This window comes from Gottschalkia acidurici 9a, assembly GCF_000299355.1.
GTDB classification, from domain to species: Bacteria; Bacillota; Clostridia; order Tissierellales; family Gottschalkiaceae; genus Gottschalkia; species Gottschalkia acidurici.
In genome coordinates this window covers 1,845,485-2,076,170 of sequence record NC_018664.1, presented here as the reverse complement: position 1 = coordinate 2,076,170, position 230,686 = coordinate 1,845,485, and the positions used below count along the sequence as shown (strand labels likewise).

208 protein-coding genes, 1 tRNA gene, 1 other RNA gene, 2 pseudogenes, 2 riboswitches and 2 other annotated features (2 of these 216 cut by a window edge) are annotated in these 230,686 nt (G+C 29.4%); of the genes and pseudogenes, 181 read left to right on the top strand and 31 right to left on the bottom strand.

The window, feature by feature from the left end; all coding sequences use genetic code 11:
- The 3 genes in view from CURI_RS09900 to CURI_RS09890 are tightly spaced (at most 24 nt apart) and all read left to right on the top strand, a layout consistent with a single transcriptional unit that may run on beyond the window.
- On the top strand, positions 1–47 hold the 3' end of the coding sequence (locus CURI_RS09900; protein ID WP_014968116.1) for an LCP family protein. 904 nt of this gene lie to the left of the window's left edge; 47 of the gene's 951 nt are visible here — the last part of the coding sequence; the start codon falls outside the window, past its left edge; the stop codon is at positions 45–47.
- Positions 48–64: 17 nt separating this feature from the next.
- Positions 65–412, top strand: coding sequence for a ribosome silencing factor (gene rsfS / locus CURI_RS09895; protein WP_014968115.1), 348 nt, complete (start codon positions 65–67; stop codon positions 410–412).
- Positions 413–436: 24 nt separating this feature from the next.
- On the top strand, positions 437–817 hold the full coding sequence (locus tag CURI_RS09890; protein WP_014968114.1) for a RidA family protein: 381 nt from the start codon (positions 437–439) through the stop codon (positions 815–817).
- Between the two features lie 58 nt (positions 818–875).
- On the opposite strand, the gene CURI_RS09885 is transcribed toward CURI_RS09890, so the two are convergent.
- Entirely contained in the window at positions 876–2,201 is a 1,326-nt protein-coding gene (locus CURI_RS09885; protein ID WP_014968113.1) for a D-alanyl-D-alanine carboxypeptidase family protein, read from the bottom strand.
- A 112-nt stretch (positions 2,202–2,313) separates the two neighbouring features.
- Here CURI_RS09885 and CURI_RS09880 point away from each other — a divergent pair, with 112 nt between their 5' ends.
- The 6 genes from CURI_RS09880 to CURI_RS09855 all read left to right on the top strand — a co-directional run bounded on the left by CURI_RS09880 (position 2,314) and on the right by CURI_RS09855 (position 9,163).
- Positions 2,314–2,979: a helix-hairpin-helix domain-containing protein gene (locus tag CURI_RS09880; RefSeq protein ID WP_014968112.1), complete on the top strand. Its 666-nt coding sequence runs from the start codon at positions 2,314–2,316 to the stop codon at positions 2,977–2,979.
- Positions 2,980–2,997: 18 nt separating this feature from the next.
- On the top strand, positions 2,998–4,041 hold the full coding sequence (selD, locus tag CURI_RS09875) for a selenide, water dikinase SelD (protein ID WP_081580437.1): 1,044 nt from the start codon (positions 2,998–3,000) through the stop codon (positions 4,039–4,041).
- Between the two features lie 50 nt (positions 4,042–4,091).
- Positions 4,092–5,495, top strand: a complete 1,404-nt coding sequence (selA, locus tag CURI_RS09870) for an L-seryl-tRNA(Sec) selenium transferase (protein WP_014968110.1) — start codon at positions 4,092–4,094, stop codon at positions 5,493–5,495.
- A 21-nt stretch (positions 5,496–5,516) separates the two neighbouring features.
- Complete coding sequence (selB, locus tag CURI_RS09865; RefSeq protein WP_041702088.1) at positions 5,517–7,427, top strand: selenocysteine-specific translation elongation factor; 1,911 nt, start codon at positions 5,517–5,519, stop codon at positions 7,425–7,427.
- A 486-nt stretch (positions 7,428–7,913) separates the two neighbouring features.
- Positions 7,914–8,279, top strand: coding sequence for an N-acetylmuramoyl-L-alanine amidase family protein (locus CURI_RS15070; RefSeq protein WP_014968108.1), 366 nt, complete (start codon positions 7,914–7,916; stop codon positions 8,277–8,279).
- A 506-nt stretch (positions 8,280–8,785) separates the two neighbouring features.
- The gene (locus CURI_RS09855) at positions 8,786–9,163 is read left to right on the top strand and encodes a hypothetical protein (protein ID WP_014968107.1); all 378 of its coding nucleotides are present in this window, start codon (positions 8,786–8,788) and stop codon (positions 9,161–9,163) included.
- Between the two features lie 543 nt (positions 9,164–9,706).
- On the opposite strand, the gene CURI_RS15065 is transcribed toward CURI_RS09855, so the two are convergent.
- Positions 9,707–10,351 carry a hypothetical protein gene (locus CURI_RS15065; protein WP_014968106.1) on the bottom strand — a complete coding sequence of 215 codons (645 nt, stop codon included), beginning with the start codon at positions 10,349–10,351 and terminating at the stop codon, positions 9,707–9,709.
- A gap of 294 nt (positions 10,352–10,645) precedes the next feature.
- Positions 10,646–11,086: a hypothetical protein gene (locus CURI_RS09840; protein WP_014968105.1), complete on the bottom strand. Its 441-nt coding sequence runs from the start codon at positions 11,084–11,086 to the stop codon at positions 10,646–10,648.
- A 449-nt stretch (positions 11,087–11,535) separates the two neighbouring features.
- Here CURI_RS09840 and CURI_RS15890 point away from each other — a divergent pair, with 449 nt between their 5' ends.
- Positions 11,536–11,712 carry a hypothetical protein gene (locus tag CURI_RS15890; protein WP_187287397.1) on the top strand — a complete coding sequence of 59 codons (177 nt, stop codon included), beginning with the start codon at positions 11,536–11,538 and terminating at the stop codon, positions 11,710–11,712.
- 426 nt (positions 11,713–12,138) lie between these two features.
- Here the strand turns inward: CURI_RS15890 and CURI_RS09830 are convergent, their stop codons facing one another.
- Positions 12,139–13,023, bottom strand: a complete 885-nt coding sequence (locus tag CURI_RS09830; protein ID WP_014968104.1) for a LysR family transcriptional regulator — start codon at positions 13,021–13,023, stop codon at positions 12,139–12,141.
- A gap of 162 nt (positions 13,024–13,185) precedes the next feature.
- Between CURI_RS09830 and CURI_RS09825 the strand changes: the two genes are divergently transcribed.
- Positions 13,186–13,689: a nitroreductase family protein gene (locus CURI_RS09825; protein ID WP_014968103.1), complete on the top strand. Its 504-nt coding sequence runs from the start codon at positions 13,186–13,188 to the stop codon at positions 13,687–13,689.
- Positions 13,690–14,352: 663 nt separating this feature from the next.
- Here CURI_RS09825 and pdxR read toward each other — a convergent pair.
- The gene (gene pdxR / locus CURI_RS09820; protein ID WP_041701758.1) at positions 14,353–15,762 is read right to left on the bottom strand and encodes a MocR-like pyridoxine biosynthesis transcription factor PdxR; all 1,410 of its coding nucleotides are present in this window, start codon (positions 15,760–15,762) and stop codon (positions 14,353–14,355) included.
- Positions 15,763–15,905: 143 nt separating this feature from the next.
- On the opposite strand from pdxR, the gene CURI_RS09815 reads away from it, so the two are divergent.
- Positions 15,906–16,316, top strand: a complete 411-nt coding sequence (locus CURI_RS09815; protein WP_014968101.1) for a CGGC domain-containing protein — start codon at positions 15,906–15,908, stop codon at positions 16,314–16,316.
- Positions 16,317–16,459: 143 nt separating this feature from the next.
- Here the strand turns inward: CURI_RS09815 and CURI_RS09810 are convergent, their stop codons facing one another.
- Together CURI_RS09810 and CURI_RS16170 are read right to left on the bottom strand one after the other, a co-directional pair.
- Positions 16,460–16,762 carry a hypothetical protein gene (locus CURI_RS09810; protein WP_014968100.1) on the bottom strand — a complete coding sequence of 101 codons (303 nt, stop codon included), beginning with the start codon at positions 16,760–16,762 and terminating at the stop codon, positions 16,460–16,462.
- A gap of 114 nt (positions 16,763–16,876) precedes the next feature.
- A pseudogene (locus CURI_RS16170) lies at positions 16,877–17,061 on the bottom strand (IS1595 family transposase); the annotation flags it as partial.
- A 392-nt stretch (positions 17,062–17,453) separates the two neighbouring features.
- Here CURI_RS16170 and CURI_RS09805 point away from each other — a divergent pair.
- From CURI_RS09805 to CURI_RS09705, 19 genes are all read left to right on the top strand, one after another.
- On the top strand, positions 17,454–17,909 hold the full coding sequence (locus CURI_RS09805) for a staygreen family protein (protein ID WP_041701757.1): 456 nt from the start codon (positions 17,454–17,456) through the stop codon (positions 17,907–17,909).
- A 211-nt stretch (positions 17,910–18,120) separates the two neighbouring features.
- Positions 18,121–18,576 carry a LytTR family DNA-binding domain-containing protein gene (locus tag CURI_RS09800; RefSeq protein WP_014968098.1) on the top strand — a complete coding sequence of 152 codons (456 nt, stop codon included), beginning with the start codon at positions 18,121–18,123 and terminating at the stop codon, positions 18,574–18,576.
- A 1-nt stretch (position 18,577) separates the two neighbouring features.
- The gene (locus CURI_RS09795) at positions 18,578–19,276 is read left to right on the top strand and encodes a LiaF transmembrane domain-containing protein (protein WP_014968097.1); all 699 of its coding nucleotides are present in this window, start codon (positions 18,578–18,580) and stop codon (positions 19,274–19,276) included.
- 499 nt (positions 19,277–19,775) lie between these two features.
- Positions 19,776–20,486: a LytR/AlgR family response regulator transcription factor gene (locus tag CURI_RS09790; protein WP_014968096.1), complete on the top strand. Its 711-nt coding sequence runs from the start codon at positions 19,776–19,778 to the stop codon at positions 20,484–20,486.
- Positions 20,487–20,502: 16 nt separating this feature from the next.
- On the top strand, positions 20,503–23,625 hold the full coding sequence (locus CURI_RS09785; protein ID WP_014968095.1) for an ATP-binding protein: 3,123 nt from the start codon (positions 20,503–20,505) through the stop codon (positions 23,623–23,625).
- 137 nt (positions 23,626–23,762) lie between these two features.
- A complete protein-coding gene (locus CURI_RS09775) occupies positions 23,763–25,085 on the top strand; it encodes an ABC transporter substrate-binding protein (protein WP_014968094.1) in 1,323 nt (440 codons plus the stop codon).
- Positions 25,072–25,926: a carbohydrate ABC transporter permease gene (locus tag CURI_RS09770; protein ID WP_014968093.1), complete on the top strand. Its 855-nt coding sequence runs from the start codon at positions 25,072–25,074 to the stop codon at positions 25,924–25,926. The genes CURI_RS09775 and CURI_RS09770 overlap by 14 nt, the downstream gene beginning before the upstream one ends.
- 11 nt (positions 25,927–25,937) lie before the next feature.
- Entirely contained in the window at positions 25,938–26,783 is an 846-nt protein-coding gene (locus CURI_RS09765) for a carbohydrate ABC transporter permease (RefSeq protein ID WP_014968092.1), read from the top strand.
- Between the two features lie 16 nt (positions 26,784–26,799).
- Positions 26,800–28,059, top strand: coding sequence for an efflux RND transporter periplasmic adaptor subunit (locus CURI_RS09760; protein ID WP_014968091.1), 1,260 nt, complete (start codon positions 26,800–26,802; stop codon positions 28,057–28,059).
- Entirely contained in the window at positions 28,056–29,387 is a 1,332-nt protein-coding gene (locus CURI_RS09755; RefSeq protein ID WP_041701754.1) for an ABC transporter permease, read from the top strand. The genes CURI_RS09760 and CURI_RS09755 overlap by 4 nt, the downstream gene beginning before the upstream one ends.
- Before the next feature lie 74 nt (positions 29,388–29,461).
- Positions 29,462–30,568, top strand: coding sequence for an ABC transporter ATP-binding protein (locus CURI_RS09750; RefSeq protein WP_014968089.1), 1,107 nt, complete (start codon positions 29,462–29,464; stop codon positions 30,566–30,568).
- Between the two features lie 956 nt (positions 30,569–31,524).
- Positions 31,525–32,883 carry a Mur ligase family protein gene (locus CURI_RS09745; protein WP_014968088.1) on the top strand — a complete coding sequence of 453 codons (1,359 nt, stop codon included), beginning with the start codon at positions 31,525–31,527 and terminating at the stop codon, positions 32,881–32,883.
- Between the two features lies 1 nt (position 32,884).
- Positions 32,885–33,637: a type 1 glutamine amidotransferase gene (locus CURI_RS09740; protein ID WP_014968087.1), complete on the top strand. Its 753-nt coding sequence runs from the start codon at positions 32,885–32,887 to the stop codon at positions 33,635–33,637.
- Between the two features lie 943 nt (positions 33,638–34,580).
- Positions 34,581–34,682: riboswitch (purine riboswitch) on the top strand.
- 244 nt (positions 34,683–34,926) lie between these two features.
- Complete coding sequence (locus CURI_RS09735) at positions 34,927–36,252, top strand: NCS2 family permease (RefSeq protein WP_014968086.1); 1,326 nt, start codon at positions 34,927–34,929, stop codon at positions 36,250–36,252.
- 116 nt (positions 36,253–36,368) lie between these two features.
- Positions 36,369–37,643: a guanine deaminase gene (gene guaD, locus CURI_RS09730; protein WP_014968085.1), complete on the top strand. Its 1,275-nt coding sequence runs from the start codon at positions 36,369–36,371 to the stop codon at positions 37,641–37,643.
- 40 nt (positions 37,644–37,683) lie between these two features.
- Positions 37,684–38,550 carry an FAD binding domain-containing protein gene (locus tag CURI_RS09725; RefSeq protein WP_014968084.1) on the top strand — a complete coding sequence of 289 codons (867 nt, stop codon included), beginning with the start codon at positions 37,684–37,686 and terminating at the stop codon, positions 38,548–38,550.
- A gap of 12 nt (positions 38,551–38,562) precedes the next feature.
- A complete protein-coding gene (locus tag CURI_RS09720; protein WP_014968083.1) occupies positions 38,563–39,048 on the top strand; it encodes a (2Fe-2S)-binding protein in 486 nt (161 codons plus the stop codon).
- Positions 39,041–41,422: a xanthine dehydrogenase family protein molybdopterin-binding subunit gene (locus CURI_RS09715; protein WP_014968082.1), complete on the top strand. Its 2,382-nt coding sequence runs from the start codon at positions 39,041–39,043 to the stop codon at positions 41,420–41,422. Before CURI_RS09720 ends, CURI_RS09715 begins: the two co-directional genes overlap by 8 nt.
- 521 nt (positions 41,423–41,943) lie before the next feature.
- Entirely contained in the window at positions 41,944–43,113 is a 1,170-nt protein-coding gene (locus CURI_RS09705) for a dicarboxylate/amino acid:cation symporter (RefSeq protein ID WP_014968081.1), read from the top strand.
- An 856-nt stretch (positions 43,114–43,969) separates the two neighbouring features.
- On the opposite strand, the gene CURI_RS09700 is transcribed toward CURI_RS09705, so the two are convergent.
- From CURI_RS09700 to CURI_RS09690, 3 genes are all read right to left on the bottom strand, one after another.
- On the bottom strand, positions 43,970–44,653 hold the full coding sequence (locus CURI_RS09700; RefSeq protein ID WP_144276020.1) for an FMN-binding protein: 684 nt from the start codon (positions 44,651–44,653) through the stop codon (positions 43,970–43,972).
- A gap of 287 nt (positions 44,654–44,940) precedes the next feature.
- Complete coding sequence (locus CURI_RS09695) at positions 44,941–45,318, bottom strand: HsmA family protein (protein WP_014968079.1); 378 nt, start codon at positions 45,316–45,318, stop codon at positions 44,941–44,943.
- A gap of 164 nt (positions 45,319–45,482) precedes the next feature.
- Positions 45,483–46,148, bottom strand: a complete 666-nt coding sequence (locus tag CURI_RS09690) for a hypothetical protein (RefSeq protein WP_041701750.1) — start codon at positions 46,146–46,148, stop codon at positions 45,483–45,485.
- Between the two features lie 167 nt (positions 46,149–46,315).
- On the opposite strand from CURI_RS09690, the gene CURI_RS09685 reads away from it, so the two are divergent.
- From CURI_RS09685 to CURI_RS09675, 4 genes are all read left to right on the top strand, one after another.
- Positions 46,316–47,038, top strand: a complete 723-nt coding sequence (locus CURI_RS09685; RefSeq protein ID WP_014968077.1) for a response regulator transcription factor — start codon at positions 46,316–46,318, stop codon at positions 47,036–47,038.
- A 3-nt stretch (positions 47,039–47,041) separates the two neighbouring features.
- Positions 47,042–48,445, top strand: coding sequence for a sensor histidine kinase (locus tag CURI_RS09680; RefSeq protein WP_014968076.1), 1,404 nt, complete (start codon positions 47,042–47,044; stop codon positions 48,443–48,445).
- A gap of 195 nt (positions 48,446–48,640) precedes the next feature.
- Entirely contained in the window at positions 48,641–48,796 is a 156-nt protein-coding gene (locus CURI_RS15885) for a hypothetical protein (protein WP_014968075.1), read from the top strand.
- A 249-nt stretch (positions 48,797–49,045) separates the two neighbouring features.
- Positions 49,046–49,142: transfer RNA gene (locus CURI_RS09675), tRNA-Sec, on the top strand.
- Positions 49,143–50,703: 1,561 nt separating this feature from the next.
- On the opposite strand, the gene CURI_RS09670 is transcribed toward CURI_RS09675, so the two are convergent.
- The 3 genes from CURI_RS09670 to CURI_RS09660 all read right to left on the bottom strand — a co-directional run bounded on the left by CURI_RS09670 (position 50,704) and on the right by CURI_RS09660 (position 52,413).
- A complete protein-coding gene (locus tag CURI_RS09670) occupies positions 50,704–50,901 on the bottom strand; it encodes a cold-shock protein (protein WP_014968074.1) in 198 nt (65 codons plus the stop codon).
- A 532-nt stretch (positions 50,902–51,433) separates the two neighbouring features.
- A complete protein-coding gene (locus CURI_RS09665; RefSeq protein ID WP_014968073.1) occupies positions 51,434–52,018 on the bottom strand; it encodes a pentapeptide repeat-containing protein in 585 nt (194 codons plus the stop codon).
- A gap of 26 nt (positions 52,019–52,044) precedes the next feature.
- On the bottom strand, positions 52,045–52,413 hold the full coding sequence (locus tag CURI_RS09660; protein ID WP_187287396.1) for a MarR family winged helix-turn-helix transcriptional regulator: 369 nt from the start codon (positions 52,411–52,413) through the stop codon (positions 52,045–52,047).
- A 691-nt stretch (positions 52,414–53,104) separates the two neighbouring features.
- Here CURI_RS09660 and CURI_RS09655 point away from each other — a divergent pair.
- From CURI_RS09655 to CURI_RS09545, 23 genes and pseudogenes are all read left to right on the top strand, one after another.
- Positions 53,105–53,485, top strand: a complete 381-nt coding sequence (locus tag CURI_RS09655; RefSeq protein WP_014968071.1) for an adenine nucleotide alpha hydrolase family protein — start codon at positions 53,105–53,107, stop codon at positions 53,483–53,485.
- Positions 53,486–53,576: 91 nt separating this feature from the next.
- Positions 53,577–54,035, top strand: coding sequence for a spore coat protein (locus CURI_RS09650; protein ID WP_014968070.1), 459 nt, complete (start codon positions 53,577–53,579; stop codon positions 54,033–54,035).
- 13 nt (positions 54,036–54,048) lie between these two features.
- Positions 54,049–54,234 carry an alpha/beta-type small acid-soluble spore protein gene (locus CURI_RS09645; protein WP_014968069.1) on the top strand — a complete coding sequence of 62 codons (186 nt, stop codon included), beginning with the start codon at positions 54,049–54,051 and terminating at the stop codon, positions 54,232–54,234.
- Positions 54,235–54,460: 226 nt separating this feature from the next.
- A pseudogene (locus CURI_RS09640) lies at positions 54,461–55,299 on the top strand (Rossmann-like domain-containing protein).
- Positions 55,300–55,344: 45 nt separating this feature from the next.
- Positions 55,345–56,430 (top strand): ABC transporter substrate-binding protein, encoded by a 1,086-nt coding sequence (locus CURI_RS09635; RefSeq protein WP_051003987.1) that lies wholly within the window; start codon positions 55,345–55,347, stop codon positions 56,428–56,430.
- Positions 56,431–56,549: 119 nt separating this feature from the next.
- Positions 56,550–57,653, top strand: a complete 1,104-nt coding sequence (locus tag CURI_RS09630) for a FecCD family ABC transporter permease (protein WP_014968066.1) — start codon at positions 56,550–56,552, stop codon at positions 57,651–57,653.
- Positions 57,644–58,438, top strand: a complete 795-nt coding sequence (locus tag CURI_RS09625) for an ABC transporter ATP-binding protein (RefSeq protein WP_014968065.1) — start codon at positions 57,644–57,646, stop codon at positions 58,436–58,438. The genes CURI_RS09630 and CURI_RS09625 overlap by 10 nt, the downstream gene beginning before the upstream one ends.
- 103 nt (positions 58,439–58,541) lie before the next feature.
- Positions 58,542–59,597, top strand: coding sequence for a biotin synthase BioB (locus tag CURI_RS09620; RefSeq protein ID WP_014968064.1), 1,056 nt, complete (start codon positions 58,542–58,544; stop codon positions 59,595–59,597).
- A 147-nt stretch (positions 59,598–59,744) separates the two neighbouring features.
- Positions 59,745–60,878, top strand: coding sequence for an ABC transporter substrate-binding protein (locus CURI_RS09615; protein WP_014968063.1), 1,134 nt, complete (start codon positions 59,745–59,747; stop codon positions 60,876–60,878).
- 78 nt (positions 60,879–60,956) lie between these two features.
- On the top strand, positions 60,957–61,826 hold the full coding sequence (locus CURI_RS09610) for a Rossmann-like domain-containing protein (protein ID WP_014968062.1): 870 nt from the start codon (positions 60,957–60,959) through the stop codon (positions 61,824–61,826).
- The gene (locus CURI_RS09605) at positions 61,823–62,380 is read left to right on the top strand and encodes a class I SAM-dependent methyltransferase (protein WP_014968061.1); all 558 of its coding nucleotides are present in this window, start codon (positions 61,823–61,825) and stop codon (positions 62,378–62,380) included. The genes CURI_RS09610 and CURI_RS09605 overlap by 4 nt, the downstream gene beginning before the upstream one ends.
- A gap of 113 nt (positions 62,381–62,493) precedes the next feature.
- Complete coding sequence (locus CURI_RS09600) at positions 62,494–63,318, top strand: radical SAM protein (protein WP_014968060.1); 825 nt, start codon at positions 62,494–62,496, stop codon at positions 63,316–63,318.
- A gap of 62 nt (positions 63,319–63,380) precedes the next feature.
- On the top strand, positions 63,381–64,475 hold the full coding sequence (locus CURI_RS09595) for an ABC transporter substrate-binding protein (protein ID WP_041701748.1): 1,095 nt from the start codon (positions 63,381–63,383) through the stop codon (positions 64,473–64,475).
- A 93-nt stretch (positions 64,476–64,568) separates the two neighbouring features.
- Positions 64,569–65,213, top strand: coding sequence for a class I SAM-dependent methyltransferase (locus CURI_RS09590; RefSeq protein WP_014968058.1), 645 nt, complete (start codon positions 64,569–64,571; stop codon positions 65,211–65,213).
- Positions 65,214–65,218: 5 nt separating this feature from the next.
- Positions 65,219–65,902 carry a GTP-binding protein gene (locus CURI_RS09585; protein ID WP_041702074.1) on the top strand — a complete coding sequence of 228 codons (684 nt, stop codon included), beginning with the start codon at positions 65,219–65,221 and terminating at the stop codon, positions 65,900–65,902.
- Between the two features lie 21 nt (positions 65,903–65,923).
- The gene (locus CURI_RS09580; RefSeq protein ID WP_014968056.1) at positions 65,924–66,931 is read left to right on the top strand and encodes an ATP-binding cassette domain-containing protein; all 1,008 of its coding nucleotides are present in this window, start codon (positions 65,924–65,926) and stop codon (positions 66,929–66,931) included.
- Positions 66,932–66,960: 29 nt separating this feature from the next.
- Entirely contained in the window at positions 66,961–68,160 is a 1,200-nt protein-coding gene (locus CURI_RS09575; RefSeq protein ID WP_014968055.1) for an ABC transporter substrate-binding protein, read from the top strand.
- Between the two features lie 78 nt (positions 68,161–68,238).
- Positions 68,239–69,375, top strand: coding sequence for an ABC transporter substrate-binding protein (locus CURI_RS09570; RefSeq protein WP_014968054.1), 1,137 nt, complete (start codon positions 68,239–68,241; stop codon positions 69,373–69,375).
- A 37-nt stretch (positions 69,376–69,412) separates the two neighbouring features.
- Positions 69,413–70,618, top strand: a complete 1,206-nt coding sequence (locus CURI_RS09565) for an ABC transporter substrate-binding protein (protein WP_014968053.1) — start codon at positions 69,413–69,415, stop codon at positions 70,616–70,618.
- A gap of 86 nt (positions 70,619–70,704) precedes the next feature.
- On the top strand, positions 70,705–71,922 hold the full coding sequence (locus tag CURI_RS09560) for a molybdopterin molybdotransferase MoeA (protein WP_014968052.1): 1,218 nt from the start codon (positions 70,705–70,707) through the stop codon (positions 71,920–71,922).
- A 367-nt stretch (positions 71,923–72,289) separates the two neighbouring features.
- Positions 72,290–75,703 carry a helicase-exonuclease AddAB subunit AddB gene (gene addB, locus CURI_RS09555; protein ID WP_014968051.1) on the top strand — a complete coding sequence of 1,138 codons (3,414 nt, stop codon included), beginning with the start codon at positions 72,290–72,292 and terminating at the stop codon, positions 75,701–75,703.
- 4 nt (positions 75,704–75,707) lie between these two features.
- On the top strand, positions 75,708–79,277 hold the full coding sequence (gene addA, locus CURI_RS09550; protein ID WP_014968050.1) for a helicase-exonuclease AddAB subunit AddA: 3,570 nt from the start codon (positions 75,708–75,710) through the stop codon (positions 79,275–79,277).
- A 49-nt stretch (positions 79,278–79,326) separates the two neighbouring features.
- Entirely contained in the window at positions 79,327–80,523 is a 1,197-nt protein-coding gene (locus CURI_RS09545) for an exonuclease SbcCD subunit D (RefSeq protein ID WP_014968049.1), read from the top strand.
- Between the two features lie 144 nt (positions 80,524–80,667).
- Here the strand turns inward: CURI_RS09545 and CURI_RS09540 are convergent, their stop codons facing one another.
- Together CURI_RS09540 and CURI_RS09535 are read right to left on the bottom strand one after the other, a co-directional pair.
- The gene (locus CURI_RS09540) at positions 80,668–81,699 is read right to left on the bottom strand and encodes an anti sigma factor C-terminal domain-containing protein (protein WP_014968048.1); all 1,032 of its coding nucleotides are present in this window, start codon (positions 81,697–81,699) and stop codon (positions 80,668–80,670) included.
- On the bottom strand, positions 81,692–82,201 hold the full coding sequence (locus tag CURI_RS09535; protein ID WP_014968047.1) for an RNA polymerase sigma factor: 510 nt from the start codon (positions 82,199–82,201) through the stop codon (positions 81,692–81,694). The genes CURI_RS09540 and CURI_RS09535 overlap by 8 nt, the downstream gene beginning before the upstream one ends.
- Positions 82,202–82,574: 373 nt before the next feature.
- On the opposite strand from CURI_RS09535, the gene CURI_RS09530 reads away from it, so the two are divergent.
- From CURI_RS09530 to CURI_RS09515, 4 genes are all read left to right on the top strand, one after another.
- A complete protein-coding gene (locus tag CURI_RS09530; RefSeq protein ID WP_014968046.1) occupies positions 82,575–86,111 on the top strand; it encodes an AAA family ATPase in 3,537 nt (1,178 codons plus the stop codon).
- A 155-nt stretch (positions 86,112–86,266) separates the two neighbouring features.
- The gene (locus tag CURI_RS15060) at positions 86,267–86,755 is read left to right on the top strand and encodes a DUF2785 domain-containing protein (protein WP_187287395.1); all 489 of its coding nucleotides are present in this window, start codon (positions 86,267–86,269) and stop codon (positions 86,753–86,755) included.
- Between the two features lie 559 nt (positions 86,756–87,314).
- Positions 87,315–87,941 (top strand): TetR/AcrR family transcriptional regulator, encoded by a 627-nt coding sequence (locus CURI_RS09520; RefSeq protein WP_041701747.1) that lies wholly within the window; start codon positions 87,315–87,317, stop codon positions 87,939–87,941.
- Entirely contained in the window at positions 87,941–89,179 is a 1,239-nt protein-coding gene (locus CURI_RS09515; RefSeq protein ID WP_014968043.1) for a cation:proton antiporter, read from the top strand. The genes CURI_RS09520 and CURI_RS09515 overlap by 1 nt, the downstream gene beginning before the upstream one ends.
- Before the next feature lie 377 nt (positions 89,180–89,556).
- Here CURI_RS09515 and CURI_RS09510 read toward each other — a convergent pair whose 3' ends face one another.
- Together CURI_RS09510 and CURI_RS09505 are read right to left on the bottom strand one after the other, a co-directional pair.
- Positions 89,557–90,120, bottom strand: a complete 564-nt coding sequence (locus tag CURI_RS09510) for an HDIG domain-containing metalloprotein (protein ID WP_014968042.1) — start codon at positions 90,118–90,120, stop codon at positions 89,557–89,559.
- A gap of 223 nt (positions 90,121–90,343) precedes the next feature.
- Positions 90,344–90,934 carry a LysE family transporter gene (locus tag CURI_RS09505; protein WP_014968041.1) on the bottom strand — a complete coding sequence of 197 codons (591 nt, stop codon included), beginning with the start codon at positions 90,932–90,934 and terminating at the stop codon, positions 90,344–90,346.
- A 117-nt stretch (positions 90,935–91,051) separates the two neighbouring features.
- Here CURI_RS09505 and CURI_RS09500 point away from each other — a divergent pair, with 117 nt between their 5' ends.
- The 7 genes from CURI_RS09500 (at position 91,052) to CURI_RS09470 (ending at position 98,537) form a co-directional block, all read left to right on the top strand.
- Positions 91,052–91,606, top strand: a complete 555-nt coding sequence (locus CURI_RS09500; RefSeq protein WP_014968040.1) for a helix-turn-helix domain-containing protein — start codon at positions 91,052–91,054, stop codon at positions 91,604–91,606.
- Between the two features lie 274 nt (positions 91,607–91,880).
- A complete protein-coding gene (locus CURI_RS09495) occupies positions 91,881–92,633 on the top strand; it encodes an SDR family NAD(P)-dependent oxidoreductase (protein ID WP_014968039.1) in 753 nt (250 codons plus the stop codon).
- A gap of 621 nt (positions 92,634–93,254) precedes the next feature.
- Positions 93,255–93,959, top strand: a complete 705-nt coding sequence (locus tag CURI_RS09490) for a TraX family protein (RefSeq protein ID WP_014968038.1) — start codon at positions 93,255–93,257, stop codon at positions 93,957–93,959.
- 158 nt (positions 93,960–94,117) lie between these two features.
- Complete coding sequence (locus tag CURI_RS09485; RefSeq protein ID WP_014968037.1) at positions 94,118–94,816, top strand: response regulator transcription factor; 699 nt, start codon at positions 94,118–94,120, stop codon at positions 94,814–94,816.
- A 261-nt stretch (positions 94,817–95,077) separates the two neighbouring features.
- On the top strand, positions 95,078–95,797 hold the full coding sequence (locus CURI_RS09480) for a sensor histidine kinase (RefSeq protein ID WP_228370412.1): 720 nt from the start codon (positions 95,078–95,080) through the stop codon (positions 95,795–95,797).
- 99 nt (positions 95,798–95,896) lie between these two features.
- Positions 95,897–96,670: an ABC transporter ATP-binding protein gene (locus CURI_RS09475; protein WP_014968035.1), complete on the top strand. Its 774-nt coding sequence runs from the start codon at positions 95,897–95,899 to the stop codon at positions 96,668–96,670.
- Positions 96,645–98,537, top strand: coding sequence for an FtsX-like permease family protein (locus tag CURI_RS09470; RefSeq protein WP_014968034.1), 1,893 nt, complete (start codon positions 96,645–96,647; stop codon positions 98,535–98,537). The genes CURI_RS09475 and CURI_RS09470 overlap by 26 nt, the downstream gene beginning before the upstream one ends.
- A 108-nt stretch (positions 98,538–98,645) precedes the next feature.
- Here the strand turns inward: CURI_RS09470 and CURI_RS09465 are convergent, their stop codons facing one another.
- Positions 98,646–99,212, bottom strand: a complete 567-nt coding sequence (locus tag CURI_RS09465) for a GNAT family N-acetyltransferase (RefSeq protein ID WP_041701744.1) — start codon at positions 99,210–99,212, stop codon at positions 98,646–98,648.
- Between the two features lie 281 nt (positions 99,213–99,493).
- Between CURI_RS09465 and CURI_RS09460 the strand changes: the two genes are divergently transcribed.
- Both CURI_RS09460 and CURI_RS09455 read left to right on the top strand, forming a co-directional pair.
- Positions 99,494–99,955 (top strand): MarR family transcriptional regulator, encoded by a 462-nt coding sequence (locus CURI_RS09460; RefSeq protein ID WP_014968032.1) that lies wholly within the window; start codon positions 99,494–99,496, stop codon positions 99,953–99,955.
- 1 nt (position 99,956) lies between these two features.
- Positions 99,957–100,502, top strand: coding sequence for a cyclase family protein (locus tag CURI_RS09455; protein ID WP_014968031.1), 546 nt, complete (start codon positions 99,957–99,959; stop codon positions 100,500–100,502).
- Positions 100,503–100,574: 72 nt separating this feature from the next.
- On the opposite strand, the gene brnQ is transcribed toward CURI_RS09455, so the two are convergent.
- The gene (brnQ, locus tag CURI_RS09450) at positions 100,575–101,843 is read right to left on the bottom strand and encodes a branched-chain amino acid transport system II carrier protein (RefSeq protein WP_014968030.1); all 1,269 of its coding nucleotides are present in this window, start codon (positions 101,841–101,843) and stop codon (positions 100,575–100,577) included.
- Between the two features lie 236 nt (positions 101,844–102,079).
- Here brnQ and CURI_RS09445 point away from each other — a divergent pair, with 236 nt between their 5' ends.
- The 7 genes from CURI_RS09445 (at position 102,080) to CURI_RS09415 (ending at position 111,670) form a co-directional block, all read left to right on the top strand.
- On the top strand, positions 102,080–105,112 hold the full coding sequence (locus tag CURI_RS09445) for a DUF11 domain-containing protein (RefSeq protein WP_014968029.1): 3,033 nt from the start codon (positions 102,080–102,082) through the stop codon (positions 105,110–105,112).
- A 661-nt stretch (positions 105,113–105,773) separates the two neighbouring features.
- The gene (locus tag CURI_RS09440; RefSeq protein WP_014968028.1) at positions 105,774–106,187 is read left to right on the top strand and encodes an EamA family transporter; all 414 of its coding nucleotides are present in this window, start codon (positions 105,774–105,776) and stop codon (positions 106,185–106,187) included.
- Between the two features lie 343 nt (positions 106,188–106,530).
- Entirely contained in the window at positions 106,531–107,058 is a 528-nt protein-coding gene (locus CURI_RS09435; protein WP_041701738.1) for a sigma-70 family RNA polymerase sigma factor, read from the top strand.
- A complete protein-coding gene (locus CURI_RS09430; protein WP_014968026.1) occupies positions 107,045–108,349 on the top strand; it encodes a DUF4179 domain-containing protein in 1,305 nt (434 codons plus the stop codon). The genes CURI_RS09435 and CURI_RS09430 overlap by 14 nt, the downstream gene beginning before the upstream one ends.
- A gap of 78 nt (positions 108,350–108,427) precedes the next feature.
- Positions 108,428–108,868 (top strand): N-acetyltransferase, encoded by a 441-nt coding sequence (locus tag CURI_RS09425; protein WP_014968025.1) that lies wholly within the window; start codon positions 108,428–108,430, stop codon positions 108,866–108,868.
- A gap of 595 nt (positions 108,869–109,463) precedes the next feature.
- Positions 109,464–110,675 carry a bis-aminopropyl spermidine synthase family protein gene (locus CURI_RS09420; protein ID WP_014968024.1) on the top strand — a complete coding sequence of 404 codons (1,212 nt, stop codon included), beginning with the start codon at positions 109,464–109,466 and terminating at the stop codon, positions 110,673–110,675.
- Between the two features lie 281 nt (positions 110,676–110,956).
- Entirely contained in the window at positions 110,957–111,670 is a 714-nt protein-coding gene (locus CURI_RS09415; RefSeq protein WP_014968023.1) for a carbonic anhydrase, read from the top strand.
- 169 nt (positions 111,671–111,839) lie between these two features.
- On the opposite strand, the gene CURI_RS09410 is transcribed toward CURI_RS09415, so the two are convergent.
- The gene (locus tag CURI_RS09410) at positions 111,840–112,667 is read right to left on the bottom strand and encodes an undecaprenyl-diphosphate phosphatase (protein ID WP_014968022.1); all 828 of its coding nucleotides are present in this window, start codon (positions 112,665–112,667) and stop codon (positions 111,840–111,842) included.
- Positions 112,668–112,882: 215 nt separating this feature from the next.
- Here CURI_RS09410 and CURI_RS09405 point away from each other — a divergent pair, with 215 nt between their 5' ends.
- The 3 genes from CURI_RS09405 to CURI_RS09395 all read left to right on the top strand — a co-directional run bounded on the left by CURI_RS09405 (position 112,883) and on the right by CURI_RS09395 (position 115,642).
- Positions 112,883–113,242, top strand: a complete 360-nt coding sequence (locus tag CURI_RS09405) for an arsenate reductase family protein (RefSeq protein WP_014968021.1) — start codon at positions 112,883–112,885, stop codon at positions 113,240–113,242.
- A gap of 132 nt (positions 113,243–113,374) precedes the next feature.
- Positions 113,375–114,976, top strand: coding sequence for a DUF5050 domain-containing protein (locus CURI_RS09400; RefSeq protein WP_014968020.1), 1,602 nt, complete (start codon positions 113,375–113,377; stop codon positions 114,974–114,976).
- A gap of 114 nt (positions 114,977–115,090) precedes the next feature.
- Positions 115,091–115,642 carry an ECF transporter S component gene (locus CURI_RS09395; RefSeq protein WP_228370411.1) on the top strand — a complete coding sequence of 184 codons (552 nt, stop codon included), beginning with the start codon at positions 115,091–115,093 and terminating at the stop codon, positions 115,640–115,642.
- 148 nt (positions 115,643–115,790) lie between these two features.
- Here the strand turns inward: CURI_RS09395 and CURI_RS09390 are convergent, their stop codons facing one another.
- Positions 115,791–116,396: a GDYXXLXY domain-containing protein gene (locus CURI_RS09390; protein WP_014968018.1), complete on the bottom strand. Its 606-nt coding sequence runs from the start codon at positions 116,394–116,396 to the stop codon at positions 115,791–115,793.
- Positions 116,396–117,475 carry a DUF2157 domain-containing protein gene (locus tag CURI_RS09385; RefSeq protein ID WP_014968017.1) on the bottom strand — a complete coding sequence of 360 codons (1,080 nt, stop codon included), beginning with the start codon at positions 117,473–117,475 and terminating at the stop codon, positions 116,396–116,398. The genes CURI_RS09390 and CURI_RS09385 overlap by 1 nt, the downstream gene beginning before the upstream one ends.
- A 190-nt stretch (positions 117,476–117,665) precedes the next feature.
- On the opposite strand from CURI_RS09385, the gene CURI_RS09380 reads away from it, so the two are divergent.
- From CURI_RS09380 to CURI_RS09325, 13 genes are all read left to right on the top strand, one after another.
- A complete protein-coding gene (locus tag CURI_RS09380; RefSeq protein ID WP_014968016.1) occupies positions 117,666–119,036 on the top strand; it encodes an ATP-binding protein in 1,371 nt (456 codons plus the stop codon).
- A gap of 140 nt (positions 119,037–119,176) precedes the next feature.
- Positions 119,177–120,127 carry a ribonuclease Z gene (locus CURI_RS09375; protein ID WP_051003985.1) on the top strand — a complete coding sequence of 317 codons (951 nt, stop codon included), beginning with the start codon at positions 119,177–119,179 and terminating at the stop codon, positions 120,125–120,127.
- A gap of 150 nt (positions 120,128–120,277) precedes the next feature.
- The gene (locus CURI_RS16445; RefSeq protein WP_014968014.1) at positions 120,278–120,661 is read left to right on the top strand and encodes a GntR family transcriptional regulator; all 384 of its coding nucleotides are present in this window, start codon (positions 120,278–120,280) and stop codon (positions 120,659–120,661) included.
- A 4-nt stretch (positions 120,662–120,665) separates the two neighbouring features.
- The gene (locus CURI_RS16160) at positions 120,666–121,163 is read left to right on the top strand and encodes an ATP-binding cassette domain-containing protein (protein WP_051003984.1); all 498 of its coding nucleotides are present in this window, start codon (positions 120,666–120,668) and stop codon (positions 121,161–121,163) included.
- Positions 121,164–121,195: 32 nt separating this feature from the next.
- Positions 121,196–121,552 (top strand): ATP-binding cassette domain-containing protein, encoded by a 357-nt coding sequence (locus CURI_RS16155; protein WP_051003983.1) that lies wholly within the window; start codon positions 121,196–121,198, stop codon positions 121,550–121,552.
- A 2-nt stretch (positions 121,553–121,554) separates the two neighbouring features.
- Positions 121,555–122,655, top strand: coding sequence for a hypothetical protein (locus tag CURI_RS09360; protein WP_014968013.1), 1,101 nt, complete (start codon positions 121,555–121,557; stop codon positions 122,653–122,655).
- A 12-nt stretch (positions 122,656–122,667) separates the two neighbouring features.
- Entirely contained in the window at positions 122,668–123,633 is a 966-nt protein-coding gene (locus CURI_RS09355; protein WP_014968012.1) for a hypothetical protein, read from the top strand.
- Positions 123,634–123,872: 239 nt separating this feature from the next.
- A complete protein-coding gene (locus CURI_RS09350; protein WP_014968011.1) occupies positions 123,873–125,048 on the top strand; it encodes a hypothetical protein in 1,176 nt (391 codons plus the stop codon).
- Positions 125,049–125,269: 221 nt separating this feature from the next.
- Positions 125,270–126,994, top strand: a complete 1,725-nt coding sequence (locus CURI_RS09345; protein ID WP_014968010.1) for an ABC transporter ATP-binding protein — start codon at positions 125,270–125,272, stop codon at positions 126,992–126,994.
- Positions 126,994–128,826, top strand: coding sequence for an ABC transporter ATP-binding protein (locus CURI_RS09340; RefSeq protein WP_014968009.1), 1,833 nt, complete (start codon positions 126,994–126,996; stop codon positions 128,824–128,826). Before CURI_RS09345 ends, CURI_RS09340 begins: the two co-directional genes overlap by 1 nt.
- 208 nt (positions 128,827–129,034) lie before the next feature.
- Complete coding sequence (locus CURI_RS09335; protein ID WP_014968008.1) at positions 129,035–130,486, top strand: spore germination protein; 1,452 nt, start codon at positions 129,035–129,037, stop codon at positions 130,484–130,486.
- Positions 130,487–131,408: 922 nt separating this feature from the next.
- Entirely contained in the window at positions 131,409–132,410 is a 1,002-nt protein-coding gene (locus tag CURI_RS09330; protein WP_014968007.1) for a S66 family peptidase, read from the top strand.
- 386 nt (positions 132,411–132,796) lie between these two features.
- Entirely contained in the window at positions 132,797–134,614 is a 1,818-nt protein-coding gene (locus CURI_RS09325; RefSeq protein WP_014968006.1) for a MutS family DNA mismatch repair protein, read from the top strand.
- A 102-nt stretch (positions 134,615–134,716) separates the two neighbouring features.
- On the opposite strand, the gene CURI_RS09320 is transcribed toward CURI_RS09325, so the two are convergent.
- Entirely contained in the window at positions 134,717–135,607 is an 891-nt protein-coding gene (locus CURI_RS09320) for a CAP domain-containing protein (RefSeq protein WP_051003982.1), read from the bottom strand.
- Positions 135,608–136,041: 434 nt separating this feature from the next.
- Between CURI_RS09320 and CURI_RS09315 the strand changes: the two genes are divergently transcribed.
- From CURI_RS09315 to CURI_RS09280, 8 genes are all read left to right on the top strand, one after another.
- A complete protein-coding gene (locus CURI_RS09315) occupies positions 136,042–136,503 on the top strand; it encodes a MarR family winged helix-turn-helix transcriptional regulator (protein ID WP_051003981.1) in 462 nt (153 codons plus the stop codon).
- A gap of 33 nt (positions 136,504–136,536) precedes the next feature.
- Positions 136,537–138,027, top strand: a complete 1,491-nt coding sequence (locus CURI_RS09310; protein WP_014968003.1) for a TolC family protein — start codon at positions 136,537–136,539, stop codon at positions 138,025–138,027.
- A gap of 22 nt (positions 138,028–138,049) precedes the next feature.
- Positions 138,050–139,090 (top strand): HlyD family secretion protein, encoded by a 1,041-nt coding sequence (locus tag CURI_RS09305; protein WP_014968002.1) that lies wholly within the window; start codon positions 138,050–138,052, stop codon positions 139,088–139,090.
- 15 nt (positions 139,091–139,105) lie between these two features.
- Positions 139,106–140,284, top strand: coding sequence for an ABC transporter permease (locus tag CURI_RS09300; protein ID WP_014968001.1), 1,179 nt, complete (start codon positions 139,106–139,108; stop codon positions 140,282–140,284).
- Positions 140,271–141,431 carry an ABC transporter permease gene (locus tag CURI_RS09295; RefSeq protein ID WP_014968000.1) on the top strand — a complete coding sequence of 387 codons (1,161 nt, stop codon included), beginning with the start codon at positions 140,271–140,273 and terminating at the stop codon, positions 141,429–141,431. The genes CURI_RS09300 and CURI_RS09295 overlap by 14 nt, the downstream gene beginning before the upstream one ends.
- Before the next feature lie 123 nt (positions 141,432–141,554).
- A complete protein-coding gene (locus CURI_RS09290) occupies positions 141,555–142,625 on the top strand; it encodes a hypothetical protein (RefSeq protein WP_014967999.1) in 1,071 nt (356 codons plus the stop codon).
- 184 nt (positions 142,626–142,809) lie between these two features.
- Positions 142,810–144,468 (top strand): glutamine--tRNA ligase/YqeY domain fusion protein, encoded by a 1,659-nt coding sequence (locus tag CURI_RS09285; protein ID WP_014967998.1) that lies wholly within the window; start codon positions 142,810–142,812, stop codon positions 144,466–144,468.
- Positions 144,469–144,629: 161 nt separating this feature from the next.
- Positions 144,630–144,896 carry a hypothetical protein gene (locus CURI_RS09280; protein WP_014967997.1) on the top strand — a complete coding sequence of 89 codons (267 nt, stop codon included), beginning with the start codon at positions 144,630–144,632 and terminating at the stop codon, positions 144,894–144,896.
- An 81-nt stretch (positions 144,897–144,977) separates the two neighbouring features.
- Here the strand turns inward: CURI_RS09280 and CURI_RS16380 are convergent, their stop codons facing one another.
- Complete coding sequence (locus CURI_RS16380) at positions 144,978–145,112, bottom strand: hypothetical protein (RefSeq protein ID WP_266353368.1); 135 nt, start codon at positions 145,110–145,112, stop codon at positions 144,978–144,980.
- Between the two features lie 644 nt (positions 145,113–145,756).
- Positions 145,757–146,009: a binding site (T-box leader), on the top strand.
- Positions 146,010–146,052: 43 nt separating this feature from the next.
- On the opposite strand from CURI_RS16380, the gene argC reads away from it, so the two are divergent.
- The gene (argC, locus tag CURI_RS09275; protein WP_014967996.1) at positions 146,053–147,096 is read left to right on the top strand and encodes an N-acetyl-gamma-glutamyl-phosphate reductase; all 1,044 of its coding nucleotides are present in this window, start codon (positions 146,053–146,055) and stop codon (positions 147,094–147,096) included.
- Between the two features lie 35 nt (positions 147,097–147,131).
- Positions 147,132–148,352, top strand: a complete 1,221-nt coding sequence (gene argJ, locus CURI_RS09270; RefSeq protein ID WP_014967995.1) for a bifunctional ornithine acetyltransferase/N-acetylglutamate synthase — start codon at positions 147,132–147,134, stop codon at positions 148,350–148,352.
- A 61-nt stretch (positions 148,353–148,413) separates the two neighbouring features.
- Here argJ and CURI_RS15400 read toward each other — a convergent pair whose 3' ends face one another.
- Entirely contained in the window at positions 148,414–148,572 is a 159-nt protein-coding gene (locus tag CURI_RS15400) for a ribbon-helix-helix domain-containing protein (protein WP_014967994.1), read from the bottom strand.
- Between the two features lie 96 nt (positions 148,573–148,668).
- On the opposite strand from CURI_RS15400, the gene CURI_RS09265 reads away from it, so the two are divergent.
- The 5 genes from CURI_RS09265 (at position 148,669) to CURI_RS09245 (ending at position 153,192) form a co-directional block, all read left to right on the top strand.
- Entirely contained in the window at positions 148,669–149,805 is a 1,137-nt protein-coding gene (locus CURI_RS09265) for an RNA-guided endonuclease InsQ/TnpB family protein (RefSeq protein ID WP_014967993.1), read from the top strand.
- A 182-nt stretch (positions 149,806–149,987) separates the two neighbouring features.
- Positions 149,988–150,860 (top strand): acetylglutamate kinase, encoded by an 873-nt coding sequence (argB, locus tag CURI_RS09260; protein ID WP_041701735.1) that lies wholly within the window; start codon positions 149,988–149,990, stop codon positions 150,858–150,860.
- Between the two features lies 1 nt (position 150,861).
- On the top strand, positions 150,862–152,052 hold the full coding sequence (locus CURI_RS09255) for an aspartate aminotransferase family protein (protein ID WP_014967991.1): 1,191 nt from the start codon (positions 150,862–150,864) through the stop codon (positions 152,050–152,052).
- 255 nt (positions 152,053–152,307) lie between these two features.
- A complete protein-coding gene (locus CURI_RS09250; RefSeq protein ID WP_014967990.1) occupies positions 152,308–152,910 on the top strand; it encodes a DUF2975 domain-containing protein in 603 nt (200 codons plus the stop codon).
- A gap of 51 nt (positions 152,911–152,961) precedes the next feature.
- Positions 152,962–153,192 carry a helix-turn-helix domain-containing protein gene (locus CURI_RS09245; RefSeq protein ID WP_014967989.1) on the top strand — a complete coding sequence of 77 codons (231 nt, stop codon included), beginning with the start codon at positions 152,962–152,964 and terminating at the stop codon, positions 153,190–153,192.
- A gap of 343 nt (positions 153,193–153,535) precedes the next feature.
- Here the strand turns inward: CURI_RS09245 and CURI_RS09240 are convergent, their stop codons facing one another.
- Complete coding sequence (locus tag CURI_RS09240; protein WP_014967988.1) at positions 153,536–154,219, bottom strand: Crp/Fnr family transcriptional regulator; 684 nt, start codon at positions 154,217–154,219, stop codon at positions 153,536–153,538.
- Between the two features lie 125 nt (positions 154,220–154,344).
- Here CURI_RS09240 and CURI_RS09235 point away from each other — a divergent pair, with 125 nt between their 5' ends.
- From CURI_RS09235 to CURI_RS09225, 3 genes are read left to right on the top strand one after another with little or no spacing between them, the layout of a single operon-like run.
- Positions 154,345–155,358, top strand: coding sequence for a hypothetical protein (locus tag CURI_RS09235; protein ID WP_014967987.1), 1,014 nt, complete (start codon positions 154,345–154,347; stop codon positions 155,356–155,358).
- A 60-nt stretch (positions 155,359–155,418) separates the two neighbouring features.
- Positions 155,419–156,258, top strand: coding sequence for an alanyl-tRNA editing protein (locus CURI_RS09230; protein ID WP_041701732.1), 840 nt, complete (start codon positions 155,419–155,421; stop codon positions 156,256–156,258).
- 27 nt (positions 156,259–156,285) lie between these two features.
- The gene (locus CURI_RS09225; protein ID WP_014967985.1) at positions 156,286–156,756 is read left to right on the top strand and encodes a phosphatidylglycerophosphatase A family protein; all 471 of its coding nucleotides are present in this window, start codon (positions 156,286–156,288) and stop codon (positions 156,754–156,756) included.
- 72 nt (positions 156,757–156,828) lie between these two features.
- Here CURI_RS09225 and CURI_RS09220 read toward each other — a convergent pair whose 3' ends face one another.
- On the bottom strand, positions 156,829–157,224 hold the full coding sequence (locus CURI_RS09220) for a bacteriohemerythrin (protein WP_014967984.1): 396 nt from the start codon (positions 157,222–157,224) through the stop codon (positions 156,829–156,831).
- 219 nt (positions 157,225–157,443) lie between these two features.
- Between CURI_RS09220 and argF the strand changes: the two genes are divergently transcribed.
- From argF to CURI_RS09200, 4 genes are all read left to right on the top strand, one after another.
- Positions 157,444–158,436: an ornithine carbamoyltransferase gene (argF, locus tag CURI_RS09215; protein ID WP_014967983.1), complete on the top strand. Its 993-nt coding sequence runs from the start codon at positions 157,444–157,446 to the stop codon at positions 158,434–158,436.
- A 134-nt stretch (positions 158,437–158,570) separates the two neighbouring features.
- A complete protein-coding gene (locus CURI_RS09210; RefSeq protein ID WP_014967982.1) occupies positions 158,571–161,018 on the top strand; it encodes a DNA internalization-related competence protein ComEC/Rec2 in 2,448 nt (815 codons plus the stop codon).
- Positions 161,008–162,069, top strand: a complete 1,062-nt coding sequence (gene holA, locus CURI_RS09205; RefSeq protein WP_014967981.1) for a DNA polymerase III subunit delta — start codon at positions 161,008–161,010, stop codon at positions 162,067–162,069. Before CURI_RS09210 ends, holA begins: the two co-directional genes overlap by 11 nt.
- A gap of 133 nt (positions 162,070–162,202) precedes the next feature.
- Positions 162,203–163,858: a nucleoside kinase gene (locus tag CURI_RS09200; RefSeq protein WP_014967980.1), complete on the top strand. Its 1,656-nt coding sequence runs from the start codon at positions 162,203–162,205 to the stop codon at positions 163,856–163,858.
- 92 nt (positions 163,859–163,950) lie between these two features.
- Here the strand turns inward: CURI_RS09200 and rpsT are convergent, their stop codons facing one another.
- Positions 163,951–164,214: a 30S ribosomal protein S20 gene (gene rpsT / locus CURI_RS09195; RefSeq protein WP_014967979.1), complete on the bottom strand. Its 264-nt coding sequence runs from the start codon at positions 164,212–164,214 to the stop codon at positions 163,951–163,953.
- A gap of 221 nt (positions 164,215–164,435) precedes the next feature.
- Between rpsT and gpr the strand changes: the two genes are divergently transcribed.
- From gpr to rnpB, 42 genes are all read left to right on the top strand, one after another.
- On the top strand, positions 164,436–165,410 hold the full coding sequence (gene gpr, locus CURI_RS09190; protein ID WP_014967978.1) for a GPR endopeptidase: 975 nt from the start codon (positions 164,436–164,438) through the stop codon (positions 165,408–165,410).
- A gap of 85 nt (positions 165,411–165,495) precedes the next feature.
- Positions 165,496–166,686, top strand: a complete 1,191-nt coding sequence (gene spoIIP / locus CURI_RS09185) for a stage II sporulation protein P (RefSeq protein ID WP_014967977.1) — start codon at positions 165,496–165,498, stop codon at positions 166,684–166,686.
- A gap of 77 nt (positions 166,687–166,763) precedes the next feature.
- On the top strand, positions 166,764–167,288 hold the full coding sequence (gene lepB / locus CURI_RS09180) for a signal peptidase I (RefSeq protein WP_014967976.1): 525 nt from the start codon (positions 166,764–166,766) through the stop codon (positions 167,286–167,288).
- Between the two features lie 133 nt (positions 167,289–167,421).
- Entirely contained in the window at positions 167,422–167,661 is a 240-nt protein-coding gene (locus CURI_RS09175; protein WP_014967975.1) for a hypothetical protein, read from the top strand.
- 88 nt (positions 167,662–167,749) lie between these two features.
- On the top strand, positions 167,750–169,564 hold the full coding sequence (gene lepA, locus CURI_RS09170; RefSeq protein WP_014967974.1) for a translation elongation factor 4: 1,815 nt from the start codon (positions 167,750–167,752) through the stop codon (positions 169,562–169,564).
- Between the two features lie 127 nt (positions 169,565–169,691).
- Positions 169,692–170,840 (top strand): radical SAM family heme chaperone HemW, encoded by a 1,149-nt coding sequence (gene hemW / locus CURI_RS09165; protein ID WP_014967973.1) that lies wholly within the window; start codon positions 169,692–169,694, stop codon positions 170,838–170,840.
- Positions 170,841–170,992: 152 nt separating this feature from the next.
- On the top strand, positions 170,993–171,241 hold the full coding sequence (locus CURI_RS16150) for an HTH domain-containing protein (protein WP_228370410.1): 249 nt from the start codon (positions 170,993–170,995) through the stop codon (positions 171,239–171,241).
- Entirely contained in the window at positions 171,229–172,032 is an 804-nt protein-coding gene (gene hrcA / locus CURI_RS09160) for a heat-inducible transcriptional repressor HrcA (RefSeq protein WP_228370409.1), read from the top strand. Before CURI_RS16150 ends, hrcA begins: the two co-directional genes overlap by 13 nt.
- Positions 172,025–172,588, top strand: coding sequence for a nucleotide exchange factor GrpE (gene grpE / locus CURI_RS09155; protein ID WP_187287394.1), 564 nt, complete (start codon positions 172,025–172,027; stop codon positions 172,586–172,588). Before hrcA ends, grpE begins: the two co-directional genes overlap by 8 nt.
- Before the next feature lie 27 nt (positions 172,589–172,615).
- Positions 172,616–174,463 (top strand): molecular chaperone DnaK, encoded by a 1,848-nt coding sequence (dnaK, locus tag CURI_RS09150; protein WP_014967971.1) that lies wholly within the window; start codon positions 172,616–172,618, stop codon positions 174,461–174,463.
- A 70-nt stretch (positions 174,464–174,533) separates the two neighbouring features.
- Positions 174,534–175,673, top strand: a complete 1,140-nt coding sequence (gene dnaJ, locus CURI_RS09145) for a molecular chaperone DnaJ (RefSeq protein ID WP_014967970.1) — start codon at positions 174,534–174,536, stop codon at positions 175,671–175,673.
- 161 nt (positions 175,674–175,834) lie between these two features.
- Positions 175,835–177,577 (top strand): ABC transporter ATP-binding protein, encoded by a 1,743-nt coding sequence (locus CURI_RS09140; RefSeq protein ID WP_014967969.1) that lies wholly within the window; start codon positions 175,835–175,837, stop codon positions 177,575–177,577.
- Complete coding sequence (locus CURI_RS09135; protein ID WP_014967968.1) at positions 177,567–179,339, top strand: ABC transporter ATP-binding protein; 1,773 nt, start codon at positions 177,567–177,569, stop codon at positions 179,337–179,339. Before CURI_RS09140 ends, CURI_RS09135 begins: the two co-directional genes overlap by 11 nt.
- Before the next feature lie 279 nt (positions 179,340–179,618).
- Positions 179,619–180,581, top strand: coding sequence for a 50S ribosomal protein L11 methyltransferase (prmA, locus tag CURI_RS09130; RefSeq protein ID WP_014967967.1), 963 nt, complete (start codon positions 179,619–179,621; stop codon positions 180,579–180,581).
- Positions 180,574–181,320 carry a 16S rRNA (uracil(1498)-N(3))-methyltransferase gene (locus CURI_RS09125; RefSeq protein WP_014967966.1) on the top strand — a complete coding sequence of 249 codons (747 nt, stop codon included), beginning with the start codon at positions 180,574–180,576 and terminating at the stop codon, positions 181,318–181,320. The genes prmA and CURI_RS09125 overlap by 8 nt, the downstream gene beginning before the upstream one ends.
- Positions 181,320–182,624: a tRNA (N(6)-L-threonylcarbamoyladenosine(37)-C(2))-methylthiotransferase MtaB gene (gene mtaB / locus CURI_RS09120; RefSeq protein WP_014967965.1), complete on the top strand. Its 1,305-nt coding sequence runs from the start codon at positions 181,320–181,322 to the stop codon at positions 182,622–182,624. The genes CURI_RS09125 and mtaB overlap by 1 nt, the downstream gene beginning before the upstream one ends.
- A gap of 71 nt (positions 182,625–182,695) precedes the next feature.
- Positions 182,696–183,040: a histidine triad nucleotide-binding protein gene (locus tag CURI_RS09115; RefSeq protein WP_014967964.1), complete on the top strand. Its 345-nt coding sequence runs from the start codon at positions 182,696–182,698 to the stop codon at positions 183,038–183,040.
- 116 nt (positions 183,041–183,156) lie between these two features.
- Entirely contained in the window at positions 183,157–183,339 is a 183-nt protein-coding gene (gene rpsU, locus CURI_RS09110) for a 30S ribosomal protein S21 (protein WP_041701729.1), read from the top strand.
- Positions 183,340–183,352: 13 nt separating this feature from the next.
- A complete protein-coding gene (locus CURI_RS09105; protein WP_014967963.1) occupies positions 183,353–183,796 on the top strand; it encodes a GatB/YqeY domain-containing protein in 444 nt (147 codons plus the stop codon).
- 98 nt (positions 183,797–183,894) lie between these two features.
- Positions 183,895–184,170: a sporulation protein YqfC gene (yqfC, locus tag CURI_RS09100; protein ID WP_014967962.1), complete on the top strand. Its 276-nt coding sequence runs from the start codon at positions 183,895–183,897 to the stop codon at positions 184,168–184,170.
- A 13-nt stretch (positions 184,171–184,183) separates the two neighbouring features.
- Positions 184,184–185,398, top strand: a complete 1,215-nt coding sequence (gene yqfD, locus CURI_RS09095) for a sporulation protein YqfD (RefSeq protein ID WP_014967961.1) — start codon at positions 184,184–184,186, stop codon at positions 185,396–185,398.
- Between the two features lie 3 nt (positions 185,399–185,401).
- On the top strand, positions 185,402–186,385 hold the full coding sequence (locus tag CURI_RS09090; protein WP_014967960.1) for a PhoH family protein: 984 nt from the start codon (positions 185,402–185,404) through the stop codon (positions 186,383–186,385).
- Between the two features lie 17 nt (positions 186,386–186,402).
- Positions 186,403–188,499: an HD family phosphohydrolase gene (locus tag CURI_RS09085; RefSeq protein ID WP_014967959.1), complete on the top strand. Its 2,097-nt coding sequence runs from the start codon at positions 186,403–186,405 to the stop codon at positions 188,497–188,499.
- 2 nt (positions 188,500–188,501) lie between these two features.
- A complete protein-coding gene (gene ybeY, locus CURI_RS09080; protein ID WP_014967958.1) occupies positions 188,502–188,966 on the top strand; it encodes an rRNA maturation RNase YbeY in 465 nt (154 codons plus the stop codon).
- Positions 188,953–189,651: a diacylglycerol kinase gene (locus tag CURI_RS09075; protein ID WP_014967957.1), complete on the top strand. Its 699-nt coding sequence runs from the start codon at positions 188,953–188,955 to the stop codon at positions 189,649–189,651. Before ybeY ends, CURI_RS09075 begins: the two co-directional genes overlap by 14 nt.
- A gap of 55 nt (positions 189,652–189,706) precedes the next feature.
- Positions 189,707–190,990 (top strand): hemolysin family protein, encoded by a 1,284-nt coding sequence (locus CURI_RS09070; protein WP_014967956.1) that lies wholly within the window; start codon positions 189,707–189,709, stop codon positions 190,988–190,990.
- A 25-nt stretch (positions 190,991–191,015) separates the two neighbouring features.
- Positions 191,016–192,062, top strand: coding sequence for a DUF3048 domain-containing protein (locus CURI_RS09065; RefSeq protein ID WP_014967955.1), 1,047 nt, complete (start codon positions 191,016–191,018; stop codon positions 192,060–192,062).
- Between the two features lie 13 nt (positions 192,063–192,075).
- On the top strand, positions 192,076–192,465 hold the full coding sequence (gene cdd, locus CURI_RS09060) for a cytidine deaminase (protein ID WP_014967954.1): 390 nt from the start codon (positions 192,076–192,078) through the stop codon (positions 192,463–192,465).
- A gap of 21 nt (positions 192,466–192,486) precedes the next feature.
- Positions 192,487–193,371: a GTPase Era gene (gene era, locus CURI_RS09055; RefSeq protein WP_014967953.1), complete on the top strand. Its 885-nt coding sequence runs from the start codon at positions 192,487–192,489 to the stop codon at positions 193,369–193,371.
- A gap of 113 nt (positions 193,372–193,484) precedes the next feature.
- Entirely contained in the window at positions 193,485–193,649 is a 165-nt protein-coding gene (locus CURI_RS15660; protein WP_144276016.1) for a YqzL family protein, read from the top strand.
- 14 nt (positions 193,650–193,663) lie between these two features.
- Positions 193,664–194,410, top strand: coding sequence for a DNA repair protein RecO (gene recO / locus CURI_RS09050; protein WP_014967952.1), 747 nt, complete (start codon positions 193,664–193,666; stop codon positions 194,408–194,410).
- A 16-nt stretch (positions 194,411–194,426) separates the two neighbouring features.
- Positions 194,427–194,945 carry a DUF4342 domain-containing protein gene (locus CURI_RS09045; protein ID WP_014967951.1) on the top strand — a complete coding sequence of 173 codons (519 nt, stop codon included), beginning with the start codon at positions 194,427–194,429 and terminating at the stop codon, positions 194,943–194,945.
- A gap of 54 nt (positions 194,946–194,999) precedes the next feature.
- Positions 195,000–195,172, top strand: a binding site (T-box leader).
- A 68-nt stretch (positions 195,173–195,240) separates the two neighbouring features.
- A complete protein-coding gene (locus tag CURI_RS09040) occupies positions 195,241–196,611 on the top strand; it encodes a glycine--tRNA ligase (protein ID WP_014967950.1) in 1,371 nt (456 codons plus the stop codon).
- Between the two features lie 24 nt (positions 196,612–196,635).
- Positions 196,636–197,277, top strand: coding sequence for a transcriptional regulator CcpN (gene ccpN, locus CURI_RS09035; protein WP_014967949.1), 642 nt, complete (start codon positions 196,636–196,638; stop codon positions 197,275–197,277).
- A 10-nt stretch (positions 197,278–197,287) separates the two neighbouring features.
- The gene (locus CURI_RS09030) at positions 197,288–198,124 is read left to right on the top strand and encodes a pyruvate, water dikinase regulatory protein (protein WP_014967948.1); all 837 of its coding nucleotides are present in this window, start codon (positions 197,288–197,290) and stop codon (positions 198,122–198,124) included.
- Between the two features lie 184 nt (positions 198,125–198,308).
- The gene (gene dnaG, locus CURI_RS09025) at positions 198,309–200,126 is read left to right on the top strand and encodes a DNA primase (RefSeq protein ID WP_014967947.1); all 1,818 of its coding nucleotides are present in this window, start codon (positions 198,309–198,311) and stop codon (positions 200,124–200,126) included.
- Positions 200,127–200,150: 24 nt separating this feature from the next.
- Complete coding sequence (rpoD, locus tag CURI_RS09020) at positions 200,151–201,266, top strand: RNA polymerase sigma factor RpoD (protein ID WP_014967946.1); 1,116 nt, start codon at positions 200,151–200,153, stop codon at positions 201,264–201,266.
- Between the two features lie 77 nt (positions 201,267–201,343).
- The gene (locus CURI_RS09015; protein WP_014967945.1) at positions 201,344–202,051 is read left to right on the top strand and encodes an HAD family hydrolase; all 708 of its coding nucleotides are present in this window, start codon (positions 201,344–201,346) and stop codon (positions 202,049–202,051) included.
- A gap of 19 nt (positions 202,052–202,070) precedes the next feature.
- The gene (locus CURI_RS09010) at positions 202,071–202,769 is read left to right on the top strand and encodes a tRNA (adenine(22)-N(1))-methyltransferase (protein WP_014967944.1); all 699 of its coding nucleotides are present in this window, start codon (positions 202,071–202,073) and stop codon (positions 202,767–202,769) included.
- Positions 202,756–203,856: a Nif3-like dinuclear metal center hexameric protein gene (locus CURI_RS09005; RefSeq protein ID WP_014967943.1), complete on the top strand. Its 1,101-nt coding sequence runs from the start codon at positions 202,756–202,758 to the stop codon at positions 203,854–203,856. The genes CURI_RS09010 and CURI_RS09005 overlap by 14 nt, the downstream gene beginning before the upstream one ends.
- Before the next feature lie 29 nt (positions 203,857–203,885).
- Positions 203,886–204,473, top strand: a complete 588-nt coding sequence (locus CURI_RS09000) for an HD domain-containing protein (RefSeq protein ID WP_014967942.1) — start codon at positions 203,886–203,888, stop codon at positions 204,471–204,473.
- Between the two features lie 70 nt (positions 204,474–204,543).
- Positions 204,544–204,889: RNase P RNA component class A (gene rnpB / locus CURI_RS15150), an RNA gene on the top strand.
- 599 nt (positions 204,890–205,488) lie between these two features.
- On the opposite strand, the gene CURI_RS15880 is transcribed toward rnpB, so the two are convergent.
- Positions 205,489–205,662, bottom strand: coding sequence for a hypothetical protein (locus tag CURI_RS15880; protein ID WP_014967941.1), 174 nt, complete (start codon positions 205,660–205,662; stop codon positions 205,489–205,491).
- A 151-nt stretch (positions 205,663–205,813) separates the two neighbouring features.
- Here CURI_RS15880 and CURI_RS08995 point away from each other — a divergent pair, with 151 nt between their 5' ends.
- From CURI_RS08995 to CURI_RS08980, 4 genes are all read left to right on the top strand, one after another.
- Positions 205,814–206,752, top strand: coding sequence for an SDR family oxidoreductase (locus CURI_RS08995; RefSeq protein WP_014967940.1), 939 nt, complete (start codon positions 205,814–205,816; stop codon positions 206,750–206,752).
- Positions 206,753–207,880: 1,128 nt separating this feature from the next.
- Positions 207,881–208,417, top strand: a complete 537-nt coding sequence (locus CURI_RS08990; protein ID WP_014967939.1) for a YcxB family protein — start codon at positions 207,881–207,883, stop codon at positions 208,415–208,417.
- A 43-nt stretch (positions 208,418–208,460) separates the two neighbouring features.
- A complete protein-coding gene (locus CURI_RS08985) occupies positions 208,461–208,691 on the top strand; it encodes a DUF1653 domain-containing protein (protein WP_014967938.1) in 231 nt (76 codons plus the stop codon).
- A gap of 100 nt (positions 208,692–208,791) precedes the next feature.
- Positions 208,792–210,135, top strand: a complete 1,344-nt coding sequence (locus CURI_RS08980; RefSeq protein ID WP_014967937.1) for an MATE family efflux transporter — start codon at positions 208,792–208,794, stop codon at positions 210,133–210,135.
- A 121-nt stretch (positions 210,136–210,256) separates the two neighbouring features.
- Here CURI_RS08980 and CURI_RS08975 read toward each other — a convergent pair whose 3' ends face one another.
- Positions 210,257–211,039 carry an EFR1 family ferrodoxin gene (locus CURI_RS08975; RefSeq protein WP_014967936.1) on the bottom strand — a complete coding sequence of 261 codons (783 nt, stop codon included), beginning with the start codon at positions 211,037–211,039 and terminating at the stop codon, positions 210,257–210,259.
- A 199-nt stretch (positions 211,040–211,238) separates the two neighbouring features.
- Positions 211,239–211,329: riboswitch (TPP riboswitch) on the top strand.
- A 127-nt stretch (positions 211,330–211,456) separates the two neighbouring features.
- Here CURI_RS08975 and tenA point away from each other — a divergent pair.
- The 19 genes from tenA (at position 211,457) to CURI_RS08880 (ending at position 229,947) form a co-directional block, all read left to right on the top strand.
- Positions 211,457–212,116, top strand: coding sequence for a thiaminase II (gene tenA / locus CURI_RS08970; RefSeq protein WP_014967935.1), 660 nt, complete (start codon positions 211,457–211,459; stop codon positions 212,114–212,116).
- Positions 212,117–212,122: 6 nt separating this feature from the next.
- Positions 212,123–212,926 carry an ABC transporter ATP-binding protein gene (locus CURI_RS08965; RefSeq protein ID WP_014967934.1) on the top strand — a complete coding sequence of 268 codons (804 nt, stop codon included), beginning with the start codon at positions 212,123–212,125 and terminating at the stop codon, positions 212,924–212,926.
- Positions 212,923–213,663, top strand: a complete 741-nt coding sequence (locus CURI_RS08960; protein WP_014967933.1) for an ABC transporter permease — start codon at positions 212,923–212,925, stop codon at positions 213,661–213,663. The genes CURI_RS08965 and CURI_RS08960 overlap by 4 nt, the downstream gene beginning before the upstream one ends.
- A complete protein-coding gene (locus tag CURI_RS08955; protein ID WP_014967932.1) occupies positions 213,663–214,691 on the top strand; it encodes an ABC transporter substrate-binding protein in 1,029 nt (342 codons plus the stop codon). Before CURI_RS08960 ends, CURI_RS08955 begins: the two co-directional genes overlap by 1 nt.
- Before the next feature lie 251 nt (positions 214,692–214,942).
- Positions 214,943–217,264: an anaerobic ribonucleoside triphosphate reductase gene (locus tag CURI_RS08950; RefSeq protein WP_014967931.1), complete on the top strand. Its 2,322-nt coding sequence runs from the start codon at positions 214,943–214,945 to the stop codon at positions 217,262–217,264.
- Positions 217,265–217,275: 11 nt separating this feature from the next.
- Positions 217,276–217,785 (top strand): anaerobic ribonucleoside-triphosphate reductase activating protein, encoded by a 510-nt coding sequence (gene nrdG / locus CURI_RS08945; protein WP_014967930.1) that lies wholly within the window; start codon positions 217,276–217,278, stop codon positions 217,783–217,785.
- Positions 217,786–218,082: 297 nt separating this feature from the next.
- Positions 218,083–219,048 carry an AEC family transporter gene (locus CURI_RS08940; RefSeq protein WP_014967929.1) on the top strand — a complete coding sequence of 322 codons (966 nt, stop codon included), beginning with the start codon at positions 218,083–218,085 and terminating at the stop codon, positions 219,046–219,048.
- Positions 219,049–219,340: 292 nt separating this feature from the next.
- Positions 219,341–220,213, top strand: a complete 873-nt coding sequence (locus tag CURI_RS08935; protein ID WP_041701721.1) for a chemotaxis protein — start codon at positions 219,341–219,343, stop codon at positions 220,211–220,213.
- Between the two features lie 45 nt (positions 220,214–220,258).
- Positions 220,259–221,464 (top strand): NAD(P)/FAD-dependent oxidoreductase, encoded by a 1,206-nt coding sequence (locus CURI_RS08930; RefSeq protein ID WP_014967927.1) that lies wholly within the window; start codon positions 220,259–220,261, stop codon positions 221,462–221,464.
- 190 nt (positions 221,465–221,654) lie between these two features.
- Positions 221,655–222,944, top strand: a complete 1,290-nt coding sequence (locus CURI_RS08925; RefSeq protein ID WP_014967926.1) for a homocysteine synthase — start codon at positions 221,655–221,657, stop codon at positions 222,942–222,944.
- A 233-nt stretch (positions 222,945–223,177) separates the two neighbouring features.
- Positions 223,178–223,558, top strand: coding sequence for an ATP-binding protein (locus CURI_RS08920; protein ID WP_014967925.1), 381 nt, complete (start codon positions 223,178–223,180; stop codon positions 223,556–223,558).
- 27 nt (positions 223,559–223,585) lie between these two features.
- Positions 223,586–225,631 (top strand): methyl-accepting chemotaxis protein, encoded by a 2,046-nt coding sequence (locus CURI_RS08915; RefSeq protein WP_014967924.1) that lies wholly within the window; start codon positions 223,586–223,588, stop codon positions 225,629–225,631.
- Positions 225,632–225,910: an STAS domain-containing protein gene (locus CURI_RS08910; RefSeq protein WP_014967923.1), complete on the top strand. Its 279-nt coding sequence runs from the start codon at positions 225,632–225,634 to the stop codon at positions 225,908–225,910.
- Between the two features lie 11 nt (positions 225,911–225,921).
- Positions 225,922–226,407, top strand: a complete 486-nt coding sequence (locus tag CURI_RS08905) for a hypothetical protein (RefSeq protein WP_014967922.1) — start codon at positions 225,922–225,924, stop codon at positions 226,405–226,407.
- Between the two features lie 231 nt (positions 226,408–226,638).
- Positions 226,639–227,526, top strand: a complete 888-nt coding sequence (pdxS, locus tag CURI_RS08900; RefSeq protein WP_014967921.1) for a pyridoxal 5'-phosphate synthase lyase subunit PdxS — start codon at positions 226,639–226,641, stop codon at positions 227,524–227,526.
- A gap of 146 nt (positions 227,527–227,672) precedes the next feature.
- The gene (locus CURI_RS08895) at positions 227,673–228,041 is read left to right on the top strand and encodes a hypothetical protein (RefSeq protein WP_014967920.1); all 369 of its coding nucleotides are present in this window, start codon (positions 227,673–227,675) and stop codon (positions 228,039–228,041) included.
- A 140-nt stretch (positions 228,042–228,181) separates the two neighbouring features.
- Positions 228,182–228,931, top strand: coding sequence for a peptidylprolyl isomerase (locus tag CURI_RS16145; protein ID WP_014967919.1), 750 nt, complete (start codon positions 228,182–228,184; stop codon positions 228,929–228,931).
- Positions 228,932–229,055: 124 nt separating this feature from the next.
- Positions 229,056–229,484 carry a MarR family winged helix-turn-helix transcriptional regulator gene (locus CURI_RS08885; protein ID WP_014967918.1) on the top strand — a complete coding sequence of 143 codons (429 nt, stop codon included), beginning with the start codon at positions 229,056–229,058 and terminating at the stop codon, positions 229,482–229,484.
- Positions 229,485–229,503: 19 nt separating this feature from the next.
- The gene (locus CURI_RS08880) at positions 229,504–229,947 is read left to right on the top strand and encodes a DUF1284 domain-containing protein (protein ID WP_014967917.1); all 444 of its coding nucleotides are present in this window, start codon (positions 229,504–229,506) and stop codon (positions 229,945–229,947) included.
- Positions 229,948–230,437: 490 nt separating this feature from the next.
- Here CURI_RS08880 and thiM read toward each other — a convergent pair whose 3' ends face one another.
- Positions 230,438–230,686 carry the 3' end of a hydroxyethylthiazole kinase gene (thiM, locus tag CURI_RS08870; protein ID WP_041701718.1) on the bottom strand. The gene runs 558 nt beyond the window's last position, so the window shows 249 of its 807 coding nt (coding positions 559–807); its start codon lies off the right edge, out of view; it ends in the stop codon at positions 230,438–230,440.

Sequence of the window (230,686 nt, the reverse complement as noted above, 5' to 3'; positions counted from 1 at the left end):
CAAATCATGAAGTAGTAAATAAAAGTAATGATAATAAGATAAAATAGGAGATGATAAGTTGTTAATGGATGAAAGAATATCTATTATAGTAAAGGCTGGAGACGATAAAAAAGCTTTTGACATAAAAGCATTGGACATTTCTGGATTAAGTACTATATCAGATTACTTTATAATACTGAGTGGAAACTCTCAGAGACAAGCATTATCTATAGCCGATGAAATAGAAGATAAAATGCATGAACATGGACATCAACTGCTAAATAAAGAAGGACATCAAAGTGGAAATTGGATATTATTAGACTATGGAGATATATTAGTTCATGTATTCTATAAAGATGATAGAGAGTTCTATGACTTAGAAAGACTTTGGAAGGATGCAAAATCAATAGATGTTGAAAATATATTAAATTAGATAAAATTTAGGGAGGTACTTCATATGGCAAATAAAGTAATATCAACAGAAAAAGCACCACAAGCAATAGGACCATACTCACAAGGAATGGTTGCAGGTAACATGATTTATACATCAGGACAATTAGGACTAGATCCATCTACGGGAGAAATAGTTAAAACAAGCATTCAAGATGAGGCTAGACAATCATTACAAAATGTAAAAGCTGTACTAGAAGAAGCAGGAGCAAGTTTAAGTGATGTAGTAAAAACCACAGTATTTGTAAAAGATTTGAATCAATTTGCTTTAATAAATGAAGTTTATTCAGAATTCTTCTCTGAAAACAAACCTGCTAGATCTTGTGTAGAAGTAGCAAGACTACCTAAAGACGGAAATATAGAAATAGAAGCTATAGCTATATTATAGTAAGTTATCATCATTAAAGGGCAGACTCAATAACTAGAGTCTGCCCTTTTGTTTTATTTTAAAGAACTTTAGTATCTATTATAGTTATATGATTTTTTCTAAACTTTCTTCTTTTAAGTTTTTTCATTCTTCTAGACACTCTAAGAATTCCTACATACAATCTTAAGAATATAAAAGAACATATTAACCAAAACCACCACTTAGAAAAAAGAAAGTCTAAAGACTTCTGTACTACGCTAACACTGCTATGAATATCAGTTTTAGAAATAACATCCATACTTCCTATAACCTTATTATCAGCCTTAAAAGTAACTTTACCAACAACTTGTCCTTTAGAAATAGGAGGCTTTATATCTTTAATAGGAATAAATTCTTTTTCTATATTAAGATTTTTTCCAATAGGTACAGTAGCATAGAGGTCATCAGCAAAAACACTAGTTATAAAAGGAGAACTTCCACTTTTAATGCTTATATTATCTACAAATTCATTTTTACTAGCTATCTTAGTAGGTTTATAGCTTGTAAAGCCATAGTTAAATAGCTTATGCGTATCTACATAGACATTAGACCCTATAGAATGCAGAACCACACTTATATATTTTTGATTGTCTCTATTCACAGAAGATACTAAGCATTGCTGTGCTACTTGTGTATATCCAGTTTTAACTCCATTTATACCATCATACTTTATAGGAACTGAGACACCATCTACATCAATTTTATTTTGACTATATAAAAGTTTATTTGAAGAATTCATAATTCTAGGATCACTTTTTTTATTAGTAGGCTCTATAGTATAGGTATAATTACTAACAATTTTACGAAAAGTTTCATTTTCCATAGCGTACTTACCAATCATGGCTAAATCATATGCTGTAGTGGTATGATTTTCATTTGGAAGACCGTTGGGATTTAAAAAGTTACTATTTTTAGCGCCTATTTTAGCAGCTTTTTCATTCATAAGCTTTGAAAAATTTTCTACAGAACCAGATATATGCCTCGCTATAGCCACTGCAGCATCATTAGCAGACTCTATCAATAATGCATAAAGAAGATCTTTCATAGAAAGTACTTCACCAGGTTCTAGGGCTATATGACTTCCATCTATACCGTTTATAGTTTCATTGTCTATTATTACTTTCTCAGATAAACTACTGTTTTCTATTGCAATAATAGCTGTCAGAATTTTAGTTGTACTAGCAGGAAACATTTTTTTATAAGGATCTTTACTGTAGAGAATTTCTCCTGTGTCTGCGTTTATAAGTATAGCAGATTCAGCGGAAAGCTCTAGGGAATCATTGACATTAGTTTCATTAACTGCGTATGAGAAAGTATTACAGGCAGTGATTATTAGTACCAGCAAGAGTGGTAAAACTTTTTTCAATATAGCACCTCCAAAAAATTATTAATAATAGTATTATATCAGAAGATATAGTAAATTTTAATCTAAAGTTAATTTTAAATATAATTAAAAAATTTAGAGGAAGGGGATAAAAATGATTAACTTTACAAAAAAACAACAAATAGCTATACTTATAATTGTTGTATTAATATTTATTGTAGGGTATAAAATAATTGATAAGGATCAACAACAAGGAATATTAGTAGAAGATGAAGAGTTATTCTTTGACAATGAAATAGAGAACAATATAGATGATGATTCCAAAGTATCGAATAATAAAGATGAGGGACAAGCTGAAATAGTAATACATATTACAGGAGAGATAAATGAACCTGGAATAGTTACTTTAAAAGAAGACGATAGAATAATAGATGCAATAAAAGAAGCTGGGGGACTCACATCATCGGCAGACGAAAGTAAAATAAATTTAGCAAAAAAATTACTTGATGAAGATAAAGTATATATACCTAAAATAGGGGAAGATATAGAAAGTGACTCTATGTCTGATGATATAAATATAATATCAAATGAAAATAAGTCAGAAGGAAGCAGTAATGTTACTGGTAGTGGAAAAATCAACATAAATATTGCTTCAAAAGAAGAATTAAAGATGTTACCAGGAATAGGCGAAGCTACAGCACAAAAAATTATAGATTATAGAGAAGCAAGTAAATTTAATTCAATAGAAGATATAATGAAAGTTTCTGGAATCGGCGAAAAAAAGTTTCAGGCAATAAAAGAAATGATTATAGCTAGATAGAAGTTGGAGGTGAATATGATGAGTGAGAAATATAAGAGATTAACAGAACTATCTAAGAGCTCTGGTTGAGCAGCAAAAATAGGTCCAGATACCTTGGCACAAGTTTTGTGTCATTTACCAAAAGTACATGAAGATGAGAATTTATTAGTAGGAATAGAAACATCTGATGATGCAGCTGTATATAAAATAAATGAAGATACAGCTTTAATACAAACTGTCGATTTCTTTACACCAGTGGTTGATGATCCTTATACATTTGGACAAATAGCAGCTACTAACTCATTAAGTGATGTTTATGCAATGGGTGGAGAACCTAAACTCGCAATGAACATAATATGCTTTCCAAACTGTTTGCCACCAGAAATAATGGCGGAAATATTAAAAGGTGGATATGACAAAGTAACAGAAGCAGGAGCAATAATAATAGGTGGACACACAGTAGAAGATGATGAACCTAAATATGGACTATGTGCAAGTGGATTTATACATCCTAAGGATGTACTAACTAATAGTAATGCTAAAGTTGGAGATGTTCTTGTACTAACGAAACCTATAGGTATAGGAATAGTAAATACAGTTATAAAAGCACAAATGGCAGATGAAGAAATGTATAATGAGGCTGTAAAAGTAATGACTACTTTAAATAAGTTTGCGAAAGATGCCATGGTAAAGTCTCAAGCTAATAGCTGTACAGATATTACTGGTTTTGGATTACTAGGTCATAGTTTAGAAATGGCAGAAGGAAGCAATGTAACTATAAAATTATTTTCAGATAAAATACCTGTAATAAATGGAGCAGAAGAATTTGCTAAGATGGGATTAGTTCCTGCAGGAGCCTATGCAAACAAAAATTTCATCGGGAATAAGGTTACTTTTAGTGATAATGTGAAAGAAGAAATGAAAGATATGTTATATGACCCTCAGACTTCAGGAGGACTTCTTATATCTATAAAAAAAGATAATTTAAATACACTGTTGAAGAATCTAGAGGGAAATGCTACTGAATATTCAGTTGTAGGAGAGGTATTAGAAAAGCAAGAACACTTTATAATAGTAGAGTAAACTTTTATAGTTTTTAGCTTTTTACTACAAAAGATAAGGATGATTTAATAATGAATGAAAATATATATAGTAGAATTCCGAAAGTAGATCAAATACTTGAAAACGATACAGTACAGAAATTAATTATTGATAGTTCAAGAGAATTAGTATTAGAGGTAATAAGAGAAGAACTTCAGAATATAAGATTAAAAATATCTGAAGAAAAACTTAGCATTCAGTCGTTAGACTTAGAGATTCAGAAATTGATAGACAATATTGTATTTCAAGTAAACGAAAGAAGTAAACTTCATTTAAAAAGAGTTATAAATGGAACTGGAGTAGTAATACACACAAATTTAGGAAGATCACTAATTAGCAAAAGCATAATGAATAATATTTATGAAATAGCAACAAATTATTCTAATCTTGAGTTAGATTTGGAAACTGGAAGTAGAGGAGACCGATACAGTCATATAGAGGAAATTATAAGAAGAGTAACAGGAGCTGAAGCTGCATTAGTTGTAAATAATAATGCAGCAGCTGTAATTCTTGTTTTAAAAGCTATGGGAAAAGATAGTGAAGTAGTAATTTCAAGAGGAGAGCTAGTAGAAATAGGTGGATCATTTAGAATCCCTGAAGTAATGGAGCAAAGTGGAGCTAAGTTAGTATCAGTAGGAGCAACTAATAGAACTCATATTCATGATTATGAAAATGCTATAACTGAAGAAACAGCAGCACTCTTAAAAGTACATACTAGCAACTATAAAATAGTTGGATTCACATCTAGTCCAAGCCTAGATGACCTAGTGGAATTAGGAAGTAAACATGATATACCTGTAATAGAAGACTTAGGTAGTGGAGTACTTTGTGATTTAAGTAAATATGGACTAGAGTATGAGCCAACAGTACAAAATTCTATAAAAGCGGGAGTAGATGTAGTTACTTTCAGTGGTGATAAGCTATTAGGTGGACCTCAAGCTGGAATTATAGTGGGAAAAAAGAAGTATATAGATAAAATGAAGAAACATCCTCTTAACAGAGCCTTAAGAGTAGATAAAATTACTATAGCAGCTTTAGAATCAACTTTAAGACTATATCTAAATGAATCGTCATTAAAAGAAATACCAACTATAAGATTGCTTACTATGCATATCAGTGAAATAGAAAGTAAGGCAAATCTTTTATTAAATAAATTAAAAACAATTTTAGTTGATAAATTACAAATTGAAGTTGTTGATGAATATTCACAGGTGGGCGGTGGATCTATGCCACTAGAAATGATAACTACAAAATGTTTGACCTTGTCTTCAAACATATTAAGTATTTCAAAGTTAGAGCAAGGATTAAGAAAATTTGATATACCAATAATAACAAGACTATATAAGGATAAAATATTTATAGATTTAAGAACTATAAGTGAAGATGAGATAGATATTGTGGTAGAAGGAATCAAATATGCTGTAGATAATCTTTAGAATATGGAGTGGATGGATAATATGAAGAATGTTATCATAGGGACTGCTGGTCATATAGATCACGGAAAAACTACCCTTATAAGAGCGTTAACAGGAAGACAAACAGATAGATTAAAAGAAGAAAAAGAGCGAGGTATATCAATAGAACTTGGATTTACTTATTTTGACCTACCAAGTGGAAAAAGGGCAGGAATTATAGATGTTCCAGGGCATGAAAAATTTATTCGAAACATGTTAGCAGGTGCTACAGGTATAGATGTAGTTATGCTAGTAGTAGCTGCAGATGAAGGGGTAATGCCTCAAACTAAAGAACACTTGCACATATTAAATTTACTAGGAATAAAAAAAGGACTAGTAGTTATTACTAAAGCATCGCTAGTGGATGATGACTGGCTAAAGTTAATAAAAGAAGACATAAAGGAAAATATAAAAGATACCTTTTTAGAAGATAGTGAAATTATTCTTGTTGACTCTATAAAAAAACAAGGAATAGATAAATTAGTTGATACTTTAGACAAGCTAACTGAATCAATAGACGAAAAAAATGAACTAGAAACTGCGAGGTTGCCAGTTGATAGAGTATTTACAATATCGGGATTCGGAACTGTAGTTACAGGGACACTGATAGCAGGAAAATTAACTACAGGAGATGAAATAAGAGCTTTTCCAGGAGATGTTATAGGAAGAATAAGAAATATACAGGTTCATGGAAAGGATAGTGAAAATGCATTTGGAGGGCAGAGAGTAGCTATAAATATATCTGGTATTAAAAAATCAGATATAAAAAGAGGAGACATCATTTCAAAGCCTAACTCTATGGAACCAACTATGATGATAGACGTAAAGTTAAGACTTTTAAAAGACTCTAAAAGAATCATAGAAAACAGAACTAGACTGAGACTTTACATAGGTTCAAGTGAGATATTATGTAGAGTCATTCTATTAGATAAGGAGAAGATTACACCAGGTGAAGAATGCTATGCTCAGCTAAGATTAGAGGAATCTACTGTAGCAAAACCAAAGGATAAATTTATAATAAGATTTTACTCACCAATGACAACTATAGGTGGTGGTGAAGTTATAGACGCAAATCCTCCTAAGAGAAAAAGGTTTAGTGAAGAGACTATAGATGAACTAAAGTTAAAAGAGAAGGGAGATACTAAAGAAGTAGTAGAAAAGATAATTTTAGATAAGAGCAAAAAAGCTCCAAGTATAAAAGATATATCTCTTTTAACAGTTATGTCAGAAGAAAAGGTTAGAGAAGAAGTTGAAAAGCTTTCACAGGAAGGACGAATATATGCTTTTGAGCTGCTAAAAGATATTCATACTATGCATGTAAGTTATTTTAATGAGGTATCTTCAAAAATAGAAAAAGATTTAGGTGAATTTCATAAAAATAACACTTTAAAACCAGGAATGTTAAAAGAAGAAATTAGAAGCAAATACTTTAAAGATATAAAACCAAAACTTGGAGACGTAATAATAAATAAAATGAGTGAGGTTGGTAATGTAAAAATTATAAATGAAAACATTGCCTTAAAAGACTTTGAAGTAAAATTAACAGATGTACAAAAAAGCATAGAAAAAGATATAGAAAAAATATATATAGATGGAAAGCTTGATGTACCAAAAAAAGATGAGATAATAAGTAAACTTAATTATAATAAAAAAGATTTAGATGATGTATATAAGTTAATGTTGGACAGTGGAATACTAATAAAGATGAAAGAAGATACCATACTTCATAAAGATACTATAAATGAATGCAAGGATACTTTAATTGAATATTTAAAAGAAAAAGGTAGTGTAAAAGCTGGAGAATTCAGAGATTTATTAAAGACAAATAGAAAACTATCAATAATTATACTTGAATACTTTGATGAAAATAAAATTACAAAGCGCTTAGATGACAAAAGAGTAATGTTTAAGTAAAATATAAAAGAGTCAGAAAGAGACCAGAAGTTTTATAGAAGATGATAACAAACTAAATGATCTTATAGATGCTGAATTTATGAGTACTAATATACTCTCTAGTCTTTAAATTTTGATAAGAAACTTTTAATTAGTTTTATAAAGATATAAATTAATTCAGAATTAAAAAATATGATTGTTAGCCAGTTGAGTCTAAGGGATTTTTCAACTGGTTTTATTTATTTTTGTACAAATGAACTAGCATTAAGAAGATTAAATGATGACGAAGGTGATTATTGAAGTCGTGAAGATTTACAATATTTTATAAAATTCTAGCAAATAGATATAAGTCATAGGGTTTTATATTAGATTCTATTTAGAATAATCATGGGTGAACCGTACCATAAGTAAATCAGGTTTTTTGAGTGAGAAGTACTGGATCATATCATAATTAAATTTATGGAGAGTGTATATAATTTTACACTCTCTTTTTGTTTAGAAAGAAGTTTGTTATATGTTCTCATAGACAGTTATCCAGGTAGTACAACAGAAGCTAAGTTATCAAAAAATATACAAGATAGCATAATTGCAAGTAAAGTATATACAGCAAATAGAGGAACTAAAACAGCAAACTTTTCAGTATTAAGATTAACAAAAATGCCAGCAGCTTTAGTAGAGTTAGTATTCATTAGCAACACTCAGGATGCTGATATACTAAGAAATAGACAAAATGAATTAGCGTTAGCAGTGACTAAGGGTATTTTAAGCAACTTTTGTATATCGTATAATGGTGGTTCTTCAGGTACACTATACAAAGTTCAAGTAGGTGCATTTAGTGTAAGAGTAAATGCAGATAGTTTAGTAATGAACTAAAAACTAAAGGATATCGAGCTATAGTAGTATTTTCTTAGAATATATGTCTAATGGGATAGATTGCAGATTAAATTCTGTGTTCTATTCCATCTTTTTAGTTTTGAAGGATAATACAGAATGATAAATGGAATGCTGGAGTAGAAAAAGAATTAAGAAATACTAGAAGAATAGCACAGGTTTAAACTTTAAGCTACAGTGAGTTTTAAAATAGTTTTTGATATAAAAAAATATATAGTTAGTTTTTAAAACATTTTAAAACTGAAAATGGAAGGTTTAAATACAAGAGTAGGTTATAGATTGATTTCTATAGTCTACCCTGTTTTTTATATAAACATTTACTCTATAATCTTAAATTGTTATATTTGTATAGATTATGTGCAACCATTGGAAAATATATGGTATAATAAACCCAATTAATACATGTTTCAGTAGTATCATCTTGATATATATGCAACATAAATTAAATAGAAAGTGAGATTATTATCCAGGCAGGAGGTTGAGAAGAGATGAATAAAGCTTTGGATATAATTATTTGTTTATTAATTAATAGCTTCTCATTTATATTATGGGGACTTTCGATGATAATTTCAAGTGATATACCAGTTAAAATATCTACTAATGAAGCTAGAATAATGTCTCTTTTAATAATTATATTTTTTATATGTTATAGTATATATTTAAAAACTACAAAGTATATATCATTAAATATGTCACTGTTATTAATGCCTTTGGCTTTATGGTTTGTATCTATGCAACAAGCATTAACTTATCATTATCATAAATACAGTACAGCAATTGACACTTTAGGATTCTCTATAACTTTTATTATTTTTACGCAACTTGTTTATAGAGAGTTTAAAAATAAAAAAGATGTTAGATTATAGCTAATTCTATGATCTAACATCTTTTTTTATATACAGTTACTTTAAACGTGATAGTATCAATATCTATAATAACTTTATAAAACAGGTCGTTAGGAATGACCTGTTTTATAAGTAAGAATATTCAGTGTAAATCAAACATCTATATATCTCATAAATTTACTCTTCTTTTTTAAAAAAAAGTGCAATTGTAAGATAAATAGTTAGTGTGGCACTAAAAGCATTATATGCAACACCAATTATCCATGGGGCATTTGCAATATCTAATACCATCAGTATAATAATGTTAAATAATGATACTAAAATTAAAATAAAAATTTAAATAAAGTACTTAACTTATAAGCATATTTGCTTTTAAATAAATCTATCTTTCTAAGAAAAACGTATATAAATATAGTAGTTAAAATGTAAAATAGAAAATATGAGAATATACCTTCTTTAAAAAATGGATCGTACATATTAAAGCCTACCTTTCCTATATATGTTAATGTGAATAAAAGCAAGAATTCTCCCATCTTTTAAATGTGGGAGAATTCTTATTTTTATTTATAGAATAATATCGATATATCCATTATTCGGATAACTATCTTTACTATCAAAGAACTTTGCAATCCTATCTCCAGGATTAAGATAATCTAAGATAAAATCAATAGCTAGTGGAATAGATCCTGCAAGAGCAGAAAGTCCCCAAGCCTTTAACTTTGATGCTAAAGTTCTTGTGAAAATTTTTCTAGCTTCTTTTAAACCTACTTTTTTAACTAATGCTGCTACAGTACCTACACCAGCAGCTGCAAGAGCTACGTCAATGGCTACATTGAAAGCCGATGCTGCAATGTCATTTTTAACTTTTACATCTGGAATCCAAGTACCAGCTCTTGCGGTAATTGCACCAGGATTTTCATTAACTAGTTGTTGAAATGAATCCTCTGTTTCTAGTACAAATATTAATTCTTCTCTAAAAGATTTAGAATCGAAGTCTTGTCCATGTTTTTCCTCCATTAATTCAACTTGCTTGTCAATAGATTCATAATAAGCCTTTTTTTCATTTTTACTCATTTGTTGAGGATCAAAAACCTCGCCAGTAATACTCTCAATATCTAGTTCTAAAGTTTCTGTAGATGTAGCAAAAGACGGTACTGACATAGAAATTAGTAAAACAAATACAAGTGTTAAGTTAATAATTCTTTTCATATAAGTAAATCTCCTTTCGAAACAATTTATTTTTATTCAATTTTAGTTTATCATAAGTGTAGTGAATTTTTTGTCTAAATTGGTATCAAGTTCCTGAGAAGTTTACTGTTTGTATAAAATTCCAAGAAGGTGAGCATACAAGCTAAATCTAAGTGCATTTAACTATTAAATATGTCCTTTGTAGGGTTTTTTATTTCCCAATAACTGTATATTGCTGATGATTAATATTATAAATGTTAGGTTTAATATCTTAATGATTATTTATTAAAAATTTAATCTTATCTTTTCTAGTAATTATTCAACTACATTCACTGTGAATTTATATGAAATTGTTCCTTTATCATACCATCTAGTCGTTAATATATACTCATGCTTACCTTTATTTTTCGGAGTGTTAAAAGAATCATCACTAGTAGTCACATTAGCTTCACCTTCATCTAAAATAATTGAAAGATTATACTCATGAGGAGTATCAGCAAACTTAATATTAAACTTTTCATTAGGAGCTACATTCTGAATATCTTCATCAGATATCAATATCTTCTTCTCACCTATCTTAGAATTAAGGCTATAGTAATTAATAAAAGTTTTTATTTCATTCGAATCATTGGACACTTGTATATTAGGCAATGTCTTTACAAAATTCTCATCATATTGAAATTTTTTATAATAAAAAAGAAGTAAAACTATAGGTATTAAAATAAAAATAAAAATGACATACTTCCTTTTCTTCATAAATATTCTCTTTTTATTTTTTATTAAACAATACCCGCCATTGATGTATTTATTTGTAGATACAAAAAGAAATCAGTTAAAAGAATATTAATAAGGTTAGTTGAAAAGTCAGAGTTAGATTATAAAAGTAGACAAGACAAGATAAAGGGATAGTATGTTATTAAAGAGTTTTATAGAAAAGCTCCTATATTGAAAATATTTTTATCTGAAAAAGAACTAGACTATTTAATAGAGAAATGTGTATCAGAGTTAAAGGAAACATTAGAAGTATAGCACAGGCTCAAAAATTAAGTTATAGTGAGTTTTAAAATAGTTTTTAATATAAATATATGGTTAGTTTTTAAGACTTTTCAGCTTAAAAAGAGGTGTTGTAAACCTTTTGAAGAATAACCTTTTACGGGGTACTATAGTTTATTTATGATAAATTAAAAACAGGGGTAAGCTATGTGGTGAAAAGAATATTATATGGTGTGATTATTTGTATTGGGATGATTGCATCAGTTAATTTTATATTAAACTTAGGTATACTTCTGAAGACTTCAGAAATCGCTAAAAAGGAATATGATATACAAGAAAAGCAAAGTGAAAAAGAAATAGATAAATCATTAGATAGATATTTAAATTAAAAGTAAAGGCTAGACTATAGATTAACTCTATAGTCTAGCCTTTTTTCTATGCTCAAATACGTATGTTATTATTTTAGTTTATAAAAACTCTATTTTGTATTCGATTGTAGAGGACATATGATATAATAAACCCATTAAAACTGCATATATGCCATAATTTCTATCATAATGGTGGAAATAGAATAGATTTCCGCCATTCTTCCACCACCTCACACTTTAATTTAAAGCATAAATAAGTTTTGTAAATCACATTAAGGCCTACAATCTCGAATATATACAAAATTGACCTTGACATTAAGTAGCGTTAAAACATTTTAAAATACATCACAGTCTCGAATGTCAACAAACTATGCATTTGGAGACTGTTGTACTTCTTTCCAGCAAAAATGCCGATGCACATATCGAGGAAGGCAATTATATTATACATCACCATTCAACGTTTGCGCATATTTCTAAAAATGCATCTAACGAAGGAGAAATCCATTTATCTCTATGATGTACTACTTGAACTAATAATTTCAGCTCTTTTCCCGACCAGGGAAGAACAGATAGTTGTTTAGAGGCTACTTCTGTATTTACGGAATATAAAGGTATAATCGCTATACCAAAACCTAATATAGCAAATTGTTTAAGGTCGGAAATACTTGCTGTTTCCAGCATAATTTTAAATGGTTCATGCACTTCTTCCATAACAACTTTGAAAATGTTTTTCCAACAACTGCTGTGAGATACTAAAAGCAGTGGATAATTTGAAACATCTTGAGGAAGTATGTTTTCCATGCAATTCAAAGGATGAGTAGGCGATACTAAAAGTCCTAGCTCTGCCTCTTGCTGTACTTTTACTGTTAGTTCAGGGACATGCCAAGGCATGTCTAATAGCACTGCTACATCGATTTCATTTTCTTTAATCCATAGCTCTAGTTCGTCAGTAGATCCGATTTTTATATGAAATTCAACATCTGGGTACCGTTTGCGATATTCTGCTAATAGTTTGGGTAGTTTGACAGAACAGACGGATTCATTAGCACCAATCGTCAAAACCCCGTGCGGAGATTTTATCAAAGATAATGAGCCTTTCGCCTTTTCCCATGAAAAAAGAAGCATTCTTGCATCTTTCAGAAATTGTTCGCCTTCTGGTGTAAGGCGGACTTTCTTACCTAATCTATCAAATAACTTTATTCCCAGTTCTTTCTCCAAAAGTTGAATTTGATATGTAACGGATGATTGAGCATACCCAAGTTGTTCTGCGGCTTTTGTAAAGTTGTGTAATGTGGCTACTGTTACAAATGATGTAATTAATCGTATATCCATAAGATCAACACCTCTTATCTAATTTATTGATTATAATAATAGAAATAATCAATTTCACTGATTGAAAATGATATGGTACTATAATAGCATATATCAAAAGCTAAATACCATGTTTAATTTAGATAGTGATATTTATGAAAATCAAAAATAGGAGGTATTAGCGTGCGAGAAATATTTAATCGTAGGAGTATTAGAAAATTCAAGAGTTTAACAGTAGAGAAAGAAAAAGTAGACAAATTGTTGAGAGCGGCGATGCAGGCTCCCTCTGCATTGAATCAACAGCCGTGGGAATTTATAGTAATTGAAGATAGAGAATCTTTACAAAAACTATCTAAGTCTATGCCAGATGCAAAACCAATTGATAGTTCAGCGCTAACTATAATATTGGTAGCCAATAGTAATTATTTTAGATTCGAGCCAGATTGGAAATCGGATATGAGTGCAGCAGCGCAAAACATTTTATTAGAAGCTGTATATTTGGAGCTTGGAGCAGTGTGGATGAGTGTTTCTTCTGTTGATTCTGCTATAAATTATATCAGGGAAATGTATGGACTTCAATCAAACATTACCCCCTTTGCATTAATTGCGATTGGTTATCCAGATAAACAAGAAAATGTATTTATAGACAGCTTTAAAGCTGAAAGAATCCATTATGATAAATGGTAGTATTATAATAAAAAAGCAACTCTCAAATAAACGAAAATGGAGAAGGAGAAATTAAAGGAAAGTCAAGTTTAGTGGAGGCTAGAAATTTGGGGAAAAGCATTCAATAAAAATGTTGCATCAAGTATGAAAACAAAGAACTTAGAATAATAGATTCCAATTTATATAGTAGGTAAGGTTAACTATTGAATACAAAAGATAAACTTACATACATTATTGCTTAGAAAAGCAAAGCTCTTACTTATACTAAAGTATAGGTAAGAGTTTTTATATTTAGAAGGCAGATATTTATAATGAAAAAGATATATGAAATTAATCAATTACAGGAATTGAGTAAAAAGTATACAAAAGAAATAGCGGTTCTTCTCCACAAAGGAAGAAGGATTATTTATAAAGGGTACTCCTTCTTATTTTATGGTAAGAAATCTTGAGATAAATATATTAAATTTAGATATTGCTATACGATCAAATAAGATTTTTAGAAAAGCCTCACTCAATACTAATGCGGAGAACCATATTATAAATAAAGGAGTAGTTTGAAATTTATATTTTCTTACTTTGAAAAATGAATTATCAACACTTTTATACTAACATTAAGATGAAAAGTTAATGAACAATTACTAGTATCCTTGCTGTTATACTAAAGACAATATTAGTATTCTCTCGTTATTCATTATTATTTAATACTTCTCCAAGTAATTCTATTCCTTCTCTTATTTGATTTTCACTTAACCCTCCAAAACCTATTAGGAAAATAGGAAAATCTAAATTGCTATGGGTAACCCAGTATTTTGAAGTTGGGTATATTCTCACACCTGCCATTTCTGTCTTTTGAATAATCATATCTTCAGACATACCATTTCTTATTTCTAGAAGTATATGTATCCCAGCATTTCCACCAATTAATCTGACTTTATTATTTAAGTAATCTTCTATCGATTTCATTAATGTATTGTACTTTTTGCGGTAGACTTTACGCATCTTTTGAATATGTCGTTCCCAGTAACCATTAGACATAAATAATTGAAGAGTCTTTTGATTTAATCTTGAGGTTGGTTGTTCGTACATAGACATATTCCGTTTATATTTATCTAGTAATTTATTAGGTAGAACCATATAACTTATGCGTAAAGAGGGTGCAAGCGACTTTGAAAATGTACCAAGGTAAATAACACGCTCATCATCATCAAGACATTGTAATGAGGGAATAGGTCTACCGGTATAACGAAACTCACTATCGTAGTCATCTTCAATGATGAATGCTTTACTATTTTTAGCCCATCTTAAGAGATTTTGCCTTCTTGTAATGGGCATAACTATTCCGGATGGAAATTGATGGGAAGGAGTAACATAAACAAATTTTGAGGAACTTTCTCCCAATGTTTTTAAACACATACCATCTTTATCTAGGGGAATAGGATTTATTATAAAGTTGTTTTGCTGAAAGACAAACTTTGCATTACTCCATCCAGGGTCTTCAACGGCTATTGATTTATTATCATGGTCTATTAACTCACACAATAACTGTAAGGAGTTCTGAGTACCTGATGTAACTATTATCTGGCTAGATGTACATAATACACCTCTTGATAATCTAAGATAGTTTGCTATTTCCTCTCTAAAATTCAATTCTCCTTGAGCATCTCCACACTGAAGGAATTCTCCCTGAGATGATTTTAAAACTTGAGAAGTTAGCTTTCGCCATATATTAAAGTCAAAACTCTCGGTATCAATAGTTCCATAATGAAAGTCATATTTGATACGATTAAAAGATGTGGTTGGACAAATATTTATCTTATTAACTTCTAGTGGTGCAAATGGTATCTCTTCAATGTGTTGAACATACATTCCACTTCTTTGTCTACTTTCTATATATCCTTCAACCAATAATTGTTGGTATGCATTATCCACTGTAATTTTGCTGACATTCAGATAATCTGCTAGGTATCGAATAGAAGGTAGTTTAGTACCCTCTTTTATTCTATTAGCTTTTATTTCTTCACGAAGATATTTATAAAGCTGTATGTATAGTGGTTCATTAGAATTTCTCTCTAGATTAAGTATTATCTCGTTCATAACATACCTCCAAACTGTACCTATTAGCTGAGCAATAACTGTATATAACGATATATACAATACTATGATACACTATTTTCAAAAGGGATTCAAAGTAAAGTAGGTTATAGAGTAGATATTAATAATTAAAGGGAGGAATTAATATGGATATAAAATATGTTGTTATTATTCAATGTGATCTTACACATAGGAGATGTAGTGGTATTGCCTGTACTGATGCTTTCTATAAGAGAGAGGGAATGTTTGAGAAATATGAAGAAGATATAAGATATATTTCTTTTACTTGTGGTGGATGTTGTGGAAAAAGTTTAGCAGCAAAACTAGAGCAATTTGCTAAAAAGTCTAAAATGTTTAATGACCTAAATAAAGGTAATGTTTTTATCCACTTGTCATCGTGTATAGTAACTGATAATCATCACTCTGATAGATGTCCTCATGTTGACTATATTAAAAATATTATTCTAAAAAAAGGATATAAAAATATAGTAGAGAAGTCGTATATATATGGAAATACACAAAATAAAAGAGAAAAAGGTATATATAAAAGCTATTAGAAGTTTTAAAGATAAGCTATGTTTTAGAACAGTGTTTAAAATATATATATTTTTAAGGGAAGTCATTTGACTTCCCTTAATTCACCTTTTAAGAAAGATGTGAACGTCCTGTATTCCAACCCTACAAGTTAAAAATTGATATTTTACTTAGCTAATTTATCACGATATATAATCAGAGTAATTGCATTTAAGATAATGGTAACAATAAGAAGAACTGATGCAACAAATACTAAGGCCCCTGTTGTGTCCATAAGAGCAGACCAATCCTCAATCTTAACCAGATGATTGTTATAAAAAATCTGAAAACATAGTGAAATAGCACAAGCACTCATACTAATAGTAGAAAGAGTAAACCAATTTCTATTATCATGAACAATGTTAATAGCAGGAAGTATCCAAGCTACTAGACCAAGTATAAGACTTCCAAGGTTAAGCAAACCAATCATAACATGCTCCTTTCATAAAAATATATACATTACTATGTATATTTCCAATTGTGTAATTAATTATAGGTAATCTATATCTTAATTATAACACTAATTTGAAGATAATGTATATTTTTATACAAATATTGATTCCCTTTCTTTAATATCTGATGTTTTATATAATTATGTGCTATATTACATTGAGCCATAAAAATTTTTACTTTTACTGATTCTTTATCATTTTCAAGCAGTTAAAACCGTTTGAACCAATACATATAATTACTAATATATTTAGTAGCAACACCATTAAAACTATTCATTTCATAATGAAATTAAAGAGATATTTTTTAGCATTTTAAAATATAATAATAGTTATGTAATAAAAGGCATTCTTGCCTTGACATAATATATAAGCTAAATGGTGTAGGGAAATTTGTTCTGTCGCGGAAACTATATCAAGAATAGCAAGTATATTGTCAGAAGTCATGAATTGAAATGTTACTGGCGGTAGAATTAATAATATTTAGTATAAAAAAGGATTTTTTCTCTGAGTTAATATTAATTACTGTTAGGTCATCTATCTTATATTAGTCCGACAATATTCGTAACAAATATTTTACAGGATCATATTGATATAAAATACACTTAATCTCATAGTATATACTATGAGATTAAGTGTATTTTATATTTAAGTAGATGAGAGGTGAATTATATGAATAGATTAGATCCAAGTAAACTATCTGTAGAGTTTAGAAATTGCATTACGTATACTAAACCTGTTTTGGATAGGTATTACACATTAACTCACTCAGATATAACAGGAGAGCTTTTTCTTACCATAGATTATTACTATGCATATGATAAAATAACTTCAATGCGGGATGAAGTATTTGGACAGTGGACTAAAGTAAATGATAGATATTTTCTAAATATATATTTATGTATAGACGGAGAAGGAAATATAGAAACCATTCCCATAAGAGACATGATATTTAGAAGAGAGCTACCTCTAGCACTTGAGGCTATTAGATATGGAGATAAAGAATTTTTTTATAAATATCCACTACTAGATAGTTCTAATATAATAGTTTACTTTATTTCTAATATACCGTACTACAATAAAATTGAACATTGGGGAAAACCTTTAGATTATAAATATAGTGAGTAGAATATTCAAGAAGGCTTAAAATAGACTAGATGAAATCAATGGAAAAGTATTAAAAAGACATATTTAGTACTGATGAAATCTTTATTATATATAGTTTAATACATGTATGTATAAAAGGCATACCACTTACAATCAATAACTGACCACTTACTGTTGTTATATTTACAAAGGAAAAATAGTTAATATAATAAAAGATGTGGAGAGTGAAAATATGAAAATAAGAATTGAAATAGATAGTAAAATTAAAGAAAGTGAAGTTATTATTAGGTGCAACGAACTAAGTGAAGATGTTAAAAATATTCAGACTATACTTAGTGATATGTTATCACACAAGAAACATATCACATTTTACAGAGACGATACTGAGTATTATATTTCACTGGAGAAGATTTTATTTTTCGAAACTGAAAGCAATGGGATTTGTGCACATACCATTGATAATATATATAGTGTAAAATATAAACTTTATGAACTTGAAGAAGTTTTGCCAGGATATTTTATGAGAGTTTCAAAATCAACAATTCTAAATACAAATCATATTTACTCCATAACACGAAAATTATCATCCTCAAGTAAGGTTGAGTTTCAGAATACTCATAAACAGGTATATGTTTCAAGGTATTATTATAAGCCATTAAAAATTAAATTATTAGAAAAGAGGAAATGATATGAAAAAAGAGAGGATTTTCTTTGGAATTTTACTTATACTAGGAGGAATTTTCTTAGTTATAAGTAAGCTTGGATACTTTCCAGATGTAAATGTGTTTAGCTTATTGCTAACAGTTTTTTTAGTAGTAGTTATTGTAAAAAGTATTCTTCGTATTAATTTTGCAGGTATTTTATTTCCTATTGCATTTATTTGTATAATATATGACAAACAATTAGGGATTACAAATATTACACCTTGGACTGTATTAATTGCAGCCCTACTTGGTAGTATTGGTTTCTCTATGATCTTTCATAAACCTAATAAATGGACTAAGATTGAGAATAATACTGAAGATTATAAATTTGAAAAAATTGATATAGAGGACGAAAGTCATGTTATATTTAAAAATTCATTTGGCGCTAGTATAAAATATATAAATACAGATAGTTTTGAACAAGCAGATTTTAATTGTTCTTTTGGAGCCATGAAGGTGTATTTTGATAATGCAATTATGCTTAATGATAATGCTATAGTTAGTATTAATGCTTCTTTTTCAGGAATAGAACTATATATACCAAAAACTTGGAATGTAAATGATAAAACTAATGTATTTTTAGGCGCTATTAGTGAAAAAAACAAGAATGATAAAACAACAACGAGTACTCTAACATTAGTTGGTGATATTAATTTTGCAGGAGTAGAAATAATTTATATCTAGTCAACAATAAAGAAGAAGTAAAACTTTGTTCTTAGAACAGAAATAGAATAAATAGTAAATTAATTAATAATATATAATTATTGTGTTAAAGCTATTGATACTTTTATGTAAAAGTATCAGTAGCTTTAAATAGTTTATTAATAAAAAATTTAGCTGTAAGAGATATGTACAATCGTATCATAAGTAATCCCAAAAGAGACTAAAGTAGAATGAAAAAATATAAATATAGAATATCAACATATTTTGCTTAATAAGAAAATCGAGAGTAGCACTTTCATATATGGCATAGAAAATACTACCAACTCATGATAAAATATTATTTGGTCAAATAAAATCAATAAGTTAGTATATGATGGGGTGGATTTACTGGGTAAAGGTTTTTAAATATGAAGTAAGAGCTGAGATATGAGACTAAACTGGATAAAAAAACCACTTCTATTATGAGAAGTGGTTTTTTTAGCTAAGAGCTCTACTAGATATTTATATGAGGAGGAATAGTATGAAAGTAGCACTATGCGATGATGATAAGATTTTTAGAGATAAAATAAAAAACCATTTAAATACATATATTGAAGAATATCCTGAGATAGAGATGTTTGAATTTTGTTGTGGAGAAGATTTATTAAATTCTTATAATGCAGAACATAAATATGATATTTTACTCTTAGACGTTGAACTTATAAATATAAATGGATTAGACACAGCAGAAGAAATCAGAAAATTAGACAAAAATGTAATAATAATATTTATATCTAGTTATACTCAATATGTTTTTAATGTTTTTTCTTTAAATGCTTTTAACTATCTTGTAAAGCCATTTACACTAGAAGAGTTTAATGAAGTACTTAATAAAGCGATTAAACAACATAGAGTAAATTATTTCAAATATTCAGTTAAAAATAATGAATCAATAATTAATTTAGAAATAAAAGATATTTTATATATTGAAGGTTATAGAAGACATATAAAAGTTTTTACAGAAGACAATATTTATGAATCAGTAGGTAAGTTAAAGGATCAGGAGAAAATTTTAAAATCATATAATTTTGTTACTTGTCATCAGGGGTTTCTTGTTAATATGGCATATATAAAGGAGATAAGTAAGTCAGACATTATATTAACTAATGGAAGTGAAGTTCCAATAAGCGTAAGAAAAAGAGCTGATACTATAAAAGAATTTAACAGATACTTAGAGGGTCATAGTATATAAATATTAGGAGATAAAAATGAAAAAATACATATACTTAGCTTTAAATTATTTTAAAAGTGAAAAAGATAGAGTAATTATTTCTATATTGGGAATTTCTTTAGCAGTGGCAATAGTATTCGGACTTGATGTAATAGGAGAAAGTCAAAGTAGAGGTCAGTTAGAGAATGTGTACAAGATATATGGTTCTTTTCATGGGGCTTATATTAATCTAGATAAAGAAAAAGTAAAAGAAATTAAACTAGATAAAGATATAGATAAATCAGTAGAAATTGCAAACTTGGGACAGGCTATATATGATAATGGAGTTAGTTTAAGCTTAAACTCTGTAGATAAATATTATATAAATATGAATGAATATATCCTTAAAAAAGGACACATACCTAAAAAACATGGAGAATTAATATTAGAATCACAAACCCTGAAGAAAATGGGGCTAAAGGAAGAGTTAAATCAAATAATTAACTTTAAAATTAAAAAGGAATATAAAGACGAAAATAACATAAATCAAATATTTGTAGAAGATAAGGAGTTTAAACTAGTAGGCATAATAGACAAGCCAAGTGACTACTACAAAGAATATCATATATTTAAAGGTTTTACGTTTTTTGAAGAAGGAGAAACCAAAATAATACCGGATAATTTAATAAAATATGAAACTTATGTAAAGCTTAAAACAAATATAAATCATAAAGAAAAATTAGATCAAATAAGAGAAAGATATAACATAGAAAGATCAAATTATAACGGTGATAATCATCTAATAGGAGCATTAGATGATTATTATGCTGCACAGAATGGTGAGAATTACGTCTATATAAAAACTTTAGTTATTATTACAGTTACTTTGTTATTATCTATTATATTTAATAGTCTAATAAATAATATTATACAAGATAAAGAAACTTTAAAACTATCAAATAAAGATGTAGATGTTATAATACTTATTCAAAGTCTAATGATAATGACGCTAGGAATAATTTTAGGAACTATATTAGGAGCTACTTTTGCACATTATGGAGTAGAAATGTTCGGATATGTATCAACAAGTATACTGCTTGATGTTAAAGGAGATATCTATATAAGTTTAAAAACTATAACAAGGTCTATTAAAGTTGGGACGTTAATGACTATAGTATCAAGTGTAGTACAACTATTACTACTAAAAAGTAAAGTACTTAGAAAATTAGATAAAATATTTAATATAAATAGAAAAATAAATTATAAAAATAGTATAAAAAATAAGATAATATCTATTATAACGGTTTTATCTATAAGTATAGGTGGGATGGTTTATATAGAGCATATCTCTAGTATAAATGATAGTATTCTTGATGATATATCACCTAGACTGCTATCAATGGAAGATAATGACTTTATACTGGATTATGACTATTATTTTAATATAGATACTAATTTTACAGGGTATACCGATGAGGATATAAAAAATATATCTAATATAGATGGTGTTAGTGAAGTTGACTCTGTTATAAAAATATATGGTTTTTTAAAGTCAAATATCAGAGATATAGAAGATGAATATATAAAAGATATAGGAGTATCAAATGGAAGTGAAAATATTGAAACACACATTCAGATAAAAGGTTATGATGATGGTAAACTAAAGAAGTTAGAAAAGTATATTGATAGCAAATCTATATTAGATGAAACATTAGATAAATATCCTAGTGTTATAGCATATAACTATTACTATGATGGATTAAATAACTATAAAATCAAAAAAGTTAGAAAAAATTTAAAAGTAGGGGATATAATCACTGTAAAAATGCCTATAGTAAAAGAGGGTAAACTAACTTATACAGATTATAAAGTAAGAGTAGGAGCGTTATTGAAAAAAGAGTGGTCGATAAAAGGAGACAATGGAATAGGAACAATGCCCGAGATTATAATCCCAAAAAGTAAGCTCATAGATATGACTGGAAGAAATGAATATAGAACCGTTAACATCAGAGTGGAAAAGGGAAAGGAAGATTATGTATATAAAAAACTAAATAAAATAATAAAAAACAAACCTTTTTCAACTATAAAAAGCAAAATTGAACATATTCAAAAGTCTAAAAGTTTAAGTAAAGAAAATAAAAAAAGGTATGGAATAATCATAAGTATATTATTATTTATAGCTGGGTTAAATATATTTAATACAATAAGAACTAAATTATTAATAAATACAAATATGAAATTTAATAAAATAAAAAATATTATATTGAAAGAAGCTATTGTGTATGGAATATTAGGAAGTATAGCTTCTGCCATATTAGGTTCTTATAAAATCTATATATTTATTAAAATGGTTATAAAGCAGTATAAAAACGACTTTGGAATGCCAAATATAGTTAAATATAGGCTTCCTATAATAGAAATACTAGAGTTTAGTGCTATTTCTATAACTTTATGTACACTAGCAGCCTTTGGAGCAATACTTTTATTTTATATTATTGAACGTAAAATAAAAGTAGAGGTAGAGAAGCAGAAGATATTATTTATTGAAAATCAACTTAAAATTCAAAAGGAATATTATAAAGAACTGTATAGCTCACAAAATGAAATTAGAAGAATAAAGCATGATATAAACGCAAATTTATTAGCTATACATGGATACTTAGAAAAAAATGATTTAGAAAGTGCTAAAAATTATATATTAGAGTTAACAGGGGAAGTGAAGAGTATAAAAAACTATTTTGATACAGGAATAGCGTCCCTAGACTCTATTTTAAACTCAAAATGTAAAAGAATTAAAGAAATTAACAGTAAATTAGATTATAAGTTAGCTATATCAAAAGAAATCGTCATAGATCATATTGATATTTCTATATTACTATCAAATGCTATTGATAATGCAATTGAGGCGACTGAAAAAATATCAGAGACTAATAGTAATAGAACTATAATAGTTAAATTATCAACAGTACAAGAGTATATTTCTATTGTTATAATAAATCCCGTATATGAGAATATAGATGTAAACTTTTTAGAAACGACAAAGATAGATAAAACTTATCACGGATATGGTTTATCTACTATAAGAAATATAGTAAATAAATATGATGGAGATTTAGATATAAGTTGTGCTAATAAATTTTTTAAATTATCTGTTTTACTTAAAAATAAAAGTATTGACTAACACTTTTGCATATAAAGGCTACACTTTTGCAAATATAGTTGAAGTGTATATAAAAAGATGGTATCTTTTAGGTGAATTAAGGGTTATTAGCTTAACACCTAAAAATATCATCTTTTTTATTTGGAGGAGAGATAAAAATGAAAGATTTAAATAAGGTTTTTATACTAATATTAAATTCTTTAATATTATTTACTTTTACGGCGTGCAGTAATTTTAAAGATACTAGTTCTAAGAGAGGAGAAAACAAAGTTATAAATATAGAAGGATTTGCATCAGATAACTACTTAGAAGCAGTAGCACGTGAATTTGAAAAAAATAATCCAGGTATAAAAATTAATATAAAAGAACATTTGCCAAAAAATCGTAAGGATCTTGATAAAAAAGCATACGATGAGTCCAAAGATAAATTTACACGTAGTATAAACACTGAGCTTATGGCTGGAGGTGGTCCTGATATAATACTTTGTGATTCCTGGAGACTTCCTTATCAAGAGTATATAAACAAGGGATTACTTGTAGATTTAAACAAATTAATAGAAAATGATAGGGAATTTAATAAGGATGAGTACTATATGAATATATTTAAAGGCATAGAATACAGAGAAGGCCTATATACACTTCCAACTGATATTGACTTTGGCTTATTAAGGGGAGCAAAAGATATAAAAGTAGATGACAAGAATTGGACATGGGAAGATTTTTATGACTTAGGTAAGAACAAAAATGAAAATGACTATGTAGTTGAATATTCTAGTACTCGTGTTTTTGCAGCAATATTTGGAGATACTTATGAAGATTTTGTAAATGAAAATAAAAAGAGTGTAAACTTTGATTCAGAAGAGTTTATAAATCTACTTAAATACAGTAAGAAAATATCTGACGATAAAGTTATATTATCACCTTCAGAGAAATCAAAGTATCCAAAGGCTAATATTTATTTTGAAAATGAAATATATTATGAGACATCAGTTGCTTCAAAAGAACTATTAGCTAAATATGATGATAAACGTATTTATAGAGAACCTTCAGGAAATGGGAAAGTAAACTTTCGCCCAGGCCATAGTTATGCGATGAATAATAATTCTAAAAATAAAGATATAGCATGGAAATTTATGAAATTTTTAATTTCTAGTGAGATGCAATCTTCACCAAATAATTACCTTTTGCCGGTAAATAAAATAGCTTTTGAAGAAAAAATTAAAAAAGAACATAATGAGTACATAAAAGATATAGAAAAAGATGAATTAGACAAGGATAAAGCTATTAATACATTTGATGAAATAACGGAAATCAAAAGAGAACGTATGTTAAATGCTAATAAATATGTTCATAGCAATCGTGTAATTAATGATATCGTTTTTAAAGAAATAGAAACGTATTTTTCAGGAAAAAAGTCAGCAGAAGAAGTAGCTAAAAATATACAAAAAAAGGTCTTAATGTACTTAAATGAACAGTATTAAAGACAAGGTAAATTTATTTCTCATACCAAGCTTAATAGGATTTTTAATATTCTACCTATTGCCTTTTATAGCAAGTATATATTATATAGCCTTTAACCCTATAGACAACAAATTTATAGGGTTAAATAGTTTTAAAGAACTGCTGACTAACACTGTATTTTTAAAAGCTATGTTAAATACAGTTATATTTATAGCTATAAGCATTCCTTTAAATATAATATTTTCACTATTGATAGCAATACTTTTAAACAAAATAAGTTTTTTAAAAAACTTGCTTAGAACTATATTTATGTGTCCCTTGGTAGTTCCAGTTGCATCTGTAGCATTCTTTTGGCAAATTATTTTTGATTCAAAGGGGTTGCTAAACTATATATTAAACGTCTTTAATATAGAAGGTATAGATTGGATAAATACAGGATGGTCTAGGATAATCATAGTATTAATTTATATGTGGAGGAACATTGGATATAACGTTATATTATATTTAGCTGGATTAAGTGAAATACCTAAAGTTTACTATGAAGCTGCTAACATAGACGGAGCAAATAGTATTCAGAAGTTTTTTAATATAACTATAGTATATTTAACACCAACGACTTTTTTTATATTTATAATTTCTATTATCAATTCATTTAAAACCTTTAGAGAAATTTACTTAGTATTTGGAGAATATCCTCATGAAAGCATATATATGATTCAGCACTATATGAATAATATGTTTAGTTCGGTTAATTATCAAAGACTATCTACATCAGCATACATAATAACATGTGCTATCGCTATACTAGTATATTTTATATTTAAGGTTGAAAAGAAAATAAGCTCTGATAGTTTTGATTAAGAGGTGATTTAGTGTTAAATATAAAAAAGATTATAGCTTTAATAATAGTAACTCTTCTAGTAGTCATATTTTCTTTTCCTACGATTTTTACTATGTTAAATTCATTTATGTCGGAAAGGGAAATTAATAATAGCTATGATATTGAAAGTGAGAAAATAGAGTTTATAACTATGAAATTAATTCCTGAAGAAGTAACTATAGAACAATACTATTCATTGTTTATAAAAAATAATATGTATTTTAATATGTTTTGGAACTCCATTTTAATAGTTTTACCTATTACTTTAGGACAAGTAGTAGTATCCTTGATGGCATCATATGCATTTCATATAAGTAAATTAAAATGGAAGGAACATCTGTTTTTTGTATATATAGTTGTGATGCTTATGCCTATTCATGTAACATTAGTTCCTAACTATATTATTGCAGATAAACTAAACTTAATTGGAAGTTACTTATCAATAATATTTCCAGGTATATTTAATACATATGGAGTGTTTTTACTAAGGCAATATATGAAAAAAATACCTAAGTCTTATATAGAGGCTGCTAGAATAGATGGAGCAAGTACATTGGGAATCTTTATAAAAATAGTAGCTCCTCTTTGTAAGACAGCTATAGTAGCATTAGCAATACTTACGTTTATAGATAACTGGAATATGGTAGAACAGCCCATTGTATTTTTAAAAGAAGAATATAAACAACCACTATCTACTTATTTATATGCAATAAATCAAAATGAAAAGGGTGTTGCATTTGCAGCTTCTTTTTTTTACATGATACCTATGTTACTTATGTTTTTATATTGCGGAAAATATCTTACTGAAGGTATAAAAGATTCTGGGAATAAGGGCTAACTAGGAGGACAGATATATGGCAGATATTAGAGAAGACACAGATAGAGTCTTTATAAAAAAAGCTATAAAAGGATTTATTATAACAATGATTTTTCTTACGTTTTTTTCGAAAACAATCTATAACTTTATGATACCTACTGTAAGTGTAACTAATCCAACCAGTGGTGAGCTAGAAATAGCTATTAGTGGAGAGGGAAAAATAGAGGCAAAGGAAACTTATGAGTTTTATATGGACAAATCTCTTAAGGTTACTGATGTAAATGTTAAGGTCGGAGATTTAGTTAATAGTGGACAGGTACTTATGAATGTTGACACTAGAGAGTTACAAAGGAATCTAGAAGATGAACTTATAACATTTGAGAAAAAAAAAGTTAGTATTGAGAAGCTTAGTAGTAATATAGATGAAAAATATAATATAGATCTTAGATCCTTAGAAGATAAGATTAGACAAGCTGAAGACGAATTGAGAATAAATAAGGAGCTTTATAAAATTGGAGGAGAATCTGAAGCTAATATTAAAAAATCAGAAATAAACTTGAATAATATAAAGAGAGAGTATCAAAAAGTTTTACTAGATAAAGAAAGAGAAATAGAAGAAAGAAAACTTAATACAAAAGAGTTAGAACTTGAATTAAAGCTACAAGAAAACAAAATTAATAGTCTCAAAGATGACATAGAAAATTTAGGTAAGATGATGGCTAAAATGGACGGAAGAATAGAAGAGATTAATTTTTTAGAAGGTACTTTTACAGATTCATCAAAGCCTTTATATAAAATATCAGATATATCTAAAGGATATCAAGTAAGAATTCCTTTAGATATCAAAAAAGCTTCTTATTTAAATAAAGAAGATGTAGTAGAAGTAGTCATAAGGTCTATAGGAGAAAATATAGAAGGAAAAATTACAGATATTATAGATAATTCAAATACTCAAGAAGAAAAAAGAGACGAAAAAGAAATAATAATATCTTTAAATTCAGAAAAATTAGTAGGAGGAGAGATAGCTGAAGTAAATATAAAAAAGAAATCCTTAAATTATGATTTATTAGTTCCAAATGAAGCTATACGTGAAGACTATAAGGGTAGATTTGTGCTGATAGTTAAAACTACAGAGGGTCCATTTGGAAAGGAGTATTATACTCAAGAAATCAGATTAAACATAGAAGATTCGGACAATTCAAATACAGCTGTAGTTGGTATCATAGACATTGAAGATGAGATTATAGTAAATAGTGATAGACCAATATCAGAGAAGGAAAGGATAAAGGTGGAGTGAAAAAAGCTGGTTTTTCAATGATTTTAATATATATGGGTTTGTTACTGATAATATTAGGTACAGTATTAGGAAATTCATTGGTTTTGAAGCTACAAGAGATTAACGGAAAGTATGGTATGGAAAAAGTTATAGTAAATATTAAGGATTTAAAAACTAATAAAGATGGAGCTCCGTTTACACTTGAAGACATAAAAAATCTAAAAGATATATTTAAAAATAGTGAAATTACATTTTCATCATATAATGAAGTAGATATAGAAGATGTTACAAATGTAAGACTTATAGGGACAAACTATAACTATACTAATTTTAATAATGTAAAGTTTAATAAGGGTTACTTCTTTAATAAAAAAGATGAGGAGCTAAATGAAAAAATTGTAGTAATTGATGAAAAACTAGCATGGAAAGCTTTTGGAAGCATAGATGTTTTAGGAAAAGAAATTTATATACTTGAAGAAAAATTTAAAATAGTAGGCATTAAGTCACATGAAAAAATGTTAGAAATATATATGCCGCTGGAGTCTCTTTTAAAAATAGACGAATGTACAAGAATATCTCACTTGGAAATAAAGACTAGCAATTCATATACAACGAAAAAAAATATTGAGGATATGGAAAATGCCTTGAAATTAATAGGTAAACATCCTGATGATTATAACATATATGACTATAATATTAAAAGTATGCAGAGTATACAAAAGCCAAGAATCATAATGTTTTTACTAGGTACTATCTCTATAATAATTACTATTAAATTCGCTATATATATGATAAGGGATTTATATAGTTTTATTTTGAGAGAATGCAAAGAAGATTATTTAGTGGATGTTTTAAAAAGAAATATACGTAAGGTAGTTAATAAGATGTTATATATAATTATTATTATTTTAAGTGTCTTTATAATATGGAATATAGTAAAGTTCAATATATATATTCCAAAAGAGTATATTTCCGAAGAAATTATAAGTATTAAATTTTTATTTAATTTACTTAGTAATATATTATGGGAAGGTTTTTTAGACACAAGCTATATAATATCGCTGCAGGAAATTAAATTAAATATTATTTTAAAAATCTTATCTTTTGTATTCTATATTTCAATATTTATTGGTATTCCTTTGATATATATAGGATTTTATCAATTAAAATTAAAACCAAATTTATATTATAAGAATTTAAAAAACCTAAATCTATTTTTTTGTATATCTTATGCTTTAGTACTATTGCTAGCTTATATATTAAAACTGCCAATATTTATAGATATTAAAGGCTTAGGAATAATACTTTTATTTGTATATTTGAACTTCGTACATAAACAATATCTATGAATATTGAAAAGTCAATGTAGACTAGTTTTACTTAAAAATGAACTTTATAATTAGTAAATTAGGAGATGAAGAAGTTGGCAAAAATTAATCTTAAAAATATAGAAAAGACTTACCCTAATGGATATAATGCAGTGAGTAACTTTAATTTAGAAATAAAAGATAAAGAATTTATAGTGTTAGTAGGACCTTCTGGATGTGGAAAGTCAACTATTCTTAGAATGATAGCTGGACTTGAGGAAATTTCATCTGGAGAGTTATATATAGATGAAGGTTTAGTAAATGAAGTAGAGCCTAAGGATAGAGATATAGCAATGGTTTTTCAAAATTATGCTCTATATCCTCATAAAACTGCATATGAAAACATAGCATTCGGATTAAAAATGAGAAAAGTGCCTAAAGATAAAATAAAAGCAAAGGTAGAAGATGCAGCTAAAACATTAGGAATAATAGACCTTTTAGATAGAAAACCAAAAGAGTTATCTGGAGGGCAAAAACAAAGAGTTGCTTTAGGTAGAGCCATAGTAAGAGAACCAAAAGTATTTTTAATGGATGAACCACTATCTAATTTAGATGCAAAATTAAGAACTCATATGAGAACAGAAATAAGCAAGCTTCATAAAAAACTTCAGACAACATTTATATATGTAACACACGATCAAACTGAGGCAATGACAATGGGATCAAGAATAGTAGTTCTTAAAGACGGATTAGTTCAACAAATAGCAGATCCTCAAACTATTTACTCATCACCTGCGAATGTATTTGTAGCCACATTTATAGGGTCACCGCAGATAAATCTTATAGAATGTAAGGTAATAAAAAAATATAACGACATTTATATTAAATTTCAAGAAAATGAAATTTTACTACCTGGTGCTAAAGCAAAAATGGTAGAAGAAAAAGGATATATAGACAAAACTATAATAGTAGGAATAAGACCAGAGGCAATTTCAATTAAATGTAATAGAAACGAAAAGTATAATAATATAAAAGGAAAAGTAGAAGTAAAAGAAATGCTAGGATCTGAAGCATATCTATACTTAGATATAAGAGGGCAAGAATTAATAGTAAAAACAGAGGCAAACATAACTGCTAATATAGGGGACTATATAGATATAGTTTTTGATGAAGAAAAAATACATATGTTTGATAAAAAAAGTGAACAAATTATAAGTTATTAAATTAATTCATTGTGATGATTAGGTCTTAACAATATTTTTCATGACAATAAATCCGTTATAATGATTACTATAATCTAAAGTTAAAAGTAATTTACTTTTTATTTTTATTTATGATATAAGTAGACATTTATATAGGGTAAGTGAAATAATATAGGGTTATCTCTATAAAAGATAATAAAAAATTAATAGGGCTACTATTTGAGATGAGTATGTTATAAGTGAAAATGAATAGGTTAAGCGATCTAAGGCTATAATATGGCTAGATGGTTTAAAGAACACTGAATCGATAAAACTACCGTTTAAAAAAAGGCATATAAAAATCATGAAAAACGTTGAATTTTCAATAGAAATAATTTATAATGATATTTGTATCTGTCGATTATTGGAATAGATGAGTGATGACATACTCTCTAGAATTTAAATATTAATAGAAGATTTTTATAAATAGTTTTATATGGTGACGATTGAATAAAAAAATGATTATTATTAGCTAGTTGAGCCACCGTGATTTTCAACTGGCTTTAATTTATTTTTGGATAATAGATATTGTCACACAGATAAAATGAATATACTTTTATTACACATGGTGTTTTTTTATATTTTAGTGAATATAAGTAAATAGAATTTAGTTATATGTATTTTGGTATGAGATACTTAATATAACTATAGATTATCTTTTATATAAGAAAATTAATTTTGGGAGAGAATCAGATACTTAAATGTTAGATAATATATATGACTATCTAAAATTAATTACATTGCTTTATATATAAATTATGATGTTACATTTATGCCTTGTAGGTAAGATTTTTAATAAAATGAGTTATTTAAAAAGATTATTCAATTTAAAAAGTATCTAATAAAATTAAGTTTTATTTTTAAATTGAATTATATAAGTAAGAGATGTTCAGCTTTCAAGAGATTAAATGCAGATAAATTAATATTTTATAAATGAGGTGTTGAAGATTAACATTAATACATTTTCAAGCATTATTGCATCAAAGGCTGTCATGAAGTTTTCAAAAGTGTTCTTTAAAGGAGGAAGTAGCTTTCCAGGGAAAGTGGCTCTTAAACTAGATAAAAGTATACTAAAGACAGTATCTAAAGGGTACAAAGTAATACTTGTTACAGGCACAAACGGAAAAACGACAACTACTAGTATGATTCAAGGTATGATTAAGGATAGTGGAAAGAAAGTAATCTCTAACAGCACAGGTGCTAACATGTACTCAGGAATAGTTGCTTGTTTTGTGGACAACTACTCATTTTCAAAATCTAGGGATGAAAAGTATGCTGTTATAGAAGTAGACGAAGCTAATGTCAAATTTATAACTGAAATAATTACTCCTGAAATCATAACTATAACAAATTTATTCAGAGATCAGTTGGATAGATATGGAGAAGTATACACTACACTTAAGAAAATACTAGAAGGTGTAGAGAAAACTTCTTCTTCTAAATTAGTACTTAACGGTGATGAGTCATTACTAGGAGAACTTGGTCTACCTAATGAGTCCGTATACTTTGGCTTTGATACTTCCATTGAACAGAATACCAAAGTAGATGTTAACGCAGACTCTAAGTTCTGCAAGAAGTGTAAGAGTCCCTATAAATACCACTATCTAACTTATAACCATCTTGGAAAATTCTATTGTGACAATTGTGGATATGAGCGTCCTGACCTTAGGTATTCTATTGATAAAATTGTTGAGCTTACACCAGAGGGATCTACAGTGGAAATCAGTGGTAATCAATACTATATAAATGTACCAGGAACATATAACATATATAACATGCTATGTGCATATTCGGTCGCAAAGGAACTTGGTATAGACAACGAGGTAATATACGATTCCCTTAAGAGTCAAAAAAGTAGTTTTGGAAGACAAGAAACTATTGATATAGATGGCAAAGCAGTCAAGATTATACTGGTTAAAAACCCTGCAGGTTATGACCAAGCAATAGATACTGTAGGCCTTGAGAGCAAAAAAATAAGTTTGATAATGCTTCTTAATGACAATTATGCTGATGGAAGGGATGTTTCTTGGCTTTGGGACGTAAAGTTTGAAAAGCTTTCAAATCTTAATCTTGATAAGATATTTATTTCGGGCATTAGACTCTATGATATGGCTTTAAGACTTAAGATAGCAGGTATGTCTGTAGACAAATTCAATATCATGGAAAATCAAGAAGAACTTCTAAATGGAATAAAAGAAGCAGAAAGTGATACTGTGTACGTTATGGCTACCTATACTGCAATGATAAACTTTAGAAAATTTCTAAATACAAAAGGTTATATAAAGGAGCTATGGTAAAATGGATAATAAGATAATGGAAGTAAACATATGCCACCTATATCCAGATTTATTGAACGCATATGGCGATCTTGGAAATATTTTAACCATCAAATATAGAGCTGAAAAGAGAGGTATCAAGGTTAATATTACCAACATATCTATTGGAGATGACTTTGATCCTGATAAATATGACATCGTATTTTTCGGTGGTGGACAAGACTACGAACAAGAGATAGTATCGGAGGATCTTATCAATACAAAAAAACTTGCACTTAGACAATATATAGAGGAAGAAAAGGTATTGTTAGCAATCTGCGGTGGATATCAACTTCTAGGTAAGTATTACACTACAGCTAAAGGAGAAAAGTTGCCTGGTGCTGAAATTCTTGACTTCTACACGGAGAGTGGAAGTACTAGATTCATAGGAAATACTGTTATATACAATGAAGAGCTGGATGAGACTTATGTTGGTTTTGAAAATCACTCAGGTAGAACTTTTATAGGTAATATGAAACCTATAGGTAAAATTGTTGTTGGTAACGGTAATAATGGTGAAGATGGTACTGAAGGATGTATATACAAAAATACTTATTGCACATATTTTCATGGTTCGTTATTGCCAAAAAATCCTGAGATTGCAGACAGGCTTATAAGGAATGCTCTTGAAAAGAAATATGGTGAGAAAATACATCTTGATGAACTTGATGATGATATTGAGTTAAAAGCTAAAAACTTTATAATAAACAGGGAAAAACGAGCAGCAGTTAAATAATCATTTTATTTAGAGTACCTATACTATGTGCTATAACATACTTTTCGCTATTGAAATTAAATAGAATTAAGATTATTACTAGGAACGTTTATTAAAGATGATAGATAGTAGAATCGAGAAGAGTATTATCAAAATAAAGTATAGGAAAAAATTAAGGGATACTTAAAAGCAAATATAAGTAATATCTAATTGTACTTATTTCCATTTAACTATAGTTGTTTAATACAATTAAATTTATATAATAACCATTATTAGCCAGTTGGGTAAAAAGATTCGACTGGCTTTATTTATTTATATACTTGAACTACGCCAACTTATATGAGTTGGCGTAGTTCAAGTATATAGAGAAAAAATATAGAGTTTAAATAAGTAGGTTAAATAGAAAAGTCGAAGAAAATAAACATAATGCTATTGCAACAGAAGATAATATAATAATTTCAACTAATCATATACTACACTTATATTCTCATATATAAAGTATATGATTAGCTAAAAAAATAGAATGAAAAATATTTAATAGATCTAAAAATGGGTATGAGTATGTTAAATAATCTAAGATTAGCTTTATCTGTTTATGTTTATTATGTAATTATAATATTGTAAGAAATGATATAAGACGATTAAATAAAGAAAATAGCTATACTAAAAAAGTATAAAAAAATTAAAAGCATATGGAGATAATTTATAGTTGTATATGTGTTTATTGATTAAGGTAATAGATACGTGTTAGTTTAATTTATAATTTTTAACCCTTAAAAGGAAATTAAGAGTTCTATTTAGTTTTATGCAACCGTTATTTAATTCAATAAATTATAATTATTGGAAGGTTGAGTCTGAGTAGCTTTTGCGATATCATAGACAATGTATAAAATTTCTTAAAGAGGATAATTAAAAGAAATTGACATACAAAGAATACTACTGTAAAATGGATTTAAATAATATGATGAAAAATAAATATGATTCTTGTATATCCTTAGTAATATGGTCTAAGAGTTTCTAGCGGGTTACCTTAAATAATCCGGCTACAAGAATAACCACAGCTTAAAATTGCTATTTTTGGGTTATTCTTGTAGTCGGATTTTTTTATTTTCACAAATAGAAAATCTAAGAATAACTTAGAGAGAGTAATAGCATAATGTATTTTAATAAAATATGAATATTCATAATAATAATTTATAAGGAGAGGATAATATAAAAATAAGGGGAATTTAATGTCATGATGAAAACGTTATCACGAAATGAAGGCTTATTTAAATAACAAAAACTAATATTAACTGGAGGTATTTAAGATGGAAAATAATAATTCTTTTTTAGATAGGCGCTTTAAGCTTACTGAAAGAAACACTAGTGTTAGAACTGAGATAATTGCTGGTCTTACAACTTTTATAGCAATGTCTTATATCATTTTTCTTGTTCCAGGACAGTTTTTAAGTGTGGCTGGAATGCCGCTTGAAAGTGCAACAGCTGCAGTTATACTTTCATCTGCATTTTCTACACTTCTTGTTGGAATTTACGGGAATCTACCAATAGCTATGGGACCTGGTTTAGGACTTGGAGCAATGTTTACATTTGTATTGACCGGTAGTATGGGTCTAAACTGGCAAACTGCTCTTGGAGCTGTATTTGTTTCAGGAATAGTTTTATTCATACTTGCAATAACGAATATAACAAAGGCGATTATTGATGCAATACCTAAAGTACTTAAATCAGCTATTGGTGTGGGGATAGGTTTATTTATATCTTTTATAGGGTTTAAAAGTGCCGGAATAGTTGTTGGTTCAGAAAGTTCACTTTTAGCACTTGGGGATTTAGCCAACCCATCAACATTATTATCTATAATTGGACTTATAATAATGTGTGTACTTATGGCTAGAAATGTAAAAGGAGCATTTCTTATCGGAATAGCTGCAACTACTATAATTGGAATGATAATGGGAGTAGCTCCTACTCCTAAGGGTATAGGTGATATCATATCATTTGTTCCAGCTCTTCCGATAGATACATTTGGACAGCTAGATATTATGGCAGCTATAGGCTATGGAATAATTTCAATAATATTCACTATAACTATAGTTGATCTTTTTGATAACATAGGAACTTTGATAGCTGTTTCATCAAAAGCAGGATTAGTTGATGAAAACGGAAACCTTCCAGGAATAAACAAAGGACTTATAGCTGGAGGGATTAGTGCTATAGTTGGTGCAATATTTGGAAGTTGTACAGTTACATCATACCTTGAAAGTGCATCAGGAGTTGCAGAAGGTGGTAAAACAGGCTTAACATCTGTTACAACAGGACTTCTATTCTTAGCAGCACTATTCCTTACACCACTTGCGGGATTAGTTCCTGGAGCAGCTACAGCACCTGTACTAATGATACTTGGAGCACTGATGATTGGAGAGGTTTCTAACATAGACTTTAGTGACTTTACAGACGCTCTACCTTCATTCCTTACAATTATAATGATGCCTTTAACAGCTAGTATATCAGAAGGTATGTCATTTGGTTTTATATCATATGTTATAGTAAAAGTTGCTGCAGGAAAAGCAAAAGAAGTAAATCCTATAATGTATATACTTGCAGTTACATTTATAATACATTTACTAATGCTGTAAATATATATTTAATATTTGGAAACCTGATAAAAGAGCTTTTAATAGTTGTCATCAGAAGACTAACTTTGAGTAAATTATTATAGTTCTTTAAAAACTTAAAAGTTAATAGACTAGGAGTGGCAGTTTTGAAAATATTAAAAGGTAATATAATTTATACAGCAACAAAAGAAAAATTTGAGATACATGAGGATAGTTATCTTATTGAATCAGATGGATTAGTAAAAGGAATATTTAAAGAGATTCCAAAAGAATATAAAAATGTAGAAGTTGAAGATTTTGGAGATTCGCTTATAATTCCAGGATTTGTAGATATGCATTTTCATGCTCCTCAATTTCAAAACCTTGGACTTGGTTTAGATGAAGAGCTTATGCCTTGGCTTAATAAATACACATTTCCGGAAGAAGCAAAATATGGTGATGAAGAGTATGCTAAGAGACTTTATACTAATGTTGCTAAAGCGCTTTGGAGAAACGGTACAACTAGGGTAGTTCTTTTCTCAACGATTCATAAAAATGGAACTGATGTTTTAATGGACGTAATAGATAAATCAGGGATTGGGGCTTATATAGGAAAAATAAACATGGATAGGAACTCTCCAGATTTTTATATAGAAGATACAGATGAATCACTTAAGGTTACAGAAGAATGGATTTTAGATACTAAAGACAAATATAAATTAATAAAACCAATAATTACACCGAGTTTCGTTCCTGCTTGTACTGAAAAGCTTATGAAAGGGTTATCGGATCTTTCAAAAAAATATAATGTTAAGATTCAGAGTCACCTTTCTGAAAATGAAGGCGAGATTGAATGGGTTAAAGATCTTCATCCAGAATATAATTCATATGCATCAGTATATGATGGAATGGGTCTTTTAAATGATAATACTGTAATGGCTCATACTGTTCACAGCACAGATGAAGAAATAAAGCTTCTTGCTGAGAGAGGAACTGTTTCAGCTCACTGTCCTAACGGTAACTATAATCTATCATCAGGAATAATGCCCGTGAGAAGATTTCTAGAATCTGGAGTGAAAGTAGCACTTGGAAGCGATGTGGGAGCAGGACATCAAGTAGGAATATATAAAGTTATGAGTCAAGCAATTGAAGCTTCTAAAATGAATAGGGTTTATGTTAACCGTGAAGAAAAGCCATTAACTACATCAGAAGTATTCTATCTAGGTACTAAAGCTGGAGGAGAGTTCTTTGGAAAAGTAGGTTCTTTTGAAAAAGGATATGAATTTGATGCTCTAGTTATAAATGATGATAATTTAGGTGATAAAGACTTTAGATGTGTAGAAGAGAGATTACAAAGATTTATATATATAGGGGACGATAGAAATATTGTAAGACGTTATATAGCAGGAAAAGAAGTTGGTGAACCCAAATAAAATAATATAATTTATCAAAATTAAGAGAGGAGGATCAGATGTGAAAATATCAAATATAATTAAGGCTTATAATATAAATGAAGTAACTCAAGCACTTAGTGAAAATAAAGGAAAAGCAACTTTAATTGCAGGTGGAACAGATATTATGATTAAACTTAGATCTAAAGAGGTTTCACATTCTGTTCTAATAGATGTTTCAGATGTTGCTGAAATGAAAAATATAAATATTTCAGACGATGAGATAACAATTGGAGCTGCAGTTACGTTTACGGAAATTGTAAGTTCAAATGAGATTAAGAAGGCTTTACCCGGACTATGGGAAGCATGTAGTCTTGTAGGAGCTAAGCAGATAAGAAACACTGGTACTATAGGGGGGAATGCTGCTAATGGGTCACCAGCAGCAGATTCTATACCACCATTACTAGCACTTGGGGCGAAAGTTGTAATTGTATCTAAGTCAGAAGAAAAAATAATAGATATTGATGATTTCTTTTTAGGAAAAGGAAAGACAGCATTAGAGGAAGATGCTGTTATAAAAGAATTTATAATTCCTATGTATGGAAAGAAATTTAGAATAATAGGATTCGATAAATTAGGATTGAGAAATGCTCTTGCTATATCTAGAATTAGTTCAGCAGTTTCGCTTGAAGTAGAAGATAGTATTATAAAAGGTGCTAAGGTAGCATCAGGTGCACTCGGAACCATCCCTACTGTTGAAAAGAAAATGGGAGAGTTTTTAGTAGGAAAGCCATTGAAAGAAGATACTATCAAAGAAGCTTCAGACTATTTTTCAGATATAGTTGCTGAAAGGTTAAAAGGTAGAAGTAGTGCAGAATTCAAACAGGAAGCAGTAAAAGGCGTAATAACAAAAGCTCTTGATAAAGCATTTAAGCAGATTGAAATTTAGGAGGTAATAGAAATGTTCGATTTAAAGATAACTGTAAATGGAATTGATTATGAAAAACAAATTAATCCTGATATGAGGCTTCTTGACTTCATACGAAATGACCTTGGATTAACAGGAACTAAGGAAGGTTGCGGAGAAGGTGAGTGCGGAGCTTGTACAGTTATTGTTGATGGAAAGGCTGTCGACTCATGTTTAATGCTTGCAGCACAATGCCATGGTAAAAAAATCGAAACTATTGAAGGTGTTGGGAAAGGTGGAGAACTACATCCAGTTCAACAGTCATTTCTAGATAATGGTGCAGTACAATGTGGTTTCTGTATTCCTGGAATGGTTCTTTCGGCAAAGGCTCTTCTAGATAGTAAACCGGATGCCTCAGAAGATGATATAAAGGAATGTGTATCAGGAAATCTATGTAGATGTACAGGGTATGACAAGATGTTTAAAGCAGTAAAAGACGCTCAAAAAGTATATAGAAAGGAGATGAAAAACAATGGCTGATCTAAAACAAGTTGGTAAAAGTATAATAAGACGTGACGGAGTTGATAAGCTTACAGGTAAAGCTATTTATCCAGAAGATATCATAATGGAAGACATGGCATATGGTGCAACTGTAAGGTCACCTTATGCTCATGCCAAGATAGTTGCCATAGATACGAAAAAAGCAAAATCTGCTGATGGAGTTTTAGAAGTATTTACGGCCGACGATGTGCCAGGAGAGAATGCTCATGGAGTTCTATATAGAGATCATAATGTGTTTTGCAAAGAAAAAGTAAGAAGAATAGGCGATCCTGTAGCATTCGTAGTTGCAGAAACACAGGAGCAAGCAAGAGATGCAGCTAAACTAGTTGAAGTAACCTATGAAGAACTACCGGCAATATTTAGTCCTGAAGAAGGATTGAAGTCTGATGCACCAGTAGTGAATGATTACTCTGATAGATTCTTTTTTTACGATAAAGATATGAATACTGTCTATGAAAAACCAGAGAATATCCCATATCCTAATTTAATATTCAGATATAAAGGAAGAAAAGGCGAGTGCGAGTCTGAATCAATATGGAAAGAATGTGCGGCAATTGCTGAAAGTGAGTTCAACTCTCCGTTCGTAGAGTCTGCTTTTCTTCAGCCTGAAAGTGGTATAGCCTATGTGGATGAGAATGATAAAATTGTAGTTACAGTATCAACACAATACATGCACTTTGATAGAACAGAGATAGCAGAAGCTCTTAATGTAGATGAAAAAAGGGTAAGGGTTGTTAATCCAGCGATTGGTGGTGCATTTGGGGCTAGAGAAGATATCAGTCTACAGATACATCTTGCAATTGCTGCTTTAAGACTTAGAAGACCTGTAAAGGCCACGTACACAAGAGAAGAATCTTTCTATGCTCACTCTAAGAGACATCCTATGAAAATTAAAGCAAAAATGGGTGCCAACAAAGAAGGTAAGCTTATCGCTTTTGAAGCTGAGATTTATTCAGATTCTGGAGCATATGCATCGTGGGCTATAAATATTACAAGAAAAGCTTGCGTACATGTAACTGGACCTTATCAAATCCCGAATGTTAAAGTAGACGGCTATTCAGTTTATACTAATAATCCATTTGGAGGAGCAATGAGAGGATTTGGGGCTACGCAGGTTCCTATAGTTAGTGAAACATTGATAGATATGTTAGCTGAGAAGCTAGATATAGATAAGTTTGAAATAAGAAAGAAAAATATATTTAGAGTTGGTAGTGAGACAGCAAATGGTCAAATAATTACTGAAAGTTGTCCTCTAGATGTATGTATTGATACTGTAGAAAAAGCTATGGGTAAAGAAAATATCGATAATAAATCTAATAAATCATATATAAAGAAAGGTAGAGGAATAGCAGCAGCTTGGTATGGAACTGGATATGGAAATGGATTTCCAGACGTGTCAGTAGCTGATGTCGAGCTTCTTAAAGATGGAAGTGTACTTCTTAGAGTTGGAGCAGCAGAGGTTGGACAGGGTGCAAAAACTGTCATGCCTCAGATAGCAGCAGAGGTTTTAGGAATGGACCCGTCTGAGATAAAAATATCTTCAGAAGATACTGAAGAATGTGAAGATTCAGGAACAGCCGCTGCTACAAGACAAACTTATAATACAGGAAATGCCGTTAAGTTAGCTAGTGAGAAATTCAAAAGTGAGTTAATAAAAGAAGCAGTAAAGCTTATAAACAAACCACTTCCTGAATTAGCTAGACTTAATTCAAATCATAAATTTAAAGTAGAAAATGGTGAGGTCTATCTTGAAATACTTCCAAAGATGAGAGTAACTTTAGCAGAGATAGCAAAAAACTTAGCAGAAGAAGGAAAAAATCTTAGAGTTAGAGAGTCCTTTACTGCTCAAACGGTAATGCTTGATGACAATGCATATGGAGCACCGTATTGGCCATATACATTTAACTCATATGGAGTTGAAGTTGAAGTAGATACACTTACAGGTAGGGTTCAATGTACTGATGCTTGGTGTGCTCAAGACGTTGGAAAAGCTGTAAATCCTATATTAATAGAAGGACAAATAGATGGTGGATTTGCTATGGGACTTGGGTATGTCTTATATGAAGATCTTGGAGTAAGTAATGGAAAAATAAAAAACAACAAATTTAGTAAGTATATAATACCTACAGCGATGGATATGCCGAATATAAATAAATATATAATCGAGTCTCCTGAAACCTCAGCACCATTCGGAGCAAAAGGTATAGGGGAGCCTGTTATACTTCCAGTTGCGCCTTCAATAGTTAATGCTATATATGATGCAGTTGGAATAAGATTAACTTCATTACCCGTAACTCCAGATAAGGTATTAAAAGCATTGAAGGAAAAAGAAGAGAATGAAAGTAAGAAGTAGATTAAGTTACTAATTAAATATTAGATAAAAAATCTTTAAATATCAGCTTTTAGCTTTATAATAAATAGAATTAATATACTGTACAGGAATATTAAGAATATATAAATGAAGGTTATAAACACGTGGTAGATATAGACTTAGAGCAAATCTTCGATACAGTAAACTATATAACTACCATAGTACTCTTAAAAATTAAAGACGATTTTTAATTAGTTTTATATAAACATGATTTAATACTAAAATTATTATTACTGACCAGTTGAATTGAGGATACTTTCAACTGGTCTTATTTGTTTTGGAGGATTAATTCTCTTCATGCTTGGACATACTATAAGAGATGATGGAGAGCAGGTACTCGGAGATATAGAGACGGGTGACTTGTCTCAGTCTACAGTTCAACGGTTAAAAATTATTACATATATCAACTCCACACAAAACTTATGTTTAGCCCCCGAATATAGAGGTATCATATATATTACAATCATAAATAACAAAAAATACTGAAGAAAGGAGTCTTAAAAATGAGTGATAAAAAGTTTAAATTAGGATTAATTCCAAGAATAGTTATAGCAATAGTTCTTGGAATTATAATAGGCAGGTATCTACCACACGGTTTTACTAGGATCTTTATAACTTTTAGCTCCATTTTTGGCAATTTTTTAGGGTTTATTATACCTTTACTCATTATAGGTTTTGTCACGGCAGGTATTGCTGACTTAGGAAGTGGTGCTGGAAAACTGTTAGGAGTAACCGTAGGAGTTGCCTATGTATTTACTTCAATATCTGGATTTTTTGCATTCTTTGTAGGTAAGGCACTACTAGGTAAAATTATAACTTCAAAAGCCACTGATATTATAACTGGTGCAGAGGTATCATTAAAACCATTCTTTACAGTAGAAATTCCACCAATCACTGAAGTTACAACTGCATTGTTCTTGGCATTCTTATTAGGACTTGGAATTTCTGCTACGAAAAGTGAAACTTTAAAGAAGATGTCTTTTGAATTTCAATCCATAATATCTAAAACTATAAATGCAATTATAATACCTCTTTTACCAGTGCATATCTTAGGAATATTTGCAGATATGTCTGCATCTGGTGAAGCATTTACAATACTGTCTGTATTTTGGAAAGTTTTCATATTGGTAATAATATGCCATCTTTTGATACTAGTATTTCAATTTACAGTTGGAACTGCAATTTCAAAAAAGAACTTACTCTATTGCCTAAGAAGTCAAGTTCCTGGGTATCTAACAGCATTAGGAACTCAATCTTCAGCAGCTACTATACCTGTTAACCTTGAATGTTCTGAAAAAATGGGAATCTCCAAGGGAATTAGAGATTTCGTAATTCCTCTTTGTGCTACCACTCATATGTCTGGTAGTGCCATAACACTAACTCTTTGTGCTATGTCTGTTATGATGTTACATGGCTCTGCAATAGAATTTTCAGCATTTTCTGGATTTATAGCTATGTTAGGCATATCCATAGTTGCTGCACCAGGTGTTCCAGGTGGTGCTGTTATGGCCGCATTGGGAGTATTAAAAATATTTTTAGGGTTTGACGAATCTATGATCTCATTAATGATAGCACTATATATAGCTCAAGATAGTTTTGGTACAGCTGCTAATGTTAGTGGTGATCAAGCCGTTGCAATGATAGTAGATACCTTTAAAAGTAAATTAACATAATAATATAGAATAAGAAACAGAAGATTCATGACCCAGTATAACCTTATAATTAAGATTATACTGGGTTAGCTTTTTCCCTAATTGGTATTTCCTCACATAGTCTTTGCCGGAAGTTAACTGTATCTAAAATCTATATTCATATGATTCTTCATAAGCATAGTGTTCCATCAACTTTTCTTCTTAATTAAAGTGGTACTTTGTATATTCCACAAGCCTGTAAATTTCATCCAAGACTTTATTAGAAGAATCTTACTCATAATAGTTATTAAGCATCTCTTTAACATTATTTCCTATCTCAAAAAGCCTTTGTTGATATACAAAAAGGCATATAAAAACTTCGAAAGATGTTAAAATTTCAATAGAAATAATCTATAATGATACTTGTGTCTATAGATTATGGGAATAGATGAGTCCTGGTGTGCTCTCTAGTCTTCAAATCTTGATAAGGGGTTTTTAGTTGGTTTTAGATAGTGACGATTGAATTTGAAAAGTGATGATTATTAGCTAGTTGGGTCGAAGTGACTTTCAGCTGGCTTTATTTGTTTCTGGATAATAGTTGGTATTAAGGCGGCGAGATGACGGCGAAGTTGATTTCTGGGACGGCGTAGAGATCTAACTGTTTAAGTAAAGAATATGTGGATAGATACGTTTAGTTAGACTTTGTTTAAGATAATCTTAGGTAAACTGTATAATAAGTTACGGAGCATGATTTTAGTATAGAATCATAGTTTATTTTAGACTGAAATATTATCTAATAATCATACAAATAAAAGGTTCTTAGTGTGTCAATACTAAGAACCCTTTGTAATTAAAGAATAAATTAATTCTGATAATATAGCTTTTAATTTATATACGGTTACTTTTTAGCTTTAGATAAGGCATTTTCCACAGATTCCATAATTCCCTTTGAAGAATAAGTTGAGCCACTTAGTGTATCAACATCATATGATTGTTTATCTATTATTTGCTTAGGAATATAATCAAAAGCTGGTGTATAAAATATTTCACCTACTTCATTATGACTAACTATTGATATCTCATCTATTACTCCACCATTTATAGTCACTAGAACTTTAAGGTCTGGTCTATATCCATAGCCAGTACCTTCGTATACTCCATCTTTATAATCATTGCTTATATTGATATTATCTATATTTATTTTAGGATTTAAGTCTGATTTAATACTATTGAAAATTCTATCAAACCCAACAAACCCTCCGATTTCAAATATGTGTAATACTGTAATAACAATAAGTAAGACTGTTAACTCTCTATGTCTTTGTACCCATGTCTTTCCGAGTCTTTCCCATGTTTTTTTATCAATAAATGTATGCCATAAAAGTAGCCATATTATCAGATCAATTGTTCCATAATTAAAGCTTATAATTGAATATGAGGAAAGAACGCCATGAATAAATGATGATATTAGAAATAAGTATCCTAAGTTAATGTGATTTTTTCTTAAAAGCTTATTTATTTTTATTAATAAATCTTTATTACAACATTTTTGTATTTTTTTTGTAGAACTTTGATTAGCCATGTTATGCTTAGGAGTATTGCTGATATTACTGATATCCACGCAAATAAAATATTGAAAAATAAAGTCATAAGACCTCCTGATGTTTTTTAGGTAATACTATATTACTACTTTTTATTTGTTTCATATTTTTTTGCACCTATATACACAAGTTTTACAGAAATTTAAAATCAATATAATCTCAGTATAATGAAAAAGGTATATAAACCGTATTCTTTTGAATACTTTCATGGCTTCTTCTTACAAACTAATTTAAAGTCTACTGAATGAGGATTTAGAATACAACTAGATTATGCATTCATACCTATCAACATACCTAATATATAAGGAACTAACCATATAGCCCAAACAACTATACTAAATTTATGGAATATTTGCTTTGCTTTTTCATCATCTTTTCTTAAAATAATTGTTGCCCATATAGCATGGAATGCCATAAGTAATAAGGCTATTAAACCAGTTATTCCATGTAAATTAAAACTAAATCCTCCACTAGATATTTTACTCATTATAGTAGTACCTATAGTATCACATATAAATCCCATCCAAAATATTATCGCATGCCATTTCAGTAGCGTTCCTTTTTTCTTTTCTCCAAATACGCCTATTGTGTAGAATATAAGTGCTAAAGTTATAAAGATCATTGCACTAATTAATAATGTAGACATAAAAATCCTCCTAATATTATTATTTGAACATTGTTCATTGTAAGATAGATAAAAAATATATAATAAAAATAGAACTCTAATCTGAGAAATCCCTTTTGTATAACGATATATATGGTGTTAGTATAAAAGTGTAGGTATATTAATCCTAACTAAGTAAATATTTATTATTTACTTAGTTTTTTAAACTCTTTATACCCTATTAAGACTACCCAAACGTATGCTAATGTTTTAGGTATCATAAGCATTCCAACAAGGAAGTTTTCAGAAGCCCAAATTACAACTGGTGCGTAGAATCCGAAGGATAATAGCACAGCTATACCAAGGTTTTTGTAATCTTTATCTCTATTTTTAGCCCCATAACTATATAAAAGATAAATCATAATAAGTCCCATAATTGTAAATGGAATATTTCTATATATACCCCAACTAATTGGTGGATTGTTTACAAACCATTGGTTTTGAGGGAATAGACAAAGAATAATTCTTAAACCTGCCAATACATACATTACTAGATCTAATGATTTTGAATTTTTTACATTAAATTTAATTTTCCAAATCTTATAAAGAATTAGATAGAAGATTGTCATAGTTATTGATGTAACTAACTTACCAAATCCTAGTGCCGCTGCATTATTTTCTAGACCAGTAGTTAATAGCGCGTATATCCTTGGTATAAGGTGGAATGAATCACCAAATCCCAAAATTACTGCCATAGCACCAAATAGTTTAAAGTATTGATTGCCTTCTGATTTAGTTAACATTTTTATTCCTAAAGTAATTACTGTAGTTAAATAAACTACGTGAAAGATTGGCTCCATAATTGCTTGCATAAATTATCCTCCTTAATTAGTGATTTTTGAATTAAAATACGTTTTTATGATATAAATTTACTATATGCATATTTAATTCATATAAAATCCATCTTAAATTCATCTTAAATAAACTTATATCTAGTTGGGTGTATGATATAATTTAAAAAATAAAAGGAGTGAGATCTATGGATAATACTTTTGAGAAATACAAGATTTTAATAATTGATGATGAAGAAGATATTGTAGATATTTTAGATACTGTATTAAGAAGAGATGGCTTTAGCAATATTTTTATATCTAATAATGGGATAGATGGAATAGAGTTATTTAAGAAAGTTAATCCAGATATAGTGTTGTTAGATATTATGTTACCTGATATAAGTGGATATGATGTTTTCAATGAATTAAGAAAATATAGTCAAGTGCCAATATTATTTATATCAGCAAAAACAGAAGAGATAGATAGATTATTAGGTTTTGCCATAGGGGCAGATGATTATATTACTAAACCTTTTAGTGCTAAAGAGGTAGCTTTTAGATTAAAAGCAAGATTGAAAGCTTTTGACAATGTTATAATTAACAAAAACATAAAGAAAAATAAGGTTATTAAATTTGGAGATATCGAAGTAAATGAGGAAACTGGTGAGGTATATAAAAATGGACAGAGTTTAGAATTCACTGCAAAGGAATTAAAGTTATTAATGTATTTAATTAATAATCCAAATAGAATTATAAGCAAAGAAATGATTTGTAATAAAGTATGGGGTGAGGATTTCTTTGGATATGATAATACAATTACAGTTCATATAAGAAAACTTAGAAAGAAAATTGAAGACAATCCATCAAGGCCTAAGTATATAACTACAGTAATTGGTTTAGGATACAAATTTATAATGACGGGGGAGTAGTGTATGAAAGGAAAACTTATGATTCATTACGCTATATCATTTATATTAGCCTGTTTAGTTATTTTCTTCATAAATATTACTTTTATAGGAATTAATATTTATAGAGAAGGAGCATTATACAACTACCATCCAGAAAAGATGATATCAGACTTTAAGGGTTACATATATTTATCAGAAGATAATGAGATATTAATTACTGATGATGGAATTAAGCTATTAGAATCAAATAATATGGGCGTGCAAATATTAGATGAAAATAATCAAGAAGTTTTTCAATATAATAAACCCAATATAGCTCCATTTCAATATTCCAATGTATCACTAGTAGACATGTATAGCAATAAAGAAGAGACTTTATTTTTAGATGAAAAGATTATAGATGATACTACTTATACCTATTTATTATTTTTAGATTCTAATAAAGTAAAGAGAATAACATATTCTTATGATGTTAAACTAATTGAGAAAGCACATAAATTTATTTTATTAATTATTATCAATATAATTTTAGTATTAATAATAAGCTTTTTATATACTTTAAAGATAACAAGACCTATAAATAGGATTGTTAATAAGATATTAGATTTATCTGATGGCAATTATTCAAGGAGTAAAATAAAAAGAGGAAGCTATTATAAAGTAGAAAAATGCCTAAATCAATTAGCATATAAGTTACATAGTAATGAGATGGAAAGAGAAAAGTTAGAAGAAATGAGAACAGAGTGGATTTCAAATATTTCTCATGATATAAAAACTCCACTTACTTCAATTATTGGGAATGCTGAAATAATGGCAGATACTGAATACGAAATAAATGATGAAATAAGAGGGAAATGTTGTAATACTATAATAAATAAAAGTGAATATATAAAAACTTTAGTTGAGGATTTAAACCTATCTACTAGGTTAAAAAATAATATTTTGGTTTTAAATAAAAAGAAAATAAATATAGTATCCCTAATAAGGCATGTATTAATTGATATTATAAATGATGAAAAGTATAACGATAGCAATATAAGCTTTAATTATTCAGATGAAGAAATATCACTAGAACTAGATGAGTATTTAGTAAAGAGAGTATTTATAAATCTTATAATAAATGCATTTGTTCATAATAGTAGTGATGTAAAGATAAATATAAATATACAAAAAGTTGATGACACTAAAATAGAGATTTCAATAGAGGATAATGGCGAAGGAGTATCAGAAGAAGATTTAAATAATATTTTCAAAAGATATTATAGAGGAACAAACACAAGTAAGAAAACAGAGGGTTCAGGTTTAGGAATGGCTATAGCTCATGATATCCTCAAGGCTCATGGCGCTGATATTAAGGCTACAGGCAAATTAGGAGAAGGATTAAGGATAGATATACAATTTAAAAAATCAACTTATAAAGTCACTTAATATCTTATATTGATTTTGGAAGAACTAAACGGTTCTAGGATCTTAAGTTTTTAACTTATTTGGATAGAAGTTAGAGGGTTCTTTTCTGAGGAGTTTCCAATTAAAGATATTAATAGTTCCGATAATATACAGATAAATCAGTACTTACTGAAGTTATCAAATAACTTTAAACTTCAACTTTACGAATCGGTAGTTATGATAAATAATAAAATTATAACTAAGAAGGAACAAAGTGCACGTAGACTAATATTAGTGATTACTTATACCAATGAAGATTTAGTATGTTGTGAAGAAGGTATTGAAACTACTAATAAAATTGAAACAGGGATATTCACTAGAGCTGTATTATAATAGATACTATAATAAGGAAGAGATTAGACTAAACCATCTAAGGCTATAATATACTGAGGTGGTTTTTAATATGATTTTCAATTAGTTTTAGTTGATACTTTATATTGTGCTGTCATAATGTCGTCACAAACTATATAAGATGACGAAATTAAGAAAGTCGTTATATCCAAAAAGATATAGAAAAAAGTCGGAAAAGTGTTGAAAAATCAATAGAAATAATCTATAATATTACTTGCACCTATAGATTATGGGAATAGATGAGTGCTGGTGTGCTCTCTAGTCTTCAAAACTAGTACGGGGGGTTAGTAGCCTCCTGGGTGGGTTCGATTCCCACGTATTCCCGCCATTAGTAAGCGCAAGCCTGTAAAGATTTACAAGCTTTTTTTATTACTTAAAAATTACTTTACAATATTTACTTAGCAATTTTAGTTGGAATAGAGTTTAGTCAAGTTCAATAACTTTTATTTTAATGCTATAACATAATACGAAATAAAAAAGCTATTTTATGTTAATCATGAAATTGCTTTTTTATTTTTTGTTTAAGGCTTTGCACTAAGAGCTCACAAAAAGGTTATTTTATGTATTATTAAATAAAAATAAAATTACTATCAAGTTTATATAGAAAACTATTACAAATAAATTCATAGTAGAATGAAAGATAACTTCTACACTCGACAAAAAGAATTAGGACTTGATAAAAAGTATTCTGTATTAAAAAATCTATTTATCTGAAAAAAGAGCCGAATGATTTAATAGAATTAGCAGTAGAAGAGTTAAAAAAAAGATTGAATTAATATTTAAAATTGAAGGCTAGACTGTAAAATTATTTTATTGTTTGGCCTATTTTAAACTTCTAAATAGGTATCTTAGAAGTTCCTATGATTTAATACTTCTTATGAAAACTTTCTATATTTAAGTGTAAGCTTACATTCTTAAAGTTTTTGTCTCTTTTATTGATGTAAAAGGTTCAAGTGGAGGGTTTTTGTGTTCGATAAAGAATATATAGTCCTTAAAGATATAGTATAAAAGGCTGTTCTTAAGAATGGCCTTTTATATATATTGTTAAATTACCATTATTTTATTATAATGGTATATATACCATATAGTGAAAAAGGAGTGTTTGTTATAAATGAACAAGTAAGAAAAACAAAAGATATTTATCTGCTCTAGCATGCATATCTCTCATAATTATCTCTATAACTTACCTAGGTTTTTTGTATGAAGAGCATCTAGTCACATCTATATCTCAAGATCAATCATATGAAGTAATTGTAAAGTACAGGGGGTTTAATTTTGTTTCTTCTAGTCCTTATAATTTGAGCGTTTATTATAGAAAAATAAAGAAAAACATAAACATTATTTATTTACTACAAAAATAGATACTAATGGTATAAAACCTAATAAGGATAATTACTCAATCACATGGAATGATAATGTTGCAGAGTTAAAATTAATAGACTATAAAAGGTCATTTAGACTATTTCAAATAACTTTTTCAGATAACATAACTTATGAGAAAGTTGACGAGGATACTTTGTATTGAAACAGAGTAAAAGGAAGAGACAATATATTGTAAAAGAATTTTATAAGAAAGCTCCTACACTGAAAATCTTTTTAACCGAAAAAACTAGATAGTTTAATTGAGAAATGAATATCTGAGTTTAAGGAAAGATTAAAAGTATAGCATAGGCTTAAATTTAAAGCTATAGTGAGTTTCATAATGGTTTTCAAATATATGGTTAGGTTTTAAAAACTCTTAAAACTGAAAAAAGGAAGATTTGAATACAGAGGGTAGGCTATAGATCGATCTCTATAATCTATCCTTTTTTATTTAGTTAAGCAATATCTAGCATTAAGCCTAAATATATCATGAGAAATAAAAGAGAGATGGATTACCCATCTCTTTTTTATAGTTTTACTATATTTTCAGCTTGATTACCACGATCACCTTTTTCAACGTTAAAGCTTACACGGTCACCTTCGTTTAAAGTTTTAAATCCGTCTGTTTGAATTTGTGAAAAGTGAGCGAAAACGTCTTCACCATTTTCTGTTGTAATAAATCCATATCCTTTATCTGCATTAAACCATTTTACTGTACCTGTCATATTTGGTACCTCCATTATTTTTTATTTCTGTAATTTATGGAAATAAAAATTCACATAGAATTACAGATTATACTTAGTCTCAATTTATAATCTCTAATTTTATGTGAATTAAAAATTCTAAACATATTAAACTTAAAAATTAGATATAAAACTAATGTAAACCCAATTATATACTATAAGGACTTTTTATGCAACCTTAAATATGTAATTGTTTCAAACTATATCTTCTGAAGGAGCTTTGTTGCTTAAAAACTTACTACTACAGAAAAAAGAGTGAAGGGTTTTTCATGCATTTAAAAGAAATATAAATATACGATTAATAGTGGTACTATATAATTACAAAAGATGAACAAAGTGAGCTTAGAGAAAAGTATTATAGACCTCCTAAAGAGTAATTTATTACATGGTAGATTATAGTTAATTCTATGGTCTACCATGTTTTTTTTATAAAAACTTGTATAGTTTTTTGATTAGCTTTTTATAAATTCTATAACCAATATTTCCACTCCCTCATATTCATTTGTGAAAATTATTAGTCAACTTTTATTCCAAATGAATCTAATAGACTAATAACCTCTGGAAAAGAAAATTTTGCATCTTTCATCTTATTAGTAGAAATGTCTATTATATATCCCATTGCTCCACGAAAATCTGCTTTACGAATATCACACCTGGAAATTTGTGTAGCTTCTAACCTGCAATCTTGAAAACTACTTTCCATTAAATTACATTCCTCAAACGTAGATTCTTGAATAATATTGCCAGAAAAATCAAATTTTCTAAAGCTCATTTCCATGAATGTGTTATACTTTAAATAAGAGTCTTTGATTTCATCAATAGACTGTGCATATACTCCAGCAGGAAGTAGCTCGCTCCAATATACGCCTATCAAATTACACTTTTTAAATGTAGCACTTTTCACTTCTGAATATTGGGAAGATAGGTTTATAACATTACAGTTGTAAAATTGACAGTTAACAAAAGCACAGCCTACAATTTTACAATCTTCAAATGAACAATCCTCAAAAACACAATCGACAAACTTATAGTGTTCTATCTGCATTTCCTTGATTTTTTTATTTTTGAATACTTGTCCTTCATAATATTTTTCTTGCATAGTGTTCCCTCCGTTATATCTTACAATCATGGTAAGTTTTCAGTTATTTTAGTGAGTATCAAATCTAGATATTGAATTTCCTCATTGTTTAGTCCTTTCAAGATAGCTCTGTTGACTTCATCAATACTGTTTTGTAGCTGTTCAGCGATACTTATCGCCTTATCTGTCAAAACGATTCTTTTCAGTCGACTATCTTCTGGGACGCGCTCTCTCTTTATAAATCCGCCTTTCTCCAGATTATTAACCATACTTGTAACTGAAGAACGTCGGATTTCAAATTCAATTTCAATATCCCTTTGATAAACATTTTGATTTTTACTTTGCGTATATATGAAATTTAGGACAGCTCCTTGTGTTCCTGTCATTCCTGTTTGTGCAAAAGTCATATCAAACATGTGCTTTACTTTTTTGTTGACAACATAAAATTTTCTACTGATACCTAAATTATCATAGTTTATCATACCACACCTCTTTATTGTTAGAACTCTAACAATATTATAGCATAACCACTTGAAAATATGAAAAAATATCTATAAATCATTATATTGATAGCATTAGTTATATTAAACAGTTTAAATACTGATATCTAAAAATGACCTTCTAATTTTAGTCTTAATTGGTTCATTTTTAAGTATTAATATAATTTATTTACATACATAGAGGAAGGAATTAGTTTTTGATTGAAAAAGAGATTCTATTTGCAATAAATAAGCTCTCTTAAATTGAAAAAGATCGTGCCAATTTGCGTGCCATTCGTGCTAATTTTAACAAAAAACATTAGACTGTATCAAAATGTAAAAAAACAGAATAGCTATTTTTAAACAATATCGCAATATATGAGAGCGAACAAAAAGGATATCTGAAATATTCAAAATTGGCACAGGGGTTAGTGCCTCTTGGGGAGGTTTGATTCCAAAGTATTCCCGCCATTGATAAATTAATAAGCTAATATAAAAAGATATTTATACATATAATATATATAAACACCTTTTAATGAGGTGTTTTTATTTTTGATCGTCAGTAATGGTATGATATAATAAAGATGATCAATTATTTTGACTTTCTTTTGAAAGGGGCTTGTTTTTTATGAACAAACTAAAAAATATAATGGTGTGTGTTACACAACAGAAAACTTGTGAAAGACTTATAACGACTGGATATAAGAAGATAGAACAAGAAAAAGACAACTTATTTGTAATACATGTAGTAAACGAGAATGATAGTTTTCTACATAACTCAAATGAAGGAGAGGCACTAGAATACTTATTTGCAGTATCTAAAAAAGCGGGGGCAGATTTAACTGTAATAAGAGCAAAAGATGTGATAGGAGCTATAGGTGATTTTGCTAAAAAGAACGAAATAACGCATGTAATACTAGGGGAGTCTCCAAATAAAGATACAGATAATCATCCAATAGCTAAAAGGTTAAAAAAGATAATTCCAAATTCAGAATATATTATAGTATAAATTAAAAAGTTTAAGGAAAACGTTTTAAAGGAATATTATATAAAAAAGGGATAATACTATAAGTGAATATAACATATAAGGAGCTGTTAAAATGTCACTTACTAGTAAAGAAAAAAGTTTATTACAAGAAAATTTAAATGCTGAGTACTTATGTATAAGAAAATATAAACAATATGCATCAATGGCATCTGATTCAAAATTAAAGCAAGTATTCACTGACCTTGCAAATAAAGAACAAACTCATGCAGATACAATTAAAAGTATATTATCCCAAAACAATGTAAATACTCAAGTTTTACTAGAAAATTATGCTGATCCTCAACAAGATTTTTCAAATATGCAAAATAATCTTGGGCTAACAGATGCACAACTATTAAATGATGCGTTATCTACTGAAAAACATATTTCAGGTGAATATAATACATCTGTATTAGAATCTGCTTGTCCTAAAATAAGAAAGCAACTTCAACATATACAACAAGAAGAGCAGCAGCATGCTGAAACACTGTTTAATGAGATGAAATCTAGAGGTTGGTATAATTTATCTTAGGAGGATAACAATAATGTCTAAAAGAAAGCTTGTTGTTCCTGAAGCTAGAGAAGCTTTAGAACAATTTAAAATAGAATTTGCTAAAGAGTATGGGGTAGATGATCCTAGGTCATTAACTTCAAGTCATACAGGATATATTGTAAGAGAACTAGTTGAACTTGGTCAGAAGCAATTAATGGAAGAAAAAAATGGGAAATAACGATAATGAAGCTGAAGGTTAGTTAGGATATAGCTAATTCTTCAGCTTTTTTTATTACATAAATAAGGTACTACCGCACACTTCGTAATATTGAAAAAAACTATACACTTCTAAAAGCTTATTGACAACAATTATAGACAGCGTTATACTTTTATATGAACAACTGATGGATGCTCTGAATTTGTTAGAAAATAACTTAAAACAAAGAAGGAGGTGAAAATACTGTATGAAAAATAAAATATTGTCGGAAACTATTGATAAACTATACGAAACTTTAGGTGATGAAATAAATAGCTTAACTGTAGAAAGAATAGTTTTTGGATTGTTCTTTACAGGTGTAAAGTTGAGTAACGGCAAAGGTGGACTAAGTTATACTCCTATAAAAGCACTTTCTGATGCTGTATGTTGTCCAAGTTCAGCATATGCCATGCCTACCTCTGGTAAAATGACTGGCAAAAATGTAAGATACTTTTTAGAAAATATGTTCTCAGGAAGTCCACTAAAGAAAACTTTAGGAATAGCAGTTATAAATGCGTTGGCTACTACCTGTTGGAGTATGGGAAAACAAAACAATACATATATAATAGAAAGTAGTCTAGACCCTATAGACAAAATAGAAGTAGAGGAAAATACACACACCGTTATAGTAGGTGCGCTAGTACCATATATAAAAATGCTAATTAAGAATAATAGAGACATGTCTATATTAGAGCTAGATCCTACAACATTAAAAGGAAAAGAGTTAGATCACTATGTGCCATCAGAACGGGCTAATGAAGTAATACCTATTGCAGACTATGTAATTATAACAGGAACAACACTCATAAATGATACATTAGAAGGTTTATTAGAGTTAGCAAAGCCAACTGCTAAGATAATTGTAGTAGGACCTACAGTAAGTATGATGCCAGAAGCTTTTTTAAGAGAGGAGTTACTTATGTAGGAGGGGTTGAAGTTACTGATCCTGATAGGCTATTAGACATAATAGGAGAAGCAGGCTCAGGATATCATTTCTTTGGAAAATATGCTGAAAAAATAGTTATAAGTGATAATAGTGCAAAATAAGTTTTGAAAAATATACTTAAAACATTTACAGGAGGATTAGAGCATATGAATCTTATAAAGAACAAATCAAAAGTACTATTAAGCTTATTCTTAATAGTTACTATGCTAGCTACTATAATTTCAGGGTGTGCACCTGATACAAAAACTTCAAAAGAATCATCAAATGAAGCTAATGAGCCTAAGACAAAGATCATAACAGATTCAGCAGGAAGAAAAGTTGAAATACCTAAAGACATAGAAAAAGTAGTAACAGTAGGACCTGTAGGAGTACTTAACTGCTTTGTATTTGCTATGGGTGAAGGTGATAAAATAGCAAACGGATTACCACCTAAATTTGCTAAAGGCGATAGATGGAAATATCATAAAGTTTTTAATCCTAAAATTGCAGACAATACAGTAGTTGAAGATGGAGAAGGAACTATAATGATAGAGAAACTAATAGAAGTAAATCCAGACTTAGTATTTACTATGGATGAAAAGACAGCTGAAGATATAGAAGATAAAGGTATGAAAGCAATAGTACTAGATTGGAAAGATCCAGAAGACGTAAAAGAGGCAGTAAACTTATTAGGAGAAATATTTAATAAGCCAGAAAGAGCTAAAGAATATAGCAAATATTTTGATGAGACTCTTGAAAAAGTTAACAATATAGTTTCTAAGATACCTCAAGAAAAAAGAGTTACAGCATTAAATACTACACTTGAGAGATTATCACTAGGACACTTAGTCGGAGAATGGTGGATTGAAGCAGCTGGAGGAGTAAGCGTATCTAAAGATGATAGAAAAACTGAGTCATCTGATTACTCTATGGAAGAGTTATTTAACTGGAATCCAGATGTATTGTTAGTTCAAACTGAAAAAGACAAAGAATTTGCTTATAGTGATGAAAGATTTAAGGATTTAAAAGCAGTAAAGGATAAAAAGGTATACGTTACACCTGTTATGGGACATGTATGGGCTAACAGAACTATGGAACAGCCACTTACAGTACTTTGGGCGGCAAAATTATTTTATCCAGAAGAAATGAAAGATATAGATATTAATGAAGAGCTTAAGACATTCTCTAAAAAATTCTTTGGATATGAACTATCTGATGAAGAATGTAAAGATATATTAGGAGATATGAAATAGAGTAAAAATTCAAGATAGACTTAAAAATTTTTAAGTCTATCTTGATAAAAAACATCGTTATATTCGTGCGTGTATCACAGGTTATTTTGAATTCTAAATAAAATGTTAGGAGGGATAAAGTGGCTGTAGGATTAAAGAGTGAAGGTGATTCAAAGAAAAATCCTAAATACAAGTTGAAATTTTTAATACTTATTTTAATACCGATTGTAGCTTTTTTATTATCAATCACATTAGGAAGGTATTCCATAACAATTGGACAGGCATTCAATATATTATTTTTAAAATTAATTGAATTGTTTGCAAACTTGTTTACAAAATTAACAGGTATAGAGATAAATTATCCAAGCTCTTCTAACTATCCAAACGTAATTCATACTGTTATTTTTCAAGTGAGAATACCAAGAATTGTAACTGCTATGATAGTAGGTAGTGCATTATCAATATCGGGAGCAGTTTATCAAGGAATGTTCAAAAATCCCATGGTTTCACCAGATATATTAGGAACATCAGCAGGAGCAGGATTCGGAGCTGCATTAGCAATATTACTTTCATTTAATACGGTTGGAATACAACTTATGGCGTTTACTTTTGGACTTTTAGCGGTTCTATTAACATATACAATAAGTACAAAAGTAAGTAGAGGCGGTAATATAATGTTTGTATTCATACTAGCCGGTATGCTAGTAGGAACTGTATTTCAATCATTTATTTCATTGTCAAAGTATGTAGCTGATCCATATGAAAAATTACCAGCAATAACTTTCTGGTTAATGGGTAGCTTATCAACTATCAGTCAAAGAGATACATTTATGATTTTAATCCCATTTCTATTAGGCATTGTTCCAATATTTTTAGTAAGATGGCATTTAAATACATTATCATTTGGAGAAGAGGAAGCTAAGGCACTAGGTATTGACACTAGAAGATTAAGATTTCTAGTAATAATATGCTCTACACTTCTAACAGCATCAGCAGTATCTGTATCAGGGATGATAGGATGGGTTGGACTAATTGTACCACACTTAGCAAGAATGGTAGTAGGCCCAAACTTTAAAGTACTGTTACCAGCATCTGCACTTATGGGTAGTACATATTTACTTATGGTAGACAATATAGCAAGAAGTGTAGCATCTATAGAAATACCACTTGGTATACTTACTTCTTTAGTAGGAGCACCATTTTTCATATACTTATTACTTAATACAAGGAAGGGATGGAGTTGAAACTAGAAATAAAAAATGCAATTTGCGGATATGCTAAAAAAACAATTTTGAATGATATATCTTTTGAAATGGGAACTGGAGATATACTTTGTATATTAGGACCAAATGGAGTGGGAAAGACTACGTTGTTTAAAACAATATTAGGTTTTTTAAAGTTGCAAGGTGGAAGCATACTATTAGATGGACAAGATATAAAAAAATGGACTAGAAAAGATTTCGCAAAAGCAATAGGATATGTTCCTCAAGCACATACTCCTCCATTTCCGTACAAAGTAAAAGAAGTAGTAGTTATGGGTAGAACTGCTCACTTGGGAATATTTTCATCACCATCTCAGAACGATTATGAAATAGTAGAAGAAATAATAGAGTCATTAGGAATATCATACTTAGAAGATAACGTTTACACAGAAATAAGTGGTGGGGAGAGACAACTAGTGTTAATTGCAAGAGCATTAGCACAAGAACCTAAAATATTAATAATGGATGAGCCCACATCGAACTTAGATTATGGAAACCAAGTAAGAGTTCTGAAACATATAAAAGAACTTTCTAAAAGAGATATAGGAATAATCATGACATCACACTTTCCAGATCATGCATTTATGGCATCTACAAAGGTACTAGCTATAAACAGAGGAAATGAGTTTAGAATAGGCTCACCAGATGAAGTTGTTACATCTGAGTTCTTACAGAAGATATATAAGATAAACGTACAGATAGATACAGTATTAGATAAGAGGAATAACGATAAATTGAAAGTATGTGTACCAATACTTAAAGATTAAAAACTATGATTTTAAAATATAAATACTTATAAATATATAAAAATTAAGGTAAAAGATTTTATAAAAGAATATTTGAAGTTTATTTGCTAGGAGACAGAATAGAATGAATATGAATTTCGAGGAAATATTAAAAAAGTCTGAAACAGAAGTTATAACTAAAGATGAAGCCTTGTTTCTAATAGAAAAAAGTGAAATAGAAGAAAAAGCAATGAAACTTTTTGGCACAGCTGTCAAGGTAAGAGAAAAAGAATTAGGTAATATATATCATTGGACATCAGGAATAGCAAGAGTGGTAAAGTGCCAGCTAAAGCCATTATGTGACTATTGTCCTTACTGGAGAAAAGACGATACACTGGATCCCTTAAGTACTGAAGAAATAATAAAAGGTGTTGAATATATTTCAAAACATGGAATAAAAGAATTCCATTTAAGTGGAGGAACCATATTAGGCAGTGATGGTAAAGACATACTTGAAATAGTACAAGCTATACGTGACTCTGGGTATAACGATATGGAAATAGAAATAAATTGCGGTGCAGCTATGTCATTAGAAACTTTGAAAAAGTTAAAAAAATTAGGTGTTACAAGAGTTGGTGCAGTTTTTGAAACAGTGAATCAAGATTGGTTTAAGAAGGTCAAGCGAGGAGATAATTTTGAACAAAAAAATAAGTTCGCGAAAGAAATAGGAGAAGCAGGACTTGGACTAATAACGGGTCTTATGGCGGGTTTAGATCCAAAAGAAACCCAATATAAGGACTATGTAGACTTTATATTTCATGTTAAACAATATCAACATTTAAAAAGTGTATATATTAGTAAATTTTATCCGTTTAAAACTATTCCTATGAAAGATCATCCACAGTGCTCAACTTGGGAAGCAGCTAGAGTTATGGCAGTAATGCGTCTGGTATTAAGAAATATAGATATTAAAGCAGCAGCGGGATGGAAACCAGATGACTATCCAACTCCACTTATGGCTGGTAGCGGAAATAGGGTATTGGGAATTCATATAAATAGAACCCCACATTATAAAATTATATCTAATATAGCTAGTAAAGGCTGTATTTATGAAAATGATATGGAGTATTCCAATCGAATGGAGAAGACTAGACAACAATACGAAAGTCTAGGATTAGATATAATAAGTGAGTTGAAATAGGTTTTAAAATAGGTAGTGAACTTGAGAATCAATATATTTAATAGTATGCATAAGGTTATATACTTAAAAAAGTATAGCATAAGTAATCTAAAGAAAGCCAATATCTTTATAAATTTATAGAAGAGGAGATTATATGATGAAAAATAGATGTTTTACAAAAGTAAAAAAGTAGTATCACTATCATTAGCTGTAGCATTGATTACAACATCTATATCAGGATGTAGTTCAAATACAGAAACGGATTCAAAAAATGTACCAAAGCAAGAACAACAAGAGAGTAAAACACGAATAATAAAAGATATGGCTGGAAGAGAAGTGGAAGTACCAAAAGAGATTAAAAAAGCACATCCAGCATTTTATATAGCCAACGTAGCAATGTATACGATTAATCCAAATAAAATGGCAGGTAAAACTTTTGATGTAAAGGAATCTGAAAGAAAATATCTGAAAGAAGAATACAGTAATTTACCAACATTAGGAACGTTTATGCATGGGAAGGATGGTAATGAGGAAGAGATACTAAAAGTAAACCCAGATGCCATTATATATATGGGAAATCTAAATGAGAATTTGATAAAAGAAGCTGATGAAAATCAAGAGAAGTTAGGTATACCAATAATACTTGTAGATGGGAGACTTCAAAGTATACCAGAAAGTTATAAATTCTTAGGTGAACTACTAAATGAAAAGGAAAGAGGAGAAGAATTAGCACAGTATTGTAAAAAAGTTTTAGATGAGACAAAAGATATAGCAAGTAAGATACCAGAAGAAAAAAGAGTTAAAGTATATTGTGCTTTAGGCCAAGATGGATTAACAACTGATCCTTCAGGATCTATACACGCAGAGATAATAGATTTAGTGGGTGGAATTAACGCTGCAGATGTTAAATCTAAAGAAAACTATGATAGAACAGAAGTATCACCAGAACAAATATTAGCTTGGAATCCAGAGAAGATAATATTACATAAACAAGAATCTTTAGATAATCAGGGTGAAGAAAGCTTGTATGAAAAACTCTTAAAAGATAGTAGATGGAGTAGTATAAAAGCCATAAAAGAAAATCAAGTTTATGAGATACCTTGCTTACCTTTTAACTGGTACGATATGCCACCGTCAGTAAATAGGATAATGGGTATAAAGTGGCTTGATAACTTACTTTATCCTGAAGAATTTAAATATGATATAAAAGCGGAAACTAAAGAATTTTACGAAAAATTCTATGACTATAAATTAATTGATAAGAACTTAGATGAAATCTTAAAAAACTCTATATCTAAGTAATTTAAACACTATCATCAGATTAAAAAAAGTATACAATTCATACTTGAATGTATAAAGCCAAATAGGAGTAATATAGAAATGAAAACAAACGAAGATTTGAAATTAGCTTATAAACAAATAAAAAGTATATACGAAAAGATGAATAAAGAGCCTGGAGTATTAGAGAAATTTACATTTTGTAATAAATGGAATATAGCTTATACAAGCGATAACTATGTTGGGATTGCATTTAATTTTACAGGAGAGCATGCAGTCTATGGTGATTACGTAGACTATAATGAACTTGAAAAAATACAAAGTTATATAGGTAAAAATCTATTTGAAATTATTGAACATCTACTAGCATATAGTGGAATACAAGCTAGATCTAATTGTCTAGCCATGCTTAATGCTCTATCACAAGCTATTAGTTCACAAGAACAATTAAAAGAAAGAGGAATTCAACTAGTAGATCCAAATGAGTTCAGTTTTGTTGATAAGAACGATATAGTAACTGTTATTGGATATGGTGGAGTCATAAATAAACTTTACGGAAAATGTAAAGAACTGCACGTGATAGATATGAGACCTAAAAGTAGTCTCCAAACATTGATTATTGGAAAAGATGTAGAATATGCACCGAAAGATATTACATTTCATACAGTCAGAGAGGATAAAGAAATTACTCAAAACTCAGACATAGTCATAATGAGTGGTTGTACACTGATAAATGGAACTTTTAGAGAAATAATAGAAAATTCAAAAAAAGCAAAGATTATTGGTATGTTTGGACCAAGTGGACAGATAATACCTGAATACTTATTTGATAATGGAATTAACTATATAATATCTAGCAGAGTCACCCAGCCAGAGAAACTATTTAATCATCTTAGAAATCCTTTTTATGGTGGAGGGATGATCCATGAATATATGGAGTCTTATGCAATTAAGAGTGATGATATTTCATGAAAAATAAATTTGAAAAAAGTATATATAAATTTGATGAAATGGCAACTAATGTTTTTAGTGAAATTTATCCGGTAATAGCTAGACAAGCTATGGAAAGAACTAGTATAAGAGAAGGTATATGTATCGATATAGGATCTGGAGGAGGACACTTAGGTATAGCAATATCAGAAATTACAGACATGAAAGTTTACTTGTACGACAGATCATATGATGCTAAAGAAATAGCTGAAGTGAAAATAAAGGATAAAAAAATAGGAGAAAGAGTAAAAGGTATTGTTGGTGATGTTCACACTATACCAATTGAGGATAATACAATAGATCTGATTGTAAGTAGAGCATCTTATCATTCTTGGGAAAGCAAAGTCAGGGCTATTAAAGAAATATATAGAGTACTAAGATATGGTGGAAAAGCCTATATAGGCGGAGGATATGGAAGTAAACAGCTTGAAGAAAAAATAGAAGATAAAATGATAAAGAGAAATGCTAAAGGGTGGATAAAAGGTAAAAAGAAAAAAGAATCAGAAGCAAGAAAAAAGAAATCGAAGAAGTTATAGAGGAAGCTAAAGTTAACGTATTCAAAATAATAATAGATGAAAGCGGATACTGGATCATTATCTCTAAAAAATAATTAAACTGAAACACTAAAAGGTTGATGGGAGAAGTAAATATGATAGATGACATAATGAAATTATCAGATGAGGAGCTTTTCTCAAAAGCACAAGGGATAGGCTCTGGCAAAGTGAAAATTAAGGCAAGCCCTGCTATTATAACAGGAGAGTGTTTAACAAAGCCACACTGTAACCACTGTAAGTGGGATAATACAAAAGAAAAAAACGAGCAATTTTCGCTAAAAAATTCTGTAGAGGCCGTAATAGAAAGAGGACAGTTCTTAGAAAGTGTTGGAATAAATCGTGTATTCACAGCATCAGGGTGGATGGGATATAAGATACCAGAAGATTATCCAAACTATATTGAGGCATTAAAGACTAACACAGAATTAGAGGTCTTTGGACTATTAGGGGCTATAGATAAAGAAAGTTTGAAAAGACTTAAATCTTCAGGAATGGATGGATACTTATGTGGTATAGAGTCACCCAATGAAGAAGTTTACAGAAAATTCCGACCAGGTGGAGATACACTGCAAGATAGATTAAACACTCTATACTATTCTAAAGAACTGGGTCTGAAAATTTGGAGTGGATTTTTAGTTGGATTTGGAGAAGAAGAAAAAGACGTTATTAAAGGATTAAATATATTAAAAGGTTTAGAACCTGAATCTTTATCAATATTACCCTTTACTCCCTACCCATTTACAAACATGATGGGCGATAACCCAGCAAATCCCTTATATTGGGCAAGGACAGTTGCACAAGCTCATGTCTATATGAAGAAAGCAAATATATTTTCGGATATGCAATCTGGATTTTATGGTGAATATAGCTTATTAACAGGAGCAAATGGAAGTTATGAATTTCCAAGGCAATATAAATAAAATCATTTGTACTTAAGTAAATATTTAAACTTAGAAAAATATATATGAAAGGAACGAAAATGATGAAAAGATTTTTGAGTATGTTTCTAGCGGCAATTATGATTGTTAGTACACTTAGTGGATGTGGTAGTGAAAAAATTGTATCTGATAAAGAAAAGCCAGTTTCTAATGAAGCTAAGACTAAAACAGTTACTAATCTTGATGGCACTAAAATAGAAGTTCCTATTAATGTAGAACGAGTTGCAGCACTATTTGGACCTTCTTATGAAAAACTATATATTCTTAATGCAGAAGATAAGATTGTTGCAGCAGGAGACTTTCATAAAGATGGATGGCCATGGTCGAACGTTATTTATAAAAAGCTAAATGACATAGTTGGAATTGAAAATGCACATTCTGATTTAAACATTGAAGATTTACTGAAATATGATCCGCAAGTAGTATTTTATTTTCCAAATCCAGATGCTGTAGGAGCTATAAATCAATCAGGAATGACTGCTGTTCCAATGGCGTCTACAGGTAAATTTGAAGATACGAAAAATGTATTAAATTTATATGCGGATATTCTAGGTGGAGAGTCAGTAAAAATTGCTCAAAAATATGCAAAATATTTTGATGAAAAAGTTAAAATGGTTACTGATATTACTTCTAAAATTCCTGAAGAAGAAAGACCTAAAGCTTATTTTTCTAATCAAGAAATACTATGGACTGCAGGTAAAAAATCTGACTTGGTAGAGTTAATTGAACTTGCAGGAGGAAACTGCGTACACAAAGATATAGATGGTGGATCTAAAAATGAAATTTCTGTAGAGCAGTTACTAGACTGGAATCCTGATCATATTTTTGTTGACCATGCTGGTTCTTCGGGAAATGCAAGTGCAGAAGATGTTATTAAAGAAATGTTGAATGATGGTAGATACCAGCAAATTAATGCAGTAAAAAATAATAATGTACACATTTCTCCAACAGGAGTATTTTTCTGGGACTCTGGACAACAAAAAATTCTAATGCTAATGTGGATGGCAAAATCTTTACATCCTGATAAATTTGCAGACTTAGATATGTCAAAAGAGTTGAAATATTTTTACAAAGAGTTTTATCGTTATGACTTAAGTGATGAAGAGACAGATAAAATCTTAAAGCACTTAAATCCTTAAACTGATTATTTATTAATATGTTTAATTAATTGATTTAGAAAACTAAATTATCAATACAAAAATAGAAGTGATATAGGTAATTAGGAGGTTAGCATGCAAAGTAAAGAAGAGAAAATGAAATCATATGAATTTGATGAAATAGCTACTAATGTATTTGGAGAAGCATATCCTATAATAGTTAGACAAGCCATAGAAAAGACAGAAATTAGTGAGGGAACTTGTATAGACTTAGGGTGTGGAGGCGGACACTTAGGAATAGCATTAGCTGAAAATACAGATGCAAACATGAAAGTATATCTTTATGATATACAGCAAGATGCTATAGATATATGCAATGCTAGAATAAAAGAAAAAAGACTTGAAAGTAAAGTTGAAGCAGTAAGAGGGAATGTAGAATCTATATCACTAGAAGATAACTCAGTAGACTTAGTTATAAGTAGAGGTTCTCTTTGGTTCTGGGAAGATAAAGTTAAAGCTTTTAAAGAAATATATAGAATACTTAAAAATGGTGGAAAAACATATATAGGTGGAGGATTTGGATGTAAAGAATTAAGAGAACAAATAAATAAAGAAATGTTAGAGAGAAACTCAGAAACTTGGAAAAAAGGAAAAATAAAAAAGAAGGCTGATGATACTAAAAATAATATACTTAAAATCTTAAAAAGTGCAAGTATAGATAGGTTTGAAATAGTAGATGACGATAGTGGATACTGGATTATAATTTCAAAAGAGGAGTGATAATGATGAAAATAGTTACAATTTCAGGACCTCCATCATCAGGTAAAACGGCAGTTGCCATTAAAACTATAGAAAATTTAAAGAGAGAAAAATTAAATATAGGAGTTATAAAGTTCGATAGCTTATCTACTTATGATGATGTGCTTTATGAAAAAACAGGAGCAAAAGTAAAAGTGGGTCTTTCAGGAAATCTCTGTCCAGATCACTTTTATATAAGTAATATAGAGGACTGTGTTCAGTGGGGATTGAAAGAAAACTTAGATATACTTATAAGTGAGAGTGCAGGACTTTGCAATAGATGTTCACCTCACATAAAAGATGTACTTTCAATATGCGTTATAGATAATTTATCGGGAGTAAATACCCCTAAGAAAATAGGACCTATGCTAAAACTAGCAGACATAGTAGTAATAACTAAGGGCGATATAGTTTCTCAAGCAGAAAGAGAGGTATTTGCATTTAGAGTTAAACAAGCTAATCCTAAAGCATCTATAATTTTTATAAATGGAATAACAGGACAGGGTTCTTATGACTTAGCAGTTAAATTAAAAGAAGCATCCGAGTTTGAAAGTCTTCAAGACAAGAGACTTAGATTTTCTATGCCATCTGCCTTATGCTCATACTGCGTAGGAGAAACTAGAATAGGAGACGAATACCAGACAGGAAACATAAGAAAAATGAAAATCTAGCATAGAAGGGATGTGAATTTAATGGAGAGCATAAAACTACTTAAAATTGAAGATATATTTAAAAAATATACTTATGCAGAAGATTTCTTTATATCTTTATCAATAAACAATATAGATAGCAAACTAACCTTAGAAGAATTAACACTAAATATAAAGGATGAAATACTAGAAGATAACGGACTCACTAGAGAACAATTAGTTGAAAATTTCATATCTTTCATAGAAAAAATGGAGGAATTAAAAAAATCATCTAATAATACTATAGAATCTATAACTATAATTGGTGGACAAGACAAATTTGGAAATGATGAAAACGTAGTATTAGAGTTAAAAGTAGGTGACGTAGTATCTATAGTAGGACCTACAGGATCAGGAAAAAGTAGACTACTTGGAGATATTGAATGTCTAGCTCAAAACGATACTCCTACTAATAGACAAGTTCTATTAAATGGAGAAATACCAGATGTAAGTAAGAGATTTTCTATAGAGAATAAATTAGTTGCTCAACTTTCGCAAAACATGAACTTTGTAATGGATCTTTCTGTAGAAGAATTTGTAAAGCTTCATGCAGAGAGTAGAATGATTGAAAATATAGGAGAAATCGTAGAAGAAATAGTCCACTGTGCAAATGAATTAGCAGGAGAAAAATTCAATAAAAGTACTCCTCTTACTCAGTTAAGCGGTGGTCAGTCTAGAGCACTTATGATTGCAGATACTGCACTTCTGAGTCTTTCACCAATAGTACTTATAGATGAAATAGAAAATGCAGGTATAGACAGGAAAAACGCTATAGAACTATTAGTTAAAAAAGAAAAGATAGTACTAATCTCAACACATGACCCAGTGTTAGCTCTTATAGGTGACAAAAGAATAGTTATAAAAAATGGAGGTATACATAAAGTTATAAATTCCTCTAATGAAGAAAAAAGATATATAGATACTTTAGAGAAAATAGATAAAAAGATGATGGACATAAGAAATCATATAAGACTAGGTGGAATAATAGATGATAATATAGTAAATTTTTAAGACCAAAAATATAGAAGGAGGTTTATTTTATGAAGATAAATCCTACAGATAAAATTGGGGATGTCTTAAAAAAACATACTGAAGCTTATGAAGTTTTTTTAGCAAATGGCTTTAAAGCTAGTTCGGTAGATAAACTAATAGACTCACTAGGAAAAGATACTATGCTACAAACAGTTTTAAAAGTAAAGGGCATAAATGTAGATATATTCATAAATATGCTAAATGAGAAATCAGAACATAATAGCATAATAGAAACTACAGGCTATGAACTATATGATCCTAGGTTACCGCTAAACGTTTTAGTACAAACACCATGTCCTACAAGATTACTTTTAAAGGAAAGGTTAACTGAACTATTAAAAGATCATGAAGAAGAAACAGGAGAAAAGATAAACTGTTATGTTGTAGATGGGTGTGGATCTTCATTTAAGCATGAAGATGTATGGATGGAAGAAGATATAGACAAGCTTCCGGATATAATAATGTCAAAAGGATTTGATGTATTTTACAATAAAGAATTTATAGATAAGTTTATTAAAACAGGTAAATTTGAAAATGTACTCAAAAGCACTAATCAAGAATTTTCAAGCATAAATTGCCTAGATGACAGCTATACACTAAATACCGCCATGGTGGACGTTATGCTAGTAGACGAAAAAAGATTAGGAGATATTCCAAAACCTAAATCATGGAAGGATCTGCTAGACCCTATATATAAAGATCAGATAATAGCATCTGGTAGAGAAAATATAATAGCTAAGGGTATGATTCTATATTTATATAAAGAATTTGGAGAAAAAGCTATAGAACAATTTGCACATAATGTGAAGGATATTTATCATAATGCTAAGATGGTGAAAATAGCAGGAACTAATAGTAGTGAAGGTGGTTCTATCTATATAACATCATTAACATTTGCTAAAACTTGTGAAAAAAATGATGTTTCAATAATATGGCCTGAGGATGGAGCTAATATAAGTCCACTTTCTATACTTGTAAAGAAAGATAAAGTTAAAAAACTGGATGTTGTAATAGACTGTTTATTAAATGATTATGGAAAAATGTGCACTAGTATAAATGCAATATCTTTAAACCCTAAGATAAAAAACAATACGCCTGATAACGCCAATTATAAATGGTTAGGATGGGATTATATAAAATATAATGATATTGTTAAGTTTAGAGAAGAACTGCAAGAGAGATTCCATAAGATATGGAACAATAAATAGTTATATATTAAGAATCTCAAATAAAGAAAATAAATTTGAGTTAATTAAAAAAATATAAATAAATTGGAGGGACAAAAAATGTTTAAGAATTTTAAAAGATTGACATCACTGTTATTAATATTAATTTTAGCATTAAGTTTAACAGTAGGATGTAATAAGACAGAAACATCGAGTAAGGGTAATAGCATAGAGCAAAGCCAAGTAGAAGATAAAGAAAGAATCATAACTGATATGTCTGGAAGGGAAGTTAAGATTCCATCCAAGGTAGAAAAAGTGTATTCAACTAGTCCTATAGCTCAGATGGCAGTATATACTATAGATTCTAAAAAGCTTACAGGACTACTATTTGAACTAACAGAAATGGAGAAAAAATATACTGTAGAAGGATATAGTGAGTTACCTATTTTAGGAGGTTGGTTTGGTAAAGATAATAAAGGTAATATAGAAGAGATTTTAAAGGTTGATCCAGATGTAATAATTGCTATGGGTGATGTTGATGATGCCAGCAAGCAATTTGCAGATGATCTTCAAAAACAAATTGGAAAGCCTGTAGTTATAGCAGATGGAGAGTTAGAAAAAACTCCTGAAAGTTATAAATTCCTAGGAGAAGTATTAAACGAAGAAAAACGTGCACAAGAATTAGCAGATTATTGTGAAAAAACCCTTAAAGAATCTAAAGAAATTGCTGATAGTATAAAGGAGGAAGAAAAAGTTACAATATACTATGCTCAAGGACCAGAAGGTTTACAAACAGATCCAGCTAAGTCAACTCACGCAGGAGTATTTGATTTTGTAGGTGCGAAAAATATAGCTGATGTTGAATCAAAAGGTGGATATGGTAGAACAGAAGTATCTATAGAGCAGATATTAAATTGGAATCCAGATAAAATAATAGTTTGTAAAGATAAAAACAATAAAACTGGGAAAGTTTCTAGTAGTTATGAAACAATTACGACTGATAATAAATGGAGTAGCTTAAGAGCAGTAAAAGAAAATCAAGTTTATGAAATACCAGACTCTCCTTACAACATTATAGATAGACCTCCTTCAGTAAGTCGTATTTTAGGAATTAAATGGCTAGGAAATTTATTATATCCAGATAAATTTAAATATGACATAGAACAAGAAACTAAAGAATTTTATGAAAAATTTTATCACTATGAATTAAAAGATGGAGATATAGAAGAAATTCTTCAAAATGCTATAGCTAATTAATTAATATATGGGTTTTATTGTGTCAAGGGGGATGGGTATGATAAATATAGATAAAACAACTAAAATCGGATCAATACTAGAAAAAGAAGAAATGTTTGAAGTGTTTCTATCAAATGGATTTAAAGCTGAATCTAAAGATGAACTTATAAATCTGCTAGGAAAAGATACTATGCTACAAACTGTACTTAAAGTTAGAAACATAAATATAGAGCTATTTATAAATGCATTAAATGAAAAAATATCTGAAGAAGAAGTAGAAGAAAACTTTAATGATATTTACTATGACGAAACTAAAGAATTAAACTTTTTAGGAAGTTCGATATGTCCGCTAAGAAAAACTTTTAACGATAACCTTAAAGAGACTTTAGAGAATTATAGAAAAGAAACGGGAAAAACATTTAACTGCTATGTTCACACAGGACATGGAGATGATAACTCTAAATATGATGATATATGGCAAGAAAAAGATATAGATAAGTTTCCTGATATAGTTCTGTCAAAAGGTTTTGATGATTTTTATAAAAAAGAGTTTATAGATAACTTGGTTAGTAAAGGCTACTTTAAAAGTGTAAATAGTTCTAATATAGATAAGACATTTATAGAAGCTGGATGTTTAGACGAAGACTATACAATGTATGGAGCTTTTCTAGATGCGCTATTGATAGATAAAAAAAGACTAGGAGATTTACCTGTTCCTAAAACCTGGGGAGATCTATTAAACCCTATGTACAGAGATATGATAATCACAATTAAAAAAGGTGAGGAATTATCGACAGCAATACCGCTTTACTTATATAAGGAATATGGGGAAGACTCGATTAAACAGTATGCATTAAATGTAAAAGGAATAATTCATTCGCCTAAAATGGCAAGACTAATAGGGACAAACAGTGAAGAGGCAGGAGCAATATATACTATGCCACTTATATTTGCAAAATCATGTGTAAAAGAAGGACTTGAATTAGTAATACCTGAAGATGGAGCTATGATATATCCATTTGCTATGTTAGTTAAAAAAGGAAAAGAAGAAGAACTTAAGCTATTAATAGACTACGTATTTGATAACTATGGCTTGAACCTTATTCAATCCCATGCATTAAGTTTAAGTCCTAATATAGAAAATCCTACGCTAAAGGAACATAAATTAAAGTGGCTAGGTTGGGATTTCATAAAGTCAAGAGATATGGGAGAATTAGAAGAACATATAAAGAAAGAATTTTATAACGTATGGAATGCTAAATAGTAAAATTCAAACTAAAAGATAGAAATATGTTTTATACATTATTTTCTATCTTTTAATTTACAATATAAAATATTAAGGAGAGGAATATGAATAGAGAAGATATAGTAAAACCAAGCAGAGAAGAATATATACAGCTTTCAACTTCTAATGTGAACTTTGATATAAGAGCGGAGATTGTTACATTAAAAGATAGTGTAGGACGAGTTGCAGCCACAGATATTTACTCTATAAATACTTTGCCTAATCAACCGACTAGTGCAATGGATGGTATAGCAATTAAATTTGAATCACTTTTAAGTGAAAATATAGTAGATACTACTAAATGGGAGCTAGGAAAAGAATATATATTTAGTAACACGGGTGTATCTATTCCGTCAGAATATGACACGGCTATACCAATAGAAGCTGTAGAGTTCGATGAAAATGGAAGACTTCATATTAAAAAAGTACCTTCTTATAAAGGTGATAAGGTTAATCCATGTGGTTACATAATAAATGAAGGAGATTTAGTAATACCTAAAAATTACTTAATAACTGCGTATCAATTAGGAATACTAGCTTCAGCAGGAATTAGAGAATTAGAAGTAATTGCTAAACCTAAGGTTGCAATAATTCCTACAGGAGATGAACTAATATCAGCAGGAATACCAGTTCCTCCGGGGAAAAATATAGAAACTAATAGTTTTGTACTAGAGGCATTAGTGAAAGAATGGGGAGGGGAACCAATAGTTTATCCAATAATACCTGATGACTTTGAACAACTCTGTAATGTACTGCAGCAGTCAGTGGAATCTTCAGATATAGTGATTTTTAATGCAGGCTCGTCAAAAGGTACTCATGATTATACAATTGATGCTTTAGAGAAGGTTGGTAAGGTATTAGCTTATCAGGTAGCTCATGGACCTGGTAGACCTACAAGTTTTGCTGTAGCAGATAATAAACCAATTATTGGACTTGTAGGACCACCTATTGGAACTGAACTAACGGCAGGATGGTACGTAAAACCATTAATTGATAAATATTTGGGACAACCTACAGTAAAGTCGCAAACACTTAGGGTTACGTTATTAAATTCAGTAAGCTCACCTGTACCTTTTGACTTCTACACACAATTAGAAGTTATCAATCAAGATGGAGAATATTTTGGAATTCCTTTACAAGGAGATAAATTTTCAAGAATAAACTTATCAGTAAAATCAAATGCAATTTTACACATTCCCAGTGAAAAATCTTTTGATAAAGGAGAACTCGTAACGGTAGAACTAAAAGTACTAAAAGAATATATAAGAAAAGAAAAAGTTTAAAAATATATTGACAAAAAATAAAAAATCCGTTATAGTAATACTTAGATAACCGATTAATAATAAGATTATAAATAGTTATTTTGGAATTGCGAAACTATAGTCACCCCTAATGACGATGTTTCCAAAATAACTATCTATATATATAACTAAACTATACCTTGTATAAGACTGATATATTTAATTAGAAAAGCACTATTAATATTATTAAAATTAATAATATTAATAGTGCTTTTCTATGTTTAAAGTAGACTATCAAAATATAAGCTTAAATTTATAATTATTTGAAATAATAAACAATCCAAATAATTATCCTAAACATACATTTTAAGATATAATATATCTATAAGTAATCTAAAGAGGTGAAAAGATGAAAGTCAGATATATACTAGGAAGATCAGGGACAGGAAAAACTCATAGAGTATATGAAGAAATCAAATATAGATTAGAAGAGAGCGACACAAATAAACTAATATTATTAGTTCCAGAACAATTTACTCTACAAGGTGAAGCTGATTTAATATCTAAAATGAACCTAGACGGTATTATGAGATTAGAAGTATTAAGCTTCAGTACATTAGGATTTAAAGTCTTAAATGAAGTTGGAGGAATAAAGAAAATACCTATAAATGAATTAGGAAAGATAATGATATTAAGAAAACTATTTGAGGAAAATTCAGGGGATTTAGAAGTTTTTAAGAAAGGTTTTAATCAAGAAGGATTTTTAAAAAGCTTCTGTAGTTTAGTATCGGAATTCAAAAAGAATAGTGTGTCTATAGAGGAACTACAAACAAAAATAAATTCTTTTGAAAAAGACAATATGTTAAAAAGAAAACTAAAAGACATAAGTTTAATATATGAAAAGTTTAATCAATACTTAGAAGGAAGCTATACAGACGAAGATGATAACTTAAATTTAGTTATAGAGAGACTAGAGCAGTCAAACTATTTCAATGATGCGGAAATCTGGGTGGATGGGTTTAGTACATTTTCTACACAAGAGTATCAAATATTAGAAAAGTTATTTTTAAAGACTAGAAAAGTAAATATATCTCTTACTCTTGATGTGGATGAAAAAGCTAAAGACTATGACTTATTTGAACCAACACTAGATACATATAAAAGAATAAGGGAACTAGCTACTAGAAATGGTATAAAAGAAACAAAAACAGTTCTAGAAAGAAACTATAATGATAAAAGTAAAGATATATTACATTTAGAAAGAGAGTTCTTTTCATATCCATATCAGAGATATAGTGAAAAATTAAATCATATAAATATATTTTCAGGAGTAAATCAGTATACAGAAATAGAAAACGTAGCAATAAATATAATATCACTTGTAAGAGAAAAAAATTATAGATGGAGAGATATAGCACTAGTTTGCAATTCTTTAGATATATACACCCCAAATATAAAAAGAGTATTTAATGAATATGAAATACCATATTTTTTAGATGAAAAAAGAAATATAATGGGGAACCCTATTATAAAGTTTTTGATATCTTCATTAGAAATCATATCAAGAAATTTTAGATATGAGGATGTATTTAAATGTGTTAAAACGGGATTAAGCGATTTAGATAAATATGAATATGAAAAACTAGAGAATTATGTTCTAGAGTTCGGTATAAAGGGAAATAGTTGGCTAGAAGATTTTAAATATATTAATGTCAAAGATGAAGAAGATAGAGAAAAAATAAAAGATGAATTAAATGAAATAAGAGTTAAATTTGTAACTCCTTTTATAAGTTTAAAGAATAAATTGAAAACAAAGAACAAAGTAATAGATACAACTAGATATATTTTTGAGTTTTTAACAGAAATGAAATTAGAGAGTAAAATTGAGACGATTATAGAGCTTCAAAAACAAAAAGGAAATTTAGACTATGTGAATGAAAATACTCAAATTTGGAATACAATAATGGAAATATTCGATCAACTCGTAGAAATATTAGGTGATACGAATATAAGCTTAAAAGAATATATAAAAATACTAGAATCAGGACTTAGTAATCATGAAATAGGTATAATTCCACCTACGATGGATCAAGTTTTAATAGGTAATTTAGAGAGATCTAAGAGTCAAGATATAAAAGCACTTTTTGTAGTAGGGGTAAATGATGGCATACTTCCATCCGGATTTAATGACGGAGGTATAATATTAGATGATGAAAAAGTAATAATGCAAGAATCAGGTATAGAGTTATACTCTGACAATGCTACTAGATCAAAACAAGAAAGACTATCGATATATTCAGCTTTTACTAAACCAAGTCAGTACTTATATATAAGTTATGCACTAGGTGATATAGAGGGAAGAGCTTTAAGACCTTCAACATTAATAGATAGGTTTAAAAAGGTGTTCAATATAACTATTGAAAGTGATGTAATCAAATCAGATGAAATATCACTAAAACTAATATCTAGACCTCACTCAACATTTAAATATCTAACGGAAAATCTAAGGGAAGATTTAGAAGAAAATAATATTAGTGAAATATGGTGGGATGTCTATAGTTGGTACAATGATAATAAAGATTGGGATGAAAAGAAAAGACTAATAATAGATGGACTATTTCATGCTAATCAGGAAGAGAATATGAGTCAGAATTATGCTAAAAACTTATACGATATACCTTTCAAATCCAGTATATCTAGATTAGAAACTTTCGCCAATTGTCCTTTCTCTCACTTTGTGAAGTATGGATTAAAGCCAAATGAAAGAAAAGAATATTCAGTTAGAATGCCTGATATAGGGACACTTTTTCATAATTCAATAGAAAACTTTTCTAAACAATTAACTATAGAAAATTTAAACTGGAATGAAATAGATAGACAAAAATCAGATGAACTAGTAGAAAAAGTGTTAGATAGAATGATAGATAACTTTCAAAATGGAGTATTGTTAAGCACTCATAGATATAAATACTTATCAAATAAACTAAAAAGAGTAAGTAAACGAGCAATATGGGTGCTTACAGAACATTTAAAGAGTGGAGAATTTATACCATTAAAACATGAGATTTTCTTTGGAGATGATAAAGAAAATGGTATACCTCCAATAGTGATAGGACTACCTAATGGAGAAGAAATAAAACTAGAAGGAAGAATAGATAGAGTTGATATGTTAGATAGCGAATCTGGAAGCTATGTAAAAGTAATAGATTATAAGTCTGGTAATAAACGATTTAGTCTTTCGGATGTATACTATGGATTGCAAATACAACTAGTTGTATATATGGATGCAGTTTTAAGTAACAAGCATAAATTAGTAAAAAATGATGTATATCCAGCAGGAGCTTTTTACTTTAAAATAGACGATCCTATAATACAGACGGATGAAGATAATGCCAGTGTAATAGAAAAAGAAATACACAAAGAGTTAAAAATGGATGGACTAGTGCTAAAAGATATAAACGTTATCAAAGCATTAGACAATACTATAGATAATGGTGTAACTTCTAGAGTAATACCAGTAACATTAAAAAAGGATGGAGAACCTTCTAAGAATTCTTCAGTGTTTGAAAAAGAAGACTTAGATAATTTAATTACTCATGTGAAAAGCTTAGTAGGAGACATAGCAACAGAAATATTAAAAGGTAAAATTAAAATAGAGCCTTGTAAAAATGGTAATCAGGTATCTTGTGAGTACTGTGAATTTGATTCTATATGTCAGTTCGATACTAACTTTGAAGATAATGAATATAATGTTTTGAAAAAGTTGAAAAATGAAGAAGTATTAAAGAAAGTAAAACAGAAAACAAAACTAAAAAGGTTGTGATACTATGCCAAAATGGACTGAAGCTCAAAGTGAAGCTATAAAAAATAGAGGATGTAATTTACTTGTTTCTGCTGCTGCTGGTTCTGGGAAAACAGCCGTTTTAGTAGAGAGAATAATAAAGCTTATAGTGGAAGATAAAATTGATATAGACAAGCTACTGATAGTTACATTTACAAATGCAGCCGCTGGTGAAATGAGAGAAAGAATATTAAAAGCAATTACAGATGAAATGGAAAAAGAAAATAGTGATGAGAAAAATTTAAGAAAGCAAGTGTCACTAATAAATAAAGCATCTATAACTACTCTGCATTCGTTTTGTATAAATGTAGTAAGAAAAAACTTTCATATAATAGGAATAGATCCTACGTTTAGAATAGGTGATACAACAGAGATAAGAATAATAGCTCAAGAATCTATAGAGGAAGTTTTAGAAAGCAAATATGAACAAGGAGAAAAAGATTTTCTAAGACTAGTAGAAAGTTTTAGTGGAAATAAAAGTGATATAAAAATAGAAGAACTAGTATTAAGTATATATCTATTTATTCAAAGTCAGCCATATCCATATAAATGGCTTAAAGAAAGTGTAGAAATGTTTAATATGGACAGGAACGAATTAAATGAAAGTACATGGATACAAACCATAAAGGAAGATATAAATACTAAGTTAAAAGGTGCTAAAAATATAATTGAAGAAGCGATAGCTATTTCAAAACAAGCAGGAGGACCAGAACCGTATTTAGAAGCACTAAATCAAGATTTAATAGACATTGAAAAGCTAGAGAGTATGATAGAGGATTATGTTCTAGGAAATATACATGTTGATGATATGAAAATAGAGCATACCAAGTTAAAAACTATAACTAAGAAAATGATAAGTGAACTAGAAATAGACGAAGTTTTAAAAGCAGAAGTATATGATTTAAGAAATGAATATAAAGATATAATAAATGAACTATTTAGTAAAAATATATTAAAAAGAGATATGGATAGTTATTTTGAAGATGTAAAAGATTTTTATCCAGTTATGAATAGTATATATGAATTAGTAGTGTCATTTGGCGAACTATATAGTGAGAAGAAGTTGGAAAAAGGATTATTAGATTTTAATGACTTAGAACACTATACTCTTCAAGCATTAGAAAGTGAAGATGTAAGAGAAGAACTTAAAAATTGCTATGAATATATATTTATAGATGAATACCAGGATAGTAATATAGTACAGGAAACTATTATAGATAATATAAAGAGAGAAAATAATTTATTTTTTGTTGGAGATGTAAAGCAAAGTATATACAGGTTCAGATTAGCTGATCCATCTTTATTCATAGGAAAGTATACAACTTACTCTAAAGATGATGAGAGTGTAAATAAAAGGATAGATCTTTCTCAAAACTTTAGAAGTAGAAAGGAAATACTAGATGGAGTCAACTTTATATTTAAAAATATAATGACTAGTGAACTTGGAGAAGTAGATTATACAGAAGATGCTTATTTGTATAATGGAGCAAACTATGAAGAAATAGAAGATTCATCTATAGAAATAAATATAATAGAAAAAAACATGTCCGATAATGAAGAGAGAGAAAATAACGATAGCGATATTGATATAAATCTGGAAGAGATGACAGATGCAGAAATAGAAGCTAAAGTAATAGCTGATAAAATAAAAAATCTTATAGGAAAATCGACTTTTGACATAAAAGAAAACAGATATAGGGAGATAGGGTATAAGGATATAGTTATACTCTTTAGAGCTACTAAAAATTGGTCAGATATATTTAGCGAGGTTTTTACAAGAGAAGGAATACCAGTATATATAGATGACAGTTCAGGATATTTTGATGTATTAGAAATAAAGATATTTTTAAATTTACTAAGTATAATAGATAATAAGAGACAAGATATTCCACTACTAAGTATAATGAGATCACCAATAGGAAAATTTACAACAGAAGAGCTTATAAAAATAAGAATAAATAATAAGAATTCAAGTTATTATGAGGCAATAGAAGGTTATATAAAAGATAATATGGACGAGCTATCAGAAAAACTAAAGAATTTTATATCAAAAATAGACTACTGGTGTGAAGAAGCTAGATATTTAAAACTAGATGAGTTTATGTGGAAGCTAATGATGGATACTGGATACTACTATTATGTAGGAGCTATGCCACGAGGAGCACAAAGACAAGCTAACTTAAGAATATTAGTGGATAGAGCAAATGAATTTGAAAAGGCATCTATAAATGGACTATTTAATTTTATAAGATTTGCAGATAAACTTCAAAGTGCAAGTGGAGAAATGGGGACAGCAAAAGTATTAGGAGAAAATGAAGATGTTGTCAGAATAATGACAATACACAAGAGTAAAGGTCTAGAATTTCCAGTAGTTATATGTGGGGGACTAGGTAAGCAATTTAATTTAAAAGATATGCAACAAGATATATTACTTCATAAAGAATTAGGATTAGGTCCTAAACATGTTGATATATCAAAACGTCGATATAGAGAAACTCTTCCTCAGTTAGCTATAAAGAGTAAAAAGAAAATAGAAAACCTCTCAGAAGAGATGAGGGTATTGTATGTGGCTTTAACTAGAGCTAAAGATAAACTTATATTAGTTGGAAGTATTAGAGATATAGAAAAACAAGCTAAAAAGTGGTCTAAAAAAGGAACAATATATAATTTAATGAGTAGTAGAAATTACTTAGATTGGATATGTACCTGCTTATTTAAACATAAAGACGGAAAGCCAATTAGAGATTTAGTTAATATAGAAATAGATGGATTATTAGATATAAAAGATAGTTCAAAATGGACTGTAAACTTTATAGATAAAACTAATATTTTTAAAGAAAAGGCTGAAGAGAATAAGCTTAAACAAGAGTATAAGGACAAACTTGAAAACTTTAAAAGAGAAGAGTTTACAGAATATAAGAAATTAATAGAGGAAAGATTTTTATGGAATTATCCTTATGAAAATTCCATAAAAATACCCTCAAAGATATCAGTCTCAGATATTAAAAAAGCTAATATGAAAGATATAGACGATGTAGTGTATAAAATACCTTCGCTATTAAAAATACCACAGTTTTTAGAAGGCAAAAAGCCATTTACATCTGCTGAAAAGGGAACAATAGTACATTTTGTAATGCAACATATAGACTTAAAAAGTGATATAAGTTTAGAATCTATAAAGTTACAAATAGAAAAAATGACATTTCATGAACTAATCACAGATGAAGAAGCTAAGGTAGTAGATGTAGAAAAAATATTAAAATTCTTTGATAGCAGCATAGGAAAGAGAATGTTGAATTCGGAAAAATCATTTAGAGAAGTACCTTTTGTATATAGAAAAGATGCTTGCAAAGTTATAGAAGAGTTAAATAATTGTAGCGAAGATGTATATATACAGGGTATAGTAGACTGCTATTTTGAAGAAGATGGAGATATAGTATTACTTGACTATAAAACAGACTATGTAGGAGAAAATCCAGAAAAATTAATTTCTAAATATAAGAGTCAGTTAAAACTATATAAAGAGGCTATAGAAAATATAACTAAAAAAGAGTAAAAGAGAGTTTCATATACTCATTTAATTTAAATACAGAGGTGAAAGTAGATTGAGAATACTTCATACATCGGATTGGCATTTAGGAAAATATTTAGAAGACTATAGTCGATTAGAAGAGCAGGAAAAATTTATAGAAGACTTAGTTAATATAGTAGAAGAAAAGAATATAGACTTGGTTATAGTTGCGGGGGATATTTACGATAATAGTAATCCTCCTGCAAAAGCAGAAAAACTTTTCTATAGAGCAATGAAGAAACTATCGAGTAATGGACAGAGAATAGTTCTAGTAATAGGGGGAAATCATGATAACCCAGATAGACTATCATCTTCAAGACCATTAGCAACAGAGCAGGGAATAATACTTTTAGGTACACCTAAGAGTACAGTAGATATAGGAAGTGTAGGAGAACATGAAGTATTAGATTCAGGAGAAGGATTTATAGAATTAAGCATAAATGGAGAAAAAGCAGTTATATTAACACTACCGTATCCTAGTGAACAAAGATTAAATGAAGTATTTCATAAAGGTAAATATGAGGAAGAAATACAAAAAGAATATTCAGAAAAAATAGGAGAAATATTAGCTGAACTATCTAAAAAGTTTAGAGAGGACACAATAAATATCTGTACTAGTCATATATTTGTACTAGGAGGCGAATCAACAGACTCTGAAAGACCTATACAAATTGGTGGAGGACTTACTGTAAATGGAGGTTATTTGCCTGAAAAAGCTCAGTATATAGCACTAGGACATCTTCATAAGTCTCAAAGAGCAGGAGGAAGAACAAACGCATATTACTCGGGATCTCCTATACAATACAGTAAAAGTGAAGCAAATCATAAAAAATACTTATATATAGTAGACTTAAAGCCAAGACAAGAAGCAATAATAGAGCAAATAGAGTTAAATATATATAAACCCATAGAAATATGGAGATGTAATGGAGTAGAAGAAGCTATAGAAAAATGTAAAGAAAATAAAGATAGAGATGTATGGGTTTATCTAGAAATAAAGACCGATGATATAATTACTCAATCGGAATTAAAAGAAATAAAAAGTATAAAACCAGATATCTTAACTATAACCCCCATTATAAACTTTACAGAATTTGAAGAAGAAGAATTAGAAAGCTTTGAAGATAAGACTATATCAGAGCTATTTAAGAGCTTCTATGTGGAAAGAAACAAAATTGAGCCTAGTGAAGAGTTTATGGTTATGTTCGATGAGATAATAGCACAGGAATAAACTATGTACTTATATCTATTATATGAAATATAAAAAATCTACTTAATAATACAGAAATGTTATAGAGAAAATATAATTAGTGTAAAAGTATATAGCTAGTGTCCATGATATTATATAAAGATATCTGGATACTAGCTATATATATTAATATTTATCTACTACAATACCTAGAGAAGAAGCTTTGATAAAAGACATATTTTTTAACAATTTAAGATTTTCAGAATTACCAGTAACTACAATGCCTTGAACCTTTATATCATCTTTAGTTACTTCATTATCTTTTCCAGCAATAATATCATATATTTGACTTTTATCATGCTGTTTTAGAGCTTCTATAAAGCGCTGTTCTGGATTTTTTAACTTTTCTCCATATTCATTTATAGTTTTAATACCATATGCTTGATCTTCATAACATAAATCAGGAAATTGTTCTACTAACTGACCATCTTCTTGCTTGTTTACGTAACGCTTTTGATTTTCTTTACTTTTATCGTCTACAGCATCAATCCAATACCAAGTTAAATTTATATCACTCGGTATCATATCATTAACTTGATCTATTGTATACTGCTTATCAAAAGATAAGGCTAATTCTATATACTTGCTACTCTCGATATCGTCTAGTAAATTAAGATCGTTGCTATATCTATCTTCATAGTCCACATATGGATAATAAAACGCCATTAGTTTTTGACCAAGGTAGTTATACCGAGGTAAAAAATTCAAATCTTCAGCTGTCATTTCTGTAGAACTGATAAGGCGTCCATCTGCTTGAATATATTTCTTACCTAATAAATCGAACTTAATACCATCAGAGCCAGTATAGACTCTTTTTCCATTTATAAGTTTAAATGTTTTATACTCAGTTTCACGGCTAAAAAAGCCTTTATAAGTATAAAACGTTCCAGGAAACGAATTAGGGTATTGAATTAAAAATGTATTTTCAACATTAGAAATATAGTTATTCCATTTTTTATAAATCACTTTTTCTCCTATAGATATAGAAAGAAAAGATAAAACTACAAATGTAAAAAAGCTAATAAATACAATTTTTAAAGTTGAAAATCTTTTAGCATTTTTTATTGCTTTACTTATTTTATTACTTTTAACCTCATCAAAGATTTCATCTAGCTCTTTCTCATCATCAATATATATATCATTTTTTTTATCAGTCATACTTTAACCCCTCCCATATTTCTCTAAACTTATTTCTTGCTCTGTAAAGATAAGTTTTTACTGTACTTTCGTTTATACCTAAAAGAAGAGATATTTCTTTGTAAGATAAACACATAAAGTATCTGAGAATTAACAGATTTTTATAAGATGGCTTTAATGAATTTAAAGCTTTGTTGATATAATCTTTAAACTCTTCATTTAATACTTCTTCCTCAGTAAAAATATTATCTGATAGTTGCTTTAGAGAAGTATCATCAATATCTATATAGATATCTTTTTTCTTATTTTGATTATATATGTTATAGTAACTATTTATCGAAACTTTAAATAACCAAGATATAATTTTGTCTGCATTTAATGAATCGATATTAGTTATAACTTTATACATAGTATCTTGCACTACATCTTCTGCATCTTCTAGACTAGCACCTATTTTTATTAAATATTTGAATACAATCTTCATTTCATTAGCTAGCAAGTTTTCTAAGCTGTCATCCTTCATAAGCACCACCTTAAATTTTATATAGAACAATATCAATATACATTCTATTGTAATATTGCAATTGAAAGCTTTCATGTATATAACAATCTAGATATAAAAAAGTATACAGTTTTTTAAAAAAATATATAAAAATACTTAATAATATATATAAAGGTTTATAAGACTTATAGAGAAAATATAGTCAATAAGAATAATACTATATATTCTCCTTACTTTCCAATATGTTATAATCTAATAAAAAGAGAGACTTAAGTGTATAAAAACTTATTAAGAAATGACAGAAGGCAGTTTCTTAAAATAAAGAATAACTCTATTAAAGATTAGTAAATAAATACTTAATTATAAACTAAATAGAAAAAAGAAGGTGAAAATATTGAAACCAATAAATCTCAAAATAAGCGGATTAAATAGCTTTCTGCAAGAAGAGGAAATAGACTTTTCAAAGTTAGTAGAAAAAGGACTATTCGGAATATTTGGTCCTACAGGAAGTGGTAAGTCAACTATACTAGATGCCATAACACTTGCTATATATGGACAAGTAGCTAGAAAGAGCACCTCTTACATAAATACAGAAGTAGATAAACTGTATATATCTTTTGAGTTCGAGGCTGGAAATGGAGATTTAAGAAAAAAGTATAAGGTAGAAAGAAGTATAAAGAGAACAAAAAATGGTGGTATAAGTACAGTATTTGCAAAGCTAATAACATATGACAATTTAGGGAATCAGGAAAATATAATAGAAAAAACTACAGATGTGAAAAAAGAAATAGAAGAAAATGTTATAGGGCTAAATTTTGACGACTTTATAAAAACAGTAGTTCTTCCTCAGGGGAAGTTTAGTGAATTTCTAACACTAACAGGTTCAGAGAGAAATAAAATGTTAGAGAGAATACTAGGATTAGAAGAGTATGGAGATAAATTAACTAAAAGGATAAATGAAAAGAGAGACTTAGCAAGAGAAAAATTAAATCTAATGAATGGAGAACTTAGTAGATATGATGGTGTATCTAAGGAGAATATAGAAGTACTTAAGCAAGAGCAAAAACAATTATTATTAGAAGAAGAAGTGTTAGAAAAACAGATAGAAACACTAAATAAAGATTATGAAAAGTATAAAAAGATATGGGAGCTACAACAACAGCTAGCAGTAGATGAAACTAAATATGAAAAACTAGTAGAAAACCAAGAAAATATAAATGAAAAAAATTTACTATTAGAAAAAGGAATAAATGCATCATCAGTAGTTCCATACATATATACACTAGAAGAAGCTAATAGGGCTGCAATAGAGAATAGAGAGTTACTAAAAAAATATAAAGAACAATTGGAAAGACTCACTATTGAAGTAAAAGAAAAAGAGATTGAATATAAAGTGATCTATGAAAAAAAAGAAAAGGATATACCTCTATGTAGAGATAAAAAAAATGAAGTAGAAGAAGCAATAAAATTAGAAGAAGAGAAAGAAAAGTTAGAAAGTGAAAATAGAAATTTAATAGTAGAAAGAAAAGATATAGGTTCAAAGATAGATGAATTATCAATTAAATTAGAAAAAATTATAAAAGATAAAAAAGAAATAGAAGAAAAAATATGTAAAGATGAAAAATATATATCTGAAAAATCAATATCATCAACATACAGAACTAAAGTTACAGAAGGGTACAGACTAGAAGAAAAACATATAGAAAATGAAAAAAATATAAAAGAAAATCAAATACTTAAAGAAAATGTTTTAAATGAAATAGAAAAACTATACAAAGATAAAAAGGTATTAGAAGAAGAGTTAAATGATAAAAATAGTGAATTGAAAAATATAGAGGATATAAGAGAAAGACTTTTAAAATCAAAACCGGATGATGATAAGACTAGATTTAGTTTAAAAGAAAATATTCTAGAAATGAATAATAAAATAAAAGAATATAAAGAAACGGAAATAGAAATAAAGAATATAGAAAATACAAAAATAGAACTCGATAAGAAAATAAATGAGAATAGTGAGACACTAGAAATAAAGAAAAAAGAGCTAAATTCTAAAGAAAAAGCATTAGAAAATATAACAAAGCTTATAGAAGATTTAAAATATAAAAATTTAGCAAGTATTCTTAGTAAAGAGTTAAGAGAAAATGGTGAGTGTCCAGTATGTGGTTCAACATCCCACCCCAGAATAGCAGATAAAGTAAGTAATGATGAGATAGAAGAAAATGAAAAAATAAAATTAGAGCTAGAAAAATCAGTAGCTTCATTAAAAGATGATATAAATAAGTTAGAATTTATGGGATCATCTCTTAGCAAAGATAGTCAAAATAGTGAAAGAGAAATAGAGACATTAAAAGAAAAAATAAGTTCTACAAATTCTCAAGAGTTAGAAAAAGAAAAAAACATGTTAGAAGAAAAGCTTCAAAGATCACAGGATTATTTAGAAAAGTGGAATAGTGAAACTGAAGAAGTAAATAGTAAACTACAAATAATAACGAAAGAAAAACATGATATGGAAAAAAGAAACACAATTCTTACAGCTAATATAGAAAATAGTGTTAAAAAGAAAAATGAATTAGAAGTACATTTAGAAAAGCTACAGACACAATATGAACTTATCTTAAAATCCTATGAAGAAATAAAAGAGGAATTAAAACTAGAAAATATAAAAGAAAAATTAGATGAAATAACCAATACAGATAAAGAGTTAGAAGAAATAACAATAGTGCTGAATACTCGAAAAGAAAAACTAAAGGTATTGGAAAAAGAGAAAAGTCAAATAGAAGAGGCTATAAATAGTTTAAAAGATTCGTTAATCAAGATAGAGCAATCAATAAATTCAAAAGAAGAAATAATAAAAATACACATTGAAAAGATACAAAAGGTATCAGATGGAAAGAATTTAAAAGATTTAAAAGAAAAAATAGAAAAGTATGTGGAGCATATTTTAAAAAAAGAAAGTAAATTAAAATTAGAATTGGAACAACTAAAAAGTAGTTTAAGTAGTAAAGAAAAAGAGATAAGTGGAGCAGAAGAAAAAGACTTATTATTAGAGAAGAATATTAGAGACACGAGTGATAAACTAGAAGTAGCTTTAGAAGAAAATAAGTTTAAAAGTATAGAGGAAGTAAAAGAAAATAGTATAGAAAGGTCCAAATTAGAGGTTTTAAAGTATGAGATAGAAAACTATGAAAAAGAATTAAATCTTTTAAAATCAAATATAGAGAAAATAAATAGACAGCTAGAAGGTAGATCAATAAGTACGGAAGAATGGAATAGCTTAATTAGCGAGAAAGAAGAAAAAATTAACTACAATAACGAACTACAAAAGAAAAAAGGACAAGTTGGAGAAAAGATAAGTGAATTAAGTAAAAATTTAGATAGAGTAAATGAAATTCAAAGTGAGATTAAGAAGCTGCAATCTAAGGACGATATCTTACAAGAGATGTCAAACTTAGTTAGAGGAAAAGATTTTATAAAATATATAAGCAAGAATCATCTAAAAGCAATATCTAGAACAGCAACATCAAAGTTAAAAAAAATAACTAGAGAAAGATATGGACTAGAAATAGATGAAGAAAATAATTTCATAATAGTAGACAACTACAATGGTGGAGTGAAAAGAGAATGTAACTCTTTATCTGGTGGGGAAACTTTCTTAGTGTCACTATCCCTAGCATTAGCCCTTTCAACTGAAATACAATTAAAAGGAAAAGTGTCTCTAGAATTCTTCTTCTTAGATGAAGGTTTTGGAACATTAGATACTACAACTTTAGATGTAGCTATGAGTTCACTTGAAAAGCTTCATACTGAAAAGCTAAGTGTGGGAATAATAAGTCACGTTGAAGAACTAAAAAATAGAGTACCAGTTAAGCTATTGGTGTCACCACCAGTATCAGGGATTTGTGGTAGTAAGGTTAAAATAGAATGGAGCTAGAAATTTAATAAGAATACATTGAGGAGATACTATATGATACAAGGAAAAAATGTTTTAAAAGAAAAATTAATCAAAATAAAAGAAATAATTATTTACTAGAAAATCAGGAAAGCTATTTTCCATTAGCCTTAGAGATGATGGACAATATCGGATCTTTGGATTCTGATCTAAGAGATAAGTTGATATATGGAACTTTATTTCATTGGATTCCAAATGGCAGACTTAATATTGATCAACTTAAATATTTACTAAATATTAGTTTGGATAGTTCACATCTTTTTTATAAAATACATAATAAAGATGACGACTCTATTTTTAAAAGAATATTCTCAGTATTAATAGTAGCTCTTATCTCATATGAACATAGAAAAGAAAAGTTTTTATCAGAAGAAGTATTATATCAAGTTAAAGATAAGCTGATTGAATCTATGCTTACTGAACGAGATGTTAGAGGGTATGTTGAGGTAAAAGGTTGGGTTCACTCGGCAGCACATACTGCTGATGCTTTGGATGAAATAGTTCAATGCGATTGCTTTAATAAGACTGATTTACTAGATGTATTGAATTCTATAAAGTCTAAGGTTTGGATTGGATATTATGTTTATGTAGATGAAGAAGATGAAAGAATGGTTACAGTAATATAGAGTGCTTTAAATAGAAAAATACTTAGTAACTCAGAAATAATGGATTGGTTACAAGGGTTTAAAATTGAGAGACCAAAGGCTAAATATATTAATAAATATCACTTAAAAGTTAATATCAAAGGATTTTTAAGAAGTTTATATTTTAGATTCTTAGAAGAAGAGGAGTTAAATTTTATTATTGAAGAAATAAGAAGCATACTTAGAAAATTATAAGATACAAAAGTGAGTCATACTATTATAAGTGACCTTAAAAAAGACTAATAACAAAACTGTAACGTTTGAACGTATAAATTATACAACTTTAATATCAAGTATATATAATAAGATACGATATAGTTAAATATTGTTAATTATCATAAACATAAAATTAATTATACTATATGAACGTTTAAAAAATAAAGAAGAATTGATTATTACTAAAGTATAAGCTAGTAAAACAAAAATTGTTTTACTAGCTTATTTTTTATAAAATAATAATATTTGGGTTGTTGACCAGGTGGTCTATTTTTGATATGCTAAATATAGACTGCGTGGTCTATATTTGTTTGGAGGGAAAAAAATGAAGCAAAAAGAAAAAAGTGAAATTAGTAAAGAAAGAATATTAAATGCAGCTGTTATAGAATTTGGGACTAAAAATTATGAAAATGCATCTTTAAATAATATTTGTAATGATAATAGTATTTCAAAAGGACTTATATATCATTATTATAAAAATAAAGATGATTTATTTTTAAATTGCGTAAAGTACTGTTTTGATCAATTTGTAGATTATCTTCAAGTTGAAGAGTTTAAAGAAAATAATTTTCAAAGTATTATGAAAAAATGTTTAGATCTAAGATATTGCTTTTTTAAAGAAAATATTCATTTAAGTCATATATTTGTTAACGCAGTCTTACAACCACCTATGCACTTAAAACAAGAAATTAAGGTTTTAAGAAAGAAGTTTGATGATCTCAATATGAATATTTATCAATTTGCATTAAGTAAAATAACATTAAGAGAAGGCATAACAAAAGAAGAAGCAATAGAATATTTTTGGATTTTTCAAGAAATGTTTAATGGATACTTTGAAAGCAAAAAATATGAGAATTACGACTTTAATTCTTTAATTAATGAACATGAAATGGAGCTTGGGAAAATACTAAACATTATGCTTTATGGTATTGCAAAGGAGGATTTAAAATAATGCTACAATTAGTATTAAGATTAATAATAGCAGTTATAATTGCCTTTTTTGTTGGTAAACTATTATCAAAAATAAAATTACCTGCTATTTTAGGATGGTTACTTACAGGAATGATACTTGGTCCTCATGCATTAGGTATTGTAAATGAAACTGTTTTAGATGCCGAGTGGTATAAAGTTATTGTAGATATCTTTGAATGTATAGTAGGAATCTTAGTTGGAACAGAGCTAGTATGGAACAAAATTAAAAAATCTGGAAAGCAAATTATAGTAACTACTTTAACACAATCATTAGGAACATTTTTTGTAGTTAGTTTGGCATTTGGAGTTGTATTTTATTTTACAGGCAATCCAATATATCTTGCTTTTATTTTTGGTGGAATTGCTCTTGCAACAGCACCAGCACCAGCATTATCGATAGTAAGAGAATTTAGGACAGATGGTCCTGTAACCAAGACATTAATTCCCATGGCAGCACTTGATGATATGGTAGCAGTGGTTGTATTCTTCTCAACAATTTCAATTGTATCTGCTAGTGTTTCAGAGCAAGAAGTACCTATATATATGATTTTACTAGCGATATTATTACCAGTTATCATTGGAATTGCTACAGGATTCTTGGCAGGCGTTTTACTTAAAAAAGATAATTCATTACAAAAAACTATGCTACTTTTAATCACAACTATATTAATATCATCAGGTGTAGGATTTATATTCAATAATATAATTTTATCTAAGCCAGTATTAAACTTTATGTTAATAGGAATGGCATTTTCAGCTACATTTGCTAATATGATCTCAGAAGCCAGATTGGCTGAAGTAATGATTACATTCAATCCTATTTTAGGTATATCTCTTCTAGTGGTAATATTAGATCTAGGTACACCACTTGACTATAATTTAATTTTGGATGCAGGACTATTTACTGCAATTTATATTGTTTCAAGAGCTATAGGGAAATATAGTGGAGCATTATTTGGCGCAACTATTACTAATTCACCACAAACTGTAAAGAAATATCTAGGACTCACATTATTACCACACTCAGGAGTATCACTAGTATTTACAGGAATAGCAGTTTCTGCTTTATCGGGCTCTAATCCTGAAAGTGCAAAGATTATACAGGGTACTATTGCAGCAGCAGCGGTAATAAACGAAGTTATTGCAGTAATTGTTGCTAAAAAAGCTTTTGAATGGTCAGGAGAATTTCATAAGAAACGTGATATTGAACTTTGTTAAAGCGATTAAAATAAATATATAAAGAGTAACTGAATGTATTTTAGTTGCTCTTTATATGCTTAGACTATATATAAAAATTTTACTGTATTATATTCATAGTAAACGAAAGGATTAATAACAAGGGTGAAATTCATTAAGTAAACTTTTGGCTAAACAGCTTCTTTAATTTTACAAATTATACATAGCAAGTATATAATCTTAAAAAACTATATATGTAATATAAAATATTACTAAACTATTAAAGAATTAAATATAAGGATAAGTGTAAAATTTTAATGATGAGGATTTCCACTTACCCATATATTTAATTTCTTATGAGATTTAATTTAAATTATTTTCTTACATTGAAACAGTTAGATCCTATAATAGTTTATAGATTAATCTAGCAAACTATATCCTTCAGCTTGTAGCTTTGCTTCATGTGCAATGAGACCATTAACAATAGTATTTATATGGTCGACAAAATCAACTTCCAGCTCTTCAGCTGAAGAAATTAATTTATCACGATTAACAGCTTTAGCAAATGCCTTATCTTTCATTTTTTTCTTTACAGATTTTGCATTTAATCCTTCCAATTTTGTAGGTCTCATTAGTGCAATTGCAATAATGAAACTTGCCATTTCATCCACAGCATATAAACATTGACGTTCCTTTGAATCTCTTGAAATATTGGATTCTGGACAGTGAGAAAGAACACTTTCAATAAATCTTTTGTCAAAACCTGCAGCTTCAAGAATTGCAGGAGCATGATTTGGATGTTCTTCTGGGTACTTTTCAAAATCAATATCATGAAGCAGTCCTAACAATCCCCAATAATTTTTATCTTGTCCAAATTTTTCGGCATAAGCCATCACTGCAGCTTCAACAGCAAGAGAGTGCCTAAATACACGATCTGTTTTAACATGGTTTTTTAATAATACTAATGCTTCTTCACGTTTCATATATATCCTCCTCTTTAAATTAAAGTAACTATGAATTTCTTTACTTAATAAACTTTTTAAAAATTAATATATAAACTTGCCTTCTTAGCTATAGACAGTTGTTTTAGCTAGAAAAAATAAAAAAATATAAAGTAGACAAGTGTTTAGTAAAGTTGATTTTAAATGATTAATTATATCCTATAATAGTTTCATCAAATTTTATTATTTTTTTAGATTTAAAAAGCTATTTATTAAAGAACAATGAAACTGAGCAATAAACGAGCAGTATTGTCATAACTATATTAACGAATTTATAATTTTTTATAAAAAACTTTTGAAATATAGATCCAAATAGCGCCCAGCAGCAGGTTCCTATAAAGCCTAAAAAAGCAAGAATTACAGAAGAATATGCAAGTATAGATACCGATTTGTAATGGGGGATGATAAATGTTGAAACTGTTGTAAGACCATAAATGATGACACCGAGATTGAAAAACTGTAAAAGTAATCCAGATGAAAAAGTACTTGTATTCTTTTGTATTTTGCCATCATTTTGAGGTTTGCTTTTGTAGGTTTGCCATGCAAGCCATAAGATATAAGCTGCACTAACATAAGACATAATTAACTTAATTGATGGCATAAAATCGTAAAGTGCAACAGTGAATATACTACTTAAAGCAAATACAATAAAGACACCAAAAAATATGCCTACATTAAACATTATGCTTTTCTTAAATCCATATCTACTTGCGTTAGACATTGACATAATGGTATTAGGACCAGGTGCAAAGTTTGCAATAAAGACATAGGATAAAAATGCTGTGAAATTGGCCATGTTTATTTACCTACTGATGATCGTATGATATAATGTTCAAAAAGGATGATATATCATACCATGTGATATAATAATACTATTTGTACGGTATACTGTCAATAAAATGGAGGTTAAATTTTGGAAAAACTTAATTTTATTATTGCAGAGAATTTAAAAAAACTTCGTGAAGAAAAGACGCTTAGTCTTAATGATGTCTCAAAATTGACTAATGTAAGTAAAAGTATGCTTGGTCAGATTGAACGATGTGAAGTAAATCCCACTGTATCAACGATATGGAAGATTGCAAATGGACTTAAGATATCATGTACTCAACTTATGAGCATATCTGAAGTTGACTTTGAAATCGTAGATAAATCTCAAGTTCATCCAGTTATTGAGGATAAGGGTAAGATAAGAATATTTCCTATGTTTCCATTTGATAGCACAACGAGATTTGAAACATATTCTATTGAGATCGATGCTAGAGGTTATTTATCTTCAGATCCTCACCAAAAAGGAACACAGGAATTTATAACTGTATTTTCTGGCAACATTACTATTAATATAGATGGTGAAGATTTTGTTATAACAGAAGGAAATTCTATACGATTTAAAGCTGATAACCCTCATACTTATAAAAATTTAGATGATACCACTTGCTTGTTAAGTATGGTTATTTATTATCCAGTATAAAATCTTAAAGCTTGCTTGCAACTAAATTATTAGTATATATTTATATCATATTAGATTATATATAATCTAAATAAAAGTGCTGATAAAAACATATTAAAAAGATTATAAAGTCTTAATTATAACAAAATGTAGAATCATATCATAAATAAAACTCCAATATATATACTTATAGAAGATGGTGATTGAAATATAATTATCTAATTTTAAAATACTTAATATTGTTTCTCAATATTTACTAAGGGTATAAAAATATATAAGAAATGGAGGAGATTTTATGAAGCTTAAAAATAAAGTAGCTATAGTTACTGGATCAGGTTCTGGTATTGGAAAGGGAATTGCTTTAGAGTATGCCAAAGAAGGCGCTAAAGTGGTAGTAAATGTAGCTAGAAGTATTGATTCTGCAAATGAAGTAGTAGAAGAGATTAATAAAATAGGTGGAGAAGCTTTGGCTATTAAAGCTGATGTGTCAAAAAGTCAAGAAGTACAAATGTTAATTTCAGAAACTATTAAACATTTTGGTAAAATTGATATATTAGTTAATAATGCAGGCATAACTCAACCTCCATATCCATTAGCAGATATAGAAGAAGAAGACTGGTATAGAATGATAGATATAAACTTAAATAGTATTTTTCTAATGAGTAAGTATGCTATACCTGAAATACTAAAATCAGGAGAAGGATCAGTTATCAATATAGCTTCTATAGCTTCTTTTGAGGTTGGTTCAGGTGCTGGTTATGTAGCTACGAAACATGCTGTTTTGGGCTTAACTAAGCAAATGGCATTTGACTATGGTAGAAAAGGAATTAATTGTAATGCAATATGTCCTGGAGCTATAGAATCAAAAATGACGTCAGGGATGTTTGACGAAGGAAGCCAAGCTGCTCCACTAATAAAAACGACTCCTGCAGAGCGATTAGGAAAGCCAGAAGAAATAGGAAAATTGGCAGTTTATTTAGCTAGTGAAGACGCCAAGTTTGTTCATGGATCGGCATTTGTTATTGATGGAGGATGGTTAATAAAATAGTTTAGAGTTTAAGGTAGACATATTAAAAAAGCTGTTACTGAAAAGGCGAACTTTCTGTATCCAAAATCTTATTATAAAATTAAAAGTGGGTAAAAAAGAAATTGATTTATTTACTCCGAACCCATATATTGTAAAAATGAGCTAATTATTATTAAATAATAATTAGCTCATTTTAATATAGATGACTATTTTTTCACTATGCAATATAACTTGCAAATTAGCTATGATTTAAAAAACATACTAAAGAATTTTAATTGCTTTAGTAGCAATGTAGGTAGACATAAACTCATCAATTAAAAGTCGTGCACTTGGATGATAGTCTTCATAAAATCCAGATATGAGAAAACCTGCTTGCATTTGTCCCGCAATTTGTTGGGTTAAAGTATGGTCAAAACATAATATAAGTTATGAAAATTATAACTTACTAAGCAACCTAAGTTAATATAATAAAATTAATGAAATAAGACATGATTAAGATAATTTTAAAATTATTTTGTTATGTCTTATTCTTTTATTACATGATTGTAAGAAAACTTTTTAAAATGTAATTTTAATAAATTGTTCAAGATAATACTTAAACTTAGAATTGTAGTATAAGTAAAGAAACAAAGGAGGATTATTATGAACGCATTTATATTAAAGCTTATAATGGTAATTTTTATGGTCTTTGACCACCTAGCAAGCTATATAGGGAACACTCCTATCTGGTTTCCATGGTTAGGAAGGTTAGTAGCACCTATATTTATTTATTTAGTGGTGGAAGGGTTTTTTCATACCAGTAGTAGGAAAAAATATGTTTTAAGACTATACACTTGGACATTAGTAATGTTTATTGGATCTAGAATGCTTTCTATATCGGTTCCAAACGCACAGTATATAACTAATAATATATTCTTATCTCTTGCACATGGGGTTGCTATGTTATCAGCTATAGAATATATGAGAACTTCAAAAGATTATAAAAAGGGTCTACCATTGGCTGTAGTATTTGGAATGTTGGGCTTATTTTCAGAGGCATCAATATTTGGAGTACTGATGTTCTTAATATTTTATTTCTGTAGAGATAAAAAAATGTTACTATCAGTAGTATATATCTTAGTGTTTACACTGTTAATAATACCAGGCTCCCTTAGTGGTAGTGATGGTACAATATACGAGAAACTCTTAATATATGACCCACAAATACTTATGGTTTTCGCCTTACCGTTTATTCTTCTATACAATGGAGAAAGAGGACCCAACAATAAGTTTACTAAATATTTTTTCTATATGTTCTATCCATTACACTTATGGGCGATAGCTTTGATAGAAGCTTTTATGCAGTAGAATCGTCCAAAACTTAAATATAATAAATATAATAGGCTGATATTTTTACTATCAGCCTATTATATTTAAAAGTTATAAACTACAATCTATTGGTTATTTTATTAATATATGAATGAGGGTATAGTATAATTAATCCTATTAATAAGGAGGGTGATTTTATGGATTATAGAATAATGATTGTTGAAGACGATCTAAGTATAGCTGAGCTTTTGTCCTCGCACATTTCGAAATATGGATATAAATCTTTTTTAGTTAAAAACTTTAATAATATATTAGTAGACTTCGATGAGATAGATCCTCATTTAGTACTGTTAGATGTAAACTTACCTAAGTTTGATGGTTATTACTGGTGCAGAAAAATAAGGCAAAATTCTAATTGTCCAATAATATTTGTTTCTGCTAGAGGTGGAGAAATGGAACAGGTTATGGGCATAGAAAGTGGAGGAGATGACTATATTACAAAGCCTTTTTACTACGAAGTTCTAGTTGCTAAAATAAAAAGTCAGTTAAGAAGAGCTTATAGCAGTTATGCTACGAAATCTTCAGAAAGAGTAGTACAGTTAGAAGGGTTAACTCTATATCCTGAAAGACCTGAAATTTCATATAAAGATGTAAGTATACTGATAACTAAGAAGGAAGCAGTTCTTGCAGAAATACTTATATCAAACTATCCAAGGGCAGTATCAAGGCAATTACTACTAGAGAAGCTATGGGATGATGAGTCTTTTGTAGAAGAAAATACTCTTAATGTAAATGTAGCAAGACTTAGAAAAAGATTTGAAGAGTTAGGAGTAGATAATGCAATAGAAACTGTAAGAGGTGTAGGCTATAAAATAGTAATTACTTGGAGGAATTAATATGAAGTTATTTTTAAAAGAACACATTTCTTATATTTTGCTATATTTATTTAACTTCTCTATATTATTTATTTTTTATAGATGGGTAGGAGGGTTTGACACTTTTTCAAATACACTATATTTTATTTTCCTATGTTTTTTATATTGTTTTTATTTTTAGTATACAAATATTTTATAAATAGGGAATTATATAAAAAACTATCATCAGAACCTAAGGATATGGATGAAGTTTTAAGTTATTTGGGTGATTCTCCACTGACAATGAAAGTAAGCAGTTTGTTAAAAAAACAGTATATGCTATATCAAGAGAGTATAGAAATATACAAGGACAAGCAAAAAGAGCATTTAACTTTTATAAATCAATGGGTACATCAAATGAAGACGCCGCTTTCTGTAATAAATTTAATAGTACAGGAAAACGAACAAGAAACTTATATGGATAGTATAAAAAATGAGTTAGAGAAATTAGATATGGGACTAGACATGGCTCTATATATGGCTCGTTTCGATACTTTTACTCATGACTTTCATGTTGATAAAGTAAAGCTAAAACCTTTAATAAAACAAGTTATAAATAATATGAGAAGATATTTTATAGTAAATAATGTATTTCCTGAAGTAGATATAGACGAAGATATAATGGTATTTTCAGATATTAAATGGCTAGTATTTATTGTAGAACAAGTAATTATAAATGCTATAAAGTATTCTTGTATGAAAAGTAATAAAATTTATATAAAAAGTTATAAAGAAAAGAATAAAGTTAAATTATCAATAATTGACAATGGTGTAGGAATTCCAAAGAAAGATATAAAAAGAGTTTTTGACCAATTTTATACTGGTGAAAATGGAAGAAAGTTTGGAGAATCTACTGGAATGGGACTTTATATTGCTGGAGAAGTATGCAAAGAATTATCTCATGATATAGAAATTGAATCGGAAGAAGGAACGGGAACTACTGTTAATATAATATTTGACTAACATTACAGACATGTAATATATGTGAAAGAAAACTCGATAGTAGATATTTTTTATAAGTATTAGAATAAGGCTATAATAATAAAAAAAGGACTGATATATATGAAAGAAATACTTAAAATAAGCAAACTCAATAAGGTATATGAAGGAAAAGTAGCATATAAAGCCTTGAAAAACATTAACCTTTCTATTGAAAAAGGAGAGTTTGTTGGAATAATGGGACCTTCGGGAAGTGGAAAAACTACATTATTAAATATTATATCTACTATTGATTTACCGACATCTGGAGAAGTGATAATTAATGAATTTAATCCTCATAGTTTAAATCAAAAAGAATTAGCTGAATTTAGAAGAAAAGAATTAGGCTTTGTATTTCAGGATTTTAACCTACTAGATACTCTAACAATAGGTGAGAACATAATACTTCCATTGACTTTAGACAAATATCCTGTAAAAGAAATGGATAAAAGACTTAATGAAGTAGCAAAAAAGCTAGGTATCGAAGAAATATTAAATAAGAGAACTTATGAAGTATCTGGAGGTCAAGCTCAAAGAACAGCAGTTGCTAGAGCTATTATAAATACCCCTAGTTTATTACTAGCTGATGAACCAACTGGAAATCTAGACTCTAAGTCAGCTAAAGATGTTATGAAGTTATTCCATGATATAAACTTAAAAGAGAAAGTTACTACTTTAATGGTTACTCATGATCCATATACAGCAAGTTTTTGTCATAGAGTAATATTTATAAAGGATGGAGAACTCTATAATGAAATTCATAGAGGAAATAACACGAAAGTATTTTATCAAGAAATTATGGATACACTTTCTTTGTTAGGAGGAGATAAGAATGACTTTACTTCAATTGGCTTTTAACAATGTTAAAAGAAATATACACGCATATATTGCTTATTCTTTAAGTTGTGTATTTTCAGTTTTTATATTCTTCTCGTTTGCTCTATCCTTATACCATCCATTACTCTTTAACTCATATGAAACAGGCTCTTCAGTATTCACAGCATTACTGCTATCAGAAATCATAATCTTTTCTTTTACTTTTTTCTTCGTACTATATTCACTAAACACGTTTTTAAAGGTTAGAAAAAAAGAGTTTGGAATTTTAACTATACTAGGAATGGATAAAAAAGACTTTAATAAATTAATATTTATAGAGAATATGGTTATAGGGTACTCGTCAATTATTACTGGAATAATAATTGGACTAGCTTCATCTAAACTATTTTTAATGTTTACAAGTAAATTTTTAGGGGTTCAAAACTTAGAGTTTTACTTTCCATTAAAAGCTATAATATTAACTGTTATATCATTTTCTATAATATTTATACTAATTTCATTTATTGTGCCTAAGCTAATTAACGCAGAAAAGACAGTTGAACTTTTAAAAGCAGGAAAAAAAGCCAGTAAAGCTCCTAAGTCATCAATAATCTTAGCTTTAATGTCTATTTTAATGATAGGTGCTGGATACTATATAGGTTTATCTGGTGATAAATATGAACAAAGCTTCGTTCCTTATCTAATGACAGGGCTAGTACTAGTAGGAACTTTGTTGTTGTTTAGTCAATTTAGCGTTTTTGCATTGAACTTGTTAAAAAGAAATAGGAATATTTATTTGAGTAAAACAAATTTATTATGGATTTCTAACTTATCTTATAAAGTAAAGGATAACTCAAGAATGCTGTTTTTAGTATGTATTGCCTCTACAGTAACTTTTATATCTATAGGATTACTTTATTCTATGAAAACAAATCAAATCTCTACAACTAAAGTTCATTTTCCATTTCCTTTTATCTATGTATCTATGGAAGGGAATAAAGATGAGTTAAAGCACACACTACGTATAGAAGAACTTCTTGAATCAGAAGGGTTTCATTATAAAAAATATAATATGGATTATGTAAAAGATACTATGAATGAACAAAAAGACTTCTATATGATAAAACAATCAGATTTTAATAAAGTGGGTATTAATATAGACACTAAAAGTTTAAATTTAAATAAAGGTGAAGTAGCGCTAGTAAACTCTAGTATGAAGAAACAAGATTGGGAAAAAATAAAGCAGCAATATTCAAAAATTCATTTAAATAAAAATAATTTAGAATTTAAAGTAGTAGATATTGTAGATAAAAATATAGTACCACAAGGTGTTTTAGATACTCTTATGGTAATAGATGACCAAACGTTTAGTAAATTAAAAGGAGATAAAGAAAAGTTATATCTTTATGATACAGAAAGATGGACAGATACAGGTGATATAGCTACTACATTAAAAGATGAGTTTCAACATAAATATAAAGATCCATTTATATTTCTTACTGGTGGAGATATGTATGAGGTAGAACAGCAACAATCGAATATATTATTATATATCGCTTTTTTTATTGGACTAATATTCTTTATAGGAGCGGGAAGTTTTTTATACTTTAGATTTTATAGTGATTTAGATGAAGAAAGAGAAAAATATAAAGGTATTTCAAAATTAGGATTGTCTAATGAAGAGTTAAAGAAGATTACAACTATTGAAATAGCTAGTTTGTTTTTTATACCATACATTGTCGCTGCAATTCACTCTTCGGTAGCTATACAGATGTTAAAAACGTCTTCTCAAGATGTTATAGGGTCTAAGTCTACTCTAGTATTGATTGCATTCTTTTTAGTACAAGGAATTTATTTTCTAGGGGTTAGACAAAGATTTACTAAGCATCTTATAGAATATATAAAATAAAACATTTATACTTTAAGCTAATCTAAAAAATATTGCTGATAACAATATTAGTCTAAAAGAGAACACATGCGTTCTCTTTTAGACTAATAATAAAAATGTATTAAGGCCTTATTCTTTAAAACTATAATAATCTTCTTTTAAAAGAGAATACATAGAAGCATCGCAAATTCCTTGATTATTAATGTCAGCATTACGTAATGTTCCCTCAAACTTTAGACCACATTTTAACATCACCTTACCTGAGCTTGGGTTTCTTGGGTCATGCCTAGATTCAATACGTTTAACTTCAACTCTTTCAATTAAAAATTGAATAATTCCTTTAAATGCTTCAGATGCTATACCTTTATTCCACCAATTCCTTCCGATACAATAACCAATATGTACCATACCAATTTCTTCATTCATATGAACAACATTGATAGTACCAATAGGCTCATCACCATTTTCTTTTAATACAATTGCCCATTGGTAAAATTTTTTATCAGCATAACTATCAACCCAGTTTGATAATATACTTTCGGCCGTTTCGACAGACATAATGGTTGGCCATGTTAAGAATTTGGTTACTTCTATATCATTTCCCCAATTGTTAAACAATGCGTGTAAGTCTGATATATCAAATTTACGTAATATCAATCTATCTGTTTCTATTTGTACTGTTCCTAAGTGATTCATCATTGTTCCTCCAACAATATAAATAAGATCTATTTCATTTTTTAGACTTTCTATTTATCTGATTATATATCACAAAATACAAAACTACAAATATTTGTTAATGTTATACGGTAATTACTTTCGTTACGTTAAAATTATTTATTTTAATGTCAGAATAATAAATGTTGTAGAAATTAAAGAGTTACTATTAAATAAAATAACAATTTTATTTTTTTTATGTTGACAAGGAAACAAAAAAACGATATTATTGTTTCTGAGGAAACAATATGGAGGTGTATAAAGTGAGTAATATTGACATTATCATGAAAAGCCTTAAAGAAATATATGAGAAGGAAGAAACTCTAGGAAAGATAGCTTTTAAGAATGAGTATGAAGAGTATGGAGTTTCAGAAATACACTGTATAGATATCATAGGAAAAATAAAAGATCCTAATGTTACTAAAATATCTCAGAGTATGAATATGACAAGAGGTGCTATAAGCAAGATTAGCAAAAAACTCTTAAGTAATAATCTTATTGAGAAATATAAAAATCCTAATAATGATAAGGAAATATACTTTAAGCTAACAAAACCAGGTGAAAAACTATATAAGCGACATGAAATCCAACATAAGAAGTGGGAAGAAAGAAATAATAAATTTTTTAAAAACATAGATAAAGAAGATCAAGAGATTGTAGCTAATTTCTTGATCAAGTTTAATAACTATTTGGATGAAATGATAGAACTAGAAGGGGAGATATAATATGAACTTACACTTAAAGAAATTCAGTATTCCGAAGAAAATATTAGAGTGGGGGGATTCACAACCAGAACATCAAAGACAACATATAGGAACTCATATAGACTGCTATAATCTTTCGAATATAGAGTTACCATCAGAAATTAAAGTTAAAGTAATAGATGTTAGAGGGATAAAGGTTATAGATATTGATGTCTTAGAAAATATTAACCTAGAACAAAACTCATTTGTAATATTCAGAACAGGGTATATGGAACAGTACGGATATGGAAGTGAAAAATACTTTGATTCTAAGACAAGTCCTTATTTAACAAATCAAGTTATAGATAAGTTATTAGATTTTAACACAAAGCTAATAGGAATAGATTTAAGTGGAATACAGCATGGAAAAGATCATTTAGTGATAGATAAATATGTTGAAAGTAGAAATTCTTACGTTGTGGAGAATATATGTAACTTAGATAAAGTTCCTTCTGATCTCAAAGTAAATCTAAAATGGCTTCAATTAAAAGATGCTACAGCAATAAAAGTTGAAATTGAAAGTATATAGAAGATAATAGATTAGTTTTACCTATATAAAAAGGACTATATCAAACTTGAAGTTTGATATAGTCTTTTTTTATTATAAATTATTAGAATTTTGTTTAGGTGTATAAAATACAAGATGTCCTATTAATATGGAAACTACAGTTGGAACAAGCCAAGCAAATCCTAACTTACCAAGAGGTATAAAATTTAGTTTAATCGATGGTATTACTTGAAGTAGACCAAATAATAATGAAGTATAAACACCAACTCTTACTGCTTTTATATTTCTTATATATTTATTGGCTAGTGTAGTAACTATTAATGTTATTGTTACTGGATATAGTACATTTAAAATAGGGTTAGATATTTTAACAATATTGTCAACTCCAAGACATCCTATGATAATACTGATTATTGAAATCACAACTGCATTTACTTTATAAGGAAGCTTTCCATTTGATATTTTTTCGAAAAATGAAGAGCCAGCAGTCAATAATCCAATAGAAGTTGTTAAACAAGCAAGTCCAATCGCTATGCCTATTATAGTGGAACCAAGGTTACCTAGTATAGATCTTGATAGTAATAACAGCAAGCCCGTTTTAGATAAATTAGCAATTTCAAATCCACTTGTTTGAGCTCCTAAGAACGTTAAACCACCATAAATAAAAGTTAGACCAACTATAGCTATAGCACTTGATTTAAGAGTCATAGGAAGTATTTCGTCTTTTGAATAATTCTTTGACTTTAGTGAATTTGTAATAACAGATGCGAATAATAGTCCAGCTAGTGCGTCCATAGTTTGATAACCCTCTATAAAAGAAAATGATAATACAGATGTTACATTAGTGTGAACAATATTTCCTATAGGAAAAACAATCCCTTTTATAATTATAAAAGATAATATAAGTATCAGCATGGGAGTAAGATACTTACCTATAGTATCTATTATAGAAGATTCTTTTAGTACGAATATTAAATTTATTCCAAAATATATTACCATTGAAATAAAAGGAGTAAGACCAGGTAACAATGGGCTTAAAGTCAATTCATAAGTAGTAGCAGCTGTCCTTGGAATTGCAAGCATAGGTCCTATTGCTATAAATAATGTAGATGCAAATATTAAAGCAAACTTTGGACCTATTTTAGATGCCATTGTTTCGAAAGTACCATCACCTTTTGTTGTAGCTATTATAGCAAGAAGTGGTAGTCCAACTCCAGTACATATAAATCCTATAATTCCTAAAATATATTTGTCACCCACCATATTACCTAGAAATGGTGGGAATATTAAATTACCAGCACCAAAAAACATAGCGAATAAAGCAAATCCTATTATAATTATATCTTTTGTACTTTTCCTCAAAATAGTTCCTCCTTTAAATTACCTAAATTATTATATAAAGTTAATTATTATTTTATTAAATAAGAAGTACTTTTAGATATTAGCATAGCTATATAATATTATCAACAATGAATAACAAAATACGACAAACAATATAAGTAAAAGTATTCATTTGAATATTGTAACCAAACCATTGAAAAATGCATATTATAGAACATAGGGAAAAAATTATCAAAACTAAAAAGGGAAGTGGTTATATGGCAAGTATATCAGGACGTGTAGTCTTTGATAGGGACAGAAGTGCTACTATCGATGGTGGAGATTCAGGTCTGGCTAATGTACCTGTTGTATTACAGAATGTAGCGACAAATGTAAGACTTGTGGTTCTTACAGATGCAAATGGAAACTATTCATTTATAAATGTGCCAAATGGGGATTATAGAATTGTAGAATCCTATGGTACGACTGGAGGAGTTCCAACACCAGGGGATTTCAGTACGGCAGTAGTTGGACCTATTCCAGTAGGTGAAGATCCACCAATAAGTTTTGCAACAAATCCTCCAACAGGCTCAACTAACTTAGACTCAATAACTCCAGATACAATTTTGGTAACTGTATCCGGAGCGGATCTAGTAGACCAAAACTTTCTTGATGGTCCAGTTATATATACACCTATAGAAAACATACTGGATCCATGTGTAACGGTTTCAGATGTAAATCTTATAAATGCTGCTAATAATGGAACGTTTGGTTTCTTTCCAGCTGGTACTCCCGCCAATACTGGCGCACCAGTAGAGCCTTATCCAGGCGTAACACCAGACTTCACATATGTACTTCCAGATCCGAGCACGTATACACCTGATGATGGTGAATATACAGTACAAAACATTATGAATAATGCATTTAGTAATAATTTGGGTGCTTGGTGGCGTATTGCAGATCATACTACGGGTAATGAAACAGGAAGAATGATGGTAGTAAATGGTTTTAATCCTGGTGCTGTTTTCTTTACAGATACCGTATCAGTACAGCCAAATACGAATTATCTATTTACTTCTTGGATTTTAAATTTATTTAAAGTTACAGGATATGCAGAACCTCAGCTAGGGGTACGAATACTTGATCAAGATGGTAATATCATATATAGTGCCACACTAGGAGAGCAAATTCCTGTTAATACGAATGCTCCAGAATGGAAGGAAATAGGTACCGTAATTAACTCACAAAATAACACGAGTCTTACTGTTGAATTTTTAAGCCAAGGTCCAGCTGCTATTGGAAATGATTATGCTATAGATGATATATCGTTAAGAGAAGTTCAAGTTCCACAATTTATGCCTGTAAAAACTATTAGTACACCTGTTGCAAATGTAGGAGAAGTGGTAACTTATACAGTAACGTTAGAAAATACCTGTACTAGTCCTCTGACAAATGTGTTTTTTCAAGATTTAGTACCAAATGGATTATCTTTTTTACCGGGAAGTGTAACTATTAATGGGGCATCGAGTATAGTTGCAGACCCTAATATAGGATTTACAATTCCAGATATTCCAGGAGGAACTACTGCTACAATAACTTTTGATGCAGAAGTTCAAAGTGTTCCAGTTCCTAATCCAACACTCAATACAGCAACAATAAACTATTCTTATACACCTGTATCAGGTGGAATAGAAGGTATGTATACTGTAAATTCTAATACTGTTCCACTTAATGTAGTTGCATCGGCAGATGTCGCAGTTGTAAAAACAGCAACTCCAAATCCAGTAAATCCAGGAGAGTTGATAACTTATACAATTAATATATCAAATGCAGGACCATCAGATGCTCAAAATGTTGTTTTAACAGATGTTATTCCATCTAATATTATAGGGGCAGAATTTTCAATAGATGGAGGGGTAACTTGGAATCCATGGACAGGAAGCTATAATGTAGGAACACTAGTAAATGGTGAAGTGAGAACTATTTTAATAAGAGGAACAGTATCTCCATTGACAACGGGAACGATAACTAATACTGCAGAAGTGACATCAACAACGCCAGATCCAGATCCAGGTAATAACACATCAACGATAACTACAGAAGTTAATCAATCAGCAGATATCTCAGTTGAAAAGACAGCAGTAACGAATCCAGTAGCTGCAGGAGAAATGATAGTATACAGAATTAGAGTCTTAAATGCAGGACCATCAGATGCCCAAAATGTTGTTTTAACAGATAGTATTCCATCTATTATTACAGGGACAGAATTCTCAATAGATGGAGGGGTAACTTGGAATGCATGGACAGGAAACTATAACATAGGAACACTTGTAAATGGTGATGAAAGAACTATCTTAATAAGAGGAATAGTATCTGCATCAGCAACAGGAACGATAACTAATACTGCGGAAGTAACATCAACAACACCAGATCCAAATCCTAATAACAACACATCGACAGTAGTTACAGAAATAAGTGGATCGACGTCAGCAGATATCTCAGTTGAAAAGATAGTAGTAACAAGTCCGGTAGTTGCAGGTGGAATTCTAGCATATAGAATTAGAGTCTCAAATGCAGGACCATCAGATGCCCAGAATGTTAATTTAACAGATATTATTCCATCTAGTATTACAGGGGCAGAATTCTCAATAGATGGAGGATTAACCTGGAACATGTGGCTTGGTAGTTATAGCATAGGAACATTAGCAAATGGTGATGAAAGAACTATCTTAATAAGAGGTATAGTATCTGCACCAGCAACAGGAAGCATAACTAATACTGCAGAGGTAACATCAACAACACCGGATCCTGATCCAGATAATAACAGATCGACAGTAACTACAGAAGTAAGTGCATCGGCAGATATTTCTGTTGTAAAGAGAGCAAATCCATGTGTAGTAACATTATGTGGAATAATAGTTTATACAATTGCAATATCAAATGCAGGACCATCAGATGCGCAAGATGTTAATTTAATAGATACTATACCATCTAGTCTTACAGAAGCACAATTTTCAATAGATGGAGGAGTAACCTGGAATTCATGGACGAATTCCTATAATATAGGGAATTTGGCAGCTGGAACTTCAAGAATTATTTTAATCAGGGCAAGAATAAGTCCATTAGCTACAGAGATTATAATCAATACTGCAAGAGTAACTTCAATAACTCCTGATCCAAATCTAAATAATAACATATCAACTATTATTACAGAAGTTAAGCCTAATTGTAGTTGCAAGCCGAAGTGTAACTGTAACTGTAGTTATAAGCCTAAAGTTAACCATAGTTACAAAGTTAATTATCATGAATAGTTGCAAAACTCTTGACAAAAGTATAATTATTTGAGTACATTGTGCAAAAATTAATATGTTGCACCAGTTAACTTTAGAAGAATTTAAAGCAATGGATTTATCAATAATTTAGTAATCGTGAACTACAGCCGTTTATAGAAGTGCGGTTTCCTAATTAATACTACCAACGTAGCAGGTTTATCTAGGCTCTAAAGGTAGCACTAACCTCGAAATACAGTACAAGAACTTTTGTAACTGACATATATGCTTGGTTTTCGCTATGTCAGCTTTAACGAGTGCTTGAATATTTACGATGTAGAACATTTCCTGCACCAACTCCATATATTCAGCTTTTAGTTATTCTTAGGACTATCATAGAATAACTTAGCAAATACATCGAGTATTCGCTAAATTGATGTTATACATCCCTCACTTAAAGAGGATAAGAAAGATCCGTATTATGTGTTAAATTAGTAAATTCAATGTAAAAAGTTAACTAGTACAACAAACCACAAAGTGAAGTTACACTAGGTAATCCTAGTGTAACTTTTGATAGTAAAAATTTAAGATTTTAATTTTGTTAATTAAACCATGTAAAAGTGCTTATTAATAGTACTGGAGAGTTAAATATGCTATAATGATGATAATAATAATCATTACATATTGGAAAGGAGAAGTTCTTATGTGGTTTTTGTACGCTATTCTTTCAGCTGTTTTTGCAGCTCTGACTTCAGTTCTAGCTAAGATAGGTATTGAAAATGTTAACTCAAATCTTGCTACTGCAATTAGAACTATAGTAATATTAATTGTTGCATGGGGTATGGTTTTTATTACTGGTTCACAAACTGGGATAAAAGACATATCTCAAAAAAGTATGATCTTTCTAGTGTTATCCGGACTTGCCACAGGTCTATCATGGCTTTTTTATTTTAAAGCAATACAAATAGGACAGGTATCAAAAGTTGTTCCTATTGACAAGTTCAGTATTGTGCTTACAATAGTATTAGCATTTATTATTTTAAAGGAACCTATAACAACTAAGGCTATTATAGGTGGAACATTGATTACAGCTGGTACTTTTGTAATGATATTATAATGGTACTAAATATATATCAAAGAAATATTTCTTTGAAGATTTATTGACTTAATGTAATAAGTAGAGAAAAAGTTAATATGTAAATATACAATTGGATAAAGAATAAATACATATATACTTATATTTTCTAAAATATATTTAACAATATATAAAAAGATATATGAGAGCCTTAAAAATTCACTTTAAAGAACGATAATTAGACCACTCTTATGAGAATCCTTATAATAGGATTCTTTTTTATTTCAAAGACTTTGTATAAATCTAATATAAAAACTATAAAAAATAAATTAAAATGAACTTTTTACATAGTATTATACTCTTATATATGAAGGAAGGTGTTAAAGTGGATATAGAGGTACTAGTTAAAAAAGCAAAGAAGGGAGATAAAGATGCACTGGTAAAGTTAATTATGGCTCAAAAAGAGGAATACTACAAATTAGCCTTTGTATATATGAAAAACAAAGAAGATTCTTTAGATGCTATGTCGGATATGATTACAATACTATACGAAAATATACAGCAATTAAAAAATCGAGACGCATTTTATAGTTGGAGCAAAACTATTTTGGTAAATTGCTGTAAAAAGATTTTAAGGGATAAAAGTAAATTTGTTAATGAAAATATCATTGAAAAAGAAGTTTGTGAAGTTCACTTAAAGGAGAAAGAAGAACAAATTGTAATAGAAGAGCATTTGTTAAAACTTACTGATAAGCATCAAGAAATTATTAGACTTAGATATTTTTTAGATTTAGACTATAAAGCTATATCAGATATTTTAAAGATACCTCCTGGAACAGTAAAGTCTCGTCTTCATATAGGGCTTAAAAAATTAGAAGAAAGTCTAAGGGGTGATAAATATGAAAGAAATTGAGAAAATGTTGAACAAAAATAAATTAGATATAGATAGAATTGAAGTCCCTGAAGAATTAGAGACAAGATTATATAGTGCTTTAAATAAAATCTCTTTAGCTAAGCCAAAAAGAAGGAGTTGGAAAATCAGAGTCGCAGTCGCTTGTATTATATTTTTACTTATAGGATATAACTTTAATGCTATTGCATATTATGGGAAAAAACTTCTGGGATATGACCAAATTATGAATGGTACTTTAAAGGGACTAAATGAATTGGGAAAAGGTCAGACTATTGGAAAAAGCTATACCTTCAAGAATGGATTAAGTCTAACATTAGATGGAATAATGGTAGACGAAAATCAGCTATTAGTTTTTTATACACTAAGAGATCCAAGTGGGCAAATTGATAAAGATAGTAATATTCATATAACTATTAAAGGAGCTAATAAGGAATATAAAGGTAACAGTGGACAAGGGAAAATAAATGATGAAAAAACAGAAATAAAATGGATATATAGTTTTGAGAGACCATATCTATTTGATAAGACATTAGATTTAAACATACAATTAGCATATGATGACACAACGGAAGTAGGTAATATTAGTTTTACCATAGATAAAGATAAGGCAATGGGCTATACATTAAAGCAGAATATTAATGAAACTTTAAAGTCTAATAATACAAAAATTCATCTAGACTCAATAGTAGCATCGCCTACAAAAACTGTACTATATGGATCTATACAAAATATTATTGAATTAGCTAAGGATCACATATTAGGAGAGAGATTACGTCCAAATCATATAAATATAAATTTAAGAGGTAACGGACAGGAGTTAGAAAGTCAAGGTGTTAGCATTACCACAGACACTAATGGGATTAAATTTTATAGCGAATATGATGCTTTGCCAGAGAAATTAAAATCAGTTCAAGCATATGTGGAAAGCTTTTCTGTAGATAGAGATGTTAATAAAAAGTTTAATATTAAGAAGGGTTCTGAAGCCCAAAAAATTGAAGTCCTAGAGAGGAATATAACAATAGATAATATATATGAATTAGAAGGAAGCACATATGTTAGCATTACTACAACAGAAGATGTTATACTTACCCAGGTGGGACTTATAGTAGATGGAGAAAGAGTAAGTCTTAGAGAAACTATCGGAAGTAATATTAAAAAATCAGAAGATGGAAAAACACTTCATAGTAGAACACTACGTTTTTCGAAAACCGGAGATAATCATCAATTGAGTATAGAAAAGATGACTTACACAGAAATATATGATAAAATCATTGAAATTCCGATAAAGTAATTTTTCTTATTTAGAGTAACTTTTCACAAGGGTTTAGTCAGTATACAAAAATACTATAATTATGGTGGGTGATAGAAAATGATTACGAAACTAGAGATAGATGACTTAGAGAAAGTAATGAAAATTTGGTTGGAGACAAACATTAATGCTCATAAATTTATTAATGAAGAATACTGGAATAAAAACTATGATATAGTTAAAGAAATGTTGCCCCAAGCAGATATTTTAGTCTATAAATCTATGGATAAAATAAAAGGATTTATTGGAATAAGTGATAATCAATACATTGCAGGATTATTTGTTGCAAAAGAATATCAAGGAAAAGGCATTGGACAAATGCTTTTAGAAGAAGCGAAGAGTCATTATAGTACTTTAAGCTTAGATGTATATAGTAAAAACACGAAAGCAATCAATTTTTATAATAAAAATGGATTTACTATTACAAAAGAACAAACTAGCTCAGATACTGGAGAAGTGGAATATAGAATGGTATGGGAAAAAGCTTCTAGCCTAAAATAACATTCATGTATATTCTGTATTAATAAAATAAGCATATATTTACATTCTATATTATATATGTTATAATCAGAGCTGAACATAACAACAAAATTCAAAAATAATATCGGGAGTGTGTTTTATGAGTGAGGTAGTTCTTAACTAATCAGCTAAATAGTTGTTTCTTAAAAAACTTTTAACCTAGTAGTTTAGGTTTATTTATTGACGAGTTTTTTAAGAGTAAGTTAAGAACACGGATAACACATAACCTTGTGATATATGATAAAATACCGTGCTTTTGCATGGTATTTTTATGTCTTAAACTAGATATTCTATATTATTCGCTCTTTTATAGATTGTATTTAAACTTAGGTTTTCTATCTAAGTTGTAATTAATCTATTATTTATAAGATTTGAAATTTCTATAATCATAGATATGTATTTTCTTAAAGAATAGTTTAGGCAGACACTAAAAAATTAGGGGGATGTAGTGACTTTGTGTTACTATGTCCTTTTTGTATTTATATCCATATTTTTAACTTACACAGCTGATTAGTACAAATTCTAATTAGTGAATTAATATTAATATCTATAATTAAAAATATGGGGGAATGTAAAATTGAATAAAAAAAATAAAGCTAAAATAAAAAACAATAAGGAATTATTATGTAATTATGTACAAAAGGTAAGTGAAAATGTCAGAATAGAAGATGGAAGTCAAGTTATAGAGAAAATTTTAATAAATGTTTATTTTAGAGAGGGTATATCTACTAAAGAACTAGCAAAAAACAATCTACTTCCAACTCCTGTGGTCGCAGCTATTAAAAGAGAGTTTATTAAACTTGGATTACTAGTTCAGGACAGAGGGGTAAGACTTACAATAAAAGGTAGATGTTTTATAGAAAATGACTTAGGATTTAAAGGAGTAAATAAAGAACTATATATCAGGCTAATATCAGAGCCATGGAAAGAGCACGAAGAAATCATAGAATTAAAAGAAGAATTAAATGAGATATTTATTAATCGCCCTCAAGCTGATGTCACTATAGATCAATCGAAGTGTACTGTAGACACTTCCATAAAGAGAGCACTATTAGCGCTTAAGAATTCAGTATTAATAGGAAAGAAGATACTATGTGTGGGAGATGATGATTTAGTAAGTATAGCTATAGGATTTTTATTAAAAAAGCTTTTTTCTAATATACAGTACTCTAGAACTATAATTTTGGTAATGGATATTGATCAAAGAGTTCTTTCTTATATTGAGGCATTATCTGAAAAAGAGAATCTTCCTATCAAATGTGAGCATATAGACTTTAGGAAGCCTATATCAAATAAATTTAGAGGAATATTTGATTGTTTCTTTACTGATCCTCCTTATACGCTTCAAGGAATGAACTTATTTATATCAAGGGGAGTTGAAGCTTTAAAGCGAGAGAATGGTATTCCAATTTTCCTTTCATACGCAAATAAGTCACCAGACTTTGAGTTTGATATGCAAAAGTGTTTTTTAAATATGGGACTTACAGTCTCAGAAGTATTTACTACATTTAATAGTTATGAGAGTGCTGGAATAATTGGGAGCACAGGTCAAATGATTATTCTTAAAACTACTAGTAGAACAAAATCATCAATAAATAGTTCTTATGAAGGGATGATTTATACAGGAGAATTTAAAATAACAGTTAGATATTATAAATGTAAAGAATGTAATAAAATAATTGAGGTTGGTAATTCAAAAAAAGTCAAAACAATAGAAGAACTGAAAGAAAAAGGTTGTAGTAATTGCAACGGTAAAATATTTAAAATTATTGAAAAAGTAAAAAATTAAAAAGTTTTCATTGTAGTTTTACTACACATAATCAATCTAAATATTTAACTAAGCTACTAAGTATCAGTGAGATACTTCAGTAGCTTTTTTAATAAAACCTCTAATTCTATCAAATAAAATAAGTTAATAGAAGAAAAATACTGTAAAGGCTTTAGAAAAACTAATTAATTATCAAAATTCTAAATAATTATACAAAATAATAGAAATTTCTTATCAAACATGGTATCATGTAATTTGATGTTAATTTCCAATATTTAAATATAAACTAGAGGGGGTATTTTATGAAAGCTAAAGCTTTAGGAATGATTTTATCAGCTGGAATCTTAACACTAACACTAACAGGATGTGATGGGGAACAAAAACAGGCATCTGTCGAAGTTAACCAGCAAGTCAAACAAGTCTACACAAGACCAGATGTTACAAATCCAGAGGATGCAAAAAAACTGCTGTTAGAAGGTAACAAAAGATTCATTAGTGGAGAGATATTGAACAAGGACTTAAGTAAAGAAAATCTAAAGAAGTTAAGTATGGGACAAAAACCACTAGCAGTAATAGTTGGTTGTAGTGATAGTAGGGTAAATCCTGAAATAATATTCGATCAAGGGCTAGGAGATTTATTTGTTATTAGAGATGCTGGAAACGTCATAGACAAAATAACAATGGGTAGTGTTGAATATGGTGTAGAACAATTAGGTGCGCCACTAATAGTTGTACTAGGTCATGAAAAATGTGGTGCTGTAGAGGCTACTGTCAACAAGGCTCAAGCTTCTGAAAATATACAGGGAATAATTGAAAAAATAAATATTTCTTTAGAAGGCATAGATAACAATGCATCAAAAGATAAGATATATGCAGAAGTAGAAGATAAGAATATAGAAAACACGGTAAATGAGATAAAAAGAGAACCTGTTATAGAAAACTTAATAAAAGAAAATAAAGTTCAAGTTATTGGAGCAAAATATCATATTGAAACTGGAGAAGTAGTATTTGAGTAAATCTAATATAGAACTTAGATAAGAATAACATAATTATAGAGTGAATTAATAATACATAATAGATATACCTTATATCATTTATAACGATATAGTACTTAAATATAGAGAAATAAAAAAGAACTATAATATAACTTATATATTATAGTTCTTTTATTTAACACATATTATCTTAGTTTCCCCAAAACGCAAAATATGCAATAACTAAAATACCTAAAATAATACGATACCAACCAAACGCTTTAAAGTCATTATTTTTAATGTAACTCATTAAGAATTTTATAGCTACAACAGAAACAATGAAAGCTACAACCATACCTGTAACTAAAATAGCTATTTCCATACTAGTGAAGCTAAGTCCGAATTTAAGTAGCTTTACACCGCTAGCACCAAACATTATTGGTATAGATAAAAAGAAAGAATATTCTGCAGCTATGTAACGCGAAGTGCCTAATAAAATTGCACCAAGAATAGTTGCACCTGAACGTGACGTACCTGGAATTAAAGCTAGAACTTGAAACATTCCAATCAAGAAAGCTGTTCTATAGCTTAGATCACTAAAACTTCTAATATTACCGCCACGACCTTTATTACGATTTTCAATGATGATAAACAAAATACCGTAAACAATTAACATTATAGAAACAGTTTTATAGTTATATAAATGCTCATTTAACCAATCATCAAATAAGAAACCAAATACTCCTGCTGGAATAATTCCGACAATAACTTTATACCAAATTGACATAGTATCTTGCTTCTCTTTGCTGGACTTACTAGGGGAAAAAGGATTCAATTTATGAAAATATAATAGAACAACAGCTAATATAGCTCCTAGCTGGATAACCACAAAAAACATTTCCTTAAAAGCAGCTGAAGCATTTAATTGTATAAATTTTTCAACTAAAATCATATGACCAGTACTACTGATAGGAAGCCATTCAGTAATTCCTTCAACAACTCCTAAGAATACTGCTTTCAATAGTTCGATAAAAATCATAATTTACTACCTCCAAAACATTTAATTATTTATCATATAATTTTCAAGCACATAAATAAGTATATCACTATAAATATATTTTTACGATAGTTTTATTTATAATCCTCTTATATACTATATATTCAGTAAATCTTATTTTATCATTATAAATTCACTCATTACTAGTAATTATCAGTGAAATGGGTATAAAATAAAAAAACAGAAGGAGAGATATAATGAAATATTTATTTTTACAATATCCAAAGTGTAGTACTTGTAAGAAGGCTAAAAAGTGGCTTAATGAAAATAATATAAGCTATGATTCAAGACATATAGTAGAAGAAAATCCAACAGTAGAAGAATTATCTAAGTGGATTGAAAAAAGTGGACTACCTATAAAAAGATTTTTCAATACTAGTGGAATTAAATATAGAGAAATGGGACTAAAAGATAAATTATCTGAAATGTCTGAAAAAGAGCAAATACAATTACTTTCAACAGATGGAATGCTAGTAAAAAGACCTATTATAGTAGGTGAAGAGAGAGTGTTGGTAGGGTTCAAAGAGGTAGACTGGGAGGAGCTTAAAAATATTTAGTAAAAGATATTTTAAGTAATCATCAGTTTATTTCAATTATATTAAAATTAAATTACAGTATAATTTCCAGCTTATTAACTATTAATATATATGATAGAATTATGGTAATTAACAAATAAAGGAGGAAATTATATGAATAAGAAAGCGATTTTAGCTACGTCTCTTCTTACCATATGTTTAAGTACTGCGATTTTTTCAAAAGAGAGCCTAGCTAAAGATCAGACTGTAAAAGTTACACTGCCAAGCTTTACAGTTAATTTAAATGACAATAAAGTGGATAATCAATATAGAAATTATCCACTTTTAGTTTATAAAGATATAACATATGTCCCAATGACATGGTATGACTGTAGACTTTTAGGCCTAAAAACTGAATGGACTGAAAAAGATGGACTTAAAATTTCTCAAGAAAAGGTTACATCATCTTATGCTCCATATAAAACAAACAATAGAAACTCAAATAATTACAATGCAAAAATTCCTAATTTTAAAGTTAGCGTAAACGGAAAAATAGTAGACAATTCTAAAGAGGAATATCCAATTTTAAGCTTTAAAGATGTAACATATTTTCCTCTTACATGGAGATTTGCACATGATGAATTTGGATGGGGTTATGAGTGGGATAAATCTAAAGGACTTAATATAAAGTCAAGTAATCCACAGGTAAAAACAGTAAATCTTCCTGAATATGCGGGTCAAAATGGAGTTGCTCTATTTAAAGGCTACTATTATTTTGTAGAGACAGTTGGCAATACAAATAAAATATATAGAGCATCGGAAAATGATTTATCAAATAAAGAATTAGTACATTCATATGAATTTAGCACATTATATGGTTTTAACAATTATTTAGGATTCCAATTGAGAGATAATCAACTCTGGGCATACTATCGTGTTGGAGGAGCAAGTATGGGTTCCGATGTATATTTGAAAATAAGTGAAGATGGTAAAATTATAGAAAAACATTCAGGATACTTAGATTTTAAAGATACATTAAATGGAACATTGGGAATAAATCAATTTGTACCACTAGGACCTAATAATCTTTTACTTATACCAAAAGGTGAAGACTATGACAATGGAAAAAGAATAGGAGATCCTAGTTTCATATATGGTTGGTATACAAAAACAGAAGATGGTGGCATGATTTCTAGCTATGATAATTCTACTACAATAATTAATAATGAAGCGTATGTGTTAACATCATATTATCCAATGGAAAAAGGCGAACTAAATAGGATTTACAAAATAAATTTAGATACAAATGAAATGACAAAGATTACAAACTTTGAAGTTAAGAATTTTAAAATAAGAAACAACAAAATTTATTATGTAAAAGATGAAGATGAATATCTATACTCTTCAAGTTTAGATGGAACAAATGAAAAAAGAATATCCGATAATAAAATATCAGATATTAATGCATGGTACGATGAAATTAATGGTAATGTATATTACACTACTTTTAAAGATTATGATAAATACAATTTATATAAATCAGAAGTATCTAAAGAGGATACACTTGTACTAAAAGAGTCAATACAGAATGTTCAAGTTTCAAATAATAAAATAATATGCAAACTTTCAGATGAAGAAGATTATGGGATTAAAGTACTTGATAGTGACGGAAACCTGAATTTAGCGATCACAGATAAAATCTCAAATACTTTTGTTCATGATGGTAAAATAATAATAGTTTTAGCGGAAGATAAATCTATAAAAGTAATAAAGTAGTTTTTAGTTAATAAAAATTGTACCCATTCATAATAATAAAAAAACATATTGTATCCCAATAGAATGTATAGTATAATGACTATAACATAATAAATAATGAATGGAGGGGTACATATGAGTGGAGCTATGAATACAAGCAAAGCAAATGTGCAAACAAAAACCAAAGACTTGATACTAACATCACTTGCTATAGGTCTTGTATATGTTTCAACTGCTATTATAGGAGTTGAAATACCTACTCTTACTAAAGGTGGACTTATACACTTAGGAACAGGGATGCTATATATATTAGCGATATTACTAGGTGCTAGAAAAGGAGCTATAGCAGGAGCAGTGGGCATGGGAATGTTTGATTTATTTTCACCATATATAATATGGACACCAACCACTGTAATAACTCGAGCTATCATGGGATTTATAGTAGGATATATTGCTTGCAAGGATGGAAAACAGGGGACCAGCTTTGTAAGAAATATAATCGCTATGGTATTAGGTGGAGCTTGGATGATTGTTGGGTACTATGTAGGTGAAGCACTAACATTCAATAATTGGGTTATGCCGATAGAATCTATATCAGGAAATTTAGCACAAATAATAGTTGGTTTACCAGCGGCACTAATGCTGGTAGAAGCAATAAAGAAAACAAAGATAATGGATCAAATTTAAAAATAATTATAGAACTCTACAAAATAAAGGGGTTTTGTATAATAAATATTTTCAGTAAATCAAGAAATGTTCAACCTTCATATTAAGAAAATAACCTCATCACTACTAGCGGATCACTAATAGTAATGAGGTTATTTATATTTTCAAACTATTTTATAGAAACATTCCTAAGAAGAGAGTTCCCATTATAAACCCTTACTGTTGCAATTAAATCTCCTTTAAGTCCGTCTTGCTCTAACTTTTTACCTGTATTTTCTGGAACAAAGTATTTATCAAGATTATACTTCATAGTATATACATCTACATATTCCCCTTTATTTTCAGGGAAATCACTATTAAGTCCGCTTACAGGAGCTTCTTCTTCTGAAGATTCTTCAAAAGTAGTATATTTACTTAAAGTTCCTTTTAAATAAATTCCTGAATCAGGCTTCTTAAGAGAGATATTTTTAATAACGTAATATCCGTCTAAACTTTTTTCTAATAAAGCAAATGCAAGAGTACTATACGTTTGCTCGTTATCTTTAAAATAATCTTTGACTTCATTACTGACTTTATCTAACTCAATATCTTCTATTTTATAAGAGAGAACGACATAGTCACCTCTAAACAAATCTCTTGGATCAACTGGCTTTGTTTCTAGCTTTATATCTACTCCACGTGATATTGTAAGCAAGGGAGAAATAGTCATACTTAATAGTATTAATATAGGTATAGAAAAAACAATTATTCTTTTTAATAATCTTTTATCTTCCATTAGATTTTCTCTCCTTTCTTCCTCTGCCTTTCAAAATAGAAGCCAAATATTATAAGTATTAGTCCTCCTATCATAAATACCAATGACTTTGGAAGAAAGTCATATGATATATCAATGTAAAATCTTAGAATTAAGGAGCAGACTATAGCAATACTAAAAAGACTTCCTCTATTCATTAGAAATAATGCAAAGATAAAGTAGAATATTCCCCAGAATATATTTGCACTAGTGTGAGAGAATACTCCCCATAAGCTCGAAAATGTTAGGATAAAGCCTGAAATCCAATGGACTAAATGACCTTGAAGTTTGGTAATATATCTTAAATCTTTTTTTATAGGTAAAAATACCATTATAATTCCTAAAGAAAACATTATAAGTAATATATACAAGCTACCATTTTTAAAATTGCCTATAAATCTCAATAATACTAGTGTAACTATATTAATACTTAATAAATTTATAAAGAAAGTATATAACTTGCTAAAGTTAGTTTCTTTAAGAGTATAGTAGAATACAGGCAATATAATTATTGCAATAGTAGGTAAGGTTTCTCCTTGACTGAAATAATACATGTTTGAATATATAAGCATTAAGAAACTTGAAAAAGTTAATATTATAATATCCTTTAAATACAATCCAATTGCAACTATACCTAAAGACCACAATAAAAATGCACTATGGAATGATCCTCCAAGATTGAAGGTTTGTCCTACAAGAAATATTCCAGCACCATATGAAATCACTCCAATATAGTACAGAGTTCTTGATGTCTTAGGAAGACTTATTTCAAGCCTATACCCTATAAAGTTTACTCCTATAATTGAAAAAATTATTAATAGAAACTTGTATAATTTAGATAAATAAATCCAATTACTAGCTATAAAACTTAATATACCAGCTCCTAGTAAAATTGCACCAACTATAAGAACAATACGGATAAAATTGTGTTTTTCTTTCAACTCATAATTAGAAAGCATGGATGATTTTTGAGAAGAACTAATTATGCCTTTAGATTGAAAAAAATCTAATTCATTGCTTATAGTTTTGAAAAGGTGTCTACTTACTAGTCTCTTATCCATAAAATTACCTCCTTTTTAAAAATTCCAAATAAATTATATAATCAATAACTAAACTTATCCACATACTATACTAGTGAAATTTTAATAACTCGAATTATATGAATAATAAGTACCCAAGAACAAGTGATAATATCAAGTTTATATGATATAATTTTAAAAATAATTTAAATTAATACAAGGGGTGTTTTTTATGAACGGTATGTACTTATCTAGAAGTTATGAGGTAACAAAATTAAAATTGATACTAGATAATATCTCTATTTATAGAAATTTACTTAATGATGAAGTAATCAAAAAGTTGTCTGAGCTTCTGGAATGTTTAAATAGTGCCAAAATGGATTTAGGGGAATTCGTAAATAAGTATAATGACTTTTTCTTCGAATTAGGTTCTAAACCTATATTGTCATTAAAAGATTATATAATAGATAAAATAATATTTGATGAAAACCCCTTCTCACTTAGAATAGAGAGTAAGGACTTATCTCAATCTAAAGTATTCATAGAAAATGCAGTTAAAAGTGACTTAGATCACCTTATGTTAGCAGGAGAAGTTAATTCTAGAGTTATAAAGTCATATGCTATAGAGCATTTTAATGAAAGTGAATTTGAAACTAAAGTAATAAAAAACCTTCCAGAATGGCAAGTAGGTAGCAACCATAATTATGACAATTGTAGTGAACATTTAAAAAGTATAAGAAATACTTTTGCTAAAAGTGATCAGTGGAGTAATTGCTTTAAAGAACTTAGTGAATTTTATAAGAAATATGGTTGTGGAATGTTTTCTAAGTTTAGAGCATTTACTTGGGAACGCTTATCAAATTCAAGTTCATTAAGAGGAATAGACAATCCAGATCCAATAATATTATCTGATTTAATAGGATATGAGTTGGAGCGTGAAATTATAGTTGAGAACACACTACAGTTCATAAACTCTTTTCCTGCAAACAATATGCTTCTTTATGGTGATAGGGGTACTGGTAAATCATCTACAGTTAAAGCGCTTTTAAACGAGTACTATGATAAAGGATTAAGAATTATAGAAATACCAAAAGAGTATCTTGCGGATTTTCCAGATGTAATAAGACTTTTAAAAGGTAAACCACATAAATTTATTATATTTATAGACGATTTAACTTTCGAAGATGGAGAAGTAGGATATGCATCTCTTAAGGCGGTTTTAGAAGGAAGTTTAGAAAGTAAACCTAAAAATGTGTTAATATATGCCACATCGAATCGTCGCCACTTAGTTAAAGAATATTTTCATGAAAGACAAGGTTTACAGTCTGGAAATAGATATGAAGAAGTACATGCTTCAGACTCTATTCAAGAAAAACTTTCTCTTGCAGATAGATTTGGAATCACAGTAGTATTCTCAGCACCTAGTCAAAATGAATACTTAGAAATTGTAGAGGGAATAGTAGAAAATAGAAGCTTAAAAATAGATAAAGAAGAGTTGCACAGGGAAGCTTTAAAGTGGGAGAAAAGACATAATGGTAGATCTGCAAGAACAGCTAGACAATTTGTAGACTGGCTTGAAGGACAAATTGGAATGAATAAATAATATAAGGTTAACCATTAACATGAATATATGAATGTGTAAATTAGAACAAATTATATGTTAATGTTGGACATTAAGGGTTACTTTAACATCAACATTAACATATACTATTAATATGAATATATTAAAAAAAGGTGATATAAATGCTTGATATATGTATATTAGGCACTGGTGGAGGAATGCCCATGCCAAATAGGTATTTAGCTTCTGCATTAATTAGGTATCAAGGAAGAAAAATACTTATAGACTGTGGTGAAGGAACACAGGTATCTATGAAGATGTTGGGATGGGGATTAAAGACTGTTGATACCATATGTATAACTCATGAACATGGAGATCATACAGTAGGGCTACCAGGCCTATTGGCAACTATAGGTAATAGTGGCAGGACAGATCCAATTACTATAATAGGACCAGAAGGAATAACTGAAATAGTAAATGGACTCAGAGTCGTAGCACCAAACTTACCTTATGAAATAAATATAATAGAAAGTCCTCAGGAACCTATAAAATTACTAGATTCTAAGGGGACTATAGAAGTATCTACGCTAGAACTAGATCATTCAACTCCATGTATAGGATATAATTTTTATATAAAGAGAAGTCCGAAATTTCAAAAAGAAAAGGCTTTTGAAAATGACGTTCCTAAAATACTTTGGAATAAGCTTCAGGATGGAAATGAAGTTGAGTACGAGGGTAAAATTTACACTCCAGATATGGTACTCGGTGAAGAACGGGAAGGAATTAAAATTAGCTATATAACTGACACACGACCTATAGAAAACATTGTGGACTTTATAAAAGATAGTGACTTATTCATATGTGAAGGTAATTATGGTGATGATGCAGATATAGAAAAAGCTATTAAAAATAAGCACATGACTTTTAGTGAAAGTGCTAAGCTTGCTAAAAGTGCTAATGTAAAAGAATTAGTTTTAACTCACTTTAGTCCAGCAATGGGATGTCCAGAAGAGTATATAGATAATGCAATTAAAATATTTAAAAATTCTAAAGTATCTTATGATAGGGATATTTATAATGTGAATTTTAAAGATAGAAAAGTTACACTTATAAGCGACCAACTTGGAATATAATTGTTCAAGTTGGTCGTTTTATTATAAAAAAAGTGTACTATATTAAATAATACACTTGACACACTGTGTACTACTATGTATAATACAGTTAATACATGTAGTAAAAATATTTTAGTAAATTTAACTATGAAGGTAGAAAGGAGGTAGAATATGTTTTCTATAGATACAAGAGGTGATAAGCCCATCTATGAACAGATAATAGATAATATAAAAGAACTTTCTGTAAAAGGCATTTTAAAAACAAATGATAAGTTGCCCTCTATAAGGGAGCTAGCGGGGATACTTACTGTAAATCCTAATACAGTTAGTAAGGCCTATCAAGAACTTGAAAGACAAAAAGTAATAGAAACAATAAGGGGTAGAGGTACTTTTATGTGTGAAATTAAGAGTAGTGAAATAGATGTTGAGAGGTTGAAAAAAACAATGGAAAAGTTAAAAGACATTTGTATTGAGCTAAGCCATATGGGATTTGATAAAAATAAAATTATAGAGGAAATAGAAAATATTTATAAAGAAATTAAAAAGGAGGACTAATATTGTGATTAAGATAAGAAATGTCCATAAAAGTTTTGAAAACTTTAAGGCACTAGATGACATCTCTATAGATATAAAAAAAGGAACGATACATGGACTCATAGGTGAAAATGGAGCAGGTAAAACTACTTTAATCCAATCACTAGTAGGAATATACACAGTAGATGAAGGTGAAATACTTATAGATGGAAAAACTATATATGATAACAATGATGTTAAAAAAGATATAGGATATGTAGCAGATAGAAATCAATTTTTTACAGGCTATAGAATAAAAGAATTAATAGAATTTTTCAGCTATATATACCCTACTTTTTCTAAAGAAAGTTTTGATAATTACAATAAAAAACTTAACCTGGATGTAAATAAAAAAGTAAAGCAATTATCAAAGGGTATGCAGATGAGACTCTCTCTAATGCTAAACTTAGCAATTCATCCGAAAGTGCTAGTACTAGATGAACCAACATCAGGCTTAGATGCTATAGTAAAAAAGATATACTAGATATTTTAATAGAGGAAGTTCACGAAAAGGAGATGACCGTAGTTATTAGTTCGCATCACCTTAGTGAGTTAGAAAAAATATGTGATGATGTAAGTATAATAAATCATGGAAAGGTAACATATCAGTCTTCTGTAGATAGTTTAAAGCAAAATATTAAAAAACTTCAAGTTGTATTTAAGGATAAGTTACCGGAAGATATACATACACTTAGAGGTGTTATAAGTATTGAGAATATTGGAAGTGTTTACTATATAGTAACTAATAAGTTTAGCAAACAGTTTGAGGATAAACTTAAGGAAAGAGGAGCTATAATAATAGAGCCTGTAGGTATAACACTAGAAGAAATATTTATATATACAAGTAAAGCTAGAGCAGAAAGAGGGGCTTAGTTATGAAAATAAATAAAGCATTAGTTAAACATGAATGGAGAACTATGAAGTGGATGCTAATTTACTTTACTTTAGTTTCAATAGGTTATATAGTCATGTTTAATTTAGGAATAAGATATTCTTATATATCGATGTTAAAGTATGGTACATCTGTCGATGGTAATATAATAATAGACATTTTAAGAGGAATAAACGAAGTAATATCTATACCTTTTGGAATAGGTATTGTACTAATGATAGTTATGCAGTTTAAAGACAGCAAAAGCTTAGAAGTAGGAAGATTTTTAAAATCATTACCAATAAGTAGTCGTGAATATTACTTAACAAAGATAATATCAGGAATAATGAGCTATACTTTACCTTTTATAATTTTAGTAATAGGGGTTTTAGCTATAAGAACAAATAACATGGAATGGATAAATGATAGTAAAAACATAAGTATAGTACCAGATATTTTTATAAAATTAGATAGCACAACAAATGTATTTACTCTGTTAATACTCGTTTACTCAATAGTAACTGCAACTTATACGTTTTTATTCATGGTTCAGTATCTAGTAATGAATACAATTGGTGGAATAGTAATAGGAATACTGTCTTGGTTATCACCTATGTTTATATTGTTCTCGGTAGAATATATATATGGAAATTATATTTTTAAGAGTCTAGGAGCAAGTTATAAAATACTAGAATATATACAGCCTTGGATATATCACATAAATGCTAGATATTCTCAAGTAGCCCCACTAATTACAGATTTAGAAAAGTATCAGGGAACGGCATATGTATATGTATTTGAAGGAATACTAATAAAAATTGCTATATGTGCTATCGTTGCATTAGCTAGTGTGCTTTTAGCATATTTTTTAACTAAGAAAAGCAGAATTGAAGATTCAGATACAATGATTACATTTAAAGGGGCTAAAAAAATATTTATAATAGGAGTAACTGTTTGTTCTGCACTTCTTGGAGGAACCCTGTTAAAGATATTCTTTGATAATTTCACTGATGTAAACTTTATAACACAACATATACTTATGATTATTACTGGATCTATAGGATTTATAATAAGTCGTAAGATTTCAAATATAGGCGTAAGATAGGAGGGATTAGATATGAAAAGGTTAGGTCTAATGGTATTAAGCACCATAATTCTAACAGGATGTACATCTACAAATGGGATACTAACTATCAAAGATATTGAAGAAATAGACCATAAACAAGTTGAAGAAATAGTAAATAAACAAAAAAATATTCTTTATACTCCAGAGGAAGTAAATGAAGTAATAACAAAAATTAATAACCTAGGTGCTGAAACTATAGATAAAAATGAATATACACATGAGATAGTGGCTAGAAATTATTCAAGCAAGGAAGAAAAAGAATACTTTAATAAAGTAGTAGATATATTAGATGAAACTATTGCTAAAGGACTTAGAAATTATATAGATAGCCATGCTGAGATTGATATAGGCAAAGAAGGTGTTCAAACGGCTATTATTGGGCGAGTATCAGTATACATTGACAATGATAACATTAATAGAATGTACTATGATGAAAACGAAAATATAGGAAATAATATAAGTATAAAAATATACACAAAAGATATAAAAGATAAAGAATACCTTAATTTAATAAATAGCATAAAAGCAAAAGATTTCTTATTACAAGACATAAAACTAGGAAAGTACCAAAATCTTATAAAAATAAGTAATGTAATCTATTTGCATGATCAAAAGGATGTATTAAAAAAAACACCACCACAAGTAAGTTATGAGATATTTACGAAAGACAAAGAAATAGAAAAAGTAAGAGTATCTATAATAAAAGAAAAGAGCATCGACGTGGAAGGTAAGGATATAACTCCACTTAAAAACATCGGAAGTATTTTAAGGTTTAATACTAAAGACTTTAAAGTACTAGAAGATATAACAAGTAATATAAATCAAAACGTTAAAGGTAATAAAAAAATATCTACAGATGGATTAGAATATAAATATCGTAACATAGAAAAAGTAGATAGATATACTGAATCTAAGCAGCATATGATAGAAGTAACTATAGAGAAGAACAATAAATAGTAAACTCTATTTGTAAAGGAAGTATTAAGTACTATTTAATTATCTATAAGACATATAGCTATAATTTAGATACATTTTTATAAAAAGTAAACTGAATAAGTATCTTTAAGTTTAATAAAAAGTTGATAAGAATAGGAAGAAAGTAATTACTTTCTTCCTATTTTAGAATACTATGTTTACAATATGTCCCACGTGGTATATAATTATACAAAGTACATAAAAAAATGGAGGGGAAGAGAATGAAAAGATTATCAATTATTTCATTAGTATTAGTTTTAGCAATAGCATTTACAGGTTGTACTAGTGAAGAACTAAAGTTATACAATGCATTTGAAAAATCTCAAGATATTACTTCTATGGAAAGTAGTACAGATATTTCATTTACAATAGAAGCAGAAGGCCTTTCACAAGAAGATCAACAAGCTTTTGAAATGGTGAAAAATAGTATAAATAATTCTAAATTCAACGTAAATCAAAAAGTAACTCAAAACAAAGATCAAACAATAGCAAAAGGTCAAATAGACTTAGGATTTGATATAGGTGGCGTGAAGTCAGACATGCAAATATGGGTTGACTCAGATGTTTCTGGAGATAAACCTAAGTTAGTAGAAGTTATAAAAATGCCATCAATGCTAATGTCATCTTTCGGACCAGAAAATGCGGATAAACAATACATAGTGTATGATGTTGAAAAATTACTTAGCCAGGGTGAAACACCAGTAGATTTTAGTAAGATGATGAATCTTAGTAAAGATATGGGACCTAAGCTTAATGAGTTCTTAAAAAATTATGTTAAAAATTTCGATCCAGGATTTAAACTAGTAGAATCTAAAGGAAATAGTACTGTTAATGGTAAAGATCTATCTATGTATCAAGTTAAACTTGATGATGCATCATTTAAAAAACTTGTAAGAAGTTCAGTAAACTATTCTCTAGATAACAAAGAAACTATTGAATTTGTCAAAGAGTATATAAATCTAGTTTCTAGTGCAATGGAAGTTACAGATCCAGAGAACGTATTAGCACAAGAAGAAATTGATAAAGAGTTAAAAACACTACAAGAAAATCTTCCAAAATTCAAAGCAGAATTCAATAAGTTTATGGATAACTTTGATAAAGTAAAAGTAATTGGAGATAAAGGTATAGTTATCGATTACGGTATTAATAAAGATGGATATATAGTTTATGAAGCTGGTTCAATAGACTTAAGTATTAATATAGCTGAAATAGAAAAAGCTTTTGCTTCAGATGAGAACAATGAAGCACCAACAGCAGGTATAGTAAAACTAGGAGTTAACTATAAAACGAATATAAAAAGCATAAATGAAAAACTTAACATAGAAATACCTCAAACAAATGAGCAAAATAGTATAAGCATTGAGAAATTAATGGAACTAGATACAATAGAAGAGTAAGAAATATAGAGAAAAATTAAAATGTGAAAAAGAAAGTTGCTATAAGATCATAGTAGCTTTCTTTTTTATTTATAAAATTAATATTATTTGGCTAGAAATCGTATAAAATTTTAATAAAAAGTGGACAATTAAAACATTGACTGATATAAAATTTAGTGGTAAAATCATAAAATGATTAGACAACTAACTAAATTGTTTTTGCTTTAAGGAGATGATTATTAATGATTAAGCTATTTAGGTTTTTAAAGTCCTACAGAATTCCTATAGCTGTGGTATTTATTTTAGTGTTTTTTCAATCCCTTTCAGAACTATACTTACCTACGCTTATGTCAGACATCGTTAATACAGGTATAGTTAAGGGTGATACACAATATATTCTAAAGATTGGAAGATTCATGCTATTAGTAGCTTTAGGTGGTACTATATGCACAGTAGTAGCTAACCTATTATCTTCAAGAATTGGAGTAGGATTTTCTACGATCTTAAGGAAGGAAATCTTTTCTAAAGTTGAGGGCTTCTCCCTTAATGAGATTGATAAAGTAGGAACTTCATCTCTAATTACAAGAACTACAAACGACATAAATCAAATCCAACAGGTTGTGATAATCACACTTCGTATAATAATAGGAGCACCTATGATGTGTATAGGTGGTATAATTATGGCTGTATCGAAAGATGCCAGACTAACACTTATCTTCCTTGCAGCTATACCATTACTAGGGTTGGTAATAGGTTTGATCATAAGTAGAGGAGCTCCATTTTTTAAAATTATGCAAGTGAAGATTGATAACTTAAACTTAGTTTTGCGAGAAAATCTTATGGGGATTAGAGTTATACGTGCATTTAACCGTATAGATTATGAGAAAAAGAGATTCAACAATGCAAATCATGATCTCACAGATACTGCTATAAGGGTTAACAAAATAATGGCTGGAATGATGCCGTCTATAATGTTAATTATGAATATTACAACTATAGCAATAATATGGTTTGGTAGTATTCGAATAGATAATGGAAGTATGAAAGTTGGAGATATGATGGCATTTCTACAATATGCTATGCAAATTATGTTTTCTTTAGTAATGACAACTATGATGTTTGTTCTTGTTCCTAGAGCTTCAGCTTCAGCAATAAGAATAAATGAAGTTCTTGATATGACTTCAGATATAAAAGATAATCCAGATGCTCAAAATACCGATAGCAAAAGAGGCTATGTGGAATTTAAGAATGTTATATTTAGTTTTCCAGGAGCAGAGAAACCTGCTTTAAGCAATATCTCATTTAGCACAAAACCGGGAGAGGTAACTGCCATTATAGGTGGAACTGGTTCAGGAAAATCAGCTCTTATAAATCTTATAATGCGCTTTTATGATATAGACAGTGGGGAGATATTAGTAAATGGGAAGAATATTAAAAGCCTATCTCAGAAATATCTTAGATCTAGAATAGGACTAGTTCCGCAAAAGGCTGTTTTATTTACGGGAACTATAGAGGATAATATCAGATATGGTAAGGAAGATGCTACTGAAGAAGAAATTAAACATGCTGCTGATGTAGCACAAGCAAGTGACTTTATAGCAAACATGAAAGATGGATTTAAATCCTTAATTTCACAAGGTGGTACTAATGTATCAGGTGGACAAAAACAACGTCTTTCTATAGCACGTTCACTTGTAAGAAAACCAGATATATATATCTTTGATGATAGCTTCTCTGCTTTAGACTTTAAAACAGATGCTAAGTTACGAAAAGCTCTTAAAAAGGAAACTAAGAATTCGACTATGATTGTAGTTGCTCAAAGGGTAAGTACAGTTATGGATGCCGATAGAATTATAGTTTTAGATGATGGAAAGATTAAAGGTATAGGAACTCATAAGGAACTTTTAAGAGATTGTGGTATATATCAAGAAATAGTATACTCACAGCTTTCAAAGGAGGAGGTATAATGAGTCAAGGATCAAAGAATCGTGGACCTAAAGTAGGAATGCCTGTAGAAAAAGCAAAAGACTTTAAAGGAACATCTAAGAGACTTTTTGATTATCTTAAAAATCGTAGATTACAAATTTCAATTGTAATTTTTATGGCAATATTGAGCACAACATTCAATATATTAAGCCCTAAAGTAATGGGTAAAGCCACTACTAAACTTTTTGAGGGCATGGTAACGAAGATGGAGGGTATACCTGGAGCAAAAGTTGACTTTGAATATATATTGAATAAATTAATAATCTTAGGAGCCTTATATGTTATAAGTGCGCTATTTAGTTATATTCAGCAGTACGTAATGGCTGGAGTTGCTCAGAACACAGTACTTGAAATGCGTAAAGATGTTAATGAAAAGCTTTCGAAGCTACCGTTAAAGTTTTTTGATTCTCATACTCATGGGGAAATATTAAGCCGTGTTACAAATGATATAGATAATATAAGTACTACATTACAACAAAGTATTACTCAATTGATAACATCAGTAGTAACAATAGTAGGGGTTATTATTATGATGCTTACAATAAGTCCTGTTATGACACTTATTTCTATTGTGACTTTACCTTTAAGCATATTTGTTATTAAGCCTATAATAGGAAAATCACAAAACTATTTTAAAGAGCAACAGAAAACTCTAGGGGAGTTAAATGGTCATATTGAGGAGATGTACACAGGACATGTGGTAGTAAAAGCATTTGGACATGAACAAAAATCCATTAATGAATTTAATGAAATAAATGAAAGATTATATAGTTCGGGCTGGAAAGCTCAGTTCATATCTGGAATAATAATGCCCGTAATGACTTTTATAAATAATATAGGATATGTATTTATTTGTGTTGTAGGGGGTATATTTGTAACTAAAAAAACTATTGAGATAGGTGATATTCAAGCTTTTATTCAATACTCTAAGCAGTTTACACAGCCAATAAATCAGCTTGCTAATATATCTAATTTATTTCAATCAACTATAGCATCAGCAGAACGTGTATTTGAACTACTTGATGAAGTAGAAGAAATAGAGGAAACATCGGACTTAAAAGTTATTGAAGAACCAAAAGGTAATATAAACTTTGAAAATGTAGACTTTGGATATAAATCAGATGAAATTCTTATAAAAGACATGAATATAAAAGTAGAACAAGGTCAAACAGTAGCTATAGTTGGACCAACTGGTGCAGGAAAAACAACTCTTATAAATCTATTAATGAGATTTTATGAAATAAACAGTGGAAAAATCACTATAGACGGAGTTGATATTAGAGACTTGAAACGAGGAGATTTAAGAAGTATGTTTGGAATGGTGCTTCAGGACACTTGGCTATTTAATGGTACTATAAGAGATAATATAGCTTATGCCTGTGATGGGGCTACTGAAGAAGAAATAATAGAAGCAGCGAAGGCAGCTCATGCGGATCACTTTATAAGAACTCTTCCAGAAGGATATGATACTGTCTTAAATGAAGAAGCATCTAATATATCACAAGGACAAAAACAGCTTTTAACTATTGCCCGTGCAATACTAGCAGACCCTAAAATGCTGATATTGGATGAAGCTACAAGTAGTGTTGACACAAGAACTGAGTATTTTATACAAAAAGCTATGGATGATTTGATGGAAGGAAGAACTAGTTTTGTTATAGCTCATAGATTATCTACAATTCGTAATGCGGATTTAATTCTTGTAATGAAAAAAGGTAGCATAATTGAAAAAGGAAATCATAATGAGCTTATAGATAAAGGTGGATTTTATGCAGATCTTTACAATAGTCAATTCTCAGGTTCTAGTGTTTAAAAAAATAATTTATAAAATTAAAAAGCTATGAAATTTAGGTTAGATCACCTTATTTCATAGCTTTTATCTATTTTGTTATTGTGTCCAGTTGTGCTTTAGTATATAAGATCTAAAATAGTAAATAATACTTGAATAATAGTAGTTTAATATAGGAAACATACTAACAACTTGATATAAATTAAAAGTGACAAAATAGAGAGGAAAGACTATGAAACTAACTACAAAACTAGAAAAAAACAAAGAAATTATAAAAGAAGTTATTCCTATAAAGAAGAGTTTTGATGTTATAGGTAGAGAGTTTTCTATAGGTGATAAAGATGCTTTTCTAGTATTTATAGATGGATTTGCAAAAGATGATATTATGCTTTGGATACTAGAAGATCTACAAGATTTAGAAAATGATTGTGTCAATGTTAATTCATTGACAGAAATTTTAAGGAAGAAAATTGCATATATAGAGGTTGATACTTTTACAGATTTAAGCCAGCTACAGAAGTCAGTTCTTTCGGGAGCTATAGCGCTAGTAATAGATGATGAGCAAGAGGGAATAATAATTGATGCAAGGCAGTATCCTGTAAGAGGACCTGAAGAACCAGATTTAGAGAAAGTTACAAGAGGATCAAGAGATGGACTTGTAGAAACTATAATATTTAATACTGCTTTAATAAGAAGACGAATAAGAGATCCAAAACTTATTTTTGAAATGAAAAGTGTAGGAGAGAGATCTAAAACTGACGTTGTAGTTTCATATATAGACGATTTAGTAGATAAAGATCTTTTAAAAGATATAAATGATAAAATAGACGAAATAAATGTTCCATCTCTTATAATGGCAGAAAAAACACTAGAAGAATTGCTAATAAAGAAAAAGTGGTTTAATCCGTTACCACAAGTTAGGTTTACTGAACGACCAGACGTTGTTGCAGCGCATTTACTAGAGGGACATATAGCGGTTGTAGTAGATACATCTCCAAGTGTTATGCTTTTACCTACAACAATCTTTCATTTCACACAACATGCAGAAGATTATTATCAAAATCCTCTTGTGGGAACACATATAAGGTGGGTTAGGTTTTTAGGGATGATATCAGCTTTGTTGTTACCACCATTATGGTTATTGCTTGTATATAATAGAGAATTACTACCACCATATCTACAATTTATAGGGCCAAAAGAAGCTTCAATTATTCCATTGTTTTTACAGTTTATACTGTTGGAATTTGGATTAGACTTGCTTAGAGCATCATCAATACATACACCTAGTACACTATCTACTTCTTTGGGTATTATAGGTGGATTAGTTTTAAGTGAGATGGCTATAAAAGTTGGTTTTTTTGTTCCAGAAACAATTTTATATATGGCACTAGCAGGTATAGGAACATTTTCTATTCCAAGTGCGGAATTTTCAATGGCAATAAGAATATTTAGGTTATTATTATTGATACTTACCGGATTATTTAAGGTCTATGGTTTTGTTATTGGAATATTAATAATTTCGATTATTATACTCACAACTAAATCTTTTGATAGTGGTAAGGGATATACTTGGCCACTTATACCGTTTGACAAAAAAGCTTTACTTAATATATTATTTAGAAACCCAATACAACAAGTTACGGATAAGAAAAATAATTTAGATTTATTTTTAATAAAAGATTAAGTGCTTTACTTTAAAATTAGAGTAAAGCACTTAATTTATATTCTGTTAAAGAGCTGCATTTAAATTAACCACCATTTGTAAAAAACGGTGTAATAAAGTTATAAAAGTTATCACGAAGATTTTATTATATTAACTGAGGAGTCAGTAAAAAATATAGAGATTTTAGACAGGACAAGAACAAACTATACAGTATCTTCAAGAAGCATTTGTATTAGGTTTATTGCTAAAGAGGTTATAAATGAGGCTAAGGAAAATAGATTTTCAAGGGGGAAATTTACGATAATTGTGGACATGATGTAGCCAGAAATGAAAAGTATAGTAGTAAAGAGATATTAGATAGCGGATATTGAATGGCAAATGTATGATAAATGGCTATTTCATAAAAAACTGTAAAGTAATTTGAAATAATCATACCTAGACCATTTTATTGGATGTATAAAATATTAGATACTCTTATAACTTTTATGAGTATAGGAAGTATTGTCGGTGTTATAGAAGTTAACGAAGTTTTTTCAAAAAAATTTTAAAGTATCATAAAAAAGTACAACCTTTACTATGGCACGAAAAAAACGTATAAAAAGTTGTAAGATTAGCATAAGCAAAAGAGGTATATCCAAGAATCAAGTCTGCGTAATTTATGTAATAGATAGAACGAACTATTATCACTGAACTTTATACATAAAGGAAGAATAAATCATACAGATTTGAAAGACTCTATAACTCTATAAGAGTAAAAAATTTATTGGTACAGTCTCATGCCTCCATATTGATATAAAATTAAAGGCTTTTAGAGTTACATAAGCAATTTATTATAGCTTATGTAAAATATATGTAATCCTATACTTATATGATATATAATTAAATAAAAGGACAATTATGCTTTCTGGCTAACAAAAGATATTGTGTTCAAGGAGGATTGACAATGAACGATAGAGGTAAACTAAAGGCTGGGGACTCGATTGGTATTTTTTCACCATCATCACCTATAACGTATTCATGCCCCAAAAGATTTGAACGTGCGAAACGATATTTGCAAGATAAGGGGTTTAAGATTAAAGAAGGAAATCTTACAGGAAAATATGATTTTTACAGGTCTGGAAGTATTAAAGAAAGAGCAGAAGAATTAAATGAGTTAATTAGAAATCCGGAAGTTAAGTGCATCATGTCTACAATTGGAGGAATGAACTCTAATTCGATTCTTCCATATATAGATTATAAAGGATTTAAAAGAAATCCTAAAATAATAATTGGGTATTCTGATATTACTGCAATTTTACTTGCTATATATGCACAAACTGGAATAAGTACATACTATGGACCTGCATTAGTAGCTTCTTTTGGTGAATTATCACCTTTTGTCGACTATACATATAATTATTTTAAGGAAGTTATTATGGATAATACAAAAATTCCTTATGACTTTGAAATGCCTGAATATTGGACCGATGAGTACATTAATTGGGAAACACAAGATAGAAGCAAGGAAAAAAGAGGGAATAAGTGGATAACAGTTTGTGAAGGTGTTACTAGGGGTAGAGTTATAGGAGGAAATTTAAATACAATTGAAGGAATATGGGGTAGTATATATATGCCCGAAATAAGGGATGGAGATATACTTTTTATAGAAGATTCCCTAAAAAATATTGCAACTATAGAAAGAAGTTTTGCTCTTTTGAAAGTAAATGGTGTCTTTGATAAGATTTCTGGAATAATCCTTGGAAAACATGAGTTATTTGATGATTTAAAGACAGGTCGAAAGCCATACGAAATACTATTAGAAGTTTTAGGAGATAAAAAGTTACCATTCATTGCAGATTTTGATTGCTGTCATACGCATCCAATGGTGACCCTACCTATAGGATGTAAAATTGAACTTAATGCTACTGAAAAGAAAGTATCAATTATAGAAGACTGGTTCGGGTAATGAGTCACTTCATAAATTTTCAAAATGTAAGTTAAGAGAACTTGTAAGAGGTTCTCTTAAAAATAATAGATTATAAGCATTATTCCTTGATAGATCCTTAGTTTGAAAATCGTTATAAATTTATTCAAAATTAGGTTTTTCACAAATCCTATATGAAAATGTCTTTAATTTACTTTATGAACTTGGAATAACAAAATAATATAAAGTTCAAAGTGAGTTTAACTACACAAATATTCTTTTCTATAAATTAATAAAGAGCTACACTTCCTTTAATATATAAATATTTTAATGATAAAAATACTTAATAAGACTGTGAAAAAATATCAATTATAGTGATATAATGGATATATATTAATCTAAATATTAACTAGGGGGTTGAGCTAAATTTGAAAAATAACAAAGAGATATACGAGAAAAAGATAAAATACTATACAGGGTTATCAAGTAAAATATCGAGAGCTATTAATACAATTAGCTTATCGAGGCTTATACTAGGTATATTTATAATAGTAGTCTCTATAATTGCTTATAAGTATAAAACCAAATATATACCTAAGGCTATACTGTTGTTATCTGTAGTTTCGTTTATTTATCTAGTAGTAGTACATAGAAAATATAGAAATATGAATAAATATATAGATATCTTAAAAGATATAAACACATCTGCTCTTAAAAGGTTGAGTGGTGAATGGATAGAGTTTAACGATAAAGGAAATGAATTTATAGATGGAAATCACAGGTATTCTGGCGACCTTGATATTTTTGGACAGGGATCATTATTTCAATGGATAAACTGCTCTAATACTTATATGGGAAGAGAAAGTTTAGCTAAAATTTTAAATCAGTCGTACCCTGAAACATATTTTTGTAAAGAGTCTATTAATAAGCGTCAAGAAGCTATAAAGGAATTAGCTGGTAAACTATGGTGGCGTCAAAAGCTTCAGGCAGAAGTTATGTCAACCATTAAAGAGGATAAAGATAAAATAGAATTATTGAAATGGACTAATAGTAAAAATGACATGTACTCAAAACCTTGGATAATATTTATATTAAGATTACTACCTATAGTAACTATAACTACTATAATTTTAGGAAACTTACTAGATATAATACCTAAGTACATTTCATTATTATTTTTATGTGTTCAATCGATTTTGATTCTTATTAACTCAAAAAATGCTAACATAGAATCTAATCTAGCATATAAATATCAAAAAAGTATTAAGGCATATGAAAAGATTCTTAGTCATTTCGAAAAAGGAAGATTTTCTTCAAGCTATATAAAAGCATTAAAAGTTAAGCTTATAAACAACAATGGACTCAGTGTAGTTAAACAGTTAAAAAGACTAGAGACTATAGTTGATAATCTACTAAATAGAAATAATATCTATTTTCTACCCATAAATGTTGTTCTACTTTGGGATTATCAATGTATGATTAGTTTAGATAAGTGGAAAAGACAGAATGGAATACTTGTTGGGGTATGGATGGATGTTATAGGAGAAATAGAGGCATTATCTAGTCTATCGAATATACAACATGACTATCCAGAATGGGCAACTCCGATTATTACTGAGAAGAGCTCAGTTTTTGAAGGAAAGTCAGTAGGACATCCTCTAATAACTAACAAACAAGTCTGCAATGATATAAGCATTACTGAACCTTCGAGGATTTTACTTATAACAGGATCAAATATGTCTGGAAAGAGTACATTACTCAGAACTATAGGAATAAACTTAATTCTGGCATATTCGGGTGCACCAGTATGTGCTAAATATATGAAAACCTCTGTTATGTATATATACACATGTATGAGAACTAGTGATAATCTTGAACAGGGAATATCCTCATTTTATGGAGAGCTATTAAGGATAAAAAGTATAATAAGTGAGTCTAAGAAAGATAAGCAAATATTTTTCTTATTAGATGAAATATTTAAAGGTACCAACTCTTATGATCGTCATATAGGAGCTAAGATGTTAATAAATCAACTATATAAGAACAATGCTGTGGGACTTGTATCCACTCATGACCTTGAATTAGGAGATTTAGAAAAAGAGAATAATGGAAATATTAAGAACTATCACTTTCAAGAACACTATAAAAATGATAAAATTCACTTTGATTATAAACTAAGAGAAGGTGTCTCTACTACAAGAAATGCATTGTATCTTATTAGGATGGCAGGTATAGAGGAAATATGATAATAAAAGCTATATACCTATGATTATATATTCTTAATGAAAAATAATATAATAAGCAATATAAATGGGATTTAGAAGTTATAAATCCCATTTATATTGAAATTAAGGTGTATAAAAATTCTGAGTATAATATATATGATAAGAACCTCCAAAAGCTACTCCAATACCCAATCTGTCAAAGTCTCCTAATATATTAACTCTATGATCTTTCGAATTCATAAGCTCTTCATGTGCATATATAGGGTCAGGTTGACCGGCTGCTATATTTTCTCCTGCTAAAGAGAAATTTATATAGTCATTTTCCATTCTATCAAAAGGAGAATTACCATTTTTATTATCATGAGAAAAATAGTCTTTATTAGCCATATCGGCACTATGTCTTCTAGCGGTTGCAGCAATTTGACTATTCCACGAAAAAGGCTGTTTGCCGTTTCTGACGCGTATAGCATTTGAAAGATCGAACAACTGAAGCTCTAGGCTTTTTTGCAATTCTTTACTTTCTTTTGGATAAGTCTCATAATCTAAGCTTCCATCGAGTATAAGAATAGAAGTAACGTTTTCTGAATTGTATTTATCAAAAAATATAACTACATTATTCTTGTCTATAATAAATTCACTAGCGTAATCTTTACTACCAGCGAAAAATGGTTTATATAATTTTTCAACTTCATATCTACTAGAACCTATCTCTACCCCACTTTTAGAAACCCAATTACCTGCATTGGAATAAACTCCACGTACAATTCCTTCATCAACCCCCACTTGTATATAGTTATAGTAATTATTATTATATATATACCATTTAAAGCCATATTTACTCTCATCTATTCTATCGGGATTTCCAAGTGTACTTAATAGGATACTTTCACTAGTACCTATAGTAATACCATGAAAAGTAAACTCCTTATCATTAGGCTCGTAGTAACAACTATATGAGACTATCATAACTATAATCAAGAAAAAGACATATGATATTCTTTTGTTTTTAGACACTAAGATCACCTCGTTAAGATATATACCCATTGAATAATATAAATATATAGAAATTCGTTGACAGTTATGATTGGCTAATAAGATAATAAAAATGAAAACATGAATAAGTATTCATACAATAAGGGTGGAGATCGAAGAAATATTAAATGATATTAACTTGCATCAGTATTCTAGATTTATGCTATAAAAGAATAAGCTGTAGATAAAGTCTAAAATAAAAATATGATTATTGTCTATACAGGTATTATAAGTTTACATAATGGAAAGTTAAGAAGTACTTTAGAAATTATATAGTAAAATAACAAGATATATAACTTAAAATAAATAAAAAGAAAACATAAATAAAAAAAGTAAAATAGTTTATATATAAACTATTTACATGTAAACTATTTTGAAGTATACTATCATTTATAGGAAAAAGTTGGGGGGATGAAATGAAAATCAGAGGGTTAATGGATGGATATAATTGGGTTAATGAAATTACTAATAAAACTATAATTGAACTGAAGAAAACAGCAGACATACTAGAGGAAGCACATAACAATTTTTTTTATAAGTATGATATATCTAATACAAAATTTAATGCACTAGCTATTCTATATAACGGACCAAAGGAAGGAATGATTTTATCAGAAATAGGAGACCAAATGTTAGTAACAAGAGGAAACATAACTGGTCTTATAGATAGACTTGAAAAACAAAAGTTTGTAAAAAGAGTTAGAGATGATGAAGATAGAAGAAAAATAGTAGTTATAATCACTGAAGAAGGGAAAGTGTTTATAGAAAAAGTAATAGAAGATTATAAAAAATGGACAGGAGTGATACTACAAAGCATTGAAGTAGATGAGAAAAATGAATTTATCCGCATACTTAAAAAATTCAAAATGAAATTATAAACCATCATGAAATAGGAAAAGGAGAAATATAAAGTGAAAAAGATTAAATTAGCTATTTCAAAAGTATTATTATCTACAATTATAGTATCAAGTACATTTACATCAGTAGCATTTGCGGACGCTGAGTTAAAAGACACCACTGAAGTTGGAGCTGAAGTTAAAAAGGAAGTTCAAAAACAGGCAGAAAAAATAAGTATGGAGCAAGCAGTAAAAACAGGCTTAGAGAATAGTACACAATTAAAACAAGTTCAAAATCAAATAGATATAAGTGAACTTTCTAAAGATAGAACAAAATATCTTAGTAGAAAACTAAAAGATGGTGAAGATCGTGTTGAAAGTGGAAAAACTCAAATTGATAATGCACAAAAAGCAGTTGATGCTGGTATAACACCTCAAGATATAGTACTTGAAAATGGAAGCACTATACCAGCAGGTACAAACATTAAAGATCTTCCCATTCTAGATAATAACCAAAAAGAACAAATACTAGGTGGGATACAAAGTCAGATAAATAAAAGCAGGGAACAACTTATTGGTGGACAGAGTACACTTAGCGAGTCTGTATCTGATGCAACTAAACAAGTAGAAGGAAATTTAGGAGCAAGTAGTATAGACTCTTTAGACATAGACTCTACACGAAGCATAATGAATGCTATGGCGACTACTAGTTTCGAGGTAACTAAAGATTCATATGATATTTATAAGAATCAAATTGCTTTATTAATACAAAAAAACTACTATGATGTTTTAAAAGCACAAAAATTATTAGAAGTAAAGAAAAAGTCTATGGAAAGAGGAGAAAAACAATATCAGTTTGCATCAGATAGCTATGCATCTGGTATGAAAGCAAAAGATGATATGCTATTAGCAAAAGTTTACTATAAAGCAACACAAGCAGACTATGAAAAAGCCCAAGGTGACTTAAACAATGCTATCATAGAACTAAGAAAAAGCATAGGAGTTGCTTTAGACGAAGAGATAATATTAACTGATGTATTACAAGAAAAAGTAGAAAAACAAGATCTATTAGAAGGATTAAAAAGTGCAAATGAAAGTAGGTTAGAAATAAAGAAAGCTCTTGGAGAAGTTAAAATTCATGATTTAAATTATGAATCTGTTAGAAAAATATATCCAGAAAACACTTTTCAATATAGAGAAGCTAAGCTATTAAAAGAAAAAGCAAGACTTAACTTAGATAAGACATATAAAGATGTAGAAGCATCTGTTAGACAGTCTTATGAACTTATGGAGTCTACAGGTAATATGCTTATAACAACTGCCGAGATTGTAAATGATGCAAAAGAAAGTGTAGAGATATCAAACTATAAGTACAGAGAAGGTTTTGGTGTTGACAATAGCCTATTAAAAAAATTAGATTTAGAGTCAGCTGCAGGAACTATCTTAGACGTAATAGCTGCAGAAGAAAACTTATCACAAGTTGAAGAACAAATTGTTCAAATAACATATGGATACAACTTAGCTAAAATGAAATACTTCAATGATATAGGAATAACTATTTATTAAATTATAAAAATGAGGTGCTACTATGAAAAAAAATAAGTTATTATCCTTTGTAATTATATCTATCCTACTTTTAAACTTACTGGTAGGATGTACAAGTAAAAATAAAAAAGAAAAAGTTTCAAGTAAGCCAAAAGTGATAGAAACGCAAGGTATTATTGAAGCCAAAGAAGTTAGTATAAATAGCAAACTCCCTGGTAGAATAATAAAACTTGCAGTAGAAGAAGGAGCAGAAGTAAAAGCTGGAGATGTACTTGTGGAGATTTCTAGTGATGAACTAAAAGCTAAAGAAGAGCAGGCAAAAGCAGTAATAGAAGCTGCGAGAAGTCAAGTCGAGGCTGCTAAAGGGCAAGTTCAAGCTGCAAATGCTACACTACAAAAAGCTGAAAATGGAGCAAGAGATCAAGAAATAGCACAGGCTCAGGCACAATATGATCTAATGGCGAAGACTTACGAAAGAGTAGATGCATTATATGAAAAAGGAGCGGTTTCTGCTCAGAAAAAGGATGAAGTTGCAGCACAGCTAGAGCTGTCAAAGCAACAATTAAGCATGGCACAAGAAGGAGCTAGAAGTGAAGATAAAAGTGGAGCTCAGGCTTTAGTAGTTCAAGCAATGGCAATGGAAGAAGCAGCTAAGGGCAAACTAGAGCAAGCACAAGCAGCTTTACAAGAAGTGCAGGCATATCTTAAAGATAGTAAAATAGTGTCACCAATTAATGGAGTAGTTACTATGTTAAACTCTCAAGAAGGAGAACTTGTATCTACTGGTATGTCTATAGCCACTGTATCAGACTTAAGTAATACTTGGGTTGAAGTTAAGGTTAAAGAAACTGATTTAAGTAAAATAAAATTAAATCAAGAATTAGATGTTAAAATTCCAACGTATTCAAAAGAAAAGTTTAAAGGAAAAGTAGTAAGAATAAATCAAAAACCTGACTTTGCTACTAAAAGATCTACAAATGAAAATGGAGAATTTGATATTTTATCATATGGTGTTAAAATCGAATTGGAAAACAAGGACAAAGTATTAAGACCTGGTATGACAGCTTTTGTGCAGTTTAAATAATAGGTGGTGAACCTTATGATTACAAGCATTTTTTCTACAATAAAGAATGAATTTTGTAAGTTGTTTAGACAAAAAATAATTATTGTAGTGATTTTAATTATACCTATTTTAATAAATTTTCTTTTAGGATATGAATTCTCTAATGAACAGATACAAAACGTACCAATGGTTGTATATGACCAAGATAATTCCTCTTTAAGTAGGATGATAGTACAACAATTTGAAGAAAATGAAACTTTCGATGTTAAATATTTTGTAAATGATATTGAAGAAATGAAGGAACTTTTTAATACAAGCAAGGCAAGAACAGGAATGGTTATACCTAAAGATTTTAGTAAAGATATGCTAAATCTGAAGTCACCAACTATAATGATGATATATGATGGTAGTCATATGTCAATTGCTGGAGCGGCTAAGGCTAAGGCTAGTGAAATTCTGATAACATTAAAAACAGGGACTGTGATTAAGTTATTACAGGGAAAGTTAAATCTTCCAGCAGATGTGGCGCAAAAAATTGCACTGTCAATAAAATTTACAAATAGATTTATGTATAACCCTACAAAAAGTTTTAGAAATTTCTTAAATCCCGGATTTGGTGTGGCTATAGTTCAAACAGGAATAGTTTTAATGGGAGCTGTTGCCATTGTAGAAGAAGAGATAGAAAAGAAAAAAGAAAAAATAGGATACTTGATTGGAAAAATTATTTTTTACAGTCTTATAGGCTGGATATCATTTGTATCAAGCATATTAATACAATCTAAATTTTTTAATCTTCCATTTAGAGGACAAATGTCGGATGCCATGAAACTAAGTGCACTGATGTCTTTATCTGTTGCTACATTCTCTATTATGGTATCCACATGGATAAAAAACAAACTATTAGCTACACAAATTAATGCAGTATTATTTGTTCCTAATACTGTTATAGTAGGATATACGTGGCCAGTTATGTCTATGAAGGAGTCTTATCAGGTTGTAGCAGAGTACTTTCCATTTTATCATTATGTAGATAATATAAGGGATATGTATTTAAAAGGGACATCTCTTTCTAAGATGACACAGGATATTGAGTGGTTCTACATATTTATAGCAGTAACATTTAGTATTAGCTTGATTGGAATCTTAAGATTAAAGGCACCTGATAAATCTATAGTATCAGAAGAAGAGGAGGAGGAAGCTATTGTACTTTCTTAAAAGTATTTTTAATGAATTGAAAAATACATTAAAGAACAGAGATATCATAGTACTCCTTCTGCTAGCACCTATAGCTCTAACTTTATTATTTGGAGGAGTATATTTAAATGATTATGTAGAAGAAGTGCCTATTGCAGTACTAGATGAGGACAATTCTAGTATGAGTAGAATGATAGTACAACAATTTTATGAAAATAATAGGTTTGACTTAAAGTACTATGCAAACACTAGAGAAGAACTAGAGGAACTTGTAGAAGACGGGAAAGCTAAAATGGCGGTATATATACCTAAAGATTTATATAAGGACATCTTAGCAGGCAGATCGTCAGAAGTTATGATAGCTTTAGATGGAACGAATATGATAATAAGTAACAATGCATATTCATCTGCAGCAGAAATAATACAAACCATAGGGGCAGGAGCGCAAATCAAAGCCATATCTGGAAAAGGTATGATGCCTCAAGTTGCACAAAATACTGCGTTAGCTTTTAAATTTACAGATAGGACAGTATATGATCCTAGAATGACATACATGAATTATCTTATTTTGGGCTATATAGCTATATTTCTTCAACAAGTTATAGTTTCAGGTTTGGGAATTTCGGTGTTAAAAGATATGGAAAAATTAAAGAGAGAAAATAACATAGTGCAGACAATAATGGACATTATGGCAAAGATAATAGCATGTGGATTCTATAGCCTTATATCTATATATGCATCAGTTTATATAGTATCGAATCTATTCAATGTAAATATAAGAGGAAGTATGGAATCCATGTTTATACTATCTATAATGTTTATTATTGCGATTAGTGGACCAGCAATTATATTGGCTGTTATGACTGGTGAAAAAATAAAGTTAGCTCAAATATCGTTTATGCTTTCTTTACCGACCTTTGTAAGTTGTGGTTATGTATGGCCTATAGATCAGATGCCAGAAGCACTTGTAAAAGGTGTGAAGGCTATTTGGCCCCTAATTTATTTTGCGAGACCTTTTGATGAAGTTCTATTTAAAGGAGTTCCTTTAGAAGTTATGAAAGGAAACTTAATTTCTATGGCCAAATATGCGGCGTTTTGGCTTCCAGTTTCAATTCTAATGCTTAGACTAAGGAAAAGAACTAAAGAAAAACCTGTTGAGGCTAATTAATAAAACCATGTGGATATACCCACATGGTTTTTATATTTAGCTTATATTATTCACAAAATATGAAAACAATACATAATATGATAACAGTTTATAAAGCAAGACTATTTAAAAGGAGTGGATAAAATGGCAGGTAAAGTAAGAAGAATGTTTCCAGCAAGTAACACCTCAGAAGGATTTTATTCGTATTTTGATAATATATTAGGAAAAGATGCTAATAGAATATTCATATTAAAAGGTGGACCGGGAACTGGAAAGTCTACTATAATGAGAAGATTCGCCGATAGAGCTAAAGCGTTAAATTATGATTTAGAATTTCACCATTGTGCTTCGGATCCTTCATCTGTAGATGTAGTAGTTATACCAGAATTAAAAGTAGCAATACTAGATGGAACAGCTCCACACGTTACGGATCCAAAAGTGCCAGGTGCAGTAGATGAAATTATAAATCTGGGTCAGTACTGGAATGAAGATAGTTTAGTAAAAAATAAAGAAAAAATAAGAGTACTTATAGAATCAAATTCAAAATATTATATTAGAACATATAAATATCTAAAGGCGGCTAGAGCTATATACGAAGACATAGTTTGGAAAAACCAAGAAGCGTTGGATGTAGGAAAAAGAAATATAGAGGTAGAAAATTTAGTAATAGAGATTTTTGAAGGTATAGAACATAGTGAATTTCTGGGACAGGAAAGACACTTGTTTGGAAGTGCTTACACTCCAGATGGATGGGTTGAATATACAGATTCGCTAATAGAAGAGTTAGAAGACGTTTATTATATAAAAGGCGATATAGGAACGGGAAAGTCTTCTCTATTAGAAAGAGTTTATAAGGAAGGAATAAAGAGGGGGTTAGATGTAGAAGTATTTCACTCTCCACTTATTCCAGAAAATATAGAAACAATAATTATAAAAGGACTAAATATAGGATTAACTTTAAGTAAACTAGGCGAGAAAGGTGCTAAAAAAGCTATAGACTTAAATAAATATATAGACGATTCAAAGCTAGAAATTCATAAGAAAGATATAGAAGATGATAAAAAAGTAGTAGAACAGTTAATAAACATAGCGATAACAAACTTAACAAAAACTAAAGAAAATCATGATGAACTGGAAAAGTATTATTCACCGAATATGAACTTTAAAAAGCTTAATGAAGTATCTGATAAAATAATATCAAAAACTTTTAAATAGCTTTTACTAATAAAGACTTCTAAATATTTAGAAGTCTTTATTAAGTTGATTAGCTAAATGATCGAATAAAAGCTGACAAAAGTATAAAAATATTATAATATATATATACTGCAATATATTACTTGAATTCAGTTAAAACTTATATATAAATTACAACGATTTTAAAAAGAAAGGTTGGTTATATATGTGCAATAAGCAAGTCGCATCAAACTTTATTAGAAACATAGTAGTAGAAGATTTAGAAAGTGGAAAACATAGTGAAATAATTACTAGATTTCCACCAGAGCCAAACGGTTATTTGCATATTGGCCATGCTAAATCTATAGTTCTAAATTTTGAATTAGCAGATGAGTTTAAAGGTAAAACAAATTTAAGATTTGATGATACAAACCCTACAAAAGAAGAAGTTGAGTATGTTGAATCGATAAAAGAGGATGTAAAATGGTTAGGATTCGAATGGGATAACTTATATTTTGCATCGGACTATTTTGAAGAAATGTACAATAGGGCTGTAGTTCTTATTAAAAAGGGTAAAGCATTCGTTTGTGATTTAACTGCAGAGGAAATAAGAGAACATAGAGGAACATTAACGGAGCCTGGAAAAGAAAGTCCATATAGAAATAGAACAGTTGAAGAAAACTTAAGTTTATTTGAACGTATGCGCAAAGGTGAATTTAAAGATGGCGAAAAGGTTCTAAGAGCTAAAATCGATATGTCATCTCCTAATATAAATATGAGAGATCCTGTAATATACCGTATAGCTCATGCTACTCACCATAATACAGGAGATAAGTGGTGTATATATCCTATGTATGACTTTGCTCATCCTTTAGAAGATGCTATAGAAGCAATAACTCATTCAATATGTACATTAGAATTTGAAGATCATAGACCACTATATGATTGGTTTGTTAAAGAATGTGAAATGGAAAGTGTACCAAGACAAATAGAGTTTGCAAGACTTAATATAACTAATACAGTTATGAGTAAGAGAAAGCTTAAACAACTAGTAGACGAAGGTGTAGTAGATGGATGGGATGACCCTAGAATGCCTACTATATCAGGTCTTAGAAGAAGAGGATATACACCAGAATCTATAAGAAATTTCTGTAGAGAAATAGGTGTAGCTAAAAATAATAGTTTGGTAGATGAACAAATGCTACAACACTTTGTAAGAGAGGATTTAAAAGTTAAGTCACCAAGAACAATGGCAGTAATAGATCCTTTAAAAGTAGTTATAACTAATTATCCTGAAGGACAAGTTGAGATGTTAGATGCTGAAAACAATGCAGATAACGAAGAATTAGGAAATCGTCAAATCCCTTTCTCTAGAGAAATATATATCGAGAGAGAAGACTTTATGGAGAATCCTATACCAAAATATTTTAGACTTTTCCTAGGGAATGAAGTTAGACTTAGAGGAGCATACTTCATAAAATGTAATAATGTTGTGAAAGATAAAGATGGAAATATAAAAGAAATTCATTGTACTTATGATCCAAAAACTAAAAGTGGAACAGGATTTACAGGAAGAAAAGTAAAGTCTACAATTCACTGGGTAGATGCAAGTCAAGCTGTACCAGCAGAGTTTAGACTGTATGAACCACTTATATTAGACGATGAAGAAGGAGAAGAGGAAGAACACTTTTTAGAAAGAATAAATCCTAATTCACTACAAATTGTCAATGGATTCATAGAGCCAAGTATGAAGGATGCTAAACCACAAGATAAATACCAACTGCTTAGACATGGATATTTTAATGTAGATTCTAGAAATAGTACAAAAGATAAGCTAGTATTTAATAGAATAGTATCTTTAAAGAGTTCATTTAAAATAAAATAAAACATCTAGAACAAAGCGCTATCTAATATTACAGTACACTAAATAATATTGGATAGCGCTTGTTTTATAAGTCTAAATTGATATACTATACATAATAACAAAAGTTGTAATGAAATGTATTTATGAGACTAAAAGGAAACCTATAAGAAAGGAAAATGTACATGCTTGTAGATTCAAAAAAAGCATTTTTAACACTCTCAATCGTATTGAATATTACGGGATGGTATCTACTTTATACAGCTTTTTCTGAAAAAGGATATATAGAAACAAATATTCTTATGTCACAAGAGCTTGCTCTGTCTAGCATGTTTCTTGTGTATTTCACTAAAAATAAATACTTTTATATTATAGCTGGAATACTTAACATACTACTATTTTTGGCTCTTCCGTTAGGGTGGATATTAGGAACGTTGATACTAGGACCTTGATTATTAAAGGGGTTAAAAAATGATTTATTACATATGAATAGTATTATCTACAATAACATGCGCTTTTGTTATATTAAATTTTTATCCTTCGTATGAAGGCGAATTATATCCACTATTTTTAGATATAACAACTATATTTATGTTTATTCCTACATATTTTATTTTTTCTTTAGGGATACTTCCACAACTGGTAAAATTATTAAAATTAATAATCATAATTTACACCATAGCTTTTATACATTCATTACATTTTTTAAACGGGTACCCTATTGAGATAAGATGCTTTATATCTATAATTGGAGTAATGATAGGATTTATATATAAAACTGTGACTAATATAATGAAAAGTAATAGGTGATAAATGATTTTTGAAGTCGTTTTGTTAATAGAAAAATATAAGAGCAAAAAAGAAATATGGAGATAAACGGCACGTAAAAATGAATGAACAACAATTATTAAGAAATATATGCTGTTTATACCGCTTAAGATGTTGTTTATTCTAAACTAAACAGAAGTAATAACAGATACACTAATAAAAAAAGTGCAGTTAATCATCTTATATGCTGCAATATGAAATAGTATGATATTAGAGTTTTAATTTTCAAGCTTAAAATAGAGTGGATAATGATAAGGAGATATATTCTACACTCTATCCTAATAAATATACATTATATTCACACAATACAATAATGAATATATTAATAACAAATATAGAGAGAAACAAATTGAGGCTCGAGCTTTAATAAATATAATAAAAAGTACAAAATTCTTTTATTATAAAAAAGTAAGAATAAATATTCAAAAAATCTATTGACATTGAATAAATAATCTTATATACTCATAATTAAATAAAACAATATAAAAATCTAATGATTGGAAGAGTAAATATAGAATAGTTTAAGCGAGCTAGAGTTGGTGGAAGTCTAGCAACTAAACTATATTGAAAAGAGTCCATGAAGAGAAATGCTAAAAATATTTATACAATTATGTATAAATACTAGTAAGTATTTCCGGCGATTGTCGTTAAAATGAAGGAGTGGAAATGAATAAATATTCAAATATATATTCATTTCAATAAGAGTGGTAGCGCGAAAATAACCTTTCGTCTCTTAAATATAGAGATGAAGGGTTTTTATTATATATAGGAGGGGTAAAAATGATAAAAGTAGGAATCATAGGAGCAACTGGATATGTAGGAACGGAATTAGTTAGACTTCTAAGATCACACAAAGAAGTAGAGATAAAATATATTACATCTCAAAGCTATATAGGGCAAAAGTATGATTCAATATATGAAAACTTTAGAGATGTATTTCAAATAGAATGTAGTGAACAAGATCTAGAAAAAATAGCGGAAGAAGTAGATGTAATGTTTATAGCATTACCACATGGAATAGCCTCAAAAGAAATCACAGCCAGTATACTAGAAAAGTGTAAAGTAATAGATCTAGGAGCAGACTATAGATTAAAAAATCAAGATGTTTATGAAGAATGGTATAATACTAACCACTTATCGCCAGAACTTTTAGAAGAAGCAGTATATGGGCTTTGTGAAATAAATAGAGAAGAAATAAAGAAAGCTAGACTTATAGCAAACCCAGGATGCTATCCAACTAGCAGTACATTAAGCTTAGCTCCACTCTTAAAGGAAGATCTTATAGAAAAAGATAGTATAATAATAGACGCTAAATCAGGGGTAACAGGCGCAGGAAGAAGCTTAAACTTAGGAACGCACTATACAGAATGTAATGAGTCCATAAAGGCTTATGGGGTAGCATCACACAGACATACACCAGAAATAGAAGAACAGTTAAGTTATCTTGGGGAAGAAGAAGTATATATAAACTTTACTCCACACTTAGTACCTATGAATAGGGGAATACTTACAACTTCATATGCTAAATTAAAAGAAAAACTAAGCTATAAAGATGTAAAAAGTATTTATGAAAAATATTATAAAGATGAATATTTTGTTAGATTAACTAAAGAAGGGATACTTCCAGAAACTAAATGGGTTAAAGGGTCTAACTTTTGTGATATAGGATTAAAGGTTGATGAAAGAACAGGAAGAGTAATAGTTATAGGGGCAATAGACAATATGATTAAAGGTGCTGCAGGTCAGGCAGTTCAAAATATGAATATACTATTTAACTTAGATGAAAAAACTGGATTAGATGATGTATCTATATTCCCAGGTTAATAGGATCTTTTAATAATATAGGGTAGGTGAATTAAATGAAAATTATAGATGGCGGAATAACGAGTCCAAAGGGATTTAAATCTACAGGATTTTATGCAGGAATAAGAAAAAAGAAAAATGATATGGCATTAATATATAGTGAAGTTAAAGCAAAAGCCGTAGGTGTATTTACTAAGAACACTGTAAAAGCTGCACCAGTAATATGGGATCAAGAGGTATTGAATAAAAAAGGAAACATTCAGGCTATAGTAGTGAATAGTGGAAATGCCAATGCTTGTACAGGAGAGTCAGGAAAAGAACATGCTAAAATAATGGCTGAAACTACCGCAGAGTGTTTAAATTTAAAAACAGAAGAAGTATTAGTATCTTCTACAGGGGTTATAGGAGTACCACTTCCTATAGACATTATCGAAAAAGGAATAAAAGAAAACTATGATAAGTTGGGAAATGCCAAAAACGATAGTGATTTAGCTGCTGAAGCTATAATGACTACAGATACTTTTCCAAAAAAGATAGCTATTGAACTAGAGATCGATAACAAGATAATAACAATCGCAGGAATAGCAAAAGGTTCAGGTATGATACATCCTAATATGGGAACTATGCTAGGATATATCACAACTGATGTAAATATATCAAGAGAATTATTAGACAAAGCATTAAAAACAAGTACATTAGATTCATACAATATGATCTCGGTAGATGGAGATACAAGTACTAATGATACAGTAATAGTAATGGCTAATGGGATGGCAGAAAACACAGAGATAATGATAGAAAATGAAGACTATAAAAAATTTAAAGAAGCACTACACTTTGTGAATACTAATCTATCAAAGCAAATAGTAAAAGATGGCGAGGGAGCCGGAAAGTTTTTAGCTGTTTCGGTGGATGGAGCAAAAACTAAAGAAGATGCAAGAGTTCTAACAAAGTCAGTTATAAATTCTAGTTTAGTTAAAACGGCTTTCTTTGGAGAAGATGCTAACTGGGGAAGAATAGTTTGTGCTATGGGATATACAGGCATAGAGTTTGACTTAAATAAAACTAGTATAAACTTTACTAGTGATGGAAAAAGAATAGACCTAATGGAAAATGGAGTACCACTAGAGTTCAGTGAAGAACAAGCAAAAGAAGTATTGAAAGCGTCGGAAATAGAAGTAAATATAACTCTAGGAGAAGGTAGCGAAACTGCAACAGCTTGGGGTTGCGACCTAAGTTATGATTATGTAAAGATAAATGCTGATTATAGAACTTGATACAAATTATAGGGGGTAATGTAACTGTTAAAAAAATCTTATAAAAGATTAAAAAAGCCTACTATTTTTTAGTAGACTCTAGTAAAAGTTTAATGGCTCTATCTAATAATTTTGATATAGGAATATCAGTTTTATCAGAATATTCTTTTAGTTCCTCATAAAGTTTTGTATCAATGGCATTAGATATTCTAGTTCTATTTTTTAATCCATATTTATTCATTACTTATCACCCTCTTAAAATTTATTATATCATTTCAAGTCACTACCTGCAATTACCATCAATTACTGATATAATCTTATTAAGGTGGTGATAAGGTTGATAAAGGGATTAAATATAAGACTATATCCAACAAGAGAACAAGAAATCCTTATGTATAAACACATAGGAAGTATGAGATTTGTCTGGAATTGGGCATTAAATAAACAGATAAAACATTATAAAGAAACAAACAAAAAACTATCTATAGTAGACTTGGGAAAAGAATTAACTAAATTAAAGCAATTAAAAGAATACACATGGTTGTATGAAGTGTCAAATGCAACACTTAAAGAATCTATAAGAGATTTGGATAAAGCATACCAAAGATTTTTCAAAGGTAGTGGTTTTCCTAAATTTAAAAGCAAAAAGAAATCCGAACCTAGATTTTATAGCAGGTATGAAAAAATTAAATTTACTAGAGATGTTGTTAATTTAGAAAAGATAGGTAAGGTAAGATATAGAGCAGATTACAATATAGATTTAACTCAAATAGCTAAATTTTCAAATCCTAGAGTGAAGTTTAATGGTAGGTGTTGGGTACTTACTTTAGGAATAGAAATCGAACCCCAAAAAGCTAACTTAAATGATTTTAGCTTGGGGATAGATTTAGACATAAGTCAACTTGCAATAACAAATATAGATGAATTAGGCATTAAAAATATAAATAAAACTCATAGAGTTAAAAAGTTAAATAAGAAGTTAAAAAGATTACAAAGACAATGTTCACGAAAATATGAAATGAATAAGGAGGGAAGTCGTTACCAAAAGACTAGGAACATTGTAAAACTCGAAAAGAAGATTAAAAGACTTCATAATAAGTTAAAAAACATCAGATTAAATCACATATATCAAGCTACTAATAAAATGGTGAAAACCAAACCATCAAGAGTAGTAATGGAGAATTTAAATGTTAGTGGTATGATGAAAAATAGGCATTTATCAAAGGCAATAGCAGAGCAAGGACTTTGTACATTCATAAGCCAAATGAAGTATAAGTGTAAAAAAGATGGAATTAAATTTATTCAAGCACCTAGATTTTATCCTAGTAGTAAAACTTGTAGTAAGTGTGGAACTATCAAAAAAGACTTAAAACTTTCAGACAGGACTTACAAATGTGAATGTGGTTTTATTTGTGATAGAGATAAAAATGCTAGTTACAATCTTGCAAACTATGGTTTAGAAAAATCATCTTAAAAGATTTTCTAAACTGGGTAATCGTTACAACCCCTTATGATAAAAATATCATAACAAAGCCTATGGAATGCCGTATCAAACGAAAGTAGTAAGTAGTATCACGAAATCGGACATTGTGAAGTAGGAAAGAAACAAAATCTTTATTTATAGAGTTTTATAAGGTTTTGGTAACGGAAATATTGATGGAACAACACATAAATAAAGCGAAAACTCTCATAGAGGCAATACCATATATAAAGTCATTTAGAGGCAAAACAGTAGTTATAAAGTATGGTGGAAGTGCTATGGTAGATGAAAGAATAAAGGAACTTATGATGAAAGATATAGCACTTTTAAAACTACTGGGGATAGAAATAGTACTAGTACATGGCGGGGGACCATTTATAAATGAAAACTTACAAAGACTTAATAAACAGCCAGAATTTAAAGAAGGTCTTAGAGTAACGGATGAAGAAACTATGGAAATTGTTGAGATGGTGCTATCAGGAAAAATAAATAAAGAAATAGTAAATGATATTCAAAAAAATGGCATACCATCTGTCGGTATAAGTGGAAAAGACGGAATGACACTTAAAGCTAGAAAATTACTAGCGAATGGAGTAGATATAGGGTTTGTTGGGGAAATAGAATCTGTAGATACAAAAGTAATAGAGTGTTTGCTAGGATGTGGAATGTTACCAGTAATAGCGCCGGTAGGAAGAGATGAGGAAGGAAATAGTTATAATGTAAATGCAGACTACGCTGCAGTAGCTATAGCAAGTGCATTGAATGCACAAAAATTAGTATTCATAACTGATGTAAAGGGTGTAATGAAAGATGTAAATGATCCAAGTTCACTTATAACACTTATGAATATAAAAGAAGCTAGAGAAAATATAGAAAAAGGAATAATATCAGGTGGAATGATACCTAAAGTTGAGTGCTGTGTAGATGCAGTAGAAAGTGGAGTAAAAACTGTTCATATAATAGATGGTAGAGTTGAGCATAGTATGCTTTTAGAGATATTCACTCAAGAAGGTATAGGAACTATGTTTAGAATGAATGGAGATGAATAAAATGACTAATAAAGAAATGTTAGAACAAAATAAAAATTATATAATGAGCACATATGCTTCATTTCCAATAGCACTTGAAAATGGAGACGGAGTGCACGTATGGGATGTGGAAGGTAAAAAATATATAGACTTTGTGTCTGGAATAGCAGTAAATTGCTTAGGATATAATGATGAAAAATTTATAGCATCGATAACAGATCAGCTTACAAAGATTCATCACTCCTCGAATCTATACTTAACTAAGCCAAGTATAGAGTTAGCAAAGATGCTAGTTGAAAATAGTGATTTTGATAAAGTATTTTTCTGTAACAGTGGAACGGAGTCGGTAGAAGCAGGACTTAAACTTAGCCGTAAGTATGGAAATGAAAAAAAAGGTAAAGACTGTTATGAGATAATAACTATGATAAATTCTTTTCATGGAAGAACACTAGGATCAATAACAGCAACAGGACAGAAAAAGTATCAGGAAGGATTTGGTCCATTACTACCAGGAGTAAAATATGCTCTTTATAACGACTTTGAAACTCTTGAAAGTATGGTAAGTGACAAAACCTGTGCAATAGTTTTAGAAGTTATACAAGGCGAGGGTGGAGTGTATCAAGCAGATAAAGAATATCTTCAAAAAGTAAGAGAGCTTTGTGATGAAAATGATATTGTATTAATGTTTGATGAAGTTCAAACAGGGATAGGTCGTACAGGGAAGTTATTTGGGTACCAAATACATGGAGTAAAGCCAGATATAATATGTTTAGCTAAAGGTCTCGGTGGGGGAATTCCAATTGGAGCTATGATGGCTACAGATAAGGTGGCATCTGTGTTTGAACCAGGAAACCATGCTTCAACTTTTGGAGGAAATCCAATAGCTACAACTGCAGGAGTAAACATATTGAATAGACTGATTAATGATGGAATACTTCAAAATGTAGAAAAACAAGGAGAATATTTAAGAGAAAGATTACAAGGATTAAAAGAAAATAATCCAGCAATTAAAGAGATAAGGGGATGTGGACTTATACAGGGGATAGAATTAGATACCCCTGGGTCAGAATTAACTAACAAATGTATCGAAAAAGGACTACTGTTAGTTGGTGCTGGACCGAATGTTGTGAGATTTTTACCACCATTAATAATAAATTCTAAAGAAATAGATGAAGCTATAAGCATACTGGATAGTTCATTGAGTGAAATGTAATATAATAGAGCAAATAAAAAACTCTTTATAGAAGAATTCTTCTATAAAGAGTTTTTTATTTGATGAATAGAAAAAAAGTAATTTTAAATAAATACGATTTATATTAGAAATTAAATAAAATTTGATTACTAAATACCTTAGTCACATTTAACGATTTTAATTAAAAAATTAACTATAGTCATTAAATAATTATTGATATTCATAAACAATCATAGTATAATGTATTAAATAATAAATATAGGAGGTATTTTTAATATGCAAAGTGAAATTAAAAAAAGAAAAATAAAGAAAAGTGTAAAAATTATTGGAACTATTGTCAGAGCTATAACTGTCGTAGGCTACATAGGAATTATTGCTTGTCTACTTACAGCTATAAGTGCAATTTTTAAGCCTACTTTTATTTTTAACACTATGTATCTTGATGAAGTTCTTATACAAAACTCTATAGATCCTGATATCTTCACAAGAAAGCTTGCTGTTTCTCTTATGATAAAGTATATAATGAATATTGTGTTTGTTATACTGATCCTTAAGTCTTTGGGGAGAATTCTTAGCACAATAGAGAATGGTGAACCATTTGATAGTAGAAATCATAGTGAAATCTCTATCATTGGATGGATTACTATAGCCAGTGTGAATTTAATACCTATTCTAGAGTACTTCGTTAGAACTATAATTTTAAAACTACCTAGTAATCTAAAGGGAATTGGCAGTGATGGTGTTTTAAGATATTACTCTACCAGCGTTGACTGGAAGATTACTTTACTTGGAATATTTTTAGGGGTATTAATAATTATCCTAGCACAGGTATTTAAATATGGAACATACTTACAAAATGAATATGACTCTACACTATAGGAAAGACAAATCAATTTTGTAGTGTAAATATATAGTATTAGGGGTGATAGAGTGTCTATAGAAATACACCTGGATAGGATATTAGTTGAAAGAAAAATGCAATTAAATCAATTAGCAGAAGAGGTAGGGGTTAGCATAGTAAATTTGTCAAATATAAAAACGGGAAAAATTAAAGCTATTAGATTTTCAACTTTGAATGCCATATGTAAAGCTTTAAATTGTCAACCAGGAGATATAATGATATATGTTAATGATGAAATTGGTATTGAAGAAGATGAATAGTAAAATATATAAGGAAAGATAATCTTAGAGAAATAAACATCTATATAGCTAAAAAGTATTCTAAATATCTCTTTTAGTTTAAAATGATACTTCAATTATTGATAAAAAAGAGTATTCATTTTAAAAAGGCAGGTTAAACATAAGAAACCTGCCTTTTGTTGGATTACATATTAATTTCTCGTGTTTTAGTATTTTAGCTTAATTTAGACCAATTAACAATTAAATAATAAAAATTATTTTCTTCTCCTTAAATTTCGTCCAAATCTATTTAAAGAGAAATTGATTAATATTATACCTGCTATTACAAAGTAATAACCTATTTTGCTTGCTTCTCCATTAAAGTTTATTTTAACCACTCCTCTAACTTGTTCTTGTTACATATAATTATTTCTCTCCCCTTTATATCTATAATATTCTCTTTACTAAATTGACTTAAGGCTCTACTAATTGTTTCTCTAGAGGTGCCTATCAGACTTGCTAGCTCTTCTCTAGTCAGGTTTAAATCTAATTTCAATGTATTATCATCATTAGAGTCAATACCATGCTTACTAGAAAGAGTTAAAAGTAATTTTGCAACTCTAACATATGTATCGTTTAAAGCTATATTTGTTATCTTTTCTTGTGAGTTGTGAAGTTCATTACTCAGAATTTTAATAAAGTCTAGTGCTAAATCAGAATTATTTCTTATAAGATTTTCTAGATCACTATTTTTAAGTGTATAAACTAAAGAATCCTCTATAGTCATGATAGTAGCTGGATTAAGAGAGTCACTAAAGAGTGTAGTTCCTGCTAACACGCTACCACTTCCCTTTATATCTAAAATTACATTTTTTCCTGTACTAGATGTCTTATAAACTTTTACCTTGCCTTCTTTTATTATGTAAATGTCATTACTTTTATTGCCTTCAGAAATTATTATATTTCCTTTTTTATAGATCCTTTCCTTAGCCACACTTGCAATATCTTTCAAGACATCGTTACTTAAATTTTTAAATAATGGAACTTTTCTTAAAGAATCTTTTATCATAAAATCTCCCTTCAAATTAATAGTAATTACATATAAGTCAAATTAAATTAATATACTTAAATTATACTAAAAAAATACGCTGTAACAAACAAGAAAAGAAAAATAAGTAGAAAGGAATGAATATAATGAGAAAATCATTTATAATAATTATAACACTATTTATTCTAACAACTTTTTTATTCGCTAAAACTTACTCAAGTACACAGCCAGCTAGTGTTACAATTAATAATATAGTATTTAAAGAAGGTTTGAATGAAAATTTAGTAAAAAAATATTTTTCAACAAATGAAGAAGCAAAAAAACAAGCAGAAAAAAGAATAAAAGAAATAGTAATTAAAGATCTAGGATATAGTGATTGGACAGAGTATATGGATTACATTGAAATTTCATTATATCCTATAGACATAATAGGTGATAAAAAAAAGGAACTAATAATAGCAGTTAACTTATCTAAGAATTTAGGAACAATAGCTATATATAAAACAAACAATGGTGGATATGAGCTTGCTAATAAAATTGAGAACTTAACAAGTATAAAAGGTGTATCTGTAAAAAGAAATGATACTAGTGATAAAAGATTTTTAATGGTAGAAGAAGTTTTAGATGAGAGTATAGGGGCCTACTTTACAGATAACTTTATTAGACTATTTACTGAAATAGATAATGAATTTAAAGAAGTATTTAGAGAGTCATTAAATTATGAAGCATTTTATTATGAAAAGTGGATAGATCCTTCAAAAGAAAAGCCTAAATGGTTTAAACTAAATGAGAAAAGTGTAGTCGACTATACATACAATGTTGATAATCATATAAGTCTGCTGGTATCAAAGACAATAGAGAGGTCTGAAGCTAAAGATAATGCAGATCATACTATTCCTAAAAAGTTTAAAAAAGTTGAAGAAGATTTTTTTGAAATAAAGTACATTTGGAGTGAAAAATACTCTTCATTCATATTAGGAGAAGGAGAGATTCTTTCTAGTAAAGAAGAAGTGGGAATTCTAGAAGATACTAGCAAGACCGCAGATTATCTATTGAAATTAGGAGATAAATACTATAAAGTGATAAATAAGAATATGGAGATTAAATATATAAAAGAGAATGAAATAAAAATAATAGAAGATTACAGCGATAAAAATTAATACTAATAAACTGTAAGATAAAGTGAGGTATCGTCACTAAAGAACAGAGGGGTGAAAATTGTGACAGAGAAAACTTATCTTGAAAATCCATACTTAAGGGAGTTTAAAGGAAAAGTTATAAAAAAAGAAAAAGTAAATGATATGTATCATATATATTTAAATAGAACTGTATTTTATCCTAATACAATGCATAGTGAGCTAAAAGATAAAGGGACTATAAATGGAATTGAGGTATTAGATGTATTTGAGAAAGGTGAACATATTGTTCATGTATTAAAAGAAAATATAAGTTCTAAAGATGTAAATATTTTAATAGATTGGAATAATAGATTTGACTACATGCAACAACATACAGGTCAACATCTTTTATCTGCTTCTATACATAAACTTTATGATAAAGAGACTATAAACTTTAGGTTAGACGAAAGTTATGCTTATATAGAAATAAATATAGAAAAGATTAAAGGTGAGGATATAAGTAGAATAGAAAAATTTGCAAATAGTATAATTCACTCTAATTTTAAAATTAAGACATATGAATTAAGTAAAGAAAGTCAATCTGAAATAGAATCAGGTACTAGAGTGGCGGAAATAGATAATATATATATTACACCCTGTGAAAGTATACATTGTAGTAATTCGGGAGAGGTTGGAATAATTAAAATATTAGATTATGAAGAAATTGAAAATAAGGGTATAGTAATAAAATTTGTATGTGGCAATAGAGCATTGAGAGATTATGAAAAGAAAAACGAATGTATAAATAGTGTATCTAAGTTACTTTCTTTAGAAGAAAGGGATATATATAAAGGTGTTGAATTATTATTAGATAAAAAAGAGAAACTAGAAGAGCAAGTTAGAATATTAAGAGAAGAAATAGGTATGTATAATCGAAAATAAATGTTTAAGTGAGAAAGGGTGTAGTAATTGAAAGAAATTGTAATAAAAAAACTAGAGGATAGAGGAGTAACAATAGATGATATTGCTGATCTAGTTATTGAACTTCAAAAAGATTATATAAAAATATCTATGGAACAGGCTAAGAATAATATAGAAAGTGTATTATCTAAAAGGGAAGTTCAACACGCTATATTAACAGGAATACAGATAGATGAATTAGCTGAAAAGAATTTACTAGAAGAGCCACTATTATCTATAGTGAAAAGAGATGAACCTCTTTATGGTGTAGATGAAATATTAACCTTGGGCATAACTAATATATATGGAACAATAGGGTTAACAAATTTTGGATACTTAGATAAGTTAAAACTAGGAATAGTCGGAGAGGTTGATAGAATAGGTAAGGAAACAGATAGAGTAAATACTTTTTTAGATGATTTGATATGTGGAATTGTAGCAGCAGCATGTTCAAAAATAGCACATGGAAACTATGCTTAAAAAGTTATTATAAAATAATTAACTCACTTCTTGTGATAATAAGATCTCAAGAAATGAGTTTTTTTATTTATATTATAAATCTTTATACTTAAAGTCTTCTTTTAAAATATGATTACCAATCCAATTAGCAGTAAAGTCTAGAAGTTGTAATAGTACTGTCTTCTGTTTATCATCTACATCCTTAGATTCTATACTTGAAATTTTATCTATAAAGGCACTATGTAGCTTCTTATGTTCGTCAAGGTATGAGAAATTTTTAGAACTCATATATTTTTCCTCAAAATCAAAATGGTAAACAGCATAATTTTTTAATTCATCTAATATTTTTATAATTTCATCATAATGATCTAAGCCATCCTTTAAAGTTGCTAAAACATAAATTTCAGAACCTAGTTCAAATAATTTTCTGTGTTGTAAATCAATCTCATCTATTCCTGTGTTAAACTCATCTTTCCACTTAAATAACATTCAAACACCCCCAAAATTATTCTCTATTACCTTATATTATATCAAAGATAGAAAAATATTAAAAGCACATGTATATATATAAACTAAACTGAATAAAAAAACGATAAACATATTGACAATTGATATAAAGTATAGATATAATCAGATTAATAAAATATTGAGTAATAAAAAACATTGTAAGTATATGCATGTATTCTAATGCGAAGAAAGGGGATTGTTATGCCGATTAATTTAAAAGGAAGAAGCTTTTTAAAGTTACTGGACTTTACACCTAAAGAAATAGAATACTTAATAGATTTATCTGAAGAGTTAAAAAAACTTAAATATGCTGGGATAAAACCTAGAAATTTAGAGGGAAAAAATATAGCATTAATATTTGAAAAAGCATCAACTAGAACAAGATGTTCATTCATAGTTGCAGCAGTAGATGAAGGCGCACATCCAGAATATCTAGGAAAAGGGGATATTCAATTAGGAAAAAAAGAATCAGTAAAAGATACAGCTAGAGTACTTGGAAGAATGTTTGATGGAATACAGTTTAGAGGATTTAGTCATGATACAGTGGAAGAACTTGCAAAATATGCAGGAGTGCCAGTTTGGAATGGACTTACAGATAAGTTTCATCCGACACAAATACTAGCAGACTTTCTAACTATAAAAGAGAAAAAAGGATACTTAAAAGGTATAAAGTTTGCGTATATAGGTGATGGAAGAAATAATATGGCTAACTCACTTTTAATAGGTGCGGCTAAAATGGGTATGGATTTTAGAATAGTAGCACCAAAAGAACTATTTCCAGAAGATGAGATAGTAAAAGCAGGAGAAGAAATAATAAAAGAAACAGATGGAAAAATAACTATAACAGATAATATAGATGAAGGTGTAAAAGGCGTAGATGTAATTTATACAGATGTATGGGTATCTATGGGAGAAGAAGATCAGTTTGAAGAGAGAATAAATCAACTTAAAGCATATCAAGTAAATATGGATATGATAAAAAAGGCTGATAAAGATGTAATATTTATGCACTGTTTACCAGCTTTTCATGATCAAGATACAGATGTAGGAAGAGAAGTACTTGAAAAGTATGGACTAGAAGCAATGGAAGTTACTGACGAAGTATTTGAAAGTAAACACTCAGTAGTATTTGATGAAGCTGAGAATAGAATGCATACTATAAAAGCTATTATGGTAGCAACTTTAGGAAAATAAAATTAACACTATAAAAGCTCATTATCGCAGTATATTGCTGATAATGAGCTTTTATAGTGTTAACTTAAAATGAGATGTATGTTAAAATTATGTAATAGAACGATATAAAGATAAAAATATGATAGGAGTAAAAAATGAAAAGACCTTTTCTATGGATTTTTATATTTTATCTGTTGGGTATTATATTTTATCGTACGTTTCAAACTAATATAGATCTAACATTGACACTAATGTTAATAGCTATAATTTCAACATTGATACTTTATATCCTTAGAGTAAGAAGATATATAAGATATATAGTTTTAATAATAATTTTTCTAATAGGTATAATAGCCACTAATCATAGTGTTGAAAAAAATATGCTCCCCCAATTTGATGAAAAAGAAGTGAAATTAGAGGGAATAGTAAAAGATACTATAGCTAAAGAAAAAGGCTTTGAGAAGTATCTAGTATATGTGAAAAAGATAAAGTATAAAGATAAAATTTATAATATAAATGAAAAAACAATATTGAATATTTATAGTGATACAAAGATAAAAGTAGGAGATAAAATACTAGATGAAGTAAAAATAAAAGAACCAAATAGAAATACCAATCCTAGATTATTTAATTATAAATTACATCTACAAACTAAGGATATATTTTCTGTGGGAAGTAGCAATGGATATTCAATTAAAATATTAAGTAGTAAAAATATAAGTACTCTTGAAAAAAGCTCTATAAGGTTTAGAGAATGGGTTTCCCTGAAACTAGATGAAAGCTTAAACAAAAGAAACAGTTTAATTATAAAGTCTATTATATTAGGAGATGATTCATTTCTAGATAAAGAAGAGGTAGATAAATTTAGAAGCTTAGGATTATCACATATACTTGCCATCTCAGGTCTGCATATAGGAATAATATATGGAGCCATAATATTCTGCTTTGATGTTTTAAAGTTCAATAGAAAGTTTTCTATGGTATTGTCTATATTAATCATATGGATATATGGATACTTAGTTGGATATCCACCTTCAGTTCTTAGAGGAAGTATTATGTTTAGTATTTTAATAATAGCTAGTATTACATACTATAGATATGATTCTTTAAACATACTTCCTCTTTCAGGATTTATAATGTTAACTTATAGACCACTTTGGCTATTTAGCATAGGATTTCAGCTGTCATTTTTAGCAACGTTTACAATAATACTATTTACTCCAAAGATAAAAGAGATAGTTAAGATTAAAAACATGACAATTAAAAATTCTATATCAGTAATAATAGCGGCACAGATAGGAGTGCTACCTATAGTCATATACTACTTTAATGAGTTACAAATACTATCTATAGTAGCTAACTTAATAGTAGTACCATTATTATCTTCTGGACTAGTTTTAGGTTTTTTAATATTATTAACTTCTATGATAAATACTAAAGTAAGCTTGCTTATAGGGATACTAGCAAATATAATTCTAAATTTATCTAATTTTATTTCTGATATATTGCACAAATTCACATATCTAAATATAATTTTTTACTCACCATCTTTTTTTGAAATTATTTTTTACTATTTTATTGTAATTACATTATTAAAAATAATAGATATAACTTTGATAAGTAAGAAAATTCAAAGAGTTATATATGGATACTTTATAATTTGTTTAGTATTTAATACTGTGAGTAAATCATTTTATGAAGATATAAGTGTAGAATTTATAGATGTTGGACAAGGAGATAGTTGTTTGATAAGATTTAATAATAAAAATATTTTAGTAGATACTGGTGGAAGTATTCTAAGTAATTTTAATATAGGAGAAAATATACTTCTTCCATACTTACAGAAAACAGGTGTAAATAGTATAGACGGAATTTTTTTAACACACTTTCATGAAGATCATGCCCAAGGGGTTTTATCTTTATTAGGAAGTATGAAGGTAAAAAATATATTTATAGGATATACGGATTATAATAGTAATCTCTATAGAGATATAATGAAACTATCCAAGCAAAGCAATGTGCCAATAAAAATAATAATCGAAGGTAATAAATTAAAAATTAATAAGGATAGTTATATAGAGGTATTAAATCCATTGAATAGTGAAGTAGGTTACACTGATGATAACAATAAGTCTTTAACATTTATATTAAGTATATATAATAAAAAGCTACTTTTTACAGGTGATATAGAGAAAGAAAGTGAAGCGCGAATTATAAATAAGCATAAAAGTCAGAGTGTAGATATATTAAAAGTACCTCATCATGGAAGTAAAACATCTTCAACGGAGGAATTTATAAATCACTTCAGTCCAAGAGTTGCAGTCATTCAAGTTGGGAGAAATAATTTTGGACATCCGGATGAAAGTGTTTTGAAAAGATACAGAGATAGTAAAACTAAAATATTAAGAAATGATAAATCAGGACTTATAACTGCAAATATAACTAAAGAGAAAATAAGTATTTCGAGTTATATAACCAATAAAAAGAGCTTTACCAACTTCCTTATGAAAAATATATATTCAATATGTAGCTATATCCTGTATAATGGCATTATAATAAGATTTATACTAGAATACAAAAAGAGGAGACAGTATGAGTTATAAAGAGTTTTTGACAGATATAGAAAAAAAGCAGTTAAAAAGAGTCTATTTATTATTTGGGAAAGAGATGTATTTGAAAGATATAATAATATCCAAAATAAAACAAGACTACTTAGATAGTTCGTTTGAAACACTAAACTATATACATATAGACGGAAAGAAAACTACAGATGATGAGATAATAAATGCTTGTGAGACGCTTCCATTTATGTCAGAGAAAAAAATCGTGGTAGTAGAAGATTTAGATATATTTAAGGGTAAAGGCAAGGATGAATCGGTTGAAAGAGATGAAAGACAAGTAGAAGAATTAGATAAGTATATTTTAGATATGAGTGAATCTACTTGTTTAATATTTATATGTAAAGAAGAAAAAATTGATAGCAGAAAAAAGATAGTTAAAAATATAAAAAAAAGTGGTCTTATAGTAGAACTTGACAAACTAAAAGGGGATGAATTAGAGCGTTGGGTATCTAGTCAATTTAAGGATCATGGAAAAAAGATATTAAAAAATGACATACTATATTTTCTAAATTTATCATCTTACTTAGAGAAGAGTACGAATAAAACGCTATATGACTTAGAAAATGAAATAAATAAGATTATAAGCTATATAGGAAGTAGAGAAGAAGTTACTAAAAAAGATGTAGATAGCATATCATCTAAAAGCTTAGAAAATGATATATTTAAGCTAGTAGATTTTATTGGACAAAAAAATACTGCTATGGCTATATCGATGTTTAACGAAATGACAATAGGTGGAGAACCTATACAGAAAATAATGTATATGATAGTAAGGCAAGTTAGACTTTTATTTATGACTAAGTTATTGTATGAAAAAGGATATAGTATTGGAGCAATAGGACAGAAAATAAATGTATATCACAACTTTATCGTTCAAAAATTAATTAATCAAGGAAGAAACTTTACAACAGAAGAGCTCTTAAATGGATTGAAAAAATGTATATCTACAGATGAGAATATAAAGACTGGAAAAATAGATGGTAAATTAGGAATGGAAATATTTATAGTTGAATTTTCCCAGAAGTTAAACTAATTTTATAAAAGTGAATAAAAGATATATTTTTAAAATAAATTGGGTATAAAGACGTATATATTCTAAAAAGATACTAAGAAAATATGATAGAAAGAGGTGGAACCGTTAGCAGGACTTACATAACGGGCTTAATATGAATGAAAAAATAAAAGTTACACTTCCAGGAAACATATCCAAAGAGGTTGATATTGAAACAACTACATTGGAAATAATAGGGACAGGAAAAAAGGCAGGACAACCACTAGCTGCAATAGTAAATGGGGAAATAGTAGAACTTTATAGAAGACTTAAAGCAGATTCTAATATCGTTCCTATTAATATAACAGATAGAATAGGATACTCAATCTATGCTAGAAGCATTTCGTATATGTTTGTACTAGCAGCTCATGAAGTATTTAAAGATGCCTCAGTAGTTATAGATCATGCGATAAATAACGAAATTTATGGAGAGATATTCTGCGATAGAGAAATTGATGAAAAAGATATACTGAAAATAAAAGAAAAAATGATTGAGATAGTAAAGAGCGACGATATAATAGAAAGGGTTAAGGTAAGGAAAGAAGAAGCAGAAGCTATATTTAAATCTTATGGTGCAAATGACAAGTTAAGCTTATTAAAAAATGCACTAGACTATGAATATGTAAATTTATATAAATGTAGAGGAATGTATGACTATTTTTATGGGCCTATGGTTCCAAGTACAGGGTATTTGGAGCTTTTCGATGTTATGTTCATGAAACCAGGATTTATTATTATGCTTCCAGAAAAAAAAGAAATTGATAAGTTACCACCTTTTAGACATTTACCTAAGTTAAGATCTGTATATAAGGAAACTAAAAAATGGGCTAAAATATTAGAAGTATCAAACTTAGGAACTATTAATGAAAAAATTGAAACAGGAAAAATAAAAGATGTGATTTTAGTTGCAGAAGCATTACATGAAAAAAAGATAAGCCAAATAGCAGACTCTATATATGAACATAGAGATAAACTGAAGGTGGTATTGATAGCAGGACCAAGCTCATCTGGAAAAACCACATTCTCAAATAGATTATCTATACAGCTTAAGGTTCTAGGATTAGAGCCACATAATATAGAAGCTGACAATTACTTTGTAGATAGAGCTCACACTCCATTAAAACAAAATGGTGAGCCAGACTTTGAATCTATTAAAGCAGTAGATGTAGAACTCTTGAATGAACACCTTACTGAACTTTTAAAAGGAAATGAAATAGAGAACCCTAAGTATAACTTCATAACTGGACAAAGAGAAGCATCGGGTGAGAAGTATAAAATGACAGATAAGTCAATATTAATTGTAGAGGGAATACATGCCCTAAATGAAGAATTAACACCGACAATTCCAAAAGAGAGTAAATATAAAATCTATGTAAGTGCATTAACTCAATTAAATTTAGATAATCATAACAGCATGTATGTGTCAGACGTAAGAACACTAAGAAGAATGATAAGAGACAATAGAAGTAGAGGAAATGATGCAGAAACTACACTGATCGGTTGGCCTTCAGTAAGAGAAGGAGAGGAAAAAAATATATTTCCATATCAAGAAGAAGCAGATATTATGTTTAACTCAACAATTATATATGAAATGAGTGTTCTGAAAAAATATGCAGAACCACTACTTAAAGAAATAAAATCAGACAGTCCTGCATTTACAGAAGCTACTAGAATACTAAAACTTCTAAGATTCTTTCAAGATTTAGATGAAAAATACATTCCACAAAACTCAATCATAAGGGAGTTTATAGGTGGAAGCTGTTTCGAATAGATATGAAAGGCTCATAAATATTATTGATAATATTTATGAGCCTTTTTAGAATAAAAAAAGAGCATCCTTTATAAAGGATGCAGCTACATATATTAAACTGCTTTGTTTAATTTTTTTGCTAGACTACTAACTTTTCTTGAAGCAGCATTTTTGTGAAGAGTGTTTTTAGCAGCAGCTTGAGAAAGTTTTTTCTCAACAACTCTAAGTAATGATTTAGCTTCTTCAAAGTTTCCGTCCTCTAAAGCTTTGTTAAACTTAGTTATATAAGTTTTGATTTCTGTCTTTCTTGATTTATTTAAAGCAGTCTTAATTCTTGTAACGCTTATTCTTTTTTTAGCTGATTTAATATTTGCCAACTGGTTCACCCCCTTCGAATGCAATTAACAAAAGTAATTTTATCATGAAGAAATATAAAATGCAAGAAAAAAGAAGATTATTAGCCTTTAAAAATCAAAGATAGAGGTTTAAAAGAAAGAAATTTTACTGAATTTTAAAATTATTCTGAATTTAGAGAATAAAAAATGAGTAATAGCAAAAATTATATAAATACGATTAAAAAATAAATAGGGGTGAAAAAATGTTTCAGGTTAGAACAGATTTAGCAATAGAAGCAAGGGAACTTTATAGAGAAGGCTCGAATAGAGAGATCTCAGGAGTAGAAGTAGAAAAAGAGGAACAAGAGGACTATTCAGTAACTAGGGTAAAGATTTTAAATGAAATGGGAGCACAAAAAATGGGCAAACCTATAGGGAGTTATATAACTATAGAAGCACCGGCTCTTAAAAATGCTGATCAAGATTTAAAGGATGAAATGAGCAAAGTTTTAGCTAAAGAATTAAAAGCAGTAATAAATCCAGATAAATATACTAAATCACTAGTAGTAGGGTTAGGTAATAGAAATGTAACACCAGATGCACTAGGACCTAAAGCTATAGAAAAAATATATGTAACTAGACATTTCTTTAAAGCTTACAATAAGACAGAAGACGAAACATTAGCTGATGTTTCTGCTATAGCTCCAGGGGTTATGGGCATAACAGGAATAGAAACTAGTGAAACTATAAAAGGGATAGTAGAAAAAACTCAGCCAGACATAATAGTCGCAGTAGATGCTCTAGCTTCAAGAAAAATGGAAAGAGTAAATACTACTATTCAGATAACAGACACAGGAATAAGTCCAGGTTCTGGCGTAGGTACTGGAAGAAAAGCTTTAAATAAGGAGTTTTTAGGAGTACCAGTTATAGCAATAGGAGTACCTACAGTAGTAGATGCGGCTACAATAGTTAGTGATACCATAGACTTAATAATAGGAAACATGAAAAATGAAACTGATGTTGGAAGTGAGTTTTATAAAATGTTAGAGGACTTAAGTTCTCAAGAAAGGCATCAACTTATAGAAGAAGTACTAACTCCATCAATGCTTAATCTAGTAGTAACTCCAAAGGAGATAGATGATGTAATAAATGACTTGTCTCACATAGTAGCAAATGGTATAAATATATCACTTCATCATGGAATAGATTTAAAAGATGTTAATAGATATTTAAACTAAAAGAAAAGTATAATCATAAAGTCAATAATACGAGAATATAATTCACTATACTAATATACTTTAGAAAAAGTTAGGAGTGTTAGCTATGGTGAGATACATTAAGAATAAAAAAGGAAGCTTTTATATAATAGTAGCTATATTATGTATTGCTAACTTAATACTTGGATTTGAAGTGATAAAAAAATTTTCACAAAGAAAAGCTACAGTTCCTGTATTTAATGAAAATGTTGAAAAAAAGGAATCAGGACAAAGACCTAGAGATATAAATGAAGTTAATATAAAGGGAGAAAACTTCTTTTTAGATGTACTAGCTAGTAGTAACTCATATATGGGTACGACATTAAAAGAGAATTATAAAGAGAAAAATTTAAAAAGTAGTGTTGGAAATATAATTAGTAAACCCTTAGAATTCTTTAGCCCTAAAACGTATTTTAAAATGCAATTGCCAGCTATATTCACATTAGTAAATAGTGAACATGTAAATGTAGCTTCAAACATGTATAACGGGAATCCCGAAGAGAGTTTACACTATGAGGATATAATATTTACTGAAGATCCTTCAGAAAATTATAATGGGAAACAAGTAGAGACTACTAAGGATCTAATTAGCAGTGAAAAGCCAAATGCAATTAAGATTGATGATAAAAATCCGTATGTATTAATATACCATACACATGCAACTGAATCATACGCACCAATTAGTAAAAATAATTATCATACAGAGGAAAGACAATACAATGTAATAAGTATAGGAGAAATAATAGGAAGTGAGTTACAAAAAAAAGGTCATAAAGTAAAGCACGTAGACAAACCTCATGATCTTCCTGATTATAATAAGTCGTATGTAAACTCTTTAGCAACAATAAAAGACGAGTTGAATAAAAATAAGAGCTTGAAATTCGTACTAGATATCCATAGAGATGGGTATGACGAAAAAAGTCCATCTATAAATCAGTTAAAAAAGGCAGCACGTATTGATGTGAATGGAAAAAGTGCAGCGACTTTTTCTTTTGTTGTTGGTCCAGACAATCCGAATAAAGATGAACTATTAAAATTTACAAGATATTTAAGAGATAAAGCCAATGAAAAGTATCCAGGTATATGTAAGGGTGTACTAGTAAAGCCAGTAGGAAAATACAATCAGTATTTAAGCGACTACTCTGCACTTGTAGAAGTTGGAAGTAACTTAAATACAATAGATGAAGCTAAAGAAACGGGTAAGATATTAGCAGAAGTATTAGATGAAGTTATAAATGATTTAAAGGAAGATAAATAACTTCCTTTTTTTTATAGGAAAAAATGATATAATGCTCATTATAATCTTTTATTCTTTATAGAAAGTGAGGATAATGTATGAACTTAAGAAAAGAACTGATGGAATGGATAAAGTGTATAGTGGTATCAGTGATAATAGCTTTAGTTATAAGAACTTTTATATTTAATAGTACTAAAGTTATAGGAAGTTCTATGTACCCAACTTTACATGAAAACGATAGATTGTTTTCTATGAAAATAGTTTATCTTTTAGGAGAACCAAAAAGAGAAGATATAGTAGTTATTCAAGCACCAGATGATCCATCTAAAGACTATATAAAAAGAGTAATAGGAGTAGCAGGGGATAAGGTAGAAATAAAAGATGGTAATGTTTATGTTAACGGAGAAAAGAAAGAAGAAAAATATATAGCTGAGGGATCATTTACTGAAGTCTATAATGAGAATTCGTGGGAAGTACCAGAAGGATATATATTTGTTTTAGGAGATAATAGGGAGCCGGGAGCGAGTAAAGACAGTAGAAGTTTTGGTATAGTTGAAACGGATTCTGTAAAAGGAAAAGCCTCTTATAGATATTTTCCTTTTGATCGATTTGGCTCATTATAAAGTGATAATTACCTGCATATAACATATAAATAAAGCTCATAATAATTGTGGTGATTATTATGGGAACTAGGATGGAGAAATATAAAAATAAAAGAAATATAAGAATAGAAAAAAACTTAGAACTATATCTGTAATGTTATTAATAGCAGCACTAATCCTAGAATTAAGTATATTAGACAACGTACTGAGAGACATGACTGATACTCAAGATAAGAGTATGTATAGCTTTAATATTCAAGGAGATATGTACAGTATTCAACTGCTTGGAAAACAGTACTATGTAGAGAAATCAAGTGTTGAAAACATACTGTATAATATCAAAAATACTTATTATTCTATAGTGGACTATAAAGATAAAATACTAAACAAATAAAAGACCAGAATATTCTGGTCTTTTAACGATTTTTTACTTATGTTATAATTGTTTAGGATTAGTTACTTCCATTTTTCAAGGAGGATGAATGATGACGAAAGAAATGCAAGAAAGAATTAGGAATTTCTCTATAATAGCTCATATAGATCATGGAAAGTCTACACTAGCAGATAGACTTATTGAATCAACAGGCTTATTAACTAAAAGAGAAATGCAAGCGCAATTATTAGATAATATGGATTTGGAAAGAGAAAGAGGAATAACAATAAAGTTACAAACAACTAGATTAACATACAAAGCAAAAGACGGTAAAGAATATTACTTAAATTTAATAGATACTCCTGGACATGTAGACTTTAACTATGAAGTATCAAGAAGTTTAGCTGCATGCGAAGGGGCATTACTAGTAGTAGATGCCGCTCAAGGTATAGAGGCTCAGACGTTGGCTAATGTTTACTTAGCAATAGACCAGGACTTAGAAATAGTTCCAGTTATAAATAAAATAGACTTACCAAGTGCTAGACCAGACGAAATAAAGCAAGAGATAGAAGATGTAATAGGATTAGATGCTTCAGAAGCACCTCTTATTTCAGCTAAAGAAGGATTAAATATAGAAGATGTTTTAGAAAGCATAGTAGAAAAAGTACCAGCTCCAAGTGGAGACAGTGAAGCACCATTAAAAGCTCTTATATTTGACTCATATTATGATAGCTATAGAGGTGTTATAACTATGATAAGAGTGGTTGAGGGAAATATAAAGCCTGGTATGGAAGTTAAAATGATGGCAACAGGCAAAAAGTTTGAAATCACGGAAGTAGGAGTATTCTTACCAAAACAAACTCAAGTAAAAGGGTTAAGTGCAGGAGAGGTTGGATACATTTCAGCTAGTATTAAAAATGTAAAAGATGCGACTGTTGGGGATACAATAACAAGTGCTGCAAATCCGGCAGAAGAGCCATTGTCAGGCTATAAAAAGGTAACTCCAATGGTTTACTGTGGAATATACCCAGCAGAAGGCGAAGATTATAACAATATAAGAGATTCATTAGAAAAACTACAAGTTAATGATGCATCGTTGGTATTTGATGCAGAGAACTCAGTAGCTTTAGGATTTGGGTTTAGATGTGGATTCTTAGGTTTACTTCATATGGAAATTATACAGGAGAGACTAGAAAGAGAGTTTGACTTAAATATTATAACTACAGCACCAAGTGTTATATACAAGGTTATAAAAAATGATGGAGAAATAATGATATTACAAAATCCTACTAATTTACCTCCTCTTACAGAAATAGACTATATGGAAGAACCTATAGTAGATGTGAATGTAATGGCTCCAAAAGATTATGTAGGTCCTATTATGGATTTATGTCAGAATAGAAGGGGCACATTTAAAAACATGGAATATATAGATCAAACAAGAGTTAATATGCACTATGAACTACCTTTAAATGAAGTAATATATGATTTTTTTGATGCATTAAAATCAAAGACAAAAGGATATGCATCACTAGACTATGAGTTAAAAGGATATAGACAGTCTAAATTAGTTAAAATGGACATACTTATAAATGGAGAGTTAGTAGATGCATTCTCTATTATAGTTCATGAAGAAAAGGCATATGAAAGAGGAAAAATGATAGTTGAAAAACTTAGAGAAGTAATACCTAGACATCAGTTCGCTGTTCCTATACAAGCTGCAATAGGATCTAAAATAATAGCTAGAGAGACTGTTAGAGCTCTTAGAAAAGACGTACTTGCAAAATGTTACGGTGGAGATATCAGTAGAAAGAAAAAATTATTAGAGAAACAAAAAGAAGGTAAAAAGAGAATGAGACAAGTTGGTAATGTTGAAGTACCACAGGAGGCGTTCTTAACAGTACTTAAATACGATGAGAACTAGGGTTTTGTTATCTTTGTTGTAGAATTATATAAATGTAGATTATAAGATAAAATTTTTTCTATGAAAGTCGCTGTCGAGAAGTAACATTGATAGCGACTTTTAACTTAGTTTACTAAAAGGAGAAAATATGAAGAGAGAATTAGGGATATATATACACATACCTTTTTGTTATAGTAAGTGCTACTATTGTGATTTCAATTCACATATAGATCAATATAGTTACATTGAAAAATATATAGAGTATTTAAAAAAAGAAATAGATTTATACGAAAACTCTATAAAAGAATATAAATTAAAAACAATATTCTTTGGAGGAGGAACACCTTCTTTAATAGACCAAAAATATATATGTGAAATAATAGAATATATCTATAAAAAAATGAACACACAGTATTTAGAAGAGATAACTATAGAAGCAAACCCTAAAACTTTAAATGAAGCAAAGTTAAGTGCTTACAGAGATGCAGGCGTAAATAGAATAAGTTTAGGGCTTCAAACTTTAAATGATAACTTACTTAAAAATATAGGTAGGATTCATAGTGTACAAGATTTTTATGATACGTATAATCTAATAAGAAAAAATGGATTTAAAAATATTAATGTAGATATAATGTTTAATTTACCGAATCAAAGCGTTACAGATGTTTTAGATACTTTAGAGAAAGTGGTAGAACTAGATATAGAACATATATCATTATATAGCCTAAAGGTTGAGGAAGGAACCCCATTCTACAATATGTATGAAAGCGGAGAAATAACTTTACCTGATGAAGACATAGAAAGAGAAATGTATCATAGATCTATACGTTTTTTAGAGGATAGAGGTTATAAACAATATGAAATATCAAACTTTTCAAAAAAGGACTATGAATGTAAGCATAATTTAATTTACTGGAAGCTTAAACCATATATAGGCCTAGGACTATCTGCACATTCTAATATAGGTTCATATAGATATGGAAATGTAGAGTCGTTTAGTGATTACTTTAGCCTTATAGATGAAAAAAAGTTACCTATAATTAAGGATGAAAAAGAGTTTATTGATATAGATATGGAAATTGCTGAATATATTATTTTAGGGCTTAGACTTACTAAAGGAATAGATAAACAAGAATTTAAGCTAAAATATAATAAAGGTATAGAGGAAGTATTTAAAGAAAATCTGGATAAATTCATAAATCAAGGCCTTATATGCCAGGACGATAAAGTAATAAGGTTAACTAAAAGAGGACTAGATTTATGCAACTTAGTTTTTATGGAATTATTACCAGATTAAGATTATTGATTTTCAAAAAAATATATTGACAAATTACAATAACAGTGATATGTTAAAAACATAAGTATTAGCACTCCATAAACAAGAGTGCTAATAAGATGAAAAATTATTAAAGTAGAATTTAATTCTAACTTATAGGATGTGATAGTAGTATGACGCTTGACGATAGAAAATTACAGGTCTTACACGCTATTATACAGAGTTATATAACTAGTGCCGAGCCAATTGGCTCTAGAACTATATCTAAAAAATTTGACCTAGGGGTAAGTTCTGCCACTATAAGAAATGAAATGTCAGACTTAGAGGAATTAGGTTATTTAGTTCAACCTCATACTTCAGCGGGGAGAATACCATCAGATAAAGGGTATAGGCTATATGTTATAAAATCATGCCGATGTTAGAAATACAACCATTACTTTCTAAAACAGAAAAAGATGATTTAGTGGAAGAAAAAAGACAAATAGACCATGTAATAAAAAAAGTTTCAAAGTTACTTTCTAAAATTACAAATTACACTGCAGTAGCAATATCTCCACAAATAAGTAGAAGTTCAATTAAGCGTATTCAAATAGTACCTATAGATGAGTCAAGAATAATGATAGTGCTAGTAACCACTTCTGGGATCGTTAAAAACAAGATGCTAGAGTTGGATGAAGAGATACCTTATGATAAATTAAATAAGATAACTAATTTTTTAAACAATGAGCTTAAGGGGTATACAATAGATGAAATTGGTAAAGACTTTGAAAAGAAGTTAGTGAAAGAAATATACGACATAAGTTCACCAATTATAAGCATAATGCCGATAGTAATTAATTCCTTGCAAAATACTGAAGAACCTAGTGTGTATTTAGATGGAGTAACAAATATATTTAACTTTCCAGAGTATCATGATTTATCTAAGGCTAAACAATTTATATCCTTTGTAGAAAATAAAGATATAGTATTAGAAATGCTACTAAATAGAAAATCAAGCGATATAGGTATTACTATAGGTTCTGAAAATGACTATGAAGAAATAAAAAGTTGTAGCGTCATAACTACCACATATAGTGTAAATGGTAAAACAATAGGGAAAATAGGTGTTATAGGACCTACAAGAATGGATTATGAGAAGGTAATAAACGCAGTTAAATCAATATCATTAGACTTAAATGATTTAATTGATAAATACTTTTTAAGAGGTGAATAAATTGCAAAATGAAGATCTAGAAAACAAAGACGAGGTTAAGGAAGAAGCTAACGATAATATAGAAGCTACAGTAGAGGAAGCAAAAGAAGATATAAATAACTCTAAAGATAACGTAGAAGATGAATCAAGTAAGAAAGAAATAGAAGAGTTAAACAATAGATTACTAAGATTACAAGCTGACTTCAACAACTATAAAAAGAGAGTTGAGAAAGAAAAAGAAGCTATAGTATCTTATGCTGTTGAAGGGCTTGTAACAGAATTATTAAATGCATTAGATAATTTTGATAGAGCACTAGAAGTAGAGTATGAAGAAAATTCAAAAGCTTTTTATGAAGGTGTAGAAATGGTTCATAAGCAGCTTTTAGAAATACTAAGTAACAATGGATTAGAAGAAATTGAATCATTAAATCAAAAGTTTGATCATAACTACCACTATGCAGTATCACAACAAGAAAGTAATGAGCATGATGAGGATACTGTAATTCAGATATTAAGTAAAGGATACAAACTTAAAGATAAAGTTATTAGACCAAGTATGGTAATAGTATCTAAATAAAGACATTTGATGAAGGAGGAATATTAAATGAGTAAAATTATTGGAATTGACTTAGGAACTACAAACTCTTGTGTTGCAGTTATGGAGGGTGGAGAGCCTGTAATTATAGCAAACAGTGAAGGAAATAGAACTACACCGTCTGTAGTTGCATTTACAAAAGATGGTGAAAGATTAGTAGGAGAAACAGCAAAAAGACAAGCAGTAACAAACCCAGACAGAACAATAGCTTCTATAAAAAGATACATGGGTTCAGACCATAAAACAAATATAGATGGAAAAGATTATACACCTCAAGAGATATCAGCAATGACACTACAAAAACTTAAAGCTGATGCAGAGGCTTACTTAGGAGAGACTATAACAGAAGCAGTTATTACAGTACCAGCATATTTCTCAGACAGTCAAAGACAAGCAACTAAAGATGCTGGAAGAATAGCAGGACTTGATGTAAAAAGAATAATAAATGAACCAACAGCGGCAGCATTAGCTTATGGATTAGATAAAGATGAAGATCACAATCATAAAATAATGGTGTTTGACTTAGGAGGAGGTACATTTGACGTATCTATCCTAGAACTTGGAGATGGAGTATTTGAAGTTATAGCTACAAATGGAGATAACAATCTTGGTGGAGACGACTTTGACCAAGCTGTTGTAGATTACTTAGCAGAAGAGTTTAAGAAAGAAAATGGAGTAGACTTAAGAAATGACAATATGTCACTTCAAAGATTAAAAGAAGCAGCAGAAAAAGCTAAAAAAGAACTTTCAAGTGTAGCTAGTACAAATGTAAACTTACCATTCATTACAGCTACTCAGGAAGGACCAAAACATTTAAACATAGATATATCAAGAGCTAAATTCGATGAATTAACTAGTGACTTAGTTGAAAGAACTTTAACACCAGTTAGAAAAGCACTAAGTGACTCAGGATTAAGTCCATCGGATATAGATAAAGTGATATTAGTAGGAGGTTCAACTAGAATACCTGCAGTTCAAAATGAAGTTAAAAAGTTAACTGGTAAAGACCCACACAGAGGAGTTAATCCAGATGAGGTAGTTGCATTAGGTGCTGCTATTCAAGCTGGAGTTTTAAGTGGAGAAGTTAAAGATGTATTACTATTAGACGTTACTCCATTATCTTTAGGTATAGAAACACTAGGGGGAGTATCTACTAAACTAATAGAAAGAAATACTACAATACCAACTAAAAAAAGCCAAGTATTCTCAACAGCGGCGGATAATCAAACAGCAGTTGATATACACGTACTACAAGGTGAGCGTGAAATGGCAAGTGGAAATGTTACTCTAGGAAGATTCCAATTAACAGGAATACCATCGGCACCAAGAGGAGTTCCACAAATAGAAGTTACATTCGATATAGATGCTAATGGTATAGTAAATGTTTCTGCTAAAGATTTAGGAACTGGAAAAGAGCAAAAAATAACTATCACAGCTTCAACAAATATGTCAGATGAAGAAATAGAGAAAAAAGTAAGAGAAGCTGAGCAATTTGCAGAAGAAGATAAGAAAAATAAAGAGTCAGTAGAAATTAGAAATAATGCAGACTCACTAGTATATCAAACTGAAAAGACACTAAATGACTTAGGTGATAAAGTAAGTGAAGACGAGAAGTCTAAAGTAAATGAAAAAGTAGAAGCACTTAAAAAAGCTTTAGAAGGAACAGATACAGATGATATAAAAGCTAAAACAGATGAATTAACTACTGAATTCCATGCTATATCACAAAAGTTATACGAACAAGCAGCTGCACAAGGTCAAGAACAAGGCGCAGAAGGTGCTAGTGAAGGTGGAGTTAAGGATGATAATGTTGTAGATGCAGATTATGAAGTAGTGGATGACGAAGACAATAAATAATAAGGTTCTAGTCAAAGTTGAATCTAAAGATTTGACTTTGACTTTTCCTATGTAAGAGGTGATGATAAATATGAGTAAAAGAGATTATTATGAAGTCTTAGGTATCTCTAAAGGCGCAAGCGAACAAGAAATTAAAAGTGCATATAGAAAATTAGCTAAAAAATATCATCCAGACTTAAATCCAGACAATAAAGAAGCAGAGCAAAACTTTAAAGAAGTAAGTGAAGCTTATGAAGTACTAAGTGACTCTCAGAAAAAAGCACAATACGATCAATTTGGTCATGAAGGAATGAGTGGACAAGGTGGCTTTGGAGGAGGCTTCGGTGGTTTTAGCGGAGGCGGATTTGGAGATATATTTGAAGATATATTCGACATGTTTGGTGGTGGAGGATCATCTTCAAGACGACAAGGCCCTACTAGAGGAGCGGATCTAAAGTATGGAGTAAGAATAACATTTGAAGAAGCTGCTTTTGGATTAGAGAAAGAAATAAAAATAGAGAGAACTGAGGACTGTTCGGAATGTAGTGGTACTGGAGCAAAACCAGGAACTAATAAGAAAACTTGTTCAAAGTGTAGCGGTTCAGGTCAAATCAGATTTGCCCAAAATACTCCATTTGGTCAAATAGTTAGAACTTCAACTTGTGATGAGTGTAGAGGAACGGGTGAAAAAATAGAAACACCTTGTGGTAAATGTGGTGGAGTAGGAAAAGAAAGAAAAGCTAAAACAATAAATGTTAAAATACCTGCAGGAGTAGATACTGGGTCGGTTATATCTCTAAAAGGAGAAGGTGAACCAGGGGAAAAAGGTGGTCCGAGGGGAGATTTATATATTTATATAGAGGTAGAACCTCATAAGACATTTGAAAGACAAGGTAATGATATAATATGTGAAATACCTATTAGCTTTACGCAAGCAAGCTTAGGTGCAGATATAGAAGTACCTTCGTTAGAAGGAAAATTAAGATATACTATAGAGCCAGGAACTCAAACTGGAACTACATTTAGACTAAAAGGTAAAGGTATAGTAAGCTTAAGAGGCGGAAGAAAAGGAGACCTTTACGTAAAAGTTAAAGTAAAAGTGCCAACTAAATTAACTGAGAAGCAAAAAGAATTATTGAAAGAGTTTGCAAAAGAAAGTGGAGAAGATGTCGGTAAGTCTAAGCGTAAAAAAGGAATTATAGATAAATTTAAAGATGCTTTTAATGACTAGAAAAAGTCAGCTATTGATAATTTTGATTATCAATAGCTACTTTTTTATTAACTTTAATAGTTTAATTGACATAGGACAATTAAACTATTAAACTGAACAAGTAGACAATTTACAAAGTAATGATAACCGTTATTGTGGTAGTAAGAAACGGAGGATGATTTATGAAATTAATGTGGAACTATATTAAGCGGTATAAAATATACCTTATATTAAGTATTTTTTGTGCTTCTGGATTTGCACTAATAGAGCTTGGACTTCCTACTTTATTGGCTAAGATGATAGACGAGGGAGTATCGGTAAAAGACTTTGAAATAATAAAGAGGCTAGGCATTTGGATGGTGGCAATATGCTGTATTGGTCTTGTAGCACTGGCGGGTCTTGCATACTCTGTAAGTAAAATGACAACATTCATAATGAGAGATATTAGAAATGATATCTTTAGAAAAATTCAAGGATACTCTCATTCAGAGTATGAGAAATTCGGAGCTGCATCTTTAAATACTCGTACAATTAATGACGTTTATAAAATAATGGCATTTTTACAAACCACTTTAAGAATAGGGATTATAGCCCCATTGATGTTTATTAGTAGTTTTATTATGATTATTAACACAAGTCCATTCTTATCATTAGGATTATTCATCGTTGTCCCAATCATCGTTTTAGGAGTTATTTTAGTTGGTAAAAAGGCAGAGCCTTTATCTACTGGTCAACAGCTAGGACTAGATAGTATAAATATGACGATTAAAGAAAATTTAACGGGACTACGTGTTATCCGTGCATTTGACAATGAGTCATTTCAAAAAGATCGTTTTAATAATGTCAATGGCAACTATGCCAAAATTTCTAAAAAACTCTTTAAGTTAATGGGTATTGCACAACCAGCATCTTCATTTATTTTCAATATAGTTTTTGCCTTTGTAATATGGTTTGGCGCCAAGCTAATAGGTTCAGGTGATTTAAAAGTAGGTAATTTAGTAGCATTTATCGAGTATATATTCCATGCTATGTTTTCTACTATGCTATTTGCAAATGTATTTATTATGTATCCACTTGCTGCCGTTTCTGCAAATCGTGTTCAGGAAATTCTAGACTCTGAGTCAGAAATGAACTACAAAGAAAATGAAGTATTAAAGAAAGAAACAAAAGGGGTCGTTGAGTTTCAAAACGTTACATTCGCTTACCCAGGAGAAACTGAAGAACCTATAATTAAAAACATATCATTTACTGCAAAACCTGGGGAAACCGTAGCTTTTATTGGTAGCACAGGTAGTGGAAAATCAACTCTTATTCAATTAATTCCTCGTTTTTATGATGTGACTAAGGGTAAAGTACTAGTTGATGGAGTTGATGTTGAGGATTATGATATTGAAGTACTAAGACAAAAAATAGGATATGTACCACAAAAAGCTTTACTTTTTACAGGCACTATTGCGGATAATCTCCGCTACGGAAAACATGATGCAACTATTCAAGAACTACGATATGCTGCTAAGATTGCACAAGCAGAAGACTTTATCAATCAAAAACCAGATGGATTTGAAACGTTTTTATCTGAGGGTGGAAGTAACTTATCAGGTGGACAAAAACAGAGGTTAGCTATAGCTAGAGCTATTATAAGGAGACCAGATATATATATATTTGATGATTCTTTTTCAGCACTTGATTATCAAACAGATCTAAAGTTACGTACCGCTTTAAAAGATGAGACAAAAAATTCAACAGTATTGATTGTTGCTCAAAGGGTTGGAACAATTAGAAATGCAGATAAGATTGTTGTTTTAAATAAAGGAGAAGTTGTAGCTATGGGAACTCATAAGGAATTGTTGAAAACAAGTGATATTTATTATGATATTGCTTCTTCTCAGCTTTCTAAGGAGGAGTTGATGAAGGATGAAGAATAATATTAAAAACTTAAAGCGATTGTATATTTATATTAAACCTTATAAAATACACTTTATCATAGCTTTACTAATGACCTTAATTGCCTCTATAGCTAATGGAGTTATTCCACTTATAATTGGACTTGGAATTACAGAGATGTCTAGTAATGTAGCTGATATTGTAAAAGGAGTCGAAGGAGCTACAATTAACTATAAATATATTGGAGGAATTATAGGTGCCTTTTTAGGTATAGGTATTATAACTCAGATAAGTCAATACCTATCTATTGCATTTATGACGAATGTTGTACAAAATTCAATGAAGGATTTACGTAGAGATATAACTAACAAGATAAATAGATTGCCAATATCTTATTTTGATAGCAAAAAACAAGGAAATATTTTAAGTATTGTTACTAATGATATAGATGCTATTGTTAATGCACTTCAGCAAAGTGTTATTCAAGTGGTTACAGCAATACTTGGTATTATATTTGCAGTGGGAATGATGATATATATATCTATTCCGATGGCATTAATTACAATGCTTATCATACCATTATCCATTATTGTATCTAAGACAATTGTTAAAAAATCACAAAAATATTTTATGAATCAACAAAATGCACTAGGAGATCTTAATGGATATATTGGGGAAGCTTACAATGGTTTTAACGTTATAAAGTTATATGGAAAAGAAGAGGATACAATAAAAGAATTTGAAGCTATAAATAATCGCCTAACACAAAATGGATTTAAAGCTTCATTTGTATCAGGATTAATGATGCCTTTAGTTGGAGCTATCTCTTATTTTGCATATATAAGTATGGCGGTTCTTGGTGGTTATTATGCTATAATAGGTGTATTGACTGTGGGAAATATGCAAGCATTTATTCAATATATATGGCAAGTAAATCAGCCTATTTCTCAAATAACACAACTATCTAATATACTACAAACAGCAAGTGCGGCTACAATGAGAATATTTAGTATTTTAGATGAAGAAGAAGAACCAGAAGAAATAAATACTTTAGAATTACCGAACAAGGTAGAAGGCTATGTTACATTTGAAAATGTATGTTTTGGATATAGCAAAGATAAGACTTTAATTAAAAATTTAAGTTTTAGCGTAAAAAAAGGAGAAAAAGTTGCTATCGTAGGCCCTACTGGTGCAGGAAAAAGTACATTAATTAACTTATTAATGAGATTTTATGATGTGGATAGTGGAACTATTAAGATCGATGGTATAGATACTAAAAATATGAAGCGTTCAGATGTAAGATCAATTTTTGGAATGGTACTACAAGATGCATGGCTTTATAGCGCAAGTATTAAGGAGAATATTAAGTTTGGTAAATTAGATGCTACAGAAGATGAAGTAGTAAATGCAGCTAAAATAGCAAATGTAGATCATTTTATAAGAACACTTCCAAATGGATATAATATGGAATTAAATGAGGACACTTCAAATATATCATTAGGACAAAAACAACTGTTAACAATAGCTCGTGCAGTTATATCTGACCCTAAAATTTTGATCTTAGATGAAGCAACTAGTTCAGTAGATACTCGTTTAGAGCTTTTGATACAAAAAGCAATGAATAGTATAATGAAAGGAAGAACAAGCTTTATTATTGCGCATAGACTTTCAACAATTAGAGATGCAGATATAATCTTAGTTATGGATAAGGGAAGTATAATAGAACATGGAAATCATGATGAATTAATTGCAAAAAAAGGATTTTATGAAAAGCTATATAACAGCCAATTTGCAAATAGCTAAAGGAAAGTTTAAACACATATTTAAATTTTTTATTTCAGAAAGCATAAATCTTGAAATATATTAAACTAAAGTGATGAACATGACTTTTAAGTCAATTCATCACTTTTTGAATGCTTTATGAATAGCTATCATTATAGATTGAGATCATATTAGAAGTAGATGTTATACTGGTTTTTTATAAATATATAGGATATAATAAATAATTATTGGAAAAGTTAAAAGCGGCTTATAGGTAAGCAAATTTAGCTATTAAAAACATCTGAAGGAAGTGAAAAGATTATGAAATGGATTGAGGTACAAGTAAAAACTACATCAGAAGCTGTGGAAGTTGTTTCAAATATTTTATATGAGGTTGGAGCAGGAGGACTTGCAATAGAAGATCCAAACGACATAGAAGTATTTGTTCAATCTAAAACTGAAGAAGATTGGAACTTTATAGACTCAAGTTTATTTGAAAACAAATTTGATGGAGCTATAGTTAAAGCTTATTTCCCAGAAAACGAAAACTTAATAGAAAAAGTAGAGCTTATAAAACAAAATATAGCAATGATACCAGAATACAATTTAGATAAAGGACTAGGAGAAGTTACTATATCTGAAGTACATGAAAAAGATTGGGCACATGCTTGGAAGAAATATTACAAGCCTACAAAAATAGGTGAGAAAATAGTAGTTAAACCATCATGGGAAGAATATGAGGAGCAAGATGGTGAAATAGTTCTAGAGTTAGATCCAGGTATGGCATTTGGAACAGGAACGCATGAAACTACAACAATGTGCATACAAGCATTAGAAAAGCACGTAAAAGAAGGGGATTTAGTTTTAGACATAGGATGTGGAAGTGGAATACTTTCTGTAGCAGCAGCTAAATTAGGAGCAAAAAAGGCAATAGGTGTGGATCTAGATGAACTAGCAGTAAAGGTATCTAACGAAAATAAGACTATAAATAATGTACAAGACATAGTAGATATAAGACACGGAAACTTACTAGACGTTGTAAGTGAAAAAGCAGATGTTGTTGTTGCAAATATTATAGCTGAGATAGTAGTTATACTAGCTAAGGATATTAAGAAATGTTTACTAGATGATGGTGTCTTTATATCTTCGGGTATAATACTAGATAAAATAGAAAGAGTAAAACAGGGATTAGATGAAGAAGGACTAGATGTAATGGAAGTTGTAACTATGGGTGAATGGGCTTGTATAGTTTCAAAATTAAAAGAAGGTAACAAAAATGCATAGGTTCTTTGTAGAAATTGAGAATATAAAAGAAGATTATATTGAAATAAATGATGAAGATGTTAAGCATATAAAAAATGTATTGAGACTTGAAGTTGGAGACACTATATCCATTTGTGACAAGCAGGAAACAGACTATATATGTAATATATCTGAAATAAATAAAAATAATATAACATGTATGGTAATAGATAAATTTAAGTCTAAAGGAGAGCCTCCTATAGATATAGTTCTATATCAAGGGTTGCCTAAATCAGATAAAATGGAACTTATTGTACAAAAGAGTACCGAACTAGGAGTAAAAAAAATAGTTCCAGTTATGACTAATAGAACTATAGTTAAGATACAAGATAGAAAAAAAGAAGATAAAAAACTAGAACGATGGACTAGAATAGCAGAAGAAGCTTCTAAGCAAAGTAAAAGAGGCATGATACCAGAAATAAGTAATATAGTTACTTTCAAAGAAATGTTAGATATATTTAAAGGGGAAGAAACTGTTATAGTTCCTTATGAAAGTGAAGAAAATATAGGGATAAAGCAAGTATTAAAGAACTGTAATAGTAAAAAAATAAATATATTAATTGGACCTGAGGGCGGATTTGAGGATGAAGAAATAGAAAGTTTAAAAAGTATTAATTGTAATATAGTTACCCTTGGGCCAAGGATACTTAGAACTGAGACAGCAGGATTTACCACTTCAGCAATAGTTTTATATGAGCTTGGAGATTTAGGAGTGATTTGATGGAAAAAAGAGTAGCTTTTTATACTCTAGGATGTAAAGTTAATCAGTATGAGACTGAAGCAATGATAGAATTATTTTTAAAGAATAATTATGAGATAGTAAGTGAAGAAGATTTTGCAGATGTATATGTTATAAATACTTGTACGGTCACTAATCTTAGCGACAAAAAATCCAGACAATTTATAAGAAGATGTAGAGGTAAAAATGAAAACGCAGTAATAGCAGTAGTAGGATGCTACTCACAAGTTTCGCCAGAGGAAGTTGCCAAAATAGAAGAAGTAGATGTAATTTTGGGTACAGATAATAGAAGTAAGATAGTAGAGATATGTGAAGAATTTATACAGAATAAAAATAGAGTTAATTTAGTTTCAGATATAATGAAAATAAGAAATTTTGAGGAAATAGGAATAGAAGAAGTAGAAGGAAAAACAAGAGCATTTTTAAAGATACAAGATGGATGTAATCAATATTGTTCATACTGTATTATTCCATATGCAAGAGGATCAATTAGAAGTCGTGAACTAGACAATATAGTAATGGAAGTAGAAAGATTAGCTAAAAATGGATTTAAAGAAGTGGTTCTAACAGGAATTCATATCTCATCATATGGTAAAGACTTAGGGACAGAGGGACTAATAGAGGTTATAGAAAGAATAAATCGAGTTAATGGAATAGAGCGTATAAGACTTGGATCACTAGAGCCTACATTAGTTACAGATAATTTTATGGAGAGACTTTCAAAACTTGATAAACTGTGTAACCACTTTCATTTATCATTGCAAAGTGGAAGTGATACAGTTCTAAAAAGAATGAATAGGAAATATACTTCTAGTGAATATAGAGAAATAGTTAAAATTATTAGAGGTCATATGGATAATGTAGCTTTTACTACTGATATAATAGTAGGATTTCCTGGTGAAACAGAAGAAGAATTTAAAGAAACTTTTGACTTTATAAAAGAAATAGGATTTTCTAAAGTGCATGTATTTCAATACTCACCAAGAAAAGGAACACCTGCAGCAAAGATGAAGGAACAAATAAATGGAAATATAAAGCATGATAGAAGTAAAAAACTTATAGAGTTATCAGAATATCTTACAAAAGAATTTAATAAGATGTTCATAGGTAAGGATATGGATGTTTTATTCGAAGAAAAGTCTAAGCTTAAGAAAGGCTATATTGAAGGATATACAACTAATTACATTAGAGTATTAGCACCGGGAGATGATAATCTAGAAGGTCAAATACAAAGTGTAAATATAGAATGTTTGCATGAGGATAGCTTAATAGGAAATATGAGATAAGACTTAATTCGATAAAAAAAAGGAAATACAACGTAAATGTAGAATAGATTCCTTATAAGGAGGTGAATGTGGTGTCAGATTGTATTTTTTGTAAGATTATAAAAGGTGAAATTCCTTCTCAGAAAGTATACGAAGATGATTTGGTTTTAGCGTTTAATGATGTAAGTCCACAATCTCCTACACACATATTAGTGATACCCAAGGAACATATATCGTCTTTAAATGCAGTAGATGATAGTAATAAGGATCTAATAGGACATATATTTTCAGTAATAAGTAAAATATCTAAAGAAAAAGGTTTTGCTGAAGCTGGATATAGAGTTGTAAACAATTGCGGAAATGACGGTGGGCAAACTGTAGGACATATACACTTTCATCTGTTAGCGGGAAGACAATTACAGTGGCCACCAGGCTAAAATAAGAGTTGCATAAAACTAATATTTAATGTATAATGGTCTAGTGTCGAATTCCGATTACTGAAATGGTACAAGTATTAAACCCTGTTGTAGTGGTTGAGGGGAGGGAGAATCGAATGTCAGAAATTAAAGTTGGGGAAAATGAAACTCTAGAAAGCGCCCTAAAAAGATTCAAAAGACAGTGTTCAAGAGCAGGCGTAATGTCTGAAGTTAGAAAAAGAGAGCACTATGAGAAGCCAAGCGTAAGACGTAAGAAAAAATCTGAAGCTGCGAGAAGAAAAAACAGCAGAACCAGATAAGAGGTGAATAAAAGTGTCCATAAAAGAAAAATTAATGGATGATTTAAAGACGTCTATGAAAGCTAAGGATAAACTTAGAAAAGATGTCATAACAATGGTAAGAGCATCTGTTAAGCAAAAGGAAGTAGATGAAAGAGTAGAGCTAACTGATGATGATGTTATAGAGATAATATCTAAGCAGGTAAAACAAAAAAGAGATGTAATAGATGAGTTTAAAAAAGGAAATAGACAAGATTTAGTAGAACTCACAGAGAAAGAAATAGAAATTCTACTTGAATATTTACCGGAGCAGTTAACAGAAGATGAACTAGAAGAAATAGTTAAAACTGCCATTGAAGAAGTAAAAGCTGAAACAATAAAAGATATGGGAAAAGTAATGGGAAACATCTTACCTAAAATAAAAGGTAAGGCAGATGGAAGTTCAGTAAATAAATTAGTTAGACAATACTTAAAATAAATAAAACCCGAATACAGTTGATTGTATTCGGGTTTTTTTATTTTTGTAATACAAAATATTAAGATAGCATAATATTTATATATAGAGGAGGGCTACTGATGAAAAATAAAGCAGACAGCATAAAAAATACAGTATCAGAAGTGTTGGAGTTACCAAAAGATATAATGCTTAATTTACCTAAGATAACTATGGTCGGTAGAATTCAATTATACATAGAAAATCATAAAGGAATAATAGAATATAGTACCGAGAGAATAAGAGTAAATACCAGCGAAGGAATATTAAAGATAACGGGAAAGAACATGATCATAAAAAATATAGTTACAGAAGAGATGGTAATATCCGGAGACATAGAGATAGTAGAATTTTCTTAGAGGGAGTGAACTGATGTTTGTTATAAGATTATGGAATTATTTAAAAGGATATGTTATTATTAAAGTTGAAGGTTTGACCTTAGAAAAGTTCATAAACTTATCTATATCTAAGAATATATTTCTTTGGGATATAGAGAGAATAGATTATACTACTTTAGAAGCAAAAGTAAGTACAGCAGGATTTAGAGAACTGAAAGATGTGGTTAAAGCAGTTGACTGTAGGGTATCTATAGAAGGAAAAAGAGGATTTCCTTTTTTTATTTATAAATTTAAATATAGAAAAATGTTGCTCTTAGGTCTAGTTTTTTCTATATTTATTATAGGATATTTAACATCGTTTATATGGACCATAGATATAGTAGGAAATGAAAATATAAAGGATGAAGTAATAAGAAAGAATCTCGAGTCTATAAACGTAAAACAAGGTATAAGAAAAAAGGATTTAGATATAGAAGATATAAAAAGTAAAATACTAATTAATGTTGATGAGCTTTCGTATTTAAGTTTAAATATAAAAGGAGTAAAATTAACAGTAGAAGTTAAAGAAAGAGATACAGAATCTAAAATAGTAGAAGATGAGTCACCATGTAATATAATTGCGGGTAAAAAGGCTGTTATAGAGAAGGTAGTTGCTAAAAATGGTAAGAGTGTAGTAGAAAAAGGGGATATAGTAAAAAAGGGTCAATTAATAGTAACTGGAGTAATACAAGATGAAGGTATGGATAGTCCTTTACTGGTTCATGCAGATGGTAAAGTAATAGGATTAACAACTAGAAGTGAAATTGTAAAAGAGCCTTTAATGAAAAATATAAAAGAAGAAACAGGAAAAATTCATATAAGTAGAGAAGTAAAAATAAATGGTAAAAGTTTAGAATTTATGAATGGAGACATACCTTTTAAAAACTATGTAGAAAAAAAAGAGATAAAAAGACCTTTAAAAAATGAACTGTTTGATTTACCTTTGGAAATAGTAATACATGAATATAGAGAAGTTAATATAAGAGAAGCAGAACAAAATATAGATGCTTTAAAGAAATCAAATGAAGTTAAAGCAGTACAAAAGCTTATGTCTAAGCTTCCTAAAGATGCTGAGGTAATATCAAAGAATACAAATCATAATATAGATAATAATATAGTTACAACGAAAGTTACAATTGATGTTAGAGAAGAAATAGGTGTAAAGTCTAAAATTAACAGTATAAATAACTTACAAAAACAGGAGGACTAAATATTGGAGAGAGAGACAGAAAAAATATCTATACCATTTATTGATAGAGACTACTCTAGAGAATTGTTTGGTGACTTTGATGAAAATGTAAAGTTAATAGAAAAAACTTTTAATGTTAATATAGTTTCTAGAGAAGATGAAGTTCAAGTAATAGGGGACAAAAGTTCAGCGGTAATAGTAGAAAAGCTTATAAAAAGACTAATTCAGATAATAAAAAAACAAGGAAAACTTACTAAACAGGAAGTACTATATACTATACAGCTTGTGACAGAAGGGCAAGAAGAAAAAGTATTAGAATTGTTAGATGATACTATATGCATAACAGCAACTGGAAAAACATTGAAGCCTAAAACGCTTGGGCAAAAAAGATATGTAAATGCTATAAGACAAAATGACATTGTTTTTGGTATAGGTCCAGCAGGTACAGGTAAAACCTATTTAGCTATGGCAATGGCTGTAACAGCTTTTAAAAATAAAAAAGTTGATAGGATAATACTAACGAGACCAGCAGTAGAAGCAGGAGAAAGTTTAGGTTTCTTACCAGGCGACCTAAAAGAAAAAGTTGATCCTTACCTAAGACCACTATATGATGCACTTTTTGATATACTAGGTACTGAAACATATTCTAAATATATAGAGAGAGGACTTATAGAGGTTGCACCATTAGCGTATATGAGAGGAAGAACACTTGACTCATCATTTATAATACTAGATGAAGCACAAAATACTACTAATGAGCAAATGAAGATGTTCTTAACTAGGCTAGGATTTGGATCTAAGGCTATAGTAACAGGAGATATTACACAGATAGATCTTCCAAGAGGAAAAACATCTGGACTTAAAAATATTCAAAATATACTTGGTAATGTAGACGGAATAGAGTTTATACATTTAGATAAAAGAGACGTAGTAAGACACCAGTTAGTACAAAGAATAATTGAAGCTTATGAAAAACATGAAAAGAGAGAAACAAAAAACAAGAAGTAGTTATGGAGGGAAAATATATGCCTTCTTTATTTAAAGAAAAGATATCTAAAATTAAAAAAACGTCAATATATAATTCATTACATGAGGAAAAAGTAAAACGGTTAACATTACTCATAATGTTTACTGTTTTACTTTTTGTCATAGTAGTAGAAAGTATAGCACCAGAAAAAATAATTGTAAAAGTTGGAGACATAGCTCAGGAAGATATAAGGGCAACCAAAGATATTATAGATGAGGAACTAACCGAGAAATTAAAGCAAGAAGCGATATCAAGAGTAGAACTAAGACATAGAGTTGATACTTCTGTACAGGTAAAAATAAAAGATGACATAAGGCAGTTTTTTAATATAATAAAAGATTTCGAAAAGAATGACTTAACTTTAGAAGAAAAAGAAAAAATATTATTAAATCAAAACTATGTAAAATTAAGTAAAGGGGATTACAATACTATACTTAAACAATCTCCACAAACAATTTTATTACTAGAAAACAATATATATGAAACTATTAATCAAGTTATGGGTATAGGTATAAAAGCAGAAGAAATAGATTATGAAAAGTCTAATATAGCTAAGACCTTTCAAAACTTTGTGAATTTACCTGAGGATGCTAAAAAGGTAGGAGCTAATATAGTAAACAATTCAGTAAAGCCAAATAGATTCTTAGATATGGAAACGACGCAACAGAAAAGAGAAGAAGCAGCAGAGCAAGTAGAACCTGTAGTAATAAAAGAAGGACAAATTATAGTAGGAAGAAGTCAAATAGTAGACCAAAAAGCATATGATCTTATAAAGAAAACCGGATTACTAAAAGAAGAAGATGGAGTAGACTATAGTGTTATGCTAGGAGCATTGATAATAGTTATACTACTTGAAACTATCATAGTAGGATATCTTTATATTTTTGATAGAAAAGTATTCTATAATACAAATCTATTAACCATACTATCTATAATAATATTAAGTGTGGTAATTATATCAAAAATAACGAGTGGTATATCAGGATATTTGATGCCAATATCAATAGCTACAATGCTTATTTCTATCCTAATAAACCCTAAGTTCGCTATTGTAGTAAATGTAATTCTTTCAATAGTAATAGGAACAACTACATCAAGTGAGCTAAGTATTATTATAATGTCTCTACTAGGAGGTATAGGAGGAGCATTTGCTTCTGTGAATACTCAACAGAGATACAATATAATACTTACAGGACTTATAGTAAGTGGTATAAATGTTCTTACAATAATAGCGTTTGGATTAGTATATAACTTTGAAATAAATGAATTACTCCATAGAGTTATATATGGATTTACTAATGGTATATTTAGCTCAATATTAGCAATAGGATCACTACCGCTTTGGGAAAGTATATTTGGAATATTAACACCTTTAAAACTTTTAGAGCTATCAAACCCTAATCAACCTCTACTTAAAAGACTACTTTTAGAAGCGCCAGGGACTTATCATCATAGTGTTTTAGTAGGAAATTTAAGTGAAGCTGCTGCCGAAGAAGTAGGAGCGAATCCATTGCTTACGAGAGTAGGAGCTTATTATCATGATGTTGGAAAGATAAAGAGACCTTACTTTTTTAAAGAAAATCAAATAAGTGGTGAAAATCCACATGACAAAATAAATCCTAATTTGAGTGCGTTAATATTAACTAATCACACTAAAGATGGTGTTGCTCTTGCCAAGAGTTATAAAATACCACAAGAAATAACAGATATAATAAAAGAACATCACGGAACTACATTAGTGGCATTTTTCTACCACAAAGCACTAAACGGGGAAGATTCTAAGCAGCTACTAGAGGAAAGATTTAGATATGAAGGTCCAAAGCCACAAACTAAAGAAGCTGCTATAGTTATGTTAGCAGATTCTGTAGAAGCTGCAGTTAGATCTATGAGAGAACCTAATAAAGGGAAAATAGAAGGATTAGTTAGAAATATAATAAAAGGAAAATTAAATGATGGTCAACTGGATGAATGTGCACTTACATTGAAAGATTTAGACAATATAGCAACTTCGTTTATGAATGTATTAATGGGAATATATCATCAGAGAATAGAATATCCTAATTTAGATCTAAACGAACTAAAAGGAGGGAATTAATATTGGAGATATTGATAAGTAATGAACAAGATAGAGTAAATATAGAGGAAAATATAAATGATATTCTAGAAGATGTAGTATTAGAATGTCTAAAATTAGAACAAAAAAATAGTAACTATGAAGTTAGCATAACTTTTGTAGATGATGATGAGATAAAAGAGTTAAATAGTCAATATAGAAATATAGATAAATCTACAGATGTTCTATCGTTTCCGATGTATGAAGAAGAGGAAGATACACCGTATATTCCTCTTTTAGGAGATATAATTATTTCAGCTGAAACAGCTAAGCGACAAGCAGAAGAGTTTGGACATACTGTAGACAGAGAAATTGCATACTTGACTGCTCACAGTATGTTTCATTTACTTGGGTATGATCATATGGAAGACAGCGATAAAAAATTGATGAGGGATAAAGAAAAGCAGATTATGAAAAACCTAGGAATCTTTAAAAATGAAGATAAGTAGAACTATAAAAAGCTTTAATTATGCTGTAGAAGGAATAATATATGCTTTAAGAAAAGAAAAGAACATGAAAATTCATTTTTTTTACAGCTTTTCTTGTACTAATATTAAGTTTGTTTTTAATTTTAGTAGATTAGAATTTTTAATATTATTTTTTACAATTTCCCTGGTAATAATAACGGAAATGATAAATACTGCTATAGAAAAAGTTGTAGATATGTATACAGATAAATATAATCCTTTGGCTAAGATAGCCAAAGATGTAGCTGCTGGAGCTGTACTTATAGCTTCTATAAATGCTATTGTTGTTGCATATCTACTATTCTTTGATAGAGTAAACCCTCTTACCTCTATTATAATAAATAAAATAAAAAATTCTCACATTCACTTGACATTTATAAGCATAATATTGGTTATACTTATAACTATATATATAAAAACTAAAAATCATTCAGGAACTCCATTTATGGGAGGAATAATTAGTGGACATTCAGCAATAGGATTTTCTATAGCTACTTCAATAACTTTTATAACAAAAGATGCTTTAGTTACTACATTAAGCTATTTAATAGCATTATTAGTCGCTGAAAGTCGTGTTGAGTTAAAAATACACTCGTTTAAAGAAGTTGTATTTGGTGGGATATTAGGAATGCTTATGACAATACTAATATTTCAAATGATAGGATGATATAAAATATAAATAAACTATAGGATAAATAAGATTTAATAGCGGAGGGATTATTTTGTCAAACGTAGACATATATTCACGAGTAATATTCGTACTTATATTACTTTCATTATCAGCAATATTTTCAAGTGCTGAAACTGCTTTAACGTCTATATCATTAGCAAAGATAAGACAGTTAAAAGAGGAGAATGAAAAAAAGGCTGAAATTTTAAAGAGAGTAAAATTTAAAATAAGTGACATATTGTCAACTATACTTATTGGAAACAATATTGTAAATATAGCGGCGACTGCTATAATATCTGAACTGACTGCAAATCGCTTTCAAGGAAAGAATTCTACAGTAGCTACTACAGTTATTATGACTATACTGATATTAGTGTTTGGAGAAATTACTCCTAAAACTTATGCTACTCAAAATGTACTAAAAGTGGGAGCAATAATAGCAAGACCTATGGAATTATTATCTTTTATATTTAAACCAATATTAATAGTTTTAACAAAAGTTACAAATGTTATAATAAAAATTTTAGGTGGAGAGGTATCTGCAAATAGTCCATTTGTAACAGAAGAAGAAATAAGATCACTGGTAGATGTAGGGGAAGAAGAAGGAATACTTAAGCATCAAGAGAAGGAAATGATCCAAAACATATTCGAGATTGATGATATAGACGTTGGAGAAGTCATGCTTCCAAGGATAGATATAATAGCTATAGCAGAAGACTCAAATATAAAAGAAGCGTTAGATTTAATTATTAAATGTGGTCATTCAAGAATACCAGTATATAGAGAAACCATAGATAATATAGTAGGAATACTTTATGCAAAGGATTTACTACAATATTCTCTTTTAAAGGAAGATATATTAAAAGAAAAAACTATAACTAAATTAATGAGACCAGCTTACTATGTTCCAGAGACGAAAAAAGCAAATCTTTTATTAAAAGAATTACAACAAAAACAAATACATATGGCAATAGTATTGGATGAATATGGTGGAACAGAAGGTCTTGTAACTATAGAAGATATATTAGAAGAGATAGTAGGAGATATATTTGATGAATATGATAATGAAGTTGATCTTATAAGAAAAGTAGATGATAGTACTTACTTAATACAAGCAGATATATCTCTTGAGGAAATAAATGATCAATTTCACTTAGACTTACCTGAAGAAGAATTTGATTCACTAGGTGGATATGTGTTTAATACATTAGGAAGAGTTCCTGTTAATGGGGATAAGGTTAATTATCGAAATATAACAATGGAAGTAGTTAAATTAGATAATAGAAGAGTAATAACTATAAGATTAACAATAGAAGGGGTAGAAGATAAAGAATAAAAAGATTGATAATCAGGGGGAAATTATGAAAAAGAGTAAATTAGCATTACTATTAATTATTCTATTTATCTTATCAAGCGTAGTTACTTATGGTATTCTAAAAATAAAAGATAAAAGCAGTGAAGGAGATCTGACTTTAATAATGCCAGATGAGGAGATAAAAGACATTGAAGAAAATAAAAAAGAAATTATACAATCTCCGTTTAGTGGGGTAGAAATTGAAAAAGAAATATTAGAAAAAAGACCAGTTGCAGTAATGTTTGATAATCATCCAAGAGCAAGATGGCAGGCTGGTTTAAGCAAAGCAGAGATAGTTTATGAACTTCCAGCTGAAGAGCCTTATACAAGATATATAGGAATATACTTAATAAATGATCCTGAAGTTATAGGGCCTGTAAGAAGTACAAGGCCTTACTTTGTGGAAACTATAGTTCAATATGATCCTCTATATGTAAGATGTGGAGGAAGTGAAGATGGAAAAGAATATGTAAGAAGGTATGGTATAGCTGATATAGACGGACTTACAAGTAGTGCGTTTTGGAGGAGTAAAAATAAAAAAGCGCCGCATAATTTATATATAAGTATGGAAAACATAAGAAAAGAGCAAACAAAATTAAACTATAGTAAAAATGGAAACTACTACGGCTATAATTTTAACGAAAAGGATACAGATATAGAAGGTCAAAATGGAGAAAATATAATAATAAATTACAATAAAAGTAATAGTACCAAATATATATATGACTCTGGCCAAAAAGTGTATGAAAGATATAAAGATGGAAAACTTCACATAGATGAAGCTGATAACACTACTATAAAAGCTAAGAATATAATAATTCAAGAAGTTACGTCTAAAATCATAGATAATGAAGGAAGAAAAAAAATAAATGTAGTAGGTTCAGGAAAAGCAACATATATAACTGATGGAAAAGCAAAAGATATAACTTGGAGGAAACGATCAGCAAATGATAAAACCACTTATTATGATGAACTTGGGGTTGAATTAACATTTAATCCAGGAGTTACTTGGATACAAGTAGTTCCAACTGGTACTCATATAGAAATAGGGTAAGGAGTGAAAAAAAGTGGATATTAAAAACTTAATAAATAAGGCAATAGAAGCAAAAGAAAAAGCTTATGCACCATACTCAAAATTTAAAGTAGGATCAGCTGTTTTAACTAAAGACGGTAAGATATACACAGGATGCAATATAGAGTCTGCGTCATATACTCCGACAATATGTGCTGAGAGAACAGCAATATCTAAGGCAGTTTCAGAAGGTGATAGAGAATTTGAAGCTATAGCAATAGTAGGAAGCTCAGATTACACTTTTCCATGTGGAGTATGTAGACAAGTTATAAGAGAATTTTCAAAAGATATAAAAGTTATAGTAGCTAATAATACAGATGAATATAAAATATTTGAATTAGAGGAGTTACTACCTAATAGCTTTGGACCAGATGATTTAAAATAGAATATAGGAGTGGTTAATTAAATGTATAAATCAGGATTTGTAACAATAATAGGTAGACCTAATGTTGGAAAATCAACACTATTAAATCGTGTAATAGGAGAAAAAATAGCAATAATATCAAATAAACCTCAGACGACAAGAAATAAAATACAATGTGTATATACAGAGGAAGAAGCACAAATAGTTTTTATAGATACACCAGGAATACACAAACCTAAAAATAAGCTAGGAGAATATATGGTAAGTGCTTCAAAGGATACATTAAAAGAAGTAGATGTTATACTTTGGCTTGTAGATGAAAGCACTAAGATAGGACCTGGGGATGAATATATTCTTGAAGAAATAAAAGAAATAAATACTACGAAAATATTAGTAATAAATAAAATTGATAAAATAAATCAAGATGAAGTAAAAGAAATAATAAGTAATTATGAAAATCTTAATGTATTTGATCATATAATTCCTATATCAGCACAAGACGGTCAAGGAGTAAATTATCTTTTAAAAACTATAAAAGAAATTATTCCTGAAGGGCCTCAATATTTCCCTGATGATATGATAACAGATCAACCAGAAAGATTAATAGTATCTGAGATAATAAGGGAAAAAGCGTTACACTACTTAGAAGAAGAAGTTCCACATGGGGTAGCAGTTGGTATAGAACTTATGAGAAAAAGAGAGAACAAAGATATTATAGATATAAATGCAATTATATACTGTGAAAGAAGTTCTCATAAGGGAATTATAATCGGAAAAGGCGGAAAAAAATTAAAAGGTATAGGCAAAAGTGCAAGAGAAGATATAGAAAGACTATTAGGAAGTAAAGTGTATCTTGAGATATGGGTAAAAGTTGAAAAAAATTGGAGAGATAAGGAAAAAACTATTAAATACTTTGGATACGTGTAAAATACAGGAGTCTAACTTTAATTACAAAATTAGCATTATTTACAACGTATTAAATGCTAAATATATTACAACAATAGATAGTAAATAAGTACTATCTAAGGAGTGATTTAGCGATGAAGAATGAGTTGTGGAAAATGTTTGAATTAACAGGAAATATAGATACTTACCTTTATTATAAATCAAGTGTAGATGGTGGAAACATTGATAATATTAAGAGCTATATGACTGAGGAAAGTGAGGAACTTACTACTCAAACCGAACAGGAGGATATCGGATAATTTGAGGTGAAGAAATGTTTATTGAATCTAAAGGGGTAGTTATTCGTCAGACTAAATATAGTGAATCAGATAGAATCTTAACTATATTTACTAAAGACAAAGGTAAAATTCAAGCTATAGCTAAAGGAGCTAGAAAACCTAAGAGTAAGTTAATAAGTAGTACAGAAACTTTTTGCTATAGTGAATTTATATTATATAAAGGAAAAAGTCTTTATAATATAAATCAAGGAGATGTAATAGATAGTTTTTATTCATTAAGAGAAGATATATATAAATTGTCCTACGCAACTTATATATTAGAACTTGTAGATTCTTCGTTATTAGATGAAGAGCCAAATGATATTTTATTTGAATTGCTTGTTAAGACATTGAAAATCCTTAGTGAAGCAAAAGGCAATTATAAAAAACTGTTACTAGCATTTCAAATAAAATATATAAGCTTTATAGGTTATAAGCCACAGCTTAATCAATGCGTAAACTGTGGAAATGATCTCACAAATAATATAAGATTTAATATTATTCAGGGTGGAACTGTATGTGAAAACTGCTTCAGTAATAGCACTTATGAAAAAGATGTAAAGCATACTACTGTAAATAATATGAGAAAGCTTATGTACTCAAAATTAGATGAGCTAAAAGATATAGATATAGATAAAAATGAAGAGCAAAAAATAGAAGAAGTAATTATGATGTATATAACGTCTCATATAGAAAAGAAACGTTTTAAATCATTAGAATTTATAAAGACCTTAGAATGTTGAGAAGGAGGAGAAATTAATGAGTGTTGATTTAGAAAAAATTGATGCTGTAAGAGAAAGAACTGGAGCAAGTTATAAAGAAGCTAAAGAAGCATTAATAGAAAATGACGGAAGTATTGTAGATGCAATAATATACTTAGAAGAAAAAGGCAGCTCTTGGGGAAGTAATTGGACACAAAATATAAATAGTAAAGGTGACGAATTACTAGAAAAGCTAAAGGAAATCTTAAAAGAAGGAAATGTAAACAAAATTGTAGTGAAAAAAGACGGAGAAGTTATAATGAATATTCCAATAAATGTAGGAGTTATAGGAATTTTAGCAGGACCTTTTCTAGCTACAGTAGGATTAACAGCTGCTGTACTAACTAAATGTACTATCGAAATTAATAAAAAAGATGGAGAAGTAATAAAGTTAGGAGAAGCTTATGAAAAAGCAGTAAGCAAGGTAAAGAGTACTATTAATAAAAATGAAAGTAGTAGCTCTCAAAAAGAGGAAGATCAAAAAGAAGAAGACGAAGATGATTTTAATAAAATATAGTATTAATATTGACAGTTTAAAATTATTTTGTTAGATTAATTACTATGGTAAAAAATATTTGCTATGAAGAAAAAGAGTAACTAAAAGAACTATCAAAGCGAATTAGGGATAGTGAAAGCCTAATATAAGCTTTTAGTGAACGGAATTTCTGAGCGTATAGTATAAAGATGGGTATCATATAGATATCAAGTAGGGTGGAACCGCGGAAGTAACCTTTCGTCCCTATGTACATATAACTACATAGGAACATCAGGTTGCTTTTTTATGTTTATAAATTGCAAGGAGGAATAACAATATGGAGAAGATAGTATCATTATGTAAGTCAAGAGGATTTGTTTTTTCGGGTTCGGAAATATACGGAGGACTTGCAAACACGTGGGATTATGGTCCACTAGGAGTAGAGCTTAAGAATAATGTAAAAAATGCATGGTGGAAAAAGTTTATACAAGAGTCGATATATAATGTAGGATTAGATTCTGCAATACTAATGAATCCTAAAACTTGGGAAGCTTCAGGACATATAGGTGGTTTTAGTGATCCTCTTATGGATTGTAAAAAATGTAAATCAAGATTTAGAGCAGACCAATTAATAGAAGAGTACTTAAATGAAAATGGAAAAGACTTGTCGGTAGAGGGTTGGTCTAATGAAAAGATGGAAGAATTTATAAAAGAGAATGAGATAAAATGTCCGGAATGTGGACAACTTGATTATACAAATATAAGACAGTTTAATCTTATGTTTAAAACTTTTCAAGGGGTTACGGAAGATACACAGGCAGAAATATATTTAAGACCAGAAACAGCACAAGGTATATTTGTAAACTTTAAGCATATTGCAAGAACTTCAAGAAAAAAAATCCCGTTCGGAATAGGACAAGTAGGAAAGTCATTTAGAAATGAAATTACACCAGGTAATTTTACATTTAGAACTAGAGAATTTGAACAAATGGAACTAGAGTTTTTCTGTAAGCCTGGAGAAGACTTAGAATGGTTTAACTACTGGAAAGATTTTTGCAAAAATTGGCTACTTAATTTAAATATATCTGAAGATAATATAAAATTAAGAGATCATGAAGAAGAAGAATTATCTCACTATAGTAAAGCTACTACAGATATAGAATATAAGTTCCCATTTGGATGGGGAGAGCTTTGGGGTATAGCAGATAGAACAGACTTCGACTTAAAAAGACATATGGAAGTTTCGGGTGAAGACTTAAGCTATCAAGATCCAGTTACGAATGAAAAATATGTACCTTACTGTATAGAGCCATCGTTAGGAGCCGATAGAGTAACATTAGCCTTCTTATCAGAAGCATATACAGAGGAACAACTAGAAGATGGTACAGAAAGAATAGTTCTTAAATTTCATCCAGCATTAGCACCGTTTAAAGCTGCGGTATTTCCACTAACTAAAAAACTAAGTGAACCAGCAACAGAGTTATATAAAAAACTAACTAAAAAATTTATGGTTGACTATGATGAAGCAGGAAGTATAGGAAAGAGATATAGAAGACATGATGAGATAGGTACTCCTATTTGTATAACTTTTGACTATGATTCATTAGAAGACAATTGTGTAACTATTAGAGATAGAGATACTATGGAACAACAAAGAGTAAAAATAGATGATTTAGTAAATATTATAGAAGAGAAATTAGAGTTTTAACTTTAAAATAATGACCCAAAAGGGGTGATTAAAATTCAGTTATCAGAAAGGCAACAAAAAATAATAGATATAGTAAAAGATAACGAACCTATAACAGGGGAAGAAATAGCAAAACAGTTAAAACTAACTAGGGCTACATTAAGACCGGACTTTTCAATATTAACTATGGTTGGAATCCTAGAAGCAAGACCAAAGGTAGGATATTTTTATAGTGGAAAAGAAATATCCAGTATATTTTTACAACAAGTTAAAAACTTAAAAGCTAAGGATGTAAAATCACTGCCTATAATAGTGGATGAGCAGACAACTACTTATGATGCTATGGTAACCATGTTTTTAGAAGATGTAGGCTCTATTTATGTAACAAATGAAGGATATCTAAGTGGTATAGTTTCTAGAAAAGATTTCTTAAAAAATGCCATAGGGGGTATAGATATTAATAAGATCCCTGTAGGAGTAATAATGACAAGGATGCCAAATATAGTAACTATTACCTTGGAGGAAAATGTATTAGATGCTGCTATAAAAATAATAGAGCATGAAGTAGATAGTCTACCAGTAGTGGAAGAAATAAGCGAAGAAAATAAAAAGAAATATAAAGTAGTAGGAAAAATATCTAAGACCAATATAGTTAGAGTGCTAGTTGATTTATGCCAAAATGCATAGGGGGTATTTTATGGAAAAGAATAATATCGTATATATACTTTCAGACTCAGTGGGTGAGACAGGCGAACAAGTTGTTAGAGCAGCAATTGGTCAGTTTAAGGCTGGTAGATATGAAACAAGAAGATTTCCATATATAACGGAAAAAGAACAGATAGAGGAAATATTAGAAGAAGCGAAAAATGAAAGTTGTATAATAGTATACACTATAGTTGTAGATGAATTAAAAACATTTCTAGAGGATAAAGCACATAAACTAAATATAAGCACAGTAGATCTTATGTCTCCAATATTAGATGCAATAAAAAAACTAGTTGGAATCGAACCTAAAAAAGAGGCTGGGATTATTAGAAAGCTTGACGAAAAATATTTTAAAAAAATAGAAGCAGTAGAGTTTGCTGTGAAATATGATGATGGAAAAGATAATAGAGGAATAAAAAAAGCAGATATAGTACTGGTGGGAGTATCTAGAACTTCTAAAACTCCATTAAGTATGTATTTAGCACATAAAAACTTAAAAGTTGCGAATGTACCATTAGTCCCAGAAGTTCCTATACCAGACGAACTATTTGAAGTAGATGTAAAGAAAATAATTGGACTTACAACTAACCCTATAAAGCTTAATGAAATAAGACAAGAGAGATTAAAAGCACTGGGTTTAAACAATACTGCAAATTATGCAAGTATGGAGAGGATATTAAAAGAGCTTGAATACTCAGAGAATCTTATGAAGAGGTTAGGTTGTCCAGTTATAGATGTTTCAAACAAAGCAGTTGAAGAAACAGCAGGAATTATATTAGAGATAACTAAGCATAATAACTATAGCTGGATTGATGAAACAGGGTGTTGATATATTCAACGCTCTTTTTAGATAAAAGTATGTATACTTTACAATATAGAAGGAAACTCAAAATATTTGTAGTATATCATAGATATAGCTAAAAAATAAATTTTCTGTATATAAAAAATAATTTAGAAGGAAAAAGATGATTTTTGACGAATTATATTATTATATAGATAAAAGGTGATAATTTATGACATATCTTTACGATGAAGATGTAATAAGTGAAGTAAGAGAAAGTAATAATATTGTCGATATAATATCACAGTATGTAGATTTAAAAAAAGTAGGGTCTAATTATAAAGGGATTTGTCCTTTTCATTCAGAAAGAACCCCTTCATTTGTAGTATCTGACCAAAAACAGATGTATCATTGTTTTGGGTGTGGAGAAGGAGGAGATGTAATATCTTTTATTATGAAACAAGAGAATATAGAGTTTATAGAAGCCTTAGAATCATTAGCGGATAGAGTAAATATTCGACTAGAGGGAAAACGAAAGACTGAAAATGTCGAATTGGACAAAACTAAGGATACCCTGTACGAAATAAATAGAGAAGCAGGAATATACTTCTATCGGAATCTTTTTAAAGAAAGAAGAGCTTATCATTATTTAATCAATAGAGGCATAGATCAGAAAACTATAAAAACGTTTGGATTAGGCTACTCTTTAAATAGTTGGAATAGCTTATTAAACTATCTAAAAAATAAAAATTATAAAGAAGAAGACATAGAAAAAGCAGGATTAATAATAAAGCATAGAGAATCAGGTAGATATTATGATAGATTTCGTGACAGAATAATATTTCCTATAATAAATACTAGAGGTAAAGTTATAGGATTTGGTGGAAGATCTATAGACAGTAAAAATCAGCCAAAGTACCTAAATTCGCCTGACACTAATATATTTTTAAAAGGAAATAATCTTTATGCGCTCAATATAGCCAAAAAATATAATAAGAATGAAAAAATAATATTAGTGGAAGGATATATGGATGTAATTTCGCTATATAAACATGGCATAAATTATGCTGTAGCATCATTAGGAACTGCATTAACGCCAAATCAAGGACAGTTATTAAAAAGATATAGTAAAGAAATATATATTTGCTATGATTCAGATCAGGCTGGTATAAATGCAGCTAATAAAGGGCTAGATGTTATGAAAGAAATAGGTATAGGTCCTAAAATAATATCTCTACCAGATGGAATGGATCCAGATGATTATATAAAAATAAATGGTATAGAAAAATTTAAGTATCTAATAAGCGAATCTTTAACTGCAATAGACTTCAGAATAAATCAAAAGAAAAAGCTATATGATATAAATAATCATGAAGGTAAAATTAACTTTATAAAAGAAGCATCTCTAATATTGAAAGAAATTAAAAGTCCCGTAGAACTAGAAGTATATATAAACAAATTATCTATGGAAGTTAGAATATTACCAGAAGTAATAAAAAGAGAAGTATATAAAGACTTAAAACCAAAGGACAAGTATATAAATAATAATTATAGGTATAATAATAAAGATAATATAGTTCCAGTCCAATATATGCTACAACCAGGACATTTAACAGCAGAAAAAGAGTTGTTAAATCTTATTATAAATAATAAAAGCATATATCTAAATATAAAAGAAAAATTTAAATCAGAAGATTTCTCAGATAATATATACAGTAAATTAGCAAATATAACATATGAACTCTATGAAAATGATGAAAATATAGATTCAATTAAAATTTTAAATAAATTTGATGAAAATGATAAAGCTAAAGTAAAAGATGTTTTAAGTTTACAAATTAAAATAAATGAAGCCAGTAAAATTAAGGCCATTGAGGACTATATAAAAAATATTAATTACTATAAGATAAGTATGAAAAAAGAACAAATAAAAAAACAAATAAACATGTTAGATAATAAAGAAGGAAAGACTGAGGAAGATATGGAGAAAATTAATCAACTATGCTTAGAGTTAATTCATATAGACAAACAATTGAAGATAAACCAGTAAATTCTATGGAAGGAGGGAAATAATATGGCAAACAAAGATAAGTCGAAAGAACTTAATATAGTGAGAGATTTAATAGAAAAAGGAAAAAAACGAGGAGTTCTTTCATATAAAGAAATTATAGATTCCCTTGAAGAATTAGATTTAGATACAGACCAAATAGATGAAGTATATCAGAGTTTAGAAGATATGGGAATAGATATAGTAGGAGATAAAGACGAAGACATATTAATAGAAAAAGAAGATGCACATAAAAATGATGATTCTGATGAAATAGATTTAGAGAAAGAAGACTTATCAGTACCTAAAGGTATAAGCGTAGATGACCCTGTTAGAATGTACCTTAAAGAAATAGGTAAGGTTGCTTTATTAAAAGCTGAGGAAGAAACAGAGCTAGCTAAGAGAATGGAACAAGGTGATGAAGAAGCTAAAAGAAAGTTAGCAGAGGCAAATCTAAGACTAGTAGTTAGTATAGCTAAAAGATACGTGGGTAGAGGAATGTTATTTCTAGATTTAATACAAGAAGGAAATCTCGGACTAATAAAAGCAGTTGAAAAATTCGACTACGAAAAAGGGTTCAAGTTTAGTACGTATGCAACATGGTGGATTCGTCAAGCAATAACTAGAGCTATAGCAGACCAAGCTAGAACTATAAGAATACCAGTTCACATGGTAGAAACTATAAATAAATTAATTAGAGTTTCAAGACAATTATTACAAGACTTAGGTAGAGAACCAACACCAGAAGAAATAGCAAAAGAAATGAACTTAGATGTAGATAAGGTTAGAGAAATTCAAAAAATAGCTCAAGAGCCAGTATCTTTAGAAACACCTATAGGTGAGGAAGAAGATAGTCACTTAGGAGATTTTATACCAGATGATGATGCACAAGCCCCAGCAGAAGCAGCTACATTTACAATGCTTAAAGAACAACTAATAGATGTTCTAGATACATTAACACCTAGAGAGCAAAAAGTATTAAGATTAAGATTTGGTCTAGATGATGGCAGAGCTAGAACACTAGAGGAAGTAGGAAAAGAGTTCGATGTAACTAGAGAGAGAATTAGACAGATAGAGGCTAAAGCATTAAGAAAATTGAGACATCCAAGTAGAAGTAAAAAACTGAAAGACTTTTTAGAATAAATTATAGGAGGCTGTCTCAAAAGGAGGCCTCTTTATTATTTACCTAAAATTAGGATAAGCAACAGGGAGGTTATAAAATGAAAAATATATTTTTTGATTTAGATGGAACACTTCTTGCATTAGATGCAGAAGAATTTACTAGGGAATACTTTAATAAAATTAGCGAAAAGACTAAATGTGCCGAAAAAGGTAAGCATTTAACTAAGTCAATATGGGACGCAACAACCTCTGTGGTAGAAAATAAGGATAAAGAAAAGACTAATGAACAATGTTTCTTAGAAGCTTTTAGAGAAAAAATAGATAATGTAGATGAAGCAATGGAAATGTTAGAAGATTTTTATAGAAACGAATTCACTGAGTTAAAGATATTAGCCAAATCTAATGAAATAGCTAAAAAAAGTATAGAGTTATTAAAGCAAAAAGGTTACACATTAGTTGTAGCTACAAATCCTTTATTTCCCAAAGAAGCGATAATAGAGAGAATAAAATGGGCAGATTTATGTCCCGATGATTTTGAATTTATTACTAGTTATGAAAATATGCATTATTGCAAACCACACTTAGAATACTATGAAGAGATATTAGAACACATAGGTGGAAATCCAGAAGAAACTATGATGGTAGGCAATGATGTTCAAGAAGATATAGTATCAGGTAAACTAGGAATAAAGACATTCCTGTTAAATGACTATACTATAGATAGAAAAGAACCTAGCTATACACCAGATTATGTAGGAAATTTTGAAGATTTATATAAACTAATAGAAAAACTCCCTAATGTTTAATAGTAAAGGAGAAAACAGTATGAAATTATCACCAAGGTTACAAACAATAGCAGAATTTATAGAAAAAGATACTAAAGTTGCGGATATAGGAACAGATCATGGGTATATACCAGTATATCTAGTAGAAAATAATATTTCAGAAAAAGTAATAGCAAGTGATATAAATGAGGGGCCACTTAAAAATGCTCAAGAATATATTGCTAAAAAGAACCTTGAAGAAAAAATAGAGACTAGACTTGGAAGTGGATTGAACACTATAAATGAAGGTGAAATAGATACAGTTGTAATAGCCGGTATGGGTGGTGTTTTAATATCTGAAATATTAGAAGATTCAAAGATAATAACTAAAGATATAAAAAGTTTTATACTTCAACCTATGACAGCGATAGATGAACTTAGAAAATATTTATATGATAATGACTATACTATCATAGATGAAAAGTTAGCAAAAGAAGGAGAAAAACTATATCAGATATTAAGTGTAGTACATGGAAAAGATAAGTTGGACAAAGAAATATATCTAGAAATAGGGAAGAAATTAATAGAAAATAAAGATCCACTATTAAATGAATTTCTAGAAGCAAAGATAGAAAAAATATCAAAGGTCTTAGAAAACCTTAGAAATCAAAAATCAGATGTCAATAAAGAGAAATATATTGAATTCAAAAACAAATATGATGAATTAATGGAGGTGTTAAAATTAAATGAAAGCAAGTGAAATTGTAAGTATTTTAAATAAGTTAGCGCCGTCATACCTTATTGATACATGGGATAATTCAGGACTACAGGTAGGAAGTTTAAAAAAGGATGTAAAGAATATACTAATAACTTTAGATTTAGGTGAAAAAGCATTAAATAAAGCAATAGAAAATAAAGTAGATATGATAATAACACATCATCCTCTCTTTTTTGGGGGTATTAAGCACATTTCTTTAGACAATCCAAATGGAGATATAATATCAGAAATTATAAAAAACGATATAACAGTATTTAGTGCACATACTAATTTAGATATGTGTAATGGTGGAGTAAATGATATTTTGGCTGATAAGCTAAATTTAAAAGATACGAGACCAATGTCTAAGTTTCGTGCAGACAAGCTATATAAGATATGTGTATTTGTTCCGGTATCTCATACAGAAATAGTGAGAAAAGCATTAGGAGATAGTGGAGCAGGATTTATAGGTAACTATAGTCATTGTACATTTAATACGAAGGGCGTAGGAACTTTCTTACCAAGAGAAGGAACGAATCCATATATAGGAGAGTTAGGAAGAATAGAAAGTGTAGAAGAAGAGAAAATAGAAACTATAGTAGATGAGCATATACTTCAAAAAGTAATATCTTCTATGGTAAAAGCTCACCCCTACGAGGAAGTAGCTTATGACATATATCCACTCTACAATAAAGGAAAATCTTATGGATATGGAAGAGTAGGAAAACTAGACAAAAACATAGCTTTAAATGATTTCGGAAGAATAGTAAAAGAGAAATTAGATTGTGAAACAGTTAGAGTATATGGTGACCTAAATAGAGAGATAAAAAAAGTTGCTCTTTGTGGAGGAAGTGGAGGAAGCTTTATAAAAGATGCCCATAGAAGTAATGCAGATGTATATATAACAGGAGATATAAAGTATCATGATGCACAGTTAGCTTCAGAATTGGGTATAAGTATTATAGATGCTGGACATTTTGAAACAGAAAAACATTCAATAGATTTCCTAAAAGAATATATACAAGAAAATACAAATCAAGTTAAAATAATTACCTATAATGAAAGTATAGCTCCATTTATAACTATATAAAATAACCTGGTAAGTCAGGAGGGATAAAAATGGGATTTGGTAACTATTTAAAGATAGTAAGAAAACTAAATAATATGGGTAGATGGTCTAATGAATATATGCATATGAGAGCTACAGTGAGCGAACACTTATTTTTTGTAACTCAAATAGGACAGATGCTAGCTGTAATAGAAGAAGAAAACGGGAATACCATAGACTGGAAAAAATTACTTACTAAACTCATAAACCATGATGTTCCAGAAGCTATGACAGGGGATATAATAAATACTATGAAATATAGAGATTCTAAATTAAAGGCACTAGTAGATAAAATAGAAGATGAACTAGTAGAAGAAGTATTAATAGAAGAATTAGAAAATCCCTATAAAGAAAAATATAGAGAAATTTTAACTAACTTTAAAGATGATACAATTGAAGGACAAATATTAAGTTATGCAGATAGTATAGATGCTCTACTAGAGTGTATATATGAAATTCAGTTAGGAAATACACAAACTTTTAATGAGAAGTACTCTATGCTAGTAAATAAGTTGAAGGAAAGTAACTTGATAAGTGTAAAATATTTTATAGATGAAATACTTCCCAGCATAGTTGAAGATATAGAAATTTTACAATAAATTCAATTGACATTGATTATTTATCTATGTTATATTAATAAAGGTGATTAAATTTAAAAAGTTAATAACGTGAGTAAGTCAGATGATCGCATGCTTAGGCATGAGGAAAGTCCGGGCTCCATAGGGTAGGATGCTGGATAACGTCCAGTGAGGGTGACCTCAAGGCTAGTGCAACAGAGATATACCGCCTAAACTTTTAAGTTTAGGTAAGGGTGGAAAGGTGGGGTAAGAGCCCACCAGCAACTAGGTGACTAGTTGGCTATGTAAACCCCATCCGGAGCAAGACCAAGCTAGGGAGTTTGGAGGTGGTTACCCGTCACCTTCCCGATTGGTAGGTTGCTTGAACCCATTGGCAACAATGGGTCTAGATAGATGATCGTCAGATACAAAACCCGGCTTATAGATTTACTCACTTATTGAAAACAGCATATTTACATAATACATATTTCATTATTGCCACCATTTTGCCACCGACGGTAAATTTAGGTGGTAATTTATTTTATAGATTTAAAAAGATTAATTAAATCATCAGATAAATAAATATCTCTTTCACTTTCTTCTGTCTTTGGTGTATCTAATTTTACATCATTTAGTATATGTTAGATTATTTTTTATACTTAGAATTTTTTCATTATAGTTTATGTTATTCCACTCAATTCCCGCAAGTTCTCCACGTCTTAAACCTAGTTCAAGTGTTAACTTTAACGCTAAATACATTATATAGTCATTATACTTATTCAGATCTAATGAATTGAATAATGAACTTATAACTTCTAACTCTAAAGCATTCCCTTTAAACTTTACACGCTTAGGTCGATCTACATAATTGCAAGGATTATCTTTTAATATCTACAACTTAATAGCTCTATTTAAGGCTGAATTTAAAACCCCATAAACGTGCTGTAAAGTAGTAAGATCTGATGCAAAAAAATAGGACTAATTGTCCTATTTTCTAGCTACTGGTACTATCAGCATAAATAGTGTAGATAAGATTCACTTTATATATTAGATATAATTAGATAATAGGGTAATATGGCTCACAATGGGGATTGCAATAATAGGGTGGTCTTGGTCCTATTTTCGGTAGTAAAAATGGTTGAGGATTTGAGTCATATAGTACTGGTACTTTTTCATCAGAAAAGCTCACTAGTAGTAACTCTGCACAATAATAAGATTCATGATTTTGCATAATGATACCCTCCTTTAAGTTATTGGTTAATATTTTATTCGATTCTATAAATAAAGTGCATGTACTAGAGAAAGCTTCCTTTTGTACGTGCACTTTATATGTCTATATAACATAAAGTATCTTTGAAGTAATTATTATAGGAGGGGAAATTATGTCTAAGTATAGTCGAATCAATAAAAATAAACTAATTAATCAAGATTACCCGATTCATCCTAATTACGGGAAGATAACCCAATACCAAGATGTTCCTATTACAGTACCAGAACAACGTCAATATCGCCAACCTGGAGTAGAGAGATTGATGATTCCAAGACCAATTATTGAAAATCCTAATTATATAGGAAGTGGAAAACTAGAGGGAAGAGTTGCACTAATTACAGGTGGAGACAGTGGAATAGGTGCAGCAGTAGCAATTGCCTTTGCCAAGGAAGGGGCAAATATAGCTATTTCTTACTTAGACGAGCATGAGGATGCTAATCGTACTAAGATAAGAATTGAAGAACTAGGACAACGTTGTTTATTATTACCTGGTGATTTAAGAATCAAACAACAATGTATATATATTGTAGAGAAAACTATAGAAGAATTTGGACGGTTGGATATTCTTTGTAATAATGTTGGCATACAATTTCAGCAATTAAGCTTACTTGATATAACAGATGAACAGTTTGATGATACTTTTAAGGTTAATATCTATTCTCACTTTTACACAACAAGGGCGGCATTACCTTGTTTAAAAGCAGGAAGCTCCATAATTAATACAGCTTCTGTGGTAGCATATGATGGAAATGAACAACTAATAGATTATACAGCTACTAAAGCTGCCATAGTTGGTTTTACACGTGCATTAGCAAAAAATTTAGTAAGCAAAGGTATTAGGGTAAATGCTGTTGCACCTGGTCGTATATGGACCCCATTAATTCCGTCAAGTTTCTCCGCCGATGTAGTTACACAGGCTGGTAACCCAATGAATCGTCAAGGTCAGCCATTTGAATTAGCCCCTACCTACGTCTATCTTGCATCTAATGATTCACGATTTGTAACAGGGCAAACACTCCACGTAAATGGTGGGCAAGTAATGTCTACTTAAAATTAAAAAAGTTATAAGAATGTGTATCTTTGGAATCTTACACGATAATCTTTTAAAATAAAGGAATTAAATTCACCCAAAGTTATGAAAATATGAGTTACTATATCTCACTTATAGGTTAGGTCATTTGGATTTTAAGTTTAATCTTTGGACTATTAAACTAGCAAACAAAGATGCTATTAAATATAGATAATACAAATAATGAAAGGCGGCAGAATAGTAAAAGTTTGCTGATTTTTTCATACCCTATTGAAAGTACATCTATGTAGCATTTCTATAATCCGATATATCTATTGTGTCATCAAATACAAGTACTTTAGATACATAAGTCTAGATGATCTTCTAGGGTTTTCATTTTATATAAGATTTTTTATGTAGTAGGATAGAATATAATTAATTCTATAATATATCCTGTCTTAGTATGTTTAATTGATTATATAGAAACGTAAAATAGATATGTAGGTAATAAAATTCAGAAATAAGGAGTGAAAACATAAAGGTAGCAGTAGTAAAAACTACTATAGATAGAAAAACAGGAGAAGTAATAAGTAAAGAAGTAGGTGAAGAGGAGTATTATAAACCTTTAGTAGAAATCTTCTATAATGATATAAAGAAGAAAGGAATAATTAAATAAGTAATTTATCTAATATAAAAATTATAGTATGTGGAAGATAAAGAAATGAAAACATTTAATAATTTTTAAGTAAATGGTCGCGAAATAAATATGTCACCGTTTTGCCACCAATAGATCTACTTATAATAAAATTTATAGAAAGTCTATATTTAACTATATATACGTCAAACGTTAGAGTATCAACATTAAATGTTATTCTAAAATAAAATGTTTAATCCTAAAAACAATCTGATAGGAATACAAAACTCGGCTTATAGATTTGCTCACTTAAATTTTCAAACATCACAATTAATGTGATGTTTTTTATATTTCTTTAATATTCTTCTAGGTTTTTAGGTCTAAATTTTTCATTTTGAATAAAAGCATTTATACCATCCACTCGTTTACTATAGAAATTAAGGTATAAGCTAGCGTTATCTTATATTGGGCTGTGTTGACTACGAACTATAGGAAATATATAATGAATTTAATAAATGGTAGAAAGGAGAAGATGAATGGAGTTAAATATAAATATAACTGAAGATGATTATGTAAACTTTAATATAATTAACTATAGAAACTCTAAAGAATTAATAAAAAGGTCAAGATTAATGAGATTCCTTCCAATAATTTTCTTTATGATATTGCCATTATTTCTTTCAAATCATATTCCTCTTTGGTATCGTTATATATGGTTTATTATTGCATCTATATTTTATGTATTCTATTATCCTAAAAGTGAAGAAAGATCTATAAGAAAATTAGCTAGAAAAATGATTTCAGAGGACAAAAAAGGATCTATATTAGGAGAGCGTAAAATTATCATAGATGAAACTGGAGTAAAGACAATAAATACAAATGATGAGAGTATAACAAGGTGGAATGGAATAGAAAAAGTACTGGTTGATAAAAATTATATACTTATATACAATTCACCAGTATCAGCATATATACTTCCTATTAGGGAACTAGCAGAAGAAAAAGAAGAAGTTCTTAAATTACTAAATGAATACGTAAATAATAGAATGATAAGAATAGATAAAGATAAATAAATAGATTTACTTACATAAAATAAATAATAAGGAGATTCATACTATGACTAAGGACAAACATAAAATCAATATAAATAAAAAATATAAACATTTCAAGGGAAATGAATATCTAGTTCTACATTTAGCAAAACATTCTGAGACAGAAGAAGATCTTGTTGTATATCAAGCTCTTTATGGGGAAAAAGGAATATGGGTAAGACCTTTATCGATGTTTACAGAACAAGTAGAGGTAAATGGAGAAATCGTTAGTAGATTTAAGGAAATTGAAGACTAGTATGAATAGTTTATAATATATAAAACTGAAGTAATTAAGGAAATTTTAAAGATGAAAAATAATATATAATTCCTTAATCGAGTAAAAGGAGGAAAAAGAATTGCCAGAAAACAATCAAGATTTAACACAAGGTAATATATATACTTCGCTTATTAAATTTTCTATACCGTTTATAATAGCTAACTTTATTCAGGCACTTTATGGGGCAGTAGATTTAATAATGATAGGATATTTTACAGATAGTTTTGGATTATCATCAGTTTCTATAGGAACACAAGTTATGCAAATTGTGATGGGACTGATAACGGGATTAACTATGGGAGGAACTATATTAATAGGACAATACTATGGAGCTAAGAGAGAAAAAGATACTAAAGAAGTTATAGGAACTCTACTTACATTTGGCATGATTGTATCAATAGTAATAACTCTACTTATGTTTCTAATTGCAGATCCATTACTTAACATATTACAAACACCTAGAGAAGCTTTTACCGACGCGAGAAACTATGTGCTTATTGCTTCGAGTGGTATAGTATTCATATTTGGCTATAATGCTATTAGTGCCATACTGAGGGGTCTTGGAGACTCTAAAACACCAGTATATTTTATTGCAGTAGCATGTGTGTGTAATATAATCTTAGATATAATATTTGTAGGAACTTTAGATATGAGAGCTTCTGGTGCAGCACTTGCGACTATTATATCACAAGCAATAAGTATGATTTTAGCAATGATATACATTACCAAAGTGAAAAGTATAATTGAGTTTAAACTTAAGAGTTTCTCTATAAGTAAAGAAAAAATAAAGAAGCTATTTATAGTGGGACTTCCTTTATCACTACAGGAAGTATTACTTTGGGGATCATTTTTATTTATAATTGCTATTGCAAATAGTATTGGAGTATCAGAATCAGCAGCAGTAGGAATTATAGCTAAGGTAGAGACTTTTACTATGCTACCTCCTATGGCACTTTCATATGCTACTGCGGTCTTAACAGCACAAAATATAGGAGCAAAACAGCCAGAGCGTGCAAAAAAATCACTGAATATAAGTATATTATTTTCAGTAATATGTTCACTGTTTTTCTTTGCGTGGGCACAAGTTTTTCCTGAATCAATAATGAATATATTTAAAGCAGATAAATTAGTAGTAATTGCAGGAATTGAATATCTTAGATCATTTAGTTTTGACTTCATACTAGTAGCATTTAAATTTAATCTTAATGGATTTTTAAATGGATGTGGACGTACAACTTTTACAATGTTAAATGGAATAATATCATCTATTTTAGTTAGAGTACCGCTAGCATATATATTAGGACTTTATATTTCAAAAAGTATATTTGGTTTAGGAGCTGCAGCTCCAATAGCATCAATAGTATCTATGGTAGCATCAATAATATATATAAAATCAGGGAAATGGAATAGAGAACTAATATAATAATTCTTAATTAATAACTAGATCTATATTATTGATTAAAAGAGAATATAAAAAATTAAAAAATCTATAATTGATACTTATCTAGAACTTTTGAATAAGTATCAATTATAGATTTTATGCATTATATAAAAATAGACATCTCTTTTCGATCTTTAGCTATTAACTCTAACTTTTTCATAAAGGCTTTAAATTCTTCACTTTGAATAGCTCTTGAATTTACTGGGCAAATATTAATACACTTTCCACAGAAAATACATATATCTTTATTAGTACTTTTAAAATCAATTTTATCAATTGCATTTACAGGACAATTCTTTTCGCAGACTCCACACTTTATACAGCTAGAATCACCTATAGGAACATGATGTTCTTTTAGTGGCTTATATGGAAAATTTCCTTTAATAGAAAGATCTTTTAAATTGCTTATATTATTTAAATCTTCAATTTTTTCATTTATTAAATTTGAGAAGTTTATTAACTTAGAGAAATCATTTTCATCAGGTCTATTTGTAGCAACATTTTTGTTAAGACAGTGCTGGCTTATTGCAGCTACAGCAGCTATTACACTCATATTTATTAAATTAAGCTCATTCTTAAGCTCAAGAAGAGCATCGCCATAATCTCTATTCCCATATGTCACTACACATACTGCTAAATTACCATTTCCCTTAATCTTCTTAAAAATTTCTTTTGAAATATTAGGAAGTCTATCAGCATAAACAGGCATTCCAAATACGACGAGCTCATTTTTAGAAAATTCTCTCTCTATGTTTCTATTTTTCTCTATAGTTAAATCAATTTCTTCTATGGGTAAATCTTTTATATTTTTTGCTATTTCATTAACTACTTTTTTTGTTCCACCATTAGGAGAAAAATAAATAGAAACTATTTTTTCTATTTTCATTTGTAAGTACCTTCCTTCAGTTAATATATAATAACATTTTATTCCTTTTTGTTCTGTAATACAAATTATTGTGCAAGTAATATCATAATACATCTAACTATTTGTCTATATAAATATTATAATGGCTTTCATAAAAAACTTGCAATAAAAAATAAATATGGTATATTGAATACAAGATATAAAAAATTAAATAACAAATAAATGCTACTAGGGGTGCTTAAAAAAGCTGAGACTTACTCTTAGAACCTGATCTAGATAATACTAGCGAAGGGAAGTGGCGATATAGCTTATATAAATTTGCATATGTTTTAGTTATGCATTTAATTAAATATATTTATAAGTCTATTTAACCACTTTCTAACAAGAAGGTGGTTTTTTATTTTAATTAATACTACAAAAAAGAAGGAGGAAATTAGAATGAAATTTAGTGAAAGACTGTTCAAAAGTGCAGAAGGAATCTTTAACTCATATTATGAACATCCATTCGTAAAAGGAATAGGTGAAGGGACATTAGATGTAGATAAATTTAAGTTTTATATGGTTCAGGACTATTTATATTTATTAGACTACGCAAAAATATTTGCACTAGGAATAATAAAGTCAGACGATGAAGAGGTAATGAGAGGATTTGCTAAAGCAGCAGAAGGAATATTAGATGGGGAGATGAAAATACATAAGTCTTATATGAAAAGACTAGGTATAACAGATGATGAAGTGAAAAACTCTAAAAGATCTTTAACTAATCTGTCATATACGCACTATATGTTAACAGAATCCCATAATGGATCTTTAGCTGAGGTAGCAATAGCTGTTTTATCTTGTGCATGGACTTACTGGGAGATTGGAAAGAAATTAGCTCAAATACCTAATTCAACAGAGCACGAATTTTATGGTGAGTGGGTTAGAGGATATAGTTCTGAAGAATTTGGAAATTCTGCTATATGGAATATAGATTTAGTAAATAAATTAGCACAAAGTAAATCAGAAGAAGAGTTAAATAAGTTAGAAGAAATATTTATAAATACGTGTAAATTTGAATATATGTTCTGGGATATGGCATATAACAAGGAGATGTAGTTAAGTATGACAGAACTTTATAAGCATAAGTTTGAGGAAAGTGAAGAATGTCCAAACATTTTAACATTTTCTGATGTTACATTTAATTATAAGTGTGAAGAAAACGATCTACTACAAAACTTAAATTTCAATATAAGAGAAGGAGAATTCGTAAGTATAATAGGGCCTTCAGGATGTGGAAAGAGTACATTATTTAGACTCATTACAGGATTGGAGAAAAATATAGGTGGAACTATTTATATTAGTGGCGAGAACATAATGAGCAAAAGCGGAACTGTAGGTTATATGCCTCAAAAGGATTTGTTAGTTCCATGGAGGACTATATTGCAAAATGCATGCTTACCTTTGGAGATTAAGGGGATACCTAAGAATGAAGCAATATTAAAGGGAAGAGAATACTTAGAAATATTCGGATTAAATGGATATGAAGATAGGTATCCAAAGGAATTGTCGGGTGGAATGAAACAAAGAGTTTCATTTTTAAGAACTATTCTAACTGGTGCAGATCTACTATTATTAGATGAGCCATTTAGTGCGCTAGATGCAATTACTAAAATATCTCTTCAAGAATGGTTACAAGAACAGTGGATAAAACTTAAAAATACTATATTATTTATAACTCATGATGTTGAAGAAGCTATATTTTTGTCAAGTAGAATACTCATAGTAACGGACAAGCCCATAACACAGTTAAAAGAGGTGGAAATTCCATTAGAATATCCTAGAAATAGGAGTATGTTAGGAAGAGAAGATTTAGTAAAGATAAAAGAACAACTTATAGATGAGCTAAAGCAGAAGGTGGAGATATGAAAAAATATATTCCGTCAATAATATTATCCACTATGCTTTTGATTATATGGGAAGTAGTAGCTAGAGTTATAAATGCTATGTTCATATTGCCATCACCAACAAAAATAGTAGAAAAAGCCTGGGAGTTAAGAGTAGTTTTATTTACAGTTCATTTGCCAGCTACTATGTTAGTAACATTTATAGGACTCTTAATTTCTATAATCCTGGGAGTTGGACTAGCTATATTAATGAGTAGTAGTGAAAGAGTAGAAAATGCTATTTATCCAATTATAGTTGCTACACAGACTATACCAGTAACTGCATTAGCTCCACTGTTCGTATTATGGTTTGGATATACAATATGGAGTAAAGTTGTAGTTACTATACTACTAACATTTTTTCCAATAACCATAAATGTATTTGATGGATTTTCATCTACTAAAAGAGAAATGGAAGAGCTTTTGATAACCTATGGTGCAAATAAAAGAGATATATTTTTAAAGTTAAAGATTCCATCGTCTTTACCATACTTTTTTTCTGCTCTGAAGATATCAGTACCACTTAGTGTTATAGGTGCTGCAATAGGAGAGTGGTTGGGTGCACAAAAAGGATTAGGGTATTTTAGTAAAAGAATGATGACTCAGTTAGATGGAGCAGGTGTATTTGCACCTGTAGTAATTCTATCACTAGTAGCTATTATATTAGTAGTTATCATAACTACAATAGAAAGAAAAGTAATAACCTGGAGGGATGAATAATGAGAAAAATTAAAATTCTATCAATAATATTAGTTACACTGTTATTAATTACTTCTTGTGGAACTAGCAAGGATAAAGATGTAAGTACTAATTCTTATGGAAATCAAGATAAGAAATTAGAAGAAGTTGATATAGTATTAGATTGGTATCCAAATGCTATTCATAGCTTTATATACGCAGCAATTGAAAAAGGATATTTTGAAGAAGAAGGAATCAAGGTAAATGTTCAATTTCCTTCTAATGCTACAGATCCATTGACCTTACCTGCAGCAGGAAAGGCAACTGTAGGAATCTATTATCAGCCAGACGTTATAATAGCCAGAGCGAATGAGAACATACCTATAAAATCTATAGGAGCTGTAGTTCATGAACCATTAAGTGTAGTTATATCTTTAAAAGAAAAAAATATAGAGAGACCTAAGGACTTAGAGGGCAAAATTGTAGGGTATTCAGGTAACTTATTAAATGAAAAGTATGTAAAGACCATGGTAGAAAAGGATGGAGGAGATCCAAGTAAGGTAGAAATTATAGATATTGGATTTGAAATATTATCATCTATGGTAACTAAGAAGGTAGATGCAACTACAGGTGGGCTTATAAATCATGAAGTCCCAGTAATGAAATATGAAGGTCTTGAAGTGAATTACTTTGACCCTTCAGATTATGGAGTTCCAAAGTATTATGAGATGGTATTTGTAGCAAATGATAAAACTATTAATGATGAAAGAGATAAGTTAGAAAAGTTCTTAAGAGGGGCTAAAAAAGGATTTGAATTTATGAAGGAAAATCCAGACGAGGCTCTAGAGATACTTTTAAAGAATCAGCAAAAAGACAGCTTTCCTCTAACAAAATCTGTAGAAAAGCAAAGTCTAGATATCTTGCTTTCAAAGATGGATTCAGAGGAGGAGCCATTCCTATCACAGACAAAAAAATCTTGGGAGGATAAGTCAAAGTGGCTAAAAGAAAAAGGTATGATAAATAAAAGTCCAGATATAGATGAATTATTTATTAACATACTAAATAAATAAATTTAATATGAGTATAAAATTTCAGAGCGAGGATATATACACAATCCTCGCTATTTTTAATTTTTCAAATTTTTATTTCGTAGATATACATAAGAAAATCAATGATTTCATATTTAAACCTTAAAAAACCTAATTAATAAAGAAATATATCAAAAAATCATAATTGACCCTACATATAGTAAGTGATAAACTAAGTACACCTACATATGGTATGAGTATTAGGATGCTTAAGGGTACAGGGAGGAATTTAAATGATAACAAAAATTAAAAAAAGAGACGGAAGAGAAGTAGCTTTTAACATAGAGAAGATTGCAAATGCAATATTTAGAGCGTCGAGTTCGGTGGGAGCTACAGATTACAATGCTGCTCTTAAACTATCTGAAGATATAGCTGGGCGTGTTAGAGTAGAAATCACTGATCAAACACCATCAGTTGAGCAGGTACAAGATATAGTTGAGAAAGTACTTATAGAGAATGACTGGGCTGAAACTGCAAAGGCGTACATAATCTATAGAGCTGAAAGAACTAGATTAAGAGAAATGAATACTAAGCTTATGAGAATATATGAGGACTTAACTTTCAAAGAAGCAGAAGATACTGATGTAAAACGTGAAAATGCTAATATAGATGGAAACACAGCTATGGGAACAATGCTTAAGTATGGTTCTGAAGGTGCAAAACAGTTCTATAATATGTTTATGTTAAAACCAGAATACTCGAAAGCTCATAAAAAGGGTGAAATACATATACATGATCTAGACTTTTTAGCACTTACAACTACATGTTGTCAAATTGATATAGAACAACTATTTAAGGGTGGATTTAGTACAGGTCACGGACATTTAAGAGAGCCAAATGATATTCAAAGTTATTCAGCTCTTGCATGTATAGCTATTCAATCAAATCAGAATGATCAACATGGTGGTCAAAGTGTTCCAAATTTTGATTATGGTATAGCTCCTGGTGTATCAAAGACTTATGCAAAACTTTATATGAAGTATATTGTTAATACTTTAGAGTTACTTACAGGTAATATGGACTCAGAGGAAATAGTAAAGCAAGTATTTTCTCAAATAAAAGAAGATCATAATATAGTACCTAATTTAAAAGTAGAAGAGAGTAATATGCAAATTGAGAGAGAATATCTTTCAAAATATTTTGATGATGTAGACATGATAATTAAAGCACAAAAATTTGCAAGTGAGAAAGCATATAAAGAAACAGATAGAAACACTTATCAAGCTATGGAAGCATTAATCCATAATTTGAACACTATGCATAGTAGAGCAGGGGCACAAGTGCCATTCAGTTCAATAAATTACGGTACGGACACGTCTCTAGAAGGAAGAATGGTAGTTAAAAATCTTCTTTTAGCAACAGAGGCTGGGCTAGGAAATGGAGAAACTCCTATATTCCCTATACAAATATTTAAGGTAAAAGAAGGGGTAAACTATAATAGTGAAGATGTTAACTACGATTTATTCAAACTTGCATGTAGAGTTAGTGCTAAAAGACTATTCCCAAACTTCTCTTTTATAGATGCTCCTTTTAATATAACAAACTATAGAGAAGGCCGTCCAGAAACTGAGATAGCTTATATGGGATGTAGAACCAGAGTAATGCAAAACATTCATGATAAGTCTAGAGAAATAGTTTATGGAAGAGGTAATTTAAGCTTTACAACTATAAATCTACCAAGAATTGCTTTAAATAATAATGGAAATTTAGAAGGGTTTTTTAGAGAGTTAGATGAGAAGGTAGATCTTGTAATAGAACAGTTATTAGATAGATTTGAAATACAAGCGAGAAAGAAAGTTAAGAATTTCCCATTTTTAATGGGTCAAGGTGTTTGGATAGATTCTGATAAACTTGATAGAGATGATGAAATCCGAGAAGTATTGAAGCATGGAACACTAACAGCTGGATTCATAGGATTAGCAGAATGCTTAAAGGCATTAACAGGAGAACATCATGGAGAGTCAGATGAATCTCAAAAACTTGGAATTGAGATAATAGCTCATATGAGAAAGCGTATGGATGATGCTTCAAATCAACATAAATTAAACTTCTCTCTTATAGCTACGCCTGCAGAAGGAACTGCTGGACGATTCACTAAAATTGATAGAGAAGAGTTTGGAGAAATTGAAGGAGTTACTGATAGAGAGTACTATACTAATAGCTTCCATGTGCCAGTTTATCATAAGACTACAGCTTTTGATAAGATAAGAAGAGAAGCGCCATATCATGAACTTACTAACGGAGGACATATAACTTATGTTGAGCTTGATGGAGCTCCTTCTCAAAATATAGAGGCTTTTGAGAAAATTATAAAAGCTATGAAGGAGTCTGGAATAGGATATGGATCTATAAATCATCCAGTAGATAGAGATCCAGTTTGTGGATACTCTGGAATAATTGAAGATGTATGCCCTGGATGTGATAGAGAAGAAGGAGATATAAAGTTTGAGAGAATCCGTAGAATAACAGGATACTTAGTAGGAACTTTAGATAGATTTAATGATGCAAAGAAAGCTGAAGAAAGTGATAGAGTAAAGCACGGAATCAATAAGTAAGGAGAATGTGTATGACAAATACCATAAGAATTGCAGGAATAGTAGAAGAGTCAATAGTAGATGGGCCAGGAATACGTCTTGTAGTATTTGTCCAAGGATGTAAACATAAATGTCCCGGATGTCATAATGTACACACGCACGCATTCGATGGTGGAGAAATCATTAGTGTAAAAAATATAATAGATAAGATTAAAGAAAATCCATTGTTAGACGGAATTACATTAAGTGGTGGAGAGCCTTTTGAACAAGCAAAGATTCTCTCTAAGCTAGCAAAAGAGGTAAAAGATTTAGGGTATAATGTTATGACATATACAGGATATACCTATGAGCAGATAGTAAAAAGTTCCTCTGATATATATGGGTGGTCAGAACTACTTGAGAATACAGATATATTAGTGGATGGTAAGTTCGATGTTCAAAAAAAGAATTTAAAGTTAAGATTCAAAGGATCTGAAAATCAAAGAATAATAGATGTAAAGGAAACCAAATTAAATAATAAAATAGTATTCGCGGATATATAAACGAAAACTCCCTTTAAAAGTAATATAAAGCCTTTTAAAGGGAGTTTTTCTGTATTTACAACCATTTACGACATTTAGCGACAAAATAATTCAAAAAACGTTGACAAGATTCGACTTAAAGATATATAATGTGATTGTATAAAATATTCATTTTATTTTATAGATAATAAGTATATACCTATTATTAATGTCAATTATGAAAACGTTTTATTTTAAAAATAAAAACATTAAAGGAACACCCATGGGAAAGAATAAGAGATATAAAAAAGCTTACTTAAAATTAGAGGAGGAAGATTAATGTCTTTTGCAAACATTTTAACGCAAACAGGTATGGTATTTGTAATGCTGATTGCGGGGTATATTGTTAGAAAGTTAGAAATCACAACGGATGAGATGATATCTGGACTATCTAAATTCGTATTAAAGTTCACGTTACCTGTTGTAATATTCATTTCATTAAATAAGGAATTCTCATGGGATAAATTAACTATGAGTGGTATAGTATTAGGAGTTGGACTTATTGCTTATATAATAGCTATCCTTCTATCTAAAGTAGTTGCTAGTAGATTTGATGTAGAAAAGAATAAGCAAGGTGTATATAGATTTTTAATGATATTCCCAAATACAGCACTTATGGGATTCCCAATGGCACAAGCTATATATGGTGATGACGGGTTATTCTATGCTGTTGTATATAATATATTATTTAATGTATTCGCTTGGACAATAGGAATTAAAATGTTAGGAGAATCATCTGATGATCCTCAGATAAGAGAAGCGGCAAAAGTAAAAGGAAATCCTGTTAAACAAATATTATTAAACCCTGGAATGGCTGCAGCTATTTTAGGAGCTCTATTATTCATATCACCAGTGAAAATACCACCAGTTTTAGCTGAACCACTAGGAACAATAGGACATATGTCGACACCGTTGGCTATGGTAGTTGTTGGGGGGATATTAGCTACAACTAACATAGGATCAGCATTTAAAAATGGAAGACTATGGGTTATAACGTTATTTAGAATCGTATTTATGCCATTAGTTATTATTGGAGTATGTAAATTACTATCAGTACCAGCTGTAGTTGCGGGGGTTATAGCTCTTTTAAGTGGTATGCCAACAGCAGCAGATGCGGCTATGTTTGCTAGAAGATATGAGACTGACTATAACACAGCTTCACTAGCAGTTTTCATGACTACGCTATTTAACTTAATAACAACTCCAGCGATAGTGTTTATGGTTATAAAATTATTTGGTGCATAATATAATTAATAAAATAATAATTTAATATAAAGGTAATGTCTTGAAAATTATTTAGGTAATTTAAAAAAGACATTACCTTTTTTTATTAATGCTTGAAACGATGAAATATTATAGGAAATAAAGGAGAAATATGCACTATTATAGAATATGTAATATTTAGCAGTAGAATAGTACTTTTATATTTTAAAGTACATACTTTAGGGTACATATATAAATACAAGAAATAAAAATATAGAATCATTAAATATTGTTAAATTTCTCTAAAAATTAATTTGTAAGGGGATTGATGTATATGGAAAATAAGATATTATTAGAAACGGGTACTAATGAACTGGAAATAGTAGTTTTCAAAGTAGGTAAAGGAATATTTGGAATAAATGTAGCAAAAGTTGAAAGTATTATAACACATCAGCCAATAACTCAAGTGCCTAATATGCCTGAAGGAGTAGAAGGAGTTATAAATCACAGAGGGCAAGTTATAAATGTTATAAGACTTGAGGAGATATTAAACTTTCCATCAGGTATACCAGAGAAAGATAGATTTTTTATAGTAACACATTTTAATAATAATACATATGCATTTGAAGTTAGCAGTGTAGTTGGAATAAATAGATTGTCATGGGAAGACATAGAACAACCTAGTGATATGATAAATAATAAGACAAATTCACCTTTAGTTGGAATAGTAAAAAAGGAAGATATAATACTACTATTAGACTTTGAAAAAATAGTATCAGATAATACAAGTGTAATTGAAGATAATACAAAATTTAATAAAAGCTTAGACTTAAGAGGAAAAAAGGTAGTTATAGCAGAAGACTCACCTTTTCTTATAAATGTACTTGAACAAGCTTTAGAAAACTCAGGTGTAAAAGATATAGTTAAATTTAAAAATGGTGCAGATACATGGGAGTATATAAACTCTTTGGGAAGTATAGATGAACTGTTTTGCTTAATAACAGACATAGAGATGCCATCTATGGATGGCTTGACTTTAACTAAAAAGATTAAAGAAAATAAAATATACAATAAGTTACCAGTTATATTGTTTTCATCACTTATTAGTGAAGATCTAAAGCATAGGGGTGAAAGTGTAGGGGCAGATGCACAAATATCAAAGCCTGAGTTTGAACACTTAATAGACGTTTTAAAAAAATTCGAATAAAAACAAAGTTTTTATAAAAACGTTTTAGATAAGGAGAATAGAAGAATGACCATAAAGAAGAGGTATTTAATCATAGGGAACGGAGTTGCAGGACTATCTGCTGCTGAAGTAATAAGAAAGAAGGATGAAGGCGGCAGTATTACTATTATTACAGATGAGAAGTATTTAACGTATTATAGAATAAGGTTGTCTGAAGGTATAAGCAAAACATTCACAGATAAAGAGCTATTTGTACGTGACGAAAATTGGTATAAGGAAAGAAAAATTGATGTATTATTAGAAAAGAAAGTTGAAAATATAGACACTGAAAATAAAAATATATCTCTTATGGACGGGGAAACTATAGATTATGATAAGTTACTAATAGCAACTGGGAGTCAATCATTTATCCCTCCTATTAAAGGAAATGATAAACAAGGAGTTTTTTCTCTTAGAACTATAGATGATTTAGAAAAAATAAAAAAGTATTTTGAGAAATGTAATAGTATAACTGTGCTTGGAGGAGGACTATTAGGGTTAGAAGCAGCATGGGCTATTAAATCATTAGGAAAAGAAGTAAATGTAGTTGAGTTCTTTCCCCAATTACTACCAAGACAATTAGATGAAAAAATGTCTGAAGAGTTTGGTGATATTTTGAAAAAAAGTGGACTTAACTTGTATCTTGGTGTTTCAACTGAAGAAATAATCGGAGAATCTTCTGTAAGTGCACTTAAATTAAGCGATGGCACTGAATTGAAAACAGATGCTGTTTTAATTTCTGCAGGGGTTAGACCTAGAATAGACGTGGTAAAAGAAACTAATATTAAGTATGAAAAAGGAATACAAGTAGATAGGTATATGAGTACAAATGTAAATGACATTTATGCTGCAGGAGATGTAGTAGAAATCAATGGTATGGTAATAGGCTTATGGGGAATTTCTAGTGAGCAAGGTAAAATAGCTGGAGAAAATATGACTGGTGGAAATAAAGAATATTCACTAACTGAATTAGCAACATTATTAAGAATAGGAAGCAACTCGTTGTTTTCTACAGGAAATGTTAAGGAATACGATGACATATGTGAAGAAATAGATGCAGATAAGAATGCTCATTATAAGCTATGTGTAACTAACAATAAAGTTACTGGTGGAATAATTTTAAACGATATAAATAAAACACCAAAAATTAAAAAAGCTATAGAAAATGAAACAGATATATCAAAACAATTAGAGAAAAAAATGAGTGTTACTGAAATTCTAGAAAGCTTATAAAATAAAAAGTCCCTTTTATACCGATAAGGGGCTTTTTATTTTATAAAAAATTTAAAATACTATTGACAATATAATCTGAACGTAGTAATATCTACTAAATAGATAAAAATACTTAAATTTAAGTATTTAATTTCGTGAGTTAAAACCAACTAAACAGATATGAAAACTTTATTAAAAAGGGGAGATTAAAATGAGTGAAAGAAAATTAGGCTTCGAAACACTACAATTACATGCGGGTCAGAATCCTGATCCTACAACAGGATCAAGAGCGGTACCGATATATCAAACTACATCATATGTATTTGACAACTCTGATCATGCTGCAAATTTATTTGCATTAAAAGAGCCAGGAAATATTTATACAAGAATAATGAATCCTACAAGTGATGTTTTAGAACAAAGAATAGCAGTACTTGAAGGTGGAGTAGGAGCACTTGCAGTAGCATCAGGTTCAGCAGCAATAAACTACTCTATACTTAATATAGCTGGAGCGGGAGATGAAATAGTTGCTGCAAGTACGCTTTATGGTGGAACTTATAACCTATTCTCAGTTACACTTCCAAAGATAGGGATTAAAACTATATTTGTAAATCCTGATGATCCAGAAAATTTTAGAAATGCAATAACAGATAAAACGAAAGCACTATTTGTTGAAACTATAGGAAACCCTGGAATAAACATAGCTGACATAGAAGCAATAGCTAGCATAGCTCATGAAAATGGAATACCATTAATAGTAGATAATACTTTCGGAACACCTTATCTTATAAGACCAATAGAACATGGTGCAGATATAGTAGTACATTCAGCAACCAAGTTTATAGGAGGACACGGAACATCCATAGGAGGGCTTATAATAGACTCAGGTAAATTTGATTGGATTGCAAGTGGCAAGTTTCCAGACCTAGTAGAACCAGATTTAAGTTATCATGGAATAAGTTATGCAAAAGATGTGGGGGCGGCAGCATATATAACTAAAGCAAGAGTTCAACTTTTAAGAGATACTGGCTCTTCTATAAGTCCATTCAACTCATTTTTATTGCTACAAGGGCTAGAAACTTTATCTCTAAGAGTGGAAAGACATGTTGAAAATACTAGAAAGATAGTTGAGTTCTTAAAGAGTCATCCAAAAGTATCTTGGGTGAATTACCCAGAACTTGAAGACAATAAGTATCATGAATTGGCTAAAAAGTATTTACCGAATGGAGCTAGTTCAATATTTACTTTTGGAATTGATGGAGATATCGAAACGGCGAAGAAATTTATAGATAGTTTAGAGATATTCTCATTACTAGCAAATGTGGCAGATGCTAAGTCACTAGTAATACACCCAGCGAGCACAACACATCAGCAATTATCAGAAGAAGAACAAATAGCGGCTGGGGCTACACCAGACTTAATCAGACTATCAATAGGATTAGAAAAAGCAGATGATTTAATATACGACTTAGAACAAGCATTACAAAAAGCATTTGAATAATAAAATTAAATATAATAAAAGATAGTTTTTATAGAAGTAGCCTTTCTTATTTTGTGATAAGTTAACAAAAATAAGAAAGGCTACTTTAAAATTTAAAATAAAAGTCGAAGATATTGTTATAGAGAAAATAATAATATATTTTGTCATAATATATGTAATATTTTCTTCTATTGTAGTATAATTACTAAGAAATAATCTATTTAGGTGAAAACAGTCAAAAGGAGGTGATTGAATTGAGAACAGATAGCTTTGTATTGTATGGTTTATCTAAATATGAAAGCATTATTGACAAAATAATTGAAGATATTAGATGTCATGACAATTACTTTGACGTCAAACTAATTCTTACGGAAGCTCTAACTAATGCTTTTAATCATGGGAACAAAAAAGATGATGAAAAGCCTATATATCTAAGGTATGAATATGAATGTCAAGATAGATATGTAAAATTTGAGATAGAAGACAGTGGGGACATAGCAAGAAATATAGTTATGAGTCGTGAGCTATCAGATGATAATATCTTAAATAATAGTGGTAGAGGATTATTTCTAATAAACTGTATTGCTGATGAGGTGTATTTTCAAGAAAATACGATAGTCATACAAAAAAATTAAAAGCATAAGAAAAAGAAAGGTGATATTTTGAAAACAAAATTAAAACTAAAGCTAAAAATGAATCTAAAGATAAAACTAATTTCAGCTATATTCATAGCCATTGCACTATCGTTAAGTGTTTTAGGAGTATTCTCTTATAGGAGTACATCAAAATCTATGGAAAGTAGCGTAGAAGAGAATTTAATGAATACTGCAGATGGAGTAGTCTCATCTATAAATCAGGAACTAGATTCAGTATATAGAAATGTTGAAATTATGAGTTCTCGTCAGGAGCTAATAGATTTAGCTAAAGGAGATATAAGTGCAAAAGAAGGCGCTTTTAATTATTTATTTAACATAGAGAAAGATCATAAAGATTTATTACTTAACTTACTTATAACAGATGTAAATGGAAATGTTTTAGTAACTAGTGAGGATATACAACCAGATATGTACTTAGGGGATCTTGAGCACATGAAATACATAATAAAAGAAGGTAAGCCAGCACATAGTGATGTAATTATAGCTAAAGCAGACAACCATCAGCAAATCATATCGGTTGGATATCCTTTAGTTTCTGATGGACAAGTAGTGGGTACCATGGTTGCAGCTTTAAAATTTGAAAACATATCTAAACACGCTGAAAAAATTAAGATAGGTGAAAAAGGATTTGCATTTATATTAGATAAACAAGGTACTTTCATAGGTCATCCTGTAAAAGAAAAACGCTCTAAAGTTAAGATGATTGATGATATGGGAGAAATGGATGAAAGCTGTAAAGAAGTAGTAGATAAAATGCAGTCAGGACAAGAAGGAAAAGGATACTATACATATAAAGGAATGAAGAAATTCGCAAGATTTATTCCTGTAGACAAGTGGATACTAGTAGTTGAAGCTGACTATGATGAATATATGGCTCCAGCAAAATCTATTAGAAATGACACGATATTCACGATTATAGTAGCAATTATAATAGCTACAGTAGTTGCTTATATTTTCATAAATAGAAATATAGTAAATCCAATAAACCAATTACAAAAACTTATGAATAGAGCTGGAAAGGGAGATTTAACAGTAACGTCGAATATAAGTACAAAAGATGAAATACAATTGTTAGGTGAAGATTTTAATAATATGATTGAGCAACAATCAAATATAGTAAGTGCTATTAAGAGAAATTCTAATGAACTAACCCAAACATCTGAGGAATTAGCAGCTTCTATAGAAGAAATGACGGCATCTAATGAACAAGTATCTTCTAACATACAGGATGTAGCTGGCGTAACTATAAGTCAAAATGACTCTATAGTAGATATATCTGAAGTTCTAGTACAACTTTCAAGCCTTATACAAATAGCACAAAGAAGAGCATATATGGCGAAAGATAATTCTAAAAACACAATAGATGTAGCAAGTCAAGGTAGAGTTAAATTAGAAGAAACCGTAAGTGCTATAGAAAATATTAGTAACGTTTCATCTGAAACAGAAGGCATATTAATATCACTAAGTAAAATCTCTGAAAGAGTAAGTGGAATTATAGAAACTATAAACAATATATCAGATCAAACAAATTTATTAGCATTAAATGCTAATATTGAAGCAGCAAGAGCAGGAGAACATGGTAGAGGATTTGCAGTTGTAGCAGAAGAAGTGCGCAAACTTTCAGAGCAAACTACAGCAGAATCAAGTCAAATATCTTTATTAGTAAATGAAATGTTAATAGATATAAATAAAGCAGTAGAGTCAATGAAACTTAGTAAAAAAGCAGTAGAAAATGGCGTGATTGTTGCTAATGAAACAGATAAATCTTTTATAAGTATTTTAGAAGCTGTAGAACAAATAGGAGATGACATTGAACAAATAGTAGACATTACCAAAGATGAAGTTGCAAGTTCAGATAAAATAGTAAAGCTTATAGATACTATTGCTTCTACCTCTGAATTAATAACAAAAGATAGTCAGGATATAGCTGCAGTTGTAGAAGAACAAAGCGCAGTTTCACAAAGTGTAGCTAGCGTTGCTGAAGAAACAACAGCTATGGCTAATGAGTTAACAAGCCTTGTAGAAAACTTTATAGAGAGAGGTGAAGAATGATTGAGTTTTGAAAAAATATTAGTATCAGAAACATTTGCAGTAAAAGAAGCTGATGAAATAAGACAAAAGACAGAAGAGCTATTAGAGAAAGGAAATAGAGAATTTATTTTTGATTTTAGTCAATGTAACTTTATGGATAGTACAGGACTTGGTGTATTAGTTTCACTCCATAAAAGATGCAGTGAAATGAATGGAAGGGTAAAGATAGAGTCAGTCTATAATAGAGATGTGTTGAAAATATTTGAACTAACAAGACTAGATAAAGTCTTTGGATTATAGGAGAAAAAGAAATGGGAAAAGTATATAGAGAAGTAGTGTTTGATAATAAATTAAGTATAGAGAAATTTTTAGCGGATGAATTTAATGTATTACTAAAATTAGATAGTGGTCAAAGTCTTAGCTATTCAAATCAGGAATTAAAAAGTGTTCTTGTTAACCTAGATATAACAGAAGAAGAAGGCAAAGCTACCCTAACTATAAGCAAGCTAGTATCATTAAAAGCATTTCTTCTATCTAAAGAAGAAGGTATGGATGTAGTTAAATTAATAGCTACAATTGATGATGTTATGAAGCTATCTTCTAATGGTGTAAAATCTGATAGCATGGGAATACCTAACGATGAGAACTTAAAAGAGTTTTTAAGCAAAGCAAATATAAGGGTAGAAAGTATTGTAGAAGATAAAGTATTTTTATCAGATGGTAAAAGAAAAGTATCAGTAAAATGTAAAAATAATTTTTATGATTTTAATCAGATTGAATTGATTGAAGAATACTAAATTAAGTAAAAGAGAATCTCTTAAAAGTAGAGATTCTCTTTTTTCTTTTTTGTATAGATACAAAGTGAAATATACGGATACAATGAGGCTTTGGAAGAGAGCGGTGTCATTATAAAACTACAATATATATTACTATTATAAAAAACAGTTGATTTTATTATAGATACATATTATAATTGTATCTATAATAAAAGAAATGTACTTATAAAATAATTAGTAGGGGGAATACAATTGAACATATTAGAAAGATACAATATAGAAGGTAAGAATTTAGCTGAAAAATTAAAGGGTGGAGTTATAATGGATGTTACTAATGCAGAACAGGCAAAAATTGCTGAAGCTGCAGGAGCTTGTGCTGTTATGGCTTTAGAAAGAGTTCCAGCTGATATAAGAGCAGAAGGTGGAATAGCTAGAATGTCAGATCCGAAATTAATAAAAGAAATCCAAGATGCTGTATCAATTCCAGTAATGGCTAAAGTAAGAATAGGACATTTTGTTGAAGCTCAAATAATAGAGGCACTTGAAGTAGATTTTGTTGACGAGAGTGAAGTACTAACTCCAGCAGACGATAAGCTGCATATAGATAAAAAGGAATTTAAAGTACCATTTGTATGTGGAGCAAAAAATTTAGGAGAAGCACTTAGAAGAATTGGAGAAGGTGCTGCTATGATAAGAACCAAGGGAGAACCAGGAACAGGAGATGTAGTAGAAGCTGTTAAGCATATGAGAGCCATGAATTCAGAAATAAATAAACTTTCATCTATGGAGAAAGAAGAAATAATGAATTACGCTAAAGAAATATCAGCACCATATGATTTAGTACAGTATGTACATGAGAATAAAAAGCTTCCAGTAGTAAACTTTGCAGCAGGTGGAGTAGCTACGCCAGCAGATGCTGCTATGATGATGCAATTGGGTTGTGATGGGGTTTTTGTTGGATCTGGTATATTTAAATCAGGAGATCCAGTTAAAAGAGCGGAAGCAATAGTAAAAGCAGTGAAAAATTATAATAATCCTAAGGTATTAGCTGAAGTTTCCGAAAACTTAGGAGAAGCAATGGTTGGAATAAATGTATCTACTATGTCGGAAGAAGATAGAATGGCTAATAGAGGCTGGTAATAAACTAACTAGTGTTAATATATCTGATATCAATATAAAAACTGATATGCTTAAGTATATCAGTTTTTATATTAGTATTGAAGGAGAATAACTTATGATATAGAATAGTTTACATAAAGAAATTAATTATAGCTAAGAAAGAGGAAGTGATTCAACTGATAGATATTAACAAGTTAAAACAAGGCGATGTTTTTTATAAAGCAGAAATTAGAGGAGTTAGTAAATGTGAAATGTATGATGATGACATACAAGAATACGGGAGCTTTGCAGTAACTATTAATGATAATTCTGAAAGCTTAAGATTTATTTCTAAAGAAGATTATGAATATCTTTTCTATACTCAAGAGGAAGCAGAAGAAATGGTAGAAAGAATTCCTAATAAATTAGTTGATCAGCTGTTGGACGATGATATGTGGGTTAAAGAGTTGATGGACAAGTATGAAAGAAGTGTTAATGATATTTATGTTGTTGCTATGAAGAAGGCTATAAAAATAAAAACAGGAATAGATATATAATAGGTTGTAATTGAGTTCATATATGTTACTATTTATTAGTGCAATATTAATGATTATTTCAAAATAAAATACATAATAAGTGCATACCTATAAATATAAGGACTAAAAAATATGTTTAAAAAAAGGAGAGTAAAATAATAATGGAAAATAAAGTACTAGCAACAGTTAATGGAATTGAGATAACAGAGCAAGACGTTCAAGCGTTTCTAGCAACACTAGGACAGCAAGCAGCTATGCAAATACAATCTCAACCTGATGGCATATCTAGAGTAGTAAATGAATTAGTAAATCAAAACTTAATGTATCTAGATGCTGTAGATAAAGAACTAGAACAAGATGAGGTTTTTAAAGAAGAATTAGAAAAAACTAAAAAAAATCTTTTAATTCAATATTCAGTTAATAAGTTTCTAATTGATATATCTGCTACAGAAGATGAAATTGTTAAATACTATAATGAGAATAAAGAAAAGTTTAAAAAGTCAGAGACCTTAAGAGCTAGTCATATATTAGTTAAAGAAGAAAAACAAGCTAACGACATATTAGAAGAAATAAATAACGGCCTATCTTTTGAAGATGCAGCTGAAAAATATTCCGAGTGCCCTTCAAAAGATAGAGGAGGAGATTTAGGAGAATTTTCAAGAGGTAGTATGGTACCAGAATTTGAAGAGGCTGCATTTAAAGCAGAAGTGGGAGAAACAACTAAACCAATACAAACTCAATTTGGATATCATATAATCAAGGTAATCGATAGAAATGAAGAGAGCATAAGTCTACTGGAAGAGGTTAAGGAGCAAGTAAAACAGACGGTGATTAGTCTAAAGCAACAAGAATCATTCTTAAATAGAACAAACGAACTTAAACAAAAGTATGGTGTAACTATTAATTTATAGACTAGAATAACACGATATATATCAAAGATTATAGTGATGAATAAAAAAATTACTATAATCTTTTTGATATACATACTCTAATAACTAATAATATAGAAATACTGATGTAATTGGAGGGACTTTTATGAAAACATTTGAAGAATCTTCTTTAGATTTTTTACTTAATAATGTAATTAGACTACACTATATTCGTACTCACGAGTTATTAGAAAAGATAAGTCTTTATCCTGGACAACCCAGAGTTTTGCATGCATTATGGACAAAAGATGGACTGAGCCAAAAGGAGCTAGGAGAGAGATTAAATATAAAACCATCAACTGTAACAGTAATGATAAATAGGATGGAAAAGTGTGGATTAGTAAAGCGTATTCAAGATGAAAATGATTTGCGTGTATCAAAGATCTACTTGTGTGAAAAAGGTGAGAAACTAAAAGATGATGCTGCAGAAGTTCTTAAAGATGTAAATGATAAAACTTTTTTTGGATTTACTTCAGAAGAAAAAGAGATTATGAGCAATTTCTTAAATCGTATGTATAAAAATTTAAGCAAATAGTATTTTATGGAGGAATATAATGGATTTTATCTTAAGAGGACATCATATATTTTGTATCCAGGGATTTAGAGGAAAAGGTTATAGTGAGGATTTTATACATAACATGAGTAGAATAATAGAATATTTAAAAAGTGATGAGAATGTTAAGGTTAAAATTATAAATAGTCCTGACCATATATGTTTAGGGTGTCCAGAAAACATAGGGCAAGAGCTCACAAGAAAATTTGAATCAGATAAAATATATAAAGATAAGGGATTTTGTGAGAAGGAACAATATGTATATGAATTGGATAACTATGTTGCTAAAGTGCTAAATATAGAAATCGGAAAAGAATATTTATATAAAGACTTATTAAATAGAATAAAAGAAAGTTTGACAGAAAAAAAGTTTGACGAAATATGCGGAAGTTGTCAATGGTACAGCTTAGGTTACTGTAAAGAGAGTCTCATTCCTGAAAGATAGAATCCAGAAGTGAGACTCTCTTATTTTAGAAAATAGTTTGTCTGGAATAATATTGAAAGAAGTCGGTTTTTAAAAACAAGAGCATCAAAAAGATGACAAAGATAATTTTACCTTAGAAATAGGTAAGGAAAGGCTAAAAGAAGCTGATGCAGATACAATATTTTATTTATGAACAAGGGAATGAACAAGCTAGTCAAAGAGAGCAAGATTGGGTTAATGATCCTTTATTTTAAAACTTAAATGCTGTTAAAAATAAAAAAAGCCTCTAAAGTTGATGATGTTATTTGGAATACGGCAGGTGGAGTTAATGCAGTTAATTTAATGTTAGATGATTTAAAGAAATTTATAGAGAATAAAGATATACAAGAGGTGTAAAGAGATAGTTTTCCTTAATAGAACCCTATCTCTTTATATATAAGAAAAATATGATTTCAGTTTTATCGATAGTTTGAATGTTATTTATAATTTTATATTTAAAGTTTTCGTTACTTTAAATTTCATAAAAATTTCCGCTATTGATGATATCATTGGCAGTTAAGGATGATACATTATCTAGTATGCCGACTTTAAAGCTTCCAAGAGCACTTTTATTTTCTAGTGAGTTATAGGACATTTCTCCAGCTAACCCCATAGAGACTATTCCAGCTATACTCGATAAGTAATAGTTATTAGTAATACCACAAAATGTACCAACTAAAGATGTAGACATACATCCTGTACCAGTGACTTTAGATAAAAG

Coding starts and splice junctions, on each gene's coding strand:
- CURI_RS09410 (WP_014968022.1), bottom strand. CDS start 112,667: ATGATTTTTATCGAACTATTGAAAGCAGTATTCTTAGGAGTTGTTGAA.
- CURI_RS09005 (WP_014967943.1), top strand. CDS start 202,756: ATGAAAGCAAGTGAAATTGTAAGTATTTTAAATAAGTTAGCGCCGTCA.
- CURI_RS09250 (WP_014967990.1), top strand. CDS start 152,308: ATGCAAAGTGAAATTAAAAAAAGAAAAATAAAGAAAAGTGTAAAAATT.
- CURI_RS09405 (WP_014968021.1), top strand. CDS start 112,883: ATGAAATATTTATTTTTACAATATCCAAAGTGTAGTACTTGTAAGAAG.
- CURI_RS08925 (WP_014967926.1), top strand. CDS start 221,655: ATGAGTGAAAGAAAATTAGGCTTCGAAACACTACAATTACATGCGGGT.
- CURI_RS09560 (WP_014968052.1), top strand. CDS start 70,705: ATGAATAGAGAAGATATAGTAAAACCAAGCAGAGAAGAATATATACAG.
- CURI_RS09625 (WP_014968065.1), top strand. CDS start 57,644: ATGGAGTTGAAACTAGAAATAAAAAATGCAATTTGCGGATATGCTAAA.
- CURI_RS09240 (WP_014967988.1), bottom strand. CDS start 154,219: ATGATAAAAGATTCTTTAAGAAAAGTTCCATTATTTAAAAATTTAAGT.
- CURI_RS09135 (WP_014967968.1), top strand. CDS start 177,567: ATGAAGAATAATATTAAAAACTTAAAGCGATTGTATATTTATATTAAA.
- CURI_RS09665 (WP_014968073.1), bottom strand. CDS start 52,018: ATGCAAGAAAAATATTATGAAGGACAAGTATTCAAAAATAAAAAAATC.
- CURI_RS09015 (WP_014967945.1), top strand. CDS start 201,344: ATGAAAAATATATTTTTTGATTTAGATGGAACACTTCTTGCATTAGAT.
- CURI_RS09255 (WP_014967991.1), top strand. CDS start 150,862: ATGACTAATAAAGAAATGTTAGAACAAAATAAAAATTATATAATGAGC.
- argJ (WP_014967995.1), top strand. CDS start 147,132: ATGAAAATTATAGATGGCGGAATAACGAGTCCAAAGGGATTTAAATCT.
- mtaB (WP_014967965.1), top strand. CDS start 181,320: ATGGAAAAAAGAGTAGCTTTTTATACTCTAGGATGTAAAGTTAATCAG.
- CURI_RS09805 (WP_041701757.1), top strand. CDS start 17,454: ATGAATAGATTAGATCCAAGTAAACTATCTGTAGAGTTTAGAAATTGC.
- CURI_RS09810 (WP_014968100.1), bottom strand. CDS start 16,762: ATGATTGGTTTGCTTAACCTTGGAAGTCTTATACTTGGTCTAGTAGCT.
- CURI_RS16145 (WP_014967919.1), top strand. CDS start 228,182: ATGGAAAATAAAGTACTAGCAACAGTTAATGGAATTGAGATAACAGAG.
- CURI_RS08975 (WP_014967936.1), bottom strand. CDS start 211,039: ATGAAAATAGAAAAAATAGTTTCTATTTATTTTTCTCCTAATGGTGGA.
- CURI_RS09505 (WP_014968041.1), bottom strand. CDS start 90,934: ATGGCCAATTTCACAGCATTTTTATCCTATGTCTTTATTGCAAACTTT.
- CURI_RS09890 (WP_014968114.1), top strand. CDS start 437: ATGGCAAATAAAGTAATATCAACAGAAAAAGCACCACAAGCAATAGGA.
- CURI_RS09400 (WP_014968020.1), top strand. CDS start 113,375: ATGAATAAGAAAGCGATTTTAGCTACGTCTCTTCTTACCATATGTTTA.
- selB (WP_041702088.1), top strand. CDS start 5,517: ATGAAGAATGTTATCATAGGGACTGCTGGTCATATAGATCACGGAAAA.
- CURI_RS09595 (WP_041701748.1), top strand. CDS start 63,381: ATGAAAAGATTTTTGAGTATGTTTCTAGCGGCAATTATGATTGTTAGT.
- argB (WP_041701735.1), top strand. CDS start 149,988: ATGGAACAACACATAAATAAAGCGAAAACTCTCATAGAGGCAATACCA.
- CURI_RS09615 (WP_014968063.1), top strand. CDS start 59,745: ATGTTTTACAAAAGTAAAAAAGTAGTATCACTATCATTAGCTGTAGCA.
- CURI_RS09580 (WP_014968056.1), top strand. CDS start 65,924: ATGGAGAGCATAAAACTACTTAAAATTGAAGATATATTTAAAAAATAT.
- CURI_RS09140 (WP_014967969.1), top strand. CDS start 175,835: ATGAAATTAATGTGGAACTATATTAAGCGGTATAAAATATACCTTATA.
- CURI_RS08880 (WP_014967917.1), top strand. CDS start 229,504: ATGGATTTTATCTTAAGAGGACATCATATATTTTGTATCCAGGGATTT.
- CURI_RS09785 (WP_014968095.1), top strand. CDS start 20,503: ATGAAAAAATACATATACTTAGCTTTAAATTATTTTAAAAGTGAAAAA.
- CURI_RS09440 (WP_014968028.1), top strand. CDS start 105,774: ATGTGGTTTTTGTACGCTATTCTTTCAGCTGTTTTTGCAGCTCTGACT.
- CURI_RS09855 (WP_014968107.1), top strand. CDS start 8,786: ATGAATAAAGCTTTGGATATAATTATTTGTTTATTAATTAATAGCTTC.
- era (WP_014967953.1), top strand. CDS start 192,487: ATGTATAAATCAGGATTTGTAACAATAATAGGTAGACCTAATGTTGGA.
- CURI_RS09430 (WP_014968026.1), top strand. CDS start 107,045: ATGAAAGAAATTGAGAAAATGTTGAACAAAAATAAATTAGATATAGAT.
- CURI_RS15885 (WP_014968075.1), top strand. CDS start 48,641: ATGATAAATAATAAAATTATAACTAAGAAGGAACAAAGTGCACGTAGA.
- CURI_RS09290 (WP_014967999.1), top strand. CDS start 141,555: ATGGCAGGTAAAGTAAGAAGAATGTTTCCAGCAAGTAACACCTCAGAA.
- CURI_RS09065 (WP_014967955.1), top strand. CDS start 191,016: ATGAAAAAGAGTAAATTAGCATTACTATTAATTATTCTATTTATCTTA.
- CURI_RS09305 (WP_014968002.1), top strand. CDS start 138,050: ATGAAAAAAAATAAGTTATTATCCTTTGTAATTATATCTATCCTACTT.
- CURI_RS09840 (WP_014968105.1), bottom strand. CDS start 11,086: ATGAAGAAAAGGAAGTATGTCATTTTTATTTTTATTTTAATACCTATA.
- CURI_RS09770 (WP_014968093.1), top strand. CDS start 25,072: ATGAACAGTATTAAAGACAAGGTAAATTTATTTCTCATACCAAGCTTA.
- CURI_RS09585 (WP_041702074.1), top strand. CDS start 65,219: ATGAAAATAGTTACAATTTCAGGACCTCCATCATCAGGTAAAACGGCA.
- addB (WP_014968051.1), top strand. CDS start 72,290: ATGAAAGTCAGATATATACTAGGAAGATCAGGGACAGGAAAAACTCAT.
- CURI_RS09570 (WP_014968054.1), top strand. CDS start 68,239: ATGTTTAAGAATTTTAAAAGATTGACATCACTGTTATTAATATTAATT.
- CURI_RS09495 (WP_014968039.1), top strand. CDS start 91,881: ATGAAGCTTAAAAATAAAGTAGCTATAGTTACTGGATCAGGTTCTGGT.
- CURI_RS15400 (WP_014967994.1), bottom strand. CDS start 148,572: ATGAATAAATATGGATTAAAAAATAGAACTAGAATATCTAATGCCATT.
- tenA (WP_014967935.1), top strand. CDS start 211,457: ATGAAATTTAGTGAAAGACTGTTCAAAAGTGCAGAAGGAATCTTTAAC.
- pdxR (WP_041701758.1), bottom strand. CDS start 15,762: ATGAACGAGATAATACTTAATCTAGAGAGAAATTCTAATGAACCACTA.
- CURI_RS15660 (WP_144276016.1), top strand. CDS start 193,485: ATGAAGAATGAGTTGTGGAAAATGTTTGAATTAACAGGAAATATAGAT.
- CURI_RS09830 (WP_014968104.1), bottom strand. CDS start 13,023: ATGGATATACGATTAATTACATCATTTGTAACAGTAGCCACATTACAC.
- CURI_RS08950 (WP_014967931.1), top strand. CDS start 214,943: ATGATAACAAAAATTAAAAAAAGAGACGGAAGAGAAGTAGCTTTTAAC.
- CURI_RS09330 (WP_014968007.1), top strand. CDS start 131,409: ATGAACGATAGAGGTAAACTAAAGGCTGGGGACTCGATTGGTATTTTT.
- CURI_RS09620 (WP_014968064.1), top strand. CDS start 58,542: ATGAATATGAATTTCGAGGAAATATTAAAAAAGTCTGAAACAGAAGTT.
- gpr (WP_014967978.1), top strand. CDS start 164,436: ATGTTTCAGGTTAGAACAGATTTAGCAATAGAAGCAAGGGAACTTTAT.
- CURI_RS09300 (WP_014968001.1), top strand. CDS start 139,106: ATGATTACAAGCATTTTTTCTACAATAAAGAATGAATTTTGTAAGTTG.
- CURI_RS08935 (WP_041701721.1), top strand. CDS start 219,341: ATGGAAAATAAGATATTATTAGAAACGGGTACTAATGAACTGGAAATA.
- CURI_RS09515 (WP_014968043.1), top strand. CDS start 87,941: ATGCTACAATTAGTATTAAGATTAATAATAGCAGTTATAATTGCCTTT.
- CURI_RS09695 (WP_014968079.1), bottom strand. CDS start 45,318: ATGTCTACATTATTAATTAGTGCAATGATCTTTATAACTTTAGCACTT.
- CURI_RS09220 (WP_014967984.1), bottom strand. CDS start 157,224: ATGTTATTTAAGTGGAAAGATGAGTTTAACACAGGAATAGATGAGATT.
- CURI_RS09210 (WP_014967982.1), top strand. CDS start 158,571: ATGAAAAGACCTTTTCTATGGATTTTTATATTTTATCTGTTGGGTATT.
- CURI_RS09815 (WP_014968101.1), top strand. CDS start 15,906: ATGGATATAAAATATGTTGTTATTATTCAATGTGATCTTACACATAGG.
- dnaG (WP_014967947.1), top strand. CDS start 198,309: ATGACATATCTTTACGATGAAGATGTAATAAGTGAAGTAAGAGAAAGT.
- CURI_RS09280 (WP_014967997.1), top strand. CDS start 144,630: ATGCTTGTAGATTCAAAAAAAGCATTTTTAACACTCTCAATCGTATTG.
- CURI_RS09650 (WP_014968070.1), top strand. CDS start 53,577: ATGTCACTTACTAGTAAAGAAAAAAGTTTATTACAAGAAAATTTAAAT.
- CURI_RS15880 (WP_014967941.1), bottom strand. CDS start 205,662: ATGCAAAATCATGAATCTTATTATTGTGCAGAGTTACTACTAGTGAGC.
- rpsU (WP_041701729.1), top strand. CDS start 183,157: ATGTCAGAAATTAAAGTTGGGGAAAATGAAACTCTAGAAAGCGCCCTA.
- CURI_RS08990 (WP_014967939.1), top strand. CDS start 207,881: ATGGAGTTAAATATAAATATAACTGAAGATGATTATGTAAACTTTAAT.
- CURI_RS09455 (WP_014968031.1), top strand. CDS start 99,957: ATGAACTTACACTTAAAGAAATTCAGTATTCCGAAGAAAATATTAGAG.
- recO (WP_014967952.1), top strand. CDS start 193,664: ATGTTTATTGAATCTAAAGGGGTAGTTATTCGTCAGACTAAATATAGT.
- CURI_RS08965 (WP_014967934.1), top strand. CDS start 212,123: ATGACAGAACTTTATAAGCATAAGTTTGAGGAAAGTGAAGAATGTCCA.
- CURI_RS09010 (WP_014967944.1), top strand. CDS start 202,071: ATGAAATTATCACCAAGGTTACAAACAATAGCAGAATTTATAGAAAAA.
- CURI_RS09610 (WP_014968062.1), top strand. CDS start 60,957: ATGAAAACAAACGAAGATTTGAAATTAGCTTATAAACAAATAAAAAGT.
- CURI_RS09045 (WP_014967951.1), top strand. CDS start 194,427: ATGAGTGTTGATTTAGAAAAAATTGATGCTGTAAGAGAAAGAACTGGA.
- CURI_RS09605 (WP_014968061.1), top strand. CDS start 61,823: ATGAAAAATAAATTTGAAAAAAGTATATATAAATTTGATGAAATGGCA.
- CURI_RS08995 (WP_014967940.1), top strand. CDS start 205,814: ATGTCTAAGTATAGTCGAATCAATAAAAATAAACTAATTAATCAAGAT.
- CURI_RS16155 (WP_051003983.1), top strand. CDS start 121,196: ATGACCGTAGTTATTAGTTCGCATCACCTTAGTGAGTTAGAAAAAATA.
- CURI_RS09075 (WP_014967957.1), top strand. CDS start 188,953: ATGAAGATAAGTAGAACTATAAAAAGCTTTAATTATGCTGTAGAAGGA.
- CURI_RS09335 (WP_014968008.1), top strand. CDS start 129,035: ATGAAACTAACTACAAAACTAGAAAAAAACAAAGAAATTATAAAAGAA.
- argF (WP_014967983.1), top strand. CDS start 157,444: ATGCCGATTAATTTAAAAGGAAGAAGCTTTTTAAAGTTACTGGACTTT.
- CURI_RS16380 (WP_266353368.1), bottom strand. CDS start 145,112: ATGATTATTAATTTTAATAATTTTACCAGTTGTGGAAGTATCCCTAAA.
- CURI_RS09475 (WP_014968035.1), top strand. CDS start 95,897: ATGAAAGAAATACTTAAAATAAGCAAACTCAATAAGGTATATGAAGGA.
- CURI_RS16150 (WP_228370410.1), top strand. CDS start 170,993: ATGACGCTTGACGATAGAAAATTACAGGTCTTACACGCTATTATACAG.
- CURI_RS09800 (WP_014968098.1), top strand. CDS start 18,121: ATGAAAATAAGAATTGAAATAGATAGTAAAATTAAAGAAAGTGAAGTT.
- CURI_RS08885 (WP_014967918.1), top strand. CDS start 229,056: ATGAAAACATTTGAAGAATCTTCTTTAGATTTTTTACTTAATAATGTA.
- CURI_RS09565 (WP_014968053.1), top strand. CDS start 69,413: ATGATAAATATAGATAAAACAACTAAAATCGGATCAATACTAGAAAAA.
- CURI_RS09760 (WP_014968091.1), top strand. CDS start 26,800: ATGGCAGATATTAGAGAAGACACAGATAGAGTCTTTATAAAAAAAGCT.
- CURI_RS09425 (WP_014968025.1), top strand. CDS start 108,428: ATGATTACGAAACTAGAGATAGATGACTTAGAGAAAGTAATGAAAATT.
- CURI_RS08985 (WP_014967938.1), top strand. CDS start 208,461: ATGACTAAGGACAAACATAAAATCAATATAAATAAAAAATATAAACAT.
- addA (WP_014968050.1), top strand. CDS start 75,708: ATGCCAAAATGGACTGAAGCTCAAAGTGAAGCTATAAAAAATAGAGGA.
- CURI_RS09200 (WP_014967980.1), top strand. CDS start 162,203: ATGAATGAAAAAATAAAAGTTACACTTCCAGGAAACATATCCAAAGAG.
- CURI_RS08940 (WP_014967929.1), top strand. CDS start 218,083: ATGTCTTTTGCAAACATTTTAACGCAAACAGGTATGGTATTTGTAATG.
- prmA (WP_014967967.1), top strand. CDS start 179,619: ATGAAATGGATTGAGGTACAAGTAAAAACTACATCAGAAGCTGTGGAA.
- CURI_RS09540 (WP_014968048.1), bottom strand. CDS start 81,699: ATGACTGATAAAAAAAATGATATATATATTGATGATGAGAAAGAGCTA.
- CURI_RS09360 (WP_014968013.1), top strand. CDS start 121,555: ATGAAAATAAATAAAGCATTAGTTAAACATGAATGGAGAACTATGAAG.
- yqfC (WP_014967962.1), top strand. CDS start 183,895: ATGAAAAATAAAGCAGACAGCATAAAAAATACAGTATCAGAAGTGTTG.
- CURI_RS09735 (WP_014968086.1), top strand. CDS start 34,927: ATGGAAAATAATAATTCTTTTTTAGATAGGCGCTTTAAGCTTACTGAA.
- CURI_RS09655 (WP_014968071.1), top strand. CDS start 53,105: ATGAACAAACTAAAAAATATAATGGTGTGTGTTACACAACAGAAAACT.
- CURI_RS09880 (WP_014968112.1), top strand. CDS start 2,314: ATGATTAACTTTACAAAAAAACAACAAATAGCTATACTTATAATTGTT.
- CURI_RS09235 (WP_014967987.1), top strand. CDS start 154,345: ATGAGAAAATCATTTATAATAATTATAACACTATTTATTCTAACAACT.
- rpoD (WP_014967946.1), top strand. CDS start 200,151: ATGGCAAACAAAGATAAGTCGAAAGAACTTAATATAGTGAGAGATTTA.
- CURI_RS09705 (WP_014968081.1), top strand. CDS start 41,944: ATGAGTGATAAAAAGTTTAAATTAGGATTAATTCCAAGAATAGTTATA.
- dnaK (WP_014967971.1), top strand. CDS start 172,616: ATGAGTAAAATTATTGGAATTGACTTAGGAACTACAAACTCTTGTGTT.
- nrdG (WP_014967930.1), top strand. CDS start 217,276: ATGACAAATACCATAAGAATTGCAGGAATAGTAGAAGAGTCAATAGTA.
- CURI_RS09340 (WP_014968009.1), top strand. CDS start 126,994: ATGAGTCAAGGATCAAAGAATCGTGGACCTAAAGTAGGAATGCCTGTA.
- CURI_RS09465 (WP_041701744.1), bottom strand. CDS start 99,212: ATGAATCACTTAGGAACAGTACAAATAGAAACAGATAGATTGATATTA.
- rsfS (WP_014968115.1), top strand. CDS start 65: ATGGATGAAAGAATATCTATTATAGTAAAGGCTGGAGACGATAAAAAA.
- CURI_RS15065 (WP_014968106.1), bottom strand. CDS start 10,351: ATGAAAAGAATTATTAACTTAACACTTGTATTTGTTTTACTAATTTCT.
- CURI_RS09445 (WP_014968029.1), top strand. CDS start 102,080: ATGGCAAGTATATCAGGACGTGTAGTCTTTGATAGGGACAGAAGTGCT.
- CURI_RS09350 (WP_014968011.1), top strand. CDS start 123,873: ATGAAAAGATTATCAATTATTTCATTAGTATTAGTTTTAGCAATAGCA.
- CURI_RS09415 (WP_014968023.1), top strand. CDS start 110,957: ATGAAAGCTAAAGCTTTAGGAATGATTTTATCAGCTGGAATCTTAACA.
- lepA (WP_014967974.1), top strand. CDS start 167,750: ATGATGACGAAAGAAATGCAAGAAAGAATTAGGAATTTCTCTATAATA.
- CURI_RS09670 (WP_014968074.1), bottom strand. CDS start 50,901: ATGACAGGTACAGTAAAATGGTTTAATGCAGATAAAGGATATGGATTT.
- CURI_RS09680 (WP_014968076.1), top strand. CDS start 47,042: ATGAAAGGAAAACTTATGATTCATTACGCTATATCATTTATATTAGCC.
- CURI_RS09125 (WP_014967966.1), top strand. CDS start 180,574: ATGCATAGGTTCTTTGTAGAAATTGAGAATATAAAAGAAGATTATATT.
- CURI_RS09390 (WP_014968018.1), bottom strand. CDS start 116,396: ATGGAAGATAAAAGATTATTAAAAAGAATAATTGTTTTTTCTATACCT.
- CURI_RS09175 (WP_014967975.1), top strand. CDS start 167,422: ATGTTATTAATAGCAGCACTAATCCTAGAATTAAGTATATTAGACAAC.
- CURI_RS09380 (WP_014968016.1), top strand. CDS start 117,666: ATGAACGGTATGTACTTATCTAGAAGTTATGAGGTAACAAAATTAAAA.
- CURI_RS09000 (WP_014967942.1), top strand. CDS start 203,886: ATGGGATTTGGTAACTATTTAAAGATAGTAAGAAAACTAAATAATATG.
- CURI_RS09740 (WP_014968087.1), top strand. CDS start 32,885: ATGGATAATAAGATAATGGAAGTAAACATATGCCACCTATATCCAGAT.
- CURI_RS09575 (WP_014968055.1), top strand. CDS start 66,961: ATGAAGATAAATCCTACAGATAAAATTGGGGATGTCTTAAAAAAACAT.
- CURI_RS09315 (WP_051003981.1), top strand. CDS start 136,042: ATGAAAATCAGAGGGTTAATGGATGGATATAATTGGGTTAATGAAATT.
- CURI_RS08905 (WP_014967922.1), top strand. CDS start 225,922: ATGGGAAAAGTATATAGAGAAGTAGTGTTTGATAATAAATTAAGTATA.
- CURI_RS16445 (WP_014968014.1), top strand. CDS start 120,278: ATGTTTTCTATAGATACAAGAGGTGATAAGCCCATCTATGAACAGATA.
- CURI_RS09720 (WP_014968083.1), top strand. CDS start 38,563: ATGTTCGATTTAAAGATAACTGTAAATGGAATTGATTATGAAAAACAA.
- CURI_RS09375 (WP_051003985.1), top strand. CDS start 119,177: ATGCTTGATATATGTATATTAGGCACTGGTGGAGGAATGCCCATGCCA.
- CURI_RS09040 (WP_014967950.1), top strand. CDS start 195,241: ATGGAGAAGATAGTATCATTATGTAAGTCAAGAGGATTTGTTTTTTCG.
- argC (WP_014967996.1), top strand. CDS start 146,053: ATGATAAAAGTAGGAATCATAGGAGCAACTGGATATGTAGGAACGGAA.
- CURI_RS09790 (WP_014968096.1), top strand. CDS start 19,776: ATGAAAGTAGCACTATGCGATGATGATAAGATTTTTAGAGATAAAATA.
- lepB (WP_014967976.1), top strand. CDS start 166,764: ATGAACTTAAGAAAAGAACTGATGGAATGGATAAAGTGTATAGTGGTA.
- CURI_RS09535 (WP_014968047.1), bottom strand. CDS start 82,201: ATGAAGGATGACAGCTTAGAAAACTTGCTAGCTAATGAAATGAAGATT.
- CURI_RS09635 (WP_051003987.1), top strand. CDS start 55,345: ATGAATCTTATAAAGAACAAATCAAAAGTACTATTAAGCTTATTCTTA.
- CURI_RS09690 (WP_041701750.1), bottom strand. CDS start 46,148: ATGCAAGCAATTATGGAGCCAATCTTTCACGTAGTTTATTTAACTACA.
- CURI_RS09030 (WP_014967948.1), top strand. CDS start 197,288: ATGGAAAAGAATAATATCGTATATATACTTTCAGACTCAGTGGGTGAG.
- CURI_RS09480 (WP_228370412.1), top strand. CDS start 95,078: ATGAAAGTAAGCAGTTTGTTAAAAAAACAGTATATGCTATATCAAGAG.
- hemW (WP_014967973.1), top strand. CDS start 169,692: ATGAAGAGAGAATTAGGGATATATATACACATACCTTTTTGTTATAGT.
- dnaJ (WP_014967970.1), top strand. CDS start 174,534: ATGAGTAAAAGAGATTATTATGAAGTCTTAGGTATCTCTAAAGGCGCA.
- CURI_RS09485 (WP_014968037.1), top strand. CDS start 94,118: ATGGATTATAGAATAATGATTGTTGAAGACGATCTAAGTATAGCTGAG.
- CURI_RS09775 (WP_014968094.1), top strand. CDS start 23,763: ATGAAAGATTTAAATAAGGTTTTTATACTAATATTAAATTCTTTAATA.
- CURI_RS09490 (WP_014968038.1), top strand. CDS start 93,255: ATGAACGCATTTATATTAAAGCTTATAATGGTAATTTTTATGGTCTTT.
- CURI_RS09645 (WP_014968069.1), top strand. CDS start 54,049: ATGTCTAAAAGAAAGCTTGTTGTTCCTGAAGCTAGAGAAGCTTTAGAA.
- CURI_RS09795 (WP_014968097.1), top strand. CDS start 18,578: ATGAAAAAAGAGAGGATTTTCTTTGGAATTTTACTTATACTAGGAGGA.
- CURI_RS09685 (WP_014968077.1), top strand. CDS start 46,316: ATGGATAATACTTTTGAGAAATACAAGATTTTAATAATTGATGATGAA.
- CURI_RS08955 (WP_014967932.1), top strand. CDS start 213,663: ATGAGAAAAATTAAAATTCTATCAATAATATTAGTTACACTGTTATTA.
- CURI_RS09395 (WP_228370411.1), top strand. CDS start 115,091: ATGAGTGGAGCTATGAATACAAGCAAAGCAAATGTGCAAACAAAAACC.
- CURI_RS09520 (WP_041701747.1), top strand. CDS start 87,315: ATGAAGCAAAAAGAAAAAAGTGAAATTAGTAAAGAAAGAATATTAAAT.
- CURI_RS09355 (WP_014968012.1), top strand. CDS start 122,668: ATGAAAAGGTTAGGTCTAATGGTATTAAGCACCATAATTCTAACAGGA.
- CURI_RS08930 (WP_014967927.1), top strand. CDS start 220,259: ATGACCATAAAGAAGAGGTATTTAATCATAGGGAACGGAGTTGCAGGA.
- CURI_RS09715 (WP_014968082.1), top strand. CDS start 39,041: ATGGCTGATCTAAAACAAGTTGGTAAAAGTATAATAAGACGTGACGGA.
- spoIIP (WP_014967977.1), top strand. CDS start 165,496: ATGGTGAGATACATTAAGAATAAAAAAGGAAGCTTTTATATAATAGTA.
- selA (WP_014968110.1), top strand. CDS start 4,092: ATGAATGAAAATATATATAGTAGAATTCCGAAAGTAGATCAAATACTT.
- CURI_RS09510 (WP_014968042.1), bottom strand. CDS start 90,120: ATGAAACGTGAAGAAGCATTAGTATTATTAAAAAACCATGTTAAAACA.
- CURI_RS09085 (WP_014967959.1), top strand. CDS start 186,403: ATGCCTTCTTTATTTAAAGAAAAGATATCTAAAATTAAAAAAACGTCA.
- CURI_RS09700 (WP_144276020.1), bottom strand. CDS start 44,653: ATGGCTAATCAAAGTTCTACAAAAAAAATACAAAAATGTTGTAATAAA.
- holA (WP_014967981.1), top strand. CDS start 161,008: ATGAGTTATAAAGAGTTTTTGACAGATATAGAAAAAAAGCAGTTAAAA.
- CURI_RS09600 (WP_014968060.1), top strand. CDS start 62,494: ATGATAGATGACATAATGAAATTATCAGATGAGGAGCTTTTCTCAAAA.
- hrcA (WP_228370409.1), top strand. CDS start 171,229: ATGCCGATGTTAGAAATACAACCATTACTTTCTAAAACAGAAAAAGAT.
- CURI_RS09660 (WP_187287396.1), bottom strand. CDS start 52,413: ATGTTTGATATGACTTTTGCACAAACAGGAATGACAGGAACACAAGGA.
- yqfD (WP_014967961.1), top strand. CDS start 184,184: ATGTTTGTTATAAGATTATGGAATTATTTAAAAGGATATGTTATTATT.
- CURI_RS08960 (WP_014967933.1), top strand. CDS start 212,923: ATGAAAAAATATATTCCGTCAATAATATTATCCACTATGCTTTTGATT.
- CURI_RS09470 (WP_014968034.1), top strand. CDS start 96,645: ATGACTTTACTTCAATTGGCTTTTAACAATGTTAAAAGAAATATACAC.
- CURI_RS09285 (WP_014967998.1), top strand. CDS start 142,810: ATGTGCAATAAGCAAGTCGCATCAAACTTTATTAGAAACATAGTAGTA.
- CURI_RS09385 (WP_014968017.1), bottom strand. CDS start 117,475: ATGGATAAGAGACTAGTAAGTAGACACCTTTTCAAAACTATAAGCAAT.
- CURI_RS09590 (WP_014968058.1), top strand. CDS start 64,569: ATGCAAAGTAAAGAAGAGAAAATGAAATCATATGAATTTGATGAAATA.
- CURI_RS09345 (WP_014968010.1), top strand. CDS start 125,270: ATGATTAAGCTATTTAGGTTTTTAAAGTCCTACAGAATTCCTATAGCT.